199 protein-coding genes, 3 tRNA genes, 1 other RNA gene and 2 pseudogenes (1 of these 205 running past the window's edge) are annotated in these 212,158 nt (G+C 52.2%); 105 read left to right on the plus strand and 100 right to left on the minus strand.

What is annotated here, in order from left to right; translation table 11 throughout:
• Positions 1–50 carry the start of a G/U mismatch-specific DNA glycosylase gene (mug, locus tag FDX11_RS23370; protein WP_069324359.1) on the minus strand. It extends 457 nt beyond the left edge of the window, so 50 of the gene's 507 nt are visible here — the first part of the coding sequence; its start codon is at positions 48–50; the stop codon falls past the left edge of the window.
• A 124-nt stretch (positions 51–174) separates the two neighbouring features.
• Between mug and FDX11_RS23375 the strand changes: the two genes are divergently transcribed.
• Both FDX11_RS23375 and FDX11_RS23380 read left to right on the plus strand, forming a co-directional pair.
• Positions 175–250 (plus strand) — tRNA-Ile (locus tag FDX11_RS23375).
• Positions 251–466: 216 nt separating this feature from the next.
• A complete protein-coding gene (locus FDX11_RS23380; RefSeq protein ID WP_137398606.1) occupies positions 467–1,648 on the plus strand; it encodes an acyltransferase in 1,182 nt (393 codons plus the stop codon).
• Positions 1,649–1,689: 41 nt separating this feature from the next.
• On the opposite strand, the gene FDX11_RS23385 is transcribed toward FDX11_RS23380, so the two are convergent.
• The 3 genes and pseudogenes from FDX11_RS23385 to yecR form a co-directional block, all read right to left on the minus strand.
• The gene (locus tag FDX11_RS23385) at positions 1,690–2,055 is read right to left on the minus strand and encodes a tail fiber assembly protein (RefSeq protein ID WP_137398607.1); all 366 of its coding nucleotides are present in this window, start codon (positions 2,053–2,055) and stop codon (positions 1,690–1,692) included.
• A 2-nt stretch (positions 2,056–2,057) separates the two neighbouring features.
• Positions 2,058–3,348, minus strand: a pseudogene (locus FDX11_RS23390) (phage tail protein).
• A gap of 231 nt (positions 3,349–3,579) precedes the next feature.
• Positions 3,580–3,867 carry a YecR family lipoprotein gene (gene yecR, locus FDX11_RS25800; RefSeq protein WP_137398608.1) on the minus strand — a complete coding sequence of 96 codons (288 nt, stop codon included), beginning with the start codon at positions 3,865–3,867 and terminating at the stop codon, positions 3,580–3,582.
• Between the two features lie 298 nt (positions 3,868–4,165).
• On the opposite strand from yecR, the gene FDX11_RS23400 reads away from it, so the two are divergent.
• The gene (locus FDX11_RS23400; RefSeq protein ID WP_061382468.1) at positions 4,166–4,534 is read left to right on the plus strand and encodes an NlpC/P60 family protein; all 369 of its coding nucleotides are present in this window, start codon (positions 4,166–4,168) and stop codon (positions 4,532–4,534) included.
• Entirely contained in the window at positions 4,534–5,037 is a 504-nt protein-coding gene (locus FDX11_RS23405) for a YbjP/YqhG family protein (RefSeq protein WP_137398610.1), read from the plus strand. Before FDX11_RS23400 ends, FDX11_RS23405 begins: the two co-directional genes overlap by 1 nt.
• 56 nt (positions 5,038–5,093) lie before the next feature.
• Here the strand turns inward: FDX11_RS23405 and FDX11_RS25805 are convergent, their stop codons facing one another.
• From FDX11_RS25805 to FDX11_RS23435, 6 genes are all read right to left on the minus strand, one after another.
• On the minus strand, positions 5,094–5,219 hold the full coding sequence (locus FDX11_RS25805; protein WP_371414805.1) for a hypothetical protein: 126 nt from the start codon (positions 5,217–5,219) through the stop codon (positions 5,094–5,096).
• A 281-nt stretch (positions 5,220–5,500) separates the two neighbouring features.
• The gene (locus FDX11_RS23415) at positions 5,501–5,824 is read right to left on the minus strand and encodes a DUF1889 family protein (RefSeq protein WP_001573898.1); all 324 of its coding nucleotides are present in this window, start codon (positions 5,822–5,824) and stop codon (positions 5,501–5,503) included.
• A 109-nt stretch (positions 5,825–5,933) separates the two neighbouring features.
• Positions 5,934–7,748 (minus strand): diol dehydratase reactivase subunit alpha, encoded by a 1,815-nt coding sequence (locus tag FDX11_RS23420; RefSeq protein WP_137398611.1) that lies wholly within the window; start codon positions 7,746–7,748, stop codon positions 5,934–5,936.
• Positions 7,749–7,759: 11 nt separating this feature from the next.
• A complete protein-coding gene (locus tag FDX11_RS23425; protein WP_137398612.1) occupies positions 7,760–8,188 on the minus strand; it encodes a diol dehydratase small subunit in 429 nt (142 codons plus the stop codon).
• A gap of 2 nt (positions 8,189–8,190) precedes the next feature.
• The gene (locus tag FDX11_RS23430; RefSeq protein WP_137398613.1) at positions 8,191–8,775 is read right to left on the minus strand and encodes a propanediol/glycerol family dehydratase medium subunit; all 585 of its coding nucleotides are present in this window, start codon (positions 8,773–8,775) and stop codon (positions 8,191–8,193) included.
• 11 nt (positions 8,776–8,786) lie between these two features.
• Positions 8,787–10,454, minus strand: a complete 1,668-nt coding sequence (locus FDX11_RS23435) for a propanediol/glycerol family dehydratase large subunit (protein ID WP_016243883.1) — start codon at positions 10,452–10,454, stop codon at positions 8,787–8,789.
• Between the two features lie 393 nt (positions 10,455–10,847).
• Between FDX11_RS23435 and FDX11_RS23440 the strand changes: the two genes are divergently transcribed.
• From FDX11_RS23440 to FDX11_RS23455, 4 genes are read left to right on the plus strand one after another with little or no spacing between them, the layout of a single operon-like run.
• A complete protein-coding gene (locus FDX11_RS23440) occupies positions 10,848–11,276 on the plus strand; it encodes a heme-binding protein (RefSeq protein ID WP_007372190.1) in 429 nt (142 codons plus the stop codon).
• Between the two features lie 22 nt (positions 11,277–11,298).
• On the plus strand, positions 11,299–12,462 hold the full coding sequence (dhaT, locus tag FDX11_RS23445) for a 1,3-propanediol dehydrogenase (protein ID WP_042311086.1): 1,164 nt from the start codon (positions 11,299–11,301) through the stop codon (positions 12,460–12,462).
• A gap of 16 nt (positions 12,463–12,478) precedes the next feature.
• Positions 12,479–12,832 (plus strand): glycerol dehydratase reactivase beta/small subunit family protein, encoded by a 354-nt coding sequence (locus FDX11_RS23450; RefSeq protein WP_070083060.1) that lies wholly within the window; start codon positions 12,479–12,481, stop codon positions 12,830–12,832.
• The gene (locus FDX11_RS23455; protein WP_042311088.1) at positions 12,833–13,363 is read left to right on the plus strand and encodes a cob(I)yrinic acid a,c-diamide adenosyltransferase; all 531 of its coding nucleotides are present in this window, start codon (positions 12,833–12,835) and stop codon (positions 13,361–13,363) included. It abuts the gene before it with no gap.
• Here the strand turns inward: FDX11_RS23455 and dhaR are convergent.
• Positions 13,341–15,266 (minus strand): dihydroxyacetone kinase operon transcriptional regulator DhaR, encoded by a 1,926-nt coding sequence (gene dhaR / locus FDX11_RS23460; RefSeq protein WP_137349722.1) that lies wholly within the window; start codon positions 15,264–15,266, stop codon positions 13,341–13,343. The two genes, FDX11_RS23455 and dhaR, sit on opposite strands and share 23 nt — an antisense overlap.
• A gap of 89 nt (positions 15,267–15,355) precedes the next feature.
• On the minus strand, positions 15,356–16,453 hold the full coding sequence (locus FDX11_RS23465) for a glycerol dehydrogenase (protein ID WP_007372185.1): 1,098 nt from the start codon (positions 16,451–16,453) through the stop codon (positions 15,356–15,358).
• A 560-nt stretch (positions 16,454–17,013) separates the two neighbouring features.
• On the opposite strand from FDX11_RS23465, the gene FDX11_RS23475 reads away from it, so the two are divergent.
• Positions 17,014–18,672 (plus strand): glycerone kinase, encoded by a 1,659-nt coding sequence (locus FDX11_RS23475; RefSeq protein ID WP_137398614.1) that lies wholly within the window; start codon positions 17,014–17,016, stop codon positions 18,670–18,672.
• A 40-nt stretch (positions 18,673–18,712) separates the two neighbouring features.
• On the opposite strand, the gene cfa is transcribed toward FDX11_RS23475, so the two are convergent.
• Positions 18,713–19,867, minus strand: coding sequence for a cyclopropane fatty acyl phospholipid synthase (cfa, locus tag FDX11_RS23480; protein ID WP_079225968.1), 1,155 nt, complete (start codon positions 19,865–19,867; stop codon positions 18,713–18,715).
• Positions 19,868–19,933: 66 nt separating this feature from the next.
• On the opposite strand from cfa, the gene FDX11_RS23485 reads away from it, so the two are divergent.
• The gene (locus tag FDX11_RS23485; protein WP_137365245.1) at positions 19,934–20,782 is read left to right on the plus strand and encodes an AraC family transcriptional regulator; all 849 of its coding nucleotides are present in this window, start codon (positions 19,934–19,936) and stop codon (positions 20,780–20,782) included.
• On the opposite strand, the gene FDX11_RS23490 is transcribed toward FDX11_RS23485, so the two are convergent.
• The gene (locus FDX11_RS23490; protein WP_079225967.1) at positions 20,783–21,556 is read right to left on the minus strand and encodes a siderophore-interacting protein; all 774 of its coding nucleotides are present in this window, start codon (positions 21,554–21,556) and stop codon (positions 20,783–20,785) included.
• A gap of 237 nt (positions 21,557–21,793) precedes the next feature.
• Between FDX11_RS23490 and FDX11_RS23495 the strand changes: the two genes are divergently transcribed.
• Positions 21,794–22,474: a PadR family transcriptional regulator gene (locus FDX11_RS23495; RefSeq protein WP_162267385.1), complete on the plus strand. Its 681-nt coding sequence runs from the start codon at positions 21,794–21,796 to the stop codon at positions 22,472–22,474.
• Between the two features lie 52 nt (positions 22,475–22,526).
• Here the strand turns inward: FDX11_RS23495 and FDX11_RS23500 are convergent, their stop codons facing one another.
• Positions 22,527–24,047, minus strand: a complete 1,521-nt coding sequence (locus FDX11_RS23500) for a PAS domain-containing methyl-accepting chemotaxis protein (protein WP_137398615.1) — start codon at positions 24,045–24,047, stop codon at positions 22,527–22,529.
• A gap of 430 nt (positions 24,048–24,477) precedes the next feature.
• Between FDX11_RS23500 and ygjG the strand changes: the two genes are divergently transcribed.
• Positions 24,478–25,857: a putrescine aminotransferase gene (gene ygjG / locus FDX11_RS23505; protein WP_167371260.1), complete on the plus strand. Its 1,380-nt coding sequence runs from the start codon at positions 24,478–24,480 to the stop codon at positions 25,855–25,857.
• 91 nt (positions 25,858–25,948) lie between these two features.
• On the opposite strand, the gene FDX11_RS23510 is transcribed toward ygjG, so the two are convergent.
• Positions 25,949–26,281, minus strand: coding sequence for a tRNA-binding protein (locus tag FDX11_RS23510; protein ID WP_137398616.1), 333 nt, complete (start codon positions 26,279–26,281; stop codon positions 25,949–25,951).
• Positions 26,282–26,431: 150 nt separating this feature from the next.
• Between FDX11_RS23510 and ebgR the strand changes: the two genes are divergently transcribed.
• The 7 genes from ebgR to FDX11_RS23545 all read left to right on the plus strand — a co-directional run bounded on the left by ebgR (position 26,432) and on the right by FDX11_RS23545 (position 38,806).
• Positions 26,432–27,415, plus strand: coding sequence for a transcriptional regulator EbgR (gene ebgR, locus FDX11_RS23515; RefSeq protein WP_137398617.1), 984 nt, complete (start codon positions 26,432–26,434; stop codon positions 27,413–27,415).
• A 189-nt stretch (positions 27,416–27,604) separates the two neighbouring features.
• Positions 27,605–28,051, plus strand: coding sequence for a beta-galactosidase subunit beta (locus FDX11_RS23520; protein ID WP_079225964.1), 447 nt, complete (start codon positions 27,605–27,607; stop codon positions 28,049–28,051).
• Positions 28,052–28,208: 157 nt separating this feature from the next.
• Positions 28,209–31,355: a glycoside hydrolase family 2 TIM barrel-domain containing protein gene (locus FDX11_RS23525; RefSeq protein WP_137398618.1), complete on the plus strand. Its 3,147-nt coding sequence runs from the start codon at positions 28,209–28,211 to the stop codon at positions 31,353–31,355.
• 126 nt (positions 31,356–31,481) lie between these two features.
• Entirely contained in the window at positions 31,482–32,951 is a 1,470-nt protein-coding gene (locus tag FDX11_RS23530; protein WP_256372645.1) for an APC family permease, read from the plus strand.
• 133 nt (positions 32,952–33,084) lie between these two features.
• Positions 33,085–34,161 (plus strand): protein YgjJ, encoded by a 1,077-nt coding sequence (gene ygjJ / locus FDX11_RS23535; RefSeq protein ID WP_137349714.1) that lies wholly within the window; start codon positions 33,085–33,087, stop codon positions 34,159–34,161.
• Positions 34,162–34,205: 44 nt separating this feature from the next.
• Positions 34,206–36,557, plus strand: a complete 2,352-nt coding sequence (ygjK, locus tag FDX11_RS23540) for an alpha-glucosidase (protein ID WP_137398620.1) — start codon at positions 34,206–34,208, stop codon at positions 36,555–36,557.
• 230 nt (positions 36,558–36,787) lie between these two features.
• Positions 36,788–38,806 carry an NADPH-dependent 2,4-dienoyl-CoA reductase gene (locus tag FDX11_RS23545; protein WP_137398621.1) on the plus strand — a complete coding sequence of 673 codons (2,019 nt, stop codon included), beginning with the start codon at positions 36,788–36,790 and terminating at the stop codon, positions 38,804–38,806.
• Between the two features lie 56 nt (positions 38,807–38,862).
• Here FDX11_RS23545 and rlmG read toward each other — a convergent pair whose 3' ends face one another.
• Positions 38,863–39,999, minus strand: a complete 1,137-nt coding sequence (gene rlmG, locus FDX11_RS23550) for a 23S rRNA (guanine(1835)-N(2))-methyltransferase RlmG (RefSeq protein ID WP_137398622.1) — start codon at positions 39,997–39,999, stop codon at positions 38,863–38,865.
• Between the two features lie 82 nt (positions 40,000–40,081).
• On the opposite strand from rlmG, the gene FDX11_RS23555 reads away from it, so the two are divergent.
• The 4 genes from FDX11_RS23555 to sstT all read left to right on the plus strand — a co-directional run bounded on the left by FDX11_RS23555 (position 40,082) and on the right by sstT (position 44,379).
• Entirely contained in the window at positions 40,082–40,582 is a 501-nt protein-coding gene (locus FDX11_RS23555) for a M48 family metallopeptidase (RefSeq protein ID WP_042311118.1), read from the plus strand.
• A 72-nt stretch (positions 40,583–40,654) separates the two neighbouring features.
• On the plus strand, positions 40,655–41,653 hold the full coding sequence (locus FDX11_RS23560; RefSeq protein WP_061382486.1) for a Gfo/Idh/MocA family protein: 999 nt from the start codon (positions 40,655–40,657) through the stop codon (positions 41,651–41,653).
• Positions 41,654–41,921: 268 nt separating this feature from the next.
• Positions 41,922–42,890 carry a TerC family protein gene (locus FDX11_RS23565; protein ID WP_038642882.1) on the plus strand — a complete coding sequence of 323 codons (969 nt, stop codon included), beginning with the start codon at positions 41,922–41,924 and terminating at the stop codon, positions 42,888–42,890.
• A gap of 244 nt (positions 42,891–43,134) precedes the next feature.
• Positions 43,135–44,379 carry a serine/threonine transporter SstT gene (gene sstT / locus FDX11_RS23570; protein WP_137398623.1) on the plus strand — a complete coding sequence of 415 codons (1,245 nt, stop codon included), beginning with the start codon at positions 43,135–43,137 and terminating at the stop codon, positions 44,377–44,379.
• Between the two features lie 16 nt (positions 44,380–44,395).
• Here the strand turns inward: sstT and FDX11_RS23575 are convergent, their stop codons facing one another.
• The 3 genes from FDX11_RS23575 to uxaC form a co-directional block, all read right to left on the minus strand.
• The gene (locus FDX11_RS23575) at positions 44,396–44,950 is read right to left on the minus strand and encodes a YgjV family protein (RefSeq protein ID WP_042311125.1); all 555 of its coding nucleotides are present in this window, start codon (positions 44,948–44,950) and stop codon (positions 44,396–44,398) included.
• A gap of 138 nt (positions 44,951–45,088) precedes the next feature.
• Positions 45,089–46,576: a UxaA family hydrolase gene (locus FDX11_RS23580; RefSeq protein WP_042311128.1), complete on the minus strand. Its 1,488-nt coding sequence runs from the start codon at positions 46,574–46,576 to the stop codon at positions 45,089–45,091.
• 161 nt (positions 46,577–46,737) lie between these two features.
• The gene (gene uxaC, locus FDX11_RS23585) at positions 46,738–48,150 is read right to left on the minus strand and encodes a glucuronate isomerase (RefSeq protein ID WP_042311130.1); all 1,413 of its coding nucleotides are present in this window, start codon (positions 48,148–48,150) and stop codon (positions 46,738–46,740) included.
• Positions 48,151–48,622: 472 nt separating this feature from the next.
• Between uxaC and FDX11_RS23590 the strand changes: the two genes are divergently transcribed.
• The 11 genes from FDX11_RS23590 to FDX11_RS23640 all read left to right on the plus strand — a co-directional run bounded on the left by FDX11_RS23590 (position 48,623) and on the right by FDX11_RS23640 (position 55,902).
• The gene (locus tag FDX11_RS23590; protein WP_042311133.1) at positions 48,623–49,924 is read left to right on the plus strand and encodes an MFS transporter; all 1,302 of its coding nucleotides are present in this window, start codon (positions 48,623–48,625) and stop codon (positions 49,922–49,924) included.
• Positions 49,925–50,058: 134 nt separating this feature from the next.
• Entirely contained in the window at positions 50,059–50,835 is a 777-nt protein-coding gene (exuR, locus tag FDX11_RS23595) for a transcriptional regulator ExuR (RefSeq protein WP_038634073.1), read from the plus strand.
• A 349-nt stretch (positions 50,836–51,184) separates the two neighbouring features.
• The gene (yqjA, locus tag FDX11_RS23600) at positions 51,185–51,847 is read left to right on the plus strand and encodes a DedA family general envelope maintenance protein YqjA (protein WP_137398624.1); all 663 of its coding nucleotides are present in this window, start codon (positions 51,185–51,187) and stop codon (positions 51,845–51,847) included.
• A gap of 3 nt (positions 51,848–51,850) precedes the next feature.
• Entirely contained in the window at positions 51,851–52,234 is a 384-nt protein-coding gene (gene mzrA / locus FDX11_RS23605; RefSeq protein WP_042311135.1) for an EnvZ/OmpR regulon moderator MzrA, read from the plus strand.
• 148 nt (positions 52,235–52,382) lie between these two features.
• Positions 52,383–52,751, plus strand: a complete 369-nt coding sequence (locus FDX11_RS23610; protein WP_038634079.1) for a DUF1090 domain-containing protein — start codon at positions 52,383–52,385, stop codon at positions 52,749–52,751.
• 33 nt (positions 52,752–52,784) lie between these two features.
• Positions 52,785–53,090 carry a YqjD family protein gene (locus FDX11_RS23615; RefSeq protein WP_137398625.1) on the plus strand — a complete coding sequence of 102 codons (306 nt, stop codon included), beginning with the start codon at positions 52,785–52,787 and terminating at the stop codon, positions 53,088–53,090.
• A gap of 2 nt (positions 53,091–53,092) precedes the next feature.
• Positions 53,093–53,488: a phage holin family protein gene (locus FDX11_RS23620; protein WP_038634082.1), complete on the plus strand. Its 396-nt coding sequence runs from the start codon at positions 53,093–53,095 to the stop codon at positions 53,486–53,488.
• On the plus strand, positions 53,488–53,787 hold the full coding sequence (locus tag FDX11_RS23625) for a YqjK-like family protein (protein ID WP_137398626.1): 300 nt from the start codon (positions 53,488–53,490) through the stop codon (positions 53,785–53,787). Before FDX11_RS23620 ends, FDX11_RS23625 begins: the two co-directional genes overlap by 1 nt.
• A gap of 173 nt (positions 53,788–53,960) precedes the next feature.
• Positions 53,961–54,353: a DoxX family protein gene (locus tag FDX11_RS23630; RefSeq protein WP_032940735.1), complete on the plus strand. Its 393-nt coding sequence runs from the start codon at positions 53,961–53,963 to the stop codon at positions 54,351–54,353.
• Positions 54,354–54,424: 71 nt separating this feature from the next.
• Entirely contained in the window at positions 54,425–55,411 is a 987-nt protein-coding gene (gene yqjG, locus FDX11_RS23635; protein WP_137398627.1) for a glutathionyl-hydroquinone reductase YqjG, read from the plus strand.
• Between the two features lie 125 nt (positions 55,412–55,536).
• On the plus strand, positions 55,537–55,902 hold the full coding sequence (locus FDX11_RS23640) for a DUF805 domain-containing protein (protein ID WP_038642883.1): 366 nt from the start codon (positions 55,537–55,539) through the stop codon (positions 55,900–55,902).
• Between the two features lie 108 nt (positions 55,903–56,010).
• Here the strand turns inward: FDX11_RS23640 and yhaJ are convergent, their stop codons facing one another.
• On the minus strand, positions 56,011–56,907 hold the full coding sequence (gene yhaJ, locus FDX11_RS23645) for a DNA-binding transcriptional regulator YhaJ (protein WP_042311140.1): 897 nt from the start codon (positions 56,905–56,907) through the stop codon (positions 56,011–56,013).
• 104 nt (positions 56,908–57,011) lie between these two features.
• Between yhaJ and FDX11_RS23650 the strand changes: the two genes are divergently transcribed.
• Together FDX11_RS23650 and FDX11_RS25200 are read left to right on the plus strand one after the other, a co-directional pair.
• The gene (locus FDX11_RS23650; protein ID WP_042311142.1) at positions 57,012–57,713 is read left to right on the plus strand and encodes a pirin family protein; all 702 of its coding nucleotides are present in this window, start codon (positions 57,012–57,014) and stop codon (positions 57,711–57,713) included.
• A 26-nt stretch (positions 57,714–57,739) separates the two neighbouring features.
• A complete protein-coding gene (locus FDX11_RS25200) occupies positions 57,740–57,889 on the plus strand; it encodes a hypothetical protein (RefSeq protein WP_165406919.1) in 150 nt (49 codons plus the stop codon).
• 54 nt (positions 57,890–57,943) lie between these two features.
• On the opposite strand, the gene FDX11_RS23655 is transcribed toward FDX11_RS25200, so the two are convergent.
• From FDX11_RS23655 to FDX11_RS23725, 14 genes are all read right to left on the minus strand, one after another.
• On the minus strand, positions 57,944–59,254 hold the full coding sequence (locus FDX11_RS23655) for a serine dehydratase subunit alpha family protein (RefSeq protein WP_061382494.1): 1,311 nt from the start codon (positions 59,252–59,254) through the stop codon (positions 57,944–57,946).
• Positions 59,255–59,278: 24 nt separating this feature from the next.
• The gene (locus FDX11_RS23660) at positions 59,279–60,610 is read right to left on the minus strand and encodes an amino acid permease (protein WP_038634097.1); all 1,332 of its coding nucleotides are present in this window, start codon (positions 60,608–60,610) and stop codon (positions 59,279–59,281) included.
• 745 nt (positions 60,611–61,355) lie between these two features.
• Positions 61,356–62,720 carry an L-serine ammonia-lyase gene (gene tdcG, locus FDX11_RS23670; protein ID WP_042311189.1) on the minus strand — a complete coding sequence of 455 codons (1,365 nt, stop codon included), beginning with the start codon at positions 62,718–62,720 and terminating at the stop codon, positions 61,356–61,358.
• A gap of 87 nt (positions 62,721–62,807) precedes the next feature.
• On the minus strand, positions 62,808–63,203 hold the full coding sequence (locus FDX11_RS23675) for an enamine/imine deaminase (protein ID WP_137398628.1): 396 nt from the start codon (positions 63,201–63,203) through the stop codon (positions 62,808–62,810).
• Between the two features lie 13 nt (positions 63,204–63,216).
• A complete protein-coding gene (gene tdcE / locus FDX11_RS23680; protein ID WP_061382497.1) occupies positions 63,217–65,511 on the minus strand; it encodes a 2-ketobutyrate formate-lyase/pyruvate formate-lyase in 2,295 nt (764 codons plus the stop codon).
• Positions 65,512–65,539: 28 nt separating this feature from the next.
• Positions 65,540–66,748: a propionate kinase gene (gene tdcD / locus FDX11_RS23685; protein WP_038634108.1), complete on the minus strand. Its 1,209-nt coding sequence runs from the start codon at positions 66,746–66,748 to the stop codon at positions 65,540–65,542.
• 31 nt (positions 66,749–66,779) lie between these two features.
• On the minus strand, positions 66,780–68,111 hold the full coding sequence (gene tdcC, locus FDX11_RS23690) for a threonine/serine transporter TdcC (RefSeq protein ID WP_006687934.1): 1,332 nt from the start codon (positions 68,109–68,111) through the stop codon (positions 66,780–66,782).
• A gap of 22 nt (positions 68,112–68,133) precedes the next feature.
• On the minus strand, positions 68,134–69,123 hold the full coding sequence (tdcB, locus tag FDX11_RS23695) for a bifunctional threonine ammonia-lyase/L-serine ammonia-lyase TdcB (protein WP_042311192.1): 990 nt from the start codon (positions 69,121–69,123) through the stop codon (positions 68,134–68,136).
• Positions 69,124–69,221: 98 nt separating this feature from the next.
• A complete protein-coding gene (gene tdcA / locus FDX11_RS23700) occupies positions 69,222–70,160 on the minus strand; it encodes a transcriptional regulator TdcA (protein ID WP_042311194.1) in 939 nt (312 codons plus the stop codon).
• A gap of 859 nt (positions 70,161–71,019) precedes the next feature.
• An RNA gene (gene rnpB / locus FDX11_RS23705) (RNase P RNA component class A) lies at positions 71,020–71,396 on the minus strand.
• 32 nt (positions 71,397–71,428) lie between these two features.
• Complete coding sequence (gene garK, locus FDX11_RS23710; protein WP_061388437.1) at positions 71,429–72,574, minus strand: glycerate 2-kinase; 1,146 nt, start codon at positions 72,572–72,574, stop codon at positions 71,429–71,431.
• Positions 72,575–72,639: 65 nt separating this feature from the next.
• Positions 72,640–73,530, minus strand: a complete 891-nt coding sequence (gene garR / locus FDX11_RS23715) for a 2-hydroxy-3-oxopropionate reductase (protein ID WP_042311198.1) — start codon at positions 73,528–73,530, stop codon at positions 72,640–72,642.
• 30 nt (positions 73,531–73,560) lie between these two features.
• On the minus strand, positions 73,561–74,331 hold the full coding sequence (gene garL / locus FDX11_RS23720) for a 2-dehydro-3-deoxyglucarate aldolase (protein WP_079225947.1): 771 nt from the start codon (positions 74,329–74,331) through the stop codon (positions 73,561–73,563).
• A 15-nt stretch (positions 74,332–74,346) separates the two neighbouring features.
• On the minus strand, positions 74,347–75,681 hold the full coding sequence (locus tag FDX11_RS23725) for an MFS transporter (RefSeq protein WP_061382501.1): 1,335 nt from the start codon (positions 75,679–75,681) through the stop codon (positions 74,347–74,349).
• A gap of 404 nt (positions 75,682–76,085) precedes the next feature.
• On the opposite strand from FDX11_RS23725, the gene garD reads away from it, so the two are divergent.
• From garD to FDX11_RS23765, 7 genes are all read left to right on the plus strand, one after another.
• On the plus strand, positions 76,086–77,657 hold the full coding sequence (garD, locus tag FDX11_RS23735) for a galactarate dehydratase (RefSeq protein ID WP_061382502.1): 1,572 nt from the start codon (positions 76,086–76,088) through the stop codon (positions 77,655–77,657).
• Between the two features lie 355 nt (positions 77,658–78,012).
• Entirely contained in the window at positions 78,013–79,272 is a 1,260-nt protein-coding gene (locus tag FDX11_RS23740) for a sugar ABC transporter substrate-binding protein (protein ID WP_042311206.1), read from the plus strand.
• Positions 79,273–79,350: 78 nt separating this feature from the next.
• Complete coding sequence (locus FDX11_RS23745) at positions 79,351–80,295, plus strand: carbohydrate ABC transporter permease (RefSeq protein ID WP_137398629.1); 945 nt, start codon at positions 79,351–79,353, stop codon at positions 80,293–80,295.
• A gap of 9 nt (positions 80,296–80,304) precedes the next feature.
• On the plus strand, positions 80,305–81,129 hold the full coding sequence (locus tag FDX11_RS23750) for a carbohydrate ABC transporter permease (RefSeq protein WP_137365234.1): 825 nt from the start codon (positions 80,305–80,307) through the stop codon (positions 81,127–81,129).
• 11 nt (positions 81,130–81,140) lie between these two features.
• Positions 81,141–82,247 (plus strand): ABC transporter ATP-binding protein, encoded by a 1,107-nt coding sequence (locus FDX11_RS23755; protein WP_137398630.1) that lies wholly within the window; start codon positions 81,141–81,143, stop codon positions 82,245–82,247.
• 36 nt (positions 82,248–82,283) lie between these two features.
• Positions 82,284–83,540, plus strand: a complete 1,257-nt coding sequence (locus tag FDX11_RS23760) for a Gfo/Idh/MocA family protein (RefSeq protein ID WP_042311212.1) — start codon at positions 82,284–82,286, stop codon at positions 83,538–83,540.
• An 18-nt stretch (positions 83,541–83,558) separates the two neighbouring features.
• Positions 83,559–84,479, plus strand: coding sequence for an ROK family protein (locus FDX11_RS23765; RefSeq protein WP_008785896.1), 921 nt, complete (start codon positions 83,559–83,561; stop codon positions 84,477–84,479).
• A 37-nt stretch (positions 84,480–84,516) separates the two neighbouring features.
• On the opposite strand, the gene agaR is transcribed toward FDX11_RS23765, so the two are convergent.
• Entirely contained in the window at positions 84,517–85,287 is a 771-nt protein-coding gene (gene agaR / locus FDX11_RS23770) for a transcriptional repressor AgaR (RefSeq protein ID WP_003024920.1), read from the minus strand.
• 324 nt (positions 85,288–85,611) lie between these two features.
• Positions 85,612–86,418, minus strand: coding sequence for a DeoR family transcriptional regulator (locus FDX11_RS23775; RefSeq protein ID WP_003024922.1), 807 nt, complete (start codon positions 86,416–86,418; stop codon positions 85,612–85,614).
• A 249-nt stretch (positions 86,419–86,667) separates the two neighbouring features.
• Here FDX11_RS23775 and kbaZ point away from each other — a divergent pair, with 249 nt between their 5' ends.
• The 12 genes from kbaZ (at position 86,668) to FDX11_RS23835 (ending at position 97,105) form a co-directional block, all read left to right on the plus strand.
• Positions 86,668–87,963: a tagatose-bisphosphate aldolase subunit KbaZ gene (gene kbaZ / locus FDX11_RS23780; protein ID WP_137398631.1), complete on the plus strand. Its 1,296-nt coding sequence runs from the start codon at positions 86,668–86,670 to the stop codon at positions 87,961–87,963.
• Positions 87,964–87,982: 19 nt separating this feature from the next.
• Entirely contained in the window at positions 87,983–88,456 is a 474-nt protein-coding gene (agaV, locus tag FDX11_RS23785) for a PTS N-acetylgalactosamine transporter subunit IIB (protein ID WP_038634137.1), read from the plus strand.
• A 10-nt stretch (positions 88,457–88,466) separates the two neighbouring features.
• A complete protein-coding gene (gene agaW / locus FDX11_RS23790; RefSeq protein WP_042311217.1) occupies positions 88,467–89,246 on the plus strand; it encodes a PTS N-acetylgalactosamine transporter subunit IIC in 780 nt (259 codons plus the stop codon).
• Positions 89,236–90,114 carry a PTS N-acetylgalactosamine transporter subunit IID gene (gene agaE, locus FDX11_RS23795; RefSeq protein WP_042311219.1) on the plus strand — a complete coding sequence of 293 codons (879 nt, stop codon included), beginning with the start codon at positions 89,236–89,238 and terminating at the stop codon, positions 90,112–90,114. Before agaW ends, agaE begins: the two co-directional genes overlap by 11 nt.
• A gap of 16 nt (positions 90,115–90,130) precedes the next feature.
• A complete protein-coding gene (gene agaF, locus FDX11_RS23800; RefSeq protein ID WP_042311221.1) occupies positions 90,131–90,565 on the plus strand; it encodes a PTS galactosamine/N-acetylgalactosamine transporter subunit IIA in 435 nt (144 codons plus the stop codon).
• A complete protein-coding gene (gene nagA / locus FDX11_RS23805) occupies positions 90,562–91,695 on the plus strand; it encodes an N-acetylglucosamine-6-phosphate deacetylase (RefSeq protein WP_137398632.1) in 1,134 nt (377 codons plus the stop codon). Before agaF ends, nagA begins: the two co-directional genes overlap by 4 nt.
• Positions 91,696–91,995: 300 nt before the next feature.
• Positions 91,996–93,150, plus strand: a complete 1,155-nt coding sequence (locus tag FDX11_RS23810; RefSeq protein WP_137398633.1) for an AgaS family sugar isomerase — start codon at positions 91,996–91,998, stop codon at positions 93,148–93,150.
• Positions 93,151–93,162: 12 nt separating this feature from the next.
• On the plus strand, positions 93,163–94,038 hold the full coding sequence (gene kbaY / locus FDX11_RS23815; RefSeq protein WP_042311227.1) for a tagatose-bisphosphate aldolase subunit KbaY: 876 nt from the start codon (positions 93,163–93,165) through the stop codon (positions 94,036–94,038).
• A 177-nt stretch (positions 94,039–94,215) separates the two neighbouring features.
• The gene (agaB, locus tag FDX11_RS23820) at positions 94,216–94,692 is read left to right on the plus strand and encodes a PTS galactosamine transporter subunit IIB (RefSeq protein ID WP_042311230.1); all 477 of its coding nucleotides are present in this window, start codon (positions 94,216–94,218) and stop codon (positions 94,690–94,692) included.
• 53 nt (positions 94,693–94,745) lie between these two features.
• Complete coding sequence (agaC, locus tag FDX11_RS23825; RefSeq protein ID WP_137398634.1) at positions 94,746–95,552, plus strand: PTS galactosamine transporter subunit IIC; 807 nt, start codon at positions 94,746–94,748, stop codon at positions 95,550–95,552.
• Positions 95,542–96,333: a PTS galactosamine transporter subunit IID gene (agaD, locus tag FDX11_RS23830; protein ID WP_079225940.1), complete on the plus strand. Its 792-nt coding sequence runs from the start codon at positions 95,542–95,544 to the stop codon at positions 96,331–96,333. The genes agaC and agaD overlap by 11 nt, the downstream gene beginning before the upstream one ends.
• Before the next feature lie 52 nt (positions 96,334–96,385).
• On the plus strand, positions 96,386–97,105 hold the full coding sequence (locus FDX11_RS23835; protein ID WP_042311235.1) for a galactosamine-6-phosphate isomerase: 720 nt from the start codon (positions 96,386–96,388) through the stop codon (positions 97,103–97,105).
• A gap of 129 nt (positions 97,106–97,234) precedes the next feature.
• On the opposite strand, the gene rsmI is transcribed toward FDX11_RS23835, so the two are convergent.
• The gene (gene rsmI, locus FDX11_RS23840) at positions 97,235–98,098 is read right to left on the minus strand and encodes a 16S rRNA (cytidine(1402)-2'-O)-methyltransferase (protein WP_042311238.1); all 864 of its coding nucleotides are present in this window, start codon (positions 98,096–98,098) and stop codon (positions 97,235–97,237) included.
• Positions 98,099–98,162: 64 nt separating this feature from the next.
• On the opposite strand from rsmI, the gene FDX11_RS23845 reads away from it, so the two are divergent.
• Genes FDX11_RS23845 through dolP form a run of 4 tightly spaced genes read left to right on the plus strand, consistent with a single transcriptional unit; the run spans position 98,163 to position 101,777 of the window.
• Positions 98,163–100,214, plus strand: a complete 2,052-nt coding sequence (locus tag FDX11_RS23845) for a penicillin-binding protein activator (protein WP_137398635.1) — start codon at positions 98,163–98,165, stop codon at positions 100,212–100,214.
• A complete protein-coding gene (locus tag FDX11_RS23850; RefSeq protein WP_038634160.1) occupies positions 100,172–100,567 on the plus strand; it encodes a YraN family protein in 396 nt (131 codons plus the stop codon). The genes FDX11_RS23845 and FDX11_RS23850 overlap by 43 nt, the downstream gene beginning before the upstream one ends.
• A gap of 34 nt (positions 100,568–100,601) precedes the next feature.
• Positions 100,602–101,192, plus strand: a complete 591-nt coding sequence (diaA, locus tag FDX11_RS23855) for a DnaA initiator-associating protein DiaA (protein WP_003024948.1) — start codon at positions 100,602–100,604, stop codon at positions 101,190–101,192.
• A gap of 9 nt (positions 101,193–101,201) precedes the next feature.
• Positions 101,202–101,777, plus strand: a complete 576-nt coding sequence (dolP, locus tag FDX11_RS23860) for a division/outer membrane stress-associated lipid-binding lipoprotein (RefSeq protein WP_003024954.1) — start codon at positions 101,202–101,204, stop codon at positions 101,775–101,777.
• Between the two features lie 93 nt (positions 101,778–101,870).
• On the opposite strand, the gene FDX11_RS23865 is transcribed toward dolP, so the two are convergent.
• Positions 101,871–102,506, minus strand: coding sequence for an NAD(P)H-binding protein (locus FDX11_RS23865; RefSeq protein ID WP_061382511.1), 636 nt, complete (start codon positions 102,504–102,506; stop codon positions 101,871–101,873).
• Positions 102,507–102,634: 128 nt separating this feature from the next.
• On the opposite strand from FDX11_RS23865, the gene FDX11_RS23870 reads away from it, so the two are divergent.
• Positions 102,635–103,153, plus strand: coding sequence for a type 1 glutamine amidotransferase domain-containing protein (locus FDX11_RS23870; protein ID WP_038634164.1), 519 nt, complete (start codon positions 102,635–102,637; stop codon positions 103,151–103,153).
• Here the strand turns inward: FDX11_RS23870 and FDX11_RS23875 are convergent.
• On the minus strand, positions 103,133–103,576 hold the full coding sequence (locus FDX11_RS23875; RefSeq protein WP_137398636.1) for a YhbP family protein: 444 nt from the start codon (positions 103,574–103,576) through the stop codon (positions 103,133–103,135). The genes FDX11_RS23870 and FDX11_RS23875 overlap by 21 nt on opposite strands.
• A gap of 43 nt (positions 103,577–103,619) precedes the next feature.
• Here FDX11_RS23875 and FDX11_RS23880 point away from each other — a divergent pair, with 43 nt between their 5' ends.
• Positions 103,620–103,928 (plus strand): GIY-YIG nuclease family protein, encoded by a 309-nt coding sequence (locus FDX11_RS23880; protein ID WP_094301043.1) that lies wholly within the window; start codon positions 103,620–103,622, stop codon positions 103,926–103,928.
• Here the strand turns inward: FDX11_RS23880 and FDX11_RS23885 are convergent.
• Both FDX11_RS23885 and FDX11_RS23890 read right to left on the minus strand, forming a co-directional pair.
• Positions 103,915–104,418, minus strand: coding sequence for a GNAT family N-acetyltransferase (locus FDX11_RS23885; protein WP_003024966.1), 504 nt, complete (start codon positions 104,416–104,418; stop codon positions 103,915–103,917). The two genes, FDX11_RS23880 and FDX11_RS23885, sit on opposite strands and share 14 nt — an antisense overlap.
• Positions 104,412–104,936: an SCP2 domain-containing protein gene (locus FDX11_RS23890; protein WP_042311251.1), complete on the minus strand. Its 525-nt coding sequence runs from the start codon at positions 104,934–104,936 to the stop codon at positions 104,412–104,414. Before FDX11_RS23890 ends, FDX11_RS23885 begins: the two co-directional genes overlap by 7 nt.
• A 220-nt stretch (positions 104,937–105,156) precedes the next feature.
• On the opposite strand from FDX11_RS23890, the gene FDX11_RS23895 reads away from it, so the two are divergent.
• The 3 genes from FDX11_RS23895 (at position 105,157) to FDX11_RS23905 (ending at position 108,234) form a co-directional block, all read left to right on the plus strand.
• Positions 105,157–106,152, plus strand: a complete 996-nt coding sequence (locus tag FDX11_RS23895) for a peptidase U32 family protein (RefSeq protein ID WP_006687898.1) — start codon at positions 105,157–105,159, stop codon at positions 106,150–106,152.
• Positions 106,143–107,039, plus strand: a complete 897-nt coding sequence (locus tag FDX11_RS23900; RefSeq protein WP_137398637.1) for a U32 family peptidase — start codon at positions 106,143–106,145, stop codon at positions 107,037–107,039. Before FDX11_RS23895 ends, FDX11_RS23900 begins: the two co-directional genes overlap by 10 nt.
• A gap of 187 nt (positions 107,040–107,226) precedes the next feature.
• Entirely contained in the window at positions 107,227–108,234 is a 1,008-nt protein-coding gene (locus FDX11_RS23905; RefSeq protein ID WP_061382514.1) for an LLM class flavin-dependent oxidoreductase, read from the plus strand.
• 88 nt (positions 108,235–108,322) lie between these two features.
• Here FDX11_RS23905 and mtr read toward each other — a convergent pair whose 3' ends face one another.
• From mtr to FDX11_RS23965, 12 genes are all read right to left on the minus strand, one after another.
• Positions 108,323–109,567, minus strand: coding sequence for a tryptophan permease (gene mtr, locus FDX11_RS23910; RefSeq protein WP_061382515.1), 1,245 nt, complete (start codon positions 109,565–109,567; stop codon positions 108,323–108,325).
• A gap of 146 nt (positions 109,568–109,713) precedes the next feature.
• Positions 109,714–111,630 carry an ATP-dependent RNA helicase DeaD gene (deaD, locus tag FDX11_RS23915; protein WP_137349702.1) on the minus strand — a complete coding sequence of 639 codons (1,917 nt, stop codon included), beginning with the start codon at positions 111,628–111,630 and terminating at the stop codon, positions 109,714–109,716.
• Entirely contained in the window at positions 111,623–111,703 is an 81-nt protein-coding gene (gene yrbN, locus FDX11_RS23920; protein WP_010723222.1) for a protein YrbN, read from the minus strand. The genes deaD and yrbN overlap by 8 nt, the downstream gene beginning before the upstream one ends.
• Positions 111,704–111,809: 106 nt before the next feature.
• Positions 111,810–112,694, minus strand: coding sequence for a lipoprotein NlpI (nlpI, locus tag FDX11_RS23925; RefSeq protein WP_003024982.1), 885 nt, complete (start codon positions 112,692–112,694; stop codon positions 111,810–111,812).
• 109 nt (positions 112,695–112,803) lie between these two features.
• Positions 112,804–114,939, minus strand: a complete 2,136-nt coding sequence (pnp, locus tag FDX11_RS23930; RefSeq protein ID WP_005131812.1) for a polyribonucleotide nucleotidyltransferase — start codon at positions 114,937–114,939, stop codon at positions 112,804–112,806.
• Between the two features lie 246 nt (positions 114,940–115,185).
• A complete protein-coding gene (rpsO, locus tag FDX11_RS23935) occupies positions 115,186–115,455 on the minus strand; it encodes a 30S ribosomal protein S15 (protein WP_000059465.1) in 270 nt (89 codons plus the stop codon).
• A gap of 148 nt (positions 115,456–115,603) precedes the next feature.
• On the minus strand, positions 115,604–116,548 hold the full coding sequence (gene truB / locus FDX11_RS23940) for a tRNA pseudouridine(55) synthase TruB (protein WP_042311264.1): 945 nt from the start codon (positions 116,546–116,548) through the stop codon (positions 115,604–115,606).
• On the minus strand, positions 116,548–116,952 hold the full coding sequence (gene rbfA / locus FDX11_RS23945) for a 30S ribosome-binding factor RbfA (RefSeq protein ID WP_003024988.1): 405 nt from the start codon (positions 116,950–116,952) through the stop codon (positions 116,548–116,550). Before rbfA ends, truB begins: the two co-directional genes overlap by 1 nt.
• 146 nt (positions 116,953–117,098) lie before the next feature.
• The gene (gene infB / locus FDX11_RS23950) at positions 117,099–119,789 is read right to left on the minus strand and encodes a translation initiation factor IF-2 (RefSeq protein ID WP_042311268.1); all 2,691 of its coding nucleotides are present in this window, start codon (positions 119,787–119,789) and stop codon (positions 117,099–117,101) included.
• A gap of 24 nt (positions 119,790–119,813) precedes the next feature.
• A complete protein-coding gene (gene nusA, locus FDX11_RS23955) occupies positions 119,814–121,301 on the minus strand; it encodes a transcription termination factor NusA (RefSeq protein ID WP_042311270.1) in 1,488 nt (495 codons plus the stop codon).
• Positions 121,302–121,329: 28 nt separating this feature from the next.
• Positions 121,330–121,782, minus strand: a complete 453-nt coding sequence (gene rimP / locus FDX11_RS23960; protein ID WP_003024996.1) for a ribosome maturation factor RimP — start codon at positions 121,780–121,782, stop codon at positions 121,330–121,332.
• A gap of 207 nt (positions 121,783–121,989) precedes the next feature.
• A tRNA-Met gene (locus FDX11_RS23965) sits at positions 121,990–122,066 on the minus strand.
• 334 nt (positions 122,067–122,400) lie between these two features.
• On the opposite strand from FDX11_RS23965, the gene argG reads away from it, so the two are divergent.
• Positions 122,401–123,744 (plus strand): argininosuccinate synthase, encoded by a 1,344-nt coding sequence (gene argG / locus FDX11_RS23970; RefSeq protein ID WP_079225934.1) that lies wholly within the window; start codon positions 122,401–122,403, stop codon positions 123,742–123,744.
• Between the two features lie 196 nt (positions 123,745–123,940).
• Here the strand turns inward: argG and FDX11_RS23975 are convergent.
• The 3 genes from FDX11_RS23975 to FDX11_RS23985 form a co-directional block, all read right to left on the minus strand.
• Positions 123,941–124,027: transfer RNA gene (locus FDX11_RS23975), tRNA-Leu, on the minus strand.
• A gap of 9 nt (positions 124,028–124,036) precedes the next feature.
• Entirely contained in the window at positions 124,037–124,369 is a 333-nt protein-coding gene (gene secG / locus FDX11_RS23980) for a preprotein translocase subunit SecG (RefSeq protein WP_006687886.1), read from the minus strand.
• 167 nt (positions 124,370–124,536) lie between these two features.
• Complete coding sequence (locus FDX11_RS23985) at positions 124,537–125,430, minus strand: LysR family transcriptional regulator (RefSeq protein WP_137398638.1); 894 nt, start codon at positions 125,428–125,430, stop codon at positions 124,537–124,539.
• A 148-nt stretch (positions 125,431–125,578) separates the two neighbouring features.
• Here FDX11_RS23985 and iadA point away from each other — a divergent pair, with 148 nt between their 5' ends.
• Both iadA and dcuC (FDX11_RS23995) read left to right on the plus strand, forming a co-directional pair.
• Positions 125,579–126,712: a beta-aspartyl-peptidase gene (iadA, locus tag FDX11_RS23990; protein ID WP_137398639.1), complete on the plus strand. Its 1,134-nt coding sequence runs from the start codon at positions 125,579–125,581 to the stop codon at positions 126,710–126,712.
• A gap of 10 nt (positions 126,713–126,722) precedes the next feature.
• Complete coding sequence (gene dcuC, locus FDX11_RS23995; RefSeq protein WP_137398640.1) at positions 126,723–128,186, plus strand: C4-dicarboxylate transporter DcuC; 1,464 nt, start codon at positions 126,723–126,725, stop codon at positions 128,184–128,186.
• A gap of 47 nt (positions 128,187–128,233) precedes the next feature.
• Here the strand turns inward: dcuC (FDX11_RS23995) and glmM are convergent, their stop codons facing one another.
• The 4 genes from glmM to rlmE all read right to left on the minus strand — a co-directional run bounded on the left by glmM (position 128,234) and on the right by rlmE (position 133,175).
• Positions 128,234–129,571 carry a phosphoglucosamine mutase gene (glmM, locus tag FDX11_RS24000; protein WP_079225931.1) on the minus strand — a complete coding sequence of 446 codons (1,338 nt, stop codon included), beginning with the start codon at positions 129,569–129,571 and terminating at the stop codon, positions 128,234–128,236.
• Entirely contained in the window at positions 129,564–130,412 is an 849-nt protein-coding gene (gene folP, locus FDX11_RS24005; protein WP_042311280.1) for a dihydropteroate synthase, read from the minus strand. The genes glmM and folP overlap by 8 nt, the downstream gene beginning before the upstream one ends.
• Before the next feature lie 99 nt (positions 130,413–130,511).
• The gene (gene ftsH / locus FDX11_RS24010) at positions 130,512–132,446 is read right to left on the minus strand and encodes an ATP-dependent zinc metalloprotease FtsH (RefSeq protein ID WP_003025013.1); all 1,935 of its coding nucleotides are present in this window, start codon (positions 132,444–132,446) and stop codon (positions 130,512–130,514) included.
• A 99-nt stretch (positions 132,447–132,545) separates the two neighbouring features.
• Positions 132,546–133,175, minus strand: coding sequence for a 23S rRNA (uridine(2552)-2'-O)-methyltransferase RlmE (gene rlmE / locus FDX11_RS24015; protein ID WP_006687879.1), 630 nt, complete (start codon positions 133,173–133,175; stop codon positions 132,546–132,548).
• Between the two features lie 125 nt (positions 133,176–133,300).
• Here rlmE and yhbY point away from each other — a divergent pair, with 125 nt between their 5' ends.
• Positions 133,301–133,594, plus strand: coding sequence for a ribosome assembly RNA-binding protein YhbY (yhbY, locus tag FDX11_RS24020; protein WP_003025016.1), 294 nt, complete (start codon positions 133,301–133,303; stop codon positions 133,592–133,594).
• A 153-nt stretch (positions 133,595–133,747) separates the two neighbouring features.
• Here yhbY and greA read toward each other — a convergent pair whose 3' ends face one another.
• Positions 133,748–134,224 (minus strand): transcription elongation factor GreA, encoded by a 477-nt coding sequence (gene greA, locus FDX11_RS24030; RefSeq protein ID WP_003025019.1) that lies wholly within the window; start codon positions 134,222–134,224, stop codon positions 133,748–133,750.
• 248 nt (positions 134,225–134,472) lie between these two features.
• Here greA and dacB point away from each other — a divergent pair, with 248 nt between their 5' ends.
• Positions 134,473–135,906, plus strand: a complete 1,434-nt coding sequence (gene dacB, locus FDX11_RS24035; protein ID WP_137398641.1) for a serine-type D-Ala-D-Ala carboxypeptidase — start codon at positions 134,473–134,475, stop codon at positions 135,904–135,906.
• 74 nt (positions 135,907–135,980) lie between these two features.
• Here dacB and cgtA read toward each other — a convergent pair whose 3' ends face one another.
• The 4 genes from cgtA to rplU all read right to left on the minus strand — a co-directional run bounded on the left by cgtA (position 135,981) and on the right by rplU (position 138,850).
• Entirely contained in the window at positions 135,981–137,153 is a 1,173-nt protein-coding gene (cgtA, locus tag FDX11_RS24040; protein ID WP_038634240.1) for an Obg family GTPase CgtA, read from the minus strand.
• A gap of 15 nt (positions 137,154–137,168) precedes the next feature.
• Positions 137,169–138,134 carry a DMT family transporter gene (locus FDX11_RS24045; protein ID WP_006687874.1) on the minus strand — a complete coding sequence of 322 codons (966 nt, stop codon included), beginning with the start codon at positions 138,132–138,134 and terminating at the stop codon, positions 137,169–137,171.
• Between the two features lie 127 nt (positions 138,135–138,261).
• Entirely contained in the window at positions 138,262–138,519 is a 258-nt protein-coding gene (gene rpmA, locus FDX11_RS24050) for a 50S ribosomal protein L27 (RefSeq protein WP_003025030.1), read from the minus strand.
• A 19-nt stretch (positions 138,520–138,538) separates the two neighbouring features.
• Positions 138,539–138,850: a 50S ribosomal protein L21 gene (gene rplU, locus FDX11_RS24055; protein ID WP_003025032.1), complete on the minus strand. Its 312-nt coding sequence runs from the start codon at positions 138,848–138,850 to the stop codon at positions 138,539–138,541.
• A 258-nt stretch (positions 138,851–139,108) separates the two neighbouring features.
• On the opposite strand from rplU, the gene ispB reads away from it, so the two are divergent.
• Together ispB and sfsB are read left to right on the plus strand one after the other, a co-directional pair.
• Complete coding sequence (gene ispB / locus FDX11_RS24060) at positions 139,109–140,080, plus strand: octaprenyl diphosphate synthase (RefSeq protein WP_003025033.1); 972 nt, start codon at positions 139,109–139,111, stop codon at positions 140,078–140,080.
• Positions 140,081–140,304: 224 nt separating this feature from the next.
• A complete protein-coding gene (sfsB, locus tag FDX11_RS24065) occupies positions 140,305–140,589 on the plus strand; it encodes a DNA-binding transcriptional regulator SfsB (protein WP_042311284.1) in 285 nt (94 codons plus the stop codon).
• A gap of 56 nt (positions 140,590–140,645) precedes the next feature.
• Here the strand turns inward: sfsB and murA are convergent, their stop codons facing one another.
• The 7 genes from murA to mlaF form a co-directional block, all read right to left on the minus strand.
• On the minus strand, positions 140,646–141,905 hold the full coding sequence (gene murA / locus FDX11_RS24070) for a UDP-N-acetylglucosamine 1-carboxyvinyltransferase (protein WP_006687871.1): 1,260 nt from the start codon (positions 141,903–141,905) through the stop codon (positions 140,646–140,648).
• Positions 141,906–141,958: 53 nt separating this feature from the next.
• Complete coding sequence (ibaG, locus tag FDX11_RS24075) at positions 141,959–142,213, minus strand: BolA family iron metabolism protein IbaG (RefSeq protein WP_032940719.1); 255 nt, start codon at positions 142,211–142,213, stop codon at positions 141,959–141,961.
• 169 nt (positions 142,214–142,382) lie between these two features.
• Positions 142,383–142,676: a lipid asymmetry maintenance protein MlaB gene (gene mlaB / locus FDX11_RS24080; RefSeq protein ID WP_042311286.1), complete on the minus strand. Its 294-nt coding sequence runs from the start codon at positions 142,674–142,676 to the stop codon at positions 142,383–142,385.
• Positions 142,676–143,311, minus strand: a complete 636-nt coding sequence (gene mlaC / locus FDX11_RS24085; RefSeq protein ID WP_038634253.1) for a phospholipid-binding protein MlaC — start codon at positions 143,309–143,311, stop codon at positions 142,676–142,678. Before mlaC ends, mlaB begins: the two co-directional genes overlap by 1 nt.
• Before the next feature lie 18 nt (positions 143,312–143,329).
• Positions 143,330–143,887: an outer membrane lipid asymmetry maintenance protein MlaD gene (gene mlaD, locus FDX11_RS24090; RefSeq protein WP_047026392.1), complete on the minus strand. Its 558-nt coding sequence runs from the start codon at positions 143,885–143,887 to the stop codon at positions 143,330–143,332.
• 4 nt (positions 143,888–143,891) lie between these two features.
• The gene (gene mlaE / locus FDX11_RS24095; RefSeq protein WP_061382521.1) at positions 143,892–144,674 is read right to left on the minus strand and encodes a lipid asymmetry maintenance ABC transporter permease subunit MlaE; all 783 of its coding nucleotides are present in this window, start codon (positions 144,672–144,674) and stop codon (positions 143,892–143,894) included.
• A gap of 7 nt (positions 144,675–144,681) precedes the next feature.
• A complete protein-coding gene (gene mlaF / locus FDX11_RS24100; RefSeq protein WP_003828749.1) occupies positions 144,682–145,494 on the minus strand; it encodes a phospholipid ABC transporter ATP-binding protein MlaF in 813 nt (270 codons plus the stop codon).
• 215 nt (positions 145,495–145,709) lie between these two features.
• On the opposite strand from mlaF, the gene FDX11_RS24105 reads away from it, so the two are divergent.
• The 11 genes from FDX11_RS24105 (at position 145,710) to npr (ending at position 153,629) form a co-directional block, all read left to right on the plus strand.
• The gene (locus FDX11_RS24105) at positions 145,710–146,687 is read left to right on the plus strand and encodes a calcium/sodium antiporter (protein ID WP_042311289.1); all 978 of its coding nucleotides are present in this window, start codon (positions 145,710–145,712) and stop codon (positions 146,685–146,687) included.
• Between the two features lie 13 nt (positions 146,688–146,700).
• Positions 146,701–147,687, plus strand: a complete 987-nt coding sequence (kdsD, locus tag FDX11_RS24110) for an arabinose-5-phosphate isomerase KdsD (protein WP_038634261.1) — start codon at positions 146,701–146,703, stop codon at positions 147,685–147,687.
• Between the two features lie 20 nt (positions 147,688–147,707).
• Positions 147,708–148,274 (plus strand): 3-deoxy-manno-octulosonate-8-phosphatase KdsC, encoded by a 567-nt coding sequence (gene kdsC, locus FDX11_RS24115; RefSeq protein ID WP_042311291.1) that lies wholly within the window; start codon positions 147,708–147,710, stop codon positions 148,272–148,274.
• Positions 148,271–148,846 (plus strand): LPS export ABC transporter periplasmic protein LptC, encoded by a 576-nt coding sequence (gene lptC / locus FDX11_RS24120; protein WP_042311293.1) that lies wholly within the window; start codon positions 148,271–148,273, stop codon positions 148,844–148,846. The genes kdsC and lptC overlap by 4 nt, the downstream gene beginning before the upstream one ends.
• Complete coding sequence (gene lptA / locus FDX11_RS24125) at positions 148,815–149,363, plus strand: lipopolysaccharide ABC transporter substrate-binding protein LptA (RefSeq protein ID WP_042311295.1); 549 nt, start codon at positions 148,815–148,817, stop codon at positions 149,361–149,363. Before lptC ends, lptA begins: the two co-directional genes overlap by 32 nt.
• A gap of 6 nt (positions 149,364–149,369) precedes the next feature.
• The gene (gene lptB, locus FDX11_RS24130) at positions 149,370–150,095 is read left to right on the plus strand and encodes an LPS export ABC transporter ATP-binding protein (protein ID WP_003025073.1); all 726 of its coding nucleotides are present in this window, start codon (positions 149,370–149,372) and stop codon (positions 150,093–150,095) included.
• Between the two features lie 46 nt (positions 150,096–150,141).
• Positions 150,142–151,575 carry an RNA polymerase factor sigma-54 gene (gene rpoN, locus FDX11_RS24135; protein WP_137398642.1) on the plus strand — a complete coding sequence of 478 codons (1,434 nt, stop codon included), beginning with the start codon at positions 150,142–150,144 and terminating at the stop codon, positions 151,573–151,575.
• Positions 151,576–151,597: 22 nt separating this feature from the next.
• A complete protein-coding gene (gene hpf, locus FDX11_RS24140) occupies positions 151,598–151,885 on the plus strand; it encodes a ribosome hibernation promoting factor (RefSeq protein WP_038634275.1) in 288 nt (95 codons plus the stop codon).
• Positions 151,886–151,968: 83 nt separating this feature from the next.
• Positions 151,969–152,460, plus strand: coding sequence for a PTS IIA-like nitrogen regulatory protein PtsN (gene ptsN / locus FDX11_RS24145; RefSeq protein ID WP_042311297.1), 492 nt, complete (start codon positions 151,969–151,971; stop codon positions 152,458–152,460).
• Positions 152,461–152,505: 45 nt separating this feature from the next.
• Complete coding sequence (gene rapZ, locus FDX11_RS24150) at positions 152,506–153,360, plus strand: RNase adapter RapZ (RefSeq protein WP_003025085.1); 855 nt, start codon at positions 152,506–152,508, stop codon at positions 153,358–153,360.
• The gene (npr, locus tag FDX11_RS24155) at positions 153,357–153,629 is read left to right on the plus strand and encodes a PTS phosphocarrier protein NPr (RefSeq protein ID WP_003828770.1); all 273 of its coding nucleotides are present in this window, start codon (positions 153,357–153,359) and stop codon (positions 153,627–153,629) included. Before rapZ ends, npr begins: the two co-directional genes overlap by 4 nt.
• Positions 153,630–153,695: 66 nt before the next feature.
• Here the strand turns inward: npr and mtgA are convergent, their stop codons facing one another.
• From mtgA to FDX11_RS24175, 4 genes are all read right to left on the minus strand, one after another.
• Complete coding sequence (gene mtgA, locus FDX11_RS24160; RefSeq protein ID WP_042311299.1) at positions 153,696–154,415, minus strand: monofunctional biosynthetic peptidoglycan transglycosylase; 720 nt, start codon at positions 154,413–154,415, stop codon at positions 153,696–153,698.
• Complete coding sequence (gene elbB / locus FDX11_RS24165; RefSeq protein WP_061382524.1) at positions 154,412–155,065, minus strand: isoprenoid biosynthesis glyoxalase ElbB; 654 nt, start codon at positions 155,063–155,065, stop codon at positions 154,412–154,414. Before elbB ends, mtgA begins: the two co-directional genes overlap by 4 nt.
• Before the next feature lie 229 nt (positions 155,066–155,294).
• Positions 155,295–157,631, minus strand: coding sequence for an aerobic respiration two-component sensor histidine kinase ArcB (arcB, locus tag FDX11_RS24170; protein WP_061382525.1), 2,337 nt, complete (start codon positions 157,629–157,631; stop codon positions 155,295–155,297).
• 195 nt (positions 157,632–157,826) lie between these two features.
• Positions 157,827–158,756, minus strand: a complete 930-nt coding sequence (locus FDX11_RS24175; protein ID WP_137398649.1) for a TIGR01212 family radical SAM protein — start codon at positions 158,754–158,756, stop codon at positions 157,827–157,829.
• Between the two features lie 684 nt (positions 158,757–159,440).
• Between FDX11_RS24175 and gltB the strand changes: the two genes are divergently transcribed.
• The 5 genes from gltB to FDX11_RS24200 all read left to right on the plus strand — a co-directional run bounded on the left by gltB (position 159,441) and on the right by FDX11_RS24200 (position 169,273).
• Positions 159,441–163,901, plus strand: a complete 4,461-nt coding sequence (gene gltB / locus FDX11_RS24180) for a glutamate synthase large subunit (RefSeq protein WP_137349698.1) — start codon at positions 159,441–159,443, stop codon at positions 163,899–163,901.
• Positions 163,902–163,913: 12 nt separating this feature from the next.
• Positions 163,914–165,332: a glutamate synthase small subunit gene (locus tag FDX11_RS24185; protein WP_042311309.1), complete on the plus strand. Its 1,419-nt coding sequence runs from the start codon at positions 163,914–163,916 to the stop codon at positions 165,330–165,332.
• 199 nt (positions 165,333–165,531) lie between these two features.
• Positions 165,532–166,614, plus strand: a complete 1,083-nt coding sequence (locus tag FDX11_RS24190) for a YhcG family protein (protein WP_137398643.1) — start codon at positions 165,532–165,534, stop codon at positions 166,612–166,614.
• A gap of 138 nt (positions 166,615–166,752) precedes the next feature.
• The gene (gene codB / locus FDX11_RS24195; protein ID WP_137398644.1) at positions 166,753–168,006 is read left to right on the plus strand and encodes a cytosine permease; all 1,254 of its coding nucleotides are present in this window, start codon (positions 166,753–166,755) and stop codon (positions 168,004–168,006) included.
• On the plus strand, positions 167,993–169,273 hold the full coding sequence (locus tag FDX11_RS24200; protein ID WP_137398645.1) for a cytosine deaminase: 1,281 nt from the start codon (positions 167,993–167,995) through the stop codon (positions 169,271–169,273). Before codB ends, FDX11_RS24200 begins: the two co-directional genes overlap by 14 nt.
• Positions 169,274–169,331: 58 nt before the next feature.
• On the opposite strand, the gene nanQ is transcribed toward FDX11_RS24200, so the two are convergent.
• The 5 genes from nanQ to nanR form a co-directional block, all read right to left on the minus strand.
• A complete protein-coding gene (nanQ, locus tag FDX11_RS24205) occupies positions 169,332–169,799 on the minus strand; it encodes an N-acetylneuraminate anomerase (protein ID WP_042311371.1) in 468 nt (155 codons plus the stop codon).
• 2 nt (positions 169,800–169,801) lie between these two features.
• The gene (nanK, locus tag FDX11_RS24210) at positions 169,802–170,671 is read right to left on the minus strand and encodes an N-acetylmannosamine kinase (protein WP_137349695.1); all 870 of its coding nucleotides are present in this window, start codon (positions 170,669–170,671) and stop codon (positions 169,802–169,804) included.
• Between the two features lie 106 nt (positions 170,672–170,777).
• Positions 170,778–172,268, minus strand: coding sequence for a sialic acid transporter NanT (nanT, locus tag FDX11_RS24215; RefSeq protein WP_038634306.1), 1,491 nt, complete (start codon positions 172,266–172,268; stop codon positions 170,778–170,780).
• A gap of 108 nt (positions 172,269–172,376) precedes the next feature.
• Entirely contained in the window at positions 172,377–173,270 is an 894-nt protein-coding gene (nanA, locus tag FDX11_RS24220) for an N-acetylneuraminate lyase (RefSeq protein WP_137349694.1), read from the minus strand.
• A gap of 134 nt (positions 173,271–173,404) precedes the next feature.
• A complete protein-coding gene (gene nanR, locus FDX11_RS24225; RefSeq protein WP_137398646.1) occupies positions 173,405–174,196 on the minus strand; it encodes a transcriptional regulator NanR in 792 nt (263 codons plus the stop codon).
• 359 nt (positions 174,197–174,555) lie between these two features.
• Here nanR and dcuC (FDX11_RS24230) point away from each other — a divergent pair, with 359 nt between their 5' ends.
• Entirely contained in the window at positions 174,556–175,923 is a 1,368-nt protein-coding gene (gene dcuC / locus FDX11_RS24230) for an anaerobic C4-dicarboxylate transporter DcuC (protein ID WP_042311319.1), read from the plus strand.
• A gap of 66 nt (positions 175,924–175,989) precedes the next feature.
• On the opposite strand, the pseudogene sspB reads toward dcuC (FDX11_RS24230), so the two are convergent.
• From sspB to zapE, 5 genes and pseudogenes are all read right to left on the minus strand, one after another.
• A pseudogene (gene sspB, locus FDX11_RS24235) lies at positions 175,990–176,460 on the minus strand (ClpXP protease specificity-enhancing factor); the annotation flags it as partial.
• Between the two features lie 5 nt (positions 176,461–176,465).
• Positions 176,466–177,104: a stringent starvation protein SspA gene (gene sspA, locus FDX11_RS24240; RefSeq protein ID WP_003025132.1), complete on the minus strand. Its 639-nt coding sequence runs from the start codon at positions 177,102–177,104 to the stop codon at positions 176,466–176,468.
• Between the two features lie 316 nt (positions 177,105–177,420).
• Positions 177,421–177,813, minus strand: a complete 393-nt coding sequence (gene rpsI, locus FDX11_RS24245) for a 30S ribosomal protein S9 (protein WP_003025138.1) — start codon at positions 177,811–177,813, stop codon at positions 177,421–177,423.
• A gap of 15 nt (positions 177,814–177,828) precedes the next feature.
• Positions 177,829–178,257, minus strand: a complete 429-nt coding sequence (gene rplM / locus FDX11_RS24250; protein ID WP_003025141.1) for a 50S ribosomal protein L13 — start codon at positions 178,255–178,257, stop codon at positions 177,829–177,831.
• Between the two features lie 218 nt (positions 178,258–178,475).
• Complete coding sequence (gene zapE, locus FDX11_RS24255; RefSeq protein WP_042311321.1) at positions 178,476–179,603, minus strand: cell division protein ZapE; 1,128 nt, start codon at positions 179,601–179,603, stop codon at positions 178,476–178,478.
• Between the two features lie 192 nt (positions 179,604–179,795).
• Between zapE and zapG the strand changes: the two genes are divergently transcribed.
• From zapG to degS, 3 genes are all read left to right on the plus strand, one after another.
• Positions 179,796–180,194: a Z-ring associated protein ZapG gene (zapG, locus tag FDX11_RS24260; RefSeq protein ID WP_003025147.1), complete on the plus strand. Its 399-nt coding sequence runs from the start codon at positions 179,796–179,798 to the stop codon at positions 180,192–180,194.
• A 168-nt stretch (positions 180,195–180,362) separates the two neighbouring features.
• Positions 180,363–181,730 (plus strand): serine endoprotease DegQ, encoded by a 1,368-nt coding sequence (gene degQ / locus FDX11_RS24265; protein ID WP_042311323.1) that lies wholly within the window; start codon positions 180,363–180,365, stop codon positions 181,728–181,730.
• A gap of 89 nt (positions 181,731–181,819) precedes the next feature.
• Entirely contained in the window at positions 181,820–182,887 is a 1,068-nt protein-coding gene (gene degS / locus FDX11_RS24270) for an outer membrane-stress sensor serine endopeptidase DegS (protein WP_042311325.1), read from the plus strand.
• A 94-nt stretch (positions 182,888–182,981) separates the two neighbouring features.
• Here degS and mdh read toward each other — a convergent pair whose 3' ends face one another.
• Positions 182,982–183,917, minus strand: a complete 936-nt coding sequence (gene mdh / locus FDX11_RS24275) for a malate dehydrogenase (protein ID WP_038634337.1) — start codon at positions 183,915–183,917, stop codon at positions 182,982–182,984.
• 436 nt (positions 183,918–184,353) lie between these two features.
• Between mdh and argR the strand changes: the two genes are divergently transcribed.
• Positions 184,354–184,824 carry a transcriptional regulator ArgR gene (gene argR, locus FDX11_RS24285; protein ID WP_003025162.1) on the plus strand — a complete coding sequence of 157 codons (471 nt, stop codon included), beginning with the start codon at positions 184,354–184,356 and terminating at the stop codon, positions 184,822–184,824.
• Between the two features lie 374 nt (positions 184,825–185,198).
• Positions 185,199–185,465: a peroxide/acid stress response protein YhcN gene (gene yhcN / locus FDX11_RS24290; protein ID WP_042311328.1), complete on the plus strand. Its 267-nt coding sequence runs from the start codon at positions 185,199–185,201 to the stop codon at positions 185,463–185,465.
• 56 nt (positions 185,466–185,521) lie between these two features.
• On the opposite strand, the gene FDX11_RS24295 is transcribed toward yhcN, so the two are convergent.
• The 4 genes from FDX11_RS24295 to aaeX all read right to left on the minus strand — a co-directional run bounded on the left by FDX11_RS24295 (position 185,522) and on the right by aaeX (position 189,034).
• Positions 185,522–185,800, minus strand: a complete 279-nt coding sequence (locus tag FDX11_RS24295; RefSeq protein ID WP_061382532.1) for a hypothetical protein — start codon at positions 185,798–185,800, stop codon at positions 185,522–185,524.
• Positions 185,801–185,917: 117 nt separating this feature from the next.
• A complete protein-coding gene (gene aaeB, locus FDX11_RS24300) occupies positions 185,918–187,885 on the minus strand; it encodes a p-hydroxybenzoic acid efflux pump subunit AaeB (RefSeq protein WP_061382533.1) in 1,968 nt (655 codons plus the stop codon).
• A 5-nt stretch (positions 187,886–187,890) separates the two neighbouring features.
• A complete protein-coding gene (gene aaeA / locus FDX11_RS24305; protein ID WP_042311334.1) occupies positions 187,891–188,823 on the minus strand; it encodes a p-hydroxybenzoic acid efflux pump subunit AaeA in 933 nt (310 codons plus the stop codon).
• 7 nt (positions 188,824–188,830) lie between these two features.
• Positions 188,831–189,034, minus strand: coding sequence for a p-hydroxybenzoic acid efflux pump operon protein AaeX (gene aaeX / locus FDX11_RS24310; RefSeq protein ID WP_003025177.1), 204 nt, complete (start codon positions 189,032–189,034; stop codon positions 188,831–188,833).
• Positions 189,035–189,218: 184 nt separating this feature from the next.
• Here aaeX and aaeR point away from each other — a divergent pair, with 184 nt between their 5' ends.
• Positions 189,219–190,148 carry an HTH-type transcriptional activator AaeR gene (aaeR, locus tag FDX11_RS24315; RefSeq protein ID WP_038634351.1) on the plus strand — a complete coding sequence of 310 codons (930 nt, stop codon included), beginning with the start codon at positions 189,219–189,221 and terminating at the stop codon, positions 190,146–190,148.
• A gap of 86 nt (positions 190,149–190,234) precedes the next feature.
• Here aaeR and tldD read toward each other — a convergent pair whose 3' ends face one another.
• The 7 genes from tldD to mreB form a co-directional block, all read right to left on the minus strand.
• On the minus strand, positions 190,235–191,680 hold the full coding sequence (tldD, locus tag FDX11_RS24320; protein WP_032940819.1) for a metalloprotease TldD: 1,446 nt from the start codon (positions 191,678–191,680) through the stop codon (positions 190,235–190,237).
• Positions 191,681–191,827: 147 nt separating this feature from the next.
• Complete coding sequence (gene yhdP, locus FDX11_RS24325) at positions 191,828–195,628, minus strand: AsmA2 domain-containing protein YhdP (protein ID WP_137398647.1); 3,801 nt, start codon at positions 195,626–195,628, stop codon at positions 191,828–191,830.
• A gap of 110 nt (positions 195,629–195,738) precedes the next feature.
• Positions 195,739–197,208 (minus strand): ribonuclease G, encoded by a 1,470-nt coding sequence (gene rng / locus FDX11_RS24330; RefSeq protein ID WP_003828822.1) that lies wholly within the window; start codon positions 197,206–197,208, stop codon positions 195,739–195,741.
• A complete protein-coding gene (locus FDX11_RS24335; protein WP_042311341.1) occupies positions 197,198–197,791 on the minus strand; it encodes a nucleoside triphosphate pyrophosphatase in 594 nt (197 codons plus the stop codon). The genes rng and FDX11_RS24335 overlap by 11 nt, the downstream gene beginning before the upstream one ends.
• A gap of 7 nt (positions 197,792–197,798) precedes the next feature.
• A complete protein-coding gene (gene mreD, locus FDX11_RS24340; RefSeq protein ID WP_038634362.1) occupies positions 197,799–198,287 on the minus strand; it encodes a rod shape-determining protein MreD in 489 nt (162 codons plus the stop codon).
• On the minus strand, positions 198,288–199,310 hold the full coding sequence (mreC, locus tag FDX11_RS24345; protein ID WP_042311343.1) for a rod shape-determining protein MreC: 1,023 nt from the start codon (positions 199,308–199,310) through the stop codon (positions 198,288–198,290).
• Between the two features lie 64 nt (positions 199,311–199,374).
• Positions 199,375–200,418 (minus strand): rod shape-determining protein MreB, encoded by a 1,044-nt coding sequence (mreB, locus tag FDX11_RS24350; RefSeq protein ID WP_052977885.1) that lies wholly within the window; start codon positions 200,416–200,418, stop codon positions 199,375–199,377.
• Here mreB and FDX11_RS25205 point away from each other — a divergent pair.
• On the plus strand, positions 200,396–200,716 hold the full coding sequence (locus tag FDX11_RS25205) for a hypothetical protein (protein ID WP_154050627.1): 321 nt from the start codon (positions 200,396–200,398) through the stop codon (positions 200,714–200,716). The genes mreB and FDX11_RS25205 overlap by 23 nt on opposite strands.
• A gap of 8 nt (positions 200,717–200,724) precedes the next feature.
• Here the strand turns inward: FDX11_RS25205 and csrD are convergent, their stop codons facing one another.
• The gene (gene csrD, locus FDX11_RS24355) at positions 200,725–202,665 is read right to left on the minus strand and encodes an RNase E specificity factor CsrD (RefSeq protein WP_061382538.1); all 1,941 of its coding nucleotides are present in this window, start codon (positions 202,663–202,665) and stop codon (positions 200,725–200,727) included.
• A 225-nt stretch (positions 202,666–202,890) separates the two neighbouring features.
• Here csrD and FDX11_RS24360 point away from each other — a divergent pair, with 225 nt between their 5' ends.
• The 10 genes from FDX11_RS24360 (at position 202,891) to fis (ending at position 212,144) form a co-directional block, all read left to right on the plus strand.
• Entirely contained in the window at positions 202,891–203,865 is a 975-nt protein-coding gene (locus FDX11_RS24360) for an MDR family oxidoreductase (RefSeq protein ID WP_042311346.1), read from the plus strand.
• 119 nt (positions 203,866–203,984) lie between these two features.
• A complete protein-coding gene (msrP, locus tag FDX11_RS24365) occupies positions 203,985–204,989 on the plus strand; it encodes a protein-methionine-sulfoxide reductase catalytic subunit MsrP (RefSeq protein WP_042311348.1) in 1,005 nt (334 codons plus the stop codon).
• The gene (gene msrQ, locus FDX11_RS24370; RefSeq protein ID WP_042311350.1) at positions 204,990–205,589 is read left to right on the plus strand and encodes a protein-methionine-sulfoxide reductase heme-binding subunit MsrQ; all 600 of its coding nucleotides are present in this window, start codon (positions 204,990–204,992) and stop codon (positions 205,587–205,589) included. It begins immediately after the preceding gene.
• Positions 205,590–205,981: 392 nt separating this feature from the next.
• Positions 205,982–206,452, plus strand: a complete 471-nt coding sequence (accB, locus tag FDX11_RS24375) for an acetyl-CoA carboxylase biotin carboxyl carrier protein (protein ID WP_003025210.1) — start codon at positions 205,982–205,984, stop codon at positions 206,450–206,452.
• 10 nt (positions 206,453–206,462) lie between these two features.
• Positions 206,463–207,812: an acetyl-CoA carboxylase biotin carboxylase subunit gene (accC, locus tag FDX11_RS24380; RefSeq protein WP_003828838.1), complete on the plus strand. Its 1,350-nt coding sequence runs from the start codon at positions 206,463–206,465 to the stop codon at positions 207,810–207,812.
• 107 nt (positions 207,813–207,919) lie between these two features.
• Positions 207,920–208,162 (plus strand): YhdT family protein, encoded by a 243-nt coding sequence (locus FDX11_RS24385; protein ID WP_006687800.1) that lies wholly within the window; start codon positions 207,920–207,922, stop codon positions 208,160–208,162.
• Positions 208,152–209,603, plus strand: coding sequence for a sodium/pantothenate symporter (gene panF / locus FDX11_RS24390; protein ID WP_042311352.1), 1,452 nt, complete (start codon positions 208,152–208,154; stop codon positions 209,601–209,603). The genes FDX11_RS24385 and panF overlap by 11 nt, the downstream gene beginning before the upstream one ends.
• An 11-nt stretch (positions 209,604–209,614) precedes the next feature.
• Positions 209,615–210,496: a 50S ribosomal protein L11 methyltransferase gene (gene prmA, locus FDX11_RS24395; RefSeq protein ID WP_042311354.1), complete on the plus strand. Its 882-nt coding sequence runs from the start codon at positions 209,615–209,617 to the stop codon at positions 210,494–210,496.
• Between the two features lie 360 nt (positions 210,497–210,856).
• Positions 210,857–211,822 (plus strand): tRNA dihydrouridine synthase DusB, encoded by a 966-nt coding sequence (gene dusB, locus FDX11_RS24400; protein ID WP_061382541.1) that lies wholly within the window; start codon positions 210,857–210,859, stop codon positions 211,820–211,822.
• Between the two features lie 25 nt (positions 211,823–211,847).
• Positions 211,848–212,144, plus strand: coding sequence for a DNA-binding transcriptional regulator Fis (fis, locus tag FDX11_RS24405; protein WP_000462905.1), 297 nt, complete (start codon positions 211,848–211,850; stop codon positions 212,142–212,144).
• The last annotated feature ends 14 nt before the right edge of the window (positions 212,145–212,158 follow it).

A 212,158-nucleotide genomic window follows, 5' to 3' on the forward strand; every position in this document is an offset into this window, starting at 1 on the left:
ATGCCGCAAAACACCACCCGCAGCCCCGGTGCCAGTATGTCCTTAACCATAATTACTCCGAACAATACGTCAGAGTAACAGTATAACGGACTGAAAATACATTGTTTATAAAATCAGCATCCGTACGCTTATGGCTGGATTGCGACGCGGAGTTACTTTATAATCCACCGCCACGGCCCCTTAGCTCAGTGGTTAGAGCAGGCGACTCATAATCGCTTGGTCGCTGGTTCAAGTCCAGCAGGGGCCACCAAACTTTAGCTTTAAAATCATAGAATTAATCCATATTTAACAAGGTAGCTTTTTGTTTTGAATAGTTACTGTCCCCTTTTTGTCCCCTCATTCCAACAATCTCCCCCGCATCCTAAGCCAACGCCATGTCTATTTTTTACATTTTAGTCAGGGCTGGTTATGATGGTATAATGTCCGGAAATTAAACATAATTATCATTCAGGCTAAGGTTCTAAAGATGTCAGGAAAAGTTAAATCGGTTGAGGGTTTAAGAGGATTGGCTTGTCTTGCAGTTCTTCTTTCGCACCTATCTTTAATATTCTATCCGTATTTACATGGGCAAAAACCACAACTAATTAAATCTACCCTAGATAAATTTATAGCTAGCTATCCAATTGGTTTTTTCTATGCTGGCACCTCCGCTGTATTTGTTTTCTTTTGTCTTAGCGGATATATCCTTACATATGCCTGTGCTAAAAATGAAAATGTATTAGAATCATCAACCAAGATGATTCTAGCACGATATATTAGGCTTGTCCTACCCGTTCTCGCATCTGTAATAATCTGTTATACCGTTATAAAATACATACCCAACAACACATCCGGCCTTCCGTGGATCTCATCGTGGGGCCATTCCGTCACAAAAAATGATGGTCTAATGGACGCCATATATAATGGCTTGTTCTCTTCTGTTTTTCTGTCTGACAACAAGTACAATTGGATTATATGGACAATGCAGATAGAGTTATTAGGTTCATATTTACTGCTGTGCGCATTACCTATCATTTGCAAATTAAAACACAGTGGATTGACTTGCCTAACCATTGGCATAATATTTATCTTATGCCAACCAACAAAAACAGGAATCAGCTATGCTTCAGTCTTTTTAGGGGCATCAATTTACTGGGTTAGTGAAATAAAAAACAAATTACTATCTGTGATTTTATTATTAGTCGGACTTTATTTGGCGGGTTTCAAGGAACTGAGTGAATGGTATATTTGGCTCAATGATGTTTTATATACAAATCTTCCCGGCGGGAAAAACAACACGTACTACTTCGTACCTTTACTTTCTGGTTTTATATTGGTTTTGGTTGCAGTCAAAAGCACAGCAATTAAATACGTAGTTGAATGCAATTTTTCCTCCCTATTAGGAAAACTTTCATTTTCGGCATATCTTATTCAAATCCCTACATTCTATATAGTTGTCCCAATACTGAAATCATTCTTCCAAAGATTAAGTAGCAACTATGACTTTATCGCCTTATCATCGATAGTCACATCCTTATTCGTCGTATATTTATTGTCTTTCATATTCTCGAAAGGTATTGACAACAATTGCATTAAACTATCACGAATGCTGTCTGCATATATTATTAACCGTAAACCCTCTGGGTTAAAAGAAATACCATCACAATAACCCCTGATGGTCGCTATAGTTTTTATAGCGACCATTTTACTTTATAGTGACACAGGCCAAACAATGTTTGGCGATGAAGATACATCAAGAACCGAGACAGCATCAATGTAATCTACCCAGAGATTTAACTGATGCATTTCATTTTCTGTTAGCTTACGTTCCATTAATAGCTTAGTTTGCCAAAAACTTATATTTTGTTGCGCCAAAAAGAGTAACCTTCGTCTTTCGTTCTCAGCACTAATAATTTCTTGCCCAATCCCAAGTTGTGGAACTCCTGTAAAATGTTCGAAATCTTCGTCACTAATAGCAATAGCGTCTTCAGGCCACGTCCCCGCATTTTCATAAAGATGCTTTAATGAGACAGGGTAAAAAGAATTTGTTAGAGCACTATAAGCATAACTCCCCATATCTACACCCCCAATGCAATCCAGTGGATAGCTCTGTTTGATAATTGTTGAGAACTTCCGGAAGAATTAAATACCGACGCGGAGAAGCCTGTTTTAGTTAAATCGCCTACTTCAACCATTGAACGATTATTGATATCTACACCATCTTTCCCACCATCTACTGACGCAACGATCTGAATACATCTGCTAGGAAATGGTACTTTAAATGATGGTGTATATTGAGACGCCCTACTATCTCCGCCCCATTGAAGAATAAGTCCCAGGGACTGAGGCGTATCCTTTTGAACTAAAATCGCTTGTAAATGAATTCATATTAGGAATTTGATTCCCCCCGGTGCCAACATTCCTTTTTGAGGCAGCCCCCAAACTAAGATGTTCGATAATCCCATCAGCTGTCTTTCCAGACAAAGTTGTCAGTGTGCTATCAAGTGGTTGCTTTCCTGCCAAGGCGTTTGTCATGGTGGTTGCAAAGTTAGGATCGTTTCCTAACTTTTCAACCAGCTCGTTCAAGGTATCAAGCGCCGCAGGTGATGAGCCAACAAGCGCAGCCAGAGCTGATTTAACAAAAGCAGTGGTGGCAATTTGCGTATTGTTGAGAGTCTGCGCAGCAGTGGGTGCCGTCGGCGTTCCGGTCAGCGCAATAATAGTAGCCTGTACAAAGGCGGTGCTGGCAATCAGGGTGCAATTGTTTCCTGCCGGCGGCGTTGACGTTTTAGGCATGCCTGCCAGAGTCGGACTGTCTTTTGGTGCATACTGCGAATGAGGATCAAAAGCAGCAAGATGCTTTGCCATCAGGTCATCCACATACACCCTAAGCTCCAGCACCTTGTCATCCACATATTTGCGGGTTGCCAGAACCACAGCAGGATCAATTTTCAGGGTGATATTATCGGTGCTGCTGGTAATCAGCACCATACGTACGGTCTGCGTGCGTCCGCTGCCCTCTGCCAGCTTCGGCTTGTAGCTCTCCGGGCAGTTTCCCACAGCAATCAGCGCGCCGGTTTCATCAAACAGGATGATGACTTCATGAATCCACCACCCGCCCTCATTTTCCGGGATCACCTGCTCAGCAATAATCTGGATGCTGTTCTGCGGGTCGATATACAGCATATTCAGCGCTGCGCGGCGCTCCTCAGCAACTAATGCGGTCTGTTGCGCGTTCGGTGTGGGCAGCACACCGCCACCACTACCCACCGCCATATGGGTAATTTTCAACGGGACACCAAGCGCGGCGGCGCTTGCCAGTTTCGCCGCGCCGATATCCGTCAGCAGGGTATAAAATGGTAGCAAAATAGCAGCATACCTAATCACTATGCTGTCATATTCTTCACTGTTCTACGAAACAACTTTATGAAAATTAAGTATATTATTGTTTTTTAATAGTAAAGATAGGGACTCGCAATCGCTTGGTCGCTGGTTCAAGTCCAGCAGGGGCCACCAAACAAAACAAGGACTTACGCTAAAAACGTGGGTCCTTTTGTTTTTCTGGGGATACTTCGGGGATACCGTAGAAAAATGCGCCCCTCACTTTTTATGCAACCTCTGCGCCTGATTTATAAAAAACGCCACCACGCCCAGCAGTCGCACCCCCTCCTGTTCGTGGAGGTCGATCGCCTCTCCATCACTCGTTATCAGAGAATGCCTCATTACTTGCCCACAGAACGCCTCAGCACCGTTATAATCCCATACCCTGCACTTTTGAGACGCCTGTGAGTGAACTTGGGTCAGATCTATATTCGGATTTCCAAACACGCCATAACTGTAACCCATTATAATTGTTCCATCGGCCTTACTCCCTTCTACGGGAATCATTTTTTTATGAATGGTACAGCCAATAAGCCCCTCCCAAAAAGCAAAATGCTATTTTTTTCATGTTAAAGCCTTTCATTAAATTTTAATTTTGTACCCGGCATGTACGGAAATATACCCGCGCCCTTTTATTTTCGGAATTCGTTTAGGCTATCTCCTCGCGATTGATTCCACCTACTCTCAGTGCCAAATGCACTTGCCTTACACACCACGTCACGCTTTCTGCAGCACTAAATGATTAACCTCCCTAATTAATTGGGTATCTATTAGCAACTCCTTTTAACTGGAATGGATAACAATCATGGGATGGGACACAAGAAGCGCCGGAAACTGGGCGAAAAATCACGCCGAACCGGGGCCCACAAGTAACTGTGCATTGTATGTACGCAAGGCCATAAAGGCAGGGGGCGTGACCGTAACAAATACGCAAAACGCCAAAGATTACGGTCCAATGCTGGAGGCTGCGGGGTTTAGAAAAATATCTGCAACGCAACCCCCCAGAACTGGCGACGTGGTAGTGATTCAGCCTTACGCTGGAGGACACGCCGCCGGTCACATGGCTATTTACGACGGCCAGGATTGGTATTCGGACTTTAAACAGCGGGATTTTTGGGGCGGCCCTGGCTACCGTTCATCAAAACCAGCGTATCAAATGTACAGGAAGGATTGATGAGAGCCCTTTATGTTGTTCTCATGATATTTGCAATTACCGCGTGCAGCTCAGGACGCGATAACGCAGAAAGGCGCGTTTTAGATTTCTACACTTACTATCTAAACATATTTGCAAATAGTGAAGGAAAAATAAAGCCTGCGCCTGAAAAGATGGATGAATATATTTCGAAGGATACACTAACCCAACTAAATACTATCTCTCATATTTATGAGCAGGAGATTATCGATACCGATTACTATACATATGCGCAAGATTACTCAGCAGATTGGATCCCCTTATTAAAAGTTGGAAAAGCGAAAAACTCTTTTGGTGGTAAATACGTTGATGTTTGGCTTGGTCGGCAAAATAATCAGACATATCAAATTGGAGTTTACTTAAAAAGAGAGATGGGCAAGTGGAAAATATACAGAGTGACGAATGTAACCGCTGGTTATGAACATTACATATTTGATAAGCAAGCTATTGCAAAAGCTAAGCAACATGCTGCAATCATAAATTAAATAGGGAGATTATGACGGCCGCTAAATTAATCCCAATTCGCGGCCGTCCTTAACCATCACTGTGCTTTTCTTTCGCCCTCCGGCGGATTCAACAGCGCAAACAACATGCGCCGCTTATCGTTATCACTCATGGTCCCCATCAGCGCCACCAGTTGCGCATCAAGCTGGTCCTTTTTCTCCACCAACCCCGCCTCCGTTCAACCTTTTGCGCGGGCTCCAATAGCTCGTCGGCGGAGAAGTGGAGATAGCCCTGGGTAACGTCAGCGCTATGGAATGTTTTATGATCCAGCAGGCATTTAAGGATATACATCAAAATGTGGAATAACTGCAGGAAAGAACCTGCCAGATGACAATTGCAGAAATATCACAAGAGGGCCAGTTTAAACAGCAGCATGTGGCAACCCTTCTGGACGCCGCCATCCTTAGATGGAAACGTCCGTTAGCGTTTTATTCGATAGTCAGCTCACACGAGTTCTTTGAGCTGCTCCTGCATATAGGTCGAAAAATACTCTGGGTTTTTGATAAGGATGCGGTTACCGGAGGCGACTTTTTCTGCCCATCCGGCCACTTTTTTCGTGAACTCAGGATTCCATCCCTCCTGCTCACCCCGTGCCATCACAACTTCCGGACTCGCTGGCACACCTAAGTCATGCAAATACTTTAAGATTCCCTTAGCGGTACTTTCGTCCATTGAATGGGGTACTGACGCCGAAGTGTTCATACCACCAATAAAATCCAAGGCTTTTTCAATTGCTGTTGGCATGCTCTTATCCTTAAAATTAACCACGTGAGAGACACCTTGATACTATGTACCCAACTCCGCCGGGATATCAAAGAGAACATCGCCTTTCTTTGACTTACCCCGCAGCTAAACGCTTGCGCGGCTGTTTTCTGCACTATTTTTTGGCTTCTCCGGCTAAAACCAGCCCGGTCGCCACCGCATTGCGCGGGCCTTCAGTACCACGGATATTACCCTGCCCAGCGACAACGCCGTACTGCGCCAACGCATCGGTGAGCATCTGCGGAATTTCAAAATCCAGCGATGAGCCACCTACCAGCACCACAAAAGTGATATCGCGAATCGAGCCACCGGGCGAGACCTGACGTAACGCGCGTAGACAGTTGGTCACAAAGACTTTCTCTTTGGCCTGACGGCGCACCAGACGAATCTTCTCCAGCGAGGTCTGGTTATCGACCGGGATCAGCTCGCCCTCTTTCAGATACACCACTTTGGCAAATACTGACGGGCTGAGCGGTTCACGAAAAAACTCCACCGCGCCGTTCTCGTGGCGAATGCTGAACAGGCTCTCCACTTTGGCCAGCGGGTATTTTTTAATTTCCTCTGCCAAAAACGGATCGCTTAAGCCCAGTTCCGTTTGAATTAGCAGGCTGACCATATTCCCCGCCCCGGCAAGATGTACCGCCTTCACTACGCCGTCGCTATTAATAATGGCGGCATCGGTGGATCCTGCGCCTAAATCGAGGATCGCCAGCGGAGCGGCGCATCCAGGCGTCGTTAACGCGCCAGCCACGGCCATGTTGGCTTCCACACCACCGACTTCAACTGGGGTATTTAACCGGGCGCTTAGCTCGCTGGCGATAGCCTGCATCTGTAAGCGATCGGATTTCACCATCGCCGCAATGCCAACGGCGTTCTCCATTGAACATTCCCCGGCAATGCCACCCTGCACCGCGCGGGGAATAAACGTATCCACCGCCAGAAGATCCTGGATATGCACGGCGTTCATGTCGTGACCGGTCAGTGAGGCCATTACCTTACGAACCCTCTCAAGCATCCCGCCCGCGTGCGTACCTGGTTCACCGCGAATATCGCACACGGGCGCACAGGCGCTCATCGCCTGCATAATGGCCTGCGCGCCCTGCGCTACGTCGGCTTCACCGCCGCGCTTTTCGCCACGGATAAAGATCTTACCCGCCGGGATCGTTCGCGACTGCACATCCCCCTGCGGCGTTTTCAGCACCACGGCGGAGCGGTTACCAATCAGCGCTCTGGCGATGGGGACGATGGTTTGCGTTTCCTCCGGCGTCAGGGCAAAAAAGGTTGCGATACCGTAAGGATTCGACAATACCCGCACCACCTGCCCGGCGGCCGCCACTTCCACCGCCGCCAGCACGCCTTCCGGCACCTTCTCAAGTAAGGTGACTTCATCAACCACCGGCATTGCCCGACGCAGGCGATTGTTGACCAATACGCCATCATCCTTTTTCAGGATCGCCGCCACCACGTTGATCCCACGATCCAACGCCGCATTGATAAGCCAGACCGCTTCAAGGAAATCGATCTCTTCGCCCACCAGCGGGATCCAGCCCTGCGCAAAGCAATCCTCGCTCAGTGATGCCAGCTTATCCACGCTGATGGTGGTTCCCATCCCCACGCCGACGCCACCCGGCGTTTGCGGGTTATGGCCAATCATTGTCGATTCAGTAATGATGGTTTCAGTGATGGTTTCCATCGCCACATCGCCAATCACCGGCGCGGCCTCATTGATGCAGATTTTCGCCACGTCCTGAAGCGACCACGGTGTTTTATCCAGTGCCTGCTGCAGAGAAGCGACCACCCCGGCAATGTTGTCCCGCGTCCCTTTCATGCCCGTGGTGGCGACAATCCCGCTAGCGATAAACTGCCCATGCTGCGCCAACGCCACTTCGGTGGTGGCGTTGCCGATATCAATCCCGGCGATTAACGGCATACCTCCCTCCGTCACTGGCTATCTTTACGCAGCTTGTTTCTCTGCTGATACACCTCTGCCGACTCGCGGACAAAGGCAGCGTTCACCGTGGCATGCCAGGTGTGCTCCAGCTCATAGGCAATCGCCTGTAGCTCCGCGAATGAAGAACGAAACGGACGTAGCGCATTGTAGATCTCCAGAATACGAGCATCCGGGATGGCAATCAGTTCCGCCGCGCGACGGAAATTGCGCGCCACGGCGTGACGCTGCATCTGTTCGGCAATCTGCGCCTGGTACTCCAGCGTTTGCTGAGAAATACGCACATCCTGCGGCCCGACCTTGCCTGCCAGCACATTCTCAAGGGTAATGTCGGTTAACGGTTTCCCGCCAGGCGTCTGGATTTTCTCCGGGCAGCGGGTAGCTAATGGGTAATCCTGCGCGGTCATGATGTTGTCGTTCATGGTCATTCCCTCACCAGTACAATATGCAGCGTGACAGGCGCAGCATCCTGCACCACATGTTTGGTTTCTTTGATGTGAAACAGCGCGGCCTTGGCCATAAATTTAGGGCGCACCATCTGGTCATTGACCACCGGCACCGGCGAAGGCGACTCTTTGCGTGCATAGCGCGCGGCGTTTTTACCGATCTGGCGATAGGTTTCCAGCGTCAGCAGCGGAGCCTGAGAGAACAGTTCAAGGTTACTCAGCGGCAGCAGATCGCGCTGATGAATCACCGTGGTTCCCTTCGACTGGATACCAATCCCAATGCCGGAACCGCTGAGGTTTGCCGCGTCCCACGCCATAAAAGAAACATCCGAGGTGCGCAGAATTCTGACCACCCGCGCACGCAGCCCCTCTTCTTCGATCCCCGCCACCAGCTCTTTAAGAATCGCCTTATGCGGCATATCAATCAGGGTCTTGTGCTGGTGCTTATCAAAGGCCGGACCGACGCCAATCACCACTTCATCTACGCGTTCGTCCGCTTTAGCCGCTTCGCCTTCGCTTACCTGCAAGGTGAAAACCGGCTTACATTCAGTTGTGCATTCCACGGTGTACCACCTTATTCAATTGAGCCTGGCTGAACCACGCCCGCGATATTTTTAATTTCCGCCCAGCGCTCGGCAGAGATGCGATAGCCGGTGCCTGGTCCCTGATAATCATTAATGTCGTTAACGGCGCTTACCACCTCAAACTGGCGATCCAGAATGGCCGACGTTTGCAGGTAATCACCGGTGACGCGCTGTCTCAGCATATTGAGAATGTTACTGGCGATATCTTCGAAGCCGCTACGGCTTAGCGCGCCGACGATATCCAGCCCGGTGATATTGCGCTTCATCATCTCTTCCACGGCAGCCAGATCTTCCACCACATTGCGCGCGGGCATATCTTTGCTGCCGTGAGCATAAGTGGCGGCCTCAACCTCCTCATCGCTAATCAGCGGCAGGCCCAGTTCGCGGAACACCGCCTGAATGGCGCGTGCCGCCTTGTTGCGGATGGCGATGGTTTCTTCTTCGGTTACAGGACGCAGACCACCGTCAACCATCAGATCGCGTTGCAGAATGTTGTAATCATCGAAGTCTTCCGCGTCGAAGTTCGACCCGGCAAACATGTTGTCGTAGTTCGGTACGGCGCTATAGCCGGAGAAGATAAAGTCGGTGCCCGGCAGCATTTGCATCAGGGTACGGGCGGTACGGCGAATATCAGAGTGGGAAAAGGTCTGGTCATTGGCGGAGGCCACTTCAAGGTCGAGCATTGAGGCAATCAGGTTTTCCGCCAGCACCGCGCGGATCCCCGACGGCACCGCGCCGGTCATGCCAATACAGCTGACCGCACCGTTTTGCAGCCCCTGTACGCCCGCGCCTTTGGTGATAAAGATGCAGCGCGACTCCAGATAGAGCATCGATTTACTCTCGGAATAGCCCATCAGCGCTTCCGAACCGGTGCCAGAGGTGTAACGCATTTTCAGTCCGCGAGACGCATAGGCCGAGGCGAGAAACGCTTTGGACCACGGTGTATCATCGCCGTCAGTAAACACCGACTCTGTACCGTATACCGATACCGTTTCGGCGTAGCTGGTTAACCCGCGCATCCCCAGCTCCAGCTCCGTCGCCTCCTCAACGGAACATTGCGTGAGCACGCCAGGACGACCGCACTGGGAACCGACCAGCAGCGCCAGGGCGTTAAACGGCGCATAGCGGGCGATCCCGACCGTGGTTTCCTGTTCTGAAAAACCACGGATCCCCGCTTCAGCCGCATCGGCGGCAATCTGTACCGGGTTATCTTTCAGGTTAGTGACATGGCACTGGTTGGATGGCGTGCGCCTGGCGCGCATTTTTTGCAGCGCCATCATCATTTCCACCACGTTCATTTGCGCCATCACCTCCACCGCTTTCGCCGGGGTGATGGCGGTGGTAATAGCAACAATCTCTTCCCGGCTGACGTGGATATCCACCAGCATTCTGGCGATCTCCAGCGCGTCGAGCCGCATTGCCCGTTCAGTTTCAGCCACGTTAATCGCGTAGTCGGCAATAAAACGGTCAATCATGTCGAACTCGGCGCGGCTCTTGCCGTCCAGCTCAACAATACGACCATTCTCTACCTTCACCGACGAAGCCGGATCGTAGGGGCTTTCCATGGCGATCAGCCCCTCTTCAGGCCATTCGCCAATCAGCCCATCCTGATTTACAGGGCGCTTCGCAAGCACTTCGAATCGTTTTGATCTTCTCATAGTTTATGGACTCAAAAGATAAAAAATAGGGACGCCGGGCCGTATTGCCGGGGACACACCACCCGGCATTCGCCTTTCATCAGCAATGGCCGAACTCTAAATGAGCACAGCAATAAAAAAATAAAATTAATTTCGTTCCAATTTGGCACGTAATAAAAATTCATCGTTCCATATTGAAACGGTTCTCAGGAATATCCGGAGCGAATTGTGACGAAGTTAAATGATCATTATCAATAAACACCAACACACAAAATTATATTAATATTTTTTTAAATTTTCACCCTATTGACTTAATAACGCGCGGCGAGAAAATAAAGCCAAACCCAATGATAAAAAATAGCTGTATCGCGATATTTTCGTGACCTCAGCCCTACAACATTTTCAGGAGAGACTGTGAATAAGAGCCAACCAATCGCCACCATTACGCTGGCGGCGGCGAAAAAAATGGCGCAGGCCGTCGAGGCTAAAGCGCTTGAGATCAACGTGCCGGTAGTCTTTTCCGTGGTGGATCGCGGCGGCAACACGCTGCTGATGCAACGCATGGACGACGCGTTCGTCACCAGCTGTGATATTTCTCTTAATAAAGCGTATACCGCCTGCTGTCTGCGGCAGGGGACCCATGAAATTACCGACGCGGTACAACCGGGTGCGTCACTATATGGTTTACAGCTAACGAATCAACAGCGGATCGTTATTTTTGGCGGCGGCTTACCTGTCATGTTAAACGATAAATTAATCGGTGCTGTCGGCGTAAGTGGCGGTACTGTCGAACAAGACATGTTATTAGCGCAAACCGCACTGAATTGTTTCTCTGAATTATAATTTAAATCTAAGAAGGTAAATTATGAGCTATCGTATGTTTGATTACCTGGTGCCAAATGTGAACTTTTTTGGCCCGAATGCTATTTCCGTCGTTGGCGAACGCTGCAAACTGTTGGGCGGTAAAAAAGCGCTGCTGGTGACTGATAAAGGTCTGCGAGCCATTAAGGACGGCGCGGTTGATAAAACCCTCGAACATCTGCGTGAAGCCGGTATTGACGTGGTGGTGTTTGACGGCGTCGAGCCAAACCCTAAAGACACCAACGTGCGCGACGGCCTGGAAGTTTTTCGTAAAGAGCAATGCGATATCATCGTTACCGTCGGCGGTGGTAGCCCGCATGACTGCGGTAAAGGCATCGGCATCGCAGCGACGCACGAAGGCGATCTCTATAGCTATGCCGGGATTGAAACTCTGACCAATCCGCTGCCGCCGATCGTCGCGGTGAATACCACCGCCGGTACCGCCAGCGAAGTCACCCGCCACTGCGTGCTGACCAATACCAAAACCAAAGTGAAGTTTGTGATTGTCAGCTGGCGCAACCTGCCGTCGGTTTCCATCAATGACCCACTGCTGATGCTCGGCAAACCTGCGCCACTGACTGCGGCAACCGGAATGGACGCCCTGACCCACGCCGTTGAGGCCTATATTTCAAAAGATGCCAACCCGGTTACCGACGCCGCCGCGATCCAGGCAATTCGTCTGATCGCCCGCAACTTACGCCAGGCCGTAGCGCTGGGCAGCAACCTGAAAGCTCGCGAGAACATGGCCTATGCCTCTTTGCTGGCGGGTATGGCCTTCAACAACGCCAACCTTGGCTACGTTCACGCGATGGCGCATCAGCTTGGCGGTCTGTACGACATGCCGCACGGCGTAGCAAACGCCGTCCTGCTGCCGCACGTGGCACGCTATAACCTGATCGCTAATCCGGAGAAATTTGCCGACATCGCGGAGTTTATGGGTGAGAACACCGACGGTCTGTCCACCATGGATGCCGCTGAGCTGGCGATTCGCGCCATCGCTCGCCTCTCTGCCGATATCGGTATTCCGCAGCATCTGCGCGAGCTGGGCGTCAAAGAAGCCGATTTCCCGTATATGGCGGAAATGGCGCTGAAAGACGGCAATGCCTTCTCCAACCCGCGTAAAGGGAACGAGAAAGAAATTGCCGAGATCTTCCGTCAGGCATTCTGATCAATAAGGGGGCGCAATGTCACTTTCATCACCGGGCGTACATCTGTTTTATCACTCACGCTGGCAGGATACGCGCGAGCTTGATGAACTATGCTGGGGGCTGGAAGAGCAAGGCGTCCCTTGCCGGACAATCTGTTGCGACGAGCATGACTGCGCGCTGGCCCTCAGCAAGCTGGCGGCTAAAAGCTCAACGCTACGCGTGGGTCTCGGCCTCAGCGCCAGTGGTGATATTGCCCTAACCCACGCCCAGCTACCCGAGGATCGGGCGCTGGTCCGCGGGCATATCGCCGCCGGGATAGCCCACATCCGCACACTCGGCGCCAATGCTGGCCAACTGGTCAAAGTGCTTCCCTTTAGCGAGATAAAATAAATGTACCGCATCTATACCCGAACCGGTGATAAAGGCACGACCGCGCTGTTTGGCGGCAGTCGTATCGACAAAGACGACATCCGCGTTAACGCCTACGGTACGGTGGATGAACTGATTTCCCAGCTTGGCGTCTGCTATGCCAGCTCGCGCCAGGCAGAATTACGCCAGGATCTGCATGCCATCCAGAAGATGCTGTTTGTGCTGGGGGCGGAACTCGCCAGCGATGAGAAAGGTCTCGCCCGCTTAACGCAGACGATTAACGCCGAGGATATTCAGGCGCTGGAGCAACTTATTGACCGCAATATGGCGCAGAGCGGCCCCCTGAAAGAATTTGTCATTCCGGGGAAAAATCTGGCATCGGCACAGCTACACGTTGCGCGCACCCTGGCACGGCGGCTGGAGCGGATCCTCATCGCGATGGACAGAACGCTGACGTTACGCGATGAACCCAAGCGTTATATCAACCGGCTGTCGGATGCGCTGTTCTCCATGGCCAGAATCGAAGAAACTACTCCAGATGTTTGCGCTTAAACTGGCTGGCGTCGATGTCGTACTGCTTCATCTTACGCCACAAGGTGGTGCGACCAATATTCAGCAGTTGCGACATCTCCTGTACTCGCCCACTAGTGACACGGGCGGCATGGATAATCGCCTCTTTTTCGATAGCGGTAAACGTCAGGCTGGCTGGCAGCAGGGAAGATGCGGTCTCCAGACCGGGGCGCTCGGCAAACAGATAATCAGGTAAATTACTCAGCCGAATATGCCCGTTATCGCTACTGATGGCGATGTTTTCGATAATGCTGTTCAGCTCGAAGTCATTGCCCGGCCACGAATAAGCCACCAGTTGTGCCAGCGCGTCATCGTCGATCTTCAGGCTGTATGAAAAGCGTTTTTTCAGGCTATTCAGTCGCGTATAAATCAGCGAGGGAATACTGTTACGCCGCGCTCGTAGCGGCGGGATAACAATCTCAAAAGAGTGCAGCGCGTAATACAGTTGGCGGCTAAAGCGGTTTTGCTCCACCAGGTTAGCGAGATCAACCGTAGTGGTGGCGATCACTTTCACATCCACCGGAATCAGCCGACGGGCATCAAGACGGGTTAACACCCCCTGCTTAATCACCTGTAACAGCGCGGATTGCAGCTCCGGCGCCAGATATTCAATTTTCTCCAGAAACAGCGTGCCGCCGTTCGCCAGCTCAAGGCGGCTCAACCGACCATTTTCATCATCGGTGGGCGCACTGCCCATAAAATCCTGCCCCAGCACGCTGTTGGCATACAGCTGACAGTTCACGGCGATATACGGCCCGCTGGCGCGTTCGCTTTCATTGTGAATGGCCTGGCTCAGCAGCTCTTTCCCGACGCCCTCTTCCCCACACAGCAGGATCGGGAAACTCCCCCTTGCCGCCTGGCGACCAAAATGGATCAAGCGTCGGGTTTCTGGATCGTCCGTCGACATCTGCTCAAAGGTGTGGCTCACCTTACCAAGCTGGCTGGTCATCAGCTGACGCATTTGCTCCACCGGGTGCAGCAGCAGGATAAAGCTGTTGCCCTGCTCCTCAACAATCGGCTTCAGGGTGATAACAGCATCAACAAACTGGTGCTGGCTTTCAAAAGTGACTTCGACGTGATTCAGACCGCGGGCATGTTTAATTGCCCGACGCAGCAGCATGGGCATATTGAGCAGGTCGTGAATGTTTTTGCCCTGGCTGGCCTGCGCATCGAGATGCAAAAGCAGCGCCGCGCGCGCATTGAGGAACTGCAACACTCCCTGCTCATTCCAGGCCATCACGCCATCATCCATGCTCTCCAGCAGCCCGTACATCTGGTTCAGATGGCGGTTGGACTCTGCCAGCAGACTGTCGGTCAGCAATGAATTGCCGACTTCTCTGGCAATCGCCAGCGTCAGGGATAAATCAGAAACGGACTCATGCTCTACCAGACAGCATAATGAGATGGAGCCAAACAGACGCCCATGGTTATCGAACACTGGCGTCGAGCAGAACGACCACGGATGCAGCGCCTGTTTAAAATGCTGAGCGCCAGAGGTTTTTGTCGGCTGGCCCGGCATTGTCGCCAGCGACAGCGCACAGCTGCCGATAATGCTTTCCGCGCAATAGCTGCCGTCGCGAAACCCAAGCTCCGCCAGCTGTTCTATCGTCTGCGGATCGCCGCAACGGCTGAGAATACAGGCCGATTCATCCAGAATCAGCAGCGCGCACGGACGACCGTCCATAAACTCCCAGGCATCTTCCAGCGCGGCCTGCGCAATCGTGAGCAGCGCCGTCTTACGACGACAAATCGACTCAAAGGTCAACCCTTGCGCCTGATGCGGCGCCTGCCAGGTTTCCCGCTGCATAAACTTGCTGCAACGATGCCATGACTGGGCGAGAACCGAAGAGACTTCCTGCCCGATGCTTTGCGTGTGCGCCGTCATATCCATTTCCGCTGTTTTGCCATAGACAACCCCTCCGGCAGAGACTGTCAGAGGGGGAGAAGATGCTGGGTAAATTTACCTATGCCCGATTAACGCGCCAGCCACTGCTGTCCCAGCAGGTCTGCCGTCAAAATAGCGGCATGTACGCTTTCAGGCGTCACCGGGAACGGCATATTGTGAATGGTTTCACCTTCTGCGCAGGTGGCTTTAGCCACGGCCATGATCTTGCCATCAATGTCATCTTTTACGCCCATTTCCGCTAACGTTACCGGCAGGCCCACTTTCTGACAGAAATTCAGCACGGTTTCGATCTCTTCCATCGGGCTGTTCTGCAGCACCAGCTGCGCCAGCGTACCAAAGGCGACTTTTTCACCGTGGTACAGATGGTGGCACTCTTCCAGAATCGTAAAGCCGTTATGGATGGCATGTGCCCCCGCAAGTCCGCTGCTTTCAAAACCGATACCGCTGAGGTAGGTGTTGGCTTCGACAATACGTTCCAGCGCATCGGTCACCACACCAGCCTGGGCGGCTAAGCGTGCCTTTTCGCCTTCCGCCAGCAGGGTATCATAGCACAGGCGCGCCAGGCTCAGCGCCGCCACGGTGGACTGCCCGCCCGCCATGCTGGTCGCCCGAGCGTCATAACAGGCTTTCGCTTCAAACCAGGTCGAGAGCGCATCGCCCATCCCGGCCACCAGCAGACGTACCGGCGCTTTGGCAATAATTGCGGTATCCATCACCACCATATCCGGGTTTTTCGGGTAGATCAGATACTCTTCAAACTCACCCGCTTCGGTATAGATAACGGACAGCGCGCTGGTTGGCGCATCGGTAGATGCGATAGTTGGGATCACTACTACCGGCAGCTTCTGGTAATAACCAATCGCTTTGGCGGTATCTAACGTTTTCCCACCGCCAATCCCAACCACACCACGGCAACCGTGTTTTTTCAGAATGGCAATCAGGCGATTAATTTCAACATGGCTGCATTCACCGTTGAAGCGTTCCGCGTGGCAGCTAATGTCATGGCTATGCAGACCATTGAGTACCTTTTCTCCCGCCAGCTTCATCACGAAGTCGTCCGCAATCACGAAAAAGCTGTCAGCCAGATTTTTAGCGTATTGACCAAATAAGGTAGAAGCGTCAGGACCCTGGAGATATTTGGCTGGAGATTGAATAACTTTTAGCATTCCTTTCATCCTCAAATAAGTACATGTTTTTACATGGTGAGCCCTGGCGTTAACCCGTTTAGCCTGATGTTGACGGCGAAAGCGGACGTACCGGAGCGATGTAATAACTGTATGGCGAGGCGTGCACAAAAAAATCTTTCGTCATTTTGTTCTGATATGGAACAGATAAAAATGACATGCGTTTCATATTGGAACACTTAACCACAAAAATAATGAGGTTTGCGATCTCGATCCGTTCCTTTACCGCGAAATCACCGACAAACACGATGATAAATTTCCCCAATTACGCGCCATCCTGCGTAAAACCCCGCAAAAAAGACTGACTGCGCCGTGTGGCCTGCTCTGATCGCAGGAGAAAAAAGTCGAGCTGGTTCGCATTGTGATGATTTCTCGCCTAATTAAGTTTCATTTCGGAACAAAAAACAGCAATCACGTTTCGTAATGAAACTCATTTTCGCGTTGTTTTTTTCCAGGCTGACTTCGCCAGAATCTCTCTATCGCCTCCGCACCATGAACATGCATTCGGGGGTTTGTCTTACACTCAACCTCGAGGAGCCGTTATGTCTCAATTCTTTTTTAATCAACGCCCCCATCTCGTTAGCGACGTGATCGACGGTACAATTATCACCAGCCCGTGGAATAACCTGGCGCGTCTGGAGAGCGATCCGGCCATTCGCATCGTGGTTCGCCGCGACCTTAACAAAAATAACGTGGCGGTGATCTCCGGCGGCGGTTCAGGACACGAACCCGCGCACGTTGGGTTTATCGGCAAAGGAATGCTGACCGCGGCGGTCTGCGGCGACGTGTTCGCCTCCCCGAGCGTGGATGCGGTACTGACCGCTATTCAGGCAGTGACCGGTGAGGCTGGCTGTCTGTTGATCGTGAAGAACTACACTGGTGACCGTCTTAATTTCGGTCTCGCCGCCGAGAAAGCGCGACGCCTGGGCTACAACGTTGAAATGCTGATAGTCGGTGACGATATCTCCCTGCCGGATAACAAACATCCGCGTGGCATTGCGGGAACCATCCTGGTGCATAAAATCGCCGGCTATTTCGCTGAACGCGGCTACAACCTCGCCACCGTCCTGCGTGAAGCGCAGTACGCAGCCAACAACACCTTCAGCCTGGGTGTTGCGCTTTCCAGCTGCCATCTGCCGCAAGAAACCGACGCCGCGCCGCGCCATCATCCGGGTCATTCAGAGCTGGGCATGGGGATTCACGGCGAACCGGGAGCCTCGGTTATCGATACGCAAAACAGTGCGCAGGTGGTGAATCTGATGGTGGATAAACTGCTGACGGCCCTGCCTGAAACCGGCAGAGTGGCGGTGATGATTAACAATCTTGGCGGCGTGTCCGTTGCGGAAATGGCTATTATCACCCGCGAACTGGCAAGCAGTCCGCTGTACCCGCGTATCGACTGGCTGATTGGTCCGGCTTCGCTGGTCACCGCGTTGGATATGAAAGGATTCTCACTGACGGCCATCGTGCTCGAAGAGAGCATCGAAAAAGCGCTGCTGACCGAAGTGGAAACCAGCAACTGGCCGACTCCCGTCCCACCGCGTGAAATCAGCTACGCACCATCATCCCAGCGCAGCGCGCGCGTGGAATTCCAGCCCTCTGCCAACGCGCTGGTCGCCGGGATTGTGGAGCTTATCACCGGAACGCTTTCCGATCTGGAAGCACATCTCAACGCGCTGGATGCCAAAGTCGGCGATGGCGATACGGGTTCAACCTTTGCCGCCGGCGCGCGTGAAATTGCCAGTCTGCTGCAGCGTCAGCAGCTTCCGCTGGATGACCTTGCCACGCTGTTCGCGTTGATTGGCGAACGTCTGACCGTGGTGATGGGCGGTTCCAGCGGCGTGCTGATGTCTATTTTCTTTACTGCCGCCGGGCAGAAACTGGAGCAGGGAGCTAACGTTGCCGAAGCGCTGAATACAGGTCTGGCGCAGATGAAGTTCTACGGCGGCGCAGACGAAGGCGATCGCACCATGATAGATGCCCTGCAACCCGCACTGACCTCACTGCTGGCGCAGCCGCACAACCTGCATGCCGCTTTTGACGCCGCGCAAGCCGGAGCCGAACGAACCTGCCTGTCGAGCAAAGCCAATGCAGGTCGCGCATCGTATCTGAGCAGCGAAAGCTTGTTGGGTAATATGGACCCCGGCGCGCATGCCGTCGCAATGGTATTTAAAGCGCTGGCAGAGAGTGAATTGGGTTAAGTGATAAATGCCTGATGCGCTTCGCGCATCAGGCAGAACGTTAACGGTAAACGCGGATGCCGCCCTCTACGCCGCGACTAAACAGTACCTGCCAAAGCTCAATATCTCTGGCGCGGAAAGCCCCAGCGCAGGCGCATAAATAGTAATTAAACATTCTTCTGAAGGTGGCGGAGTAACGTGAAGACAGCTCCGGCCATGCCTGATTAAAACGCTCATGCCAGGCCATCAGCGTTTTATCGTAATCGCTGCCAAAGTTATGCCAGTCTTCCATAACAAAGCGCGATTCGCTGGCCTCGGCAATATGCGAAATCGCCGGTAAACAACCGTTCGGGAAAATGTATTTATTGATCCACGGATCGACGCTCATCCCCTTTTTGTTGCTGCCAATGGTATGCAGCAGGAACAGCCCGTCCGGTTTTAAACAACGGTCGGCGATGCTGAAATAGGTGTCGTAGTTTTTCGGCCCGACGTGTTCGAACATCCCCACGGAAACAATGCGATCATAGTGTTTATCGAGGTCACGATAATCCTGCAGCAGAATGTTAACGTCCAGCCCTTCACAGCGCTGTTGCGCCATTTTCTGCTGCTCTTTAGAGATAGTGACGCCTTCGACCGCCACGCCATAATGACGCGCTGCATATTCCGCCAGTCCGCCCCAGCCACAACCGATATCGAGTAAACGCATACCCGGTTTGAGTTGTAGCTTCTCACAAATCATTTTCAATTTGGCATTTTGCGCTTCGTCTAATGTGGTGGCGTCTTTCCAGTAACCACAGGAATATTGCATGTGCGGATCCAGCATCAGCGCAAAAAGATCGTTCCCAATATCATAATGCTCTTTACCGACAATCCACGCGCGGCTCCGCGACTGCAAATTAAACAGGCGGGCGCTGGCAATGCGTAAAATATCTTTCAGGTTGCCCGGCATTTGCTGGTCGAGTTTTGCTTTGAGAATTTTGCAGAACAGAATATCGAGCCGCTCGCAGTCCCACCAGCCTTCCATATAGCTTTCACCCAGCCCTAACGAGCCTTGTTGCAGTACCCGCTTAAAGAAACCGGCATGATGAAGCTGAATATCCCAGGCACGAGAGCCATTAATCTGGATATCCGCTTGCGAAAGCAGCTCTTTCCCCATTCGGGTCCAGTTATCATTTGTTTCATTGACGATGACAGCATCTGAACAAAGCGTGTTCATGGTATTTACCAAAGTGGGCTAAAAATCGTTACGCAAGATTATTATGGAAAACTGAATGCATGTATTATGATCTGCGGACAAGATCTATCGAATAGCGGACACATCACCGGGAGCATTGACGATTTATTTATGGAGACTCTCGCGCAAAAACAGTGGAATTCATTTCCCGATAACTCCATTACGGAGCTGCCGCAGGACGTGTACTTCCGTTCTTATGTCCTGGAAGCCAACCATCATGTTCCGCTGCATTCGCACTCTTTTATGCAGTTTCATTTCGCCCGTAAAGGCAGCATGCGAATTGATGTCGCCGGCAAATGCTGGATAATTCCAGCGCATTATGGCATCTGGATCCCCAATAATACCGAGCATGCGGTCTGGGCACTGGATGATGTGTATTTAGAGAATCTGGATATTAAGCCGGGTTTTCTTGAAGAGAGCATCAATGAATGTAAAGTGGTGGCGATCAGTGATTTCGCCAGAGAGTTTATTCATTACGCCACCAATTTAATTTCGGGCCATTATGATAGCCAGTCAAAAGAGGGTAAGCTGGTTAGTGTTCTGGTCGATATTATTCTGCAGCTCCCGGAAGTCGCTTTTGTATTACCCTGGCCACACGATCGCGAATTAACCAAAGTGTGCCGGACAATTCAGGAATCCCCGGCCCTGGAGCATTCGGTTGAATACTGGGCACAGCATCTGGGCATGTCAGCCCGTACCTTTTCACGCCATTTCAAAAAAGAAACCGGATTGCCCTTCAGCGTCTGGAAGCAAAAAATGCGTATTCTGGAATCGGTATTAATGCTGAAAAAAAATAAAAGCGTAACTGCCGTGGCGCTGGATGTGGGGTATTCCAGCACCGCGGCATTTAGCTATGCATTTCGCCAGGCGTTTGGCGTGCCGCCATCGAATTACTGATTAACGGCGTTGATGCCAGTAAGCCGTTGCGCGCACCAGTTGCTGATCGAACGCCTCGGTTTCAAAGCGAACGCTGAGGTTTTTTACCGCCTTGCCTTCGCCGGTAATCCAGATGAAATAATCGTCTGCGGGCACGTTCAGCCGCGATAAATGTTCGTTCACCACCTGTTCGTCATGGCCGATAAACCACTGAATAGTAAACTCGTCGAGATGGGCAAAATAGTCCTGATACGCCGCATCCTGCACGTTTACCAGCGCCGTTACGTTCGGGCGTACCGCTAAACGGCTGAGCGACTCCAGCCGTCGGCGCAGCGCGGGCATTCCTGATTCATCACACACGTAAACCTGATACGCATAATCCTCTGGCACCACCAAAGAACCGCGCGGTCCACCGATCGTCAGCTTGTCACCCTCACGAGCATTCATCGCCCATGTGCTCGCCACGCCACCGTCATGAATATAAAAATCCAGCGCCAGCTCATGGCGCGCTTCGTCATACAACGGCGTGTAGTCACGGGAGAGCGGACGTACGCCGTCAGCCCAGACAATGCCTTCATCGGTGACAACAGGCGGCACAAAATGGCTGCCCGGCTCCGGGAAAAAGACCTTGGTATGGTCATCAAAACCGTGCGAGCTAAAACCGTCCAGCGCGTCACCGCCCAGTACGATGCGCTGAAAACCCGCGCTAATACGTTCTACGCGCAGGACGGTAAGTTCACGGAAGCGCAGTTCATTGCGAACGCGCTGTGGGTAGCGTGAGGTGTTTTTTGTCATTTTTTCGCCTTCGTGAAGATAATACGATATATCTAAATTTATTTTTAAATGATAATGATTGCTAATCAAAAAGATTGCAAGCACTTTTTTGATATAGTCAGCTTGTGATTAAACAGCTATCAGCAATCCATGAAAACCATTAATAATCATCAAATTAAACAAAAAATTATTTTATAGCCTTGCAAGCCGATAAACTTTAGATATAAATTAGATATATCTAAACAACATCAGGAGACGATGATGCAAAACCATCATGAAGGTTGCTGTAAACATACAGAGCACCAACACGAAGGCTGCTGCAAGGGTGAAGGACATCACCACGAAAGCCGCCACAGTGAGCACCATGCAGGCTGCTGCAAAAGTGAAGAGCATCGCCACGCAGGCTGTCACCAGGAACATCACCACGAACAGGGTTGCGGACGCCGCCATGGTCGCGGCGGAGGTGGTGGTCGTCGCCAGCGCTTCTTCGGTCACGGCGAATTACGCCTGGTGATTCTGGATATCCTGACCCGCGACGCCAGCCACGGCTATGAACTGATTAAAGCGATTGAAACCCTGACCCAGGGTAACTACACCCCGAGCCCGGGCGTTATCTATCCGACGCTGGATCTGTTGCAGGATCAGGCCCTGATCGCCATCAGCGACGAGGAAGGCGGGCGTAAGCAAATTGCCATCACGACTCAAGGTCTGCAGTGGCTGGATGAGAACCGCGAACATCTGGAACATATCCACGAACGTATTAAAGCCCGCTGTGTGGGTTTTGAATTACGTAAAAATCCACAGATGAAACGCGCGCTGGAGAACTTCAAAGCTGTGCTGGACCTACGCGTCAATCATGGTGATACCAGCGAGGCGCAGATCAAAAAAATCATTGGTATTATCGATCGCGCCGCGCTGGACATTACTCAGTTAGATTAATCTGCGCAGCAGGCGGAACCCGTGTCCGGCGTTGCGCCTGCTGTGGTTAAGATTAATGCAGCACCGTGACCGCATCTTCCAGACGACCCGCGCGATGTTTCACCATCGCGGAAATCTTGGCGCTCTCTTCAACCAGTTCGGCATTTTTCTGCGTAATGCTGCTCAGTTCATTCACCGCACGAGTCAGGCTGGAAAGACCATCGGACTGTTCCAGCGTTGAGTGGCTGATTTGGGCGATCAACTGAGTGACGTTTTGCACCTGCGCCACAATATCGTCCATCATGCGCCCCGAGGCGTGCACCTGATCGGAGCCGGACTGCACCTTATCGGCGCTGGCATCAATCAGCTTGCGAATATCATTGGCTGCACTGGCGCTACGACTGGCAAGATGACGCACTTCTCCCGCCACTACGGCGAAGCCTTTGCCCTGCTCGCCCGCCCTCGCGGCTTCAACGGCGGCGTTCAAAGCCAGAATATTGGTCTGGAAAGCAATATCGTTAATCAGCGTGGTAATGGTGCCGATCCGCTGAGTGCTGTTGGCAATATCATCCATGGTTTTGATGACGGTATCCATCGCCTCGCCGCCGTGCGTTGCCGCGCTGCTGGCAGCAATCGAGAGTTTATCGGCTGCGGCGGCGGTCTCAGAATTTTGTTTCACCGACGCCGCCATCTGATTCATGGTGGCCACCGTTTCCTGCACATTCTCTACGGTCTGCTGCGTATGCTTGTTTAAATCATCACTGCCTTTCGCCAGCGTTTCGCTGTCGCTGCGCACACAACTCACCTGGCTGGAGACATCATGGATGAGCCAACGGCACATTAACCCCAGTTGCCCCACCGCTCGCAGCATCAAGCCCAGTTCATCGCTGCGGTTAAGATGCGACACGCTGTTGCGCTCACCGGTCGCCACTTTCAACGCCTGACGCGCGACATTCTCGATGGGACGCACAATTTGCCATTCGAAAATAGCCGTCCCCAGCAGCATTACCAACGCACTCATCAACAGTAACGGCCATTCGGCGCCCATTTGCTGCAATGCGGTCGCCAGTACGACAAACATTAATGCCATCACGCTGCGTACCCGCCAGCGAATCGGCAGTGCCGGGAGTTTACCCAGCCAGCCTTTGCGTACCACCAAACCTTTATGAATACGTCGATTGCAACGTCCTTCATTCAGCGCCTTATATAAAGGCTCTACTGCCGCAATCTCTTCGTCAGTTGCCCGGGTGCGAATCGACATATACCCGGTCACTCGCCCTTCCCGCACCATCGGCACCGCGTTGGCCCTCACCCAGTAGTGATCGCCATTCTTACGCCGGTTTTTCACAATGCCGCTCCACGGCTCACCCTGTTTGAGGGTGTACCACATATCCGCGAATGCCGCTTTTGGCATGTCCGGATGACGAACCAGGTTGTGCGGCTTATCGAGCAATTCATTCAGTTGATAGCCGCTGACCTGGACAAAGGTATCGTTAGCATGAGTGATATAGCTTTGTAAGTCGGTGGTGGACATGAGGGTGATATCATCATCCAGCGGTGTATTTTGCTGACTAACGTAGGGATGAGCAGACATGGTTGCGTCCTGTGCAGGTTATCTGGTTGTTAACTCTTTCGGCTTATGTTATTTCGGCGATAATGTTTTTATCTTTAGTTGTTAAATTTGATTTAGATCGCAATTTGCGATTAAACCTCAAAATCTGTACGCATTCTAATTCGTTGATTTAAAATACTTTCATTAGGTAACTATTCAATTGCACGTCTTCTCCCGCACCGTGACAGTGCAAACATTGCCCATTTTTAGCGCAAATACGCGTTTATTCGATCTGTTTTCAGGTGCCAAATCTGGGCAAAATGCCAGCAAATGTTAAATACCGGCATTAAATGTTGCACAAATGAGATATTTCCTGGTGTTTATCCCGATTTTTGCTAAGCGCGCCGGAATGGCGCAATCCCTGCAATACTTAAATCAGTATCATGTGATACGCCAGCTCCGGGAGCATATTTTGAACAGGTTACCTTCCAGCGCATCGGCCCTGGCCTGCAGCGCACACGCACTGAATCTCATCGAAAAGCGCACGCTTGATCATGAGGAAATGAAATCATTAAACCGCGAGGTGATTGAGTACTTTAAGGAGCATGTCAATCCGGGGTTCTTAGAGTATCGAAAATCTGTAACTGCAGGCGGGGATTACGGAGCCGTAGAGTGGCAAGCGGGAAGCCTTAATACGCTTGTCGACACCCAGGGACAGGAGTTTGTTGATTGCCTGGGCGGTTTTGGCATTTTCAACGTGGGGCACCGTAATCCAGTCGTGGTTTCCGCCGTACAGAACCAACTCGCGAAACAACCTCTGCACAGCCAGGAGTTACTTGACCCGTTGCGGGCCATGCTGGCAAAAACCCTCGCCGCACTGGCGCCCGGTAAACTGAAATACAGTTTTTTCTGTAACAGCGGGACCGAGTCGGTTGAAGCCGCCCTGAAGCTGGCGAAAGCGTATCAATCGCCGCGCGGTAAATTTACATTTATTGCCACCAGCGGCGCATTCCATGGTAAATCCCTCGGCGCGCTATCCGCCACGGCGAAATCCACCTTCCGTAAACCCTTTATGCCGCTGCTGCCGGGATTCCGCCATGTGCCATTTGGCGATATTAACGCGATGCGTACCATGCTCAGCGAGTGTAAAAAGACCGGTGACGACGTCGCCGCCGTGATCCTTGAGCCTATTCAGGGCGAAGGGGGCGTGATCCTGCCGCCGCAAGGGTATTTGACCGCCGTTCGTAAGCTCTGTGATGAGTTTGGCGCGCTGATGATCCTTGACGAAGTGCAGACCGGCATGGGTCGTACCGGCAAAATGTTCGCCTGCGAGCACGAAAACGTGCAGCCGGATATTATGTGTCTGGCAAAAGCGTTGGGCGGCGGCGTGATGCCGATTGGCGCAACCATTGCCACCGAAGAGGTGTTCTCCGTCCTGTTCGATAATCCTTTCCTGCATACCACTACGTTTGGCGGCAACCCGCTCGCTTGTGCGGCGGCGCTGGCCACCATTAACGTCCTGCTGGAGCAAAATTTACCGGCTCAGGCAGAGCAGAAAGGCGATATGTTGCTGGATGGTTTCCGCCAGCTTGCGCGGGAATACCCGGATCTGGTACACGATGTACGCGGCAAAGGCATGTTGATGGCGATTGAGTTTGTCGATAATGAAATCGGCTATAACTTTGCCAGTGAGATGTTCCGCCAGCGGGTGCTGGTCGCCGGGACGCTGAACAATGCCAAGACGATCCGCATCGAACCGCCGCTAACGTTAACGATCGAGCAATGCGATCTGGTGTTGCGATCAACACGCAAAGCCCTGGCAGCATTACGGGTGAGCGTGGAGCAGATGTAATACCTGTCGGATGGCGCTGCGAGTATCTGGCCTACGAAAGTGTGTCCTTTGTAGGCTCAGGCGTAGCCGCCATCCGGCAGAATCACACAACTCACACAATGCGTACGCCGGCTGGCATCATCCGTTCTGGCGTTAAAAGCACGCTTTCACTACCGTCGTCGGTTTCCGCACACAGCAGCATGCACTCTGATGTCTCACCGCGCATTTTGGCCTTTTGCAGATTACACAGCACCACCACCGTTTTGCCCATCAGTTCCTCTTCGCTGTAATAAGGCACCAGACTGGTGACGGTTTGCAGCGTACGCTCTCCCACATCTACCTGTACGATATACAGCTTATCGGCATTGTCATGGCGCTTAACCTGTGCGATTTTTCCAACTCGTATTTCCATTCGGGCGAAATCAGCAAACGCAACGTTATCCATCCGACCTCCTTTCTGGTAAAATTTTACTAAAAAATAGCACGGTATTTATGAAACACAAAGGGCGATGAATTTACTAAAAACAGATGCATCTCATATCGCTTCCTTTACAATAAATACCCCATGCGTCGAAGGGTGGTATGAAAGGCACATATGGCAACACTTAAAGATATAGCAACGGAAGCTGGCGTTTCTCTGGCAACCGTATCCAGGGTTTTGAATGATGACCCCACTCTGAATGTGAAAGAGGAAACCCGGCATCGTATTCTGGAAATTGCGGAAAAGCTGGAATACAAGAGCAGCTCATCCCATAGAACGCAGGTTAACATCGTCAACCAGCATCACATCCTTGCGCTCTATAGCTATCAACAGAAGCTGGAGATCAACGATCCGTACTATCTGTCGATACGCCACGGAATCGAAACCCAGTGTGAGAAGCTTGGTATTGAGCTAACCAATTGCTACGAGCATCATAGTGTCCCCGCCATCAAAAAACTCACCGGCGTGCTGGTAGTCGGGAAGGCCAGTGAGGTGATATGCCATACCGCTACTTCCCTGACGGACAATATCTGCTTTATCGATTTTCAGCCGCCTGGCGGTAAATATGACTTTGTTGATACTAATCTGACGCAGATTAGTCAGGAAATTATCGACTTTTTCATTCAGCAAGGTGCAACGCGAATTGGTTTTATCGGCGGCGAAGATGTGCCTGGTGAAGCCGATATTCGCGAGGTTGCCTTTGCGGAATACGGCAGGCTGAAAGGGGTGGTATCCGAATCGGATATTTATCGTGGCAGCTTTTCCAGCGCTTCTGGCTATGAACTGGCGAAAGAAATGCTGGCCAAAAAAGATTACCCGTCTGCGCTGTTCGTAGCTTCAGACTCTATAGCCATCGGTGTGTTACGCGCGATTCATGAAAAGAGGGTCAGCATTCCGGAACAGATTTCCCTTATCAGCATCAACGATATTCCTACCGCACGCTTTACCTTTCCTCCGCTTTCAACCGTGCGCATCCACTCAGAGATGATGGGCATCCAGGGGGTAAATCTGCTTATCGAAAAAGTTCGCGATGGCCGGGTTTTACCGCTTCAGGTCTATGTTCCGAGCCAGCTAAAACTACGTGGCACTACCCGTTAAGCCTCATTTACCCGACGCCATCGTCGGGTAAGCCTCTTCTGTCGTTACCTGCCAAATATCTCCATTTCGTGATCAAGTTAAAGTAAATCAACTTCGTCTATTTTATTTAGTAAAACTTTTACTAAAATGATTACCATACTGCGATGTCACCTGGATTGTTGATCAAGGTTCTGTGCATAAGGAAGAAAAATGAGAATTCTCGATAGCTTCGAACTGTTCCAACAACATGCGCATACACAACATCGGTGGCAAAGTTGTGCCGATTTGTTGGATAGCGCCAGAGACATCACGCCAGGCATTGTCTATTCACGGGGAGATGTCCTGAACTACGACGTACGATTTGATAGTACAACGGATGCGCTTTTTACCGGCCATCGTCGTTACGTTGAGGTGCATTGCTTTTTACACGGAACCCAGAAAATCGAATATGCGGCGAAAGCGCAGCTCCAGCAGGTCGATTGCTACCGAGAGGAAACTGACCGTGAATACCTGAGAGGTTTAGGACAAACCGTACAGGTGCAGGAAGGGCAAATTATTATTTGTGACAATAATGAAGCGTATCGATTCATTACACATGCCATGGTAAAAAAATTGGTTATTAAAGTCATGGCCAACGCGTTAGTACAACTGGTGTAACCCTTATTTTCGTATCACTTTTCGGCAGTAAGTTATCGCTTATTTTCATCTGCCGTCACAATGAAAAATCGTTAAATATTTTCGTCGGTGATGTATTAAATTAAGAAATACACACCACAAATAATATATTAAATTCTTTAAGATCTGGAGATATATTATGAGTGTCGTTGTCTCTGACAAACAGCATATTGCTGCTTTATATGCCGAACGCGATCATGTCCCTGCGGTTCTGGAAGATCATCGAATTAATGGAATCAACAAGGAGCCACCGCGGCCTTATCTATTTCCGTTTACCAGCACCTGGCAGGCAATAAAAAACATTCCTACAGAAGCCAGTAATTATCTGTCTTTGAATGGGGTCTGGAAATTCCATTGCGCAAGCAATCCGCGCTCAAGACCCAAAACGTTTTATCAAGAAAACTATGATGTTTCCGCATGGGATACCATTCAGGTTCCGGGCAACTGGGAAGCACAAGGCTTTGATAAGGCAATATATATTGACGAACGTTTCCCTTTCACCACCCAGTGGCCGGAAATCCCGCGCGACTATAACCCGGTCGGTTCGTATCGCCGTACTTTTAACCTGGACAACAGTTGGACCGGTCGTGAAGTCTTCCTACAGCTAGCTGGTGCCAGAACGGCCTCATTTGTCTGGATAAACGGTCAGCGCGTAGGTTATACCCAGAATGCTAAAAACCCTGCTGAATTTAATATCACCCCTTACATTAAAGCGGGCGAAAACACCATCGCGCTGGAAATTTACCGTTGGGCCAACGCCAGCTACGTGGAAAAACAAGACATGCTGGATATGTCTGGCCTCGAACGTGAGGTATTCATTTATTCCACTGATAAAACACGCATCTATGATATTTATTGTAAACCAGAATTAAATGAAGAATATACGCAGGGTATATTCAGCGTTAGCGTCAATCTGAAGCATTATGACCACCAACCTGTCGAACTCTTACTAAATGCAAAATTGCTGGATGATTCCCATGATTTCTCTGTATTAATCGATAAAGATCAATCATTCATCCGTAACGGAACAGAGCAGCAGTTTAGTTTCGCTGATAAGGTTCAGGCTCCTCGTCTTTGGAGTGCAGAAACCCCGAACCTATATACATTATTAATTACCCTGACTAACCCGCAGGGTGAAGTGATCGAGGCGACCAGCCATAAAATAGGTTTTCGCAAAGTACAAATCATCAACAGCCAGCTCACCGTCAACGGTAAAGCAATTAAGATCAAAGGGGTTAACCGCCACGAGCTGCACCCTACCCTCGGTCATGTTCCGACCGAAGAAAATATGCTGACTGATATTCGATTGATGAAAGAGCACAATATCAATGCGGTCCGCACCAGCCATTTCCCCTGCCATTCTCGCTGGTATCAGCTATGCGATGAATATGGCATCTATATTGTTGATGAAGCCAATATTGAATCACATCCGCTGGCATTAAAACCTGAAACGCAAATCGGCGATACCGAATCCTGGATCCCTGCTCACCTGGATCGCGTCCAGGCGATGGTTGAGCGCGACAAAAATCACCCCTGCGTTATCGTCTGGTCGATGGGCAATGAAGCCGGAACCGGATGTGTTTTTGAAACGCTCTATCGGTGGATAAAAGAGAAAGACAACAGCCGACCGGTACAGTATGAACCCGCTGGCGAAGCGTATTACAGCGACATTGTTTGCCCAATGTATCCCACGCTTGAGCGATTAGAGCAGTTTGCCTGCAAGGGCAGCGATCGTCCGATGATTATGATTGAGTACGCGCATGCTATGGGAAACTCTGTGGGCATCCTGCGTGATTACTGGAACATTATCGACGCGCACGACAATCTGCAGGGCGGTTTTATCTGGGAGTGGATGGACCATGCGCTGGAATTGACCAACGAACGCGGTCAAAAATATTGGGGATACGGCAAGGACTATCACCCGGATAAACCCAGCGACGGCAACTTTATGAATGATGGGCTGATTGCGGCCGATCGCACGCCACATCCACATATGGCGGAAGTGAAAAAGGTGTATCAGCCCATTCGTTTTCACGCAACGGATCCACAATCTGGCGTATTTGAGATAGAAAATCGCTATGATTTTATTGCCTTATCTCATTGCGACATTCAGTACAGCATCACTGAAAACGGACACCAAATCGCCCACGGTAGCCTGGGCTGCTTTAACGTGAAGCCCGCGCAACGTCAGACTCTTCACGTCCCAGTGGAAAATCTCTCGCGTCAGGAAAACAAAGAATACCTCGTCACACTCAGCGCGGTTACCAAAGATGAAGTTCCGCTAATTGGCAGCGGATATGAAATTGCCTGGGAGCAATTCAGCCTAACGCCGCCGGCAGTTTTTCATCTCAGCCCAGAGGCAAACACCCTCACCTTATCTGTGCAAGAGACGCCGACATCCATTGATATCAGCAGTAACCTTTTCACTCTCGCGTTCGAGCGCAGCACGGGTCGAATGGCTCACTTGTCAGCCGAGGGGAAAGCGCTGATTCTTACCGGTATTGAACCCAATTTCTGGCGGGGGCTGACGGATAACGATCTGGGTGCCAAACTCTTCGATAAATCCGCGATCTGGCAAGACGCAGGCAAACTGCGCGAATTATCCAGCCTCATAATCGAGCAGCCATCCAGCCACACCGCGGTCGTCACTACCGAATTCACCCTCCCGACAGTCGACTGCAGATATACCCTGACCTGGACCATACACGCGACGGGGGAAATGCACATCAGCATTGACTTTATTCCAGCAGCCCGCGAACTCCCCCTTCTGCTACGCATGGGTTCACAGCTGACCCTGCCCTGTGAGTTTAAGTATATCCAGTGGTTTGGCCGTGGTCCGGTAGAAACTTATGCCGACAGAAAGGGAGCCAAAGCGGGTATCTATGGTGGAACAACCTGGGAGCAATTCCACGCCTACCCCAGACCGCAGGAAAGCGGTAATAAAACGGATGTTCGTTGGGTGCGCATCGTCAATCATGACGGGTTCGGCCTCGAAGCGATTGCCGACGGGCAGTTACTTAACACCAGCGCCTGGCCTTTCGCCGCAAGCGAGCTCGATTTTGTCGCTGATAATGATGGCAGTAGCGCATCGGGATTAACGCCGTTATCGCATAAACATGGCGTTGATGTGCAACCAGCAGACATAACCACGTGGAACATCGATCTGGCGCAAATGGGGACGGGTGGGCAAAACTCATGGGGTTCTTTACCTCCCAAAGATTACCAACTACCGGTACAACCTTATCACTATGCGTTTTATTTACGCATCGTGCGTCCTGATGTGTAAGACCATTTTATTAACACCCTTTTCGAATGTCCTTTTACGGACATTCGAAATTTTTTCAAATAAAACTATTTTAATACACGAATAAAGGGATATGGTATGTCTGAAAAATCCGATGCAAGATATCAGATGTCTCTAATAACATTCTTGTTTTTCTCCATTGCAGGAGGAGGGTTTGTTCTTAAAGGCGTTGTGAGTCAATACACCGACTGGGGATATAACTCCTGGTTATTATATGCCTTTGCCTCATTATTTTATGCAATTCCCTATACATTCATGATCATTGAGCTTTCATCGATTAAAAAGCTGCGTGAATCTGAAAGTGGGTATCAGACATGGTTGAACCTGATTCTAGGCAGAAAATTGGGGTTTATCGCCGGTTTCTTTTACTTTTATGTCAATATTTTTTATTTTGTCGATCTGCTGCCTAATATCATTACCTATTTTATTTACACCTGTACCAGCGACGTAGCCTTTGTTACCCAATTAACCAACCAGACCTGGTTTAAACCGGTGATCAGTATTATTTCGATTGCGCTGTTCTGGCTGGCGACATGGGTATCAATGAAAGGCCCCAAATGGCTATCGCGGGCACTTTCATTCTCTGGTTACGCTGGGTTTGCTTTAACCATGCTGTTCATCATTGCCGCAACCTGGAAGTTATCTTCCGGCACGGTGACTTTTAACGGTACGCCGATTGCGCCTGAATACTTACAGCACATTGACCTGTCGTGGTCCAAAGTAGCCTCCATGTCCTGGGCTCTCCAGTCGTTGGGCGGGCTGGAAGCACTGGCCGCTTATAAGCGAAATATCCGTGGTGGTGATCGTAACTTCAGAACCGGGCTAATTCTTAACGTCTTTATCTTCTCCGGTATTATTGTAATTTCATCAATCCTGATGAATTTCATTTTACCTGCTGAACAGGCTTCCAATCTCGGCCTGTTATCCGCTATTTACGTCGCCTTCCAGCAGCTAGGTTTTCCTGACTGGTGGACCAATGTTATCGCATTATTCCTGATGATCACCACACTGTGTGGTTCCCTGATGTTATGGACTGCCGCGCCGGTCAAAATGCTGTTTGTTGATGCGCCAAAAGGCATTTTTGGCCATAAACTCTCAGAGGTAAACAGTGAAGGCACGCCAGTCAACGCCCTGAAAATGCAAGGCGTTGTCGTCACAATCATCATTATTTTGTTTATGCTGGGCCAGTTTAACTCGGAAATGAACACCATTCTGGTGGCAGTGAAAAACCTGGACGGGGGTGCAGCAACGATTCCCGTGCTGTTTATGGTAGCAGGTTATATAAAGCTACGTATGCAGTCCACTCATCAGGATTACGCACGTGATTTTTACTTCCTCGGTAAAGGGCGTTTCTGGGCGTTATTATCCGTGGCACCAATCGTGATTATTTTCGCCGCGTCTACAGTAGCTGCATTAATCCCTGGGCCAGAGGACTGGAGCGCTAATTTTATGGGGTCATTAATCCAGCTTATTCTTGGCCCCGTCAGTATTATTGCCGTGTTCTATTATTGCAGCATTATGTATAACCGCTGGAGGATTAAAAACCCTAACGATAACTCACTCTTTAATAAAGTTTAAGACACCGTTTTAATCTGTAACGCCGTTATCTGAAGTCCTACCCTCCCGTTACGCAAGTAACAGGAGGGTTGCTTGTTGACTAAGAGATTTACAGTGAAAAAATAAAATAATTATCTTCTGATGGAATAGAAAGATGACACTTAATAAAAACACTTACAGGGCATTACTCGCCCTGGCCTTTTGTTGCTACCTTCCTTTGGCGATGGCGGAGGAAAATATTCCAGCAACACACGACGATACTAAAACACCAGAAATAACAAACACTACACCTTCATTTCGTTTTTATGGCGAAATGGGGGTGGGTGGTTATACGGCACTGGAGGGTGATTATAAAGGAAAATACGAAGACGGTACTTATATTGAAGGCGGCGTGGAGGGGCAATACGGGCACTGGTTTGGGCTTATATACGGTGAGGGCTGGACAGTACAGGCAGACCACGATGGCAATGCCTGGGTGCCCGATCATGGCTGGGGTGGTTTTGAAGGGGGGATTAACCGCTTTTGGGGTGGTTATCGAACCGATGATAAAACCGAAATTATTCTGAGCCTGCATAACGACTCTTCTCTGGACGATCTGCAATATTGGGCAGACTTCACGCCAGAGTTTGGTTATGAACTTCCCAATACTCGCGATATTGCCACGGCCGTCAAAGTACAAAACCTTAGCGGTGATTTCCGTTATAGCATCATCGCGACACCGGCTGGTCATACCGATGAAGATAAAGCATGGCTGCATTTTGGTAAATACGATCGCTACTCCGATAAATATATCTACCCTGCAATGGCAAACGGCTATATCCAGTATGACTTTATGAAAGATGTCACCTGGATGGGCGGGACAGAAATTACCGATGGCACCGGCCAACTTTTTGTCACCGGTTTTCTGACGCCGAACTTCGGCGCACGTGTCTGGCACCATACCGGACGTGGTGAAGGGCTGGGTAATCCGGGAACGGAAACCGGCGCGATGGTCAGTGCCATGTATGAGGCGTTTAAAGGTTTTTATCTCTCTACGGCCTACAGCTACGCGCAACACAACCTGGATAACGATCCCGACACAACCACATCCTATGCGCAATTTGGCATCTGGTACGAATATGGCGGCGGTAAATTCGCCACGGCTTTTGATAGCCGATTCAACCTGGGTAACAGTACTGACGATTCAGATAACAAAATATTCCTGATGCAGTATTACTACTGGGGTCATTAATTTCTCTGTTTATTTCGCTAAATGTGAAAAGGAGCTTCATTATTATGAAAAAATTATATTCGTTAACCCCGCTAGCCTGCGCATTATTATTTAGCATGTCAGCGCATGCAGCAACCGCCACCGATTTTAAAGATGTTATCGATCGCCACGGCGCACCTGAATATATGCGTGATACCAATAACGACAGCCATCAGCGCTTTAATCCATTCTTCGATCTGGGTTCATGGCATGGGCACCTGCTGCCAGACGGCCCAAATACCATGGGGGGCTTCCCCGGCGTCGCTCTGCTTACAGAGGAGTACATCAATTTTATGGCGACTAACTTTGATCGCCTGACGGTGTACCAGAGCGGTAAAAAAGTGGCCTTCGCGATGCAGGCGTACAGCATTCCGGGCGCGCTGGTACAAAAACTGACGGCCCCCGGCATCGAAGTTAACATGACCCTGCGTTTTGCGGATTCACACACTTCGCTGCTTGAAACCAGGATAACCAGTGATACCCCACTGGATCTGGTGTGGGATGGCGAGCTGCTGGAAAAAGTGGAGGCAAAAGACGGGAAGCCGACATCGACCAAAACCGTCGATGAAGAGTATCCGGATTATCAACGCAAAATCGTCGCCACTCGCGATGGTCTGAAAGTCACCTTCGGCAAAGTGCGTTCGACTTGGGATCTGCTTACCTCTGGCGAGTCAGAATATCAGGTGCATAAATCGCTGCCGATGAAGACGAAGGTCAGCGGTCATCGCTTCACCAGCAAGGCGCATATCAAAGGTTCAACCACGTTTTATACCACCTATTCACATCTGCTGACTTCACTGGAAGTCAGTAAAGAACAGGCGCAAATCCGCGATATTCTGGCGCGCCCGACTTCTTACATGCTCGCTTCACAACAGCGCTGGGAAGAGTACCTCAACAAAGGGTTAAACAATCCGGATGCCACAGACGAGCAAACCCGCGTCGCGGTAAAAGCGATTGAAACCTTAACCGGTAACTGGCGCGTCCCGGAAGGGGCAGTAAAACACAATACCGTTACACCTTCCGTCACGGCACGTTGGTTCTCTGGCAACCAGACCTATGCCTGGGACAGCTGGAAAATCGCCTTTGCCATGGTGCATTTCAACCCGCAAATTGCGAAAGATAGCATTCGCGCCCTGTTTGACTGGCAAATACAGCCCAACGATCCCATACGGCCGCAGGATGCCGGTATGATCCTCGACCTGGTGACCTGGAATAAGATCCCGGAACGCGGCGGCGACGGCGGTAACTGGAACGAGCGTAACACCAAGCCGAGCCTGGCGGCGTGGTCGGTGATGGAAGTCTACAACGTTACCAAAGACAAGGCCTGGCTGGAGGAGATGTATCCGAAGCTGGTGGCCTACCACGACTGGTGGTTGCGTAACCGCGATCACAACGGCAACGGCGTACCGGAATATGGCGCAACGCGCGATAAAGCTCACAACACCGACAGCGGTGAAATGCTGTTTACGGTGAAGAAAGGCGACAAGGAAGAGACACTCTCTGGATTGAAAAAATATGCAGAAGTGGTTAAAAGCACTCAGTACGACAGCCTGAGCATTCCGGCGCAGGAAGCGGCTGGATGGGAGTCGGGACGCGACGATGCGGCAGTCTTTGGTTTTATTGATAAAGATCAGCTGGATAAGTATGTAGCCAATGGCGGAAAACGTAGCGACTGGACGGTCAATTTTGCTGAAAACCGCGATAAAAACGGAAACCTGGTCGGCTACTCTTTGCTTCAGGAGTCTGTCGATCAGACCAGCTATATGTACAGTGATAACCATTATCTGGCAGAGATGGCGACCATCCTCGGTAAAACACAAGACGCGAAACACTATCAGTCGTTAGCGAAGGAGCTGGCTGATTACATCAATACCTGCATGTTCGACCCGGCAACAAAATTCTATTATGACGTGCGTATTGAGGACCAACCGCTGGCGAACGGCTGCGCGGGTAAACCGATCGTCGAGCGTGGTAAAGGGCCGGAAGGCTGGTCGCCGCTGTTTAACGGCGCAGCAACGCAGCCCCACGCGGATGCGGTGGTTAAGGTGATGCTCGATCCTAATGAGTTCAACACCTTTGTGCCGCTTGGCACGGCAGCGCTGACCAATCCGGCCTTTGGCCCAGACATATACTGGCGCGGACGCGTCTGGGTGGATCAGTTCTGGTTCGGGCTAAAAGGGATGGAGCGTTACGGCTATCGCAATGAAGCGTTAAAACTGGCGGATACCTTCTTCAGCCACGCCAAAGGCCTCACCGCTGACGGTCCGATTCAGGAAAACTATAACCCGCTGACCGGCGCACAACAGGGCGCGCCGAATTTCTCCTGGAGCGCGGCGCATCTCTATATGTTGTACAACGATTTTCTTAAAAAACAGTAAGCTGTGACATATCGCCGGATAGCGCTTCGCTTATCCGGCCTACCAAGGACACATTTTCACAGGCCGGATAAGGCGCTTGCACCGACATCCGGCAAATTCGTTCTCTGGCTCCACTCCTTTTTTGAATCCCATCACAATCACGGCATTCCCCTTTTCCCTTTTACGCTGCGACGGCTAAATTATTAACTCATCCGACCACATAACAATAATTTTACATACTGGACACGTTTATGAGCTATCCGTCACTGTTCGCCCCGCTCGATTTAGGCTTCACCACGCTTAAAAACCGCGTGCTGATGGGTTCAATGCATACCGGGCTGGAGGAATATCCCGACGGGGCAGAACGGTTGGCCGCGTTCTATGCCGAACGCGCCCGTCACGGCGTGGCTCTGATTGTGACCGGAGGCATTGCGCCAGCGTTATCCGGCGTGGGTATGGAAGGCGGCGCGGTGCTGAACGATACCAGCCAGCTCGCGCATCATCACGTGATTACCGATGCCGTGCATGACGAAGGCGGCAAAATCGCTCTGCAAATCCTGCATACCGGGCGTTACAGCTATCAGCCGCATCTGGTGGCGCCTTCTGCCATTCAGGCCCCCATCAACCGTTTTACGCCGCATGAACTGACGCACGATGAAGTGCTGCAGCTGATTGAGGATTTTGCCCACTGCGCGCAGCTGGCGCGAGAAGCGGGCTACGATGGCGTGGAAGTGATGGGCTCGGAAGGGTATCTCATCAACGAATTCCTGACCCTGCGCACCAATCAGCGCGACGACGAATGGGGCGGTGAGTATGCCAACCGCATGCGTTTTGCCGTCGAGGTGGTACGGGCAGTACGTCAGCGTGCCGGCAATGACTTTATTATTATCTTCCGCCTGTCGATGCTCGATCTGGTAGAAAACGGCGGCACCTTCGAGGAAACAGTCCAGTTGGCGCAGGCTGTAGAAGCCGCAGGCGCAACCATTATCAACACCGGTATTGGCTGGCACGAGGCGCGTATCCCCACCATCGCCACCCCGGTGCCGCGGGGTGCATTTAGCTGGGTGACGCGCAAGCTGAAAGGTCATGTGACGATCCCCCTGGTCACCACCAACCGCATTAACGATCCTAAAGTCGCCGATGACATTCTGGCCCGCGGCGATGCCGATATGGTGTCGATGGCCCGTCCGTTCCTCGCCGACGCCGAACTGCTGTCAAAAGCGCAAAGCGGACGAGCGGATGAAATCAATACCTGTATCGGTTGCAACCAGGCCTGCCTGGATCAGATCTTCGTCGGCAAAGTCACCTCTTGTCTGGTGAATCCACGCGCCTGCCACGAAACCAAAATGCCGATCGTTGCGGTAACTGTGCCGAAAAATCTGGCGGTTGTCGGCGCGGGTCCTGCTGGCCTCGCCTTCGCCATTAATGCCGCCGCGCGCGGGCATCACGTGACGCTGTTTGACGCCCATAGCGAGATTGGCGGACAGTTTAATATCGCCAAACAGATCCCCGGCAAAGAAGAATTCTATGAAACCCTACGCTACTACCGTCGGATGATCGACGTGACGGGCGTGACGCTAAGACTGAACCACATTGTCACCGCGCGCGATCTGGAAACTTTTGACGAGGCGATCCTCGCCAGTGGGATCGAACCACGGATGCCACCGATCGCGGGGATCGATCACCCTAAAGTGCTGAGCTATCTCGACGTCCTGCGCGATAAAGCGCCGGTGGGCAAACGCGTTGCCATCATTGGCTGCGGCGGGATCGGCTTTGATACCGCCATGTATCTGAGCCAGCCAGGCGATCCCACCAGCCAGAACATTGCTGAGTTCTGTGTGGAATGGGGGATCGACACCAGCCTGCAACAGCCTGGCGGCTTACGCCCTGAAGGTCCGCACTTATCCCGCAGTCCGCGTCAGATAGTGATGTTGCAGCGCAAGGTCAGCAAACCGGGGCAAGGTTTAGGTAAAACGACGGGCTGGATCCATCGCGCCACCCTGCTCTCACGCGGCGTGAAAATGATCCCGGCGGTCAGTTACCAGAAAATTGATGATGATGGGTTACACGTTGTGTTGAACGGCGAACCAGTGATCTTTAACGTGGATAACGTGGTGGTTTGCGCCGGGCAAGAGCCACGCCGTGAGCTGGTCGAACCGCTTCACGCGGCAGGTAAAACGGTTCATCTAATCGGCGGCTGCGATGTGGCGATGGAACTGGATGCCCGCCGCGCTATCGCGCAAGGCACGAGGCTGGCACTGGAAATTTAACATCATGTCTTTCGTAGGCCGGATAAGGCGCTCACGCCGCCATCCGGCACACGCGATTACCGACGACGACCTAATTTCACCGATTTGAGAATCACAAACTTATTATTGGTGGCGATGGTCTCGCAGTTGCCGAAAATCTTCTTCAGCTTGTGGAAGTAGTCGAGGTGACGGTTCGCCACAATATACAGCTCACCGTTAATCTTCAGACAGCGGCGGGCGTGATGGAACATCTCCCAGGCGATATTGTCGGTCAGCGCGTGCTTCTGATGGAACGGCGGGTTGCACAGGACGGCATTAAAGCGGAACGGCTCAACCCCGGACAGCGCGTTGTTAATCATAAACTCGCAGCGATCCAGCGCCTCAGGCATATTGCTTTCGACGTTCAGACGACTTGACGCCACCGCCATCGGCGATTCATCCACAAACACCACGCTGGCTTGTGGGTTTTTCTCCAGCAATGTCAGGCCAATCACGCCATTCCCACAGCCGAGATCGACAATCTCCCCTTCAAGATTTGCAGGCAGGTGCTCGATAAAGAAGCGCGCGCCGATATCCAGCCCGGTACGAGAGAAGACGTTGGCGTGGTTATGGATAGTCCAGTCGGTGCCTTCCAGTTTCCAGCTCAGCGTTTGCGAAGCAGCGGCCAGTTCAGGTTTGCTGAACGTACAGTTGATCAGACGGGCTTTTTTCCACGCCAGCGTCGTGGTGGTTGGACCCAACACCTTTTCAAACAGCTCCAGCGTCGAGGTATGAATGTCGCGTGCTTTCGCTCCGGCAATAATCCGCGTTTGCGGCGTCACCACTTCACGCAGCGCGCGCAGCTGTTGCTCCAGCAGCGCCATGGTTTTAGGAATTTTAATCAGCACCACGCCCGGCGCCTGCGGGTATTCCGCGGTGCTGTCGAGGAACTTGACGCTCGATTCGGCGATGTCGTTGTGACGCAGATTCTCGCGCGTGGCCAACTCGCTTAAATAGGAGTCGCCAATGCTGTACGGCGTGTGCTCCGCCAGCGCACAGCCCAGCGCGCCAAAGGTATCATTCAGGATCAGCACCGGGCCGCTAATCTCGGTATCATCCAGCTGTTGCAGCAGATATTCATCCGCCGCTTCCCACGCCAGCAGCGGGTTAACGTCATCCGTCTCCGGGAAACGTTTAAGTGACAGCGAACGGAAACCGTTGTCTATGTGGCTCATCGGCCCTCCTGAATGGTAAAATTTCGGCATATCCCTGAAAAGGGTGCGTGAGTATACACTTTTATGATTTGCGTGGACATTAATGAACCAACTAACTTATCTCCAGGGCTATCCTGAGCACTTACTCGCCCAGGTTCGAACCTTGATTAGCGAGCAGCGTCTGGGTGCAGTGCTGGAGAAGCGCTATCCGGGTACGCATGACTTCGCGACCGACAAAGCGCTCTGGCAATATACGCAAGATCTGAAAAACCAGTTTCTGCGCAATGCTCCACCGCTGAATAAGGTGATGTACGACAGCAAGATCCACGTTCTGAAGAATGCGCTGGGGCTGCATACCGCCGTCTCCCGCGTGCAGGGCGGCAAGCTAAAAGCCAAAGCGGAGATCCGCGTGGCGACCGTTTTTCGCAATGCCCCGGAACCCTTCCTGCGAATGATCGTGGTCCATGAACTGGCACATCTGAAAGAAAAAGAGCATGACAAAGCGTTTTACCAACTGTGCTGTCATATGGAACCTCAGTACCATCAACTGGAGTTCGATACCCGCCTGTGGTTAACGCAACAATCGTTAAAGCAAAGTGCGTAGTCGCGCACTGGCTTTGTCTTCAAGGCATGCTAAATTGACGAAAGGATCCCTTTTAGCAGCCTGAAGGCCTTTATGATACGTTTCGCAGTAATTGGCACAAACTGGATCACCCGCCAGTTTGTCGATGCCGCCCATGAAACCGGCAAGTATAAGTTAACCGCAGTGTATTCCCGCAGTCTTGAGCAGGCACAGACCTTCGCCAACGATTACCCCGTCGAGCACCTGTTTACCTCGCTGGAGGCGATGGCCAATAGTGATGCGATTGACGCCGTCTACATCGCCAGTCCAAACTCCCTGCACTTCCCGCAGACAGAGCTATTTTTGCAGCACAAAAAGCATGTCATTTGCGAAAAGCCGCTGGCCTCAAATCTGGCGCAAGCTGAAGCCGCTATCGCCTGCGCGCGCGAAAATCAGGTCGTGCTGTTTGAAGCATTTAAGACCGCCAGCCTGCCTAACTTCCTGCTGCTGCAGCAAGCGTTACCCAAAGTGGGCAGAATCAGGAAAGCCTTTATCAATTACTGCCAGTACTCCTCGCGTTACCAGCGTTATCTGGACGGTGAAAATCCGAATACGTTTAATCCGGCGTTCTCTAACGGTTCGATTATGGATATCGGCTTTTACTGCCTGGCCTCAGCGGTTGCGCTTTGGGGCGAACCGCAGAGCGTTCAGGCCAGCGCCAGCCTGCTGGAAAGTGGTGTGGATGCCCACGGCGTGGTCGTGCTTAATTACGGTGATTTCAGCGTCACACTCCAGCACTCCAAAGTCAGCGACTCGGTATTAGCCAGTGAAATTCAGGGCGAGTCGGGTTCGCTGGTCATTGAGCATATCTCTGAGTGTCAGAAAGTATGCTTCGTTGCGCGTGGTGGCAAAACGCAGGAGCTGACGGTGCCTCAGCATATCAATACTATGCTGTATGAGGCAGAGACTTTTGCTCATCTGGTTGAATCCGGCGAAGTGGATCATCCGGCACTGAACGTCAGCCGTATCACCGCCAAACTGCAAACGGAAATTCGCCGTCAGACCGGCGTGATTTTCCCGGCAGATGAAACGGTAACATCGCTGACTGCGTAAAGGTATGTAAAACAAATGTTGCAGGCCATTGACTGCATGCATGGCCTGTAATATTTTGTAACCCGCAAAGGGGAGTAACTTCGTTGTCGGTTGATCGTCATTACGATGTGTGCAAAACCACATCCGGTCACCGGACAACAACAAAGGAATACGCTAGCGTATTCCTTTGTTGTTGTAAGTGAGACCTTGCCGAATGGCAAGGTCTATGCATAAAAAGCAGCGGCTAACGTCATTCGGCGTTGGCCGTTTTTTTATGCATGGGGGAATTATGAATACTGTCGGCACACCGTTGTTGTGGGGCGGCTTCGCTGTTGTGGTGGTGATTATGTTGGCCATCGACCTGCTGCTACAGGGTCGTCGTGGCGCACATACCATGTCGATGAAGCAGGCGGCAGCCTGGTCCATCGTCTGGGTCACGCTGTCGTTACTGTTTAACGCCGCATTCTGGTGGTACCTGGCCCAAACGCAGGGCCGCGCCGTTGCCGACCCACAGGCGCTGGCGTTTCTTACCGGCTATCTGATCGAGAAATCACTGGCGGTAGATAACGTCTTTGTCTGGCTGATGCTGTTCAGCTACTTCTCGGTACCGCCTGCGTTACAGCGTCGGGTACTGGTGTACGGCGTACTGGGCGCGATTGTGCTGCGTACGATTATGATCTTCGCAGGTAGCTGGCTTATCGCCCAGTTCGAATGGCTGCTGTACGTGTTTGGCGCGTTCCTGCTGTTTACCGGCGTGAAGATGGCACTGGCGAAAGAAGATGCTTCCGGTATCGGCGACAGACCGTTAGTCCGCTGGCTGCGTAGTCATTTACGCATGACCGATACCATCGAAGACGAAAAATTCTTCGTGCGTAAAAACGGACTGCTGTTCGTCACGCCGTTGATGCTGGTGTTGATTCTGGTTGAGCTGAGTGATGTCATTTTTGCCGTCGACAGTATTCCGGCAATCTTCGCCGTCACAACCGACCCGTTCATCGTGTTGACCTCAAACCTGTTTGCTATTTTGGGTCTGCGTGCGATGTACTTCCTGCTGGCTGGCGTGGCTGAGCGTTTCTCCATGCTGAAATACGGCTTGTCGGTCATTTTGGTGTTTATCGGTATTAAGATGCTGATCGTCGATTTCTATCATATCCCGATCGCTATCTCGTTAGGCGTGGTGTTCGGTATTCTGTTCGTTACGCTGGTCGTGAATGCGTGGGTTAATCACCAGCACGATAAAAAGCAGCAAATACAGTAAGTTTCATCCGCTAGCTGAAAAAGCCCGACAGCACACTGCGTGCGTCGGGCTTTTTGTTTATCATGTCAAATTAATGTTAATTTAAAGTTATAAAACATGATCTGAACGCAAAAATCAGGAGATTTCGCTTCCCGGGACTTCATCTTTCCTTATACTCAACCAGGCAAACACTTTGTTACATCCAGAAAGATGCATCATCAGAATGCACACTGGATGGGCAACAACACAATGAAAGGATTACTACATGACTACGCAACGTTCATCGGGGCTATTCTCGCGTTTGGCGCAAGGGAGCCTGGTTAAACAAATTTTGATCGGTTTGGTACTGGGGATATTGTTGGCGCTGGTGTCAAAACCTGCTGCAGAAGCCGTCGGGCTGTTGGGTACGCTGTTCGTTGGCGCATTAAAAGCCGTGGCCCCTGTTCTGGTCCTGATGCTGGTTATGGCGTCCATCGCCAACCACCAGCACGGACAAAAAACCAATATCCGTCCAATCCTGTTCCTTTACCTGCTCGGTACTTTTTCCGCAGCGTTAGCAGCGGTTGTCTTCAGCTTCGCCTTCCCGTCCACACTGCATCTTTCCAGCAGCGCCAGCGACATCGTACCGCCATCCGGCATTGTCGAAGTGATGCGTGGCCTGCTGATGAGTATGGTTTCTAACCCGATTGATGCCCTGCTTAACGCCAACTATATCGGCATTCTGGTATGGGCCGTCGGCCTGGGCTTTGCGCTGCGTCATGGGAATGAAACGACCAAAAATCTGGTCAATGATATGTCCAACGCCGTCACCTTTATGGTGAAGCTGGTGATTCGTTTCGCGCCAATTGGGATCTTCGGCCTGGTCTCCTCCACGCTGGCAACCACCGGTTTTGCCACGCTTTGGGGCTACGCTCAGCTGCTGACCGTGCTGGTAGGTTGTATGCTGCTGGTAGCGCTGGTGGTTAACCCGCTGCTGGTATTCTGGAAAATTCGCCGTAACCCGTATCCGCTGGTGCTGGCCTGTCTGCGTGAAAGCGGCGTGTATGCCTTCTTTACCCGCAGCTCCGCGGCAAACATTCCGGTGAATATGGCGCTGTGTGAGAAGTTGAATCTGGATCGTGATACCTACTCGGTTTCTATTCCGCTGGGGGTCACCATCAATATGGCGGGTGCGGCGATCACCATTACCGTGCTGACGCTGGCGGCGGTGAATACGCTGGGTATTCCGGTCGATTTACCGACAGCGCTGTTACTCAGCGTGGTGGCTTCGCTGTGTGCCTGCGGCGCATCGGGCGTGGCGGGTGGTTCTCTGCTGTTAATCCCCCTGGCATGCAACATGTTCGGGATTCCGAATGATATCGCCATGCAGGTGGTTGCCGTTGGCTTTATCATCGGCGTGCTGCAGGACTCCTGTGAAACGGCATTAAACTCTTCTACAGACGTCCTGTTTACCGCTGCTGCCTGTCAGGCAGAAGACGAACGTCTGGCCAACAACGCCCTGCGCGGCTAATCTCTGCTCCCCTCCGTCATCGGGCGGAGGGGTTACTATCTTGTACGCTTTTTTCAATTTTGAACGGATCAATTCCGCGTTTTTGCATCCGCCGGAAGCGAATAATATTCAAGCCGTTCATCACCAGAAAACTCCCTTCGATCATCGTCCCGCCAATCGATCCCAGCCAGAAGTTATGGATAACCCAGCAAGCGGTTGCGCACCACATAACGCAACGCACGGTTAAACCCTGGCAGCGAAACAGCGCCCAGGTGCTGGCCAGCGTGCCGATTATCGGCAACAGCTCCATCGCATGCTGTAATTTCGCCAGCCCGAGAACCAGGGTGAGGATAATAAAAACGGTCATTACCCACAGTTTACGGGTATGCATCGAGACAAGTGTGCGGATGGTATTGAGCTCAGCGCTCATTCCTGCAGGCCAGGCGCCCATCAGGAAAAAATGCACGCCAATGGTAGCGCTATAGACAGCGAGTTGCAGCCGGAACCGACGCTCATCGCGATTGAAAAAGGTGGTAATGCCGATTAGAAAGGCGATGACACCTACGCCCTGGGCCAGCCAATACGCGGTCATGCAAGCAACCCCAATTCTATCTCGTAGGCCGGATAAGGCGAGTTCGCCACCATCCGGCAACGGTTTGTGCCTGATGGCGCTGCGCTTATCAGGCCTACGGTTTGCGCAGACCTGTATGCAGGTACCATCAGGTATTTACTACAACGTTACGCCGCTTTTAAATATCGCTAACTCTCTAAAATCATTCCGCTCGTTGCAGGTTTGCTTACCGTTGGCGAAATCGACGATGGTATCGACAAATTCTTCCAGTAACTGCGGCATCGCTTTGCCGTGGATCAGTTGTCCGGCATCAAAATCGATCCAGTGCTTTTTCTTCGCTGCCAGCTCGCTGTTGGTAGCAATTTTCACCGTCGGCACAAATCCACCGTACGGCGTACCGCGACCGGTACTGAACAGCACCATATGACAGCCCGCTCCAGCCAGTGCACTGGTGGCGACTGCGTCGTTACCCGGCGCGCTCAGCAGGTTCAGACCGTGCGTTTTCAGGCGTTCACCGTAGCGCAGTACGTCCACCACCTGGCTGGAGCCTGCTTTTTGGGTACAGCCGAGAGATTTATCTTCCAGGGTGGTGATACCACCCGCTTTGTTGCCCGGCGATGGGTTTTCGTAGATCGGCTGGTCGTGAGCAATGAAGTACTGTTTGAAGTCATTCACCATAGTGACCAGCTTGCCGAACGTTTCTTCGTCACGGCAGTGGTCCATCAGCAACTGCTCGGCGCCGAACATTTCCGGTACTTCGGTCAGCACGGTGGTGCCGCCGTTGGCAATGACATAGTCGGAGAAGCGGCCCAGCATCGGGTTGGCGGTAATACCGGACAGGCCGTCAGAGCCGCCGCATTCGAGACCAAACTTCAGCTCGCCCAGCTTACCGGGTTCACGCTTATCGTTACGCATCACGTTGTACAACTGGTGAAGATGTTCGATCCCCGCTTCCACTTCGTCTTCCTGGTGTTGGCAGACCATAAAGTGAACGCGATCGGGATCGTACTCGCCTAAGGTTTCGCGAAAAGCGTCAACCTGGTTGTTTTCACAGCCGAGACCGACCACCAGCACTGCGCCCGCGTTCGGGTGGCGCACCATGTTTTGCAGCATGGTGCGGGTGTTGATATGGTCGTCACCCAGTTGCGAGCAGCCGTAGGTGTGGCTGAAGAGATGCACGCCGTCGATCCCTTCGGCATCGTTGGTCTCTTTCAGGAAGCGATTCTGCATCTGACGGGCCATGGCGTTGACGCAGCCTACTGTCGGCAGGATCCACAGTTCATTACGCACGCCAACATCGCCGTTGGCACGACGGTAGATCTGTACATCACGATCCGCCGGTTGCGCCTCAGGTTCCTGAAAGTCGGGTTGATAGCTATATTCATCCAGATCGCTCAGATTGGTACGCGTGTTATGAGCATGAATATGCTCGCCCGCCGCGATATCAGCCAGAGCATGGCCGATCGGCAGGCCATATTTCATGACGTTCTCACCCTGCGCGATATCGCAAAGCGCGAACTTATGCCCACGAGAGACCGCCTGGCGCAGGGTTACCGCCTGCCCGTCAACGGTAACTTCGGTTCCTTCAGCCAAATCAGCGAGCGCTACCGCAACGTTATCCAGCGTATGGATCTTGATGTATTGCATATCAACCCCGGACCTTAGAGCCTATTTCAGTAGGCGTATATTGTCGCAGCCCGTTTGGACACGGACAGCGCGCAAAAACCGGAGCGTACACGCAGTACGTGAGGATTTTGAGCACTGCCCAGGTTCAAACTGGCAAGTAAAATAGCCTAATGGATAGGCTCTTAGTTCAATTCAATGGCGAAATAATCACGCGCATTGTTGAAACAAATGTTTTTCACCATTTCACCCAGCAGTTGGATGTCGGCTGGGGCTTCGCCCGCAGCAACCCAACGACCGATCATCTGGCACAGAATACGACGGAAGTATTCGTGACGGGTGTAAGACAGGAAGCTACGGCTGTCGGTCAGCATGCCGACGAAGCGGCTCAGCAGGCCCAGTTGCGCCAGCTGTGTCATCTGACGTTCCATCCCGTCTTTCTGATCGTTGAACCACCAGCCGGAACCGAACTGCATCTTGCCCGGCATGCCTTCGCCCTGGAAGTTACCGATCATGGTGCCCAGCACTTCGTTATCGCGCGGGTTCAGACAGTACAGAATGGTTTTCGGCAGCAGGTTTTGTTCGTTCTGCTTGCTCAGCAGTTTGGACAGTTCTTCCGCCATCGGACGGTCGTTGATGGAGTCGAAGCCGACGTCCGCGCCCAACAGTTTGAATTGACGCAGGTTGTTATTACGCAGCGCGCCGATGTGGTACTGCTGTACCCATTCGCGACGTGCGTATTCTGCACCGAGGAACACCAGTACGGCGGTTTTGAACTGGGCAACTTCGTGCTCGCTCAGGGTTTCACCGGCCAGACGACGCGCCAGGATGCTATCCAGCTCCGCTTCGTTAGATTCCGCGAAAAGTACAACGTCCAGCGCGTGGTCAGACACTTTACAGCCGTGAGCGGCGAAGTGGTCCAGGCGTTTGGTCAGCGCGGTCTGCAGGTCAGCGAAACGACGGATATCGGTGTCAGAGACTTCACCGAGCTTGGCCATGTAATCGTTAAAGGTCGCCAGTTCGATGTTGAAGGCTTTATCCGGGCGCCAGCTCGGCAGCACTTTTACGTCGAAGGAGCCGTCTTTAGCAACGGCCGCGTGGTGCTCCAGAGAATCGATCGGGTCATCGGTGGTGCCGACCATTTTCACGTTCATCTGCTTCATGATACCGCGCGCGGAGAATTGATCCTGCGCCAGCAGTTCGTTGCACTGGTTCCAGATTTCGTCAGCCGTTGCCGGAGACAGCAACTTACCTGTAATACCAAACGGGCGACGCAACTCGAGGTGGGTCCAGTGGTACAGCGGGTTACCGATAGTGTGCGGAACCGTAGCGGCCCAGGCATCAAACTTCTCACGATCGGAGGCATCGCCGGTACACAGGCGCTCAGCAACGCCGTTGGTACGCATCGCACGCCACTTATAGTGATCACCCTTCAGCCAGATGTCATACAGGTTATTAAAACGGTAGTTTTCAGCGATTTGTTGCGGTGGTAAATGGCAGTGGTAATCGAAGATCGGCTGATCTTTGGCGTAATCATGATACAGACGGCGGGCAAATTCGGTATCCAGCAGGAAATCTTCAGTCATAAACGGGGTCATTATCGTCTTCCTCTCAACGAGTGCGTCAGATTGCTTATGTTTTGATGTTGACAAAGTTATCACACCAATTTCCACACACTGAAGATATTTTCGTGAGTTAGATCAACAAATGATGACAAAAAAATTACTCTCAAAGAGGTAAATCATGCCTCAAGCCGCGCCAGCACTGGCTTTGCTGAATCGAAATAATGACCACACGAAGATTCACACTTTTGTGATGGCACTCACCTTTTAAAGTTGTATGACAAGTTATCTTTTGGCCGTCGCGATACATAAGCCGACGGAATGCAAATTACCGATGTATCACCATCGGATTGACCGGTACGGAAACCGAATTAGCACAACTATTGACATGGCAACGTTCGGGGAGTACCGGCTTTTTTTCGGTTCCCCCCTCGTAAAAGAACATCCTCCGCTCTGAACTGGAAGATGACCGCTCGTTCGCGGACATAACAAAACGATGAGGTTTTACATGCGTAAAATTAAAGGGTTACGTTGGTACATGATCGCACTGGTGACGCTTGGCACCGTGCTGGGTTACCTGACACGTAACACTGTGGCGGCAGCTGCGCCGACTCTGATGGAAGAGTTACACATCTCCACTCAACAGTATTCCTATATCATCGCAGCGTATTCTGCTGCTTACACCGTAATGCAACCCGTTGCTGGCTACGTGCTTGATGTTCTCGGCACGAAAATAGGTTACGCGATGTTCGCCGTTCTGTGGGCCGTCTTCTGTGGCGCGACCGCACTGGCTGGCAGCTGGGGTGGCCTGGCGTTGGCGCGAGGTGCGGTAGGTGCCGCTGAAGCCGCAATGATCCCGGCCGGTCTGAAAGCCAGTTCTGAATGGTTCCCGGCAAAAGAGCGTTCAATTGCCGTCGGTTACTTCAACGTCGGTTCTTCTATCGGCGCGATGATCGCCCCGCCGCTGGTGGTCTGGGCGATCGTCATGCACAGCTGGCAAATGGCATTCATTATTTCCGGAGCCCTGAGCTTCATCTGGGCGATGTCCTGGCTGGTGTTCTATAAACACCCACGCGACCAGAAAAAACTGTCTGACGAAGAACGTGATTACATTCTGAACGGCCAGGAATCACAGCATAAAAACACGACCTCGAAGAAAATGTCGCTCGGCCAGATCCTGCGTAACCGCCAGTTCTGGGGCATCGCGCTGCCGCGTTTCCTGGCTGAACCGGCGTGGGGGACATTCAACGCCTGGATCCCGCTGTTCATGTTTAAAGTCTACGGCTTTAACCTGAAAGAAATCGCCATGTTTGCCTGGATGCCGATGCTGTTTGCTGACCTGGGCTGTATCGTTGGGGGTTACCTGCCACCGCTGTTCCAGCGTTGGTTTGGCGTGAACCTGATCGTGTCCCGTAAAATGGTGGTCACCATGGGCGCGCTGCTGATGATTGGCCCAGGGATGATTGGTCTGTTCACCAGCCCATACATTGCTATCGCCCTGCTGTGCGTCGGCGGCTTTGCTCACCAGGCGCTGTCCGGTGCGCTGATTACGCTCTCCTCTGACGTATTTGGCCGTAATGAAGTGGCAACCGCGAACGGTCTGACCGGTATGTCCGCCTGGCTTGCCAGTACGCTGTTTGCCCTGGTCGTTGGCGCGCTGGCCGACACCATCGGCTTTAGCCCGCTGTTCGCCGTGCTGGCGGTATTCGACCTGCTTGGCGCGTTAGTCATCTGGACGGTACTGCAGAACAAATCAGCCAGCGAGATAGATTCAGGTCCGCAAACTGGCGATCCCGCGACGCAAAGTTAACCGGATGCGATACAAAAAGGTTATATAATGCTAAGCCGTCAGTTATCTGGCGGCTTTTTTGTCCTCGCGAGTGGAGGCGTAATCGCAAAAGTGGTATAACAAATATAGTCTGCCGTATCATGCCTGGAGCGCATATGGAAATAACCGAACCACGCCGTTTATACCAACAACTTGCCGCTGATCTTAAAGAACGCATCGAGCAAGGCGTCTATCTGGTGGGTGACAAACTCCCCGCTGAGCGCTTTATCGCCGATGAAAAAAATGTCAGCCGTACCGTGGTTCGTGAAGCGATTATCATGCTGGAAGTTGAGGGCTATGTTGAGGTGCGTAAAGGATCGGGGATCCACGTCATCTCTAACCAACCCAAACATTATGTTGCTCCCGACGAAGGTTTGGAATTCGCCAGCTACGGTCCTTTTGAATTGCTGCAAGCGCGTCAACTTATTGAGAGCAACATCGCCGAGTTTGCCGCCACCCAGGTGACCAAGCAGGACATTATGAAACTGATGGAAATCCAGGAGAAGTCGCGCAACGAAAAAAGCTTTCGTGACTCCGAGTGGGATCTCCAGTTCCATGTGCAGGTTGCGCTGGCCACGCAGAACTCCGCCCTGGCCGCCATCGTGGAAAAAATGTGGACTCAGCGTATCCATAACCCCTACTGGAAAAAACTGCACGACCACATCGACTCGCGTACGGTCGATAACTGGTGCGATGACCATGACCAGATCCTACGGGCGCTGATTCGCAAAGATCCCCATGCCGCTAAACTGGCGATGTGGCAGCACCTTGAGAATACGAAGCAGATGCTGTTTAACGAAACCAGCGATGATTTTGAGTTCAACGCGGACCGTTACCTTTTTACTGAAAATCCGGTCGTTCATCTCGATACGGCCGCTAACGGCGCAAAATAATCAATCTTATCGATACAGGCGTGACGGCGCGCCTGTACCTGCTGCTTGGTAAGCATTAGGTATAAAATGTCAGCCTGTGTAAATCCTCTCGCCTCCCTCTAATGCGATAAGCAAAATCAGAGTTCAGCAACCGTAATTTCTATAACGGACAACGTTGACCTTTGTTACAATTAGATGCTATTTGAATTTTTGTGTTTAAGAGCTTGCTAACTTCACAACTTCACAGGGAACAGTTCAGGCCGTGAATTTGTATCAGACCGCGCACCTTGCAAAAAACATCAATAAAATCGCGGCGTTACAAAATCCAGAAAAACCGGCATGACGATAACCGATTCTCCAGGAATATTGAATGGAACTACTGACTCAATTACTGAATGCTTTATGGGCTCAGGATTTTGAAACTCTGGCCAATCCTTCCATGATTGGCATGCTCTATTTTGTACTATTTACCATTTTGTTTCTGGAAAATGGACTGCTGCCAGCAGCGTTTTTACCCGGCGACAGTTTGCTGGTACTGGTCGGCGTGCTTATTGCCAAAGGCGCAATGGGTTTTCCGCAAACGGTACTGCTGCTCACCACCGCGGCCAGCCTCGGCTGTTGGCTCAGTTATATCCAGGGGCGATGGCTGGGGAATACCCGCACCGTACAAAACTGGTTGTCGCACCTTCCTGCGCATTACCATCAACGCGCACATCATCTTTTTCATAAGCATGGCTTGTCTGCGCTGCTGGTTGGTCGCTTCATTGCGTTTGTCAGAACATTATTGCCGACCATCGCAGGGTTATCCGGCCTGAATAATGCGCGCTTTCAGTTCTTTAACTGGATGAGCGGATTGCTTTGGGTCCTGATCCTCACAACGCTTGGCTATCTGCTGGGTAAAACGCCGGTATTTCTTAAGTATGAAGATCAGCTCATGTCTTGCCTGATGCTGCTTCCTGTGGTGTTACTGGTGTTTGGTCTGGCAGGTTCACTGATTGTGCTGTGGAAAAAGAAATACGGGAACCGAGGATAAATTATGCTGAAATCATGCATAACGTTCCGACGACTTGCCTGGACCACTACCTTTATGCTGTTTATCGGCGCGCTGCTCCTGACCTGGTCGGTTATTCGTCAGCAGGAGTCAACGCTTGCCATTCGCGCAGTAAACCAGGGAGCCAGCATGCCTGATGGCTTCTCTATCTGGCATCACCTGGATGCCAACGGCATTCGCTTTAAAAGCATTACCCCGCAAAATGACGCGCTGCTGATCACTTTTGATTCCAGCGCGCAGAGCGCAGCCGCCAAAGTCGTGCTGGACCGTACGTTACCGCATGGTTTCGTTATTGCTCAGCAGGATGATGATAATCAGGCGGTGCAGTGGTTATCCCGCTTACGTGATACCCCGCACCGTTTTGGTTAATCTCCAGGAATCTGAATTAGATCACTCACTTTGGTGATTTCACCGTTTAGCGCCTATGATTAATAAACTGGGATTATGACCCAACGTTTTATTAATCTGGAGCATCGACCGCACGCCACAACGTCGAATCACAATGGAAGGTTCAATAATGAAATACCGCATCGCTTTGGCTATTAGCCTTTTCGCTCTCAGTGCCGGCAGTTACGCCACTACCCTCTGTCAGGAAAAAGAACAGGATATTCAGCGGGAGATTAGCTATGCCGAAAAGCACAACAATCAGAACCGCATCAATGGTCTGAACAAAGCACTTAGTGAGGTTCGGGCTAACTGTACTGACAGCAAACTGCGCGCCGACCATCAGAAAAAAATCGCAGAGCAGAAAGATGAGATAGCCGAGCGTCAAGATGATTTAGCCGAGGCGAAGCAAAAAGGCGATGCGGATAAAATTGCCAAACGCGAACGTAAGCTTGCCGAAGCTCAGAATGAGCTGAAAGAACTCGAATCACGCGATTACTAAGTACGGTAACTACCCACTCAACTGGAGAAAACTATGTCGAAAGATAATGCTACGGACAACCTGCGCGCTGAGCTGAAATCTCTTGCGGATACGCTTGAAGAAGTACTTGGCTCCTCTGGCGATAAGTCGAAGGAAGAGATGAGTAAAATTCGCAGCAAAGCCGAACACGCCCTGCGGGAGAGCCGTCATCGCCTGAGTGAAACCAGCGATGTGATTGCCAAACAGACCCGTGAAGCCGCGGCCAAAGCCGATAACTATGTACGCGAAAACCCATGGACTGGCGTCGGGATTGGCGCTGCAGTCGGTGTGGTGCTTGGTGTACTGCTGTCGCGCCGTTAACAATGGCTGACTCTCAACACGCACAAGGTCCAGGCAAAAGCGTACTGGGTATTGGACAGCGGATCCTGACGATTCTCGTTGAGATCGTAGAAACGCGGTTGCGGCTAGCCGTTGTGGAACTGGAAGAGGAAAAATCAAATCTCATCCAGATCCTGCTGATGCTTGGGCTGACCATGCTGTTCGCGGCGTTTGGGCTGATGAGCCTGATGGTGCTTATCATCTGGGCCATTGACCCGCAATACCGCCTGAACGCAATGATTGCCACCACCGTTGTGCTGTTGGTTATGGCGCTTATTGGCGGGATATGGACTCTGCGTAAAGCGCGCAAAACAACGCTGCTACGCCATACGCGCCACGAACTCGCAAACGACAGGCAGGCCCTGGAGGATGATGCATAATGGGCAGTAAAGTCGAACGTCAACAACGTAAGGCGCAACTGCTTGGACAGATCCAGCAGCAACGGCTGGATCTGTCTGCTACTCGCCGTGACTGGCTGAAGGCCACCGAAGTCTACGATCGTGGCTGGAAAACGCTGTTGAACCTACGTGGCTGGGTGTTAGTGGGTAGCAGTATCATGGCAGTTCGTACCATTCGTAATCCTAATCTGCTGGTACGCTGGGCTAAGCGCGGTTTTAGCGTCTGGAGCATCTGGCGTCTGGTTAAAGCGACCATCAGACAGCAGCAACTGCGCGGCTAATCCCTCTCACTCCCCCTAACCTCAAAATTTTTGAAAAAATTTGACAGTTTTCCTTGCTAACAATTGTCATTAAGCACGTTTATGATTCTCTCCATCGACAGCAACGACGCGCTCTGCAGCGTCGTTGCACAAAAAACACAATAAGCCGCCTGAGTGGTTTCCTGGAGTGAATGATGAAGAAATTAGAAGATGTTGGTGTACTGGTAGCGCGCATTCTGATGCCAATCCTGTTTATTTCCGCAGGCTGGGGCAAAATCACCGGATATGCGGGTACCCAACAGTATATGGAAGCCATGGGCGTGCCAGGTTTTATGTTGCCGCTGGTCATCCTGCTTGAGTTTGGCGGTGGTCTGGCAATCCTGTTCGGCTTCCTGACCCGTACTACCGCGCTGTTCACCGCAGGCTTCACGCTGCTGACAGCATTTATCTTCCACAGCAACTTTGCGGAAGGCGTGAACTCTCTGATGTTCATGAAAAACCTGACCATCGCAGGCGGTTTCCTGCTGCTGGCTATCACCGGTCCGGGCGCATTCAGCATCGACCGCGTTCTGAATAAAAAGTGGTAAGCGAGCTATACTGAACACACCAAAAAGCGAGGGGACATCTCCTCGCTTTTGCTATCTGAGGAGGCGATAAAATGGGACAACTGATTGACGGCGTATGGCATGACACCTGGTATGATACCAAATCAACCGGGGGAAAATTTCAACGTTCAGCATCGGCTTACCGCAACTGGCTCACCGCGGATGGCGCACCGGGTCCAACGGGCGAAGGGGGATTCGCTGCCGAAAAAGACCGCTATCATCTCTACGTTTCTCTGGCCTGTCCGTGGGCGCACCGTACGCTGATTTTGCGTAAGCTCAAAGGGCTGGAACCGTTTATTTCCGTCTCCGTTGTACATCCGCTGATGCTAGAAAACGGCTGGACCTTTGACGATACCTTCCCAGCTGCAACCGGCGATACGCTGTATCAACACGAGTTTCTTTACCAGCTCTATCTGCACGCCGATCCGCATTACAGCGGTAGGGTAACCGTCCCGGTGCTGTGGGATAAAAAAAATCACACCATTGTCAGCAACGAATCTGCGGAGATCATCCGCATGTTTAACACCGCTTTTGATGCTTTGGGCGCAAAAGCTGGGGATTACTATCCGCCAGCCCTGCAAAGTCAAATCGACGAGCTGAATGGCTGGATTTATGACAACGTCAATAACGGTGTGTACAAAGCCGGATTTGCCACCAGCCAGGAAGCGTACGACGACGCCGTGGAAAAAGTCTTCCAATCCCTGGCGCGACTGGAGCAAATCCTGGGGCAGCATCGCTACCTGACCGGCAACCAGTTAACAGAAGCAGATATTCGCCTGTGGACCACACTGGTACGTTTTGATCCCGTGTATGTGACCCATTTCAAGTGCGACAAATACCGGATTAGCGACTATCTGAACCTGTACGGTTTCCTGCGCGACATCTACCAGATACCGGGCATTGCGGAAACCGTCAATTTCGATCACATCCGTAATCACTACTTCCGTAGCCATAAAACCATTAACCCGACTGGTATTATTTCTGTTGGGCCGTGGCAGGACCTTAACGAACCCCACGGGCGTGACGAGCGTTTCGCCTGATTTACACAGGCCCCCATTTGGGGGCTAAATAATTAATACCGTAAATATTTACCATCATTTCATTCACGGCTATTCTTAATTTGATTACTTTAAAAACAAGTAATTGAATGCAGAACGAGGCAAAAATGGATTGGTATTTAAACGTATTAAAGAATTACTTTGGTTTTGGTGGTCGCGCGCGTCGTAAAGAATACTGGATGTTTGTGCTGGTCAACATCATCTTCACGTTCGTGCTGGGTATCCTGGACAGAATGCTTGGCTGGGAACGCGCCGGAGGGGAAGGCATACTAACAACGATTTATGGGGTTCTGGTGTTTATCCCCTGGTGGGCGGTACAGTTCAGGCGTTTGCATGACACCGATCGTTCAGCCTGGTGGCTGCTGGTGCTGCTGATCCCGATCGTTGGCTGGTTGATTATCATCATTTTCAACTGTCAAAACGGGACTCAGGGGAGTAACCGCTTCGGGCCCGATCCCAAACAGTTATCCTAACGTAGCATATGTAGATGCCTGATGGCGCTGCGCTTATCAGGCCTACAACATACTCCGTCTTCCAGGCCGGATAAGGTGCTTCGCACCGCATCCGGCGTAACAGTCCGGCTATTTACCCACAAACAGTTTGGGGATTTCACGCAGACACCAGGATTTTGCCTCGCCCATACTGTCTCGCCGCCAGGCCATAATGATATCAATTTCACTTGTCGACTCAGGGCTTACTACCCGCAACCGACCAGCCGCAATATCCTCTTCCACCAGCGGGTACGGCATCGTCGCCACACCCAGTCCGGCTAACAGCGCCTGACGTTTATCTTCTATCGAACTCACCGTCAGACGAGGTTGTTTATCCAACAGTTGCACGGTCAACACCGGGCGTTCACGAGCGGTATCCGCCACCGCGATACCACGGTATTTCACGCGGGTGACTTCCGATAATGGTTCCGGCTCCTGATGGATAGGATGATCCGGTGCCGCCACATACACGTTCATCAACGAGTACAGCTTGCGCGAGTTGATTTCGGAAGATGAGCGAAAATGCATATCCGGCGCAATCACGATATCCGCTCTCCCTTGCTCCAGACGCTCCCACGCCCCGGCCAGAACTTCAGTGATAACGGAAAGCTGGGTATTGGCCTTCCCGGCAAGCCTGTCGATCAGCGGGAAAAACGCCGCCGTCGGCACCAACGCTTCGGTCACGATGGTCAGATGCGTTTCCCACCCACGCGCCAGCGCTTCGGCATCGGTAGTCAGCTTATCCGCAGCTTCCAGCAGGACGCGTCCACGCTCCAGCAGCATACGCCCGACGTTGGTGAATTTTGTGCGGTGACCTGAACGGTCAAACAAGACGACGTCCAGCTCTTCCTCCAGCTTCTGCATGGTATAGCTGAGGGCTGAAGGAACCCGCCCCAGTTCATCTGCCGCGGCGGCAAAGCTACCGCGTCTGTCTATTGCGTCCATGACGCGTAACGCTTCAAGCGTTAAAGCCCTTTCTTTGGCCATCTCGTTCTCATTCAGGAAATTTGAACATACCAGGCAGAATATCTGGCTAACAATGCAGCGTCTAGCCATTTAACATAAAAGGAAGTAAAGAGAGGTCAAGAACTATGATTACTACCCGTACAGCCAAACAATGCGGACAGGCAGACTACGGCTGGCTGCAGGCCCGTTATACCTTCTCCTTTGGACACTATTTTGATCCTAAACTGCTGGGTTATGCCTCGCTGCGTGTTCTGAACCAGGAAGTTCTGGCACCGGGGGCCTCTTTCCAGCCACGTACCTATCCGAAAGTGGATATCGTCAACCTGATCCTCGAAGGGGAAGCTGAGTACCGCGACAGCGAAGGCAACCATATCCAGGCTAAAGCGGGCGAAGTGCTATTGCTCGCGACACAGCCCGGGATCAGCTATAGCGAACACAATATCAGCAAAGATAAGCCGTTAACCAGAATGCAGCTCTGGCTGGATGCCTGCCCGCAGCGTGAAAATGCCTGCGTGCAGAAAGCCATGCTGAGTGCCGGTAAGCATCAACTGCTGGCCTCGCCGGACGGTGAGCAAGGCAGCCTGCATCTGCGCCAACAGGTTTGGGTACATCATGTTGAGCTGCAACAAGGCGAATCGCTCAGTTTTCAGTTACATGGGCCTCGCGCTTATCTCCAGTCGATCCACGGCAGATTCCATGCGGTGACGGCTGGAGCCGAAAAAGAAGCACTCACCTGCGGCGATGGCGCATTTATTCGTGACGAAACTAACATAACGTTAGTCGCCGATACCCCGCTGCGCGCTTTGCTGATAGATTTGCCCGTATAGTCATAGAAAACAATGGAGTACGACTATTGAGCAAGAAAAAAACAAAAAAACGCCAGCCGCAGGTTGAGCCGCAAAAACAGGACACGGCGACTTTCGGTTATGAAGAAATGCTGACAGAACTGGAAGCGATTGTGGCCGATGCCGAGCTACGGCTCGAAGACGAAGAAGCCGCCTGAAAAGGCGGCTCAGGCTGATGCCGGGTAGCGGCTGCGCCTTACCCAGCCTACAGATTAATGCGCTTTACTGGCCATGATCTCAATGATCTGCTTGTCGGTTTCCTGCATTGACCGACACGCCAGCGCGCACAGGTTAGTGATAGATTGCTCCACGTTATGCGCCACAATCCCTTCGTTACCCGTTACAGCAGTATCGTCCAGAGCCATCAGCACCGCTTTCCACGCCGCAGATGCGCTGGTTGAAACTTTCATCGCGCAGCTGTTTGAGGCGCCATCGCAAATCATTCCGCTCACGTCGCCAATCATGCTGCTGATCGCCATCGCGATGGTGTTGTAGCGCCCATCGACAATCCATGCCATACCCGCCGCAGCGCCCATCGCCGCCGTGGTTGCCGCACACAGTGCGGACAAACGTGGAAGCTGATGATGGATGTAGATTGCGCTCAGGTGAGACAGCATCAGCGCACGCGCCAGTTTTTCCTCATCCGCGCCAAAGTGCTCAGCAACCACCATCACCGGAACAGTGGCGGTAATCCCCTGATTACCGGAGCCGGAATTGCTCATCGCTGGCAGCGTCGCCCCGCCCATTCGCGCATCCGATGCCGCACTGGTACGGATCAGAATGGCGGTAGATAGATCGTCTGCCAGCAGGCCACGCGCGCACTGCTTCTCAAGCGTGGTTCCGATGTGCAAACCCCAGTTACCGCGCAGCCCTTCCTGAGACAACGCCCCGTTCAGTTTTGCCGCATCGAGAATAAAGCGGATTGACGCAAACGGCACCGCATTCACAAACGCCAGAATCTCTTCCAGCGACGTGTGAGACAGCACCGCCAGCGGTGATTCCTGCTCCTCTTCCTGAGTGCTCTCTTCTGTAGCGAACACCACGCCTTTGTTGGTTTCAATGCGCACAACGTTGGTATGGCCGCCAACAATGGTCACGCACGCCCATCCTTCAGCGCTGTACACTTTCGCACGGGAAAAAAGAATATCTTCGCAAGGCTCTTGCAGCATCACCGTAACCTTCCCGGCGCTCAGCATCGCTTTGGCCTGCGCCACCGCCTCAGCCGAAGCGTCTTTCAGCACTTCCAGCCCGGCTTTGGCGTTACCACCGATCGCGCCCAGCGCGGCGGCAATCGGTAACCCCACCATGCCAGTCCCCGGAACGGTCACACCCAGGCCATTTTTCATCAGGTTTGGCGAGACCCACGCATCAATGCGTTCAACCGCGCCGTCCAGCTCAGACGATGCGACCGCCGCCGCCAGAGCCAGAGAGATAGGTTCCGTGCAGCCCAGCGCGGGCTTCACTTCTTCCTGCACTGCGCGAATAAAACTATCCCATAATGGATTCAATGTAGTCTCAAACATAACAACAACCTTTGCTCAGATAACTCAGGAAAATGCCAGGAACGGAGAAACGCACAGCAGCAAGCCCGTGATAATAATCAGATACAGGGAAGCGCCTTTGTATTTGTGCAGTGCAGGAACTTTGTAGACCAGCCACGCCGGGATCAGACAACCCACCATGCCGAAGATTGGACTACAAATAGACGTGAAGCTCAGTACCGGCGCATTGAGCACAATTGCGCTCCAGGCCAGCAGAATGGCGAAAACCATAATGCCGCGCTGCACCAGGGTTTCATTGATTTTCTCGGCTGGCATTTTACGGCGCAGCACGTTCATCACGATCCCCTGAGTAGCTTCACGGAAGCCTAAATAGACGCCGAAGAAGGCAGTCATTACGGCAAAGATGTTCAGGATAACGCTGACGATTTTCACCCAGCCAGCACCATCGCCGCTGATAAACTGCGCTGCAATCGCCAGAGCGGAAATGTTCTGCTCATAGGCTTTAACCGCTTCGTCATGGCCCATCGCCAGCGTGAAGGAAACGGCGTAGAAAAAGACCGTAACGAACAGAATACCAAACGCGATATTCATAGCGCGCAGCGCTTTATGACGCGCCACCTCAATGGATTTTTCGCGAGAACGATATGAGATAACCATTGGGCTAAGAGTCTGAATAAACAGAATCGAGGTCAGCGTAAACGGCAGCGTGATAATCGCGTTTTTGATCAGCAGCGCCATCGGCGGCAGCGAACCTACGTTATATAAATGCCACATCCCTACCATCGACACGCCAAGCGCCGCTACCACCAGCAGCTTGGTCAGTACCATACCGGTAGAGATTTTAAACAGCAGTTTTTCCCCGCGCGACGAGATGGCCACCAGGATGCAAATCAGCACCAGGCCATAGAACGGGCTGTCGGACAGTAAGCCTTCAGTCACGCCAAACGTGTGCAGATAGGAGGCGCTGTCGTTAGTGATGGCGGTGGAATAGACGAACATCCAGATGACCAGCATCACAAAATACAATGCACCCAACAGGATGCCCCAGTTTTTACCCAGGTAGCCGCTGATCACGCTCGGGTAGTCTTTGCATTCTGGGGATTCAGCCAGTGTATTGATAAACAGACGCTGGAACAGATACATGGCAGGGTAGCCGATGATAGAGGAGAGTAAGAATACCCACAGCCCCATCAGTCCTACCTGGACGGGAAGAAAAACAATCCCCGCGCCGATTGCCATACCGATACTCATAATGACCCAGCCGGTGTCCGTACTGTCGAATTTAATGGCTTCGCGCCATTCACTTTCGGTCATTCCCGCCCGACGTGCCGGAGCAGATGCGTCGAGTATTACGCTGCTATTCGTTGCCGTTTCCATAATTTCCCGCTCAATGTGTAGGTAGAGGTTTTTTTATTTTTTTCGTACTGCTTAATGCGATACGCAGTACATAAGGTGCAGGTGAGCTATTGGAGTAATGAAGAAATCATACGCGCAGGATCAGAGAAAAACTTCACAAACAAACCCCTGTAATTTCTAAAAGTTAAGAAATATTTTCTCTTTTATATGCATATGTAGAATTTAAATTCTATTTTTGAAGCAGATCACAACAAAAAATGCGCGCCAAAGTGCTAATGCTGATCAGTTAACACCTCACCTTCTGCGTTTTTTGTTAAAACAGCAAAACAGATTTAACTGGAAGTCAGAGCGTTGAAGCGATGACCCCGGTCCGGCTGAAAATCGATGAGGCGTTGACGGCTGACCGGGACTGCCCGCAGGGATGCGGGCAGAGGGGACGGCCTGCATGGATGCAGGCTCGGCCCCGACCCGACAGGCAGACGGAATAAGACGAATAGCTCGCGCAGCGACGATTTTCCCGCCGGGAGCCTGGGATGCAAGGGAGGCGGCGGTGAGCCTCCCTTGCACGTTCACGGGTAACGGCGTTTCAGAGAAATGACACCACTGAGGTGAACGGAACCCTGAGCAAGAATCACATACTCACCATACATACTTAGCTGAGAGGTATTACATCAAAGTGCACCTTTTCTATCATGCCAAATTGATGGATTCATTGCCGGATGGCGGCGCTTACGCCTTATCCGGCCTACAAACGCACCCTTTCATCTCAGGTACAAACCACTTTAATCGCCAGGCCACCGCGCGAAGTTTCACGGTACTTGTCATTCATATCTTTGCCCGTTTCGTACATGGTCTCGATCACCTTATCGAGCGAAACGCGTGGCTCAGACGTCCGGCGTAGCGCCATACGCGCGGCGTTCACAGCTTTTACCGCGTTGATCGCATTGCGTTCGATACACGGTATTTGCACCTGCCCGGCCACCGGATCGCAGGTCAGCCCCAGGTTATGCTCCATGGCGATTTCCGCCGCAATGCATACCTGCGCAGGGCTACCGCCAAGCAACTCCGTCAGCCCGGCTGCCGCCATGGAACAGGCTACGCCAATCTCTCCCTGACAGCCCACTTCGGCACCAGAAATAGAGGCATTCATCTTATACAGCGCGCCTATCGCTCCTGCTGCCAGCAAATATCGGGCAATCGAGTTCGCATTCACCGGACGGCGGAATTTGTCGTAATAGGCCAGCACGGCGGGAATTATCCCGCATGCGCCGTTGGTTGGCGCGGTAACAACCCGACACCCGGCGGCGTTTTCTTCGCTCACGGCCAGCGCGAACATGTTGATCCAGTCGATCACGTTCATCGGGTCACTGGACAGATTATCACTGGAAACCAACAGTCGCCGCAGCGCCACGGCGCGACGCGGGACGTTCAGCGGGCCCGGCAGGACGCCTTCGGTGTTCATGCCGCGCTCAATCCCGGCGTGCATGACGTCCCAGATGGCGGCAAAACCAGCATCGATTTCCTCTTTGCTGCGCATCGCCAGTTCGTTTTGCATCATCAGGCCGGAAACAGACAGCCCGTTGCGCTCGCACAGCTTCAGCAGTTCGCTGGCGGAATGAAAATTGTAGGGTACGGGTGTTTCAACGTCATGCACCTGACCAAATTGCTCCTCTTCGACGATAAAACCGCCGCCGATGGAGTAATAGGTTTTACTTAACAGTGTCTCGTTACCATGCCACGCGGTAATACGCATACCATTTTCATGGCGCGGCAGCGTTTCGCTATGAAAGAGAATATTTTCGTCTGGGGAGAAATCGACAATATGCGTACCCTGAGCAACCGGCAAACGTCCGGTACGGGCCACTTCCTGAGTAAAACCAGGGATTGAATCTATATTAACGTTTTGCGGACTGTTACCGGCCAGTCCCATCATGATGGCGACGTCTGTCGCATGACCTTTGCCGGTCAGAGAGAGCGATCCATAAAGATCGACCACGATATGCGTGGTCCTGAAGAGTTCCCCGCTGCTGACCAACAGATCGATAAAGCTTTTACCTGCGTTCATTGGCCCCACGGTATGGGAGCTGGAAGGTCCAATGCCAATCTTGAAAATATCGAATGCGCTAATCATATCCACACCCTCGGATTGCCGTTCAGTGAAGACCAGGTTTCACACTCATTAAGGATCGGGGCGATCCTGCGATCGCCCCGCAAGGGATTACAGCGTATCGCCACGCACGGCGATGGCTTCAATCTCCAGCTTCACATCCTTTGGTAAGCGGGCGACCTGTACGCAGCTGCGCGTAGGGTAGATTGCCTTGTGCTCATCAAAAAACTGCTGGTACATCTGGTTAATGGTGGCGAAGTCGTTCAGGTCAGAAACGAAAACGGTGGTCTTGACGATATCGCTCACCTTCAAACCGGCGGACTCGACAATCGCTTTCACGTTTTCCAGGCTTTGACGCGCCTGATCGGCCACGTTTTCTGCCACTTCACCGGTCTGTGGACACACCGGAATCTGACCTGAGGTCAACACCATACTGCCCAGATCCACACCCTGTACGTAAGGTCCAATCGCCCCTGGCGCACATTCGGTTGCAATAACTTTTCTCATAACCCCTCCGGCGTTACAGCGCCTGGGTGAAAGTACGTGAAATAACGTCCTGCTGCTGTTCGCGGGTCAGCGCGTTGAAGCGCACCGCATAGCCAGACACGCGGATCGTCAGGTTCGGATAGTTTTCCGGGTGCTCAATGGCATCCATCAACATTTCACGGTTCATAACGTTAACGTTCAGATGCTGCCCACCTTCCACATGCGCTTCATGGTGGAAGTAACCATCCAGCAGCCCGACCAGGTTGGTTTTACGCACGCTATCTTCTTTGCCCAGCGCAGCCGGCACAATGGAGAAGGTGTACGAAATACCGTCTTTGGCATAGGTAAACGGCAGTTTGGCGACCGAGGTTAACGACGCCACCGCACCTTTGCGATCGCGGCCGTGCATCGGGTTTGCCCCTGGCGCAAACGGCGTACCTGCGCGACGTCCATCCGGCGTGTTACCGGTTTTCTGGCCGTACACCACGTTGGAGGTGATGGTCAGAATGGACTGCGTCGGCACCGCGTTACGGTAGGTTGGCAACACCTTAATTTTTTTCATAAAGCGTTCGACCAGGTCGCAGGCAATGCTGTCTACGCGCTCGTCGTTGTTACCGTATTGCGGATAGTCGCCTTCGATTTCAAAATCGATCGCCAGACCGTTTTCATCACGAATCGGTTTCACGCGGGCGTATTTGATAGCCGACAGCGAATCCGCCGCCACGGACAGCCCCGCCATTCCACAGGCCATCGTGCGATAAACATCACGATCGTGCAGCGCCATCAGCGAAGCTTCATAGCTGTACTTGTCGTGCATGTAGTGGATGATGTTCAACGCGCTGATGTACTGCACGGCCAGCCAGTCCATAAAGTGGTCCAGGCTCTCCATCACCGTGTCGTAATCCAACACGTCATCCATCAGCGGCGCAGTTTTCGGTCCGACCTGGATTTTTAGTTTCTCATCCACACCGCCGTTGATTGCGTACAGCAACGTTTTGGCGAGGTTGGCGCGCGCACCGAAGAACTGCATTTGCTTGCCGATAACCATCGGGCTGACACAGCAGGCAATGGCATAGTCATCGCTGTTAAAGTCAGTACGCATCAGATCATCGTTTTCGTACTGTAAAGACGAGGTGATGATGGACACCTGAGCGGCATATTTTTTGAAGGCAATCGGTAGCTGCTCGGACCACAGTACCGTCAGGTTCGGCTCAGGCGCCGGCCCCATGGTGTGTAGCGTATGCAGGTAGCGGAACGAGTTTTTGGTCACCAGCGTACGACCATCCAGCCCCATACCACCGATGACTTCGGTCGCCCAGATAGGGTCGCCAGAGAACAGGGTGTCGAATTCCGGCGTACGCAGGAAGCGCACCATACGGATCTTCATAATGAAGTGGTCGATCAGCTCCTGCGCCTGCTGCTCGTTTAAAATTCCCGCTTTGAAGTCGCGCTCAATGTAGATGTCGAGGAACGAAGCGGTACGGCCCAGCGACATAGCGCCGCCGTTCTGCGATTTCACCGCAGCCAGGTAAGCAAAGTAGACCCACTGCACCGCTTCCTGCGCATTACGTGCCGGACGAGAGATATCGCAGCCGTATTTCGCTGCCATTTCCTGCATTTGCAGCAGAGCGCGACGGTGTTCAGACAGTTCTTCACGCAGACGAATCGTGGCTTCAAGATTCTGCCCCCACTCCAGATTCGACTGAAGATCGGCAAACTGCAGTTCACGCTCACGCACCAGGTAGCGGATACCGTACAGCGCGACGCGACGGTAGTCACCGATGATGCGGCCACGACCATAGCCGTCCGGCAGACCGGTCAGTACGCCGGATTTACGGCAGCGCAGCATATCCGGAGAGTAGGCATCGAATACGCCCTGGTTGTGGGTCTTACGCAGGTCAGTAAACACGTATTCAAAATTAGCATCCATCTCACGACCATAAGCATCAAAAGAGCTTTTGATCATGTTGATGCCGCCAAACGGATGCAGGGCGCGCTTGAGCGGCGCATCCGTTTGCAGACCGACGATTTTTTCCAGTTCTTGTTCAATATAACCGGCGTCATGCGCGGTTATCGTGGTGGCAATATTGGTATCGAAATCAACCGGCGCATGGGTCGAGTTTTCAATACGGATGCCCGCCATAACTTTTTCCCACAACGCCGTAGTTGCTGGCGTTGCTTCGGCGAGGAAAGATTCATCCCCTTCATAAGGCGTGTAGTTGTGCTGAATAAAATCACGGACATTAATTTCTTCTTTCCAGTCCGTACCTTTAAAGCCATTCCAGGCTTCGGCATACAGCATATCGCTGGTATCGATATTTACCTTCATGAAAAATAATCTCTCTGCTGAAAATTAATTATGCAAATGCTACTGGGATATTAATTTTGCCTAACGCAATGGCATCACGAGCAATCATTTTCTCTTCATTTGTGGGAATCACCGCACAAATAACACGAGCATCCTTATTAGAGATAATTCTTTCGCCATGGGAATTTGGCAGACTATTCATCTCGCTATCGATATTTACACCTAAAACGGCCAAATGCTCGATAACCAAACGGCGAATTAATACTGAGTTCTCACCGATTCCACCGGTGAAAATAATGCCATCAAGACGATGCAGCGATGCGGCATGTCCGGCGATGTGACGCGCAATACGATGCACAAAGGTTTTAATCGCCAGTTGCGCGCGCTCATGTCCTTCGTGCCAGGCTTTTTCTAACGTACGTAAGTCAGAGGACAGACCGGAAATACCCAGCAAACCGGACTCTTTATTCACTACGCGCTCAAGGTCGCCGAGCGTCTGGTTGGTTTCAGCGGCAATCCACGCCATCGCGCCGAAATCCACGTCACCGCTGCGTGTGCCCATCATCAGCCCTTCCAGCGGCGTCATGCCCATCGAGGTATCAACGCTCTGCCCGTTACGTACCGCACAGATAGACGCGCCGTTGCCCAGGTGCGCCACAACCAGACCAGAATCATCATTCTGCAGATCCAGAAGTTCATGCGCTCGTTGCGAAACATAGCGATGCGACGTGCCGTGGAAACCGTAACGACGAACGCCTAACTCCTCAAAATATTTCCACGGTAAACCGTACAGATAGGCTTCTGGGGCCATCGTCTGGTGGAAGCTGGTATCAAATACCGCGACCTGCTGCACGCCTGGGAAAAGGTGCTGAGCAGATTCAATCCCGCTCAGGTTCGCATAATTATGTAGCGGTGCTAATGGCGATACCCGGCGAATATTGTCGATAACTTCCTCAGTAATAATTGCTGATTCGGTAAAGATATTTCCGCCGTGGGCAATGCGGTGGCCAATTAAGGCCACACTGTCCATTAAATTACGTTTTTCCAGTTCAACGGCAATCGCTTTTAATGCGTCTTCGTAGCTGTGGTGAGCCAGCTTCGCTGGCTCTCCTCCATTAATTGCTATGAACGCATTTTCAGAGTTAATACCGTCTGCAATTCCCGCCATTAAAACTTCACAGTTTGCTGCATCGAGCACTGAGAATTTAATGGAAGATGAACCACAGTTAATAACCAGTACTACCGGAAACTCATTCATTTCACTACTCCGCTCATCCTGAGCTTAAGGATTAAAACAGTTTGTAGACAATGTTCAGGATGGTCAGCAGACCAATCACGGTAACAAACACGTTATCCAGACGGCCACGGTATTTCGCCAGTGATGGCGCTTTACGGATGGCATACATCGGCAGCAGGCAGAGCAGAGAGGCAATAATCGGCGCGCCCATTGCTTCAATCAGGTCCAGGATGTTCGGGTTGGCGTATGCCACAACCCAGGTGGAACCCATGATAAAGATCATGCTGATGGTGTTGAGCTTGCCCATGGAAACTTTGGTTTTATCGCCTTTGTAACCAAACTTCAGCACCAGACCGTTCAGACCTTCCAACGTCCCCAGATAGTGGCCGAAGAAAGATTTGAAGATAGCAACCAGGGCGATGATTGAAGCACCGTATTCCAGAATGGTGGCGAAGGTAGACTTCGTACCGGACAGTGAAGCGAAGTGGTTCGCCAGGTAAGACAGCACTGGAATGTTTTGCGCTTTCGCATCCGCCATGTTTGCCGGAGAGAGCGTGAACAGGCAGCTAAAGGCGAAGAACATTACCACCGCAACCATCAGCATACTGGCGCGGGAGATGATTTTAGAACATTTCTGCTCGGTGAATTCGCGACCGTAATCTTTCTCATACTCTTCGCGTTTAGAGACGACGAAAGAAGAAACGATTGGCGAGAAGTTGAAAGAGAACACCATGATGGAAATACCCAGCCATACGGTAACCAGGATGCCGTCATGGCCAGTCAGGGCGATATTGCTGATATCCACCTGATCGATAACCGCAGAGTTCCAGTAAGGAATCAGCGACAGAGAGATAAGCACCAGGCTGGCAATGAACGGCCATACCAGGTAGCTCATCACTTTAACCATCAGATCTTTACCAAACCAGATGACGAATGCCATCAGCAGCAACAGGAACAGCGCCACGAAGCCACGGTTTAGCGCAGGCATCTGCAGCTGGTTTTCCCAGAAGGTCATAAAGGTGTTGGTAATGGTGACGCCATAAATCCACAGCAGCGGACAAATCGCAAAGAAGTAGAGGAACGTGATTACCACGCCGCCCGTTTTACCAAAGTGCTCTTCAACCGTTTCTGTGATGTTACCGGAAGGGTTAGAACCGGAAAGACACAGGCGTGCCAGCGCACGGTGGCAATAGAAAGCGATGGGGTATGCTAACACCAGCATGATCAGAATGGGGATCAGTCCGCCAAAACCTGCGCGGATAGGGAAGAACAGCACCCCTGCGCCGATGGCTGTACCAAATAAACCCAGTGTCCAGGTGGTGTCCGATTTGCGCCAGGACGACTGTTTTGTCTGGCTGGATACAATGCTATCAGTAGTACTCATATCCTATCCTCAACGAAGTATATTAAGCGTCAACTAAACCAGTAATTTGAGATACACGAGAAAGATCGATATTACCGCCAGAAATAATGCTGACTGTTTTTCTGTTCTGGATATAGCTATCTAATTTCCCGCTTAATAATGCTGCGCATGCCAGCGCACCGGCACCTTCAGTTACAACTTTATTTCGCTGAATTAATGCCACCATGCTGTTGCGAATTTCATCTTCGCTGACCAGGACAATGTCATCCACCAACTCACGAACGATTTCATACGTTAAAGTACCCGGGCGAGAGACGTCACAACCATCCGCCAGGGTGCCGGTCGTTCGGTGCGTGGTTATTTCTCCAGCGCGGAAAGAAGCCGCCATGCCGTGAACGTTTTCAGACTGTACGCCAATAATTTTAATGGTCGGGTTAATCGATTTAATTGCCACTGCAATACCTGCAATCAGTCCGCCGCCGCCAATTGGCACAATCACGTTATCGACATCGTACAGATCTTCGAGAATTTCCAGACCAATAGTGCCCTGACCGGCAATGACTTTCGGGTCATCATATGGCGGAATAAAGATACGGCCTTCCGTTTCCACAATCTCGCTAACCTTCGCGATGGTGTCGTTGAAGTTGTCGCCGTGCAGCACAACTTCTGCGGAATAATCGCAGGTTGCCGCCACTTTAGACTTCGGCGCGCCTTTCGGCATCACCACTTTGCCGTCAATTCCGAGCATGGCGCAGGAGAGAGAAACCCCTTGCGCATGGTTCCCTGCAGAGCAAGCCACCACGCCTTTACATCTTTCCGCTTCGGTTAATGAACTGAGCTTGTTAAAAGCGCCGCGGATTTTAAATGAACCGGTACGCTGCATGTTTTCAAACTTGAGGAAAATTTCCCCTTTGCAACGTTCACTAAAATAGTTAGAGCGAGGCATTCCCGTTTTATATATTTTCCCCGCCAGTCTTTTTTTCGCTTCGAGGATATCTTCAATTGCAACTGGGAGATCGTATGTAATGTGCATTAGAACCTCTTACCTGGGTATTAAATTAAATAGATAGCCGTAACCATTGTCAGATATAGACAGATGGCATTGAGTCCGTGTTAAAACAAATTCAATCTTTAATCAACTTCAATTAATTGCCTTCGTCTTCGACAATTATATGATGAATATTCTTTGGCTAATTCCACCAAAATAGATGCTGCTTTTTTAATTCGATAATTTTTCGACCACACGGCGGCATAACGCGCGACGGGTAACGTCTCTTGTACCGGGATAGTAATAAACTGGTTTGAGCCAAACGGTGTGGTCATGTCACAGGGAATTACTGTTAAGAAATCAGCATTGAGAACAAGATTATAAATGGTGACGACGGAGTCAGTATTAACGATGTTTTCACTGCTGATGCCATTATTTTGTAACGTAGTTAGAAGTTCGCGGTAGTATCCCATATTCGTTTGTGGCAACACCCACTGTTCGTTTTTCAACGCGCTCAGCGAGGTGATGCCGGTGCATGTTCGGGACTTGCTGGCGACCAGGATGAAGTCTGACTCAAAGAGCGGCTCAACATGGAGATCCTGTAGTTTCATCTCATCACTCAGCGTACCGATAGCGAAGTCGAGGCGCCCGTCACGAAGCGCGGGTAAGAACGAGGAGAGCTGCGCTTCGTACATGGAAACCTGCGCCTTCGGAAACACCTCTTTAAATTTTTTAATCATGCCGGACATGATGGTGAAGGCGATCAGTGAAGGAAAGCCAAACGACACATCAACCACTGCGTTACTCGTCATGCTGTTCATCTCATCAACCATGTTTTTCATTTCACGAGTAATGGATTCAGACCATGAGAGCATCACCTGACCTGCCTGAGTCAAGGTAACGCCGGTATTTTTACGCACCACTAACTCAATACCAAAATAAGCCTCAACATCATTAATGATTTTGCTGACCGCCGGTTGAGTTAAACCTAATTCTTTTGCAGCAGAACCGATAGAACCACTTCTAATGACTTCCTGAAAGACCACTAAGTGCTGTGTTTTAGGGAGAGAAATAGTATTCATATCGTCCTGCTCTAATAACTTTGTTGACGGCAGGAAGTTTACCAAATTAAGCAAACGAGGATATGTGCGACCACTCACAAATCCCCTTCCCTTACATTTTGTAAGATTATTATTAAATTGATAATTGCTTATTAATCATAGAGATAGAAAATATCAATCTCACTTAACCCTGACTTTAATCAAAAAAAGATGGGGGGATAACGATTTTTTATGGCTATAACGACATCATTTTCTCTGTTATTTCTTCGAACCATGAAAGGCTATATTTCAATCAATTACAGAGTAATTACCGGTAAAAAATGCGTTTAAATTTAATAAGTAATTTATCAAATATAATTATATTTTATCGTTTATGGTGTTTAAATAACGCCATGCATCACATTTTTTTGCCTTGTTTGTTTGTAAAAAAACATTGCATTTATCAATATTTAAACCAATGAAAACAAACCATCATCATATGCAACATTATATTAACACTGATTTTGCGCGCTTTGTCAGCAACTAATTTTGTGATGGAGATCGATTGCGCGTGATTATTCTCGATAAAAACGTATCGCATAGCGTTTTGTGTTGCTCATCACAAAACCAGAAATATCCCGAGAGACATTTCCTCTTATAAAAGAAATCAGGAACATTAATAAGAACGAAATAAAGGTTAGATGAGTGGGAAATAAACGTCAGATTTGTGGTGAATCAATCGCAACGCCATCAGGAAAACATTTGCCGGATGGCGGCGTAACCACCTTATCCAGCCTACAAAACCCGTTCCATACACCCAGTAGGCCTGATAAGCGCAGCGCCATCAGGCATGACAACCTACTCAGAAGGCAAAAACCCCGCCGAAGCGGGGTTTTATAAAGAGTGAAGCTGACCGATAAGCCGGGTTCTGTCGTGGACAGTCATTCATCTAGGCCAGCAATCGCTCACTGGCTCAAGCAGCCTACCCGGGTTCAGTACGGGCCGTACCTTGTGAACCCCTATTTGGCCTTGCTCCGGGTGGAGTTTACCGTGCCACGGACTGTTACCAGCCGCGCGGTGCGCTCTTACCGCACCCTTTCACCCTTACCTGATCCCACTTACGTGGGCCATCGGCGGTTTGCTCTCTGTTGCACTGGTCGTGGGTTTCCCCCCCAGGCGTTACCTGGCACCCTGCCCTATGGAGCCCGGACTTTCCTCCCCTCCGCCCGTCTCCCCCGAAGAGGACGACGACGAAGCGGCGACTGTCTGGTCAGCTTCGGCGCGCAGTATAGAGGGTTTGCGGGGCAATGTCACCCCGCACTGCGCATTCCTATCGCCAGCGTGGCGGCAATGTTCCTTGAAGCACGATAAATATTATCAAATGCCCCACGGAACGCCTCTTCCAGTGTGCTGATACTGGTCAATACGCTAAACACCGCATCGATACCATATTGATGCACCACCGCCACATCATGCGTCAGGCTGCCGCCAATACCAATCACTGGCTTGTGGTATTTCTTCGCGACATTCGCCACACCTACCGGCACTTTGCCGTGAATACTCTGGCTGTCGATCCGCCCCTCGCCAGTCACTACCAGCGTGCAATCGTGAATATGTTCTTCCAGATTAAGCGCCTGAGTCACAATCTCTATCCCACTGCGCAGATCCGCGCCTAAAAAAGCCATTAACGCTGCGCCCATCCCACCAGCCGCACCGGCGCCGGGAACGTCCTTCACGTCGACCCGCAGCGATTTTTTAATGATCTCAGCATAGTGAGACAGATTACGGTCCAGTTCGAGAATACGTTCTTCCGTTGCCCCTTTCTGCGGGCCAAAGATACGTGAAGCGCCAGTGTCGCCGGTGAGTGGATTGGTCACATCACAGGCTACGCGAATTGAACAGGTTTTTAAGCGAGGATCCAGGCCCGAGATATCGATGGCGTTCAGACTCATCAGGCTACCACCGCCGTAGCCAATTTCAGTTCCGTTGGCGTCACAGAGTTTCGCTCCCAGCGCCTGCGCCATACCCGCGCCGCCGTCGTTGGTCGCGCTACCGCCAATGCCGATAATGATGCTCTGTGCGCCGCTGTTCAGCGCCTGCAAAATCAACTCTCCGGTACCACGCGACGTAGTGACTAACGGATTGCGCTTTTCAGGAGGAACCAGCGCCAGACCACTGGCTGCCGCCATTTCGATAAACGCGGTTTTACCGTCCCCGGACATGCCCCAGCAGGCATTCACTTTTTCGCCCAGCGGCCCCGTCACCCACGCGGAATGTTCACGCCCTTGCGTGGCAGCAATCATGGCTTCGACCGTTCCTTCGCCGCCATCGGCAACCGGAACAGACACATATTGCGCATCGGGGAAAATTTCCCGAAATCCTTTTTCTATTGCCTGAGCTACCTCGGTGGCAGAAAGGCTTTCTTTATAAGAGTCTGGGGCAATTACGATTTTCATAGTTATGTAGCCTGACAGTGCCGCGCAAGGCAAGAAATACAGGGCGCGCATCCGCGCCCTTCTTGTTAGCGAGTGACTTCCACTTTCGCCAGTTTTTCGTAGTAGCATGCGAGTGCGCTGTGATCGGCGGAGCCCAACCCATCTGCGCGAAGCGCCTGCATCATCTCCATGACTGCAGCCGTCAGCGGTAACTGAGCGCCAACACCATGCGAGGTATCCAGCGCATTGGCCAGATCTTTAATATGCAGGTCAATGCGGAAACCTGGTTTAAAGTTGCGGTCCATCACCATCGGCGCTTTCGCATCCAGTACGGTGCTGCCCGCCAGCCCGCCACGGATCGCCTGATACACCAGATCCGGGTTCACACCCGCTTTGGTTGCCAGCGTCAGCGCTTCAGACATCGCGGCAATGTTCAGCGCCACAATCACCTGATTAGCCAGCTTGGTCACGTTGCCTGCGCCAATCTCGCCGGTATGCACCACGGAACCCGCCATCGCTTTCAGCAGATCGTAGTACTTGTCGAAAATCGCTTTATCGCCGCCGACCATCACCGACAACGTACCGTCAATCGCTTTTGGCTCGCCGCCGCTGACCGGCGCATCCAGCATATCCACACCTTTCGCTTTCAGCGCCTCGCTGATTTCACGGCTGGCTAGCGGTGCGATGGAACTCATATCGATCAGTACCGTCCCCGGTTTCGCCCCTTCAATGATGCCGCCTTCGCCCAGCGCCACCTCTTTCACGTGCGGAGAGTTCGGCAGCATGGTGATGATCACATCACACTGCTCGGCAATGTCTTTCGCCGTGGCGGCGGTTTCTGCGCCTGCGGCGATCACTTCCGCAATAGATTCTGGGTTACGGTCGGCAACCACCAGCGAGTAACCTGCCTTGAGGAGGTTTTTACTCATTGGTTTACCCATGATACCGAGGCCAATAAAACCAACTTTCATTGTCATGTCTTTATCTCTCTCTACTGTCGATGGTGGTTATTTCTTAAAAGAATCAGCCAGTTTCTGCGTGGCTGAACGGAACACGCCAAGGTCGCTGCCGACGGCAACAAACGTCGCGCCCCACTCCAGATAACGCCGCGCATCCGCCTCTACCGGGGCCAGAATGCCGCTTGGTTTACCGTGGGCTTTCGCGCGGGCGAAAATGTGCTGGATAGCTTTCTGCACATCAGGATGGGACGCATTGCCGAGGTGGCCTAACGCCGCGGCCAGATCGCTGGGGCCGACGAAGATACCGTCAACGCCTTCAGTCGCCGCGATTGCATCAACGTTATCAACGCCCTGCTGGCTTTCGATCTGCACAATAATGGTGATGTTCTTATTCGACTGCGCAAAATAGTCCGACACGGTGCCAAACATATTGGCGCGGTGGGATACGGACACGCCGCGAATCCCTTCCGGTGGATAGCGGGTTGACGCCACCGCGTTCACCGCCTCTTCTTCGGTCTCAACAAACGGGATCAGGAAGTTGTAAAACCCGATATCCAGCAGACGCTTAATGATCACCGGCTCGTTGGTCGGCACACGTACCACCGGCGCGCTGGCGCTACCTTTAAGCGCCATCAATTGCGGGATAAACGTCGAGATATCGTTCGGCGCATGTTCGCCGTCCAGCACCAGCCAGTCGAAACCTGCCAGACCTAAAACTTCGGTGCTGATTGGGCTGGCTAATGCAGACCAGCAGCCAATCTGAATCTGCTGCGCCGCGAGGGCCGCTTTAAACTTATTCGGGAAAATCGTGTTATTCATCGCCTATACCTTTATTTATTTCTGCAATTCCATACGTTTAATGTCACCGACAATAAACAGGTAGCAAACCATAGCCATCAGCGCCGAGCATCCTACAAACATCAGCGCGGCATTAAATGAGTGCAACTCGCTCACCAGATACCCAATCACCAACGGAGTAACAATGGAGGCCACGTTGCCAAATACGTTAAAGACGCCACCACACAGACCGACAATCTCTTTCGGCGCGGTATCGGAAATCACCGGCCAGCCCAACGCCCCGAAGCCTTTGCCGAAGAACGCCAGCGCCATCAGCGCTACTACCAGAGCAGTGTTATCGGTGTAGTTACACAGAATAATGGTCGATGCGAGCAGCATGCCGAGCACAATCGGCAGCTTACGCGCCAGGGTGATGCTGGAGCCACGTTTAATCAGATAATCAGAGAACACCCCACCCAGTACGCCGCCAATGAATCCACATAGCGCCGGAATAGACGCCACCAGACCAACTTTGAGGATCGACATACCTTTTTCCTGTACCAGGTAAATCGGGAACCAGGTAAGGAAAAACCAGGTAATTGTGTTAATAAAATACTGTCCGAAGAACACGCCAAGCATCATACGGTTGGTGAGCAACTGCTTGATATAATGCAGCTTAGGACCACCTGACTTCACATCGCCCGGCTTCTTATGGTCCATATCCACGACCGCGCCGTTTTCAGAGATAAACTTCAGCTCTTCTTGCGACATACGCGGGTGATCGGTTGGGTTATGAATAAACTTTACCCATAGCCCGGTGAGCACAAAACCAATCGCCCCCATCACTGTAAAGACGTGCTCCCAGCCCCAGGCGAAGGTCAGCCAGCCCAGCAGCGGCGAAAACAGCGCCAGGGAAAAATACTGTGCGGAGTTAAAAATCGCGGATGCCGTACCGCGCTCTTTGGTCGGGAACCAGGCCGCCACGATACGGGCGTTCGCCGGGAAGGAAGGCGCTTCCGAGAAGCCCAACATAAAGCGCATGATGAACATTGAAATACCCGCCCAGGCCAGCGGGAACATGTCGACAAAGCCCTGCAGGAAGGTAAATAATGACCAGAAGAACAGGCTCCAGGTATAGACTTTCTTCGAGCCGAACTTATCGAGCAGCCAGCCGCCGGGGATTTGCATCAACAGATAAGCCCATCCGAAAGCGGAAAAAATATAACCCATTGAGATGGCGCTGAGGTGCAACTCTTTCGCCACTTCCGTGCCGGCAATTGACAGCGTCGCACGGTCCGCATAGTTAACGGCAGTAACAATAAAAATTATCAGTAATATTAAATAGCGGGTATGTGTACCTTTCTTTTTTTCGACAATTGCATCCAAAATCATTCTATTTACCTCGGGTACATAAAAATTTTTATTATTATTTGTTAGCTATCCCTGGTGATAAATTACCGATAATAAAAACACATAATAATTTATCAGACGTTATGAAACCGTGATTTAGTATAATCAGCGGCGCAACGTTAATCATTGTGCATACGCTCACTAATCACGCGACATTAAAATAATATTTTGGGCATATGCACACATACATGGGCGCTAATGCACACATTTACGTATTCCTGTCCCTGGTAGCGCGGCCTTGCTGAGTTTAAGTGATCATGATCACATTCTTAATTTTAAACTCCTGACATTCTTATTTCACGATACCGAATCTTTATTACTTACAATTAGATTCAAAATATAAATACCCACACTATTATCACCACCTTGTTGGAGAATACTGGACAATGGCCGACATCGAAATCAGACAACAATCGCCAACGGCGTTTTATATTAAAGTTCACGCAACAGATAATGTGGCGATTATTGTCAATGACAATGGTCTGAAAGCCGGAACGCGTTTTCCAGACGGACTCGAACTCATTGAACATATTCCCCAGGGTCATAAAGTGGCGCTATGCGATATTCCTGTTCACGGCGAAATAGTGCGTTATGGCGAAGTGATAGGCTATGCCGTTCGCGATATCCCGCGCGGTAGCTGGATTGATGAATCCATGGTTGAGCTGCCCAAGGCCCCGCCGCTGGAGACGCTGCCGCTGGCAACCAAAGTGCCAGAGCCACTGCCGCCTCTTGAAGGTTATACCTTCGAAGGCTATCGCAATACAGACGGCAGCGTTGGCACCAAGAATCTGCTCGGCATCTCCACCAGCGTGCACTGCGTTGCGGGCGTGGTGGATTATGTGGTGAAAATCATTGAGCGCGATCTGCTCCCCAAATACCCGAACGTTGACGGCGTGGTGGGGCTTAATCACCTGTACGGCTGCGGGGTGGCGATTAACGCTCCGGCCGCCATTGTGCCGATTCGCACCATCCATAATATTGCGCTGAACCCCAACTTTGGCGGTGAAGTGATGGTTATTGGCCTCGGCTGCGAAAAACTGCAACCGGAGCGACTGCTGGAAGGAACTCACGATGTAAAAAGTATCCCGGTCGACAGCGCCAGCATCGTCAGTCTGCAGGATGAAAAGCACGTCGGCTTTCAATCGATGGTTGCTGATATTTTGCAAGTGGCAGAACGCCATCTGGCAAAGCTCAACCAACGCCAACGTGAAACCTGCCCGGCATCAGAACTGGTGGTCGGAATGCAGTGCGGCGGTAGCGATGCCTTTTCCGGCGTGACGGCCAACCCAGCAGTGGGTTATGCCTCCGACCTGTTAGTACGCTGCGGCGCGACCGTGATGTTCTCGGAAGTGACCGAAGTGCGCGATGCCATCCACCTTCTGACCCCGCGCGCGATTAACGAAGAAGTAGGTAAGCGCCTGCTCGAAGAGATGGCCTGGTACGATAACTACCTGGATATGGGCAAGACTGACCGCAGCGCCAACCCTTCACCGGGCAACAAGAAAGGCGGTCTGGCAAACGTGGTGGAAAAAGCGCTGGGCTCAATCGCCAAATCTGGCAAGAGCGCCATCGTCGAAGTATTGTCGCCGGGCCAGCGTCCAACCAAACGAGGTCTGATTTACGCCGCAACGCCCGCCAGCGATTTTGTCTGCGGTACGCAGCAGGTTGCTTCCGGGATCACCGTGCAGGTATTCACCACCGGTCGCGGTACGCCGTACGGCCTGATGGCGGTGCCGGTGATAAAAATGGCGACGCGTACTGAGCTGGCCAATCGTTGGTTTGACCTGATGGACATCAACGCAGGTACCATCGCTACCGGAGAAGAAACCATTGAAGACGTGGGGCTGAAATTGTTCGAGTTTATTCTCGACGTCGCCAGCGGGCGTAAGAAAACCTTCTCGGATCAGTGGGGACTGCATAACCAACTGGCGGTGTTTAACCCGGCGCCAGTGACCTGATTATCGAAACGAAAGCCAACGAAAAAACGGGGATTTATCCCCGTTTTTTATGTCTATGTAACAACAAATAAAGTGATAACGTTCGCATTTTAAGAGGTTTTTTCAAACATCTGTTTTTTTCGATTCAAACCTACAAAATGAACCTAACAATATGAAATTAAACGAAATAATGTCACCATTGTTTTATGTTATATTTTCGTTTTGATAAAAGAGAAACCTACCGAAAGACGACCTTGTTTTAATGCGATAATCCCCTATTTTTTACCGCTTTGACTTTCTCCGATGTAAAACAGATTATTCATAGGCTCCTGTAATTTACCTCATAAGCATTCTGACCTGAATAAAGAGGGAAGTTATGTATACCCTGAATAAAAATAATGTCGCATTGGCCTGTCTTATTTCCTGTTTACTGGCAACTCCTGTCGTCGCGAGTGCTGAAGGCCAATCGGACGCAAAGCCTGTTAAATTACGCTACACGTTATGGGACCGTAATCAACTCCCAGGCGAACAACAGCTCGTTAATGAATTCGAAAAAAACAACCCTGGCATCAAAGTCGAAATTGAATTAACACCTTATGACCAATATTTTATCAAGCTAAGTTCAGCAGTCGGTGGAAATGTAGCACCGGATGTATTCTGGATGAATATGCCTAATTTCCAGCAATATGTTAAAAATGGCATGCTGGAACCACTGAGCAATTATCTGAAAGAGAAATCAGCGCCGAAACTGGATGATTTTGTTAAAAGCTCAGTCGATGCCTATCAATACCAGTCGCAGCAGTATGCCATCCCAAGGGATATTGATGCAATTGCCGTCTGGTACAACAAAAAAATGTTCGATCAGGCTGGCGTGAGCTATCCCGATAAAAACTGGACATGGGACGATTTAAAACAAAAATCAGTGCAGTTGCGTAAAGGGCTGGATAAACAGTCTTATCCACTGGCAATGGAATTCAGCAGCGGGCAGGACAGTTACTTTAATCTGCTATTACAGGCTGGCGATAAGATTGTCCTGCCTGAGGGCAAAACGGATGTTGCCAATGACAAAGCCATCGCCGTCTATCGCGATGTTCAAGGCATGCTGAACGCGGGACTAATCCAACCGCCAGGCGAGATGGAAGCCTCGGATGTCTTCCAGTCAAACCGGGTAGCCATGGTCTACGCAGGCTCATGGTGGGCATTACCCTTCTCTCAAAATGAGCTGATTAAGGATCACATCGGCGTGGTACCAATGCCTAAAATGGCAGAGCAGGCAGGTGTATCCCATAGCCTGGCATTTGCCATGTCAGCAAAAAGTCAGCATAAAGATGCGGCGTGGAAGTTCATTGAGTTCATGAGTTCTGAGCATGCGCAGCAGACGCTGGCTACGGGAAAAGTCGTGATCCCCGCGAACCAAAAAGTGGCCAAAGAGTGGGCTGAAGGTTTTAAGGGTATTGATGTTTCAGCCTATATAGATTCATTGGCTTTCTCACATAAATATCCAACCGCAGGCTCTAATACCGCCAAGTGGAATAGCATCCTGAATGATGGCTTGAAAAAAGTCTGGACGGGTACTGACCCAGAAAAAGTCATGCCTGGTGTTGCAAAACGCGTTGAACGAGAAATGCAGAAATAATCCTGAGGGAGCCATGCTCCCTCTCGCTTTCGCCCACGCAATATATTTTGGTTGCACAGTGAGCATCCCGGAGTCTGTATGAGCTATTCAGATGAAGCTGCATCCCCACAATTACCAGCCAGGGAAGTGCACAAAAAATCCCTGACCAAGCTGGAAAAAGAAGAACGCTTCTGGGGATGGATAATGATTATGCCGTTACTGGCGGGGTTAATTGTTTTTTACTTTACTCCATTCTTCCAGAACGTTTTTTATAGTTTCACCGACCTGGGCGAGTTTCAGATCTGGACGACAATCAGCTTAGATAACTATATTAATTTATTCAGCGATGATGAGTTTCGTTCAGCAATATATAACACCCTGGCCTATGTTTTTATTTGCGTACCGATAATCACCATTTTGTCATTACTGCTCGCAATTGGCCTGAATCAGGCGATTCGCGGTCAGTGGTTGTTTCGCACGCTGTTATTTCTACCCGCTGTCACTATGCCTGCGGCCATTGCTATGGTCTGGCAGTGGTTGATGAACCGAAACTTCGGCTTAATTAATCAGATCCTGGCTTTTTTCGATCTTCCGGCCATCGGTTGGTTATCCGATCCCGATGTCGTCCGCCTGAGCGCCTCGTTGGTTATCATCTGGTCGGCTATTGCGCTGAAGATGATCATTCTGCTCGCTGGATTGCAGGGGATCCCCAAACAAATTTATGAAGCGATGTCACTGGATGGCATCAGCAAATTGCGTGGATTCTGGTCTATTACCTTACCGCTAATGATCCCAACGCTGTTTTTCGTACTGGTGATATCTTTTATCGAAACGCTGCAAATTTTCGATGTGGTTTATCTGCTGTTTGGTAGTTCATCCATGGTGGACGAGCAGACGATGACCATCGCCTATCTCTTCTATAAATACGCCTTTATCTACCATGAAAAAGGGTATGCCTCAGCAATCGCCGTGGTGATTTTCGTTATCACGATGGTCCTGACGCTGCTGCAAATATGGATTGGTAAACGACTTAAAGCACAGTGAGGCACCACGATGTTCATGACAAAACGTGAAAAATGGCTAATTTACGGCCTGATGATCCTCGCGACGCTGGTAACGGTGGTTCCGTTTATCTGGATGATCATCACCTCTTTTAAAACCCAGGCAGAAAGCATCGCCTTTCCGCCGATCCTGCTACCCGCCAACCCAGGGTTTCAGGCTTACGGTAAAATCTTGCATGAAATGCCTTTTGGCAGCTTTTACTTTAACTCGATCGTCTCCACGCTGATCATCGTCATTTTGCAGACGCTGATTGCGGCAATGGCAGCGTACGGTTTCTCCCGACTGCGTTTCAAAGGACGAGATGTCCTGTTTATGCTGTGTATTTCAATTCTGATGGTGCCCGGTCAGATCTTTTTAATCCCACAGTTTTTAACAGTTGAAAAAATCGGTTTGCTGAACTCAATTCCTGGACTGGTGCTACCGGGCTTATTCAGCATATATAGCGCCTTTTTATTACGTCAGTTTTTTCTGTCAGTACCTAAAGAACTGGAAGAGGCAGCCATTATGGATGGGTATAACCATCTGACTATTTTCTTCAAAATTATGCTGCCATTAATTAAACCGGGACTGATTGCCTGCGTCATTATTAACGGACTGTGGAGCTGGAATAATTTAATGTGGCCGCTGATCGTCAACACTTCCATGGATAAAATGACATTACCAGTAGGATTAGCCTCACTTTCTGGCCGCTCAGGCGTGGAATATCCGATGTTAATGGCGGGCGCATTGCTGGCGATTATCCCGATGTTGTTACTTTATATCTTCTTCCAGCGCTATTTTATTCGCGGCATCGCTGGTGCCGGAATTAAAGGATAAGGGGCAGTGTTATGTCAGGTATTCAATTACAGGCAGTAAGCAAAGTCTATCCCAATGGCTTTCAGGCGATCCATGGCGTTGATCTTGAAATCCACGACGGCGAATTCATGGTGTTTGTCGGGCCATCAGGCTGCGCCAAATCAACGCTGCTACGCATGATTGCAGGTCTGGAAGATATCACTCATGGCCATATCGCAATCGGAGAGAAGTGCGTCAACGACCTGCTACCAAAGGAGCGAGGCGTTGCCATGGTCTTCCAGAATTATGCCCTCTATCCCCACATGACGATTTATAAAAATATGGCATTCAGTCTGTTAGGGAAAATGAGCAAAGAAGAGATTGATATCCGCGTCCGGGAAGCAGCACACAAGCTGGAAATCGAAACATTGCTCGACAAAAAGCCCGGTCAGCTTTCAGGCGGTCAATGCCAGCGCGTAGCCGTTGGCAGGGCCATCGTGCGTAAGCCAGACGTTTTTTTGTTTGATGAGCCGCTGTCCAACCTGGATACAAAACTGCGTGTTTCAATGCGCGTGCGGCTGACAGAACTGCATCGACAACTGCGTCACGAAGGCGTGAGCGCAACCATGGTGTACGTCACGCACGATCAGATTGAAGCGATGACGATGGGAGACAGGATTTGCGTTCTAAATGGCGGCCGTATTATGCAGGTGGATACCCCAGGGAATATTTACCATCACCCCAGGAATAAATTTGTTGCTGGTTTTATTGGTAATCCGGCAATGAATATTATGCTGCTTGATATTGACCCCAGCACTCGTGGCCTGCGCCTGGCTGATAATTTAATCCTGCCACTAAATACGCGCTTGAGTAACCTACTGGAGCAATATCCGCACTCCAGCGTCTGGTTTGGCATCCGCTCAGAGGCCATTCAGTTAGCCTCGCAGCATGATGCCTCGGCGTTCGATGCGCACATTACCAACGTAGAAAGGATGGGCAACGAAGACCTTCTGCATTTTGATATTGGTGAGCAACATATGATCTTACGTATTAACTCCTCACCCGACTGGACCCCACTTCCCGGTGAATCTATCAAAGTGAAATTTAATCTGGAAGCCGCCTTTTTGTTTGATAAAAAACATGAAGAAAATTTGGTCTGACCGTTATTCAGGCTAAGTGAAAAATGAGAGGTTTATATGTGTGCGAATAAAGTGACCGTATTAGTGGTAGGGGCTGGTGCGCGCGGAGAAATATATTCTCGCTATGCGCTTGAACATCCAGACAGAATGCAGGTGGTAGGCGTTGCCGAGCCCAGAGAGGCATACCGCCAGCAGTTTGTCGCACAGCATAAGATTGACCCAAATAACGTGTTTTGCGACTGGCAAGAAGCTGCGGCCCAACCCAAAATGGCCGATGTGGTACTTATTTGCACGCAGGATAATATGCACAAAGATCCTGCCGTGGCGTTTGCTAATCTCGGCTATCACATTCTGCTGGAAAAACCGCTCGCCCCTACGCCAGAAGATTGCCGGATCATTATTGATGCGGTCAAACGCAACAACGTATTACTGGCCGTCGCGCACGTCCTGCGTTACACCCGCTATACGCAAAAGCTGAAATCACTGCTTGATGATGGCGTAATTGGCGATATTGTCAGCATGCAGCATCTCGAACCCGTAGGTTACTGGCATCAGGCGCACTCGTTTGTACGTGGTAACTGGCGCAATGAAGCAGAATCGTCATTTATGTTGTTACAGAAATCCTGTCATGATTTGGACTGGATCCGCTACATCATGAGCGACAACTGCCAGGACGTAGGATCATTTGGTAGCCTGAGTCACTTTGTGAAAGAGAATCAGCCTGCTGGTGCCGCCGACCGCTGCCTTGATTGTCAGGTTGAAGCAACCTGTCCCTGGTCTGCCTGCAAAATTTATCTGGGTGAAAACCACAAATGCACTCCACACTTCCGTCGAGTGCTGACTGCAGATCCTAGCGAAGAGAATGTTCGCCAGGCGCTGCGCGATGGGCCTTATGGTCGTTGCGTTTATCGTTGTGATAATGATGTAGTGGATCATCAGGTTGTTAACTTACGTTTTGCCCACCAACAGACAGTGACCTTTACCATGACCGCGTTTACCAAAATGGAAGATCGAAAAACGCGCCTGTTTGGCACCAGAGGTTATCTGGAAGGTGATGGCGAGCAAATCAGGGTGTTTGATTTCCTGACAGACAAAGAAACAGTGCATCAGATCGAGGAGATCGCCGCTGGCACACAAACCCAGATGGGGGGGCATGGTGGTGGCGATTACTACCTGATGGATCGCTTTATCCACGCAGTGATGGCCAACGATCAAAATATGATTCTTTCTGGCCCAGATGAATCACTGGAAAGTCACTTAATGGTCTTTGCCGCAGAGCGCGCTCGCAAGGAAAACTGTCTGGTTACGCTGTGAAGCCGGAGGAGATGAGGCATGTTTTACGGTGTTGATATTGGTGGAACCAAAACTGAAATTGTCGCTTTTGATAAGGAAATGCAGGTTTGCTGGCGTAAGCGCGTCGCCACGCCAGTGCAGGATTATGAACTCTTTCTTTCGACCTTTACTTCACTTATTGATACCGCCGACTGGGCGACTGGAACGCAAGGAAAAATTGGCATCGGCATGCCCGGTCTTATGGACAGACATACCGGAAAATTACTGTCATCTAACGTGCCTTGCCTCACAGGACGCCAGGTGATGAACGATCTGGCCCACCGCCTCAATCGTTCGGTTGAACTGGACAATGACTGCTGCTGTTTTGCACTCTCGGAAGCCCATACCCAGCAGGCTCGCCAGTTCTCCCGAATTTTTGGTGCCATTATTGGCACCGGCATGGGTGGAGGGTTAGTCATTGACGGTCAGTTGTATCGGGGTCGCAACCGAATGGCCAGTGAGTTCGGCCATTTACCGCTTCCGGCAACGTTTATGCGTCGTTATCACTTGCCTGAGTTGAAGTGCGGCTGTGGCTTACAAGGGTGTCTGGAACGCTATCAATCCGGTCCTGGTTTACTGTGGCTCCACAAACACTTCAGTGGAGAACAACTCAAAATGGAGACCCTGCTGGAGCATTATCGTCATGGCAATGCCAGCGCCGTTACTACCATAGAAGCATGGATTGATATGTTGGGTTGTACGCTGGCGCAATTGCAGTTGATTCTGGATGTCGATGCTTTTGTTCTCGGCGGTGGAGTTTCCAACATCGAGGAAATTTATACGTTGCTGCCGCAGGCTATGTCACGTTACTTGTTCCCGGGATTAGAGCCTGCCCGCGTATTCCCGGCCATCCATGGTGCATCCAGCGGGGTTCGCGGTGCCGCATTGCTGCTGGTTGAACAGGGTACGCTGACCCACTAAAACACTGCTGGCGAGAAAATCTCGCCAGCAATTTCAGTTATTCATCCGCAATCACCACATCCACCCCAAGCTGGATTAACGTCCTGTGATAATTTTCAGGGATACCGCTGTCGGTAATCACCCGGTCAATCCCGCTGATTTCGCTAATCATACAGAAACTTTTGCGGCCAAACTTGCTGGAGTCAGCGACTACCGTGACCTCCTGTGCAACCTCACACATTACCTGATTCAGATGCGCTTCTCCCGGATGTGGCGTGGTTATCCCTGCTTCCAGGCAGAATCCATCAACGCCCAAAAAAAGCTTATCAAACCGGTATTGTCTGAGCTGGTGTTCTGCTGAAGGGCCATACAATGAATAGACGCTTTGCCTGACGTTCCCTCCCAGGATCATGACGTCTACGCGCTCAAAATTCGCCAGCTCCCACGCAATGTTGAGCGCATTGGTCATCACCACCAGATCGCGGCGATTCTTTAACATTGGAGGAATGAGCGTGGTGGTCGAACCGGAATCGAGGATTAACGTGTCACCATCTTTCACAAAGCTGGCTGCTTTTTCGGCAATACGCGTTTTCACATCGCGATTCAGCCGGTCCTTATCCTGCAAAGGTCGGTCAAGGGCAAAGTGCTGATTGAGAACCGCCCCGCCGTAGGAGCGCATGACGCATCCTTTCTGCTCCAGATAACGTAAGTCGTTGCGGATCGTGACCGATGACACACCAAAATGGACGCTCAGTGGCTCGACACGAACGCTACCCTGATCGCACAGCAGATCAATTATTTGCTCGCGACGTCTTAAGTTATCCAGCATTTCTATTGCTCCATCAAATATTCATGTTGTTTTTTTTTAGCGCTTTAGCACTTTCGTTTTCTTTTGAATATATTACATCAGAAGCAATAAGGTGAATTTGTGCGCACAGACTCAGCGTTTAATTTAACCAAAACTGACTATTTTCTTTCGTTTTAGCAAACCGAAACGAAGAAAACCGAAAAAATGAAAAGACTCAAAACGGGTAAGATGCGAGAAAGAGACGGGAAGCATGCAAAAAAACGAAAGCGAGCTACTAAAAAAGCTCGCTTATGGTTTGTTTTTGTTTAATTGAATGGGATCACATTTTTGAATTTTAGAGCGGGACTACTCAACAATGATCACTTCAACACCGCTGCGGCGTAGTTCCTGCAAACTCTCCTCTGGGATACCTTCATCAACAATGATGGTATGGATCCTCTGAGTATCAATGATCTTATGCAGGCTGGAGCGGTTAAACTTCGTCGAGTCGGTAACAACAATAATACGTTCAGCCACTTCACACATCCGACGGTTGAGACGCGCTTCATCTTCGTTGTGCGTGCTAACACCACGCTCTAAATCAATAGCATCAACGCCAAGAAACAGCATGTCGAAGTGATAATTTTGGAGCGATTGCTCTGCCTGATCGCCATAAAAAGATTGTGACTGACGACGCAAATGACCGCCGGTCATCAGCAGCTCAACCCCTTCTGCTTCCAGTAACGCATTGGCGACATTCATACCGTTGGTCATAGCAATGACATTGGTATGCTGGCGCATCAGACGGGCAATTTCATAGGTCGTGGTACCGGAGTCAAGGATCACGCGGTGTCCCGGTTGAATCAGCTCTGCGGCGGCTCTGGCAATACTGCGTTTTACTGCCGTATTAAGTGAACTCTTATCTTCAACAGAAGGCTCCACAACAGGCGCATTGCTTTCGCAAATCAGCGCCCCGCCATAGGCACGTACCGCAATCCCCTGCTTTTCCAGAAAAGCGAGGTCGTTGCGAATAGTGACCGTGGAGACGCCAAAAAATAAGGAGAGATCGTTAACCTGAACGCTTCCCTGCTGCCGTAACCGCTGGATGATCTGCTCACGTCTTTCGCTGGTGCCAATAACGCGCTTGTCTGCAGAGGACTCGGTGTTACTCATAAGAAATCCTTTAGTTGAACCTTTCGTTTTATTTCGTTTTATCTATTAACGCCTTTCTTTTACGCGAATGCAAGCCCCGCAAGCAGGGAAGAGCCGGACGAACTTACGCTGAAACCTTTCATTGCGTTTCTTTTGTGAAACAGATCGGAAAACTATTATCTTTCGTTTTATTTTTATAACACCATAATGCAGTATTAAATGAAACAAAACGAAAGATTGATGTCGCAGTAATCTGACCTGGAGAGGAAAGTGAAACATCTAACTAAAATGGTCGAGCAGCATAAACGGGGGAAGGCAAACGGGATTTATGCCGTTTGTTCCGCGCATCCAATCGTACTGGAAGCCGCAATACGCTACGCCCATGCCAATCATACACCGCTGTTGATCGAAGCAACCTCTAATCAGGTTGACCAGTTTGGCGGCTATACAGGTATGACGCCAGCCGATTTTCGCAGTTTTGTCTGCCGATTAGCCGACTCGCTTGATTTTTCTCAGGATATGCTGATTCTCGGCGGAGACCATCTCGGGCCAAACCGTTGGCAAAATCTGCCTGCGGAACAGGCAATGGCCAATGCTGACGATCTGATCAAGAGCTATGTCGCCGCAGGCTTTAAAAAAATCCACCTCGATTGCAGCATGTCTTGTGCCAACGACCCGGTTCCACTGACGGATGAAATCGTCGCTGAGCGCGCCGCACGCCTGGCCAAAGTCGCCGAAGAAACCTGTATGGCACATTTTGGCGAGTCTGACCTGGTCTATGTGATTGGCACAGAAGTTCCGGTTCCTGGTGGCGCACACGAAGCGTTAACCGAACTGGCGGTAACAACGCCGGATGCGGCACGCGCAACGCTGCAGGCCCACTATCACGCCTTTGAAAAGCGCGGGCTGGAAGGTATATGGGCACGTATTATCGCCCTGGTCGTGCAACCTGGCGTTGAATTCGACCACACGCACATCATTGATTATCAACCGCAGAAAGCCGTGGCACTCAGCAAAATGGTGGAAGACTACGACACGCTGGTTTTTGAAGCGCATTCTACCGATTACCAAACGCCTCAGTCCTTGCGCCAGTTGGTTAAAGATCATTTCGCGATCCTGAAAGTCGGCCCGGCGCTGACCTTTGCCCTGCGCGAAGCGTTATTTTCATTAGCCGCTATTGAAGAGGAATTGCTGCCCGCAAAAGCCAGCTCAGGCCTGCGACATGTCCTGGAAAGCGTGATGCTTGATCGACCGGAGTACTGGCAGAGCCACTATCACGGCGATGGCAATGCGCGCCGTTTGGCCCGCGGATATAGCTACTCAGATCGGGTTCGTTACTACTGGCCGGACAGCCAGATTGATGAGGCATTCGAACGTCTGGTGCGTAACTTGGCCGACGAACCGATCCCGTTACCGCTGATTAGCCAGTATCTACCCTTGCAGTACGTAAAAGTGCGCGAGGGAGATCTCAGCGCGACACCGCGAGAACTCATCATTAACCATATTCAGGACATACTGCAGCAATATCACTGCGCCAGCCTGGGTGATTCATCCCATAACGCATAACAAGAAAGAGAAAAATACCATGCCAAACATTGTATTAAGTCGCATTGACGAACGTTTAATTCACGGTCAGGTCGGTGTGCAATGGGTCGGATTTGCGGGGGCAAATCTGGTGCTGGTCGCCAATGATGAGGTGGCTGAAGATCCGGTGCAGCAAAACCTGATGGAAATGGTTCTGGCGGAAGGGATTGCCGTGCGCTTCTGGTCACTACAAAAAGTAATCGACAATATTCACCGTGCCGCCGATCGCCAGAAAATTTTGCTGGTCTGCAAATCGCCTGCGGATTTCTACCGTCTGGTCGAAGGCGGTGTTCCTGTTAATCGTATCAACGTTGGCAACATGCACTATGCCAACGGCAAGCAGCAAATCGCCAAAACGGTTTCTGTAGACGCTGCCGATATAGCGGCGTTCAACGGGTTGAAAGCCGCTGGGGTGGAATGCTTCGTTCAGGGCGTTCCAACAGAACCCGCCCAGGACCTCTATAAACTTCTCTGAGGGATTCACAATGGAAATCAGTCTGTTGCAGGCTTTTGCGTTGGGTATTCTCGCCTTTATTGCAGGCCTGGATATGTTCAACGGGTTAACGCACATGCACCGCCCGGTTGTTCTCGGGCCGCTGGTCGGCCTGATTCTGGGCGATCTGCATACCGGTATTTTAACCGGGGGTACGCTGGAACTGGTGTGGATGGGCCTGGCTCCGCTGGCGGGAGCACAGCCGCCAAACGTCATCATCGGCACCATCGTAGGAACAACTTTCGCCATCACCACTGGCGTAAAACCGGAAGTAGCTGTCGGTGTCGCTGTACCGTTCGCGGTAGCGGTACAAATGGGCATTACCTTCCTCTTCTCCGTGATGTCCGGGGTGATGGCTCGCTGCGATCGCATGGCGGCGAATGCCGATACAGACGGAATTGAGCGGGTCAACTATCTGGCGTTACTGGCGCTGGGGACGTTCTACTTCTTATGCGCTTTCCTGCCGATTTACTTTGGTGCGGAACATGCCAAAACAGCTATAGATGTTCTGCCGACCCGCCTAATTGACGGCCTCGGCGTGGCAGGCGGCATCATGCCAGCTATCGGTTTCGCCGTACTGCTGAAAATCATGATGAAAAACGTCTACATCCCTTACTTCATCCTGGGTTTTGTCGCCGCCGCCTGGCTCAAACTCCCTGTGCTGGCAATCGCCGCAGCAGCACTGGCCATGGCACTGATCGATTTTCTGCGTAAATCACCTGAAACTACAGCTCCCGCAGCACAAAAAGAGGAATTCGAAGATGGCATCTAATCAAACGGCTCTGCCGAACATTTCCGAAACCGAAGAAACGCTGCTGTCCGGCACGAATGAAAACGTCTACGAAGACCAGAATATCGGTGCCGAGCTGACGAAAAAAGATATCAACCGTGTTGCCTGGCGTTCCATGTTGTTACAGGCCTCTTTCAACTATGAACGTATGCAGGCATCAGGATGGTTGTACGGCCTGTTACCTGCACTGAAAAAGATCCATACCAACAAGCGAGATCTGGCACGTTCAATGAAAGGCCATATGGGCTTCTTCAACACGCACCCGTTCCTGGTTACGTTTGTTATCGGGATTATCCTGGCGATGGAACGCTCCAAGCAGGATGTGAACAGTATTCAAAGCACCAAGATTGCCGTCGGTGCGCCGCTTGGCGGTATCGGTGACGCCATGTTCTGGTTAACGTTATTGCCTATTTGCGGTGGTATCGGGGCAAGTCTGGCGCTGCAAGGTTCTATTCTTGGCGCTGTAGTCTTTATTGTGATGTTTAACGTGGTTCATCTTGGTCTGCGCTTTGGGCTGGCACACTATGCTTACCGAATGGGCGTTGCAGCTATCCCACTGATTAAAGCTAACACTAAAAAGGTTGGTCATGCGGCATCTATCGTTGGGATGACGGTGATCGGCGCGCTGGTAGCGACCTATGTTCGCCTGAGCACCACGCTGGAAATTACTGCTGGCGATGCGGTTGTGAAACTACAGACAGACGTTATAGACAAGCTGATGCCTGCATTTTTGCCGCTGGTCTACACATTGACCATGTTCTGGCTGGTTCGTCGTGGCTGGAGCCCTCTGCGCCTTATCGCTATTACCGTAGTACTCGGCGTTGTGGGTAAGTTCTGTCACTTCCTGTAAATATAAGGGGTTGTAGATGTTAGGTATTATTTTGACGGGTCATGGCGGGTTTGCCAGCGGAATGGAAAAAGCGATGAAACAGATTTTAGGTGAACAGACTCAGTTCATCGCCATCGACTTTCCGGAAACCTCAACAACAGCCTTACTCACCTCGCAACTAGAACAGGCAGTGAGTGAGCTGGATGCTCAGCAAGACATCGTGTTTCTGACAGACCTGTTGGGCGGGACGCCATTTCGCGTCGCTTCCACGCTAGCCATGCAAAGGCAAGGTACTGAAGTGATCACTGGCACCAATCTGCAACTGCTGCTGGAAATGGTACTGGAGCGCGACGACCTGAGCAGCGAAGCATTTCGTTTGCAGGCGCTGGAATGCGGACATCGGGGTTTGACCAGCCTGGTGGACGAGCTGGGACGCTGCCGCGAGGAAAAACCCGTCGAGGAAGGGATATGACACAGGTGCTACGCGCCAAGCGTCTGCTCACGGAACAAGGCTGGCTGGACGATCATCAGGTGCGTATTGAGGATGGCACCATTACAGCCATTGAGCCTATCGTCTCAGGCGTGATGGTGCGCGATGCTGAGCTGTTGTGCCCTGCATATATCGATACCCATGTGCACGGAGGCGCAGGTGTCGATGTCATGGATGATGCGCCGGATACGCTCGATAAGCTGGCAATACACAAAGCGCGTGAAGGGGTAGCCAGTTGGCTACCCACCACCGTCACCGCCCCATTACCAGATATTCACCGGGCGTTGAAACGTATTGCCCATCGCTACCATTCCGGCGGGTCCGGCGCGCAGGTACTGGGTAGTTATCTTGAAGGTCCGTACTTTACGCCGCAGAACAAAGGGGCGCATCCGCCTGAGCTCTTCAGGGAACTGGAGCTCAGGGAGCTGGATGAACTGATTGCGATTTCCCAACAAACATTGCGCGTCGTTGCGCTGGCGCCAGAAAAAACCGGCGCATTGCAGGCTATCAAACATCTGAAGCAGCGCAACGTACGGGTGATGCTGGGCCACAGCGCAGCCACCTGGGAGCAAACCCGCGCCGCCTTTGATGTCGGGGCTGATGGACTGGTTCACTGCTATAACGGTATGACCGGTTTACACCACCGGGAGCCCGGAATGGTTGGTGCAGGGTTAACCGACTCTCGCGCCTGGCTGGAGCTTATCGCTGACGGACACCATGTCCACCCGGCGGCCATGAAGCTGTGCTGCTGTTGCGCGAAAGACAGACTGGTGCTGATCACCGATGCGATGCAGGCAGCTGGTATGCCGGACGGGCGCTATACGCTCTGCGGTGAGGAAGTGGAAATGCGCAGCGGTATTGTGCGTACCGCTTCCGGTGGCCTGGCGGGCAGCACGCTCTCGGTTGATGCAGCCGTACGTAATATGGTCGAGTTCACCGGGATCACCGCTGAAGAGGCGATCCACATGGCTTCGCTCCATCCCGCTCGCCTGTTGGGAATCGATCGCCAACGCGGATCGTTAGCGGTGGGCAAATATGCCGACATTATCGCCCTCAATAGCAGCCTGCATTTGCAGCAGATCTGGATTCAGGGTCAGTCTCTCCCCCTTTAGACCTTTCATTTTGTCTCGTATTGGCCTGCGGTCTTTGATCGCCGGGCCTTTCTTTTCCTTTCGCTTATAAAATTTTGATTCGCACTATCTGCAAGCGATTCTTTAAATATCAACAAGATGATTACAGCCTTAGTTCTCACGATCACAAATTTCGTTTTATTTCATTTTACATCATTGCTCTTTCACTTTCTTTCATATAGATTTTAATCAATCGATCATATGAACAAGTGAAACGAAACGAAAGATAGCGACATTTTGCCAGCGTCTTATGTGGAATTTACGAGACTAAGGACTTAAGTTATGCCAGAAACCTACACCCCTGCTCACGCGTCGACGGGCACCTGGACAGAAGAAGAGATCCGTCAACAACCTGCCAGTTGGATCCGTTCCCTTACGAATATCGACAACATTCGATCTGCCATTGACAGCTTTCTCGCGCCATTACTGCGCAAAAACGATCTGCGGATCGTACTGACCGGGGCGGGTACTTCCGCATTTATCGGCGACATTATTGCTCCGTGGCTGGCAAGCCAAACCGGAAAAAACATCAGCGCCGTGCCGACCACCGATTTGGTCACCAATCCGATGGATTATCTGAATCCAGCACATCCGTTGCTGCTGGTTTCTTTCGCTCGCTCAGGTAACAGCCCCGAAAGCGTTGCGGCTGTGGAACTGGCTAATCAGTTTGTACCTGAGTGCTATCACCTGCCAATTACCTGTAACGAAGCAGGTAGCCTGTATCAAAACGCCGTCGCAAGCGACAATGCCTTTGCACTGTTAATGCCTGCTGAAACGCACGACCGTGGCTTCGCCATGACCAGCAGTATTACTACCATGATGGCCAGTTGCCTGGCGGTATTCGCCCCGCAAAAAATCAACAGCCAGACCTTCCGCGACGTGGCCGATCGTTGCCAGACGATCCTGACTTCACTGGGTGATTTCAGCGACGGCGTGTTCGGCAACGCGCCATGGAAACGGATCGTCTACCTCGGTAGCGGTGGGCTACAGGGAGCCGCGCGTGAATCGGCACTGAAAGTCCTGGAACTGACAGCGGGTAAACTGGCGGCATTCTATGACTCACCGACCGGTTTTCGTCATGGGCCAAAATCGCTGGTTGATAACGAAACGCTGGTAGTGGTCTTTGTTTCCAGCCACCCCTATACACGCCAATACGATCTTGATCTGTTAGCTGAGTTACGCCGCGATCGGCAGGCGCTGCGGGTAGTCGCGATTGCCGCACAAACCGATGACGTGATTGAAGCCGGCCCGCATATCCTGCTGCCGCCTGCCCGCAGCTTCATTGATATGGAACTGGCGTTCTGCTTCCTGATGTATGCGCAGGTCTTCGCCCTGACACAGTCAATCAGTACCGGTAATACGCCAGATACGCCTTCTGCCAGCGGTACCGTGAACCGCGTCGTACAGGGCGTTGTTATTCATCCCTGGAACGCCTAAAAGGATCGTTTTATGAGCATTATTTCTACAAAATACCTCCTGCAGGATGCGCAAAAAAAAGGCTATGCCGTACCGGCCTTTAACATCCATAACGCCGAAACGATCCAGGCGATCCTGGAAGTGTGCTATGAAATGCAATCGCCGGTGATCCTTGCCGGAACGCCGGGTACGTTTAAACATATCGCGCTGGAAGAGATCTACGCGCTGTGCAGCGCTTATTCCACCAGCTACGGTATACCGCTTGCGCTGCACCTCGATCACCATGAATCACTGGACGATATCCGTCGCAAGGTAAATGCCGGGGTGCGCAGCGCCATGATTGATGGCAGCCACTTTCCGTTTGAAGAAAATGTGAAACTGGTGAAATCCGTTGTGGACTTTTGCCATGCCAAAGATTGCAGCGTGGAAGCTGAGCTGGGCCGCCTCGGCGGCGTTGAAGATGATATGAGCGTGGATGCCGAAAGCGCCTTCCTGACCGACCCGCAGGAAGCGAAACGGTTTGTCGAACGTACCGGCGTCGACAGCCTGGCTGTTGCCATCGGCACAGCACACGGTTTGTACACTAAAACACCCAAAATCGATTTCCAGCGTTTAGGGGAAATTCGTGAAGTGGTGGATATTCCGCTGGTGCTGCATGGTGCAAGCGATGTTCCTGACGACTACGTCCGCCGCACAATCGAGCTGGGAATATGCAAAGTTAACGTGGCCACCGAACTGAAAATCGCCTTTGCCGACGCGGTCAAAGCATGGTTTGCAGAAAATCCGCAGGGCAACGATCCTCGCTATTACATGCGGGTCGGTATGGATGCAATGAAAGAAGTGGTGCGGAGTAAAATTAACGTCTGTGGTTCAGCAAACAAATTGATGGCTACCTGCGAATTATCGTGACCATTATTATATTCTGCGCGAGTGCTATCTGCGTGATGTCAGGTAGCGCTCATCTTCCGAATATTAAGGATATATATTCTTTAAGTTCTGCTGAATGAATTAATATTTTTTATACTGCAACAATAATATATTCCAATAATCAATGTTATTCAATGTTTTTATGGTGAGGATTCAAATATGAGTAGTCCAAATATTCTATTAAGCCGTATTGATAACCGATTAGTACATGGGCAGGTTGGCGTTACATGGACATCAACAATTGGTGCTAACTTGTTAGTCGTTGTTGATGATGACGTTGCTCAGGATGAGATTCAGCAGAAATTAATGGGTATCACTGCCGAAACCTACGGTTTTGGCATTCGTTTTTTTTCCATAGATAAAACCATAAACGTTATCGGTAAAGCCGCGCCACATCAGAAAATTTTTCTTATTTGTCGGACGCCACAAACGGTAAGAAGATTGCTTGAAGGCGGTATTAAGCTGAACGATGTCAACGTAGGCAATATGCATTTTTCTGAAGGCAAAAAACAGATCAGCAGCAAAGTTTATGTTAACGGACAAGATCTTGATGACCTTCAATTTATAAAGAAACAGGGTGTTAATATCTTTATTCAGGATGTCCCTGGCGATCAAAAAGAACAGATCCCTGATTAAAAGGCAAACAACTTTTTCATAATAAAAGGATTTATTTACTTGGGGTGATCTATATGCATGAAATAACTCTTATTCAGGGTTTATCCCTGGCTGCATTAGTCTTCTTTCTGGGAATCGACTTTTGGCTGGAAGCCTTGTTTTTATTCAGACCAATTATCGTATGTACTTTGACCGGCGCTATCTTGGGTGATATTCACATTGGCCTGATTACGGGAGGTTTGACCGAGTTGGCTTTTGCCGGTCTGACCCCCGCAGGAGGTGTGCAGCCTCCCAATCCAATCATGGCTGGTTTAATGACCACGGTTATCGCATGGTCTACCGGCGTGGATGCCAAAACGGCCATCGGTCTTGGTTTGCCCTTCAGCCTTCTGATGCAATACGTAATATTGTTCTTTTACTCAGCCTTCTCATTGTTCATGGCAAAAGCCGATAATTGTGCGAAAGAAGCAAACACAAGCGCATTTACGCGTCTGAACTGGTTAACAACACTGATTGTTGCTTTTTCATACGCCATCATCGCCTTCTTGTGTACATATCTGGCCCAGGGCGCTATGCAGTCACTGGTAAAAGCCATGCCCGCCTGGTTAACACATGGATTTGAAGTGGCTGGTGGCATTTTGCCCGCGGTCGGTTTTGGTTTGTTACTCCGCGTGATGTTCAAAGCACAGTACATTCCTTACCTGATTGCTGGCTTCCTCTTTGTTTGCTACATCCAGGTTAACAACCTTCTGCCAGTCGCAGTGTTGGGCGCAGGTTTCGCCGTATATGAGTTTTTCAATACGAAAGCCAAACAGCAGGCTCAACCTCAGCCTGTCGCCAATAAAAACAATGAAGAAGAGGACTATAGCAATGGGATCTGAAATCAGTAAAAAAGACATTACTCGTCTGGGCTTTCGCTCGTCGCTTCTTCAGGCCAGCTTTAACTATGAAAGAATGCAGGCAGGTGGTTTTACCTGGGCTATGCTCCCGGTGCTGAAAAAAATCTATAAAGATGATAAAGCCGGTCTAAGCGCGGCGATGAAAGATCATTTAGAATTTATCAATACCCACCCTAACCTGGTCGGTTTTCTGATGGGATTGTTAATCTCCATGGAAGAAAAGGGGGAAAACCGAGACACCATCAAAGGCTTGAAAGTGGCGTTGTTCGGACCTATCGCCGGGATCGGTGATGCCATTTTCTGGTTCACCTTACTGCCTATTATGGCAGGGATCTGCTCCTCTTTTGCTAGCCAAGGAAACATACTGGGGCCAATTTTATTTTTCGCCGTTTATTTGATGATCTTTTTCCTGCGCGTTGGCTGGACGCATGTCGGTTATTCAGTAGGAGTTAAGGCTATCGATAAAGTACGAGAAAATTCGCAGATGATCGCCCGCTCAGCAACGATCCTCGGGATCACTGTTATTGGCGGACTTATCGCGTCCTATGTACACATTAATGTTGTAACTTCTTTTGCAATTGACAGTACCCACAGCGTGGCCTTACAGCAGGATTTTTTCGATAAAGTATTCCCGAATATTTTACCGATGGGTTACACGTTGCTGATGTACTACATGTTACGGGTGAAAAAAGCACACCCGGTATTGTTAATCGGCGTAACGTTTGTACTGTCTATTATCTCGTCAGCACTTGGCATTCTTTAATCGAAAGGAGGATGAAGCAGCCTGCAACATCCTCCTGCAAAAGGACTCGAAAATGCAATATACCCAGTACTGCGATAATTATGACGTCTTAAGCGATCGCGCCAGCGAACAGCTAATTACGTTGATACAGAATAAACCTGACGCAACCATCTGTCTGGCAACAGGGGGCACACCGCTTCTCACCTATCGCTACTTTGTTGAAAAAATTAACCAACGTAAGATCGATATTGAGCGGGTGGTTTTCGTTAAACTGGACGAGTGGGTCGGTATTCCGCTGAACTCACCCGCAACGTGTGAATCTTTCCTGCAACAACACATCGCTCAACCACTAGGGTTACGAGCAGAACAGTTGGTTGGTTTTCAATCTGAAAATGTTAGCGAGCAGGAGTGCGAACGCATCACAGAGATTATTGCCAGCCGGGGCGGCCTCGATTTATGCCTGCTAGGAATAGGCAAAAATGGCCATTTGGGGTTGAATGAGCCCGCAGAGATCCTGGAACCATTTTGCCATATCAGCATACTTGAAGAAAAAACGCGCCATCACGACATGTTAAAAACGGCTGCTAATCGTGTGACCCACGGTATTACGTTGGGGTTGAAGGACATCCTGAACGCAAAAGAGATCTTGCTGCTGATAGCAGGCGAAGGGAAGCACGACGCGGTAGAAAAATACCTGGCCGCCACCGTTACAACGACTATGCCTGCTTCATTTTTATGGCTGCATCGCAATGTGAGTTGCCTGATTGACGGCTCACAATACTCTGATAAATAAAATTTACAGCAAGCGCCACATTCTCCTTTTTGTCGCGCCACTGCGTTGCAGTTTGCCTTTTAGCTGCAACGCTTTCATCGAGTTCTTCCGACATTTCTTCCGACAAGCAGACGTTTAATCTCAGTCTTTTTACTCCCCCTGCTGGTCCAGCGCGTATTTATACAGCGCATTCTTTTTCACGCCGTGAATTTCCGCTGCCAGCGCCGCCGCTTTCTTCAGCGGCAGCTCTTTTTGTAACAACGCCAGCGTACGCAGCGCATCAGCCGGGAGGTCATCTTCTTGCGCTTTATGCCCTTCGACAATCAGCACCATTTCGCCCTTACGACGGTTTTCATCTTCCTTGACCCACGCCAGCAGTTCGCCGACCGGCGCGCCGTGAATGGTTTCCCAGGTTTTGGTCAGTTCGCGTGCCAGCACCACATAACGGGATTCTCCCCAGACGGCGACCATATCTTCCAGGCTATCCAGTAAACGGTGGGTGGATTCATAAAAAATAAGCGTACGCGGTTCTGCTTCAATGGCTTTCATCACATCGCGGCGGCCTTTTGATTTCGCAGGCAGGAAACCTTCGTAGCAAAAACGGTCAGACGGCAGACCAGCAGCACTCAGCGCGGCAATCGCCGCGCACGGGCCAGGCAGCGGTACCACGCGGATGCCTGCTTCGCGACAGGTGCGCACCAGGTGGTAGCCTGGGTCGTTAATCAGCGGCGTTCCGGCATCGGAAACCAACGCGATGTTTTGCCCCTCTTTAAGCTTTGCCACCAGCGTCTCGGCTTTTTGTTGCTCATTGTGATCGTGTAAGGCAAACAAACGGGCGTTAATCGCGAAATGTTGTAACAATAATCCGGTATGACGAGTGTCTTCAGCGGCAATTAAATCAACGGCTTGTAAAACTTCGAGCGCTCGTTGGGTAATATCAGCCAAATTTCCGATAGGAGTAGGTACAATAAAGAGTTGGCCTTGAGAATTATCCGCCGATTCGTGTTGTTTCATTGTGTCGTCCGTATTGCCGATTTAATATTGAGCATTGCGTAAAAAAAATATCACTGGATACAGTATGGTACCCTCAACATTTTCTCGTTTGAAAGCCGCGCGCGCGCTACCAGTCATTCTGGCAGCATTGATTTTCGCAGGCTGTGGCACCCAGGCGCCAGACCAGAGTGCAGCCCATATGCAGGGCACTGCGCAGGCTGATTCCGGCTTTTATCTGCAACAGATGCAGCAAAGCTCAGATGATAGCAAGACCAACTGGCAATTACTCGCCATTCGTGCACTGCTGAAAGAAGGCAAGAGCCAGCAGGCTATCGAATTGTTCAACCAGTTACCGCAGAAGCTAAACGATGCCCAGCGTCGTGAGCAGTCACTGCTGGCCGTCGAGATCAAACTCGCGCAGAAAGATGTCGCGGGAGCACAGGCCCTGCTGGATAAACTCACGCCCGCCGATTTCGACCAAAACCAGCAGGCGCGTTACTGGCAGGCGCAAATCGACGCCAATCAGGGCCGCCCGTCGCTGACTCTGCTGCGCGCCCTGATCGCACAGGAACCACTGCTGGCCGCGAACGCTAAGCAGAAAAACATAGATGCAACCTGGCAAGCGCTGTCGTCCATGACCCAGGAACAAGCTCAGACGCTGGTCATCAATGCTGATGAAAACGTACTGCAAGGCTGGCTGGACCTCCAGCGCGTCTGGTTCGATAACCGTAACGACCCGGACATGATGAAAGCCGGTATTGCCGACTGGCAAAAACGTTACCCACAAAACCCGGGGGCAAAACTGCTGCCAACGCAGTTGGTTAACGTGCAGAGCTTTAAGCCAGCTTCCACCAGCAAAATTGCCCTGCTGCTGCCGCTGAACGGTCAGGCCGCTGTATTTGGCCGTACTATCCAGCAAGGCTTTGAAGCTGCGAAAAACATGGGCACTCAACCCGTAGCAGCCCCAGCTGTTGCCGCGCCTGCTGCAGATACAGCAGCCATGGCGACTACGGAACAACCGCAAACGACAGACGGTGTTGCCAGCCCTTCTCAGGCGTCAGTAAGCGATCTGACCAATGAGGAGCCTGCACAGCCAGAAACGACAGCCCCACAGCCAACAGCGCCTGCACAACCAACAACCGCCAGCGCGCCGGCAAATCCGTCCGCTGAGCTGAAAATCTACGACACCTCGTCGCAGCCGCTGAATCAGATCCTGACCCAGGTACAGCAGGATGGCGCCAGCATCGTGGTTGGCCCGCTGTTGAAGAATAATGTTGAAGAGCTGATGAAAAGCAACACGCCATTGAACGTCCTGGCGCTTAACCAGCCGGAGGCGGTGAAAAACCTGCCGAACGTCTGCTACTTTGCCCTGTCGCCAGAAGATGAAGCGCGCGATGCCGCACGCCACATCCGTGATCAAGGCAAACAAACGCCGCTGCTGTTGCTCCCACGCAGTTCGTTAGGCGATCGCGTGGCTAATGCTTTTGCACAGGAATGGCAAAAACTGGGCGGCGGCGTAGTGCTGCAGCAGAAGTTCGGCTCCACGGCTGAGCTGAAAATGGGTGTCAACGGCGGCTCTGGCATTTCCCTGACGGGCAGCCCGGTAGCCTCTTCTGTACCTGCGCAGCCTGGCGTGACGATTGGCGGTCTGACGATTCCGGCAGCGCCTACAGATGCACAAATCACCGGCGGCAGTGGTCGTGTTGACGCCGTGTATATTCTGGCGACGCCGGAAGAAATCGCCTTTATTAAACCGATGATCGCCATGCGTAACGGCAGCCAGAGCGGAGCATCGCTGTATGCCAGCTCCCGTAGCGCTCAGGGAACCGCTGGCCCGGACTTCCGTCTGGAAATGGAAGGCTTGCAGTACAGCGAAATCCCAATGCTGGCAGGCGCTAACACGCCTCTCATGCAGCAGGCGCTTGGCGCGGTGCGTAACGACTACTCGCTGGCGCGTATGTACGCAATGGGTGTCGATGCCTGGTCGCTTGCCAACCACTTCTCGCAAATGCGTCAGGTGCAGGGCTTCGAAATTAACGGCAACACTGGCGCATTAACCGCAAATCAGGATTGTGTGATTAACAGGAAGTTATCATGGCTCAAATACCAGCAAGGACAGGTCGTCCCCGCCAGTTAACGAGTAAACAGACCGGTGACGCGTGGGAAGCTGTTGCGCGTGACTGGCTGCACAGCAAGGGACTGCATTTCATCGCCGCCAACGTGCGCGAACGTGGCGGCGAAATCGACCTGATAATGCGTGAAGGCAACACCACCGTATTTGTTGAAGTTCGCTATCGGCGTTCAGCCCAGTTTGGCGGCGCGGCGGCGAGTGTGACCCGGAGCAAACAACACAAATTATTACAGACCGCCCGCTTGTGGCTTGCGCGCCACAATGGGAGTTTTGATACTGTGGATTGCCGGTTCGATGTGTTAGCCTTCACCGGAAATGATGTTGAGTGGTTTAAAGACGCGTTCAACGACCGCTCATAGTTGAAGATTCAGAGCCTGGTTCTTAAGGATTAGCGTGTTAGATAGAATTAAAGTCTGCTTTACAGAAAGCATTCAAACTCAGATAGCTGCGGCTGAAGCGCTCCCGGATGCGATCTCCCGTGCAGCCATGACGCTGGTTCAGTCCCTGCTCAATGGCAACAAAATTCTCTGTTGTGGTAATGGGACGTCCGCTGCCAACGCACAGCATTTTGCTGCCAGCATGATCAATCGTTTTGAAACGGAACGACCAAGTTTACCTGCTATTGCACTAAATACTGATAATGTGGTCTTAACTGCGATTGCCAACGATCGCCTGCACGACGAAGTTTATGCAAAACAAGTCCGTGCGCTGGGACATGCAGGTGATGTTCTGCTGGCAATCTCTACGCGTGGTAATAGCCGCGATATCGTAAAAGCTGTTGAAGCCGCCGTGACACGCGACATGACAATCGTCGCGCTGACCGGGTATGACGGAGGGGAGCTGGCCGGATTGCTGGGGCCGCAGGATGTTGAAATCCGCATTCCCTCACACCACAGTGCCCGCGTTCAGGAAATGCATATGCTGACGGTCAACTGCCTTTGCGATCTCATCGATAACACGCTTTTTCCTCACCAGGATGATTAAGGAGTACACATGAAGGCATTTTCGCCGCTTGCTGTGATTATCGCTGCACTGCTGCTGCAAGGCTGTGTAGCTGCCGCCGTGGTCGGAACCGCAGCCGTCGGGACTAAAGCCGCGACGGATCCGCGTAGTGTCGGCACTCAGGTAGATGACGGAACCCTGGAATTACGCGTCAATACGGCGTTGTCGAAAGATGCCCAGATCAAGAAAGAAGCGCGTATCAACGTTAGCGCCTATCAGGGCAAGGTTCTGCTGGTCGGTCAGTCACCGAATAGCGAACTGTCTGCGCGGGCAAAACAGATTGCAATGGGCGTAGAAGGTACCACTGAGGTCTTTAATGAGATCCGTCAGGGTCAGCCAATCGGTCTGGGCGATGCGTCCAACGATACCTGGATCACCACCAAAGTACGTTCCCAGTTGCTGACCAGCGATCAGGTGAAATCCTCTAACGTGAAAGTCACCACCGAGAACGGGGAAGTGTTCCTGCTGGGTCTGGTTACTGAACGTGAAGCGAAGGCGGCGGCAGATATCGCCAGCCGGGTAAGCGGCGTGAAACGCGTCACTACGGCCTTTACGTTTATTAAGTAATACCGATGCCGGATAGCGACGCATGGGCGTCTTATCCGGCCTACAGGACGTCATCGTTTGTAGGTCGGATAAGCGTCAGCGCCACCCGGCATTTTATTTTGCCCTTTCGCGTAGCTCGGAAGAGGTCAGGATGGTAACGCCCTCATCTCCTGGCGCCAGCGCTTCTGCCAACATTGCCCGTGCAACATCCCGCGCGTCAATCGACTTCCAGTTACCCGGCAGCAGCCTGAACAACGGCGCTAAAAACTTCTCATTCGTCCGCTGCTTATCCCGTTCTCCCAGTAGCATCGAAGGTCGGACAATCGTCAGGCGCGGCCATTTCTGCGCGATTAACGCCTGCTCCATTTCCCCTTTCACCCGGTTATAAAAAAACGGTGAATTCGCATTCGCGCCCATCGAACTCACCACCAGCATATGCTGAGCGCCTAACCGACGTCCCGTCAGGGCGGTGTCCACCACCAGCGTATAGTCAGCGTGGATAAACGCCTCTTTCGAGCCGGCTTCACGTCGGGTGGTTCCCAGACAACAAAAAACGATATCGACCGGATCGGTGACTTGTGCCAGAGCATCGGTTAGCTGCGGATCATGGGGATTATAAACGCCAACCGTATCAGCCAGCGGTCGACGCGTCGGCGCCGTAATGGCGTTGACCCGGGGTTCATTAAGCAGCATACGCAGCAAATTTCCGCCTACCAGCCCCGTTGCGCCTGTTATTAACACCTGACTCATCCTCGCTCCTTTACAGAATTGTCCGTCTTGCACTCTCAGCCTTAGCGACCAGACTTAATAGTCCGTGAGGTAATTATCCGTCAACATGGAAATTCTGCCTTATTCGCAACCAACTCAACGGAGGAAACATGAGCAAGAAGATTGCCGTTTTAATCACTGATGAGTTTGAAGATTCAGAATTTACATCACCAGCAGCAGAATTCCGCCAGGCCGGGCATGAAGTCATCACCATTGAAAAACAGGCAGGAAAAACGGTGAAGGGGAAAAAAGGTGAAGCCAGCGTCACCATCGACAAAGCAATCGAGGATGTGCGCCCTGCCGATTTTGACGCCCTGCTACTGCCAGGCGGTCACTCCCCGGACTACCTGCGCGGGGACGACCGTTTCGTGACCTTTACCCGGGATTTTGTTAACAGCGGCAAGCCGGTGTTTGCTATCTGCCATGGCCCACAGTTGCTGATCAGCGCGGATGTCATTCGTGGCCGTAAACTTACCGCCGTGAAACCTATCATCATTGACGTAAAAAACGCGGGCGCCGAATTTTACGATCAGGAAATGGTGAATGATAACGATCAGCTGATAACCAGCCGAACACCGGACGATCTTCCGGCGTTTAACCGTGAGGCATTACGTATTCTCGGGGCGTGAATCACGTAGCCAGAGCATCTTTTTGCCAAAGCCCAGCGTGTTATCGGTGAATTTGATTTCATCCAGCCGAATCTCCCACACGGGTGCAGGCAACATTCTGGCCACGGGGAAGCGGCGATTATACGCTTTACGCGCAACGTCGCTCTCCTCTCCCTCAAGACGGCGGATTTCCGCTTTAAACTGTACCCCACGAATCAGGGCGACCGTTTTGGGCTGGCCGTTTACCGTGCCAGCAACGGGCGCGCGCGGGCCGGACATCTGAGCATGGCGCGTTTTCTCTTCGGTCAGCACATAGAATGCCATCTTCTGAGCATCAAACAGGTAAAACGCATTCGCGCACCACAATTCACCCTCATGATGTACACACCAGGTCACGACATGCTGCTTCGCCAGCCAGCGGGTCACCGCAGTCAGTGTTTCCATTTCTGTTCTCTTTTATACTGTAGGCCTGAAAATTATCACGTCGATGGTGACAATGACACCCTGGTATCTGTACCTGATCCGTACCGCGGACAACGCCTTATACACCGGAATAACCACCGATGTGGAGCGCCGATATAAGCAACATCAGAGCGGAAAAGGCGCGAAGGCGCTGCGTGGAAAGGGGGAACTCTCCCTGGCATTTGCGGCGCAGGTCGGCGACCGTTCGCTGGCTCTGCGCATCGAGTATCGCGTCAAACAGCTCACAAAGCGTCAGAAAGAGCGCCTTGTAGAAGGCGAAGGGCTTGAGGCTCTACTGAGCAGCCTGCAAGCCCCGGATGTTAAAAACGATTGAAGTGGTCGTGGTATTCCACAAGGCCCGTCACGCCCTCCAGCGCATCGTCCGCCAGGCGATGAACCTGGAACGCGCTTTCGGTGCCCGGCCAGCGGCAACGCAGGTCATGATGCGCTGCCAGCTCAAAGCCAAAGCGGCTGTACAGTGCCGGATCGCCCAGCGTAACCACTGCGGCGTAGCCAAACTCGTTCAGGGAATCGAGTCCTTCATAGACCAGCTGACGCGCCAGCCCCTGCCCCCGGTAGTTTTCATCCACCGCGAGCGGCGCCATGCCGACCCATTGCAGATCTTCGCCCTGAACATCGACAGGACTAAACGCGACGTAACCCACTACCTGACCTTCGTCATCGGTCGCAACCAGACCCAGCGTTAAGAAACCATCTTCACGCAGGTCGTGCACTAATTTCGCTTCCGCATCGCTCTCAAATGAACGACGCAGCAACGCATCAATACCAGGGGCATCAATGGGAATCTCAACTCGAATCAGCATGGCTCACCTACCGAGGTCTGTTTGGTGTCTGGCGTTGTTTTCATTCCCGCCTCAACAAAGTCCGCCAACTGCATCAGCATGACGCGCAGCGCTTTAGGCATCTGATCCAACTCGATGGCGTCCATCAGATTTTTTACATACAGCCCTAATTCTGTATCACCTTCAATTACCAGGCGACGCTGGAAGAAAAGCGTATCCGGATCCTGCTTACGTGCCGCAATCATCAGTAAGTCACTGGCGTCAGCGCTAAAACTCACATCCGCATCGGCATTTTGGCTGACGATAAGTTTATCGTTCTCAACAGAGGTATACCATTTGAGACCAATGTCACGTACATGGATGCTTAACCAGCGGCCTTCGAGAAACTCCAGCTCTCCATCAGCCAGCGCCTGGCTAAACTGCCAGCTCAGAACCTGCTCCAGGACCTGGCGCTTCAGCGCAAAGGGCGTCAGTTTAACCGGTACACTCATCAGAGAAGGACCAAAATGTACTAAGCGTGAACGCAGTTTATCCAACACGAGCTTTACTCCCTGTTTCAATAGTCCTGCTATTTTGCCATATCAAATAAACGACATAGCGGCATAAATCAACAATTCGATGCGAAATTGTTACCTCTTTATTGCTGTCACCAATACGACTTTAACTGCCTCAAATCAAAAATTGTCTCAGCAAGGTTAACTAAAATCCCTCTTCGTTAACATTTCTGCGCCTTTCACGGCGCAACGTTCAGGATAAATTATGGAGCTGCTCTGCCCTGCCGGAAATCTCCCGGCGCTTAAGGCGGCCATCGAGAACGGCGCTGATGCTGTCTACATCGGGCTGAAAGATGATACCAACGCCCGTCATTTCGCCGGCCTTAATTTTACCGAGAAAAAATTGCAGGAAGCGGTGAGTTTTGTCCATCAACACCGCCGTAAGCTGCACATCGCGATTAACACCTTTGCGCATCCGGATGGTTATGCGCGCTGGCAGCGTGCCGTAGATATGGCGGCGCAACTGGGTGCGGATGCGCTGATCCTTGCCGATCTTGCCATGCTTGAGTATGCCGCAGAGCGCTATCCGCATATTGAGCGCCATGTCTCTGTTCAGGCATCTGCTACCAACGAAGAGGCGATTAATTTTTATCATCGCAACTTTGATGTCGCCCGTGTGGTGCTGCCGCGCGTGTTGTCTATTCATCAGGTGAAACAGCTCGCTCGCGTCACGCCTGTTCCACTCGAAGTGTTCGCCTTTGGGAGTTTGTGCATTATGGCGGAAGGCCGGTGTTATCTTTCATCCTACCTGACGGGCGAATCGCCTAACACGGTTGGCGCCTGCTCTCCCGCGCGTTTTGTTCGCTGGCAGCAGACCCAACAGGGCCTGGAATCCCGTCTGAATGAAGTGCTGATTGACCGCTATCAGGACGGAGAAAACGCCGGTTATCCGACGTTGTGTAAAGGCCGCTATCTGGTTGACGGCGAGCGCTATCATGCGCTGGAAGAACCCACCAGCCTGAACACACTGGAGCTGCTGCCGGAGCTGCTGGCGGCCAATATTGCCTCGGTAAAAATCGAGGGACGCCAGCGTAGCCCGGCCTACGTCAGCCAGGTGGCGAAAGTGTGGCGTCAGGCAATCGACCGCTGTATAGCCGACCCGCAAAACTACGCACCACAGGCGGCATGGATGGAAACGCTCGGTTCCATGTCCGAAGGCACGCAGACCACGCTAGGCGCGTATCACCGTAAATGGCAGTGAGAGAAGCAATGAAATATTCCTTAGGGCCGGTGCTGTGGTACTGGCCAAAAGAAACGCTGGAAGATTTTTATCAGCAAGCCGCCGCCAGCCAGGCCGATATTATCTATCTTGGCGAAGCGGTATGCAGTAAACGCCGTGCCACCAAAGTGAGCGACTGGATCGATATGGCGAAGTCGCTCGCTGGCAGCGGTAAACAGGTGGTGCTGTCAACGCTGGCACTGGTGCAAGCCTCGTCTGAACTGGGTGAATTAAAGCGCTACGTTGAAAACGGCGACTTCCTGCTGGAAGCCAGCGATCTCGGCGTGGTAAACATGTGCGCCGAGCGTAAGCTGCCGTTTGTCGCCGGACACGCGCTCAACTGCTACAACGCGGTGACGCTGCGTTTACTGCTCAAACAAGGGATGGTGCGCTGGTGTATGCCGGTAGAATTATCTCGCGACTGGCTGATCAATCTGCTCAACCAATGTGAAGAGTTGGCTATCCGCGATAAGTTTGAAGTAGAGGTATTGAGCTACGGCCATCTGCCGCTGGCGTACTCTGCCCGCTGCTTTACGGCGCGCTCCGAAGACCGACCAAAAGACGAATGTGAAACCTGCTGCATCAAATACCCGAACGGGCGAGATGTGCTGTCGCAGGAGAATCAGCAGGTCTTTGTTCTCAACGGGATCCAGACCATGAGCGGCTATGTTTATAACCTCGGCAACGAGCTGACATCCATGCAGGGTCTGGTGGATATTGTGCGTCTGTCCCCTTCTGGCACGGAAACATTCGATATGCTTGATGCCTTCCGCGCCAATGAAAATGGCACTGCCCCATTACCGCTCGCCGCTCATAGCGACTGCAACGGTTACTGGAAACGTCTGGCCGGGCTGGAGCTGCAATCCTGATAAAACCTCGCCGGATGGCGGCATAAATGCCTTATCCGGCCTACAAATAGCGATCCCGTAGGCCCGATAAGCGCAGCGCCATCGGGCATTGTTTTTGCCGTCAGTCTCATAAAGCTCACTTTGTTAACAACGTTAATCAAATTTTAATGCAGTATTAAATGATTAACCGGTAACAAAGTGAGCCGTTATGACTGACAAAACTATTCCGTTCTCGGTGCTGGATCTGGCACCGATCCCTGAAGGATCTTCGGCAAAAGAAGCCTTTACGCACTCGCTTGATCTCGCCCGGCTGGCTGAAAAGCGCGGCTATCACCGCTACTGGCTGGCAGAACATCACAACATGACTGGCATCGCCAGCGCCGCAACCTCAGTTCTGATTGGTTATCTGGCTGCCAATACCACCACGCTGCATCTGGGTTCTGGCGGCGTGATGCTGCCCAACCATTCGCCGCTGGTGATCGCCGAGCAGTTCGGTACCCTAAATACACTGTATCCGGGACGCATCGATCTCGGGCTTGGCCGCGCGCCGGGGAGCGATCAGCCAACGATGCGCGCGCTGCGTCGCCATATGAGTGGAGATATCGATAACTTCCCACGCGATGTAGCAGAACTGGTGGACTGGTTCGACGCCCGCGACCCGAACCCCCATGTACGCCCGGTGCCTGGATACGGCGAGCAGATCCCAGTCTGGTTATTAGGTTCCAGCTTGTATAGTGCACAGTTGGCGGCACAGCTTGGCCTGCCGTTTGCCTTCGCCTCGCACTTTGCTCCGGATATGCTGCATCAGGCGCTGCATCTGTATCGTAGCCAGTTCAAACCTTCGGCGCGGCTGGCAAAGCCGTATGCAATGGTATGCATCAACATCATTGCCGCCGACAGTAATCGCGATGCCGAATTTCTTTTCACCTCGATGCAGCAGGCGTTTATGAAACTCCGTCGTGGCGAAACCGGCCAGCTACCGCCGCCGGTAGAGAATATGCATCAACTGTGGTCCGCTTCTGAACAGTATGGCGTGCAGCAGGCGCTAAGCATGTCGCTGGTCGGTGATAAGGCGAAAGTGCGACACGGGCTGGAGGCTATCTTGCGTGAAACCCAGGCTGATGAAATTATGGTTAACGGCCAGATTTTTGATCACCAGGCGCGGCTACACTCATTTGATTTGGCGATGGATGTGAAGCAGGAATTGTTGGGGTAGTACAATTTGTGCCGGATGGTGGCTGCGCCTTATCCGGCCTACTCAATCTCTGTAGGCCCGGTAAGCGTAGCGCCACCGGGCAATTTTTCTACTGGTACACTGGCAGCAGGTTAACGCTCGACAGGATATGGATAACCGCGTTGCCGACGCCGAAGACCAGAATCAGGGCAATCATCGGTTTACCGCCCCAGACACGGAATTTCGGGCTGCCGAAACGTTCGCGGGATTTACGTGCCAACAGCGCTGGCACAATGGCAGCCCAGATAGTTGCAGCTAAACCTGCATAGCCAATGGCGTACAGAAAACCGTTCGGCCACAGCAGGCCACCGACAATTGGCGGCACAAACGTCAGCAATGCGGTTTTAAAACGTCCCATTGCGGAGTCATCAAAACCAAATAAATCAGCCAGATAGTCAAACAGGCCCAGCGTCACCCCGAGGAAGGAACTGGCGACCGCAAAATTGGAGAACACCACCAGCAGCAGATCCAGACTACGGCTGTTCAGCACACCGCTCAGCGCCTGGACCAGCACGTCAATATTCCCGCCCTGCTGCGCAATACCAATAAATTCCGGACGAGGAATATTCCCCATCGTACCCAGCAACCATACGGTATACAGCACCAGCGCCAGCAGCGTGCCGTATACCAGGCACTTAACGATGGTCTTGGGATCCTTGCCGTAATACTTCATCAGGCTCGGGACGTTGCCGTGATAACCAAACGACGCCAGACAGAACGGCAGCGTCATCAGCAGGTACGGTGTATATGAAGCATTGCTCTGCGCCACGTTAAACAGCGTGGCAGGCTGAACGTGTCCCAGCAGGCTGCCGAAGGTTAGGAAAAAGGTAATGACCTTTGCCCCCAGCACAATGGCCGTCATACGGCTAACCGCTTTGGTGCTTAACCACACCACAAACGCGACCAGCAGCGCAAAGCCAAGACCTGCCGCGCGCGCCGGAACGTTCAGCGACATCTCGGCAAAGGTGTGGTGCAGAATCGAACCGCTCGCTGAAATATAGGCATAGGTCAGAATGTAGAGCACAAAGGCAATAGAGATGCCGTTAACAACGTTCCAGCCTTTGCCCAGCAGATCTTTGGTAATGGTGTCGAAGCTGGAACCAATCCGGTAATTGAGGTTGGCTTCAAGGATCATCAGCCCGGAGTGCAGCATGCAGAACCAGGTGAAGATCAGCGCCGCCATTGACCAGAAAAACCACGCCCCGGACATGACCACCGGCAGAGAGAACATCCCCGCGCCAATAATGGTGCCGCCGATGATCACCACGCCGCCAAGCAGCGAAGGTGACGTTTGGGTGGTGGTAAGTGTTGCCATTTAGCCATCTCTCCAGTCATTTATATTGTGACTACATCTCAATGTGCTGCACTGTACCAGTACACGAGTACAATTGAAATAAAAAAAGCCCCGATTGTTGAGATCGGGGCCATATATTTTACTTTACAGCTATAAAGCTAAAAGGCTTATGCATCACCGCCGAAACGACGACGACCAGCAGAGTCATCACGACGCGGAGCAGAAGAATCGTCACGGCGCGGGCCACGACCACCTTCACGACGTTCGCCGCTGAAACGACGACCATCACCACGACCGCCTTCACGACGCTCACCGCCAAAACCACGGCCTTCACCGCGACCGCCTTCACGACGCTCGCCGCTGAAGCGACCACCGCCACGACGCTCACCACCGGTGTGCGGTACGGCATCGCCAACCAGCTGCATGTTCATCGGCTTGTTCAGGATGCGGGTACGGGTAAAGTGCTGCAGCACGTCGCCCGGCATACCTTTCGGCAGTTCGATAGTGGAGTGGGAAGCAAACAGCTTGATGTTACCGATGTAACGGCTGCTGATATCACCTTCGTTAGCAATCGCGCCAACGATATGGCGGACTTCAACTCCGTCATCACGACCCACTTCAATGCGGTACAGCTGCATATCACCAACGTCACGACGTTCACGACGCGGACGGTCTTCACGGTCACCACGCGGGCCACGATCGTTGCGGTCACGCGGACCACGATCGTCACGGTCGCGGAATTCGCGTTTCGGACGCATCGGCGCATCTGGCGGCAGGATCAGCGGACGTTCGCCCTGAGCCATTTTCAGCAGTGCGGCTGCCAGCGTTTCGATATCCAGCTCTTCTTCCGGCTGCATTTTCGCCAGCAGAGCACGGTACTGATCCAGATCGCTGCTTTCCAGCTGCTGCTGTACTTTCGCGGCGAATTTTTCCAGACGGCGTTTGCCCAGCAGATCTGCGTTCGGCAGTTCTACTTCTGGAATGGTCAGCTTCATGGTGCGTTCGATGTTACGCAGCAGACGACGCTCGCGGTTTTCAACGAACAGCAGCGCGCGGCCAGCACGACCCGCACGACCGGTACGACCGATACGGTGAACGTAAGATTCGGAGTCCATCGGGATATCGTAGTTAACGACCAGGCTGATACGCTCAACGTCCAGGCCACGGGCCGCAACGTCGGTTGCAATCAGAATATCCAGACGGCCATCTTTCAGACGCTCCAGAGTCTGCTCACGCAGAGACTGGTTCATGTCGCCGTTCAGTGCAGCGCTGCTATAACCGCTACGCTCCAGCGCTTCTGCAACTTCCAGGGTCGCATTTTTGGTACGGACGAAGATAATCGCCGCATCAAAATCTTCTGCTTCCAGGAAACGCACCAGCGCTTCATTTTTACGCATGCCCCATACAGTCCAGTAGCTCTGGCTGATGTCAGGACGGGTAGTGACGCTGGACTGAATACGTACTTCCTGCGGCTCTTTCATAAAGCGGCGGGTAATACGACGAATCGCTTCCGGCATGGTGGCAGAGAACAGAGCGGTCTGATGACCTTCCGGGATCTGCGCCATGATGGTTTCAACGTCTTCGATGAAGCCCATACGCAGCATTTCATCAGCTTCGTCCAGTACCAGACCGCTCAGTTTGGAGAGGTCCAGAGTACCGCGCTTCAGGTGATCCAGCAGACGGCCCGGCGTACCGACGACGATCTGTGGTCCCTGACGCAGGGCACGTAATTGCACGTCATAACGCTGGCCGCCGTACAGGGCTACCACGTTCACGCCGCGCATGTGTTTAGAGAAATCCGTCATGGCTTCTGCAACCTGAACCGCCAGTTCGCGGGTCGGTGCCAGCACCAGAATCTGAGGTGCCTTCAGCTCAGGATCAAGATTGTTGAGCAGCGGTAAAGAGAACGCTGCCGTTTTGCCGCTACCGGTCTGGGCCATACCCAGAACATCGCGACCGCCCAGCAGATGCGGAATGCACTCTGCCTGGATTGGAGATGGTTTTTCGTAACCCAGATCGTTAAGGGCTTCAAGGATAGGAGCCTTCAGGCCCAGATCTGCAAAAGTGGTTTCGAATTCAGCCATGTAGTACGTGTGCCTCAAAATTAATGGCGGCCAGTCTACATAACTCATCATGAAATTGATCTGCAATTTTCATTGAAAAGTGTGAACCGGCTCAAAGTAGGTGTATTAACGAACAACAACGCCCTCACCCGTGAAGGTGATGGCAATCAAAAAAGATTACGGGCTGATGTGTACGTCAGCTATTGCTGGTCCGATTCTGCCAGGTCATCTTGGTCCTGGCCCAGGAGCGATAATTCCAACAATGCGTATCGGTGCTCAACAAAGTTATGAACGTTGTTAGCCACCGCCAGTTTGAACAATGCTGTAGCGTTGTCCAAATCCCCCAGACTTAGGTAGTACTTACCTAAATAGAAGTTGGTTTCACTGAGATGCTCAGCGAGCGAGGTGTTATCCGTTGCGTCCGCCTTCAGGCGTTCCATCAGCGTTGCTTCGCTAATGTTGCCCAGGTAGAACTCGACAATGTTCCATCCCCATTGCTCTTTATCCGATTTTTCGAAGCGTTGTTTTAACGCTTCTTTAGCCTGCTTCTCATCGAGCTTCTGCTCGGCAAGATAAAGCCACAGACTGCGGAAAGGATCATTGGGATCGTCTTGATAAAACGCCAGCAGATCATCTTGCGCTAACTTGTCGCGACCGCCGTAATACAATGCGATACCGCGATTTAAGTGCGCGTAGTTGTAAGTTGGATCAAGCTCAAGTACAGAATCAAACGCTTCATAGGCAGCATCAAAATTGCCTGCCTGCGTTAAATATATACCTAAGTAATTGAATACTTCAGGCATATCTGGTCGGATTGCCAGCGCTTGTGAAAAATCATTTCGCGCAAGTGCCCTCAGACCGAGACTATCATACAACACTCCGCGCTCATATAAAAGCTGTGCGCGTTCGTCATCGGTTAAAGCCCGACTGGCAAGAATTTGTTCCATACGTGCCAGAATCACTTCCTGCTGCAAAGTCGGTTGCAATGGTACTGCGAGGACTTCACTCTTACGCCAGGCGGAATTACTGCATCCAGCCAGCGTGAGTGCTGTCGCAACGAAACACCAGCGCAAAAAAGGCTTCATTTCCCACTCCCGAAGACAACGATTGAATGAACGTCCAGGTTCCCCGGTTGCTAACAAGGCGTCCTGCCGGGTTAAAGGCCCTCCGCTCTCACGGAGGGCAATGGCAACCTTACTCGCCCTGTTGGCTTACCGGAGCTTCCGGTTCGCCTGCAGGCTGAGACTGCTCAGTTGCTTCTTTAATGCTCAGACGTACACGGCCCTGGCGATCAACTTCCAGAACTTTAACCGGTACTTCCTGGCCCATCTGCAGGTAATCGGTCACTTTCTCAACGCGCTTGTCAGCGATCTGAGAAATGTGTACCAGACCTTCTTTACCGCCGCCGATGGCCACGAAGGCACCGAAGTCAACGATACGGGTCACTTTACCATTGTAGATACGACCTACTTCGATCTCTGCGGTGATCTCTTCGATACGACGGATAGCATATTTCGCTTTCTCGCCGTCGGTCGCTGCGATCTTCACAGTACCGTCATCTTCGATTTCGATAGTAGTGCCAGTCTCTTCGGTCAGGGCACGGATAACAGAACCGCCTTTACCGATAACGTCTTTAATCTTGTCCGGGCTGATCTTGATGGTGTGGATACGTGGCGCGAATTCAGAGATATCGCCACGCGGCGCGTTAATCGCCTGTTCCATCACACCCAGGATGTGCAGACGCGCACCTTTAGCCTGGTTCAGAGCAACCTGCATGATCTCTTTGGTGATACCTTCAATTTTGATATCCATCTGCAGTGCAGAGATACCGTCGCGGGAACCCGCCACTTTGAAGTCCATATCGCCCAGGTGGTCTTCGTCGCCCAGGATGTCAGACAGAACAACATAGTTGTCGCCTTCTTTCACCAGACCCATCGCGATGCCTGCAACGGCCGCTTTGATCGGCACGCCTGCATCCATCAGCGCCAGGGAAGCGCCACATACGGAAGCCATGGAAGAAGAACCGTTAGATTCGGTGATTTCAGAAACCACACGCACGGTGTACGGGAATTTGTCCAGTTCCGGCATTACTGCCAGCACGCCACGTTTCGCCAGGCGACCGTGACCAATCTCACGACGCTTCGGAGAACCGACCATACCGGTTTCGCCTACGCAGTACGGAGGGAAGTTGTAGTGGAACAGGAAGTTGTCAGTACGCTCGCCCATCAGTTCGTCGAGGTTCTGCGCATCACGGGTGGTGCCCAGGGTCGCAGTGACCAGCGCCTGAGTTTCGCCACGGGTGAACAGTGCGGAGCCGTGGGTACGCGGCAGAACGCCGGTGCGCACGTCCAGACCACGGATCATGTCTTTTTCACGGCCATCGATACGCGGCTCGCCTGCCAGTACGCGGCTACGAACAACGTTTTTCTCGATAGCGTGCAGGATTTCACCCAGTTCGTTAGCGTCCAGGGTTTCATCTTCAGCCACCAGAGTCGCGATGGTTTCAGATTTGATCACGTCAACCTGAGCATAACGCTCTTGTTTGTCAGTGATACGGTAAGCATCGCTCAGACGAGCTTCTGCCAGTGCGGCAACGCGCGCGTTCAGCGCTTCGTTGACGGCTTCTGGCTGCCAGTCCCAACGCGGTTTGCCAGCTTCTTTCGCCAGCTCGTTGATAGCCTGAATAACAACCTGCTGCTGTTCATGACCGAATACTACAGCGCCCAGCATCTGGTCTTCGCTCAGCAGTTCAGCTTCGGATTCAACCATCAGTACGGCAGCTTCGGTACCGGCAACAACCAGGTCCAGCTTGCTTTCTTTCAGTTCATCCTGAGTCGGGTTCAGTACGTACTGGTCATTGATATAACCAACACGTGCAGCACCGATCGGGCCGTTGAATGGGATGCCAGACAGCGTCAGCGCAGCGGATGCGCCGATCATTGCCACGATATCCGGGTTAACCTGTGGGTTAACAGAAACAACGGTCGCGATAACCTGAACTTCGTTAACGAACCCTTCCGGGAACAGCGGGCGAACCGGGCGGTCAATCAGACGCGCGATCAGAGTTTCGCCTTCGCTCGGACGGCCTTCACGACGGAAGAAGCTACCCGGGATACGGCCAGCAGCGTAGGTACGCTCCTGGTAGTTAACGGTCAGCGGGAAAAAGTCCTGGCCTGGTTTCGCTTTTTTCTGGCCAACAACGGTAACGAATACCGCAGTGTCATCCATGCTAACCATAACAGCGGCAGTCGCCTGACGCGCCATCATGCCGGTTTCCAGCGTAACGGTATGCTGACCGTACTGGAATTTACGAACGATCGGATTAAGCAAAATAATATCCTTTCTCTATTTTTTGACGGCACATTTTTGCGCCATCGTTAATACCCGATCTTCTGCGCATCCTCGCGACTAATGACAACCCTAACCCATACGCATGAGTAAAGCCTCTCATTAGCCGCGCGAACCTCTGCAACGGAAGATCATTCATAGCAACAATACATTAGTTTCCAGCGAATTGCTGCCATCTGCTGGAAAAAAGGGGCCATGAAGGCCCCCTCTTTCTGAAACTCGAAAGAATTAGCGACGCAGACCCAGACGCTCGATCAGCGCGGTGTAGCGTGCAACATCTTTACGTTTCAGGTAGTCGAGCAGTTTACGACGCTGAGAAACCATGCGCAGCAGACCACGACGGCTGTGGTGATCTTTTTTGTGCTCTGCAAAGTGGCCCTGCAGGTGGTTAATCTGTGCAGTCAACAGAGCAACCTGAACATCGGTAGAACCGGTGTCGTTTGCATCACGACCAAACTCAGAAACGATTTTAGCGGTAGCTTCAGTACTTAGAGACATTTTAAAACTCCAAAGTGTTAAGAATGAAAGGATGCCGATCTCTAATTCAGCTATCCCAGTGTACGCCACGCAGATTGTTAAACAATTTACGCGACGTTAAGCGGCAGTATTCTACTCGCAGCGCCCTTTTATCGCAAGACAGAGAGCGTTATGCCGGATATTCAACCACCAGGCGACGGGGGGCGACACGACCTTCATCGTCGATCTCCCCCATGCCGATAAATTTGCCGTCATCGCCTTCCGTCACACGCACCAGGCCTTCCAGCGGGACACCTGTCGTACGTACCGGGTTACCATTTTTAAAGTAAACCGACGATGTTAAAGGCAAATTAACAACAGGATAGTCCGATGCTGGACTGTCCATTGGCATCAGCAAGGGATCAAGCAACTGAGCGGCCGGAATGTTCTGCTGCTCAGCCTGTTCAACCAGCTCGCGCAAGTGTTCCAGCGTCACCATACGATCCACCGGATACTTGCTGACCGTCAGACGACGCAGATACGTTACGTGCGCACCACAGCCGAGCTTCTCGCCCAGATCGTCGATAATAGTGCGAATATAGGTACCTTTGGAGCAGTGAACTTCCAGCTCCAGCTCGTTACCTTCATGGCGAATAAACAGCAGCTCATAGACGGTAATCGGGCGCGCTTCACGCGGCACTTCAATACCCTGACGCGCATATTCGTACAGCTTTTTACCCTGATACTTCAGCGCCGAATACATTGACGGAATCTGCTCGATATCGCCGCGGAAAGTCTCCAGCGCGCTCGCAAGTTGCTCTGCGCTGAAGGTTACGGGACGTTCCTGCACGATTTGCCCATCGGCATCAGAGGTGTCAGTACGTTGCCCCAGGCGGGCTACTACGCGATAGCGTTTGTCAGAATCCAGCAAATACTGCGAAAACTTCGTCGCTTCACCGAGGCAGATGGGCAGCATGCCCGTCGCCAGCGGATCCAGCGCGCCGGTATGACCCGCACGGTTGGCATTGTAGATGCGCTTTACTTTTTGCAGTACGTCATTGCTGGACATGCCCTGCGGCTTATCCAGCAGCAGGACACCGTGAATGTCGCGACCACGACGACGAGGACGACTCATCAGTCCTCCTTGCTGTCGTCCGCTGGGTTCACACGACGTTCATCGTCATGTTTCACCACGCTGGTCACCAGGTTAGACATACGCATCCCTTCAACCAACGAGTTGTCGTAGAAGAAGGTCAGTTCAGGCACGATACGCAAACGCATCGCTTTCCCCAGCAGGGAGCGGATAAAACCAGATGCTTCCTGCAGGGCCTTAATGCCGTTTTTCACAGCCGCTTCGTCCTGGTCGTTAAGGAAAGTCACGAATACTTTGGCATACGCCAGGTCACGGGACATCTCAACACCCGATACGGTGGTCATCATGCCAACACGCGGGTCTTTGATTTCGCGTTGCAGGATGAGTGCGATTTCTTTCTGCATTTCCTGCGCCACACGCTGCGGGCGACCAAATTCTTTCGCCATAATAAATTCTCCAGAATAAAGACAAAAAAGGGGCCATAAGCCCCTTTTTAAATTTCTTGCCGGGTGGCGCTTCGCTTACCCGGCCAACACCTAATCATCTTCTAAGAATTTTGGGCTGCAAATTGCGGTCCAAAAGACGACGAAGATTATGCGATGGTACGTTTGATCTCGATAATCTCGAACACTTCGATCATATCGCCAACGCGAACGTCGTTGTAGTTCTTAACGCCGATACCACATTCCATACCGTTACGGACTTCGTTAACGTCATCTTTGAAGCGGCGCAGGGATTCCAGCTCGCCTTCATAGATAACCACGTTGTCGCGCAGGACGCGGATTGGGTTGTGACGCTTGATAGTACCTTCGGTAACCATACAGCCCGCGATCGCACCAAATTTCGGTGATTTAAACACATCGCGCACTTCAGCCAGACCGATGATCTGCTGTTTCAGTTCCGGAGACAGCATACCGCTCATCGCCGCTTTCACTTCGTCGATCAGATGATAGATGACGGAGTAGTAACGCAGATCCAGACTTTCAGATTCGATCACTTTACGCGCAGAAGCATCAGCACGGACGTTGAAGCCAACCAGAATCGCGTTGGACGCCGCAGCCAGGGTCGCGTCGGTTTCAGTGATACCACCTACGCCGGAACCGATGATCTTCACTTTCACTTCGTCGGTAGACAGTTTCAGTAAGGAGTCGGAGATCGCTTCTACAGAACCCTGTACGTCAGCTTTCAGTACGACGTTCACTTCGTGAACTTCGCCATCGGTCATGTTGGCGAACATGTTCTCAAGTTTAGATTTCTGCTGACGAGCCAGTTTAACTTCACGGAATTTGCCCTGACGATACAGTGCAACTTCACGGGCTTTCTTCTCGTCACGCACCACGGTCACTTCGTCACCGGCAGCCGGAACGCCGGACAGACCGAGGATTTCCACCGGAATGGACGGACCTGCTTCCAGAACTTCCTGACCCAGTTCGTTACGCATCGCACGCACGCGGCCGTATTCGAAGCCACACAGTACGATGTCGCCTTTATGCAGCGTACCTTCGCGTACCAGGACGGTAGCAACCGGACCACGACCTTTATCCAGGAAGGATTCGATTACCGCGCCGCTCGCCATACCTTTACGAACAGCTTTCAGCTCCAGCACTTCGGCCTGCAGCAGGATCGCATCCAGCAGTTCGTCGATACCGGTACCGGCTTTCGCAGAAACGTGAACGAACTGGCTCTCGCCGCCCCACTCTTCCGGCATGATGCCGTACTGGGACAGTTCATTTTTAACGCGATCCGGATCTGCTTCTGGTTTATCGATTTTGTTAACTGCAACCACCACCGGCACACCTGCCGCTTTCGCGTGCTGGATAGCTTCGATGGTCTGCGGCATCACGCCGTCGTCTGCTGCAACAACCAGAACCACGATATCCGTTGCCTGAGCACCACGAGCACGCATGGAGGTAAACGCGGCGTGACCCGGGGTATCCAGGAAGGTGATCATACCGTTGTCAGTTTCAACGTGGTACGCACCGATGTGCTGGGTAATGCCGCCCGCTTCGCCAGAAGCCACTTTCGTGGAACGAATGTAGTCCAGCAGGGAGGTTTTACCGTGGTCAACGTGACCCATGATGGTTACAACCGGTGCGCGCGGTTCAGCCGCAGCGCCGGTGTCACGGTCGCTCATTACTGCTTCTTCCAGCTCGTTTTCACGACGCAGGATAACTTTGTGGCCCATCTCTTCGGCAACCAGCTGTGCGGTTTCCTGGTCGATGACCTGGTTGATGGTCGCCATAGCGCCCAGTTTCATCATCGCTTTGATGACCTGAGAGCCTTTCACCGCCATCTTGTTAGCCAGTTCGCCAACGGTGATGGTTTCGCCGATCACAACGTCACGGTTAACAGCCTGAGCTGGCTTCTGGAAGCCCTGCTGCAGAGCGGAACCTTTACGCTGTTTACCGCCTTTACCACCACGAACTGCGGCGCGCGCTTCTTCACGGTCGGCTTTCGATTCAGCGTGTTTGTTGCCTTTCTTCGCCGGACGCGCGGCTTTCGCGCTGCGAGTACGGCCACGGCCGCCTTCTACTTCACGATCGTTTTCGTCTTCCGCCTGGCGAGCGTGCTGAGAAGTCGTGACGTGATAATCGCTGGTATCTTCAACAGGTTCAGCGTTATTCACACCATTTTTCTCGTTTTCTTCCGCCATACGGCGAGCTTCTTCCGCTACGCGGCGAGCTTCTTCTTCAAGCTTGCGACGTGCTTCTTCTTCCGCTTTACGTTTCAGTTCTGCGGCTTCATTTTCACGGCGGGCTTTTTCGGCCTGGGCGGTTTTAGTCATATCGTCGGTCTGTTGATTGCTCACTTTGTCTTTTTCCGCAGCTTCACGTTTCGCTTTATCAGCGGCTTCACGCTTAGCTTGTTCTGCGGCCTCACGTTCGGCTTTTTGTTGCGCCTCGCGTTTGGCAGCTTCTTCTGCCTCACGACGGGCTTGCTCTTCCGCTTCACGCTGCGCCTGCTCTTCCGCGGCCAGGCGTTCAGCCTCTTGCGGATCGCGTTTCACAAAGGTGCGTGTCTTGCGGACTTCGATTTGTACCGATTTGCTTTTCCCACCGGTACCTGGAATATTGAGAGTACTGCGCGTTTTACGCTGCAATGTCAACTTATCCGGCGCTGAGCCGTTCTCACGGTTCAGATGCGCCAGTAAGGTTTGTTTCTCTTGTGCGGACACAGAGTCATCAGCAGACTTACGGATACCTGCATCAGCAAATTGCTGTACCAGGCGATCCACGGAGGTCTGTATCTCTGCAGCCAGCGTTTTTACGGTTACATCTGTCATACTGTTCCTTCCTGCTACAGTTTATTACGCTTCATCACCGAACCAGCAAATATTACGGGCAGCCATAATCAGCTCACCGGCTTTTTCGTCGGTCAACCCTTCGATATCAGCCAGATCATCAATGCCCTGTTCGGCGAGATCTTCCAGCGTACAAACACCACGGGCAGCCAGTTTAAAGGCCATATCGCGATCCAATCCTTCCAGATTCAGCAGATCGTCAGCCGGTTTGTTATCACCGAGGCTTTCTTCCTGGGCCAGTGCCAGAGTGGTCAGTGCGTTTTTAGCACGCTCGCGCAGCGCTTCAACGGTCTGTTCATCGAGGCCGTCAATTTCCAGCAGTTCTTTCATTGGCACGTAGGCCAGTTCTTCCAGCGTCGCAAAACCTTCTTCCACCAGTACTGTCGCGAAATCTTCATCGATATCGAGATATTTGGTGAAGGTATCGATGGCTGCATGTGCTTCAGCCTGATGCTTCGCTTGCAGGTCATCAACGGTCATTACGTTGAGTTCCCAACCGCTCAGTTGTGAAGCCAGGCGGACGTTCTGACCGTTACGTCCAATCGCCTGAGCCAGGTTACCGGCTTCAACCGCGATATCCATGGTGTGTTTGTCTTCATCCACCACGATAGAAGCGACATCTGCTGGCGCCATTGCGTTAATCACGAACTGCGCCGGGTTATCATCCCACAGGACGATATCGATACGCTCGCCGCCCAGTTCGGTAGAGACCGCCTGAACGCGCGCACCGCGCATACCCACACACGCGCCGACCGGATCAATACGCTTGTCGTTGGTCTTAACGGCGATTTTCGCACGAGAGCCAGGATCGCGAGCAGCCGCTTTAATTTCAATCACTTCTTCGCCAATTTCTGGCACTTCAATGCGGAACAGCTCAACCAGCATTTCCGGTTTGGAACGGGTTACGAACAGTTGCGCACCGCGCGCTTCCGGGCGCACAGAGTACAGAACGCCACGAATACGGTCGCCAGGGCGGAAGTTTTCACGCGGCAGCATGTCTTCACGCAGGATCACGGCTTCAGCATTGCTGCCCAGATCCAGGGAAATGTTGTCACGGTTAACTTTTTTCACCACACCAGTAACGATTTCGCCTTCGTGTTCGCGGAACTGATCAACAACCATTGCGCGTTCAGCTTCACGTACTTTCTGTACGATAACCTGTTTCGCAGTCTGGGTGGTGATACGGTCAAAGGTGACAGATTCAATCTGATCTTCAACATAGTCGCCCACGTTCAGGCTTTCGTCTTCGAAGCGTGCCGCTTCCAGCGTAATTTCTTTAGTTGGCTGGGTAACTTCTTCTACGATTACCCAACGACGGAAGGTATCGAAATCACCGCTTTTACGATCGATTTCTACGCGGACGTCGATCTCTTGCTCATATTTTTTCTTTGTTGCTGTAGCCAGCGCACTTTCCAGCGCTTCAAAAATTTTCTCGCGTGGCAGCGCTTTTTCGTTGGATACGGCTTCAACAACAGCCAAAATTTCTTTGTTCATCGCGGGCTTTTCACCTCAATCCAGACTGTTAAAAGTGGGGAACCAGGTTCGCCTTCTGGATATTACTCAGCGCGAACACTTCATCTTTACCTTCGACTGTGACCGTGATCATCTCACCGTCCACCGCTTTGATAACGCCCTGCCATTTACGACGGTTTTGTACCGCCATACGAAGAACCAGCGTGACTTCTTCCCCCAGGAAACGCACGTAGTGTTCAGCAGTGAACAGAGGACGGTCGAGACCCGGCGAGGAAACTTCCAGGTTATAGGCAACGGTGATTGGGTCTTCGACATCCATCACGGCGCTTACCTGATGGCTCACATCAGCACAATCATCAACATTGATGCCATCTTCACTATCAATATAGATGCGCAGTGTGGATGTGCGACCGCGAATAAATTCGATGCCGACCAGTTCGTAGCCCAGAGCTTCAACCGGTGCTGTAATCATCTCTGTTAATTTTTGCTCTAATGTGGACAAGCCCACCCCCAAGACATAAAAAAAGGGCCTAAAGCCCAGTTATTCTGTAGTCAGATAACAAAAAACCCCGATAAATCGGGGCTTTAGATAACTGAACCCTATAACCGCACCTGCGGTTCGGAGAACCTTCCGAAAGAATTTTTTTCAAATCCAGCTACGAAGGCCTAAGTCTTCACAGTATATTTGAAAAAGAACTCTAAGGGAAAGTGGTTGCGGGGGCCGGATTTGAACCGACGACCTTCGGGTTATGAGCCCGACGAGCTACCAGGCTGCTCCACCCCGCGCCTGAAACGTGGCAAATTTTACTCGTTTTGGGTAAAAAATGCAAATACTGCTGGGATTTGGTACCGAGGACGGGACGTAAAATCTGCGCACAGTATATTGATTCACTATGCGTTATGTCAACCTTGTTACGACTATGCAAATCAATGAATGCCTACCAGCGCATCTCCAGCAAGATAAATATGCCATCCGCGCCGCTATTTAACGAAATTGTCACTAAACTCTTCCTGTCATCCAGAAAAGATGATTAAATGAAAACTCATTTATTTTGCATAAAAATGCATTTAGTATAATAAGCCGACCTCTTCACCAGTCTATCAAGCAGGGTTTTATTTTATGACGACGATTCTCAAGCATCTCCCGGTAGGTCAACGTATTGGTATCGCTTTTTCCGGCGGCCTGGACACCAGTGCAGCACTGCTGTGGATGCGACAAAAAGGGGCTGTCCCATATGCATATACTGCGAATTTGGGCCAGCCGGATGAGGATGACTATGACAGCATTCCTCGCCGTGCAATGGAATATGGTGCTGAGAATGCTCGCCTGGTAGATTGCCGCAAGCAGCTGGTTGCCGAAGGGATCGCTGCCATTCAGTGCGGCGCCTTCCACAACACCACCGGTGGCCTGACCTATTTCAACACCACTCCGCTGGGCCGCGCCGTTACCGGCACCATGCTGGTTGCCGCCATGAAAGAAGATGGCGTGAACATCTGGGGTGACGGCAGCACCTATAAAGGCAACGATATTGAACGTTTCTATCGTTACGGCCTGCTGACCAACGCGGAACTGCAGATTTACAAACCATGGCTGGATACCGATTTTATCGATGAACTGGGTGGTCGCCATGAGATGTCCGAATTTATGATCGCCTGCGGTTTCGACTACAAAATGTCTGTCGAGAAAGCGTACTCCACTGACTCCAATATGCTCGGCGCGACCCACGAAGCGAAAGACCTCGAGTTCCTGAACTCCAGCGTCAAGATCGTCAACCCGATTATGGGCGTGAAGTTCTGGGACGAGAGCGTGAAGATCCCGGCGGAAGAAGTGACCGTACGCTTTGAACAGGGTCATCCGGTAGCGCTAAACGGTAAAACCTTCAGCGATGATGTAGAAATGATGCTGGAAGCCAACCGCATCGGCGGTCGTCACGGTCTGGGCATGAGCGATCAGATTGAAAACCGTATTATTGAAGCGAAAAGCCGTGGCATCTATGAAGCCCCGGGGATGGCGCTGCTGCACATCGCTTACGAGCGTCTGCTGACCGGTATCCATAACGAAGACACCATTGAGCAATATCACTCTCATGGTCGTCAGTTGGGCAAACTGCTGTATCAGGGCCGTTGGTTCGACTCGCAGGCATTGATGCTGCGTGACGGTCTGCAGCGTTGGGTCGCCAGCCAGATCACCGGCGAAGTGACGCTGGAGCTGCGCCGCGGCAACGACTACTCGATCCTCAATACCGTGTCCGACAACCTGACCTATAAGGCTGAGCGTCTGACCATGGAGAAAGGCGAGTCAGTATTCTCACCTGACGATCGTATCGGCCAGCTGACCATGCGTAATCTGGACATCACCGATACCCGCGAGAAGCTGTTCGGCTACGCGAAAGCCGGTCTGTTGACCGCCTCTTCAACGACCGGCCTGCCGCAGGTTGAGAATCTGGAAAACAAAGCGAAGTAAACATTTAGCATTCTAAGGCCGCGAAAGCGGCCTTTTTTATGCGCGGAATATAAGGTGTCTATAGGCCTGATAAACGTAGCGCCATCAGGCGTTGTAATAATGCCGGATGGCGGCGTAAACGCCTTATCCGACCTACAGACAACCATAAATAACAGACGAAAAAAAAGACGCTTTGCAGCGTCTTTTTTTTGGAATTTGGTACCGAGGATGGGACTCGAACCCACAAGCCCGTTAGGGCACTACCACCTCAAGGTAGCGTGTCTACCAATTCCACCACCTCGGTACAGAATACTTAGTGTGGGATATCGCTGGTCGGCTGAGCCGGAGCAGCTGGCTGAGTTTGCTCGGTTTTCGCCGGTGCGCTCAGATTTTCCCACTCACTTCCTTTATTGGTCTTATTGCTGTTCATGTTACCCAGCACCAGACTGATGATGAAGAACAAGGTTCCCAATACAGCTGTCATACGGGTCATGAAGTTACCAGAACCACTTGAACCAAACAGAGTACCAGAAGCGCCTGCGCCAAAAGAGGCTCCCATATCAGCGCCTTTACCTTGCTGCAGCATGATCAAGCCTACCAGGCCAATTGCCACAATAAGGAAAACTACTAAAAGAGCTTCGTGCATAATCAACCTGTTCCTTGCGGAGTTGCCGCGTACAATGCTTCGACCATTAAAGCGGGAATGTTTACTGTTTCCCACTGAAGCGGGTGTGAATACTAACCAAAGCGAATAACCTTCGCAAGGGCAATTTGTTAGCATTGTATCAACTGCGGAAAAAATCGCCATATCAATCAAAAACGCAGCAATTTCTCCCAGCATCTCTGCATGACTGCGCGTTGATCGTCAAGGTTAGCCCATACCACAACGGGGATTTCACAAATCAGATCGCCATTTTCTGGCCAACAGTGAATAACTTGCTGATTCACCAACTCTTCCGCCACCATTGATTCGGGTAACCATGCCATTCCCATTTGGCGCAGCACCATTTCGCGTATCGTTTCACTTAAACCGCTCTCAAAGACTTTTTTCAGGCGCGGACGGACGCGTTGTTCTGCCGGCTCAATAATGCGTCTGACAAAGGTATAGTCGCTGTAGCAGAGCCACGGAATAGACACCTGCGGATCGTCAAGCGTATCCGCCAGCTGTGCAGAAATAACCGGAATAAATCGTTCATATCGCCATAGCGAACGTCTTAATCCGCCGGCGATCTCCAGCCCCGGCTGCGCTGACGGTAAGTCGTATGTCACCAGCAAATCAATCTGCCGGTCAATCAGCGCATTAAAGTGATTGTCTATCCCCTGAATACTGGCATTTACCGTGAAATTGAGCTGTGGTTCACTCTGGCGTAAATAGTTGATCATATCCGGCAGGATATTGACCGACAGCGTATGCAGACTGACCATGACCAGCGTGTTATCCGTTGCGGGCGACATCGCCGATAGCTCGTGGCGCGCCTCTGTTAACGTACTGAGGACGTGTCGGGCATAGGGCTCAAAACGTTCACCATAGCGCGTCAGCGTGACGGGAGTCGTGGTCCGATCAAACAATGGCACGCCAAGCACCTCTTCCAGAGCTTTAATACGCCGACTGAGTGCAGGTTGAGTAATATGCCGCTGCGCAGCGGCTTGAGAGTAATTTCCATGCTGACTCAACGCCAGAAAATCTTCCAGCCACTTACAATCCACGTTTAACTCTCCACCATGCCATAACCGCATCCTCCAATAACAAATCGGTAATAGTCATAGATATAGTAATGGCTTTATGGTGAGCGTCATAACAACAATATTCCGTTTCACCTGCCGACTCTCACCCTCGACGTTTGACAGGACCGATATGTTTACTTTACTGACCAATGCCCGTGTTTTTTCCCCTGAGGATTTAGGCCTCTGCTCCCTGCTTATTCATGCCGACCGAATTGTGGCGATAGAAAAAGATATTTCACTCTTTGATGGCGTCAAAGAGGTCATCGATTGTCGGGGTAAATGGGTTATCCCTGGTATCATCGATCAGCATGTCCATCTTACCGGTGGCGGCGGGGAAGCCGGGTTTGCCAGTCGGACGCCAGCCGTCAAGCTGCGCGATCTGATTCAGGCGGGCATTACCACGGTCGTCGGCGTGTTGGGTACCGACGCTATTTCTCGCTCACCGAAAGATCTCTACGCCAAAATGCAGTCCCTTAATCTCGAAGGACTGCGTGCGTTTATGCACACGGGAGCCTACGCGGTACCCAGCCCGACCATTACGCGATCCATCCGCGATGACATGGCATTTATTCCGGCGATTCTTGGCGTAAAAATCGCGCTCGCCGATCACCGCGGTTCGTATCCCTCTTTCCAGGAATTGCTGAGAATAGTCAGCGATATCCGCGTCTCTTCCTTACTGGCCGGGAAAAAAGGGCTGTTGCATGTCCACCTGGGGAATCTACCGGAAGGGATGTCGCAACTGCTTGAGCTGTGTGATGCAGGCATTCCGATTCACCACATTTCGCCGACGCATGTGGCGAGAACAGAACCCTTGTTCGAACAGGCGATTGCTTTCGCCCATCGCGGCGGCCATATCGACGTTACGTCTGGCGGCAGCCGCTTTACACCTCAGGAGCAGGCGATCCTCCACGCCCTGGAAGCGCAGGTTCCGGCCGAGCGCATCACGATCAGTTCTGATGGCAATGGCAGCGTACCGCGCTTTAACGCTCAGGGTATCGTGGAGGGTTTAAGCGCGGCGCCGGTCGCAGGTAACCTTAACCTGCTTCCCCGCCTGATTGATGTGGGAATTCCGGTGTCTCAGGCGATCGCCATGTTGACGGCAAACGTCGCACGCTCGCTGGGTATTTCCGGCGGTGTGCTCAGCGCCGGGGAACGTGCCGATATCTGCGTACTTAATGATGACCTCTCGCTGGCCCATCTGTTTGCTGCGGGTAAACCGTTGCTGCGCGATGGCGAGTGCCTGGTCACCGGCAACTTTGAGTGAGGAGGCGAGAATGTCATTATTACTGGCGCTAATCGCCATTATCTTTGCCGGACGTCTGATTCTCAAAAAGTATCATCCCCAGTCAGTACTGCTGTTGACCGGGATTATACTCCTGCTGATCGCGCATTTTAGTGGCATGACGACACTCAGTAGCCTGGTGAAAAAAAGCACCGGCTTTGGCCCCTTCGACGCCTTTGAATTTATTCGCGATACCCTGAGCGTGCGTCTCGGCGGCCTCGGGCTGCAAATTATGTTGATTGGTGGCTTCGCTACCTATATGTCGGCCATTGGCGCAAGCCAGGTGCTGGTTCGGGTGACGTCTCGTCCGTTGCAGCGTCTGAACTCGCCTTATCTGCTGTTGGGACTGGCGCTGCTGCTGGGTCAATTCCTGTCGCTGTTTATCAGCAGCGCTACCGGACTGGGCCTGTTGTTAATGGCGACGCTTTACCCACTGCTGACCCGACTGGGCTGCAGTCGCGCCGCCGTTGCCGCCGTTATCGCCAGTACCTGTGCGGTTGAGTTTGGTCCCGGTTCCGGCAACTCAGTTCTCGCCGCCAAAACCGCAGGTATCGAGGTCGTGAACTATTTCGTGCAGGATCAGTTGCCGATCGTTGTCCCCGTTATCCTTTTCATCGCGCTGCTGCATATTGTTGTGCAACGCTTTTTCGATCGTCGGGAAAGCGGTGACAATGCGGCTCAGCAGATGCAGACATTAACGTCGACCGAAGAAGCCGACGCCCCGATCGCCTGGCTGTTTTTGCCCATGCTGCCGCTGGTGTTGATGCTGGTGTGCAGCGATTTAGTGTTCAGCTCGCTCAAAATTACGCTGGATACCGCCGTACTGATAAGTCTGGCCATTACGCTGGTTTGTGAGTATGGACGTCATCGTAAAGCCCGGGAAGTCATGGCTGGCGTACAAAAGGTTTTCGACAGCATGGGCAGCGTTTTTGCCACCGTGGTGACGCTGATTATCGCCGGTGAAGTTTTTTCTGCCGGACTGAAAGCCATTGGCGCCGTCGACGCACTGCTGTCGCTTTCCGGTGAATTTGGTCTCAGCGCCGCCTCAATTATCCTGTTGATGACACTTATCACCTTTGCGATTTCAGCACTGATGGGTTCCGGAAATGCGGCATTTTTCTCCTTCGCCCCAATGGTGCCGGACATCAGCCGCCATATCGGCAGCGATATCGCAGTGATGATGCTACCTATCCAGATATCAGCGGGTATTGGTCGTACGTTATCTCCCATTGCTGGCGTCATCATTGCCATCGCGGGCATTGCCGGCGTATCGCCAGTAGATATTGTCAAGCGCACCGCGATCCCGATGCTCGGGGGTTGGCTACTAATGATTGCGCTGACTTTTGCCCGGTCAGGGCATTTACTGGCGGTTCTGCCGTGGCTGGCAGTCCTTGTACTGCTGATGCTCGGGGGGTATTTCTGGCAACGCCGACGTAAACAGCCGCTGGCGGTATAGTAAAAAAAGCCGGAGTCTCAGACTCCGGCTCTCACTGTCTTCAGTGTTTACGCCGCTTTCACTGCATCAGCAATACGGTGGGCGAATTCAGTTACCTGCGCCTCGTCTTCACCTTCAACCATCACACGAATTAATGGTTCAGTACCAGACTTACGCAACAGGACGCGTCCACGATTACCCAGCGCCGCTTCCACGTCTGCCATCACCGCTTTCACATTGTCATTTTCCAGCGGATCGCCGCTACCTGCGGTATAACGAACGTTAACCAGCAGCTGCGGGAACATTTTCATGCCGCTGCACAGGTCGTGCAAACTCATATGATTGCGCACCATCGCGGTCAGCACCTGCAGACCTGCCACGATACCGTCACCGGTGGTGGTTTTATCCAGCAGGATCACATGGCCTGAGTTTTCCGCACCGATACTCCAGCCTTTTTCCTGCATTTTTTCCAGGACATAGCGGTCACCGACTTTCGCACGGGCAAACGGAATACCCAACTGTTTCAACGCCAGCTCAAGGCCCATGTTGCTCATCAGCGTGCCTACCGCGCCACCGCGGAGTTGTCCCTGACGCAGCGCTTCACGGGCGATGATATACATGATTTGGTCACCGTCGACCTTATTGCCTTCGTGGTCGACCATGATCACGCGGTCTCCGTCGCCGTCCAGCGCGATACCCAGATCGGCTTTTTCTGCGATCACGCGCGCCTGCAGGGCACGGACGTCGGTAGCGCCGACCTCTTCATTGATGTTAACGCCGTTTGGCTCACAACCAATAGCGATAACATTGGCGCCCAACTCACGCAGTACATTTGGCGCAATGTGATACGTCGCACCGTTAGCGCAATCCACCACAATTTTAAGCTCGCTCAGGCTCAGTTCATTCGGGAAGGTGCCTTTGCAAAACTCGATATAGCGACCGGCGGCATCGACGATACGGGTGGCTTTACCCAGCTCAGCCGAATCCACGCAGGTGATCGCTTTTTCCATCTCGGCTTCTATGGCCTCTTCAACCGCATCCGGCAGTTTGGTGCCGTCGATAGAGAAAAATTTGATCCCGTTGTCATAGTACGGGTTGTGCGAAGCGGAGATAACGATCCCGGCTTCCGCACGGAAAGCACGCGTCAGATAAGCAACGGCAGGTGTTGGCATTGGGCCAGTGAAAGAGGCAGAAAGACCTGCGGCAGCCAGGCCCGCTTCCAGCGCAGATTCCAGCATATAGCCGGAAATACGCGTATCTTTACCGATGATAATTTTTCGTGAACCATGACGTGCCAGCACTTTTCCTGCCGCCCACCCCAGTTTGAGCACAAAGTCAGGGGTAATTGGGGTGTCGCCTACGCGACCACGGATCCCATCAGTGCCAAAATATTTACGATTACTCATAGCGTTTGTTTTCCTTTGCAGACAATGTGGCTTCCACCACACGCATCGCTTCTACGGTTTCTTTGACGTCATGGACACGAACGATCTGCGCCCCCTGCATTGCGGCAATCACCGCGCACGCAAGACTCCCGCTCAGGCGTTCGGATGGCCCCACATTCAGCAGTTGACCAACCATTGATTTTCGTGACATTCCAACCAGCAGCGGCAGATCAAAATGATGAAACTCAGCCAGGCGCGCCAGTAATGTGTAGTTGTGGGTGAGATTTTTACCGAATCCGAATCCCGGGTCGAGCAACAATTTATCTTTTGTGATTCCGGCTCGTTCACAACGTGCTATTTGCTCAACAAAGTAACGATTTACCTCAGCGAACACATCCTCGTACTTTGGTGCTTCCTGCATGGTTTTCGGTTGCCCCTGCATATGCATCAGACACACCGGCAGTCCGGTTTCCGCGGCGGCTTCCAGCGCCCCGGGTTCCGAGAGTGAACGAATGTCATTAATGATATGTGCGCCGACCCGCGCGCATTCGCGAATCACTTCGGGTTTTGAGGTATCGACGGAAATCCATACTTCAAAACGTTGAGCAATCGCCTCCACCACGGGGATCACTCGTTGCAGCTCTTCTTCCACGCTCACATCAGCAGCGCCCGGACGCGTGGACTCCCCCCCCACATCAATGATAGTCGCCCCAGCGTTAATCATCAGATTTGCGTGTTTTACCGCCTCAACCAGAGAGTTGTGCGCCCCGCCATCGGAAAAAGAATCTGGCGTAACGTTTAAAATCCCCATGACGTGAGGATGGCTGAGATCCAGTGAAGAACCCTGAGCAAAGAGTTTCATAGTTTTATCCCTGGTAAAAATCTTGAGTATGCAGATAAGAAAAACCCCGGAGCAAGCCCCAGGGTTTTCAATTAAAACACGGTCATCATCAACGATAACTTATTTGTCGCCCAGTTGCTCTGACATGGTGCCAGAGTCCGGCGCACGTGGTTCATCAACCGGACGCGGCGCGCTCGGCTTGCCGGTGCTGCCAGAGTTGTTGTTAGAAGAACCCGGTTCTTCCCAACCCGCTGGCGGACGCACGTCGCGGCGAGCCATCAGATCATCAATCTGCGGTGCATCGATGGTCTCATATTTCATGAGCGCATCTTTCATCGAGTGCAGAATGTCCATGTTTTCGTTCAGCAGACGACGCGCACGGTCATAGTTACGCTCAATCAGCAGCTTAACTTCCTGATCGATAATACGAGCCGTTTCATCGGACATATGTTTAGCTTTCGCAACAGAACGTCCCAGGAACACTTCGCCTTCTTCTTCAGCGTACAGCAGCGGACCGAGTTTATCGGAGAAGCCCCACTGAGTAACCATGTTACGTGCCAGGTTAGTCGCGACTTTGATGTCGTTCGACGCACCGGTAGAAACATGTTCAGCACCGTAGATGATCTCTTCCGCCAGACGACCGCCATACAGCGTGGAGATCTGGCTTTCCAGCTTCTGACGGCTGGCGCTAATTGCGTCGCCTTCAGGCAGGAAGAAGGTCACACCCAGCGCACGACCGCGTGGGATAATCGTTACTTTGTGTACCGGATCGTGTTCCGGCACAAGGCGACCGATAATCGCGTGGCCAGCTTCGTGATACGCGGTAGATTCTTTCTGCGCTTCCGTCATCACCATGGAGCGGCGTTCCGCACCCATCATGATTTTGTCTTTCGCTTTCTCGAACTCAACCATCGACACCACGCGCTTGTTGCCGCGAGCAGCAAACAGCGCCGCTTCGTTCACCAGGTTCGCGAGGTCCGCACCGGAGAAGCCAGGGGTACCACGGGCAATGATTGCCGCATCGATATCCGGAGACAGTGGTACGCGACGCATATGCACTTTCAGGATCTGTTCACGACCGCGAACGTCCGGCAGACCAACCACAACCTGACGGTCGAAACGGCCTGGACGCAGCAGCGCAGGGTCAAGAACGTCCGGACGGTTAGTTGCCGCGATAACGATGATACCTTCGTTACCTTCGAAGCCGTCCATCTCAACCAGCATCTGGTTCAGCGTCTGCTCACGTTCATCGTGACCACCGCCCAGACCAGCGCCACGCTGGCGGCCTACGGCGTCGATTTCATCGATGAAGATGATGCACGGTGCCGCTTTCTTGGCCTGTTCGAACATGTCACGCACACGAGATGCACCAACACCCACGAACATTTCCACGAAATCAGAACCGGAAATTGTAAAGAATGGAACCTTCGCTTCACCGGCGATAGCTTTCGCCAACAAGGTTTTACCGGTACCCGGAGGACCGACCATCAGGACGCCTTTCGGGATTTTACCGCCCAACTTCTGGAAACGGCTCGGTTCGCGCAGGTATTCAACCAGCTCAGCAACCTCTTCCTTCGCTTCGTCACAACCCGCAACGTCAGCAAACGTGGTTTTGATCTGATCTTCCGTCAGCATGCGCGCTTTGCTCTTACCGAACGACATGGCGCCTTTGCCACCACCGCCCTGCATTTGACGCATGAAGAAGATCCAGACACCAATCAGCAGCAGCATTGGGAACCAGGAAATGAAGATAGAAGCCAGCAGGCTCGGCTCTTCAGGCGGTTCACCGACAACCTTGACGTTTTTGGTCAGCAGGTTATCAAGCAGCTTCGGATCGTTAACCGGAATGTAGGTCGTGTAACGGTTACTATCTTTCTTGGTAACGTTAATCTCACGTCCGTTGATCTTCGCTTCACGAACCTGGTCCTGATTGACCTCTTGCAGGAAGGTAGAGTAATCAACCTTACGGCCATTAGACTCGCTGGGCCCAAAGCTCTGGAATACTGACATCAGCACAACGGCAATGACCAGCCAGAGAATTAGGTTTTTCGCCATGTCACTCAAGGGATTAACCTCATATTACAACTGTGTTAAAAACAGCGTCAGGATACTCTATATCCAGTTTCTTTCAAACTTTCGTTTGAAATCTACCGGTTATGGTTTACGCCCGGTCGCTACAATATACACTTCACGCGAACGGGCGCGAGAAGAGTCCGGCTTACGAACTTTGACCTTCGTAAACAGGGAGCGAATCTCTCTTAGATACTCATCGAAGCCTTCGCCCTGGAACACCTTCACTACAAAACTACCACCTGGCGCTAAAACATCTCGAGCCATTCCAAGCGCCAGCTCTACCAGATACATGGCCCGGGGAATATCCACCGCCGGTGTTCCACACATATTTGGCGCCATATCAGACATGACAACTTGTACTTTACTGTCACCTACGCGTTCAAGTAACGCTTGCAGGACTAATTCATCACGAAAGTCGCCCTGAAGGAAGTCCACACCAACGATTGGATCCATAGGTAAAAGATCGCAAGCGATAATGCGGCCGCTGTTGCCGATCTGCGTAACCGCATATTGCGACCAGCCACCCGGTGCAGCGCCGAGATCAACAATCGTCATCCCCGGTTTAAAAATTTTGTCACTTTGCTGTATTTCATCAAGTTTAAACCAGGCACGGGAACGTAACCCCTTTTTCTGCGCCTGTTGAACATATTTATCGCTAAAGTGTTCCTGAAGCCAGCGACTCGAGCTGGCAGAACGCTTTTTACCTGTCATTTCACATTCCCAAAGGGCAGTTCATCGTAACCAATGGTGTAAATTTCTACACAGCTATTTGGTGATATATGGGAGATGGCGGTAGAATGACCCGTTTTCAATCCCAACGTAAGCAAAAATATACGATGAATCTGAGTACTAAACAAAAACAGCACCTGAAAGGTCTGGCACATCCGCTCAAGCCGGTAGTTATGCTTGGCAATAATGGTTTGACCGAAGGGGTACTGGCCGAGATTGAACAAGCGCTAGAGCACCATGAACTTATCAAGGTGAAAATCGCCTCGGAAGATCGCGATACCAAAACCTTGATCGTGGAAGCTATCGTACGCGAAACCGGCGCCTGCAATGTACAGGTCATCGGCAAAACGCTGGTACTGTATCGCCCGACTAAAGAACGTAAAATCTCGCTGCCACGCTAAGAATATCCCAAAGTCGCACACGAAGTTTGTGTAAAACGCGGGGTTTTCCGCTAGCAGGAGAGCAAAATGCCACGCTCTCTTCGTTGATAAAAGGCCGCTATGCGGCCTTTTTCCTTTCTTTACAATGTATCAACATCTTAACCAAGATGCGAATTACAGGTATTCGACCTTCGTTACTTCATATTCAACTTCACCGCCCGGCGTTTTGATAACGACGACGTCATCCTGCTCTTTGCCAATCAGGCCACGAGCAATAGGCGAGTTCACTGAAATCAGGTTCTGTTTAAAATCAGCTTCATCATCACCAACAATACGCCAGGTCTGCTCTTCGTCATTATCGAGATTCAGAACGGTAACCGTCGCGCCGAAAACAACACGACCATTGTTCGGCATTTTTGTGACGTCAATCACCTGCGCATTGGACAGTTTAGCTTCGATATCTTTAATGCGTCCTTCGCAGAATCCCTGCTGTTCGCGAGCCGCGTGATACTCCGCGTTCTCTTTCAGGTCACCGTGTTCACGCGCTTCCGCGATAGCGGCGATAATTTCAGGACGGCGCACAGATTTCAGAAAATCCAGCTCTTCGCGCAGTTTTTCAGCACCACGTAAGGTCATCGGGATAGCTTGCATTTGTTATACCTCTTGAACATTCCTGTAGGGGGCGATGGTTCTCACCCCGGCTGCTAAGCCCACCCTGGCATACGCCATGCCAGAGTCAGAAGCAAAAAAATACCGACCCGGGGCTCAAGGTCCCAGGTCAGCTACAATTCTCTATTTGATGATCATTTTACCCTGGAGTTCCCTATGGGTCATCGTTTACTTTTTAGGGCGTTGCGCCGTAGTATGACGACCTGTTTCCAGGTTGTTAGCGCGAGATTATGCGATTTCCCAGATTTACCATTGGATTGACTGCCAGTATAGCGTTCAGCGTTCAGGCTGCGAATGTCGACGAATACATCAACCAGCTTCCTGCCGGGGCCAACCTCGCCCTTATGGTACAGAAGGTTGGCGCACCTGCACCCGCTATTGATTTTCATAGCCAGCAGATGGCGCTCCCCGCCAGTACCCAGAAAGTGATCACCGCGCTGGCGGCGTTGATTCAGCTCGGGCCTGACTTCCGTTTTACCACCACGCTTGAGACGAAAGGCAACGTGGAAGGCGGCATCTTGAAAGGCGACTTAGTGGCGCGATTTGGTGCCGATCCGACGCTAAAACGCCAGGATGTTCGCAATATGGTGACGACCCTGAAAAAATCGGGTGTGACGCAAATTGCCGGAAATGTTCTGATCGACACCTCTATTTTCGCCAGTCATGATAAAGCCCCCGGTTGGCCCTGGAACGACATGACGCAATGTTTTAGCGCCCCGCCAGCCGCAGCCATTGTCGATCGCAACTGTTTCTCGATTTCGCTCTACAGCGCGCAAAAACCGAACGATCTGGCATTTATTCGCGTGGCATCCTACTACCCGGTCACCATGTTCAGCCAGGTGCGAACCCTCGCGCGTGGCTCTGCCGAAGCGCAATATTGTGAACTGGACGTGGTTCCAGGCGATCTCAACCGCTTCACGCTGACCGGATGCCTACCTCAACGCGCCGACCCGCTGCCGCTGGCGTTCGCCATTCAGGACGGTGCCAGCTATGCCGGGGCGATTATTAAAGATGAGCTAAAACAAGCGGGTATCACTTACAGCGGCACGCTGCTGCGCCAGACGCAGGTCAACGAACCGGGAACCGTGGTTGCCAGCAAACAGTCAGCGCCGCTGCATGACCTGCTTAAGATTATGCTGAAAAAATCAGACAACATGATCGCCGATACCGTTTTCCGCATGATTGGCCATGCACGATTTAACGTCCCGGGCACCTGGCGGGCAGGTTCCGATGCCGTACGCCAGATTTTGCGTCAGCAAGCGGGCGTTGATATCGGCAACACCATTATCGCCGACGGTTCTGGCCTCTCCCGCCATAACCTGATTGCCCCAGCGACCATGATGCAGGTGCTGCAATACATCGCACAGCACGATAACGAGCTGAACTTTATTACTATGCTGCCGCTGGCGGGGCATGACGGCTCCCTGCAATACCGTGCGGGCCTGCATCAGGCTGGCGTGGATGGCAAAGTATCGGCGAAGACAGGCTCGCTACAGGGCGTCTACAACCTCGCAGGCTTCATCACCACGGCAAGCGGTCAGCGCATGGCATTTGTGCAGTATCTGTCGGGTTATGCGGTAGAGCCGGCTGATCAGCGTAATCGTCGTATTCCGCTGGTTCGCTTTGAGAGCCGGTTGTACAAGGATATTTATCAGAATAACTGATAGAAAACGGGCCGCAAATGCGGCCCGTTGGCTTTTGTAGGCCGGATAAGCGTAAGCGCCATCCGGTTACGAGATTAACGTTTGTAGATGAACTCAACGCCTTCTTCGTCGTCTTCGTCCCAATCGTCATCCCAGTCATCTTCCGCTTCGTCTTCGACTTCAGCGAGCTGCTGGCGGTGATAATCATCCCACATGAACTCAACTTTCTCTGGCTGTTTTGCTTCTTCAGCCTGAACAATCGGGTTCTCAATGATAAAGGTCATCACATCCCAGCACAGATCCTTCACGCCCAACTGGCTGGCGGCGGAGATCAGGTAATATTTACCTTCCCAGCCCAGCGCTTCAGCGATCGCTTTCGCTTTCTCTTCCGCTTCGGCCTTGTCCAGCAAATCAATTTTGTTGAACACTAACCAGCGAGGTTTAGACGCCAGATCCTGACTGTATTTTTCCAGTTCGCCAATAATAATACGGGCGTTTTCTACCGGATCGGAGCCATCAATTGGATCGATATCGATGAGGTGCAGCAGCACGCGGCAACGTTCCAGGTGTTTCAGGAAGCGAATACCGAGGCCCGCGCCTTCAGCCGCGCCTTCAATCAGCCCCGGAATGTCAGCCACGACGAAGCTCTTTTCGTTATCCATACGTACCACGCCCAGGCTTGGTACCAGGGTGGTGAACGGATAATCGGCAACTTTCGGCTTCGCCGCGGATACCGCACGGATAAACGTCGATTTACCGGCATTTGGCATACCCAGCATACCGACATCCGCCAGCAGCATCAGTTCCAGCAACAGATCGCGCTTATCACCCGGTGTCCCCATCGTTTTCTGACGCGGAGTACGGTTGACCGAGGATTTGAAACGGGTGTTACCCAGGCCGTGCCAGCCGCCTTTAGCGACCATCAGACGCTGACCATGTTTCGTCATGTCGCCCATGGTTTCGCCGGTGCCCTGATCGATAACGCGCGTACCGACAGGCACTTTAATCGTAACGTCTTTACCGCGTTTACCGGTGCAATCGCGGCTCGCGCCATTCTGACCACGTTCCGCACGGAAAGATTTTTCAAAACGGTAATCGATCAGCGTGTTCAGGTTTTCGTCGGCTTCCATCCATACGTCGCCGCCATCACCGCCATCACCGCCGTCCGGGCCGCCTTTTGGAATATATTTTTCACGGCGGAAGCTCACGCAACCATTACCGCCATCACCTGCAACGACCAGAATCGATGCTTCATCAACAAACTTCATTTTACTCTCCGTAAATCATTCGCCTGAGCGGGGTTGCGAAACCACCGTTTCATGCTTACGTAAACCGCCCCAAATTCGATGACCAATGGCGGAATACATCGCGCCCGCAACCACGATAAACGCACCGAGATAACCTAAAAGGTTTAGCATCGGTCTGGCGAAGAAATCGGGCCAGGCCAGTGATAATAAATCTGAAAATAACAACGTAAACAGCGGGGTAAGCGTAATAATGGCGCTTACCTGTGCAGCCTGCCAACGCGCCATCGCTTCCGCGAGAGCGCCGTATCCCACCAGCGTATTCAGGCCACAGAATACCAGGCAGGCCAGCTGCCAGTCGCTGAGCTGCGTGATGACGCCGGGCTTAGCCAGCGGCAACAACGCTATCGTACATAAAGTGTACAGTAAAAACAGGATCTGCGGTGACGCCAGACGGCGCAATAACACCTTTTGCGCGACCCCATAGCTCACCCAAACCATCGCCGCACCGACACCAAAGATAACGCCCCAGGTGTAATCGGTGAGTCGGGTAAAAATTTCGATTAGACTGGTATTAAAAAACAGAACCAGGCCGCTCAGAAGCATAATGGCGCCAATCACCTGCGTGCCGCGCATCTTTTCTTTCAGGATAAAGACGCTTGCGATCATCATACCAACCGGTGACAGTTGGCCAATAACCTGCGAAGCCGTTGGGCTCAAGTATTGCAAAGATGAACTAAACAGAATGAAGTTACCGAACAGCCCACCGGTGGCTATTGCCAACAGCACCAACCAACGCGCTTTGCGAAAAATGCGCAACGGGGGGAGCTTTTTTTTAACCGCAAGGATAGCGCCAAGGCCAATACTTGCCATTAAAAAACGGTAGAACACCACGGTAGGAGGCTCCATCACCTCCAGCACTTGCTTCATTGCTATTGGCAAAGCGCCCCAACATATTGCAGTCGTGAGTGCTAACAGAATACCAATGCCTGCCTGCTGCTTCATGCCGTATTCCCTGCAAGGGCTCGTTTCCGGTTTATCACGGCGCGACGAGCATATTTACCGGCCGTCGAATGTAAAAAGCCCCGCAACGTGTTGCGGGGCTTTTATCCGTTACCGGGACGCGAAAAACTTATTCAGCAACGATGCTGATGAATTTACGGTTTTTCGGGCCTTTCACTTCAAATTTCACTTTACCGTCTGCTTTAGCAAACAAAGTGTGGTCTTTGCCGCAACCAACGTTGGAGCCAGCGTGGAATTTAGTACCACGTTGACGAACGATGATGCTACCAGCCAGAACTGTTTCACCGCCGAAGCGTTTTACGCCCAGACGTTTAGCTTCTGAATCGCGACCGTTACGAGTCGAGCCGCCAGCCTTTTTATGTGCCATTTAATCTGCTCCCCTTAACTTAAGCGCTGATGCCAGTGATTTTCACATCAGTGAACCACTGACGATGGCCCTGCTGCTTACGGTAGTGTTTACGACGACGAAACTTAACGATTTTAACTTTCTCGCCACGACCGTGAGCAACAACTTCAGCTTTGATAACGCCGCCATCAACGAAAGGAACGCCGATTTTGACTTCTTCACCGTTTGCGATCATCAGAACTTCAGCGAATTCAACAGATTCGCCAGTTGCGATGTCCAGCTTTTCCAGGCGAACGGTCTGACCTTCGCTTACTCGGTGTTGTTTACCACCACTTTGGAAAACCGCGTACATAAAAAACTCCGCTTCCGCGCACACCTTTTTGATGATTCAGAGTGCGCTATAAATATTCACAATAGGGCGCGAATATTACGCAAAACGCGAGCCTTTGACAAGTGCTACCGTCAATACATGAAGAAAAAAAACACAACACGTACGGTAACGTTTATCTACGGCGTTTTTTCAGTACAATCAGCATATATTTATAACCCTGAACCCGACGTTACCTCGCCATACAGTGAGGTAATCGGGGCGAGAAGCCCGGCTTTTGCGATGAATTTAGAAAAAATCAATGAGTTAACCGCGCAAGATATGGCGGGGGTCAATGCGACAATCCTTGAACAGCTCAATTCCGACGTCCAGTTGATCAATCAGTTAGGGTACTACATCGTGAGCGGCGGCGGAAAACGCATTCGCCCAATGATCGCAGTACTTGCAGCACGTGCCGTTGGTTACCAGGAAAATGCGCACGTTACGATTGCGGCTCTCATCGAGTTTATCCACACCGCAACCCTGCTGCATGACGATGTTGTGGATGAGTCTGATATGCGACGCGGAAAAGCCACAGCAAATGCGGCGTTTGGTAATGCGGCCAGCGTGCTGGTCGGCGATTTTATCTATACCCGCGCATTTCAGATGATGACCAGCCTCGGCTCGCTGAAAGTACTGGAAGTTATGTCGAAAGCGGTCAACGTCATCGCAGAAGGTGAAGTTCTGCAGTTGATGAACGTCAACGACCCGGACATCACCGAAGAAAACTATATGCGCGTCATCTACAGCAAGACGGCGCGTTTGTTTGAAGCCGCAGCCCAATGCTCAGGTATTCTGGCTGGCTGCAGCGAAGAACAAGAGAAAGGGTTGCAGGATTATGGCCGTTATCTCGGGACTGCGTTTCAGTTAATTGACGATTTACTGGATTACAGCGCAGATGGCGAGCAACTGGGTAAAAACGTCGGCGATGACCTTAACGAAGGTAAACCGACGCTACCGCTGCTGCATGCCATGCGCCACGGCACTCCAGAACAAGCGCAGATGATCCGCCAGGCCATTGAGCAAGGTAACGGTCGTCACCTTCTGGAGCCGGTTCTGGAAGCGATGAACGCCTGTGGCTCACTGGAGTGGACCCGACAGCGGGCGGAAGAAGAAGCCGATAAAGCCATCGCCGCGTTGCAGGTGTTGCCTGATACGCCATGGAGAGAAGCGCTGATTGGTCTGGCGCATATCGCCGTACAGCGCGACCGCTAATTCCCCTGCCCTCAATCCCCCATCATCCCGTGCCCCGCACGGGATATTCTTATAAATTCCTATAAATCTTTTCCACTTCCCAGTGTGTTACGCACAATCTTGGTATATTCCGAATATATACACACTTTACATGAACATTTTAGAATATTTGTTCTTTGGGAGTTATAGTGTCACCACAACCGATCGTGGAACCGTAAGTCATTAACCCAAGGAGAGATGAATTTATGGAAAGCAAGCTGATTGACTGGCATCCGGCCGACATCATCGCCGGGCTGCGCAAAAAAGGGACCTCAATGGCCGCTGAGTCACGTAAAAATGGATTGAGTTCATCAACGCTGGCAAATGCGTTAACACGACCATGGCCAAAAGGTGAGTTGATTATCGCCCAGGCACTGGGAACTGACCCTTGGGTGATTTGGCCGTCACGCTATCACGATGCGAAAACGCATGAATTCATCGACAGAACACGGATGATGAGGGGACCGAGAGGGAAAAAGAATCCTGAATGAACATTAAGCAGTAACCCCCGGCCCAAAGACCTGGGGGTTACAATAGGCGTTGATGATTACTCGCCTTTCACACGCTCAATGTTTGCGCCCAGCGCGCGCAGTTTATCTTCGATGCGCTCATAGCCGCGATCGATGTGATAAATACGATCGACCACCGTCGTACCTTCAGCAATACAACCTGCCAGCACTAAACTTGCAGATGCACGCAGATCGGTCGCCATCACCTGTGCGCCAGAGAGCGTTTCCACGCCGTGGCAAATCACGGTGTTGCTTTCAATTTCCGCGTGAGCGCCCATACGGCTCAGCTCAGGCACGTGCATGAAGCGGTTCTCAAACACGGTTTCCGTGATGAAGCCCGTCCCTTCTGCCACCAGGTTCAGCAGCGTGAACTGGGCCTGCATATCGGTCGGGAACGCCGGGTGCGGCGCAGTGCGCACATTGACCGCCTTCGGACGCTTGCCGTGCATGTCGAGGCTAATCCAGTCGTCGCCGACTTCGATATCCGCACCCGCATCACGCAGCTTCGCCAGGACGGCATCCAGCGTGTCCGGCTGTGCATTGCGGCAGATAATTTTGCCGCGAGAAATCGCCGCCGCCACCAGGAAAGTACCGGTTTCAATACGGTCTGGCAGAACGCGATAAACACCACCGCCGAGACGTTCAACGCCTTCGATGGTAATACGATCGGTGCCCTGGCCAGTGATCTTCGCGCCCAGCGTAATCAGGAAGTTCGCGGTATCGACGATCTCTGGCTCGCGCGCGGCGTTTTCGATGATAGTGGTGCCTTCAGCAAGTGTTGCCGCACACATAATAGTGACCGTCGCACCGACGCTCACTTTATCCATGACGATGTGCGCGCCTTTCAGACGACCATCAACGGACGCCTTCACATAGCCTTCTTCCAGCTTGATCGTCGCGCCTAACTGCTCCAGACCGGTAATGTGCAGGTCAACCGGACGCGCGCCGATGGTGCAACCACCCGGCAGTGAAACCTGACCCTGGCCAAAACGAGCAACCAACGGTCCGAGCGCCCAGATAGACGCACGCATGGTTTTTACCAGATCATACGGTGCACAGAAGACGTTAACGTCACGCGCATCAATGTGCACGGAACCATTACGCTCAACTTTCGCCCCCAACTGGCTCAGTAGCTTCATGGAGGTGTCAACGTCCTTCAGTTTCGGGACGTTTTGGATCTCTACAGGTTCTTCCGCCAGCAGCGCCGCAAAAAGGATCGGCAGTGCAGCGTTTTTAGCGCCTGAAATTGTGACTTCGCCCTGGAGCTTCGTTGGCCCCTGAACACGAAATTTATCCATTATTCTGTTCTCTGTTAAGAATTTATCTTCGCTACCGGCACATCACCCGTAGCTCAAAAACCGTTAAGTTTGCGATCACGCGCCCATTCCGCTGGGGTAAACGCTTTAATCGACAAAGCATGAATGCGGTTGTCCGCAATGTATTCCATCAACGGGCCATAGACCGATTGCTGTTTCTTGACCCGGCTCATGCCTTCAAACATCTCACCCACGGCAATAACCTGAAAGTGACTGCCGTCGCCAGAAACGTGGACTTCCTGGAGGGAGAGTGCATTCATCAGCACGCTCTGAATTTCATTATTTTCCATGGGCTCTTCATTCGTCAGATAGTGAAAACAGCCCAACATCTTAGAGCAAAGTGGCGCTGTCATAAATAAGCAAAAAGCCTCGCTGATAAATCAGACAAGGCTTTGGTGGCAGATCCCCTGTGATGGGGGTGCTGAATGTAGGCACAAGGCCTTATCCAGCCTGAAAAAATTAACGCGGAAGGACGTCGTCGGGCAGATTGTAAAGCTGCGCCAGCGTGTAAACTTTATCGTTAACGCCAGCGAGCGAAACGCTGTTCCCCTGCTGCTTGCCCTGATCGATCAAGTGCAGCAGTAACGCCAGACCACCGGTATCCACCCGGGAAACCTGGTTCAGGTCGATGCAAGTTACCCCTTGCATCGCCTCAACTCGTGCATCCCATAATGGATTTAACACGTCCTGATCCAGCTCTCCCACCAGCACCAGCTTGTCAGCTTCACGCATCCAGGTGAGTGACTGCGTCATTATTTTTTCTCTTCCAGGGTAATTTTCTGCTGAGAAATAGATTTCAGCTGTGCCGTCAGGCCATCGATACCTTTGGTACGCAGCAGATCGCTCCACTCATTCTGTTTGGTGGTGATCATACTTACGCCTTCGGCGATCATGTCATACGCCTGCCAGTTACCGGTTTGCGAGTTTTTACGCCACTGGAAATCCAGACGAACCGGAGGACGGCCATTCGGATCGATAATAGTCACGCGGATAGGCACGATGGTCGCATCACCCAGCGGCTGCTCAGGGGCAATCTGATAGGTCTGACCGTGGTACATTGCCAGCGCCTGACCGTAAGCCTGCTTCAGGTATTCACGAAAGGCGGCGAAATAGGCGTCACGCTGTGCCGGGGTCGCTTCTTTGTAGTAGCGGCCCAGGACCAGCGCACCGGCGTATTTAACCTGTACGTATGGCAACAATTCCTGATCGACAACATCGCGCAGGTAATCCGGGTTTGCGCGGATTTTAGGTTGCTCGTTTTTCAGGCGGTCAAAGGTCTTCTGCGCCGCCTCATTCATCAATTTGTACGGGTTAGTCTGATCCGCTGCGGTTGCCGCGCTAAGGGGGGCAATGATCAGCATTGCCACCATCATCAATCGTTTAAACATACGTCGATTCTCCTGAGATTATTTCGTTGCGCCCGCAGGCGTAGTGGCTTCATTATTGCCTTCAGTTGCGGCTGGCGCATCGCCAGAATTCTTATTGTCATCACCTTTACTGTTGCTGTTGTAAAGGAACTGACCAATCATGTCTTCCAGCACCATCGCGGATTTCGTGTCCTGAATCGTACCGCCATCTTTGAGGATAGACGTTCCCAGCTCAGGATCTTCAAAACCGACGTTCAATGCCAGATACTGCTCGCCCAGCAGGCCGGAAGTACGGATGCTCAGTGAACTGGTGTCTGGAATATGGTTAAAACGCGATTCGATTTCCAGCGTCACGCGCGGCAGATACGTTTTCGGATCTAACGAGATATCCGATACACGTCCAACCACCACCCCGCCAATCCGCACAGGAGAGCGTTCTTTCAGGCCGCCGATATTATCAAAGGTCGCATAAATCGTGTAAGTCGGCTCAGTACGCATTGAGGTAACATTCGCTGCTTTCAGGCAGACAAACAGCGCAGCCAGCAGCGCAACCAGTAAGAATAACCCGACCCAAATTTCATTTTTTTTCGTTTGCATGAACTCAATTCCCAAACATCAGTGCGGTGAGCACAAAATCCAGCCCCAGAACGGCGAGAGAGGCGTGCACAACGGTGCGTGTCGTTGCCCGGCTAATGCCGGCGGAGGTCGGGATCGCATCATAACCATTGAACAATGCAATCCAGGTGACCGTAATGGCGAACACCACGCTTTTAATCAGACAGTTGACCAGGTCCAGACGCCAGTCGACGGCATTTTGCATCGCCGACCAGAAAAAGCCTGCATCAATACCTTTCCAGCTTACGCCAACCAGCGAACCGCCCCAGATCCCTACCGCGACAAAAATAACTGTCAACAGCGGTAATGAAATGACACCAGCCCAAAAACGCGGAGAGATCACCCGACGCAGTGGATCGACGGCCATCATTTCCAGACTGGAGAGCTGTTCGGTTGCCCGCATCAGGCCAATCTCTGCGGTTAAGGCCGATCCGGCGCGCCCGGCAAACAGTAGCGCCGCAACAACCGGCCCCAGCTCACGTAACAATGACAGCGCCACCAGCATGCCAAGGCTGGTTTCCGCGCTGTAGGTCGTCAGAACCAGGTATCCCTGCAACCCCAGCACCATACCGATGAACACACCAGAAACAATAATGATCAGCATCGATAAGACACCGACATTATAGAGTTGGCGTATCAGCAACGGCGCATGTTTGCGAAACTCCGGCTTGCCAATAACCGCATTGAACAACATTAATCCGGCTCGCCCGAACGTCCTGAGGGTTTTAATCCCTCGATGTCCGAGTGATGCCAGCGCATTTAACAACATGGGTGGCTTAACTCCCTGTTTTGAGTAAATCGATGTGGTAGTCGCCCGCCGGGTAACGGAACGGAACCGGCCCATCAGCAATACCGTCAAGGAACTGACGTACGCGCGGGTCGGCATTTTCTTGCAGAGCCTGAGCACTACCGTAGGCCACTATTTTTTTGTCCGCCATAATATAGGCGTAATCTGCAATACTCAGCACCTCAGGCACATCATGGGACACCACCACACAGGTGACGCCCAGCGCACTATTCAGTTCCGAAATCAGTTTCACCAGCACGCCCATAGTAATGGGGTCCTGGCCGACGAACGGTTCGTCAAACATAATGAGGTCAGGTTCCAGCGCGATGGCGCGTGCTAACGCGGCGCGGCGTGCCATCCCACCGGATAATTCAGAAGGCATTAATTTTGCCGCGCCCCGCAGACCAACGGCCTCAAGCTTCATCATCACCGTGCTCTTCAGCAATGGCGCCGGCAACGTTGTATGCTCGCGTAGCGGATACGCGACGTTGTCAAACACGTTCATGTCGGTAAACAGCGCACCAGACTGAAACAGCATGCTCATGCGCTTACGTACGGTAAATAAACGCGAACGGGACATTGCCGGGACGTTTTCGCCGTCAAACAGGATCTCGCCCTTATCCGGAGGGATCTGTCCGCCAATCAGACGCAACAGCGTCGTTTTGCCGATGCCTGATGGCCCCATGATCGCCGTCACCTTACCGCGCGGTACCGTCAGGGAAATATTATCAAAGATGCAGCGGTCGCCTCGGGAAAAGCTGACATCGCGCATATCGACTAGATTCGCCACAGACTGCCCCATTGATTCATCCTTTACTATTGCCTCGTTGATCGAAGAGTTTGGCGCTCAATTTAGCCCTGAACCCAACATATTTACAGATTATTGCCTGTCCTGGTTAGCGAAAGCTGGCATTTGTTTTACTTTTTAGCCGCATAAAGTCAAAATTAAGACTTCGTTACGGCTTCCAGAAGATCCTTCAAGTGGACCGGCGAGTATACCTGAAGAAAGGACTTTAGATGCTTTTAGCGACGGCGCTGTTAATAATTGGTTTACTTCTGGTGGTCTACGGTGCCGACCGTCTGGTATTTGCCGCATCCATTTTATGTCGAAATTTCGGTATCCCCCCCATTATTATTGGGATGACCGTCGTCAGCGTAGGGACGTCGTTACCCGAGATCATTGTCTCTGTGGCTGCATCAATAAATGGGCAACTCGATCTGGCCGTCGGTACCGCTATCGGCTCTAACATTACCAACATTCTGCTTATTTTAGGTCTGTCGGCGCTGATTCATCCTTTTACCGTGCATTCTGATGTTCTGCGTCGTGAATTACCGCTAATGTTGCTGGTAAGTCTTTTAGCCGCATCCGTCCTGTATGACGGCCAGTTGAGTCGTAGTGACGGTTTCTTTCTCCTGCTTCTGGCCGTGCTATGGCTGCTATTCATTGTTAAAATCGCCCGTCTGGCTGAGCGACAAGGCAATGACACGCTGACCCGGGAGCAGATAGCGGAGCTTCCGCGCGAAGGCGGATTACCGGTCGCGTTTTTGTGGCTGGGCATTGCGCTGATTATTATGCCAATGGCAACACGGATGGTGGTGGACAATGCCACTGTACTGGCGAACTATTTCGCCATGAGCGAACTCACCATCGGGCTGACGGTAGTCGCTATTGGTACCAGCCTGCCAGAGCTGGCAACGGCCATTGCGGGTCTGCGTAAAGGCGAAAACGACATCGCCGTTGGCAACATCATCGGCGCGAACATTTTTAATATTGTTATCGTCCTCGGACTGCCGGCGCTGATTACGCCGGGTGAAGTCAACCCGATGGCCTTCATCCGTGACTATAGCGTCATGCTGCTGGTGAGCGTAATTTTTGCACTACTCTGCTGGCGACGTCCGCGCCAGATTGGTCGCGGCGCGGGTGCGCTGCTGACCGGCGGTTTTATCATATGGCTGGCGATGCTGTATTGGTTATCGCCACTTCTCGTTGGATAACTGGAAACGCATTATGTCGCACTTAGAGTTGCAACCGGGTTTTGACTTTCAGCAAGCAGGCAAGGAAGTCCTGGCAATTGAACGTGAAGGCCTGGCGGAGCTTGATCAGTACATTAATCAAAACTTTACCCTCGCTTGTGAAAAAATATTCAGTTGCCCGGGAAAAGTGGTGGTGATGGGGATGGGGAAATCCGGACATATCGGACGGAAGATGGCGGCCACATTTGCCAGCACCGGCACCCCCTCATTTTTCGTACATCCTGGCGAAGCCGCGCATGGCGATCTGGGTATGGTCTCGCCGCAGGATGTGGTTATTGCCATCTCAAACTCCGGTGAATCCAATGAGATAGCGGCGTTAATCCCGGTATTAAAACGTCTTCATGTCCCGCTTATTTGCATGACTGGCCGTCCGGAAAGCAGCATGGCGCGTGCGGCAGATGTGCATCTGTGTGTTAAAGTGCCCAAGGAAGCTTGCCCATTAGGCCTGGCGCCGACCAGTAGCACCACTGCAACGCTGGTGATGGGTGATGCTCTTGCCGTGGCGTTATTAAAAGCGCGTGGCTTCACCGCGGAAGATTTTGCGTTATCGCATCCAGGTGGCGCACTGGGCCGTAAGCTTTTGCTGCGAGTTAACGATATTATGCATACGGGCGATGAAATCCCGCATGTGAATAAAAGCGCCAGCCTGCGTGACGCCTTACTTGAGATCACACGTAAAAATCTCGGCATGACCGTCATTTGCGATGATGCAATGAAGATTGACGGTATTTTCACAGATGGCGATTTACGTCGCGTCTTTGATATGGGCGTAGATGTACGCCAGTTAGGCATTGCCGATGTGATGACCCCTGGAGGCATTCGCGTGCGTCCGGGCATTCTTGCCGTTGATGCTCTGAACTTAATGCAGTCCCGCCATATCACTTCGGTAATGGTTGCTGATGGCGACCAGTTACTCGGTGTGTTACATATGCATGATCTGCTGCGTGCAGGTGTAGTGTAAGAAACTCAAGGATAAAGAAAATGAGTAAAGCAGGTGCGTCGCTTGCGACCTGTTATGGACCCGTCAGCGCTGACGTTATCACCCGGGCAGAGAACATCCGTTTGCTGATCCTGGATGTGGATGGCGTACTGTCTGATGGTCTGATTTATATGGGCAACAACGGTGAAGAGCTGAAGGCTTTTAACGTCCGCGATGGCTACGGAATCCGCTGTGCGCTCACTTCCGGTATTGAGGTTGCTATTATTACCGGACGAAAGGCTAAACTTGTAGAAGATCGCTGTGCCACATTGGGGATCACGCATCTGTATCAGGGGCAGTCAGACAAACTGATCGCCTTTGACGATCTGCTTGGAAAACTGGCGATCGCGCCGGAAAATGTGGCCTATGTTGGCGATGACCTGATTGACTGGCCAGTGATGGCAAAAGTGGGATTAAGCGTAGCGGTGGCGGATGCCCATCCATTGCTGATTCCACGTGCCGACTACGTCACCCGTATCAACGGTGGACGCGGCGCTGTACGTGAAGTCTGCGATTTATTACTCCTGGCGCAGGGCAAACTGGACGAGGCCAAAGGGCAATCGATATGAGCAAAACCAGACGTTGGGTTATCATTCTACTGTCGCTGGCTGTCCTTGTGATGATTGGTATTAATCTGGCTGACAAAGACGACGCCACTCAGGTCGCCGTCAATAACAACGAGCCAACCTATAAAAGCGAACATACCGATACCGTCGTGTATAGTCCGGAAGGCGCGCTGAGCTATCACTTGATCGCCCAACACGTTGAATATTATTCAGAACAAGCGGTTTCGTGGTTTACTCAACCGGTATTAACCACGTTTGATAAGGATAAAGTACCGACCTGGTCAATCAAGGCCGATAAAGCCAAATTGACCAACGATCGGATGCTGTATCTGTACGGCCATGTTGAAGTTAACGCCCTGGTGCCTGACTCTCAACTACGCAGAATTACGACCGATAACGCACAGGTTAACCTGGTGACTCAAGACGTCACTTCTGATGATCTTGTCACGTTATATGGCACAACATTTAACTCCAGCGGACTGAAGATGCGCGGCAACTTACGCAACAAGAACGCCGAGCTGATTGAAAAGGTTAGAACCTCATATGAAATCCAAAACAAACAAACTCAGCCTTAATCTTGTGCTTGCCAGCTCACTTCTGGCCGCCAGCATTCCGGCATTTGCCGTCACCGGTGATACCGAGCAGCCGATTCACATTGAGTCGGACCAGCAGTCCCTGGATATGCAGGGCAACGTGGTGACGTTTACTGGCAACGTGATTGTGACCCAGGGCACCATCAAAATTAACGCCGATAAAGTCGTTGTGACCCGCCCGGGCGGTGAAGACGGTAAAGAAGTGATTGATGGTTACGGTGATCCGGCCACGTTTTACCAGATGCAGGACAACGGTAAGCCAGTGAAAGGCCGCGCCTCACACATGCACTATGAACTGGCGAAAGACTTCGTCGTTCTCACCGGTAAGGCTTACCTGGAACAGCTTGATAGCAACATCACAGGCGATAAGATCACCTATCTGGTAAAAGAGCAGAAAATGCAAGCCTTCAGCGATAAAGGCAAACGCGTCACCACCGTTCTGGTTCCGTCGCAGTTGCAGGACAAAAACAAGGCTCCGGCAGAGAAAAAAGGTAACTGATTCGTTATGGCAACATTAACTGCAAAGAACCTTGCAAAGGCCTATAAGGGCCGCCGTGTGGTGGAAGATGTCAGTCTGACCGTCAACTCCGGGGAGATCGTCGGTCTGCTCGGTCCTAACGGTGCGGGTAAGACAACGACCTTTTACATGGTGGTCGGCATTGTCCCGCGCGATGCGGGCAACATTATCATTGATGACGAAGATATCAGTCTGCTGCCACTGCATGCGCGCGCGCGTCGCGGCATCGGCTACCTGCCGCAGGAAGCGTCGATTTTCCGTCGCCTGAGCGTGTTTGATAACCTGATGGCGGTACTGCAAATTCGTGACGATCTCACCAGCGAGCAGCGGGAAGATCGCGCCAATGAGCTGATGGAAGAATTCCATATCGAACATCTGCGTGACAGCATGGGCCAATCGCTCTCCGGTGGTGAACGACGCCGTGTGGAAATCGCCCGCGCGCTGGCCGCGAATCCGAAATTTATCCTGCTTGATGAACCGTTTGCCGGTGTTGACCCGATTTCCGTTATCGATATCAAACGGATCATCGAACACCTGCGCGACAGCGGGCTTGGGGTGTTGATTACCGACCATAACGTCCGCGAAACGCTGGCAGTGTGTGAGCGCGCCTATATCGTGAGCCAGGGACACCTGATCGCCCACGGCACGCCGACAGAAATACTGCAGGATGAGCACGTTAAGCGCGTATACCTTGGGGAAGACTTCAGACTCTGATAGGGTAGAAGACTTCACGTCACCGCAGGAGAAAACAACTCTGAACATGAAGCAAGGTTTGCAACTCAGGCTTAGCCAACAACTGGCGATGACGCCTCAGCTACAACAGGCGATCCGTCTGTTGCAGTTGTCCACGCTGGAACTTCAGCAAGAACTTCAGCAAGCGCTGGAAAGTAACCCACTGCTCGAGCAAACCGATCTTCACGACGAAATTGATACCCAGGAAAAACAGGACAGCGAATCCCTCAATACCGCAGATGCGCTCGAACAAAAAGAGATGCCAGAGGAATTGCCGCTTGACGCCAGTTGGGATGAAATCTACACCGCCGGTACGCCTTCAGGCACCAGCGGAGATTACATCGACGACGAGCTGCCTGTTTATCAGGGTGAGACCACGCAATCGCTGCAGGATTACCTGATGTGGCAAGTGGAGCTGACCCCGTTCTCGGATACCGATCGCGCCATTGCGACATCGATTGTTGATGCGGTAGACGAAACCGGTTATCTCACCGTGACCCTGGACGATATTCTCGAAAGCATGGGCGATGACGACGTCGGTATGGATGAAATCGAAGCCGTGCTTAAACGCGTTCAGCGCTTTGATCCCGTTGGCGTGGCAGCCAAAGATCTGCGTGACTGCTTACTGATCCAACTTTCGCAATTTGATAAGTCCACGCCATGGCTGGAAGAAGCGCGCCTGATCATCAGCGATCACCTCGATTTGCTAGCTAACCATGATTTTCGCTCACTGATGCGCGTGACCCGACTGAAAGAAGACGTGCTGAAAGAAGCCGTCAACCTCATCCAGTCGCTCGACCCCCGCCCTGGACAGTCGATCCAGACCGGCGAACCGGAATACGTCATCCCGGATGTGCTGGTGCGTAAGCATAACGATCGCTGGGTGGTCGAACTCAACGGCGACAGCATTCCACGCCTGCAGATTAACCAGCACTACGCCGCGATGTGCAATAGCGCGCGCAACGATGCTGACAGCCAGTTTATTCGTAGTAATTTGCAGGATGCAAAGTGGCTGATTAAGAGTCTGGAAAGCCGCAATGATACGCTGCTGCGCGTCAGTCGCTGTATCGTTGAGCAGCAGCAAGCCTTCTTTGAGCAAGGCGAAGAATTTATGAAACCGATGGTGCTGGCGGATATCGCCCAGGCCGTCGAGATGCACGAATCGACCATTTCCCGAGTGACCACGCAAAAGTATCTGCACAGTCCGCGCGGCATATTTGAACTGAAGTATTTCTTTTCCAGTCACGTTAACACTGAAGGCGGGGGCGAAGCCTCATCCACAGCTATCCGCGCACTGGTGAAGAAATTAATTGCTGCGGAGAACCCCGCGAAACCGCTGAGTGACAGCAAGTTAACCTCTATGCTGTCGGATCAGGGTATCATGGTGGCACGCCGCACCGTTGCGAAGTACCGAGAGTCTTTATCCATTCCGCCGTCTAACCAGCGCAAACAGCTGGTATGACCCAACCGATAAGGAAGACACTATGCAGCTCAACATCACTGGAAACAACGTCGAAATCACGGAAGCTCTGCGCGAGTTTGTTAATACCAAGTTCGCCAAGCTTGAACAATATTTCGACCGGATTAATCAGGTCTATATTGTGTTGAAAGTGGAGAAGGTTACACATATCTCGGATGCAACACTGCATGTAAACGGTGGCGAAATTCATGCCAGCGCGGAAGGTCAGGATATGTACGCCGCCATTGACGGTTTAATTGATAAACTGGCTCGGCAGTTAACAAAACATAAAGATAAACTGAAACAGCACTAACTTGTCCGGGCAGTTAGCGGGTGCAGGACGGCCTGTTGTGCAGCACAACGGGCCATTTGTACGGTTAGCGCTTAGGTGAAATTATGATAAATAACGATACGACTCTACAACTGAGCAATGTTCTTAACCAGGAATGTACGCGTGCGGCCGTTCACTGCCAAAGCAAGAAACGCGCACTGGAAATCATCAGTGAACTGGCGGCAAAACAGCTCAGCCTGCCCTCTCAGGTGGTATTTGAAGCCATTCTGACGCGTGAAAAAATGGGCAGTACCGGCATCGGTAACGGTATTGCCATCCCGCATGGCAAGCTGGAAGAAGACACGATGCGCGCGGTTGGCGTGTTTGTGCAACTCGAAACGCCTATTGCTTTCGACGCCATTGATAATCAACCCGTCGATCTGCTTTTTGCTCTACTGGTTCCGGCAGACCAAACCAAGACGCATTTGCATACGTTGTCACTGGTCGCCAAACGTCTGGCTGATAAAACCATCTGCCGCCGCCTGCGCGCCGCACAGAGTGACCAGGAGTTGTATCAAATCATCACCGACACCGAAGGTGGACAGGATGAAGCATAACAACCCAATGGCATCCTTTTTTGTCGTTGTGAGGAGAAACAGTACATGGTACTGATGATCGTCAGCGGTCGTTCAGGGTCAGGCAAATCCGTCGCCCTGCGTGCGCTGGAAGATATGGGTTTTTACTGCGTGGATAACCTTCCCGTAGTGCTGTTGCCCGATCTGGCTCGTACACTGGCCGATCGCCAGATTTCTGCGGCCGTCAGCATTGACGTGCGTAACATGCCGGAATCCCCGGAAATTTTTGAGCAGGCAATGAACAATCTGCCTGAAGGCTTCTCACCGCAGCTGCTGTTCCTTGATGCTGACCGTAACACACTGATTCGCCGCTACAGCGACACACGTCGTTTGCACCCCCTCTCCAGCAAAAACTTATCGCTGGAAAGCGCTATCGATAAAGAAAGCGATTTGCTGGAGCCGCTGCGTTCCCGCGCAGACCTGATTGTTGATACCTCCGAAATGTCCGTGCACGAACTGGCGGAAATGTTGCGTACCCGACTGCTGGGCAAACGCGAACGCGAATTGACGATGGTATTCGAATCCTTTGGTTTCAAACACGGTATCCCGATTGACGCGGACTACGTCTTTGACGTGCGCTTCCTGCCCAACCCACACTGGGATCCGAAGCTGCGCCCGATGACTGGCCTTGACCGTCCCGTCGCCGCCTTCCTCGACAGGCACACAGAAGTACACAATTTTATCTACCAGACCCGCAGCTATCTTGAGCTATGGTTACCCATGCTGGAGACCAACAACCGCAGCTACCTCACCGTAGCCATCGGCTGTACCGGCGGGAAACACCGTTCGGTGTATATTGCAGAGCAGCTGGCAGACTACTTCCGCTCACGCGGTAAAAACGTGCAGTCACGCCATCGTACGCTGGAAAAACGTAAATCATGACCGTGAAGCAAACCGTTGAAATCACCAATAAGCTGGGCATGCATGCCCGGCCAGCAATGAAACTTTTTGAATTGATGCAGGGTTTCGAAGCAGAAGTTTTGCTGCGTAATGATGAAGGAACGGAAGCCGAGGCAAACAGCGTTATCGCGCTGCTGATGCTGGATTCTGCGAAGGGGCGTCAGATAGAAGTTGAAGCTACAGGTCCGCAGGAAGTTGAAGCCCTGGCCGCGGTGATCGCCCTGTTTAATTCAGGGTTCGATGAAGATTGATCGAGAGCACAGAACGTAGCCAGTAGGCCGGATAAGGCGTTTACGCCGCATCCGGCAATAACTCTGCTAATACAGCTTATTTTCCCGCATAAACGACTCACCGCCTAACTGGCGCATTTGCCGCATAATCCACGCCTGACGGCTGCGCACATAACCTGACGGCGCACTCGCCTTAAAGCGAATCGGGTTAGGCAGCACGGCCGCCAGCAAGGCCGCTTCAGACAGACTCAGGCGACTGGCAGGTTTATGAAAATACCGTTGTGCTGCCGCCTCCACACCGAAGACGCCATCGCCAAACTCCGCAACGTTCAGATAGACGGTCAGAATACGTTTCTTACTCCAGACCGTTTCCATCCCCAGCGTTAACCCGGCTTCAAGGCCCTTACGCACCCAGCTACGCCCATCCCACAGAAAGAGGTTTTTTGCCGTCTGTTGCGATAACGTTGACGCCCCACGAATACGGTTTTCATTACGTTCATTATGCGCCAGCGCTTTCTCGATGGCAGAGACATCGAATCCCCAATGGTCAGGGAACTTCTGGTCCTCGGCGGCAATCACCGCCAGTCCCATCCACGGTGAGATCTCATCCATACTCACCCAGTCCGAATGCGCCACATACCCGAAATCACCAGACAACCATGCACCCAGTTGCCGTTCGACCATCACCGCCGAGAACGGTACCGGCATCACGCTGAAAAGGGCGATGCCCCCGCCCCAGAATACGGCGAGGACGATCACCGCCCGTAGAAAGATGCGCCGCAGAAAAGCGGTAACGCCTTTTCTCATTCCGCCAGCACCAGCACACGCGAGACCAGTTTATCGATGCCACTCGCGGCCTGAGCGATATCCTGCGCCAGCATATAGGCGGGCGTGGTGACGATTTTGTTGTCTTCATCAACGACAATGTCGTCAACCGGACAAGGCACATGTTCTGCGCCCATCTCTTCCAGTACCTCTGCCGTATCGATATCAGTGCCAATGGTCAGACGCAGCGGAAAATCAAAAATTTTGGGTAACATGGCGGGCGCAATGCACATAAATCCCAGCGGCTTACCCATCTGATGCATGGCAACTGCCAGCGCGGCTAAATCGCTGTCAATCCGGCATTCGCTGCCCTGGCTGGCAAAATTACTCAGGTTTTTGGCGGCGCCAAAACCACCCGGCACGATCAACGCATCCAGTTCCGTTGAGACCGCCTGAGCAAGCGGGCGAATCTCGCCGCGAGTGATGCGAGCGGCTTCAATCAGGACATTACGTGTTTCCGGCATCGGTTCGCCGGTCAGATGATTAATCACATCAGCTTGTTGTTTATCCGGTGCGAAGCAGACGGCCTGCGCGCCGTTGCGGGCAATGGCCAGCAGCGTGAGTACGGTTTCATGGATCTCTGCACCGTCATACACACCGCATCCGCTGAGCACGACTCCCACTTTTTTCATCGTGATACTCCTTTCTCAACTGGCTGAAACATATTAGTTATTATGATTTAAATGCTACGCTTCACACATTTAACTGATTCATGTAACAAATTATTTAAGATTTGCTATCTTAACTGCGTGCGGCCTGAAAAATAGGGCTGCGCCTTTGTACACAATGACAATAATTTACGGCGCAGCCACGATTTCCCTGGTGTTGGCGCAGTATTCGCGCACCCCGGTCAAGCCGGGGTCATTTTTTTTCCACGCTCGCCACCCAGGCTTTTAGTACCGCCACGTCGTGCTGCCACTCCTGCTTCATCTCTTCAATCCATTCAGCAACGTTATCTTCCCAGGCTGGAAGATCTGGCGACTGGATTTGCTGACCTAACTGTTGCAGATGACGCAGCCCCACCGAACCTGCCGCACCTTTAATTTTATGACCTTCCTCAACCACGCCTTTTTTATCACGTGCAGTCAGATTGGATTCCAGCACGCTCAAATATCCCGGCATCATTTTCTCAAACACCGCCAGCCCGTCGGTAATTAACTTCGGACCCACCAGCTCGAGGTATTGTTCCAACATAGGAATATCTAACAGCGCTTGCGATTTACTGCTCTCTTCAGATGTCACAGTGCTCTCCTCTTTGTTTCGGGTATCCCAGTATTTTTTGATCATGGCGGTTAAAGCCGGGACTGACAGCGGCTTACTCAGCACGTCGTCCATTCCCGCCTCCAGATACTCTTTTTTATCTTTCAGAACGTTGGCGGTAAGGGCCACCAGCGGCGGCAAATCTTCACGCGCGTATTTTTGCGTCAACTCGCGGGAGATATCCAGCCCGGTCATATCCGGTAGCTGAATATCCAGTAATACCAGGTCATATTCACCCGGCGTGAACATTTCCAGCGCGGCTTTCCCGGTCATGGCGACATCCACGCTATTACCCAGTTTTTCCAGCACTGAGCGCGCGACAATGACATTCAGTTCAATGTCTTCCACCAGCAGTACATTCAGGGCGGGCAGCGGCATGTCATCATCTTCAAAAGCGTCTTCAATCTCTTCCGCTACCGCCGGCGCATGCACGGTCAGCGTAAAGACAGAGCCTTTACCAGCCTGGCTGGAGACCGTAATATCGCCACCCATATTTTTCGCCAGACGCTTTGATACGGCCAGGCCAATCCCGGTTCCCGTTGCCGGTTTGCCGCCGTTACTGTCCTTCACCTGATAATACATGGCGAAGATTTTATCCTGCTCATCCTGCGGAATGCCGATCCCGGAATCTTCTACCTCGAAATGCAGCATATTCCCCTGGTCATAGCGCGCCCGCACGGTCACCTGCCCCTGCTGGGTGAACTTCACGGCGTTGCTGATCAGATTCCACAGAATCTGGCGCAAACGCGTGCCGTCGGTAATCACTTTATGCGGCAACGGTAGCGTTGGCTCAAGCACAAACCGCAGCCCTTTTTGCTGTGCCTGCAGGCCAGAGAGGTTTTCCAGATCCGCCATAAAGCTGGTGAAATCGATCGGCTGGTTATCAAGCTGGACTTTACGCCGCTCCATCTTATCCATATCGATAATATCGTTAAAAATATTGCCCAACGTCACGGCAGAGACATGGATAGTTTTCAGGTATTTTTCCTGCTCGGCGGTCAAATCCGTATCCAGCAGGATCCGGCTTAAGCCAACAATGCCGTTCAGCGGGGTACGCAACTCATGACTGATGGTGGAAATAAACGTGGTCTTATCACGGCTGGCGCGTTCAAGCGCGTCCTGATAACGCTTACGTTCAGTAATATCGCGACCAAAGCCCATCAGACCATGTCGTTTACCGACGCGGTCGTAGTAAGGCACTTTACGAATTTCAAAGCAGGCTTTGCGTCCATCCGGGTAATCCAGCCACTGTTCATAAGTGAGCGAGACGTTATGACGAAACACCTTCTCGTCGGTCTCAATAACTTTTTCCGCCGCCTCAGGGGAGTAAACGTCAGCCGGTTTTAAATTCACCAGTTGCTTTTCACTCTTGCCGGTCAGCAGCTCCATGGCGCGGTTACAGCCGGAAAATTCTTTATCTTCATTACGATAAAAGACCAGATCCGGCGAGGCATCAAGGAAAGAGCGTAAAAATGAAGACTGTTGCTCAAGCTGAATCTGCGCCTCTTCGCGCTCTTTGATTTCGACCTTCAGCTGTTCAAACGTTTCCTGGCGCTCCGCTTCGGCTTTTTCACGCTCAACAATTTCCTGATTGAGCTGGGCAATATTGTCTTTCAACTGCACATTGAGCTTGAGATCGCGCTCGCGCATCTCTTCCAGCTTTTGCACCAGTCGTGACAGACGCTGCCGGGACTCCTCCAGTTGCTCCACCACCACTGACAAAAAATAGACGGCCCAGGGGGTAATTAACAGACCAAAAAAGATAGAGCGGATGACATCAATGCTTTCTACCTGGCCATGCAGCACCATGGTGACAGCCATTTGCACCACAATTGCCAACACCACCAAAGCCAGCGCTAATAGCAGCGAAAAGCGCACCAGACCTAACTTCATCATCAGGTCGACATAATATTGCGCCAGCATACGAATTTGCTTCATAGAGGGTTCCTTCACGACAACTTGGCACAATAATACTCAATTCTCAGCGTGACGCTGAAGATTGTGCAAGAAATGCGGAGGTTATCGGTGAAATGACCGCGGAGAGGCCATCGTAGGCCTGATAAGCAAAGCGCCATCAGGCAAGCAGGCGCAGATTTCCGGATGTCGGCTTTGCCTTATCCGGCCTACGGAGAGTTAGTTCTCAGGCTGCACCCATGGCGTACCCAGTGCCGAGCCTTGCACGCCGTGCTCGTTAAGGTACTTATCCAGTTCGACCATCCCCGTCCAGCGATTTTCACACCATAGCGGCGCCAACAGCGTTGGGCGACGCGCGCTCGCGGAAATACGATGATAAATCACCTCCGGCGGCGTATGGCGGATCATCTCCCCTGCGGTAATCGTGTAGTCGTCCAGTTCAATCCCGTTCAGCCGCCCGGCTTCCCAGGCTTTCGCCATCGTACTGCCTTTCACAATATGCAGCGGATGCAGCTTAATACCGTCAACGCCCGTCTCCACCACACGTTCCATGGTTTGCAGACATTCTGCCTGCCCTTCTCCCGGCAGACCGACGATCAGATGCGAGCACACTTTCAGCCCGCGCGTGCGCGCCAGCCGTGTGGTGTTTTGGTAGCAGGCGAAATCATGGCCGCGGTTAATTCGGTGTAGGGTTTTGTCATGCGCGGTTTGCAGGCCGAGCTCCAGCCACACTTCATAGCCCAGGTCTTTATACTCACAAAGCAGATCAAGCACCGCTTCCGGCACACAGTCGGGGCGCGTCCCAACGCATAACCCAACGATACTGGCCTGGCTGACCGCCTGTTGATACATCGAACGCAGCACCTGTACTTCAGCAAAGGTGCTGGTGTAGGCCTGGAAATAGGCCAGATAGCGTTTTGCGCGATTGACCAGGTGCGCCTGATGTTCAAGCTGCTCGGCAATGGAATGGTGCTGCTGCGCTTCATCGGCAAACGAGGCGACATTACAGAAAGTACATCCGCCGCGCCCGATAGTGCCATCGCGATTTGGACAGCTAAAACCGCCGTGCAGCGTGAGTTTATGAACCTTTTGTCCATAACGGCGAGAAAGATCCCCACCAAACATATTGACTAATTTCTGTAACTGCATAATCTGGTAGACCGCGCCTTGAAAAGAGGCCAAAGCCTGCCATTTTTTGCCCCAGTCGGCGATGACCTGGATCAATCGCCCTGGCGAGCCTTTACTTATTGCATAACAAATCAAAATAATCGAAATTTCATTCACTAAAAATGTAATTACTTTTCCTTATATTCGACTGTTTTTTTTATCTTCTTATACTCTTTGCATAAAAACAGTATCTTTAAGACGCCAAAACTTTAAAAACCAGCATAAAATGCCAGGCATCTCGATAAACAAAGGCAGGACGAGGGATATACAGCCGTTCTGACAGTGAGACAGATCACACTTCCCTGACCGTTCCCCCTACGTTAAACCGATGTAAAAAATCCTTTTATTTCAGCAATTTCATAAAGTTAATCACCCTATAGCACATTTTTGCATAAATAAGATTGCCATTTGACCTGTGTGTGGATTCCCGATAACGTGGAAATCCGCTGGAAGCTTTCTGGATGAGCAGCCTGCTCATCATATTTATGCAGTAATTGAGATTCCCTCTGAAGCAAGTCCTCAAACTTGTTTGACCTGTGCGAAAAGGATAAAGAGGGCGAATGCGAGGTAAGCGTATGACACGCAAACCCCGTCGCCATGCTCTTGGTGTGCCCGTGCGCAACGGTTCAGATGGGAATCCCGCAGAGCCTGGGGAGGTTCACTCATATGTTGTACGATAAATCCCTTGAGAGGGATAACTGTGGTTTCGGCCTGATCGCCCACATAGAAGGCGAACCTAGCCACAAGGTAGTGCGTACCGCCATACACGCACTGGCCCGCATGCAGCACCGTGGCGCAATTCTTGCCGATGGAAAAACCGGCGATGGTTGCGGCCTGCTGTTACAAAAACCGGATCGCTTTTTCCGCATCGTGGCGCAAGAGCGCGGCTGGCGTTTAGCCAAAAACTACGCCGTCGGCATGATCTTTTTAAATAAAGACGCTGAACTGGCAGCTGCCTCTCGCCGCATAGTTGAAGAAGAATTACAGCAGGAGACCCTGTCAATTGTCGGCTGGCGCGACGTGCCAACCAACGAAGGTGTTCTCGGTGAAATCGCTCTATCCTCCCTGCCTCGTATTGAGCAAATTTTCGTTAACGCCCCTGCGGGTTGGCGTCCGCGTGATATGGAACGACGTCTGTTTATCGCCCGTCGTCGTATTGAAAAACGCCTTCTGCAAGATAAAGACTTCTACGTCTGTAGCCTGTCGAATCTGGTGAATATTTATAAAGGTCTGTGTATGCCGGCGGATCTGCCGCGCTTTTACCTGGACCTCGCGGACCTGCGTCTGGAGTCGGCCATCTGCCTGTTCCACCAACGCTTTTCCACCAACACCGTGCCGCGCTGGCCGCTGGCGCAGCCGTTCCGCTATCTGGCGCACAACGGCGAGATCAACACCATCACCGGCAACCGCCAGTGGGCGCGCGCCCGTACCTATAAATTCCAGACGCCGCTGATCCCTGACCTGCACGACGCCGCGCCGTTCGTGAACGAAACCGGATCCGACTCCAGCTCCATGGATAACATGCTTGAGCTGCTGCTGGCGGGCGGGATGGACATCATCCGCGCCATGCGTTTACTGGTGCCGCCAGCCTGGCAGAACAACCCGGATATGGATCCGGAGCTGCGCGCGTTCTTTGACTTCAACTCTATGCACATGGAACCGTGGGACGGCCCGGCGGGCATCGTCATGTCCGACGGTCGCTTTGCCGCCTGTAACCTCGATCGTAACGGCCTGCGCCCGGCGCGCTACGTCATCACCAAAGACAAGCTGATTACCTGCGCCTCTGAGGTCGGGATCTGGGATTACCAGCCGGATGAAGTGGTGGAAAAAGGCCGCGTCGGCCCTGGCGAGCTGATGGTTATCGACACCCGCAGCGGGCGCATTCTGCACTCTGCCGAAACCGACAATGACCTGAAAAGCCGCCACCCCTACAAAGAGTGGATGGAGAAAAACGTTCGTCGTCTGGTGCCGTTCGAAGAGCTGGCTGACGATCAGGTCGGCAGCCGCGAGCTGGACGATGATACCCTCGCCAGCTACCAGAAACAGTTTAACTACAGCGCCGAAGAGCTGGATTCCGTCATTCGCGTACTCGGTGAAAATGGTCAGGAAGCGGTTGGCTCAATGGGTGACGATACCCCGTTTGCCGTGCTGTCCAGCCAGCCGCGCATCATTTATGACTACTTCCGCCAGCAGTTCGCGCAGGTGACTAACCCGCCTATCGACCCGCTGCGTGAAGCGCACGTTATGTCGCTGGCCACCAGCATCGGTCGCGAGATGAATGTCTTCTGCGAAGCGGAAGGTCAGGCACACCGTCTGAGCTTTAAATCGCCGATCCTGCTGTACTCCGATTTCACCCAGCTCACCACCATGAAAGAGGAGCATTATCGCGCTGACCGTCTGGATATCACCTTCGACGTGACCGAAACCACGCTCGAAGAGACCGTCAAAGCCTTGTGCGATAAGGCGGAACAGATGGTACGTAACGGCACGGTACTGCTGGTGCTCTCTGACCGTAATATCGCAAAAAACCGTCTGCCGGTTCCGGCACCAATGGCCGTGGGCGCAGTGCAAACGCGTCTGGTAGAACAAAGCCTGCGTTGCGACGCCAACATCATCGTTGAAACGGCGAGCGCCCGTGACCCGCACCACTTCGCGGTACTGCTCGGCTTTGGCGCGACGGCCATTTATCCGTATCTGGCGTATGAAACGCTGGGGCGTCTGATCGACACTCAGGCGATTGCCAAAGATTACCGGACCGTGATGCTGAACTACCGTAACGGCATCAACAAAGGTCTGTACAAAATCATGTCCAAAATGGGCATCTCAACCATCGCCTCTTACCGCTGCTCGAAGCTGTTTGAAGCCGTTGGTCTGCATGATGATGTCGTGGCGCTGTGCTTCCAGGGCGTAGTCAGCCGCATCAGCGGCGCAGGGTTTGTCGACTTCCAGCAGGATCTGCTAAACCTCTCGAAACATGCCTGGCTGGCGCGGAAACCTATTAGCCAGGGCGGTTTGCTGAAGTACGTCCACGGCGGCGAATACCACGCTTACAACCCGGACGTGGTGCGCACACTGCAACAGGCAGTACAAAGCGGCGAATACAGCGACTATCAGGAATATGCCAGGCTGGTCAATGAGCGTCCGGCGGCCACGCTGCGCGATCTGCTGGCGATTACGCCCGGCGATGAAGCCGTGAGCATTGACGAGGTAGAACCCGCGAGCGAATTATTTAAACGCTTTGATACCGCAGCCATGTCTATCGGCGCATTAAGCCCGGAAGCACACGAGGCGTTGGCGGAAGCGATGAACAGCATCGGTGGTAACTCTAACTCTGGCGAAGGCGGCGAAGATCCTGCGCGTTATGGCACCAACAAGGTATCGCGTATTAAGCAGGTGGCTTCCGGTCGCTTTGGCGTAACCCCGGCGTACCTGGTCAACGCCGACGTCATTCAGATTAAAGTCGCTCAGGGCGCGAAACCGGGCGAAGGCGGTCAGTTGCCGGGTGATAAAGTTACCCCGTACATCGCTAAACTGCGCTATTCAGTGCCGGGCGTGACGCTGATCTCCCCGCCGCCGCACCACGATATCTACTCTATCGAGGACTTAGCGCAGCTGATTTTTGACCTCAAACAGGTCAACCCGAAAGCGATGATCTCGGTGAAGCTGGTTTCTGAACCAGGCGTCGGCACCATCGCCACCGGCGTGGCAAAAGCCTATGCAGACCTCATCACCATCGCTGGCTACGACGGCGGCACCGGCGCAAGCCCGCTCTCCTCGGTGAAATATGCGGGCTGCCCGTGGGAACTGGGTCTGGTGGAAACCCAGCAGGCGCTGGTGGCTAACGGCCTGCGTCACAAGATTCGTCTGCAGGTCGATGGCGGTCTGAAAACCGGCGTGGACATCATTAAAGCGGCGATTCTCGGCGCGGAAAGCTTCGGTTTCGGTACCGGGCCGATGGTCGCGCTGGGCTGTAAATATCTGCGTATTTGCCATCTGAACAACTGCGCAACCGGCGTGGCAACTCAGGACGACAAACTGCGTAAGAACCACTATCACGGTCTGCCGTTCAAAGTGACCAACTACTTTGAATTTATCGCCCGCGAAGTGCGCGAGCTGATGGCCGAGCTGGGCGTGAAACGTCTGGTGGATCTGATTGGTCGTACCGACCTGCTCAAAGAGCTGGAAGGGTTTACCGCCAAACAGCAGAAGCTGGAGCTGTCGCGTCTGCTGGAAACCGCCGAGCCGCATCCTGGTAAGGCGTTGTTCTGCACCGAGAACAACCCGCCGTTTGATAACGGCGTACTGAACGCACAGCTCCTGCAACAAGCAAAACCGTATGTCGACGAGCGCCAGAGCAAAACCTTCTGGTTCGATATCCGCAACACCGACCGTTCCGTGGGTGCGTCGCTGTCTGGCTATATTGCCCAGACCCACGGCGATCAGGGGCTGGCATCTGACCCGATTAAAGCGCACTTCAACGGTACTGCGGGCCAGAGCTTTGGCGTGTGGAACGCGGGCGGCGTGGAGCTGTATCTGACCGGCGATGCCAACGACTATGTCGGTAAAGGCATGGCGGGCGGCCTGCTGGCAGTGCGTCCTCCGGTTGGCTCGGCTTTCCGTAGCCATGAGGCGAGCATCATCGGTAACACCTGCCTGTACGGCGCCACCGGCGGTCGTCTGTTTGCAGCAGGCCGTGCGGGCGAGCGCTTTGCGGTGCGTAACTCCGGCGCTATCACCGTGGTGGAAGGTATCGGCGACAACGGCTGCGAGTATATGACCGGCGGCATCGTCTGTATTCTCGGTAAAACGGGCGTCAACTTCGGGGCGGGTATGACGGGCGGATTCGCCTACGTACTGGATGAAGACGGCGAGTTCCGCAAGCGCGTGAACCCGGAACTGGTGGAAGTGCTGGACGTTGATTCTCTGGCCATTCATGAGGAACACCTGCGCGGTCTGATTACCGAGCACGTGCAGCATACCGGCTCTTCACACGGCGAAGAGATCCTCGCTAACTGGCCAGCATTCTCAGCGAAATTCGCGCTGGTAAAACCAAAATCCAGTGATGTGAAAGCACTGTTGGGTCACCGTAGTCGTAGCGCAGCAGAGCTGCGTGTGCAGGCGCAGTAAGGGGTAGCAGCAATGAGTCAGAACGTATACCAATTTATCGACCTGCAGCGCGTTGATCCGCCGAAGAAACCGCTGAAGATCCGTAAGATCGAATTTATCGAGATCTACGAGCCGTTTTCCGAAGGTCAGGCCAAAGCGCAGGCAGATCGCTGCCTGTCCTGCGGCAACCCGTACTGCGAGTGGAAGTGCCCGGTGCATAACTACATCCCGAACTGGCTGAAGCTGGCCAACGAGGGGCGTATTTTTGAAGCGGCCGAGCTGTCACACCAGACTAACACCCTGCCGGAAGTTTGCGGGCGCGTCTGCCCGCAGGATCGTCTGTGTGAAGGATCCTGTACCCTGAACGACGAGTTCGGCGCGGTGACCATCGGTAACATCGAGCGCTATATCAACGATAAAGCGTTCGAAATGGGCTGGCGTCCGGATATGACCGGTGTACGCCAGACGGACAAACGCGTGGCGATTATCGGTGCGGGTCCGGCGGGCCTGGCCTGCGCTGATGTGCTAACCCGCAACGGCGTGAAGGCGGTGGTGTTTGATCGTCATCCGGAGATCGGTGGTCTGCTGACCTTCGGCATCCCGGCTTTCAAGCTGGAGAAAGAGGTCATGACCCGCCGCCGTGAAATCTTCACCGGCATGGGTATTGAGTTCAAACTCAATACCGAAGTGGGTCGCGACGTACAGCTCGACGACCTGCTGAAGGATTACGACGCGGTGTTCCTCGGCGTGGGTACTTACCAATCCATGCGCGGTGGGCTGGAAAACGAAGACGCTTCCGGCGTATTCGACGCCCTGCCGTTCCTAATCGCCAATACCAAACAGTTGATGGGCTTTGGCGAAAGCAGCGACGAGCCGTACATCAGCATGGAAGGCAAACGCGTCGTCGTTCTCGGTGGGGGCGATACCGCGATGGACTGTGTGCGCACCTCGGTTCGCCAGAACGCAGCGCACGTAATCTGCGCCTATCGCCGCGACGAAGAGAACATGCCGGGCTCCAAACGCGAGGTGAAAAACGCGCGTGAAGAAGGCGTGGAATTCCAGTTCAACGTACAGCCGTTAGGTGTGGAAGTGAATGCCAACGGTAAAGTATGCGGCGTGAAAATGGCGCGTACCGAAATGGGCGAACCGGATGCGAAAGGTCGTCGCCGCGCGGAGATCGTCGCCGGTTCCGAGCACGTTGTACCGGCGGATGCGGTGGTACTGGCGTTTGGTTTCCGTCCGCACAGTATGGAATGGTTGGCAAAACACAGCGTCGAACTGGATTCTCAGGGCCGGATTATCGCTCCGGAACGCAGTGACATCGCCTTCCAGACCAGCAACCCGAAAATCTTCGCCGGTGGCGACATCGTGCGCGGTTCGGATCTGGTGGTCACCGCGATTGCCGAAGGTCGTAAAGCGGCTGACGGGATACTGAATTACCTGGAAGTGTAAAAAACCATCTCTCTGGCTCCTGTCCACGTTTGTGGGCAGGAGCTTTTTTCTCCGTATTTCTCCGCCATTTTTTGAAAGCTACTCGCAATTAAGACGGTAAGTCTTTGTAATTAGTAGAACGCGGATTGACCTCTCCATCACCCGGGCGTATTGATCGCGGCGTATTTTTTCACCGTAACTTTCACGAAAGGGATGAAGTATGACCATGCAGACGTCACTTCCGGATGCAGATGACTATCAGCAAATCCATAACGGAATTGTTCAACTGCTGGATACAGCGCGGACACAAACCGTTCGCAGCATCAACACCATCATGACAGCAACCTATTGGGAAATGGGTCGACGCATTGTTGAATTTGAACAAGGCGGTGAAGCCAGAGCTGCTTATGGTGAACAGCTAATTGATCGCCTATCTCAGGATTTAAGCCAAAGATATAAACGAGGTTTTTCTGCCAGTAATCTATGGCAATTTAAAAAGTTTTATCTTTATTTTCAAAAAATTGAGATTCTCCAGACAGTGTCTGGAGAATCTCTCCGTTTGGCGCAACTGGCTAAATCTTTCCCGCTTCCCTGGTCAGCTTACGTGCGCTTACTCTCGGTAAAAAATCCCAATGCCCGCACTTTTTACGAGAAAGAGACGCTACGTAACGGCTGGTCCGTACGGCAACTCGATCGGCAAATCGCCACTCAATTTTATGAACGAACGCTACTGTCCCACGACAAATCCGCCATGTTGCAGCAGCCTGCACCCGCCGAGCCAAACGTTTTGCCGGAGCAAGCCATACGCGACCCGTTCATTTTGGAATTTCTTAACCTGAAGGACGAGTATTCCGAATCAGATCTCGAAGACGCGCTGCTCAGCCACCTGATGGACTTTATGCTGGAGCTCGGTGACGATTTTGCTTTTGTTGGCCGCCAACGCCGATTACGCATAGACGATAGCTGGTTCCGCGTCGATCTGCTGTTCTTCCACCGCCGTTTGCGCTGCCTGTTGCTCGTTGACCTGAAGGTAGGCAAATTCAGTTATGCCGACGCCGGACAAATGAACATGTACCTGAACTATGCCAAAGAACATTGGACAATGCCCGGAGAAAACCCGCCAGTCGGCTTGGTTTTGTGCGCAGGAAAAGGCGCGGGGGAAGCGCATTACGCGCTGACTGGCCTGCCGAACACCATCATGGCGAGCGAGTACAAAGTGCAGTTGCCTGACGAACAACTACTTGCAGACGAACTCATTCGCTCACAAGCCATGTTGGAACCTCAACCCACTAGCGTGGATTGACCGTAAACAGAGGGAAATCGCCTCAATCATCAATCCCATGAATAATAACCAACAAAAAAATCACACGGAAACGTTTGCTTTATCTTAAGAACTGTATATTATGCGGCGGATTTTTTGGGCAAAATTCATGGAGGCGTTGTGTCGCAGGACAACAATTATAGCCAGGGCCCCGTCCCTCTGGCTGCGCGGAAAGGCGTGATACCACTAACGTTTGTTATGTTGGGGCTCACATTTTTTTCCGCCAGTATGTGGACCGGTGGCACACTCGGTACCGGTCTTTCTTATAATGATTTCTTCCTGGCAGTTCTCTTCGGTAATCTTCTCCTCGGTATTTACACTGCATTTCTCGGTTTCATCGGCGCAAAAACAGGGCTCTCGACCCACCTTCTGGCGCGTTATTCATTTGGGGTGAAAGGCTCCTGGCTTCCTTCACTGCTATTAGGCGGTACCCAGGTGGGTTGGTTTGGCGTGGGTGTGGCCATGTTTGCCATTCCGGTTGGCAAAGCGACGGGAATTGACGTCAATATCCTGATTGCGGTTTCCGGTCTGCTGATGACGATGACCATCTTTTTTGGCATCTCGGCACTGACCATTTTATCTATCATCGCCGTGCCCGCCATCGTCATTCTTGGCAGCTACTCCGTCTGGCTGGCGGTAAGCGATGTCGGCGGTTTAGACCATTTAAAAGCGATTGTGCCGCAAACGCCGCTTAATTTCTCCACCGCTCTGGCGCTGGTGGTAGGCTCGTTTGTCAGCGCCGGGACGTTAACCGCCGACTTCGTTCGCTTTGGCCGCAATGCCAAAGGCGCGGTGCTAATTGCCATGATCGCTTTTTTCCTCGGCAACTCGCTGATGTTTATCTTCGGTGCGGCGGGTGCCGCTGCAGTCGGACAAGCAGATATTTCTGACGTGATGATAGCCCAGGGTCTGCTGCTGCCCGCGATTGTGGTGCTAGGCCTGAATATCTGGACCACTAACGACAATGCGCTGTACGCATCGGGCCTGGGATTTGCCAATATTACCGGCCTTTCCAGCCGTACGCTGTCGGTGGCTAACGGCATTATTGGCACACTCTGCGCGCTGTGGCTTTACAATAACTTTGTTGGCTGGCTAACATTTCTGTCGGCAGCGATTCCGCCGATTGGCGGGGTGATTATCGCCGACTATCTGCTGAACCATCGCCGATATGCCGATTTCAGCAAAGCACGATTTATGACCGTCAACTGGATAGCTATTTTGTCCGTTGCACTGGGCATCGCCGCCGGTCACTATATTCCCGGTATTGTGCCAGTCAACGCCGTACTCGGCGGCGTATTCAGCTATATCCTGCTGAATCCACTTTTCAATCGCAGCCTTGCTAAATCACCAGAGGTCAGCCATGCAGAACAATAACATCATCATCCGTCAGGCGCGTTTACAGGGACGCGAAGGATTGTGGCAGCTCACGATTGAAAACGGGCGCTTCAGCCGGATTGAGCCTCAGGACGCAGCTGCATTGCCGCAAGGCGAAGTACTTGATGCCGAGGGCGGTCTGGCAATCCCACCGTTCGTTGAGCCACATATTCATCTGGATACCACGCAAACCGCGGGTGAGCCGAGCTGGAACCAGTCTGGTACGTTGTTTGAGGGCATTGAGCGCTGGGCCGAGCGTAAGGCAATGCTGACTCACGAAGACGTCAAAGCGCGCGCGATGCAGACCCTGAAATGGCAGATGGCGAATGGCATCCAGTATGTCCGTACCCACGTTGACGTTTCCGATCCTACGCTAACGGCTTTGAAAGCCATGCTGGAAGTGAAGCAAGAGGTCGCGCCGTGGATAGAGCTGCAAATTGTCGCATTCCCGCAAGAAGGTATTCTGTCTTATCCCAACGGTGAAGCGCTGTTAGAAGAGGCCGTGCGTTTGGGGGCCGACGTCATCGGCGCGATTCCCCACTTTGAATTTACGCGTGAATATGGCGTGGAGTCGCTGCACAAAATCTTCGCCCTGGCGCAAAAATACGACCGACTTATCGATGTGCACTGCGACGAAATTGACGATGAGCAATCACGCTTTGTTGAAACCGTCGCGGCGCTGGCGCATCGCTACAATATGGGCGAGCGCGTGACTGCCAGTCATACCACGGCAATGCACTCCTATAACGGCGCATATGCTTCCCGTCTTTTCCGCCTGTTGAAAATGTCCGGTATTAACTTCGTCGCCAATCCACTGGTGAATATTCACCTGCAGGGACGCTTTGACACTTATCCTAAACGCCGCGGCGTCACGCGCGTCAAAGAGATGCTGGAAGCGGAGATCAACGTCTGCTTCGGTCATGATGACGTCTTCGATCCGTGGTATCCATTAGGTACGGCAAATATGTTACAGGTGCTGCATATGGGTTTACACGTGTGCCAGTTGATGGGATACGGGCAGATAAATGATGGACTGAATCTGATCACTACCCACAGCGCGAAAACTTTGCACCTGCAGGACTATGGCCTGAGCGTGGGGAACTCTGCGAATCTGGTGATTTTACCGGCTGAAAATGGATTTGACGCGGTTCGTCGCCAGACGCCTGCACGATATTCTATTCGTCACGGGCGAGTCATTGCCGAGACGCTCCCCAGCCAAACCACGCTGCATTTGACGCAGCCGGAAGCAGTGACGTTTAAGCGCTAAATTTATATCCCGTGTCGGATGGCGCAAACCTTGTCATCCGACACCGTCTCTCTCATCGTCAGGCGTGTAATAAGCTGGCGCGCACCTTAATCACGACTTTTTTGATTTCCCCTGGCTCCTCCACCGCACAACCCGGTTTATGCGGCTCACCCGGCATAAAAATTGCGAATCTTCCCGGCTTTAAGGTGAGCGCCTGCTCATCGGTAATGTGATTGCACAGCTGATAATCGTCCTCAGCATGCATTTCTTCGCACTGGCGAGCAGAATCGGTCATCCCGAACAGAATGCGTTCTTCACCGGACAACAGCACCTGAATGTCAATGTACTGCTGATGCAGCTCCGCTTTCTTTTGCTCCGGGCTCTGCGTGGCGAACTGCATAACGTTCATAAAAATATTATCGCCCTGCAGCTCATAGCGTCCTGGTGGTTTCTCCTGCGGTCTTGCCGCAACGGCCAGCGTTAGTGCTTCCTGTAATACCGGATGTAATCCGGAAGAAGGCAGTGAACGCAATTCATCTGTGATCATCATTATTCTCCCCGGGCCAACAGCGCGGCCCCCAATAATCCAGCGTCATGACGGTAATGCGCCGCCAGTAATTCCACGTGATAGGCCGCAGGCTCTTGTGCCAGATAATGTTCCACCAGCGCCAGGTATCCTTCAGCCAACCCAACGCTGCCGCCAATGACCGCGCACTGGCAATCGGTCATGGCCTTCACATCGGCGACAAGCCTTGCCAATGTTCGCGCTGAGCGATGGATCAACCGGCTTGCCTGCTCATCCCCCTGCCCGGCACGGCTAAAAATAGTTTTGGCGTCGCATCCGGCAAGCGCGCCTTCGGCAGCCGCCGCGATCCCTCGACCGGATGCGATCGCCTCAACGCAGCCCACCCGCCCGCAGCCGCACACGGGGCCATGCGGATCGGCCAGCGTGTGTCCCAGATGCCCGGCCAGACCGCCGACTCCGGTCAGCAGTTTCCCTGCACTCACGACTCCGCCGCCCACGCCAGTGGAAACGGTAATAAACACCATATCGTGGTACTCGCCGCCAAGCGCATGATACTCAGCCCACGCCGCGGCCTGAGCGTCATTGACCGCCAGCGTCGGCAAACCAGTGAGATCTTTTAGCGTTTGCAGCAGCGGAAAATGCAGCAACCCGCCGAGGTTATGCGGATTCAGCGCCAGCAGAGAACCCTCACGGATAATCCCCGTCGAGGCGATCGCCACCCGCTTCACCTGCTCTTGTAGCGGCGCAATCAGTGCCTGTAACGCGGCGCGCAGCGCATCCGGCGTTTTGCTGGCAGGTGTTGGCAATTCGCGCCGTTCGCGGATTCGCAGGTTGCTGTCCACCAGCGCTGCAGCCAGTTTGGTGCCACCGATATCAATCGCCAGCGTAGTCATGACGCAGCCTTCTGCTTCGCGGTGATAATCTTTTTATCCCGTTGCTTAAATAACGACATCGTTCTTCCCTTTCGCTAGTTGCCCGGTTTAGCGCCGGGCAACCCGATTAACTTTTGGATTTCACCATGGTGCTTTTGTCACCGCCGAACGGCACGGCCCCGCTAAATGGCCGACCATCGATGGCATCATGCGTGCGTAACGCTTCAGGGCGCAGCCAGCGCTGTACGCGGGACGGCATATCGAGACCAATCAACAGGATCACCACAAATGTCAGGCCGAAGGAGAGCGATCCCAGCGCAGTACCCAGATCCAGACGTTGTGCAATCAGCGCGCCGATGATCGGTGCCAGTGCCCCGCCCAGCGCCCCAACGTTGTAGGTGAAGCCCAGACCCGCAGCACGCTGGTCGGTATCGAAATAGCCGCCGATTAATTTCGGTAAGATCCCGGAGATCCCCTGACCGAGCATTTGCTGGAAAAACAGCAGCAAACCGAGTACCCAGACGTTTGAACCACCGATCGCAAACACAGGAATAATCAGCAACTGCGAGGCCAAAAGACTGCAGACATAGGCTTTACGGGTGCCCAGCCAGTCGCCAAGAAACCCACCGACGCAACAACCGACCGCCGCGCCAAAGCCGCTAAAGAAGAGCACTCTGGCAACCGTTGAGGGGTCATACATGAGTTCGGTTTTCAGATACGTGGGCAGCAGCGCCTGAATCGGCCACGAGTAAAGGAAAGCGAACAGCACGACGACCATCAGCATGACGCCCGTGGGCCAACGCTTACCGCTGCTTTGCACCATAAAGCTAATGAAGATAAATGCGCATATCAGTCCGAGAATCGCCACGATAGCCGCATTTTGCAGATTGCCCGCAAAGCAGAACCACAGCGCGGTTGCGGCGGCGAGAGTCATCAGAATATTGATAACCCGATGTTCGCCCCGGTAGAGAATGTCCACCATCGTACGCACCGGCGCTTTGCCTTCGTGTTTCTCTTTCCAGTCTTCCGCTTCCGGAATATTTTTACGCAGCCAGAGGGCGAAGATAATCGGCAAAATGCCGATAAAGAACAGCGCGCGCCATCCCCAGACCGGGACCACCAGGCTGTAAACCTGGGCGGCGACCACTGCGCCAACGGAGAAGCCGGAGATCAGGAAACCACTGGCTTTGTTACGCAGGTGTTTAGGCCAGCTTTCAATGACATAGGTGGCACTGGATCCGTACTCGCCAGCCATCCCCATCCCGATAACCAGGCGAGCGATAAACATGGTGGTGTAGCCTGGCGCGAAGCCGCAAGCCAGCGTCCCGACAGAGAACAGAATGATGCTGGTGACCATCGCCAGACGGCGTCCGTAACGGTCGCCCATGGCCCCCAACATTAACCCGCCAAACCAGCGGGAGATAAAGGCGGCTGAGATCAAACTGGCAGCCTGCACCGTCGTCAGACCGAATTCGCCTTGAACTTCGGTCAGCACAAGGGCGATTAACACAAAATCGAAACCATCAAGTAAATATCCCAGCCAGGCGGCGGAAAATGCCCGCCATTGCGCCCGATTGAGATGGCGATACCACGGGATGCTCTGGGTAGAAGTACTCATTTTACTCTCCCGACGATTTTTGTTGTTGTGCCGGATAGCGGCTTTGCCTTATCCGGCCTACGGTCGAAAATCCAGGCCGGGCGAGCAAAGCTCCCCGGCGACCCGCGATTACGCCTTTTCCGCCAGCAGTTGGTTAGCCAGCGCTTTCAGTTCTGGCAGATAGCGTTCATCTACCGGGGCAAACGGCTTACGACACAGCGGAACAGAAACCACGTCCATATAGTGCAGTACCGTTTTCAGGCCGCGGAACACGCCAACCTTAATGAGCAGATCGATAACCTTATTGCACTCAGTTTGCAGCTTTTGTGCCGTCCGGATGTCGCCTTCTTTGAGTGCTTTCACAATTCCCTGATAACGCCATCCCATGATGTTGTAAGTGCTACCGATACCGCCATCTGCCCCCGCCAGCAAACCAGAAGCGAAGATCTCGTCATAACCGTTATAAAGCACCAGATCGGGATGAGCACGGCGGATCTGTTCCATCTGATAGAGATCGCCGGAAGTTTGCTTCAGCGCGCCAACGCCTGGTAGCGTCACCAGCGTGTTGATCTGATCCAGCGTCAGTTTTACGCCACTCAGCGCCGGGATGTTATAGACCACCATCGGCAATCCATTCGCCGAATCAATGATTGCGCGGTAGTGATCGCAGTGTTCTTCAAAACTGAACGGATAGTAAAACGGCGTGACGGCTGAAACCGCATCAAAGCCGTAGCGATGCGCGGCGCTCGCCAGTTGCTGGCTCTCTTCGGTACTCACCGTGCCAACGTGGGCGATAAGCGTCACCTTGCCTTTCGCTTCTTCGGCAACAATTTCCAGCACCTGCTCTCTTTCAACGCGATTTTGGACAAAGGCCTCGCCCGTAGAGCCACCGACATAGAGCCCATCAATACCCTGGCCAATGTTGAAACGCACCAGCCGGCGCAGACTCTCAACATCCAGCCGCTGTTGGTTATCGAATGGGGTTAACAACGCTGGCATTACGCCTTTTAGATCTCTTGCCATAACTACCTCTGTCGATGATTAGTGTTATCTGATTGCATACCTTTATACCTGTTATACCAGATCAAATAAGCAGCAATACAATACAGAACGCTTATAGTGCGATCTGCTTCACTAAACGATCGTCAGGATCGCGATCACTTACGCAATTTTTTACTTTTGCTGAAGGCGTGCCAGGTCGCGGAAACGCTGTTGAGGTGTTCTTGCAGTGCGCGGTCCGCTTCCTCAGGATCGCGCTGACGAATAGCCTCTACAATGGCGATATGCTGCTGATAACTCACGTTGTTGTGCTCATACAACTCTTGATCGGCAACGGTCGGGCGGGCAGCAATCAGCCAGTCTAACAGCGCAACATGGATCGCCATAAAGATGGGATTGCCCGGGATCTCCGCCAGCACACGGTGAAAATCAACGTCCGAGCGAATGAATAGCGTATTGTCATCCAGCGACTGGCTGTTGATCTCCAGTGCTTTCGCCAGTCTGGCGATTTGCTCGTCAGTGGCGTGTTCTGCGGCGTATCGTACCAGGCTGGATTCAAAGAACAGTCGCAACTGCTCGAAGTGGGCAATGCCGCCGGGATGCGCGAGGAAATCTTTGGCCATACCGGACAGCTCGCTAATAATGGTATCAGCCGAAGGACGCGAAACGCGGGCGCGCTCGCCGTTGTTGATTTGTACCAGGCCTTTGCGTTTTAACGCTGCCAGCGCTTCGCGTACAGAAGGACGACCCACGTTAAAAAAGGCCATCAGCTCCCGCTCAGACGGCAGCTGTTCGCCCTCGCCAAATTCCCGGCGACGAATCATCTGCTCCAGTTCTTCTTCAACCATTTCAGACAGTTTTTTACGCGCCAGCGGGCGGCTGCGTAAGCTGCGGCCAATGGTGGATGGAGAGTCTTCAGCTTGCGAATCAAATGCGTTCATAGGGCCTATTCAGCTAAGTCGTGGTGACAAACAACAGCGGGTTTATCCTAACACAGGATCGAAAGCAGGGTGAAATGATGGTCATCCAGACAGGCTGACTTATGAATAATATATTTATTATTCATATTATATTTAGCTTAAACATGCCGATTACCTTTAATTAAACAAGGCTATATCGGCTTCGTGAAATTTCCGAATATGAATATGAGAATTTATCATAACCCACTATTTTATAACATAAAATAAATTAACCATTGCGTTAAAAATAAGATGTCCACTCCATAAAAAGTGTCCCGAAAAATATAACATCCGTTTTGACAACAGCATTATTACCGGATTTATCATCTTCCCTGGCATGGAGTGAAACAATGTTCGGCATCATTATCTCTGTCATCGTTTTATTAACGATGGGTTACTTGATCCTCAAAAACTACAAACCCCAGGTCGTGCTGGCAGCAGCCGGGATCTTCCTGATGATCTGCGGCGTCTGGCTGGGTTACGGCGCGCTGGTCGCTGACGATAAAAGTAGCGGCTATCTACTGGTCGATATTTACAACGAAATTCTGCGTATGCTCTCAAATCGGGCGGCAGGGCTGGGTTTATCTATCATGGCGGTGGGTGGTTATGCCCGTTATATGGACAGGATGGGGGCCAGCAGAGCGATGGTTAGCCTGTTAAGCCGACCGCTTAAGCTGATCCGTTCCCCCTATGTCGTGCTGGCCGCCACCTATGTGATTGGTCAGATCATGGCGCAGTTCATTACCAGCGCTTCCGGGTTAGGCATGCTACTGATGGTGACGCTTTTCCCAACGCTGGTCAGTCTTGGCGTGAGTCGATTATCCGCGGTTGCGGTCATTGCCACCTCGATGTCGATTGAATGGGGCATTCTGGAAACCAACTCTATTTTTGCCGCGCAGGTCGCGGGCATGAAAATCGCCACCTACTTCTTCCATTACCAGCTCCCCGTCGCTTCATGCGTTATTATCGCTGTCGCCATTGCGCATTTTTTCGTACAGCGCCGATTTGATAAAAAAACGTTACCGGAAAACAACGGGTTCGCTGAACAAAAGACGCTGGAAGATGTACCCCCGCTGTATTACGCCATTTTACCGGTGATGCCGCTGATCCTGATGTTGGGTTCGCTGTTGCTGGCACATATGGGATTAATGCAGGCAGAACTGAATCTGGTAGTGGTGATGCTCATGAGCATGACGCTGACCATGTTTGTCGAATTCCTGCATAAACATAATCTGCGCGAAACAATGGATGATGTGCAGGCTTTTTTTGACGGCATGGGGACACAGTTTGCCAACGTTGTCACACTGGTGGTCGCCGGTGAGATCTTTGCCAAAGGGTTGACGACTATCGGGACAGTGGACGCAGTGATTAAAGGCGCAGAACACTCCGGCCTTGGCGGCATCGGCGTGATGATCATCATGGCCGTGGTCATCGCCGCCTGTGCGATAGTCATGGGCTCAGGCAACGCACCGTTTATGTCTTTTGCCAGCCTGATCCCGGATATTGCCGCCGGGCTGCATATTCCGGCAGTAGTGATGATTATGCCGATGCATTTTGCCACTACGCTGGCTCGCGCGGTATCACCCATTACCGCAGTGATCGTCGTGACTTCAGGTATTGCCGGCGTGTCGCCCTTTGAGGTGGTAAAGCGCACCGCTATTCCGATGGCAGTGGGGTTTGTGGTGAATATGATAGTCACCATCGCGCTGTTTTATTGATTGCAGAGCCAGAAAACAGAACAGGCCCGAAAGGGCCTGTTTTCTTATTTCACTCTTTATTTCACTACGCGTAGCGCTGGGCGCGTCATCCGGATCGTTGTCGTCGCTGTTGTCAGGCTTATCGCCATCAATGACCGACATGACCGTTTCACTCTCAAAACCAGACGCTTCGTTGTCGTCATCATTTAAGCTGGCGACATCTTCGTCGTAGGCGGCTTCCGGTTCAAACATCGTACCGGCACCGTTTTCACGAGCATAAATAGCCAGAACTGCAGCCAGCGGGACGGAAACCTGACGCGGCACACCACCGAAGCGCGCGTTAAAGCGTACTTCGTCATTTGTCAGTTCCAGGTTCCCCACCGCGCGCGGTGCAATATTCAGAACTATTTGCCCGTCACGTGCGTATTCCATCGGAACCCGCACGTCCTGGAGCGTCACATCCACCACCAGATGCGGCGTGAGCTGGTTGTCTAACAACCACTCATAGAATGCGCGCAGCAGATACGGACGGCGTGGTGTTAGCTGTGGCAAATCCATACAGGTTAACCCCGGCCCAGACGCATTTCACGTTCAGGCTCAGTCAGAGAAGCCAGGAAAGAATCACGTTCAAAGACGCGAGTCATATAACCTTTCAGTTCTTTCGAACCGGCACCGTTGAATTCAATACCCAGCTGCGGTAAACGCCACAGCAGCGGCGCCAGGTAGCAGTCTACCAGGCTGAACTCATCGCTCAGGAAGTAAGGTTTCTGACCGAATACTGGCGCGATTGCCAGCAGCTCTTCGCGCAGACGCTTACGCGCGACCTCGGCTTCAGAAGCGGAACCGTTCACGATGACGTTCATCAGCGTGTACCAGTCTTTTTCGATACGCTGCATGTACAGGCGGCTTTCACCACGCGCAACCGGGTAAACCGGCATCAGCGGCGGATGCGGGAAGCGCTCATCCAGGTATTCCATAATGATGCGAGATTCCCACAGGGTCAGCTCACGATCCACCAGTGTCGGTACGCTCTGATTCGGGTTGAGGTCGATCAGATCCTGAGGTGGATTGTCCTTCTCCACGTGCTCAATCTCGAAACTAACACCTTTTTCAGCCAGCACGATGCGGACCTGATGGCTATAGATGTCAGTAGGACCAGAAAACAGCGTCATTACCGAACGTTTGTTGGCAGCGACAGCCATGAAAACCTCCAGGTATATTCAGAATTTTTACTGCTACCAGCCACTCAGTGGCCAGCCAGAAGTGATGTCACCCAGACTCAGGAAAGCCATTACTGTTCAAAATACAAACAAAAAATGAGCGATACCTGACATTTGGGCAGAAAATTGGATGATAGTTTACCAGATTTTGTGACCTTTGTGGTGAGTCGATTCTTGAAATGGGGAAAAAGAGGTGGCAATCAGCGGATTACCGTGCTTCCACGGGGAGCAATAGTGATAAAAAAACCCGCCGAAGCGGGTTTTTTCGCAAATTGTTGTCTGCCGAAGCAGAAAGCAATTAACGTTTGGAGAACTGCGGACGACGACGTGCTTTACGCAGACCGACTTTCTTACGTTCAACCTGACGAGCATCACGGGTAACGAAGCCAGCTTTACGCAGTTCGCCACGCAGGGATTCGTCGTACTCCATCAGAGCGCGGGTGATACCGTGACGGATCGCACCAGCCTGACCAGAGATACCACCACCTTTAACAGTGATGTACAGATCCAGTTTCTCAACCATGTCGACCAGTTCCAGCGGCTGACGAACTACCATGCGGGCAGTTTCACGACCGAAGTACTGTTCCAGAGAACGTTGGTTGATTACGATTTTACCACTACCCGGTTTGATGAAAACGCGAGCTGCGGAACTTTTGCGGCGACCAGTGCCGTAGTATTGATTTTCAGCCATTGCCTATAATCCCGATTAGATGTCAAGAACTTGCGGTTGCTGTGCCGCGTGGTTGTGCTCGTTGCCAGCGTAAACTTTCAGTTTACGGAACATAGCACGACCCAGCGGGCCTTTTGGCAGCATGCCTTTAACCGCGATTTCAAGCACACGCTCAGGACGGCGAGCAATCATCTCTTCAAAGGTCGCTTGTTTGATACCACCGATGTGACCGGTGTGGTGATAGTACACTTTGTCAGTACGCTTGTTGCCGGTTACAGCAACTTTGTCAGCGTTCAGAACGATGATGTAATCACCAGTATCTACGTGCGGAGTATATTCCGCTTTGTGCTTACCGCGCAGGCGCAGAGCCAGTTCGGAAGCCAGACGGCCCAGAGTTTTACCGGTCGCGTCAACAACATACCAGTCGCGTTTTACGGTTTCTGGTTTAGCTGTAAAAGTTTTCATTAAAAGCTTACCCAAATAAATAAGTTACACGTTGGTGAACACCCAAACGTTTTGTCAGTTGAGGTTCACACGACATTGTCCAGCAAACCTACCCCTTCGAATAGCCTATGCCGGCGCATAGAAAGTTTTGGGAAAAAAACTCTCTCGTAACGTGGGGTCGCAAGATTATAGAGAAGTCAGGGTCAAAGATCGACCCCTTTATGTGATTTGCGGCAGGTTTAACCGGCTAAATGTTCCCGCTTCAGGTACTCCTCGCTTTGCATCTCCTGCAAACGCGACAAACAACGCTGGAATTCAAACTTCAGACGCTCGCCCTGGTAGATCTCATATAAGGGAGAGGCCGCACTCACCACCAACTTGACGTGGCGTTCGTAGAATTCATCCACCAGCGCGATAAAGCGTCGCGCCTCGCTTTCCATCAGCGGGGTCATGACCGGCACATCAAACAACAGCACCGTGTGGAACAGACGCGACAGCGCAATATAGTCATGCTGACTACGGGCATCGACGCAGAGCGTGGTGAACGACACCGCCAGCGTTTGGTTTTCGACGGCCAGCGTCGGCAACGGACGATGGTTAATCTCCAGCGTCGGCGCATGCTCACTTTTGGTTCCCGCTAGTGCCAGCCACAGCTTATCCATCTGCTGGCGGGTTTCCTCATTCAGAGGCGACAACCACAAATGTGCCTGCGTTAAGGTGCGCAGACGATAATCGACGCCGGCATCAACATTCATGATGTCGCAATGCTGCTTGATGGCATCGATGGCAGGAAGAAAACGCGTGCGTTGTAAACCGTTGCGATACAGGTCGTCCGGAGGAATATTGGAGGTCGCCACCAGCGTAATGCCTCGGGCAAATAGCGCCTTCATTAAGCCGCCAAGCAGCATGGCGTCGGTGATATCAGAAACAAAAAATTCATCGAAGCACAGCACGTCCGTTTCGGCCTTAAAGCGGTCGGCAATGATTTCCAGCGGATCGCTCTGCCCCTGCAGGGCGGTAAGCTCTTCATGGACGCGCAGCATAAAACGGTGAAAGTGCAAACGCTGTTTACGCCCGCCCGGCAGACTATGGTAGAACAGATCCATCAGCCAGGTCTTCCCGCGTCCGACCCCGCCCCACATATACAAACCACGCACCGGCGGGTTGGTCGGCGACTCACGCTTGCCCAGCAATTTGCCAAAACGCGCCATCAGACCATTCTCCTGCGGGGCAGGACGAGCTGGCGTCGTTAACGCCTGGAAAATGGTTTCCAGTCGATTCACGGCTTCTTGTTGTACGCTGTCGGGCTGATGAGTGCCGTCTGTAAGGGCTTGTTGGTAACGCGATGTCGGGGAAAGGCTTTGCATGATGTTATTGTTATTCCTTGAGAATCGATGTGCCGTCGCTCACGGTTGACGAAAAAAAGGCCGTTCTACATTACGTGATATAAACACGGGATTCCACTTCTACGGGATTAGCGGTTATAGTGGCATAATCAGGCGCAGGCATGGAGCCTAAAGCCAACACCCTACGGAAACACAAGACAACGGGAGATGTTCATGACCTGGGAATATGCGCTAATTGGGTTAGTCGTCGGTATCATTATTGGTGCTGTAGCCATGCGTTTTGGTAATCGTAAATTACGCCAACAGCAGGCATTGCAGTACGAACTGGAAAAAAATAAAGCTGAGCTGGAAGAGTACCGCGAAGAGCTGGTAAGCCACTTTGCCCGCAGCGCTGAATTGCTGGATAACATGGCGGACGATTATCGTCAGATCTACCAGCATATGGCGAAAAGCTCGAGCAACCTGCTGCCGGGTATGTCGCCGGAAAACAACCCGTTCCGTAATCGTCTGGCAGAGTCCGAAGCTGGCAACGATCAGGCGCCGGTTCAGATGCCGCGTGACTATTCTGAAGGGGCCTCCGGCCTGCTGCGTAGTGGCGCAAAGCGCGACTAAACGCACATCGTTAAGAAATTTATTGGGCGCAGTAATTGCGCCCTCCGCTTCTCTTCCCGTCCCAGCTATTATTTAGTCGTTAGCCTCATTGTGACCAAACCGAAAATTCAATAACATCAAACTGTTTTGAATCATCTTCCGTTTACTCAAGGTACGAGAGCAGGATCCATGAAAAAACAAACCCAGCTGTTGAGTGCATTAGCGTTAAGTGTCGGGTTAACTCTCTCGGCGCCATTCCCGGCCGTTGCGTCGATTCCCGGCCAGGTTCCCGGTCAGGCTGCGCTTCCCAGCCTTGCCCCGATGCTGGAGAAAGTGTTACCTGCCGTGGTGAGCGTTAGGGTCGAAGGCACCGCTGTTCAAGGACAAAAAGTCCCGGAAGAGTTTAAAAAATTTTTTGGTGATGAGCTTCCCGACCAACCTTCACAACCTTTTGAAGGGCTGGGCTCAGGGGTCATTATTGATGCCGCAAAAGGCTACGTCCTGACCAATAACCACGTCATTAATCAGGCGCAAAAAATCAGCGTTCAGCTTAATGATGGCCGAGAGTTCGACGCGAAGCTGATCGGCAGTGACGATCAGAGCGATATCGCCCTGCTGCAAATTCAACACCCCAGTAACCTGACGCAAATCGCCATTGCCGACTCCGACAAACTCCGCGTGGGTGATTTCGCGGTGGCCGTGGGTAACCCGTTCGGTCTCGGGCAAACCGCCACTTCCGGCATTGTATCGGCATTGGGTCGCAGCGGGCTGAACCTGGAGGGTCTGGAAAACTTTATTCAGACCGATGCGTCCATCAACCGGGGCAACTCCGGCGGCGCGCTGCTTAACCTCAACGGTGAGTTGATTGGCATTAACACCGCGATTCTGGCCCCCGGCGGCGGCAGCATCGGGATTGGCTTTGCGATCCCAAGCAACATGGCGCGCACGCTGGCGCAACAGTTGATGCAGTTTGGCGAAATCAAACGCGGTCTGTTAGGGATTAAAGGTACCGAAATGACCGCCGACATCGCCAAAGCGTTCAATCTGAATGTGCAGCGCGGGGCGTTTGTCAGCGAGGTTCTGCCCAACTCAGGTTCTGCCAAGGCGGGAGTGAAATCCGGTGACGTCATTACCAGTCTCAACGGTAAACCACTCAGCAGCTTTGCCGAACTGCGTTCACGCATTGCGACAACTGAACCAGGAACCAAGGTCAAACTGGGGCTGCTGCGTAACGGTAAACCACTGGAGGTTGAAGTCACCCTGGATACCAGCACATCATCGTCCGCCAGTGCGGAAATGATCGCCCCTGCGTTGCAAGGCGCTACGCTCAGCGATGGTCAGTTAAAAGATGGCACTAAAGGCATCAAAATAGATAACGTTGAAAAAAGTAGTCCAGCCGCACAGGCTGGTCTGCATAAAGATGACGTTATCATTGGCGTTAACCGCGATCGCGTAAACTCGATTGCCGAAATGCGTAAGGTGCTGGAAGCGAAACCGGCGATTATCGCTCTGCAGGTGGTTCGCGGTAACGACAGTATTTACCTGCTCCTGCGGTAATGCATTAAACCGGACATCAGCCCCCCGTGTGATGTCCGGTTAACTCGTGATATGCTGCTGCCGTTCCCTTTTTTAATGACGCCGCCATCATGTTTGTGAAGCTTTTACGTTCGGTCGCGATTGGTTTAATCGTCGGCGCCATTCTGCTGGCGGCGATGCCCTCTCTGCGCAAAATTAATACCCTTACTACACCGCAGTTCGACAGTGCAGATGAAACGCCCGCCAGCTATAACTCGGCGGTTCGCCGTGCTGCTCCTGCCGTCGTTAACGTTTATAACCGCAGTATGAACAGCACAGCACATAACCAGCTTGAGATCCGTACGCTCGGCTCAGGCGTTATCATGGATCAGCGCGGCTATATCATTACCAATAAGCACGTCATTAATGATGCCGACCAAATCATCGTCGCACTGCAGGATGGACGTGTATTTGAAGCGCTGCTCGTGGGTTCTGATACGTTAACCGACCTTGCGGTGCTGAAAATCAACGCGACTGGCGGCCTGCCGACCATCCCCATTAATAACAAGCGTGTGCCGCACATCGGTGATGTGGTTCTCGCCATTGGTAACCCGTACAACCTTGGGCAAACCATTACCCAGGGGATTATCAGCGCCACCGGCCGTATTGGCCTGAACCCGACAGGGCGGCAAAACTTCCTGCAAACGGATGCCTCCATCAACCACGGTAACTCCGGCGGTGCGCTGGTCAACTCACTGGGGGAACTGATGGGCATTAATACGCTGTCATTTGATAAGAGCAACGACGGCGAAACCCCCGAAGGTATTGGCTTCGCCATTCCGTTTCAGTTGGCGACCAAAATCATGGATAAGCTGATTCGTGACGGGCGCGTGATTCGCGGCTACATCGGCATCAGCGGTCGTGAAATTGCGCCACTGCACGCGCAGGGCGGCGGAATGGATCAAATTCAGGGGATCGTGGTTAACGAAGTGGCTCCGGACGGTCCGGCAGCGCAGGCCGGCATTCAGGTCAACGACTTGATCATTTCAGTCAATAATAAACCGGCGGTATCCGCGCTTGAGACCATGGACCAGGTTGCCGAAATTCGCCCAGGTTCGGTCATCTCCGTCGTCGTGATGCGCGATGACAAACAGCTGACGCTGCAGGTGACGATTCAGGAATACCCTGCGACAAACTGACGTTAGCACCGGATAACGTACTTTATCCGGCTATAAAAGTGTGGTGCATAAAAAAACCGGAGCCAGGCTCCGGTTTTTTATTTTCTGGCAGTTCTTACTTAACGAACTCTTCGCCCAGAGTGATATCTTTCTTCAACGTGTCCAGCATGCCTTCCAGCGCGCTTTGCTCAAACGCACTCAGCTTACCGATAGACTGACGTTCTTCTACGCCGTTTTTACCCAGCAGCAGCGGCTGAGAGAAGAAACGAGCATACTGGCCGTCGCCTTCAACGTAAGCACATTCAACCACGCCTTTTTCGCCGCTCAGTGCGCGAACCAGTGACAGGCCGAAACGTGCTGCGGCCTGACCCATAGACAGGGTAGCAGATCCGCCACCGGCTTTAGCTTCCACAACTTCAGTACCCGCGTTCTGGATACGTTTGGTCAGGTCAGCCGCTTCTTGCTCGGTGAAGCTCACGCCAGGAATTTGTGACAGCAATGGCAGAATGGTCACGCCAGAGTGGCCGCCAATAACCGGGACTTCAACGTCGCCAGGCTGTTTGCCTTTCAGTTCCGCAACAAAGGTATTGGAGCGGATAATGTCCAGCGTGGTCACGCCAAACAGTTTGTTCTTATCGTATACGCCTGCTTTTTTCAGCACTTCTGCAGCGATAGCAACGGTCGTGTTCACCGGGTTGGTGATGATACCGATACATGCTTTCGGACAGGTTTTAGCAACCTGCTGCACCAGGTTCTTCACGATACCGGCGTTGACGTTGAACAGGTCGGAACGATCCATACCCGGTTTACGCGCGACACCCGCAGAGATCAGTACTACATCAGCACCTTCCAGTGCAGGGGTAGCGTCTTCACCGCTGAAGCCTTTGATTTTCACAGCAGTAGGGATATGGCTCAAATCAACGGCCACACCAGGTGTTACTGGAGCGATGTCGTACAGGGAGAGTTCTGAACCTGAAGGCAGTTGGGTTTTTAACAGTAATGCTAGCGCCTGACCGATACCACCAGCAGCGCCGAGGACTGCAACTTTCATCCTAAACTCCTTATTATATTGATAAGCAAAGTGTCTATTGCTCCGCGGCGGCGACCTTAATCCACAAATCCAACGAATACAACAACCACGCGTCAAGAATGCGTAGTCACGCAAATTTGGCTTTTATGCATTTAACTTACGTAAAATAAAACCTAAGTTACGTAATTCAAAAGCACCCGCACAGTAGAGCAACTTTCCAACAGGTGCTGACAATATACCCTACCCGCCTCTCAAAACAACATCAATTTGATAACAATTAATTTACTTTTAACCTTATTTGCGCGCCGTGACACAGGCATGTTTCTTGATAACGAAATTTGATAAAATTCCGCTCTTTCATAACATTATTTCAGCCTTTACCAGGGCAGACCGTTTGCATAAAAATTCATCTGTATGCACAATAATGTTGTTTCTACCGCCATATTACGGGTGACTTATGCGAAGCTCGGCAAAACAAGAAGAATTAGTGAAGGCGTTTAAAGCGCTACTTAAAGAAGAAAAGTTCAGCTCTCAGGGCGAAATCGTCCTCGCATTGCAGGATCAGGGCTTTGATAATATCAATCAGTCCAAGGTTTCACGCATGCTGACCAAGTTTGGCGCGGTGCGTACCCGCAATGCGAAAATGGAAATGGTGTACTGCCTGCCGGCAGAGTTGGGGGTGCCTACAACCTCCAGCCCGCTGAAGAATTTGGTACTGGATATCGACTATAACGATGCGGTCGTGGTTATTCACACCAGCCCCGGCGCTGCTCAGTTGATTGCCCGTCTGCTGGATTCGTTGGGTAAAGCGGAAGGTATTTTGGGAACGATTGCCGGTGACGATACCATCTTCACCACACCAGCTAAGGGTTTTACGGTAAAAGATCTGTACGAAGCCATTCTGGAGCTGTTCGAACAAGAACTGTAATGCCTTCTCCCCGTCGTCTCCCGGCGGGGAAAAACCTCTACTTTCCCCTCTTTGTTCTATTTTCCACTGCCATTCATTTAACAAATGGTGCGTTTAACCGCTAAAACTCATTCACACAGTGAATATGAAGGCTGAAAAACGCACATTTTGCAAAATCCAATATCCCATTGATTTTACTTAATTTATTTCTATATGGTAGTTAAAAAGGCTGATTTTAATTCCTTTTAGTTATAAAAAAGAATCTCTTTAAAACTTAATAACCACAGAAACAATTAGCGTGGTATTAATTTATCGCGTTATTAGTGTATACTTGATTTTGTGATGAGGGTCACGAAACAAGACCCACAATAAAAGAATTCGACGAGGTAAATATCATGAAAATCAAAACTACTGTTGCAGCTTTAAGCCTTCTTTCTGTTCTCTCTTTCGGTGCAAGCGCCGCGGTTACTCAGGTGAACTCACAAGAAGCACAGAACCTGCAATCCATGGGTAGCATCTCCGTATCTCAAATCGGTAGCTCACCAATGGATATGCGTCAGGCTATCGCCGCTAAAGCTGAAAAAGCGGGTGCCAGCAGCTATCGCGTCACTGAACTCCGTGAAGGTGCTCACTGGCACGCGACTGCAGAACTGTACAAATAAACCCTCGTCGTCTAAACCGACGACTTGCCCCCGCCTGCCGGGGGCTTTTTTATGTATTACATTGAGTGACGAACATTAAAACGTAACTGCCCTTCCAGCTCTTCTTCCGCTTCATCGAACAGTAATATTAATGCGCCGTATCGCCTGCGTAGTTTGTCCGGCAAATGGATAAATTCAATCTCCACCGGCAGCGGCAAGACTTCTCCGGTAACGACCTCCCACAGAGAATCTAAATCGACCACTTTTTCCCGGGCCAGACCAAATGCGCGCGTGAACTCGCGGTAGAAATCCCCCTGGTCTTCAATCTCGTCAAAATCAAACGTATAGATGTTCATCTATAGCCACCATCCCGACGCCAGTCACTCTACGGACCACCAATATGCAGGGCCTCCCGCATTTCAGGTAAGTATAGTCATAAAAAAACCGACGCTTCTGGCATCGGTTTCTTGTGCTTAATTGCTGGTCAGCGCGTGCTGGTATTTGTGTAGCATCCCGCTGAGTCGTTTTACCGGTTCCGTCACCTGTGGAGGGGCTTGCCAGATGATTAACTTCTCCTGATAGATCTCAAGCTCTTCCAGCAGCTGGCTAAAGTAGCGTCGGCGTTTATCGTCATTTCCTGCTGAAATCACATGATCGGCGGTGCGACGCAGCTGGCGATGGAACGCAGATAAATCCTCATTTACCGGTATCGGCGCATCGCGCAGACGCTGATGCGCGATAATCATTGTCAGCGCCAGACGAAACTTCGCCAGGTCGCCGGGGAATTTGTTCATCAGTAAAAACAGCTGCTGATAAAGCGCCGGAAGGTGGTTTTCTTTACGACGAACCACGTTGGTGGTCATTGCCGAAACCGCCGCGGAGACAAACTGGTTGAGCAACACGCGACCGGTTCTGTCACGCGAGTTATCACGCACCAGCAGAATGACGAGAAACGCCAGCACACAACCAACAATCTGTCCCAACGCACTGTCAAGAAACTGGCTAAAGTGGAAGGTCATAGGATTATCCAGCACGATGATATTAATGGTACTGGCCAGCGCCCCCATCGATCCCAATCGCCGTTTCTGCACCTCGATTCCAAGAAAGAACCCCAGCACCGCCAGGCTCAAACACAACAACAGCATACTTTGCTGCGTGTTGGGGATAATTACCAGAAAATAGAGCGCGCCGAGCGGTAATGCCGCCAGCGTACCGTAGATAAAGTCTATCGCCACCATCCGGGGGTTGGGTAAGCGCATTGCCAACGAGGTGACGACCGCAATCATAACCATCGCGCCGCTGCCAGATGTCCAGCCGGTCCACAGCCAGAACAAGGTTCCCAGCACACAGGAAAGGGTGGTGCGCCAGAAGTTGACCATCGCATGGTGACGTTCGGCTGATTCAACTTTAACCACCGGCTCGCCCTGCAGGATCTCTTCTTCCGTCGCGCTAATTTTTGTATTACTCACCACACCGCGCTTCAGTAACAGGTAGCGCGTCGCCGCACCTGCCCAGCTATAAATCGTTACCGGTGTTTCACGTTCGCCGGTCCAGACAATTACCCGACGCATCCGCTTCAACTGTTTATGGACATCCTGCACCGTTTCAACCGGTGTGTCGAACAACTCGCGGAAGGTGTCAGTGATCAGTTCCGGGCGGGTATTTTGAATAAGGTAAGTTTCACAGGACTGAGTAATAAGCGTGAGCGACAGCGTGTTTAATGCTTTGAGCCTGCGATTAGCACGCACCCAACGTGAAGACTCCATATTGAGGTTGCTGCGCATCCCCTCCAGCGCCGCCGTGCGACGGACTAAATCGCCCCAGGCTTTGTCCACTTCTTCACTGTCGCCATGCTTTATACACAACTGCATAAGCTGATACTGCGCCACCAGCAGGCTGTCCAGTTCGACATCAATTTCCTGTTTCACCGAGCGGGGTGAAAAGAGCAGATCGGCAACAATGGCACAGACAATCCCCATCACAATCTCGCTACAACGTTCGAGCGCAAATTGCGGCGTCAACAGCGGTTCAGCCTGGATAGTAATGACGATGATCAGCGCCGTATAGCCCGAAAGCCCCCACGCATAGGAATTCTCGATCTTCACTAGCGACGAGATCCAGGTACAAAAACCGGCCCAGATACAACACACCAGGATCATCAATAACGGGGCGCGGATCATGCTGATAATAATGATCAGTGCGGCAATACAGCCAATAAATGTCCCGACGATACGCAGCATCCCGCGATAGCGGATAGCGCCTGAATAGGGTTCCCCACCGGCGGCAAAAGCCGGACCAGCTGCCACAATTGCCGCGGTCAACACCGCCCAGCGCGGGGTCTCAAGCTGAAAGTGAAAACCAACGAACAGCGCCAGGACAATCGCGCACGCCAGTTTTACCGCGAAGCGGATATGCTGGTTGGCAATGGAAAAAATACCCATCGCAATTAACCAAACTCGCGCAGGCGGTGCGCCATTTTACGGAAGAAGGATTCTTGACTGGCATCGCGATCCTGCTTACCGGTGATAACAACGGTAGCCGTCGTCCCGGCTGGCCACAGAGTTCCCTGCTGCTCATCAAGACGAATGCGCACCGGCACACGCTGTGCCAGACGGACCCATTCAAGATTGGAATCAATGGTCGCCATACCTTTTGCGTCCCGCGTGCTGCTGGCATTCGTTACGCCAGCCGCCACGCTATCAACGGTACCTTTCAACACATTATTGCTACCAAGCGGGGTAATTTCAGCGCGATATCCAGGGCGTACGCCTTCCAGCTTGGTTTCTTCCATATACGCCAGGACATAGAACGAATGCTGTTTTACCAACGCCACCGCCGTGGAGCCACGGGTAATAAATTCGCCGCTGTAGACATTCAGGTTAGTCACCCAACCATCCGCTGGCGCACGAATAACGGTACGTTCAAGATCCAATTTTGCCAGATCGCGGGTCGCTTGTGCCTTCGCCAACTGGTGTAATACGGTTTGCAGTACGTTGTTAGACTGATCAATCTCTTCACGAGACATGGCCTGCACGCCCAGACGGTTACGACGACCGGCTTCCTGACGTTTTTCCTGCGCCAGAACCTGGTAATAAGAGACGTCGGCTTCGGCCTGTTCGAGGGCTTTTTGATAGCGCGGCTGGTCGATGGTAAACAGGACCTGATCCTTTTTCACCAGTTGGTTATCATGGACGTTAACGTTGGAAATAAGACCCGCAACGTCCGGCGCAATGGCAACGACATCTGCGCTGAAACGCGCGTCACGCGTCCACGGCGACTCGGTGTAGAACACCCATGCGCGGAAAATAGCGATGAAGGCCAGAATGACCAGTACGAGAGTCATGGCCGTACGGGAGAGTTTTTTTGTTAGTGTTTTCACTTCAACCTCAAACGAACAGGCGTGTTATTAAATAGAACAGGCAGCAATACAGCGCGGTATTAAACAGAGCCGGATGCCAGACAAAATCATAAATGCCAGTGGGAACCAGCACCCGGCGCACCAGCCAGAAAATCGCCAGTGACAAAAGCAATTCGAAAAAAATCGGTGGGAAGGACAAACCAAACACCACGATAACGGGAAACAGACTCATGTTGACCTTGGTAGCTTAAGAGAGTGCAGGTGATAGATTTTCTAGCGTATGTCACCGCAGAGAAGGGCAAGGATGAGCCAGGCGAGAGCGACATAGCCGTTATTTGAATAATAATATATTAACGTAACTGTTATGCTGTTATCTATATTATGTGATCTAAATCACTTTTAAGCCAGAGTGAATAATGGAACGATTAAAACGTATGTCGGTGTTCGCCAAAGTTGTCGAACTGGGTTCCTTCACCGCCGCCGCAAGACAGCTACAAATGAGCGTTTCATCGATAAGCCAGACGGTCTCTAAACTGGAAGATGAGCTACAGGTCAAACTGCTAAACCGCAGTACGCGCAGCATTGGGCTAACCGAAGCCGGTAAAATTTATTACCAGGGCTGCCGTCGAATGCTGCACGAAGCGCAGGATGTGCATGAGCAGCTGTATGCCTTTAATAACACTCCTATCGGCACGTTGCGTATTGGCTGTTCTTCAACCATGGCACAAAATGTCCTCGCCGGGCTGACGGCGAAAATGCTGAAAGAGTACCCCGGCCTGACGGTAAATCTGGTCACCGGCATCCCGGCACCGGATTTAATTGCTGATGGCCTGGATGTGGTTATCCGCGTCGGCGCTTTACAAGACTCCAGCCTGTTTTCACGTCGTCTGGGAGCCATGCCGATGGTGGTCTGCGCCGCTAAAAGTTATCTCGCCCAGTTTGGCGTCCCGGAAAAACCTGCCGATCTCAGCAATCACTCATGGCTGGAATACAGCGTTCGCCCGGATAATGAATTCGAGCTTATCGCCCCGGAAGGGATCTCCACCCGCCTGATTCCAGAGGGGCGCTTCGTCACTAACGATCCGATGACGCTGGTGCGCTGGCTGGCCGCAGGCGCGGGCATTGCTTATGTACCATTGATGTGGGTGATCAATGAGATCAATCGCGGCGAAGTGGAGATCCTGCTTCCCCGCTACCAGTCGGATCCGCGTCCGGTCTATGCGCTGTATACCGAAAAAGACAAACTGCCGCTTAAGGTTCAGGTAGTGATTAACTATCTGACGGATTATTTTGTCGATGTGGCGCAGCTGTTCCAGGGAATGTATGGTCGAGGGAAAGAGAAATAAGAAGAGTCCAGGCCGGATAAGGCGTTAACGCCGCATCCGGCAAGATGCCCGATGGCACTGACGCTTATCGGGCCTGGATCATGATGTTATGCGGTGCCGCCGACCGTCAAATTATCGACCTTCAGCGTCGGCTGACCCACGCCAACCGGCAGGCTCTGGCCTTCTTTCCCACAAACGCCTACGCCGTTATCCAGTTTCAGATCGTTACCCACCATCGAAATTTGCTGCATCGCTTCGATACCGGAGCCAATCAGCGTCGCGCCTTTCACCGGTTTGGTCACTTTACCGTTTTCAATCAGATACGCTTCGGACGTCGAAAACACAAATTTCCCGGAGGTGATATCCACCTGGCCGCCGCCAAAGTTAGGCGCATAAATACCGTATTCGACAGATTCGATAATTTCCTGCGGCGTAGACTTCCCTGGCAACATATAGGTGTTGGTCATACGAGGCATCGGCAGATGCGCGTAAGATTCACGGCGTCCGTTCCCCGTAGGTGCCACGCCCATCAGGCGCGCATTCAGTTTGTCCTGCATGTAGCCTTTCAGAATACCGTTTTCGATCAGCACGTTATACTGGCCCGGCGTACCTTCGTCATCAATAGCCACGGAACCACGACGGTCCGCCATGGTGCCATCATCCACAACGGTACACAGTTCTGACGCGACCAGTTCACCCATATGGCCGCTAAATACGGAGGTGCCACGGCGGTTAAAGTCGCCTTCCAGACCATGACCGACCGCTTCGTGCAGCAGAACGCCAGGCCAGCCAGCGCCGAGTACCACCGGTAACGTACCGGCCGGCGCAGCTACCGCCGAGAGATTGACCAGCGCCATGCGTACAGCCTCTTTCGCCCACGCGTCGGCACGAACGTCACCATCAAGATCGCCAAGGAAATAGTCATAGCCAAAGCGACCGCCGCCACCGCTCGCGCCGCGCTCACGTTTACCGTCTTCTTCGACCTGTACGCTGACCGACAAACGCACCAGTGGACGGACATCCGCGGCCAACGTACCGTCGGTCGCCGCCACCAGAATCAGCTCATAAACACCGGTCAGGCTGGCGGTTACTTCCTGAACGCGCTTGTCGGCAGCACGCGCAACGCTGTCAACGCGACGCAGAATATCCAGCTTCTCTTCGCGGCTCATGCTCTGTAATGGATCGACCGAAGTGTAAAGCGCCTGATGCTCTACCGCACCCAGCGTTTTTACTTTGCCATCGCCGCTGTCGCGCACAATAGTCCGGGCAGCATGCGCACTTTGCTCCAGCGCCAGCAGGCTAATCTGGTCTGCATAGGCAAACCCCGTTTTTTCGCCGCTGATGGCACGCACGCCAACACCCTGATCGATATTGTAAGAACCATCTTTAATGATGCGGTCTTCTAAAACCCAGGATTCGTGATAGCTCGACTGAAAATAGAGATCGCCGTAATCAAGACGGCGTTCGGCCAGTTGGCCCAGGATGGCAAACAGATCCTGATGTTTCAGGCCATTCGCCGCTAGCAATTGTTCACTTACCAGGTTCAGACTCATCGTTTTGGTTACTCATTTAATTCTGCCGGATGGCGGCAAAAACGCCTTATCCGGCCTACGTTGTTAGGCTACTGTAGGCCGGATAAGCGCTGCTCCATCCGGCAATACTATGTACTGAGATTGGGGCAATTACTTGCCCCCGTCAAATCATTGCTGGCTTTCTTTGCGCGGCTGGCGCAGAACTTCGTTAATCTGCGGCTTATCAACCGGACCGGTGATACGGTAACGCAGAATCGAAACTTTACTCCACAGCGGTCCCAGAACCTTACTGGCGGCAAACACCGCCGCGCCGACAATCGGGTTAACGGCGAACGCGGCGGCAACCCCAACGGTGGCAGAAATTTCAGGTGCGACAACCGCTTCCATATCCAGTTCACGGCGTACCAGATTCACCGAGCCTTTCATCGCGATGTCGGCTTCCAGACCGTCCACCAGCGTGTCGTCGGTATGCATCACGCCATCTTTAATCCACGCCGTGCTGCGAATAGAGTCGAAATAGAAGCCTTCACTGAAGGTATCGCTAAAATCAAAGCGCAGTTTACGTAGCAACGCGTCAAAGCTTAACAAGCGTAACAGCTGCCCCGCATGTCCGGTACTAAGTTCGGTAAGCTCACCTTTGCCCAATCGGGTGCGCAAAATCCCATTCAGCGACGCTTCATCCGGATCCCACGGTGGATTACGCCAGTGCAGGTCGTACTCCACATTGAATGAAGAGTTACGAATCGGCGTCGATACGCCAAAGAAACCGGCGGCAGAGTCAATTTTTTTGCCGTTCAGTTTTCCCTTCAGTGACGTACGCTCTTTACCCGGCACATTCACCCATTCGCCGTCGGCTGTCAGTCTGGCAAAGCCGGTATCCAACAGACCGTTGCTCAACGTGAGCGTATCGCCTTTGATCGCCACATCGGCATCAATACGTCCATATTTCTGTCCCCACAGCCAACACTCTGCACAGCGGAGCTGAACATCCGGCCAGCCACGGAAGCTGACGTTATTGATGGTAGAGAAAGGCGACGCTGGCGCTGTACCGGGAGACGGCTTTGCGGCGCTCGGGTTGTAATAAAGATATTTAATGTTCGCCAGCCACGGGGCGTTATTGCGCATAGCCAGCGTGGCGTTAATCTCACGCCCCTGCGCCTGCACGCTGGAACCGCTGCCCGAAGGCTCAGACACAATACTCAAATTATTCCACTGCTGCCCCCCCAGAGACAACGATGGCGTACGTACCGTGATACGCTGTGGGAAGTTGGCGTTCGAGCCAACGTTATCCGCAGCGCCTTTCTGGAACAATGCCAGCCATTGCGCGCCATCCATAGGGGGAAGATTGAGTTCAATGCCTTGCTGATCGGGTAATGCGGGCACGGTGCGGCTTTCCGACGTCCAGATAGCGCGGTCAAGGGTCAGCTTCTGATTCAGCAGCCAGTGACTGTTAAAGTGATTCTTGCTCCCTGCATTGCCGGTGAGATCAAAGCTACGCAGATTGCCGTTGGCCTTCACGTTTACCGGCAGAGCCTCGCCGGCCGCCTTATTCAGTGGAGCGGGTAAGTGACTACTTACATTCTTCAGGTCACTCTTTAACGCAATGTCGTAGGTCGCCCCGGCATGGTACGGAAGATTGATGCCCACCTTGCCATTCCACGCCATACTGCCGCTTAACGCATCGTTCACCTGCGGCGGCAAAATCCCCATACGGTTTGGCTGCCAGTCGCCTTGCAGATTCACCGCCACCTGATAGGCTTTAGCCCCTTCGGTAGTGGAAAAGTCGACGTTCAGCGGCTGATTAAACCAGTTTGCCGTCATCGGCTCGCTCTGCAGATCGCCGTTCACAAAGCTGAATTTACCGGTCAAATTCTTCAACGTGCTGTCGAGCGGTTTAATAAACAGACTGTTATTACGCAGATTGACGTCACCTTTGGCCGTAACCAGCGAGCCATCCAACGGGATATCGAGATGTAAGCGAGCATTCACATCTCCATCAATCTGCAACTGTTCAAGCGTGGCGCCAAGAGAATCTTTTAGCGGCGTATCATCAAAATAAGGTCCAACCGCTTTGCCCGGCCCGTTGATGTCGGCATCAATCAGCAGCTTTTCTTTTGCATAGTCGGGAATATTGGCCGTCAGGTTACTGGCTTTTACGCCGCCTAAATTAACGCCATCCGTTTTCATCCACAGACCGTCGTTAATGAAGTTCAGTTCAATATTGAGGTCAGTCAACGCAGGCCAGTCGGGCTGGAAGGCGAATTTAGCATTGCGTAGCGGCACCAGGACCTGAAACTGCCCTTCATTGTGCAGATACGGGAACAAATGCGGGTTGCCGCCATACACCAGCGTGGCATTATCCGCTTCGCCACCCTGAATCGCGCCGCTGAGGTAGTCAACCAGCTCTTTGCCCATCAGATTTTCCGGGAAGTAGCGCCAGGCCTGAGAGCCGTCATCAGTACTGATCCCCGCCAGAATGCCTAACCATGGCTCGTCACCGGTCGGTTGCAGATAGCGAAAACCACCGCGCGCATGTACCGCTTTCGCTTTGACATCAATGTTGCGCCCATCTAACTGAAAACCTTTATCATTCTTCAGCCAGCTTAGCGTCGCCACGCCGTTTTCTATTTCCAATGGTGCGCGGAAGACAGTCTCATACGGCATGCGGGCTTGCTTGATGGAGGCAGTAAGCGCACCATTTTCCACGCTGCCCGCCAGCGTACCAGAGAAATGCTCAGCCCCCGGTAACAACTTCCACTGTTTCCAGGCCAAATTGGTCCATGCAGACTGAAAGCGGGTTTTTTCTGTCGCCTGTAACGGGATATCCAGCGCCAGCACATCTATTTTGCCGCTCGGCTGCGTGGCGCGCCAAATATCACCCAGCGCAGGCGATAACCTTGAGGCCATCGGGCGCAACCCTTCTAATCCAGCCAGTTCCAGATTACTGGCACGAATACGAAGCTCGTCGCTGCGCTTGTTATTCTCACCACCGACTTCCCGCTCCGGGATCCAGGCCAGCGTTAACGCCCCGCTCGGCCAGGGTTTATCATCCATGGTGATACGGGTATCGGGAATAGAGAATTGCCAGCCCGGTTGTTCCCGGCTGATGTGCGCCGTCAGATTATCAACAGAGAGCGTATGCGTGCGGTTTTCACCCAGCCAGCTGGCACCGCCTTTTTTCAGCCAGACATCCCCCCCGGAGACGACGCCTTTATTGATCGTCATCCATGCTTCCAGGCTAAAACGCGCGGTTTGCAGCGCGACATTATCCTGCATCCATTTGCCCAGCCACGGTTTGACGTCAATGTCGTCGGCCTGCAACCAGACCCGACCATTATTCAATAGCCCATTATCGTCGCGCAGATCCATGCGCACCTGCATAACGCCATGCTGCCCAGTCAGACTGGAAAGACTGACCTGACCCTCAGCACGATGCCGGTTTTTACCGTTCAGCCAGGTAAGCTGAGGAATCGCCAGTTCCGCGCGCTGGCCTGAGAGGGTTAAAAAGCTAATTTGACTGTCGCGGAGATCGAAATGATCAAACTGACGCAGGAAGAGATCGCTGAGGTGACCCGCTTCAATTCCATCTCCGCTTTCACTACTCTGGATGGGGGTATTGGTGCGCAACTGCAGTTGCCAGAAGGTGAGATCGCGAAACTGCCAGCGCATGTGCAACAAACTTTGCCAGACATCCAGCGCTAACGTGACGCGTTTTACCGAAAACTCACCGCCGTCTTTGAGCTGCGCGTGGATATCACGCGCCTCAAGCGTAGGGCCGAAATTTTGCCAGTTGGCGGAAAGTTGGCTGGCAGAAACGGGCAAACCGGTCGCGGATTCAATCTTACTGAGAATGGCCGGACGCCAGCTATCAAGATGAGGTAGCGCAAGGCGTAGTCCACTGACCAGCAGCGCTGCAATGACAACGAATGCGGCTCCAGTGAGCAGTAATATCCCCGGCAATCGCCTCACGCGCCTCTCCTTGTCTGCAAAAAAATGTGACTCACACCCCTTGAGTGTATATTGCCGGATGGCTGCGCTTGCGCCTTATCCGGCCTACATGCGCTGGTGCTACTACTCAATTACATCATTACGACGTCGAACTGCTCCTGGTTATAGAGCGGTTCAACCTGGACTTTGACCTGTTTACCCACAAAGATTTCGACTTCTGCCAGCGCATGCGACTCTTCGCCTTTCAGGGTTTCCGCCACTGCCGGAGATGCATAAACCAGGAAGCGATCGGAGTCGTATGCATGGTGTACGCGGACAATTTCGCGCATGATTTCATAGCATACTGTTTCCACCGTTTTCACGGTACCGCGTCCATGGCAGGTAGGGCACTCATTGCACAGCACATGCTCCACGCTTTCACGCGTGCGCTTGCGCGTCATCTCTACCAGGCCCAGCTGTGAAAAACCGTTAATACTGGTTTTTACGCGGTCCTTGCTCAGAGCCTGCTCCAGAGAGTGCAACACCCGGCGCCGATGGTCTTCATTATTCATGTCGATAAAATCGATAATGATAATGCCGCCCAGATTACGCAAACGCAGCTGACGCGCAATGGCCTGCGTTGCTTCAATATTAGTATTAAAAATAGTGTCGTCGAGATTACGATGTCCAACAAACGCGCCGGTATTGATATCCACGGTGGTCATCGCTTCGGTTTGATCGATGATCAAATAGCCGCCGGATTTCAGCTCAACTTTGCGTTCAAGCGCGCGCTGGATTTCATTCTCAACGTCAAAGAGATCGAAAATGGGCTGACGTCCGCTGTAATGCTCCAGCTTGCTGGTCATCTCGGGAATGTACTCCGCCGTAAATTCCAGCAACGCCTCATAGGTCAGGCGAGAGTCGACGCGGATCCGATCAAGCTGGGCATCGGCAAAATCACGCAAAACGCGCTGCGCCAGCGCCAGTTCGCCATACATCTGATAGCGCGTTTGCGGGCGTTTTTTGCGCTCCATGACTTTCGTCCAGACGCGCTTCAGGTAGGCAGCATCCGAGGCCAGATCCTCTTCGCATACGCCTTCCGCCGCCGTACGAATGATAAATCCGCCCTGCTCATCACAGTAATCGGCAACCACTTTTTTCAGGCGTTCGCGTTCGGTTTCGCTTTCGATACGTTGGGAAACGCCAACGTGCGATGCACCCGGCATAAATACAAGATAACGGGAAGGCAGCGTAATGTCCGTCGTCAGGCGGGCGCCCTTAGTTCCCAGTGGATCTTTTACCACCTGCACCATCAAATCCTGGCCCTGGCGAACCAGTTCAGAAATGTCGCGTACGGTGAACTGTTTTTGTTCTTCACCGGCCACGCATTCGGTATGCGGCATGATGTCTGAAGCGTGAAGAAATGCGGCTTTATCCAGTCCAATATCTACAAAAGCCGCCTGCATACCCGGAAGCACACGACTTACACGACCTTTGTAGATATTGCCTACGATTCCACGTCGCGCCTCACGTTCAATATGAATTTCCTGCAGAATACCGCCATCAATGTAAGCCACCCGTGTTTCCGATGGCGTTACGTTTACCAACAATTCAGCCGTCATGTTTATCCCTTTGCTCACGCAGTGCGTTAAAATTGGTCAGCAACTCATACGTTTCTACCAGCGGTAAGCCGACTACGGCGTGATAGCTGCCATTTATCTTCCTGACAAAACAGCCACCCAACCCTTGAATACCGTATGCACCTGCTTTATCCATTGGTTCACCGCTGGCAACATAACCCGCGATGTCCTCATCGGTGAGTGCTCTGAACGTCACTTCCGTCACTACCAGACAGTCCAGACTGTGCTGGCGATCGGCTAATGCCACGGCGGTCATGACCTGATGCGTGTTGCCAGACAGTTTACGCAGCATTGCGGCGGCATGGGCGGCGTCGTGCGGTTTTTCCAACACTTCGCCGTTAAGAATAACAATGGTATCCGCACCCAATACCGGCAAATCGCGCTGCGCCAGCGCAACGCCAGCCTGCGCTTTTTCGCGCGCCAGACGAGAAACGTACTGCTGCGCGCTTTCCTGCGGGTGCCGCTGTTCTTCAATCCCAGGAATCAGCCGTTCAAACGTAACACCAAGTTGAGCGAGCAGTTCCTGACGACGTGGAGAACCTGAAGCAAGATACAGAGTATTCATATCAACCTTATTGCACCGCAAACTGCTGACGGATTTTACGCATCAGTAAGAATAGCCATGGCCAGAGCACACCATTCACTACACTACTCCAGAACACTTCGGGTCTGAAAGAGACATTGATCACTAAAAACTCGGCCCAGAAAACAATAATATCCACGACCAGTGATAACAACACGACCACCAGCGCCTGTTGCCAGAGCGCGAGGTTGCGGAATAGCTGGAATTTCAGTGCAACCAGATAGGCAATGATACTCATCGACAAGGCCCGCACGCCAAGCGTGGAACCGCTAATGAGATCCAGTATTGCACCTACCACGAACCCTGTGCCTACATTGACGCGATGCGGCAGCGCCAGAATCCAATACAACAAGATGAGCAGCACCCAATTTGGCCGGAAAACAAGAATGTCATCCGGCCAGGGCATAACTTGCAGCAACAGTGCAATAAGGAACGAAAGCCAAATAACCCAACGCCCCTGGCTACGATAGCTTGCCACTTACTGTCCTCCCGGCTTACGCGGAGCAGGTTGTGGCGGCGTGGTGTCCGTAGGCGCTGTAGTGACGCCTGTCGCAGGTGCCGGTACTGGCGCTGGCGGCCCCATAGCATCTGGCGCAGGCAGAACTTGCGGCATCATTTGCATCAAACGTTCATTGGCAACACGGTGTACTTCTTCCGGCGTCATCGGATTGGCGCCGTTACGATCGGCTCCCCACAACAGCAGCAGATAGCGCAAACGCTGCAAACCCGCGGTCGGACGTGCCTGAATGACGGTATAAGCACGCTGAGTGTCCAGCTTAACGGAAGAAACAACAGCAACCGGATAACCTTCCGGGAAGCGTCCACCCAAACCGGAAGTCACCAGCACATCGCCAACGCGAATATCGGTGTTCGCCGGCAGATGTTCGAGCTGAAGATCGTCCGTACAACCGTTGCCCGCAGCAATGACGCGAATATCGTTACGCAGAACCTGGATTGGCAGAGCATGTGTCGCATCGCAAATCAACAGCACGCGGCTGGTCAGTTTTGCTACCGCAACGACCTGACCCACTACACCTTTGTCGCTAATAACTGGCTGACCTTCGTAGACGCCGTTAACGCTCCCTTTGTCGATCACGACCTGATCGCTGTAAGGGTCATTAACCGTTGAGATGACCTGCGTCACCATCTTTTGTTCGTCCTGACGCAATGGCGATCCCAGCAGCTCGCGCAAACGCGCGTTCTCCTGTTTATATTGCCCCAGCATCAGCAGCTCGCTATTTTTCAGCAGCAGTTCCTGACGCAGCGCCCGGTTTTCAAGTTCGAGTTGGTCACGCGAAGCCAGCGTTTGCGACACGCCGTCGAGTAATTCACGAGGACCATTAGAGATAAAGTAGAAAGGACTGACGGCGGTATCCATGTACGTTCGGATTTGACTAAACGTACCCAGGCGGCTGTCGGCAATAATAACGCCGAGCGCCACCAGCACCGCCAGAATAAGGCGAATCTGTAGCGACGGGCCACGGCTAAAAATTGGCTTCATAGTCTATGCGTATTCTCGTATCAGAGCGGTAGGGCAACCCGCGGGTCACCCTACCTGCGTCCGATTACTCTTCGCTGAACAGGTCGCCGCCGTGCATATCGATCATTTCCAGTGCTTTGCCGCCACCGCGCGCCACGCAGGTCAGCGGATCTTCAGCAACAACAACTGGAATACCGGTTTCTTCCATTAACAGACGGTCAAGGTTACGCAGCAGCGCACCGCCACCGGTCAGCACCATACCGCGCTCGGAGATGTCTGAAGCCAGCTCTGGCGGGCACTGTTCCAGTGCAACCATTACCGCGCTCACGATACCGGTCAGCGGTTCCTGCAGCGCTTCCAGAATCTCGTTGGAGTTCAGGGTAAAGCCGCGTGGAACACCCTCAGCCAGGTTACGGCCGCGAACTTCGATCTCGCGGACTTCGTCGCCCGGATAAGCAGAACCGATTTCGTGTTTAATACGTTCTGCGGTGGCTTCACCGATCAGAGAACCGTAGTTACGACGAACGTAATTAATGATGGCTTCGTCGAAGCGGTCACCACCAATACGTACGGAAGAAGAGTAAACCACACCGTTCAGGGAGATAACGGCAACTTCAGTGGTACCACCACCGATATCCACAACCATTGAACCGGTTGCTTCAGAAACTGGCAAACCCGCACCGATCGCGGCCGCCATCGGCTCTTCGATCAAAAAGACTTCACGGGCACCTGCACCCTGGGCGGATTCACGGATCGCACGGCGTTCAACCTGGGTTGCGCCAACCGGTACACACACCAGTACGCGCGGGCTTGGGCGCATGAAGCTATTGCTGTGCACTTGTTTGATAAAGTGCTGGAGCATTTTTTCAGTCACGAAGAAGTCAGCGATAACGCCGTCTTTCATTGGGTGAATTGCAGCGATATTGCCCGGTGTACGACCCAGCATCTGCTTCGCATCATGACCTACTGCAGCCACGCTTTTCGGCGAACCGGCACGATCCTGACGAATGGCCACAACAGAAGGCTCATTCAATACGATGCCTTGTCCTTTTACATAAATAAGGGTATTCGCGGTACCCAGGTCAATGGACAGGTCATTGGAAAACATGCCACGAAATTTTTTCAACATACTAAGGGATAATCCTGAAAGCTGGGGCGGAAAACAAAATCCGCTTACTTTACCAACCACACGCAGCAGCGACAAGGCGCAAAAATCATCTGCTACGGTGAAAATTAGTGCAGTTCGTTTCCTTTGTTACAAAACCGGCCTGAGTCCATCAGGGCTGAAAAAATCAGCAGCATTCCTCGCTTTTGTTTGCAACCTGTCAAAGGTCATTCACCTGCATGTTTGCTGTTACAACCTGGCGAGCAGACAAGCACACCCCCAGAAGGCACAGCGCGCGTTATTCTACGTGAAAACGAATTAAACGGCAGGTTAAACCGAATATCTTTGCGAATATTTTTTCACGTTAGTGTCAAGTGGCTGTGATGCGGCAAAAAAATCCCCTTGCCCACCAGCAACTCCGCGTTCCGTGAGCGTATGCCACTCGCTACGCGAACGAACGCCCGTGGCGTAAACCTGCGTTGGCGTGCCTGAACAGGCCTCCGCCAGGCTTTGAACCAACAGTTGGTTTTCGGTTCGCTTATCAATATTCCTTACCAGGCTTGGATGCAGCTTCAATAACTCAACGTTAAGCTCTTTAATCCAACTGGTGCTCACCAGCGTTAAACCGGCCTGCGTAACGGCGATTCGTACCCCTAGCGCATCCATCAATCGGATGACGGGCTGTAATCGGCTGATATGTTGACAGACATCTGCCTCAGCAAGTTCAATAATTATGCGTTTGCGTAGTGATTTTTCGCACTGCATCAACGTATCACGCAACCAGCGCTGAAAACGTGGGCGAATTAGCGATTCAACCGTTATCTGCATCGCCAGGCTTTCCTGCGGCCAGTAGCCCAAAAGCAGGATCAGACGGCTTAACTGCAAACGGTCATACTCTTCAGCCAGGCCAAATTGCAGCACCATCGGCATATATTCCGCTGAGATAACCTCTTCGCTGCCATCAAAAATACGACACATCAGTTCCCGGTGGTGTACCCGTCCTTCACGCGTTACCGCAGGTTTTTGATATATTCTCGGTCCGCCCCGGCTGAGCATCTGTTCAATCAGTGTTCGCCAACGCACGTTGCCCCGGCCTTTTTCCGGCAGGGAGTCATCATAGACCGACCAGCTGTTCCCGCCCTGCAGGACCGAATTCCGGGTGGCGGCCTCAGCATGATCCATCACCTGTTCCGTCGACTGCCCACTGCGGCAAACGCAAATGCCAATATGAACCATATCGGCACGATCGATCATTTTATTAGTCGGAAGCGCATCGACCGCTTTTAATAATTGCCCGGCGATGCTTTCGGCTTCTTTCAGCGTGCGATGTGGCAGCAGGATGGCAAAATCGCTACGGTGGTAGCGCGCCAGCAATGTCCCCGGATAACGCGTCATAAACGTCGACAACAAATTGATTAGCGTTGAAATTTGCTCTTCCGCCTGGGTGATTCCCCAGCTATCTCGCAGCAGAGTAAAGTCCGGCAGACGCACCATCATCACGACGCCATGCGATCCCACCTTTTCTTGATCTTCCAGCAGCGTGGCCAATTGGTTATCAAAAAACAGACGGTTACTCAGCCCTGTTTTTGTATCCTGCGCAACATAGGAACGAATCAGGGTGTCCAGTCGACTACGTTGCTCGCGGGCATTTTGAATTTCAGTCAGCAACATATCGAGCGCACTGCTGGTGCGCGCTGGCCATTCATAGACCGTTCCTCGAACATTCGGCCCGCGTTCACCGTTCAGAATACGCGTGGAACGAATCTCCAGTAGCTCCTGGCCTGAAAGCTGACGCTGAAGCCAGCGTACCGACAAAAAGAGCATCAGAATAATAAATGCAATGGCCAGCGTGAGCGGCGCGGTAGTCAGGAGCGAGTGGAAATAGTTGCCCATCGGATCCTGATAAACCAGTCGCACTGACATTCCCGGATGCTTGACCAACGGTACGGTGATGTCGCGGTAGAGGTTGTTCGTTCCTGCCGGGCGGTAGCTGCTGGTTCGGGAGTGGTCATACACTGTATGCTCCCCTTGCAGCAACTCGATACGCACGATATCAACAGAAACCATCAGTTCATCGATTTGCGGTGTCAGCGAAACGAAATCGTGGGAGACAAGATGTGTATCAATCGCCGTCGCCACCGCCTGCACTCGCGTAGTGAACTTATATTGAATAGCGTTGTAGAAACTCAGCGAGCAGCCAATCAGAGTCACAAAGATCGTTAACCCAGTAAGCAGCGTGACAAAAGCTGAGAATTTCGTCGTTAATCGCATCCTTGTGTTAACTCCGACAGTTATGAAACAGGTGTAAAAGAGATAAAGCGACTCGAAAATGCAAAACTGAACGCAAAATCCGCCAATTTATGCAAACTGTGGGGGCATACTACCAAATCAGGTATATCTGGCAATTTATTGCGCAGAATCGGCATCATGTTTTGATTAGCGAGTATAGTCTTCATTAACAATTTTCCAATCCACTATATGAATTGAGGACAGGTTATGCAGGCTTTGATCTTAGAACAGCAGGACGGAAAAACCCTCGCATCCGTTCAACCCCTCGACGAAAACCAGCTCCCGGAAGGCGATGTAACGGTGGATGTCCACTGGTCGAGCCTGAACTATAAAGACGCCCTTGCTATCACCGGCAAGGGTAAAATCATTCGCAACTTTCCGATGATTCCTGGCATTGATTTCGCCGGAACCGTTCGCGCCAGCGAAGATCCCCGTTTTCATACAGGTCAGGAAGTTTTACTGACCGGCTGGGGTGTAGGTGAAAACCATTGGGGCGGGCTGGCGGAACGTGCGCGCGTCAAAGGCGACTGGCTGGTAGCGCTGCCGCAAGGGCTGGACGGGCGTAAAGCGATGGTCATCGGCACCGCCGGCTTTACCGCTATGCTGTGCGTCATGGCGCTTGAAGATGCAGGTATTCGCCCACAAGACGGTGAGATTGTCGTCACTGGCGCCAGCGGCGGCGTGGGCAGCACTGCCGTTGCATTACTGCATAAGCTGGGCTATCAGGTTGCGGCAGTATCAGGCCGCGAAAGCACCCACGACTACCTGAAGAGCCTGGGCGCTAACCGTATTCTTGGCCGCGATGAGTTTGCTGAATCTCGCCCGTTGGAAAAACAACTGTGGGCCGGTGCAATTGATACCGTTGGCGATAAAGTGCTGGCGAAAGTCCTGGCACAGATGAACTACGGTGGCTGCGTAGCTGCCTGCGGCCTGGCAGGCGGTTTCGCGCTGCCGACCACCGTTATGCCATTCATTCTGCGTAACGTTCGTCTGCAAGGGGTGGACTCGGTGATGACCCCGCCGGCACGCCGCGCGGAAGCCTGGGCGCGTTTAGTTAAAGATCTGCCGGAATCGTTCTATGCTCAGGCCGCCACGGAGATTACGCTGGCGGATGCGCCGAAGTTCGCCGATGCCATCATCAATAACCAGGTGCAAGGCCGTACCCTGGTGAAGGTGAAATAACAGGCACCAGCGCAGAAATTTACACTTAACTAACGAAATTTCGCGGCATATATAGAGACTCCCTGCCATATTAACTACGCATCCCCTATCTGTCATGATGCGTAAGCCGGGAGTCTGTTATGAAGAAATTACGTCCATTTACAGAAGCCGACGTCACCGCCGAGTCGGCTTTTTTTATGCAGCGCCGTCAGGTACTGCAAGCATTAGGGATCAGCGCAGCCGCGTTGTCTTTGCCCCTCTCTGCGCAGGCCGACCTTCTTAGCTGGTTTAAGGGTAATGACCGCCCTCCGGCGCCTGCGGGTAAGCCGCTTAATTTCAGCAAGCCCACCGCCTGGCAAAATTCGCTTCCTTTAACGCCAGCGGATAAGGTTTCTGGCTACAACAACTTCTATGAGTTTGGTCTCGACAAAGCGGATCCAGCGGCCAACGCCGGCAGTCTGAAAACCGATCCGTGGACCTTGAAAATCACTGGCGAAGTCGCAAAACCACTCACTCTCGATCATGATGCGCTGACCACCCGTTTCCCATTGGAGGAGCGGATTTATCGGATGCGCTGCGTGGAAGCCTGGTCAATGGTGGTGCCGTGGATTGGCTTTCCATTACATAAACTGCTGGCGCAGGTTGAACCCACCAGCAACGCAAAATATGTCGCTTTCGAAACGCGCTACGCGCCGGATGAAATGCCAGGACAGAAAGATCGTTTTATTGGCGGCGGGCTGAAGTATCCCTATGTTGAAGGGTTACGCCTGGATGAAGCGATGCATCCACTCACTCTGCTTACCGTAGGGGTTTATGGTAAGGCCCTTCCGCCGCAAAATGGCGCCCCCATCCGCTTAATTGTGCCGTGGAAATACGGATTTAAGGGCATAAAGTCGATCGTGAGTATCAAATTAACCCGCGAACGCCCGCCGACAACCTGGAACCTGGCCGCGCCCAATGAATATGGGTTTTATGCCAACGTGAATCCGCATGTCGATCACCCCCGCTGGTCCCAGGCCACCGAACGCTTTATTGGCGCTGGCGGTATTCTGGATGTACAGCGTCAACCCACACAGCTGTTTAACGGTTACGCCGAAGAAGTAGCTTCCCTGTATCGTGGCCTTAATCTGCAGGAGAATTTTTAAGTGCGTCTGACTGCAAAGCACATTACCGGGCTGAAAGTTTGCCTGCATCTTGCCGGCTTTTTGCCGTTCATCTGGCTCTTTTGGGCGGTAAATCATGGCGGTTTGAGCGCCGATCCGGTCAAAGATATCCAGCACTTTACCGGTAGGACAGCTCTGAAATTCTTACTGGCGACCTTGCTGGTCTCTCCCCTCGCGCGCTACGCTAAACAGCCATTATTGATACGCATTCGTCGCCTGTTAGGGCTATGGTGTTTCGCCTGGGCGACGCTGCATTTAACCAGCTACGCGTTACTGGAATTGGGTATTCATAATCTGGCGTTGTTGGGGCGGGAATTAATCTCGCGACCGTATTTGATGTTGGGCATTGTCAGTTGGGTCATATTATTTGCTCTCACCTTAACGTCCACGCAATCTGCACAGCGAAAGCTGGGTAAGAATTGGCAATTTCTGCACAACTTCGTCTATCTTGTGGCGATCCTGGCACCCATACATTATCTGTGGTCGGTTAAAATTATCTCCCCTCAACCGATTATTTATGCCGCACTTGCTGCGCTGCTGTTAGCCTGCCGCTACAGGAAGTTTCGCCAGTGGTGGCGGTAGTTTCACGATATGTGCAGTGCGTTGCAAAACACGGACGATCCGATTTTCTTTACATGTTAACGGTTGATTATCTTCCCTGATAAGACCAGTATTTAGCTGCCAATTGCTACGAAATAGTTATAATGTGCGCCTTTGCTATCCCCGGTAGCGTTTTTACGGCGCGGAAAGGGTGACAATCGGATATTGAAGGTATATTTTGTCTTTTACCCGAAAATGGCAGAAGATAGCCGCACAATGACGAACAAGTCTGGCAATCTCACTTAAAGGCAACGGCACCCAGTGCAACGCCTGAGATGCGTGGCATCTTGTCACTCACTGTTATAAAAATGCTATACAGACGGCGGTAAAACGCCTGTCACAATCTCACTAAACAAAGAGTACGGAACCCACTCATGGATATTCGTAAGATTAAAAAACTGATCGAGCTGGTTGAAGAATCAGGCATCTCCGAACTGGAAATTTCTGAAGGCGAAGAGTCTGTACGCATCAGCCGTGCGGCGCCAGCTGCAAGTTTTCCAATGATGCAACAGGCTTATGCTGCACCAGTGATGCAGCAGCCAGCTCTGTCTAACGCTGTCGCACAAACTGCCTCTCCAAGTATGGAAGCTCCGGCAGCAGCGGAAATCAGTGGTCACATCGTACGCTCCCCAATGGTTGGTACGTTCTACCGCACCCCGAGCCCGGATGCGAAAGCGTTCATCGAAATCGGCCAGAAAGTGAATGCGGGCGATACCCTGTGCATCGTTGAAGCCATGAAAATGATGAACCAGATCGAAGCCGACAAATCCGGCGTCGTTAAAGCGATTCTGGTAGAAAGTGGTCAACCGGTAGAATTTGACGAGCCGCTGGTCGTCATCGAATAACGAGGCGAACATGTTGGATAAAATTGTCATCGCTAACCGCGGCGAGATTGCCTTGCGTATTCTTCGTGCCTGTAAAGAACTGGGCATCAAGACTGTCGCTGTGCATTCAAGCGCGGATCGCGATTTAAAACACGTATTGCTGGCGGATGAGACGGTCTGTATTGGCCCGGCTCCGTCCGTAAAAAGCTATCTGAACATCCCGGCTATCATTAGCGCCGCTGAAATCACCGGCGCGGTGGCAATTCATCCGGGTTATGGCTTCCTCTCTGAGAACGCCAACTTTGCTGAGCAGGTAGAACGTTCTGGCTTTATCTTCATAGGCCCGAAAGCCGACACCATCCGCCTGATGGGCGACAAAGTGTCCGCGATTACCGCGATGAAGAAAGCTGGCGTACCGACTGTTCCTGGCTCTGACGGTCCGTTGGGCGATGACATGGACGCTAACCGCGCTCATGCTAAACGCATCGGCTACCCGGTTATCATCAAAGCCTCCGGCGGCGGCGGCGGTCGCGGTATGCGCGTCGTGCGCAGCGATGCCGAACTGGCGCAATCCATCTCCATGACCAAAGCGGAAGCGAAAGCGGCTTTCAATAACGACATGGTCTACATGGAGAAATACCTGGAAAACCCACGCCACATCGAAATTCAGGTGCTGGCAGACGGTCAGGGTAACGCGATTTATCTGGCAGAGCGTGACTGCTCCATGCAGCGTCGTCACCAGAAAGTTGTCGAAGAAGCACCAGCGCCGGGCATTACTCCGGAACTGCGTCGCTACATCGGCGAGCGTTGCGCTAAAGCGTGCGTTGATATCGGCTATCGTGGCGCGGGTACTTTCGAGTTCCTGTTCGAAAACGGTGAGTTCTACTTCATTGAAATGAACACCCGTATTCAGGTTGAACACCCGGTAACCGAAATGATCACCGGTGTTGACCTGATCAAAGAACAGCTGCGCATCGCTGCGGGTCAACCGCTGTCCATCAAGCAGGACGAAGTTGTGGTTAAAGGTCATGCGGTAGAGTGCCGTATCAACGCCGAAGACCCGAATACCTTCCTGCCGAGCCCGGGTAAAATCACGCGTTTCCACGCGCCGGGTGGCTTTGGTGTGCGCTGGGAGTCTCATATTTACGCAGGTTACACAGTACCTCCGTACTATGACTCAATGATCGGTAAGCTGATTTGCTATGGCGAAAACCGCGACGTCGCTATCGCACGCATGAAAAACGCCTTGCAGGAACTGATCATCGACGGCATCAAAACCAACGTTGATCTGCAGATCCGTATCATGAATGACGAGCACTTCCAGCATGGTGGAACCAATATCCACTACCTGGAGAAAAAACTCGGACTTCAGGAAAAGTAAGCAAGCGTTAACCGAAAAGGCCGGAAATTCCGGCCTTTTGTTTTTCTCCCCTCCCATACGTGCCATAAGGTACAATCCCCGCTTTCTTTATCCACAAGGGACAAAAAATGGACGCTCGTTTTGTTCAGGCCCATAAAGAGGCGCGCTGGGCGCTGTGGCTGACCCTTTTATATCTTGCCGCATGGTTAGTGGCCGCTTACTTACCAGACTCCACTCTGGGTTTTACTGGCCTGCCGCACTGGTTTGAAATGGCCTGTCTGCTGACGCCATTGGTTTTCATCGTACTGTGCTGGGCGATGGTGAAGTTTATTTATCGCGACATTCCTCTGGAGGATGATGATGCAGCTTGAAGTTATTTTGCCGCTGGTCGCCTATCTTCTGGTGGTTTTCGGCCTCTCTGTTTACGCCATGCGCAAAAGGTCGACTGGCACCTTCCTGAATGAATATTTCCTCGGCAGCCGCTCTATGGGCGGGGTCGTGTTAGCCATGACGCTAACGGCAACTTACATTAGCGCCAGCTCGTTTATCGGCGGCCCAGGTGCCGCTTACAAATACGGACTGGGATGGGTTTTGTTAGCGATGATCCAACTGCCCGCCGTCTGGTTGTCGTTGGGTATTCTCGGCAAAAAATTCGCCATTCTTGCACGCCGTTATAATGCGGTTACCCTCAACGATATGCTGTTTGCCCGCTACCAAAGCCGCCTGCTGGTATGGCTGGCGAGCCTCAGCCTGCTGGTCGCGTTTGTCGGTGCAATGACCGTACAGTTTATTGGCGGCGCGCGTTTGCTGGAAACGGCAGCGGGTATCCCTTACGAAACCGGCCTGCTGATTTTTGGCGTCAGTATCGCGTTATACACGGCGTTTGGCGGATTTCGCGCCAGCGTGTTGAACGACACGATGCAGGGCATGGTGATGCTGATTGGGACTATCGTACTGCTGGTCGGTGTCGTCCATGCCGCCGGTGGTCTCAGCAATGCGGTGGTCACTCTGCAAACCATCGATCCTAAACTGGTCTCGCCGCAGGGCGCTGATGACATTCTGTCCCCCACGTTTATGACCTCGTTCTGGGTACTGGTATGCTTTGGCGTGATTGGCCTGCCGCATACGGCGGTGCGCTGCATCTCCTATAAGGACAGCAAAGCGGTACACCGCGGAATTATCATTGGCACTATCGTAGTGGCTGTCCTGATGTTTGGTATGCATCTGGCCGGCGCGTTGGGCCGGGCGGTGATCCCTAACCTGACGGTACCGGATCTGGTTATTCCCACGCTAATGGTAAAAGTCTTGCCGCCGGTAGCAGCCGGGATCTTCCTCGCCGCGCCCATGGCCGCGATCATGTCGACGATCAATGCCCAATTGCTGCAAAGTTCCGCTACGATCATTAAAGATCTCTATCTGAACCTTCGCCCGGAACAACTGCAAAATGAAACACGGTTGAAACGCATGTCGGCAGTGATCACTCTGCTGCTGGGCGCGTTACTGTTGCTGGCCGCGTGGAAGCCGCCAGAAATGATTATCTGGCTTAACCTGCTGGCGTTTGGCGGGTTGGAAGCCGTCTTCCTGTGGCCGTTGGTGCTGGGCCTTTACTGGGAGCGGGCAAACGCGGCTGGCGCACTGAGCGCAATGATTGTCGGCGGCGTACTTTATGCCGTACTCGCTACCTTTAACATTCAGTACCTGGGCTTTCATCCGATTGTGCCCTCGTTACTGATAAGTTTGCTGGCTTTCCTGATCGGCAACCGTTTCGGTTCCGCCGTTCCGCAAGCCGCCATATTGACTACTGATAAATAAAGAGTTTTGCCATGCCATGGATTCAACTGAAACTGAACACGACCGGTGCAAACGCTGAAGAGTTGAGCGACGCACTGATGGAAGCGGGCTCCGTTTCCATTACCTTCCAGGATACGCATGATACGCCGGTATTTGAACCACTGCCGGGCGAGACTCGCCTGTGGGGCGATACCGACGTTATCGGCTTGTTCGATGCAGAAACCGACATGAAAGAGGTCGTTGCTATTCTGGAGCGGCATCCGCTGCTGGGTGCTGGCTTCGCGCATAAAATCGAACAGCTTGAAGACAAAGACTGGGAACGCGAATGGATGGATAACTTCCACCCAATGCGCTTTGGTGAACGTCTGTGGATTTGCCCAAGCTGGCGCGATGTCCCTGATGAGAACGCCGTCAACGTGATGCTCGACCCGGGCCTGGCGTTTGGTACTGGCACTCACCCAACCACCTCTCTGTGCCTGCAATGGCTAGATGGTCTCGATCTTAACGGTAAAACGGTTATCGACTTTGGCTGCGGCTCCGGCATTCTTGCCATTGCGGCACTGAAGCTGGGTGCGGCGAAAGCGATTGGTGTGGATATCGATCCGCAAGCGATTCAGGCCAGCCGTGATAACGCCCAGCGTAATGGCGTTTCTGAGCGTCTGGAACTTTATCTGCCTAAAGACCAGCCAGAGGCGATGAAAGCCGATGTGGTGGTCGCCAACATCCTTGCAGGCCCATTACGTGAACTGGCTCCGTTAATCAGCGTGCTGCCCGTTGAGGGCGGTTTACTGGGGCTTTCTGGTATTCTTGCCAGCCAGGCGGAAAGCGTCTGTGAAGCCTATGCCGATCTCTTTACGCTCGATCCGGTTATCGAGAAAGAAGAGTGGTGTCGCATTACCGGACAGAAAAAATAATCCCTTCTCGTTACCGTTGGTAACGCAAAAATCGCTCTTTTTTTCGCAAAAGGATTTGCGGAAATGAGAGCGAGATCGCATTACAAAGTCACTATTTGCTCACAAAAACAGCTTTTTATCCTGATAACCTAAGGCTGGCCATAATAAAAAAAGAGAAGTTTTCGGAATTTATAAACGGATGACAAATTAGCGCAACCACGTATCCAAATGATTATTAAAGATTTTAATTTGAAACTGTGTACTTAACCAGCAATTCATTGATCCACCTCAGTGGATTGGTCAAAGTTTGGCCTTTCATCTCGTGCGAAAAATGCGTAATATACGCCGCCTTGCAGTCACAGTATGGTCATTTCTTAACTCATGCGCATCGGACAATACCAGCTCAGAAATCGCCTGATCGCAGCACCTATGGCTGGCATCACTGACAGACCATTCAGGACGCTGTGCTATGAGATGGGAGCCGGATTGACGGTATCCGAGATGATGTCTTCTAACCCGCAGGTTTGGGAAAGCGACAAGTCTCGTTTACGGATGGTGCACGTTGATGAGCCAGGAATTCGCACGGTGCAAATTGCCGGTAGCGATCCTGTTGAGATGGCCGATGCCGCACGTATTAACGTGGAAAGCGGCGCCCAGATTATTGATATCAATATGGGGTGTCCGGCTAAAAAAGTGAATCGCAAGCTCGCAGGTTCAGCCCTCTTGCAGTACCCGGATTTAGTGAAATCAATACTAACCGAGGTCGTCAATGCAGTGGACGTTCCTGTCACACTCAAGATTCGCACCGGCTGGGCTCCGGAACACCGTAACTGCGTAGAGATTGCCCAACTGGCTGAAGACTGTGGCATTCAGGCTCTGACCATTCATGGACGCACCCGCGCCTGTTTGTTCAATGGAGATGCTGAGTACGACAGTATTCGGGCAGTTAAGCAGAAAGTTTCCATTCCGATTATCGCGAATGGCGACATTACTGACCCGCTTAAAGCCAGAGCTGTACTCGACTATACGGGGGCGGATGCCCTGATGATAGGCCGTGCAGCTCAGGGAAGACCCTGGATCTTTCGGGAAATCCAGCATTATCTGGACACTGGGGAGCTGCTGCCCCCACTGCCACTGGCAGAGGTGAAGCGCTTGCTTTGTGCGCATGTTCGGGAACTGCATGACTTTTATGGTCAGGCAAAAGGGTACCGAATTGCGCGTAAACACGTATCCTGGTATCTCCAGGAACACGCTCCGGATGACCAGTTTCGGCGCACATTCAACGCCATTGAAGATTCCAGCGAACAGCTGGCGGCGTTGGAGGCATACTTCGAAAATTTTGCGTAAACAGAAATAAAGAGCTGACAGAACTATGTTCGAACAACGCGTAAATTCTGACGTACTGACCGTTTCTACCGTTAACTCTCAGGACCAGGTAACTCAAAAGCCCCTGCGTGACTCGGTTAAACAGGCACTGAAGAACTATTTTGCTCAATTGAATGGTCAAGACGTTAATGATCTCTATGAGCTGGTACTGGCTGAAGTAGAACAGCCCCTGTTGGACATGGTGATGCAATACACCCGCGGTAACCAGACCCGTGCTGCCCTGATGATGGGCATCAACCGTGGTACGCTGCGTAAAAAACTGAAAAAATACGGCATGAACTGATACTAATCAGTTAA

The organism is Citrobacter sp. wls714, assembly GCF_005281025.1.
In the GTDB taxonomy this organism is placed as follows: domain Bacteria; phylum Pseudomonadota; class Gammaproteobacteria; order Enterobacterales; family Enterobacteriaceae; genus Citrobacter; species Citrobacter werkmanii.

Coding starts and splice junctions, on each gene's coding strand:
- FDX11_RS23610 (WP_038634079.1), top strand. CDS start 52,383: ATGAAATACCGCATCGCTTTGGCTATTAGCCTTTTCGCTCTCAGTGCC.
- rpsI (WP_003025138.1), bottom strand. CDS start 177,813: ATGGCTGAAAATCAATACTACGGCACTGGTCGCCGCAAAAGTTCCGCA.
- FDX11_RS23560 (WP_061382486.1), top strand. CDS start 40,655: ATGATACGTTTCGCAGTAATTGGCACAAACTGGATCACCCGCCAGTTT.
- agaE (WP_042311219.1), top strand. CDS start 89,236: ATGGCATCTAATCAAACGGCTCTGCCGAACATTTCCGAAACCGAAGAA.
- glmM (WP_079225931.1), bottom strand. CDS start 129,571: ATGAGTAATCGTAAATATTTTGGCACTGATGGGATCCGTGGTCGCGTA.
- FDX11_RS23875 (WP_137398636.1), bottom strand. CDS start 103,576: ATGGAAACACTGACTGCGGTGACCCGCTGGCTGGCGAAGCAGCATGTC.
- FDX11_RS23475 (WP_137398614.1), top strand. CDS start 17,014: ATGTCTCAATTCTTTTTTAATCAACGCCCCCATCTCGTTAGCGACGTG.
- FDX11_RS23490 (WP_079225967.1), bottom strand. CDS start 21,556: ATGACAAAAAACACCTCACGCTACCCACAGCGCGTTCGCAATGAACTG.
- aaeB (WP_061382533.1), bottom strand. CDS start 187,885: ATGGGTATTTTTTCCATTGCCAACCAGCATATCCGCTTCGCGGTAAAA.
- sstT (WP_137398623.1), top strand. CDS start 43,135: ATGACTACGCAACGTTCATCGGGGCTATTCTCGCGTTTGGCGCAAGGG.
- FDX11_RS23495 (WP_162267385.1), top strand. CDS start 21,794: ATGATGCAAAACCATCATGAAGGTTGCTGTAAACATACAGAGCACCAA.
- rpmA (WP_003025030.1), bottom strand. CDS start 138,519: ATGGCACATAAAAAGGCTGGCGGCTCGACTCGTAACGGTCGCGATTCA.
- rapZ (WP_003025085.1), top strand. CDS start 152,506: ATGGTACTGATGATCGTCAGCGGTCGTTCAGGGTCAGGCAAATCCGTC.
- FDX11_RS24190 (WP_137398643.1), top strand. CDS start 165,532: ATGACCATGCAGACGTCACTTCCGGATGCAGATGACTATCAGCAAATC.
- dacB (WP_137398641.1), top strand. CDS start 134,473: ATGCGATTTCCCAGATTTACCATTGGATTGACTGCCAGTATAGCGTTC.
- accC (WP_003828838.1), top strand. CDS start 206,463: ATGTTGGATAAAATTGTCATCGCTAACCGCGGCGAGATTGCCTTGCGT.
- nanK (WP_137349695.1), bottom strand. CDS start 170,671: ATGACTACGCTGGCGATTGATATCGGTGGCACCAAACTGGCTGCAGCG.
- FDX11_RS23530 (WP_256372645.1), top strand. CDS start 31,482: ATGTCTCTAATAACATTCTTGTTTTTCTCCATTGCAGGAGGAGGGTTT.
- FDX11_RS23380 (WP_137398606.1), top strand. CDS start 467: ATGTCAGGAAAAGTTAAATCGGTTGAGGGTTTAAGAGGATTGGCTTGT.
- FDX11_RS24335 (WP_042311341.1), bottom strand. CDS start 197,791: ATGAATACTCTGTATCTTGCTTCAGGTTCTCCACGTCGTCAGGAACTG.
- mzrA (WP_042311135.1), top strand. CDS start 51,851: ATGCTGAAATCATGCATAACGTTCCGACGACTTGCCTGGACCACTACC.
- fis (WP_000462905.1), top strand. CDS start 211,848: ATGTTCGAACAACGCGTAAATTCTGACGTACTGACCGTTTCTACCGTT.
- FDX11_RS24385 (WP_006687800.1), top strand. CDS start 207,920: ATGGACGCTCGTTTTGTTCAGGCCCATAAAGAGGCGCGCTGGGCGCTG.
- FDX11_RS23760 (WP_042311212.1), top strand. CDS start 82,284: ATGTGTGCGAATAAAGTGACCGTATTAGTGGTAGGGGCTGGTGCGCGC.
- FDX11_RS23545 (WP_137398621.1), top strand. CDS start 36,788: ATGAGCTATCCGTCACTGTTCGCCCCGCTCGATTTAGGCTTCACCACG.
- FDX11_RS23620 (WP_038634082.1), top strand. CDS start 53,093: ATGGCTGACTCTCAACACGCACAAGGTCCAGGCAAAAGCGTACTGGGT.
- greA (WP_003025019.1), bottom strand. CDS start 134,224: ATGCAAGCTATCCCGATGACCTTACGTGGTGCTGAAAAACTGCGCGAA.
- FDX11_RS23435 (WP_016243883.1), bottom strand. CDS start 10,454: ATGAGAAGATCAAAACGATTCGAAGTGCTTGCGAAGCGCCCTGTAAAT.
- arcB (WP_061382525.1), bottom strand. CDS start 157,631: ATGAAGCAAATTCGTATGCTGGCGCAATATTATGTCGACCTGATGATG.
- dhaT (WP_042311086.1), top strand. CDS start 11,299: ATGAGCTATCGTATGTTTGATTACCTGGTGCCAAATGTGAACTTTTTT.
- kdsC (WP_042311291.1), top strand. CDS start 147,708: ATGAGTAAAGCAGGTGCGTCGCTTGCGACCTGTTATGGACCCGTCAGC.
- FDX11_RS23385 (WP_137398607.1), bottom strand. CDS start 2,055: ATGGGGAGTTATGCTTATAGTGCTCTAACAAATTCTTTTTACCCTGTC.
- tldD (WP_032940819.1), bottom strand. CDS start 191,680: ATGAGTCTGAACCTGGTAAGTGAACAATTGCTAGCGGCGAATGGCCTG.
- mdh (WP_038634337.1), bottom strand. CDS start 183,917: ATGAAAGTTGCAGTCCTCGGCGCTGCTGGTGGTATCGGTCAGGCGCTA.
- FDX11_RS23745 (WP_137398629.1), top strand. CDS start 79,351: ATGAGCTATTCAGATGAAGCTGCATCCCCACAATTACCAGCCAGGGAA.
- garD (WP_061382502.1), top strand. CDS start 76,086: ATGGCCGACATCGAAATCAGACAACAATCGCCAACGGCGTTTTATATT.
- FDX11_RS23675 (WP_137398628.1), bottom strand. CDS start 63,203: ATGAGAAAAGTTATTGCAACCGAATGTGCGCCAGGGGCGATTGGACCT.
- FDX11_RS23630 (WP_032940735.1), top strand. CDS start 53,961: ATGAAGAAATTAGAAGATGTTGGTGTACTGGTAGCGCGCATTCTGATG.
- yhcN (WP_042311328.1), top strand. CDS start 185,199: ATGAAAATCAAAACTACTGTTGCAGCTTTAAGCCTTCTTTCTGTTCTC.
- zapG (WP_003025147.1), top strand. CDS start 179,796: ATGACCTGGGAATATGCGCTAATTGGGTTAGTCGTCGGTATCATTATT.
- infB (WP_042311268.1), bottom strand. CDS start 119,789: ATGACAGATGTAACCGTAAAAACGCTGGCTGCAGAGATACAGACCTCC.
- FDX11_RS23650 (WP_042311142.1), top strand. CDS start 57,012: ATGATTACTACCCGTACAGCCAAACAATGCGGACAGGCAGACTACGGC.
- accB (WP_003025210.1), top strand. CDS start 205,982: ATGGATATTCGTAAGATTAAAAAACTGATCGAGCTGGTTGAAGAATCA.
- zapE (WP_042311321.1), bottom strand. CDS start 179,603: ATGCAAAGCCTTTCCCCGACATCGCGTTACCAACAAGCCCTTACAGAC.
- FDX11_RS23750 (WP_137365234.1), top strand. CDS start 80,305: ATGTTCATGACAAAACGTGAAAAATGGCTAATTTACGGCCTGATGATC.
- FDX11_RS23555 (WP_042311118.1), top strand. CDS start 40,082: ATGAACCAACTAACTTATCTCCAGGGCTATCCTGAGCACTTACTCGCC.
- FDX11_RS23850 (WP_038634160.1), top strand. CDS start 100,172: ATGGCTCAAATACCAGCAAGGACAGGTCGTCCCCGCCAGTTAACGAGT.
- agaR (WP_003024920.1), bottom strand. CDS start 85,287: ATGCTGGATAACTTAAGACGTCGCGAGCAAATAATTGATCTGCTGTGC.
- agaB (WP_042311230.1), top strand. CDS start 94,216: ATGAGTAGTCCAAATATTCTATTAAGCCGTATTGATAACCGATTAGTA.
- FDX11_RS23450 (WP_070083060.1), top strand. CDS start 12,479: ATGTCACTTTCATCACCGGGCGTACATCTGTTTTATCACTCACGCTGG.
- dcuC (WP_137398640.1), top strand. CDS start 126,723: ATGTCATTATTACTGGCGCTAATCGCCATTATCTTTGCCGGACGTCTG.
- nagA (WP_137398632.1), top strand. CDS start 90,562: ATGACACAGGTGCTACGCGCCAAGCGTCTGCTCACGGAACAAGGCTGG.
- FDX11_RS23565 (WP_038642882.1), top strand. CDS start 41,922: ATGAATACTGTCGGCACACCGTTGTTGTGGGGCGGCTTCGCTGTTGTG.
- murA (WP_006687871.1), bottom strand. CDS start 141,905: ATGGATAAATTTCGTGTTCAGGGGCCAACGAAGCTCCAGGGCGAAGTC.
- FDX11_RS23580 (WP_042311128.1), bottom strand. CDS start 46,576: ATGCAATACATCAAGATCCATACGCTGGATAACGTTGCGGTAGCGCTC.
- FDX11_RS24360 (WP_042311346.1), top strand. CDS start 202,891: ATGCAGGCTTTGATCTTAGAACAGCAGGACGGAAAAACCCTCGCATCC.
- FDX11_RS24185 (WP_042311309.1), top strand. CDS start 163,914: ATGAGTCAGAACGTATACCAATTTATCGACCTGCAGCGCGTTGATCCG.
- nusA (WP_042311270.1), bottom strand. CDS start 121,301: ATGAACAAAGAAATTTTGGCTGTTGTTGAAGCCGTATCCAACGAAAAA.
- FDX11_RS24175 (WP_137398649.1), bottom strand. CDS start 158,756: ATGCAGTTACAGAAATTAGTCAATATGTTTGGTGGGGATCTTTCTCGC.
- deaD (WP_137349702.1), bottom strand. CDS start 111,630: ATGGCTGAATTCGAAACCACTTTTGCAGATCTGGGCCTGAAGGCTCCT.
- mlaF (WP_003828749.1), bottom strand. CDS start 145,494: ATGGGGCAGTCTGTGGCGAATCTAGTCGATATGCGCGATGTCAGCTTT.
- FDX11_RS23520 (WP_079225964.1), top strand. CDS start 27,605: ATGAGAATTCTCGATAGCTTCGAACTGTTCCAACAACATGCGCATACA.
- sfsB (WP_042311284.1), top strand. CDS start 140,305: ATGGAAAGCAAGCTGATTGACTGGCATCCGGCCGACATCATCGCCGGG.
- FDX11_RS23835 (WP_042311235.1), top strand. CDS start 96,386: ATGCAATATACCCAGTACTGCGATAATTATGACGTCTTAAGCGATCGC.
- dusB (WP_061382541.1), top strand. CDS start 210,857: ATGCGCATCGGACAATACCAGCTCAGAAATCGCCTGATCGCAGCACCT.
- rlmE (WP_006687879.1), bottom strand. CDS start 133,175: ATGACAGGTAAAAAGCGTTCTGCCAGCTCGAGTCGCTGGCTTCAGGAA.
- ygjK (WP_137398620.1), top strand. CDS start 34,206: ATGAAAAAATTATATTCGTTAACCCCGCTAGCCTGCGCATTATTATTT.
- rsmI (WP_042311238.1), bottom strand. CDS start 98,098: ATGAAACAACACGAATCGGCGGATAATTCTCAAGGCCAACTCTTTATT.
- FDX11_RS23810 (WP_137398633.1), top strand. CDS start 91,996: ATGCCAGAAACCTACACCCCTGCTCACGCGTCGACGGGCACCTGGACA.
- truB (WP_042311264.1), bottom strand. CDS start 116,548: ATGAGTCGTCCTCGTCGTCGTGGTCGCGACATTCACGGTGTCCTGCTG.
- cgtA (WP_038634240.1), bottom strand. CDS start 137,153: ATGAAGTTTGTTGATGAAGCATCGATTCTGGTCGTTGCAGGTGATGGC.
- FDX11_RS23775 (WP_003024922.1), bottom strand. CDS start 86,418: ATGAGTAACACCGAGTCCTCTGCAGACAAGCGCGTTATTGGCACCAGC.
- sspA (WP_003025132.1), bottom strand. CDS start 177,104: ATGGCTGTCGCTGCCAACAAACGTTCGGTAATGACGCTGTTTTCTGGT.
- folP (WP_042311280.1), bottom strand. CDS start 130,412: ATGAAACTCTTTGCTCAGGGTTCTTCACTGGATCTCAGCCATCCTCAC.
- FDX11_RS24295 (WP_061382532.1), bottom strand. CDS start 185,800: ATGAACATCTATACGTTTGATTTTGACGAGATTGAAGACCAGGGGGAT.
- elbB (WP_061382524.1), bottom strand. CDS start 155,065: ATGAAAAAAGTGGGAGTCGTGCTCAGCGGATGCGGTGTGTATGACGGT.
- agaW (WP_042311217.1), top strand. CDS start 88,467: ATGGAAATCAGTCTGTTGCAGGCTTTTGCGTTGGGTATTCTCGCCTTT.
- nanQ (WP_042311371.1), bottom strand. CDS start 169,799: ATGATCACAGATGAATTGCGTTCACTGCCTTCTTCCGGATTACATCCG.
- FDX11_RS24105 (WP_042311289.1), top strand. CDS start 145,710: ATGCTTTTAGCGACGGCGCTGTTAATAATTGGTTTACTTCTGGTGGTC.
- ebgR (WP_137398617.1), top strand. CDS start 26,432: ATGGCAACACTTAAAGATATAGCAACGGAAGCTGGCGTTTCTCTGGCA.
- FDX11_RS24200 (WP_137398645.1), top strand. CDS start 167,993: ATGCAGAACAATAACATCATCATCCGTCAGGCGCGTTTACAGGGACGC.
- FDX11_RS23845 (WP_137398635.1), top strand. CDS start 98,163: ATGGTACCCTCAACATTTTCTCGTTTGAAAGCCGCGCGCGCGCTACCA.
- mlaB (WP_042311286.1), bottom strand. CDS start 142,676: ATGACGCAGTCACTCACCTGGATGCGTGAAGCTGACAAGCTGGTGCTG.
- yqjA (WP_137398624.1), top strand. CDS start 51,185: ATGGAACTACTGACTCAATTACTGAATGCTTTATGGGCTCAGGATTTT.
- FDX11_RS23615 (WP_137398625.1), top strand. CDS start 52,785: ATGTCGAAAGATAATGCTACGGACAACCTGCGCGCTGAGCTGAAATCT.
- FDX11_RS23500 (WP_137398615.1), bottom strand. CDS start 24,047: ATGTCTGCTCATCCCTACGTTAGTCAGCAAAATACACCGCTGGATGAT.
- npr (WP_003828770.1), top strand. CDS start 153,357: ATGACCGTGAAGCAAACCGTTGAAATCACCAATAAGCTGGGCATGCAT.
- kbaY (WP_042311227.1), top strand. CDS start 93,163: ATGAGCATTATTTCTACAAAATACCTCCTGCAGGATGCGCAAAAAAAA.
- tdcC (WP_006687934.1), bottom strand. CDS start 68,111: ATGAGTACTACTGATAGCATTGTATCCAGCCAGACAAAACAGTCGTCC.
- iadA (WP_137398639.1), top strand. CDS start 125,579: ATGTTTACTTTACTGACCAATGCCCGTGTTTTTTCCCCTGAGGATTTA.
- FDX11_RS23625 (WP_137398626.1), top strand. CDS start 53,488: ATGGGCAGTAAAGTCGAACGTCAACAACGTAAGGCGCAACTGCTTGGA.
- FDX11_RS23655 (WP_061382494.1), bottom strand. CDS start 59,254: ATGTTTGAGACTACATTGAATCCATTATGGGATAGTTTTATTCGCGCA.
- nanA (WP_137349694.1), bottom strand. CDS start 173,270: ATGGCAAGAGATCTAAAAGGCGTAATGCCAGCGTTGTTAACCCCATTC.
- yecR (WP_137398608.1), bottom strand. CDS start 3,867: ATGATTCCCGTAGAAGGGAGTAAGGCCGATGGAACAATTATAATGGGT.
- mlaD (WP_047026392.1), bottom strand. CDS start 143,887: ATGCAAACGAAAAAAAATGAAATTTGGGTCGGGTTATTCTTACTGGTT.
- mtr (WP_061382515.1), bottom strand. CDS start 109,567: ATGGCAACACTTACCACCACCCAAACGTCACCTTCGCTGCTTGGCGGC.
- tdcD (WP_038634108.1), bottom strand. CDS start 66,748: ATGAATGAGTTTCCGGTAGTACTGGTTATTAACTGTGGTTCATCTTCC.
- FDX11_RS23755 (WP_137398630.1), top strand. CDS start 81,141: ATGTCAGGTATTCAATTACAGGCAGTAAGCAAAGTCTATCCCAATGGC.
- lptC (WP_042311293.1), top strand. CDS start 148,271: ATGAGCAAAACCAGACGTTGGGTTATCATTCTACTGTCGCTGGCTGTC.
- lptB (WP_003025073.1), top strand. CDS start 149,370: ATGGCAACATTAACTGCAAAGAACCTTGCAAAGGCCTATAAGGGCCGC.
- lptA (WP_042311295.1), top strand. CDS start 148,815: ATGAAATCCAAAACAAACAAACTCAGCCTTAATCTTGTGCTTGCCAGC.
- mreB (WP_052977885.1), bottom strand. CDS start 200,418: ATGTTGAAAAAATTTCGTGGCATGTTTTCCAATGACCTGTCCATTGAC.
- FDX11_RS23525 (WP_137398618.1), top strand. CDS start 28,209: ATGAGTGTCGTTGTCTCTGACAAACAGCATATTGCTGCTTTATATGCC.
- msrP (WP_042311348.1), top strand. CDS start 203,985: ATGAAGAAATTACGTCCATTTACAGAAGCCGACGTCACCGCCGAGTCG.
- yhaJ (WP_042311140.1), bottom strand. CDS start 56,907: ATGGCCAAAGAAAGGGCTTTAACGCTTGAAGCGTTACGCGTCATGGAC.
- agaC (WP_137398634.1), top strand. CDS start 94,746: ATGCATGAAATAACTCTTATTCAGGGTTTATCCCTGGCTGCATTAGTC.
- yhbY (WP_003025016.1), top strand. CDS start 133,301: ATGAATCTGAGTACTAAACAAAAACAGCACCTGAAAGGTCTGGCACAT.
- FDX11_RS23455 (WP_042311088.1), top strand. CDS start 12,833: ATGTACCGCATCTATACCCGAACCGGTGATAAAGGCACGACCGCGCTG.
- FDX11_RS23425 (WP_137398612.1), bottom strand. CDS start 8,188: ATGAACGACAACATCATGACCGCGCAGGATTACCCATTAGCTACCCGC.
- dcuC (WP_042311319.1), top strand. CDS start 174,556: ATGTTCGGCATCATTATCTCTGTCATCGTTTTATTAACGATGGGTTAC.
- FDX11_RS23765 (WP_008785896.1), top strand. CDS start 83,559: ATGTTTTACGGTGTTGATATTGGTGGAACCAAAACTGAAATTGTCGCT.
- exuR (WP_038634073.1), top strand. CDS start 50,059: ATGGAAATAACCGAACCACGCCGTTTATACCAACAACTTGCCGCTGAT.
- nanT (WP_038634306.1), bottom strand. CDS start 172,268: ATGAGTACTTCTACCCAGAGCATCCCGTGGTATCGCCATCTCAATCGG.
- ispB (WP_003025033.1), top strand. CDS start 139,109: ATGAATTTAGAAAAAATCAATGAGTTAACCGCGCAAGATATGGCGGGG.
- FDX11_RS23465 (WP_007372185.1), bottom strand. CDS start 16,453: ATGCTAAAAGTTATTCAATCTCCAGCCAAATATCTCCAGGGTCCTGAC.
- agaD (WP_079225940.1), top strand. CDS start 95,542: ATGGGATCTGAAATCAGTAAAAAAGACATTACTCGTCTGGGCTTTCGC.
- rng (WP_003828822.1), bottom strand. CDS start 197,208: ATGACGGCTGAATTGTTGGTAAACGTAACGCCATCGGAAACACGGGTG.
- secG (WP_006687886.1), bottom strand. CDS start 124,369: ATGCACGAAGCTCTTTTAGTAGTTTTCCTTATTGTGGCAATTGGCCTG.
- FDX11_RS23870 (WP_038634164.1), top strand. CDS start 102,635: ATGAGCAAGAAGATTGCCGTTTTAATCACTGATGAGTTTGAAGATTCA.
- mlaC (WP_038634253.1), bottom strand. CDS start 143,311: ATGTTTAAACGATTGATGATGGTGGCAATGCTGATCATTGCCCCCCTT.
- argG (WP_079225934.1), top strand. CDS start 122,401: ATGACGACGATTCTCAAGCATCTCCCGGTAGGTCAACGTATTGGTATC.
- csrD (WP_061382538.1), bottom strand. CDS start 202,665: ATGCGATTAACGACGAAATTCTCAGCTTTTGTCACGCTGCTTACTGGG.
- nlpI (WP_003024982.1), bottom strand. CDS start 112,694: ATGAAGCCTTTTTTGCGCTGGTGTTTCGTTGCGACAGCACTCACGCTG.
- dhaR (WP_137349722.1), bottom strand. CDS start 15,266: ATGACGGCGCACACGCAAAGCATCGGGCAGGAAGTCTCTTCGGTTCTC.
- FDX11_RS23725 (WP_061382501.1), bottom strand. CDS start 75,681: ATGATTTTGGATGCAATTGTCGAAAAAAAGAAAGGTACACATACCCGC.
- aaeX (WP_003025177.1), bottom strand. CDS start 189,034: ATGAGTCTGTTTCCCGTTATCGTGGTGTTTGGTTTGTCCTTCCCACCG.
- tdcE (WP_061382497.1), bottom strand. CDS start 65,511: ATGAAGGTAAATATCGATACCAGCGATATGCTGTATGCCGAAGCCTGG.
- ftsH (WP_003025013.1), bottom strand. CDS start 132,446: ATGGCGAAAAACCTAATTCTCTGGCTGGTCATTGCCGTTGTGCTGATG.
- rlmG (WP_137398622.1), bottom strand. CDS start 39,999: ATGAGCCACATAGACAACGGTTTCCGTTCGCTGTCACTTAAACGTTTC.
- kdsD (WP_038634261.1), top strand. CDS start 146,701: ATGTCGCACTTAGAGTTGCAACCGGGTTTTGACTTTCAGCAAGCAGGC.
- yqjG (WP_137398627.1), top strand. CDS start 54,425: ATGGGACAACTGATTGACGGCGTATGGCATGACACCTGGTATGATACC.
- rbfA (WP_003024988.1), bottom strand. CDS start 116,952: ATGGCGAAAGAATTTGGTCGCCCGCAGCGTGTGGCGCAGGAAATGCAG.
- FDX11_RS23575 (WP_042311125.1), bottom strand. CDS start 44,950: ATGACCGCGTATTGGCTGGCCCAGGGCGTAGGTGTCATCGCCTTTCTA.
- ibaG (WP_032940719.1), bottom strand. CDS start 142,213: ATGGAAAATAATGAAATTCAGAGCGTGCTGATGAATGCACTCTCCCTC.
- FDX11_RS25205 (WP_154050627.1), top strand. CDS start 200,396: ATGCCACGAAATTTTTTCAACATACTAAGGGATAATCCTGAAAGCTGG.
- argR (WP_003025162.1), top strand. CDS start 184,354: ATGCGAAGCTCGGCAAAACAAGAAGAATTAGTGAAGGCGTTTAAAGCG.
- agaV (WP_038634137.1), top strand. CDS start 87,983: ATGCCAAACATTGTATTAAGTCGCATTGACGAACGTTTAATTCACGGT.
- FDX11_RS23510 (WP_137398616.1), bottom strand. CDS start 26,281: ATGGATAACGTTGCGTTTGCTGATTTCGCCCGAATGGAAATACGAGTT.
- FDX11_RS23485 (WP_137365245.1), top strand. CDS start 19,934: ATGATCTGCGGACAAGATCTATCGAATAGCGGACACATCACCGGGAGC.
- aaeR (WP_038634351.1), top strand. CDS start 189,219: ATGGAACGATTAAAACGTATGTCGGTGTTCGCCAAAGTTGTCGAACTG.
- FDX11_RS23640 (WP_038642883.1), top strand. CDS start 55,537: ATGGATTGGTATTTAAACGTATTAAAGAATTACTTTGGTTTTGGTGGT.
- mlaE (WP_061382521.1), bottom strand. CDS start 144,674: ATGTTGTTAAATGCGCTGGCATCACTCGGACATCGAGGGATTAAAACC.
- mtgA (WP_042311299.1), bottom strand. CDS start 154,415: ATGAGAAAAGGCGTTACCGCTTTTCTGCGGCGCATCTTTCTACGGGCG.
- cfa (WP_079225968.1), bottom strand. CDS start 19,867: ATGAACACGCTTTGTTCAGATGCTGTCATCGTCAATGAAACAAATGAT.
- FDX11_RS23740 (WP_042311206.1), top strand. CDS start 78,013: ATGTATACCCTGAATAAAAATAATGTCGCATTGGCCTGTCTTATTTCC.
- FDX11_RS23590 (WP_042311133.1), top strand. CDS start 48,623: ATGCGTAAAATTAAAGGGTTACGTTGGTACATGATCGCACTGGTGACG.
- FDX11_RS23400 (WP_061382468.1), top strand. CDS start 4,166: ATGGGATGGGACACAAGAAGCGCCGGAAACTGGGCGAAAAATCACGCC.
- gltB (WP_137349698.1), top strand. CDS start 159,441: ATGTTGTACGATAAATCCCTTGAGAGGGATAACTGTGGTTTCGGCCTG.
- rplU (WP_003025032.1), bottom strand. CDS start 138,850: ATGTACGCGGTTTTCCAAAGTGGTGGTAAACAACACCGAGTAAGCGAA.
- garL (WP_079225947.1), bottom strand. CDS start 74,331: ATGAATAACACGATTTTCCCGAATAAGTTTAAAGCGGCCCTCGCGGCG.
- rpoN (WP_137398642.1), top strand. CDS start 150,142: ATGAAGCAAGGTTTGCAACTCAGGCTTAGCCAACAACTGGCGATGACG.
- garK (WP_061388437.1), bottom strand. CDS start 72,574: ATGAAAATCGTAATTGCCCCAGACTCTTATAAAGAAAGCCTTTCTGCC.
- FDX11_RS23405 (WP_137398610.1), top strand. CDS start 4,534: ATGAGAGCCCTTTATGTTGTTCTCATGATATTTGCAATTACCGCGTGC.
- prmA (WP_042311354.1), top strand. CDS start 209,615: ATGCCATGGATTCAACTGAAACTGAACACGACCGGTGCAAACGCTGAA.
- FDX11_RS23420 (WP_137398611.1), bottom strand. CDS start 7,748: ATGCCGTTAATCGCCGGGATTGATATCGGCAACGCCACCACCGAAGTG.
- dolP (WP_003024954.1), top strand. CDS start 101,202: ATGAAGGCATTTTCGCCGCTTGCTGTGATTATCGCTGCACTGCTGCTG.
- FDX11_RS23865 (WP_061382511.1), bottom strand. CDS start 102,506: ATGAGTCAGGTGTTAATAACAGGCGCAACGGGGCTGGTAGGCGGAAAT.
- rpsO (WP_000059465.1), bottom strand. CDS start 115,455: ATGTCTCTAAGTACTGAAGCTACCGCTAAAATCGTTTCTGAGTTTGGT.
- garR (WP_042311198.1), bottom strand. CDS start 73,530: ATGACAATGAAAGTTGGTTTTATTGGCCTCGGTATCATGGGTAAACCA.
- tdcA (WP_042311194.1), bottom strand. CDS start 70,160: ATGAATACTATTTCTCTCCCTAAAACACAGCACTTAGTGGTCTTTCAG.
- tdcG (WP_042311189.1), bottom strand. CDS start 62,720: ATGATTAGCGCATTCGATATTTTCAAGATTGGCATTGGACCTTCCAGC.
- FDX11_RS23895 (WP_006687898.1), top strand. CDS start 105,157: ATGGAGCTGCTCTGCCCTGCCGGAAATCTCCCGGCGCTTAAGGCGGCC.
- rplM (WP_003025141.1), bottom strand. CDS start 178,257: ATGAAAACTTTTACAGCTAAACCAGAAACCGTAAAACGCGACTGGTAT.
- mreC (WP_042311343.1), bottom strand. CDS start 199,310: ATGAAGCCAATTTTTAGCCGTGGCCCGTCGCTACAGATTCGCCTTATT.
- tdcB (WP_042311192.1), bottom strand. CDS start 69,123: ATGCACATTACATACGATCTCCCAGTTGCAATTGAAGATATCCTCGAA.
- uxaC (WP_042311130.1), bottom strand. CDS start 48,150: ATGACCCCGTTTATGACTGAAGATTTCCTGCTGGATACCGAATTTGCC.
- FDX11_RS23900 (WP_137398637.1), top strand. CDS start 106,143: ATGGCAGTGAGAGAAGCAATGAAATATTCCTTAGGGCCGGTGCTGTGG.
- FDX11_RS23660 (WP_038634097.1), bottom strand. CDS start 60,610: ATGGAAACGGCAACGAATAGCAGCGTAATACTCGACGCATCTGCTCCG.
- agaF (WP_042311221.1), top strand. CDS start 90,131: ATGTTAGGTATTATTTTGACGGGTCATGGCGGGTTTGCCAGCGGAATG.
- FDX11_RS24045 (WP_006687874.1), bottom strand. CDS start 138,134: ATGAAGCAGCAGGCAGGCATTGGTATTCTGTTAGCACTCACGACTGCA.
- hpf (WP_038634275.1), top strand. CDS start 151,598: ATGCAGCTCAACATCACTGGAAACAACGTCGAAATCACGGAAGCTCTG.
- ygjJ (WP_137349714.1), top strand. CDS start 33,085: ATGACACTTAATAAAAACACTTACAGGGCATTACTCGCCCTGGCCTTT.
- degQ (WP_042311323.1), top strand. CDS start 180,363: ATGAAAAAACAAACCCAGCTGTTGAGTGCATTAGCGTTAAGTGTCGGG.
- degS (WP_042311325.1), top strand. CDS start 181,820: ATGTTTGTGAAGCTTTTACGTTCGGTCGCGATTGGTTTAATCGTCGGC.
- yrbN (WP_010723222.1), bottom strand. CDS start 111,703: ATGAAAATTGCAGATCAATTTCATGATGAGTTATGTAGACTGGCCGCC.
- FDX11_RS23905 (WP_061382514.1), top strand. CDS start 107,227: ATGACTGACAAAACTATTCCGTTCTCGGTGCTGGATCTGGCACCGATC.
- ptsN (WP_042311297.1), top strand. CDS start 151,969: ATGATAAATAACGATACGACTCTACAACTGAGCAATGTTCTTAACCAG.
- FDX11_RS23885 (WP_003024966.1), bottom strand. CDS start 104,418: ATGCTGATTCGAGTTGAGATTCCCATTGATGCCCCTGGTATTGATGCG.
- FDX11_RS23880 (WP_094301043.1), top strand. CDS start 103,620: ATGGTGACAATGACACCCTGGTATCTGTACCTGATCCGTACCGCGGAC.
- panF (WP_042311352.1), top strand. CDS start 208,152: ATGCAGCTTGAAGTTATTTTGCCGCTGGTCGCCTATCTTCTGGTGGTT.